We start from the raw sequence: 230,686 nt of genomic DNA, 5'->3' as shown, positions 1-230,686 counted from the left end.
GATCGATGTGTTCAATACCCATACTGCCCAAAACGCGGGAGAGATGATTGCGGGAAGTAAAACTATCATCAACCAGCAGAATACTCAGCTCGCTGACATCATAGCTTTCCAGTTCAATTTCACTGGGGTCAATCACATCCAGCGTGGCGCGAATCGCACGACGCAAATCTCTGGAATCAAAGGGCTTGGGCAAAATGGCCATGACGCCGGCCTGTCGTATCGGTTCCAGTGCCTGATGGCCCGTCTCGCTGGAAATCAGCATGAAAGCGATATTGGTATCTATCGCCTGTACGCTGTTGATCAGTTCATCAGCAGTCATATCCGGAAGATACATTGCGGAAATAACCAAATCCGGCGGGTACTGGCCGATATGAGCAAGCGCTTCCTCGCCATTGCTGACGCCATCAATTTTGTTGATGCCTTCCTGCTGTAGATGACGCATGATGAGCTTGAGCTGCATCGAAGACGGCTCAACCAGGAGGATAGACAAATCAGAGGCAGTCAGTGACATACGCTGTCCTCAAGGACGGACCAGGCTGGTTTCGACCTGGTCACGAGTGGTTCTGGAAGAGAGCAGTTCGATGATGGTGAGCGCGAAGTCCATAGCAGTGCCCGGCCCTCTAGAAGTCAGGATCTTACCGTCAATAACAACCGGATCGTCACCAATCTCAATGGTCGGCCATTGAGATTGGTCCAGTGCGCCCGGGTAACTGGTGGCGCGTTTCCCCTCCAGCACACCGGCACTGGCCAGCACCATAGGGGCCGCACAGATTGCGGCGAGGTATCGATTGTCCTGCTGCAGGCGCTTGATAAGTGCATGGACACGATGATCGTTGTTGAGATGATCCGTGCCCGGCTGACCGCCGGGTAACAGTATCATATCGAAGTCATCATCAAGTACCGTATCCAGCAGCGTATCAGCAACCAGGCCGACCTGACGGCTCGCGGTCAGCTGTGTCTGATGGCCCAGGCTGGCCGTGGTCACAGTGATGCCGGCGCGTCTGAGGAGGTCGATCATTGTGACCGCTTCCAGCTCCTCACAACCTTCTGCCAGGGGAATTAATACACTGGCCATATCACTTATACCTATTTGCTAAGGATGGTCATGCCTTTCAGCAAGTTCAGCGCTTGTGACAGCACATAATCACTGACTTCCAGAGGCTGTTCTTTTGTTTCCTTGTCCTCGACAGCGGAGTCAATAGTCTCAGGTGTCACAGACTCTTCATCGGTGGCTTCCTGGTTTTGACTGTCAGCGGCTTCTTTCTCTTCGCCATTTTCCAAATGATGTGCGAGGTCACGTTCACGTAGCGGTGTGAACTCATTTTCATCAACGGAAGCGACCCGGATACCACTGATTTCGATATCCGGTACGATACCTTCAGCCTGAATAGACCGGCCTGAAGGTGTGTAATAGCGGGCTGTGGTCATTTTCACCGCGGTGTCATTGGTTAACGGCATCACAGTCTGCACTGAGCCTTTACCAAAGGTTTTGCCACCCAGCACGATAGCGCGTTTGTGATCCTGCAGGGCACCGGCCACAATCTCGGAGGCCGAGGCTGAACCGCCATTGACCAGTACGATAACCGGAGCGCCTTTGAGCAGGTCGTCGGGTGTGGCGTGGAATTTCTGATCCGAGTCAGCGATGCGACCATCGGTGTAAACGATCAGCCCTTTATCGAGGAATGCATCGGAGACGTCGACAGCGGCCTCCAGCACACCGCCCGGATTGTTCCGAAGGTCCAGCACCAGGCCGTTGAGTTTGCCATCACTCTCTTTCTTCAGTTCGCTCACGGCCTCGCGCAGGCTGGCACCGGTGCGTGACTGGAAGGTGGTGACACGAATATAACCGTAACCTGGTTCCAGCATTTTCTTCTTAACGCTCTCGACCTTGATAATGGCACGGGTTAGTTCTACTTTCAGTGGTTTGTCTGCGCCTTCCCGGATGATAGTGAGTGTTAACTTCGATCCGGGCTCGCCGCGCATAATATCGACAGCCTCATTGAGGTTCATCCCTTTCACTGGGGTTTCATCCAGGCGAATGATCAGGTCCCCCGCCTGAATACCGGCTTCGGCTGCCGGCGTGTCATCAATCGGTGCAACCACTTTGACAAAGCCGTCTTCCATGCTGACTTCGATACCCAGGCCACCGAACTCGCCGGAGGTACCTTCGCGTAACTCCTGGAATTCATCCAGATTCAGATAAGTGGAATGAGGATCAAGCCCGGAAAGCATGCCACGGATGGCATTTTCCAGTAATTGTTTATCTTCTACCGGCTCGACATAGCTGCTTTTAATGCGACCAAAGATTTCAGAAAAGGTCCGCAGGTCTTCCAGTGGCAGATCCGGCTGCACTGACTCACGCTCGGCAAAGACCATCTGGCCGAATACCAGGGTTGCCCCCAGAATAATGCCAGTCGTAATCAATCCGAAATCGCGTTTAAAAAAGCTCATATCGTTTCCTTCGTTGTTAGCCCACTTCAGCCCTGCCTTGCCAACCATTTTATCGGGTTAGTGGGCGCGCCGCGGTGGCGAATTTCAAAATAAAGTCCTGTCAGACCGCGAATTCCCTGTTCGCCTGACTGGGCAATCACTTCACCTGCCTGAACTGTATCACCGGCTTGTTTCAGTAAAGTCTCATTGTTGCCGTAGAGCGTCATGTATTGTTCACCGTGATCGACGATGATCAGCAAGCCGAATCCCCGTAACCAGTCGGCAAAGACCACGCGGCCTGCGGCTGTGGCTCTGACATCATTGCCGGTGGGGGAATCGATCACGATACCTTGCCACTTGAGTTTACCAAGATTTCTGGGGCTACCATAGCGTGCCAGCACTTTTCCGCTGACCGGCCAGTGCAATTTACCAGTCAGACGTGAAAACGGTGTGTTTGGTTTCGGTGGTGGCGCAATCGCTGCGGATTTGGTTTCTGCCGGAGTTGTCTCTGGCTGCTGATGTTGGGCTTTTTCCCGGGCGGCTTTTTCCTGCGCCGCTTGCTCGCGGGCGATTCGCTGTTCACGCTCCCGCGCCAATCGATCCAGCAGCGCCTGCAGGTTCTGTTCTTCTTGTTTCAGCGCGGCTAGTTTGGCGTCCTGTCCGGAGATTGACTTGTCCAGCGCAGCCAGCGTTGCTTTGCGTTTCTGAGTTTCCTGTAATAGCGCCTGCTGCTTCTGTATTTGCTCTTCTCTGCTAACTTCAAGCGATTGCTGGGCCAGTAAAATGTCTTTTTGCTCCTGATTAAGCTCTGTCAGCAGTTGATTGATTGATTCCAGCTGTGCTTTGCGCGCTTCATGAAAATATCGAAAGTAGGTGTTGCCCCGGCTGAGGGTCGCAATATCCTGCTGGTTAAGCAACATTTCCAGATAACTGGGTTCGGCATTGATATAGGCGGCTCGCATCTGCTCATAAAGCGCATCCAGTTGCTGATTCTGTTCCGCTTCCTTGATACCGGCAACCTCCCGCAGTTGGGACAAAGTCTGTTTCTTTTCGTTGATCTGCTGCTCCAGCGAGCGCAGTTCACGATTGAGTTCAGAGACTTTTTTGCTCTGCGCCTCGAGCTGCTCATACATCTCCTCGCGACTGGCTTTTTTCTGGCTCAGGTCGGCGCTGAGATCTTCTATTTCATCACGGACCGTATCCAGTCGCTGTGCTGACTCTCCATCAGCTTGCAGGCCGCTAGAGAGTAACAGCAGAAAACAGAGGGGCGCGAATCGTTTCAACACCACAGGCTTCAGGATTTTTCCTCGATCAACAGATGCTTACTCATCTCTTCCGGTATTGGCAGGTCCATCAATGACAGCATGGTCGGAGCGATATCGGATAAGGTGCCGTTTTCATGACAAATCGCTTTGCGCCCGGCAAACAGTAGCGGTACCACGTTGTTGGTGTGTGCCGTGTGCGCTTGTCCGGTTTCGTGGTTGACCATGCGTTCAGCGTTACCATGATCGGCGGTGACGATCATCTCACCACCCACCGATTTCAGTGCGGTCCAGACGGTACCCAGACATTGGTCCAGGGCTTCCACCGCCTTGACAGCGGCATCGAAATTCCCCGTGTGGCCGACCATGTCAGCATTGGCGAAATTGCAGATGATCACGTCGTATTTTTCCGAGTGGATCGCTTCAGCCAATTTGTTAGCGACTTCTGGCGCACTCATTTCCGGCTGCTGGTCATAGGTATCGACCTTGGGTGACGGAACCAGAATCCGATCTTCCCCTTCGAAGGGATTTTCCAGGCCGCCGTTGAAGAAAAAAGTCACATGGGCGTATTTTTCCGTTTCGGCAATACGCAGTTGTTTGAGTCCCAACGAAGACAGATAGGCCCCAAGGATGTTTTTCATTTTTTCGTTGGGGAATGCGATCGGTGAGCTGTAGTCTTTTTTGTATTCGGTCAGCGTGACGTATTCAGCCAGCTTGATCTCGCGCGGACGGATAAAACCGTCAAAGTCGGGTTTGATAAAACACTCGGTGATTTCGCGGGCACGGTCAGCGCGGAAATTCATGAAAACGATACTGTCGCCATCTTCAATCCGGACCGGTTCACCAATGGTGGTGGCTTTGACAAACTCATCGGTTTCCTCGCGGGCGTAGGCCATTTCCAGGGCCTCGGTGGCGCTGTCCGCCTGAAACTCAGCCTCACCCTCGGCGATCAGGCGGTAAGCGGCTTCTACCCGGTTCCAGCGCTTGTCACGATCCATCGCATAATAGCGGCCAATCATGCTGGCGAGACGCCCCCGGCCCTGCTCGGCAAACACAGCTTCGAGTTTATCGATGGACGCCTGCGCACTTTTGGGTGCCGTATCCCGACCATCCAGGAAGGCATGGACATAGACGTGGCGGGCACCACGGTCAACGGCCAGTTTGACCATCGCGTGGATGTGTTCTTCATGACTGTGAACACCACCGTCGGAGAGCAGCCCGAAGATATGCACGGCTTTGTCATGCTCAATGGCTTTATCCACGCCGGCGGTCAACACCGGATTTTGGAAAAAAGCCCCATCCTCGATGGCTTTGCTGATGCGGGTAAACTCCTGATAAACCACCCGGCCAGCACCCAGGTTGAGATGGCCGACTTCGGAGTTACCCATCTGATCACCAGGTAGTCCAACCCCCTGACCGGATGCATTAATCAAAGTGTGGGGATAATCCTGCCACAACTGATTCCAGACCGGTGTATTGGCGGCCAGAATCGCATTGTTGTCAGGGTCTTCGCTGTAGCCCCAGCCATCCATAATGATAAGCGCTAATGGTCGGTGTTTGCGTGTCATTGAAAAAATCCTTGAAACGATGTGTGGTCGGGCTCTCTCACGGCTGACCTGTGTCTTTATATATTATTCGACGTAGCAGCCGTGTATTATATGGGCTTTTGTGATGAAATACAGTCACAGGTAACAGCGGAAAAAATCGTGGCACAAGCCGGAAACCTCGACCTCATCGCGCTCGACAACGATATCGAACGGGCAGCATTTGCGCTCAAAGCCATGTCGCACCCCCTGCGATTGAAGATTTTGTGCGCGGTAGGTGAGAAAGAGCTGTCGGTGCAGGATATTGTCGACTGTGTGGGCACCACACAGAGTAATGTATCGCAACATCTGGCCAAGCTGCGGGACAAGGAAATACTGGCTTCACGCCGTGATGCCAACCGCATTTATTACCGGGTCAATGATGAACGCACGCTGCGTCTGATTGAGATGATGCGTGATGTGTTCTGCTCGGCAAAGCAACATTAATTCAGCGTACTAAGTAGGGGTAAAATGGAAAACTTGGGTGAGTTTATTGTTAATCACTGGATTCTGGTGACCGCCTTTGTGGTGCTGGCCTGGCTGGTATTTTCCGATTCGATAAACCGCAAGTTGAGTGGCCTGCAGATGCTGGGGCCGAATCAGGCCGTGCGTCTGGTCAATCAGCACAAAGGCGCTTTTGTTGATGTCCGCGATAAGGCGGAGTTTGAGAAAGAACACATTGCTGACTCCATCAACCTGCCCCTGGCTGAGCTGGCCGATAAGGCCGGTGAGCTGAAAAATAAAGCGCAACCGGTGGTGATTGTCTGTGCCAGCGGTCAGCGTTCACGCAGTGCGGTCAAGCAACTGCGTCGTCAGGGCTTTGAACAAGTCTATGTTTTATCCGGCGGCCTGCATGCCTGGAAAGAGGCCAAGCTACCGCTGTTCAGTTAATCCGAACATAAGCAGGGTGTTATTGTGGCTAATGTAATCGTTTACTCTTCCGCACATTGTCCTTATTGCGTTATGGCCAAGCAGTTGCTTGATCGCAAAGGCGTTGATTATGAAGAAATCCGCGTTGATCTGGATCCGTCCCGTCGCGAGGAAATGATAAAAAAAAGCCGGCAGCGCACCGTGCCCCAGATTTTCATTAATAATAAAGCTATAGGCGGCTACACCGACCTGTTGGCGATTGATCGTGCCAACAAGCTGGATAGTCTCCTGGCACAATCGTAGAGAAGGAAGAAAGATGGCTGAAGAAAATGCAACAGCAACGGGTGAAGAGCAGCAAAAACCACGCTTTGTCATCCAGAAGATTTACACCAAAGATGTCTCGTTCGAGTCGCCTAACTCACCGGATATCTTCCGTGATGAGTGGCGTCCCAAGCTCGACTTACAACTGGGTAATGACTATAAACGGATCGATGATGATAACCATGAAGTCATCCTGACCGTGATGGTCACCGCTAAGGTGGATGACAAGGTGGCATTCCTGGTGGAAGTGAAGCAGGCGGGTATCTTCACCCTGACCGGTTACAGCAACGAAGAAATGGGCCCGCTGCTGGGCAGCTACTGCCCGAACACCTTGTTCCCGTTCGTGCGTGAAGTGGTCTCTGATCTGGTCACCAAAGGTGGCTTCCCGCAACTGGTACTGGCGCCTGTTAATTTCGATGCCATGTATCTGCATAATAAAGAAAGAGCCCAGCAAGCGGCTAAACAGGCGCAGTCTGAAGCGACCCACTGATAACAGGACGGCACGTGGCTGAAAAGCTTTTACCGACTTTAGTTATCGGTGCCGGTGCCTGGGGAACGGCACTGGCCATTGCTATTGCCCGCAAAGGCCATGAGGTTCGCCTCTGGGCCCGTGATCAGGAGCAGCTTCGGGCAATGCAGGCCAATCGTAGCAATGCGCGTTACCTGCCGGATATCCGCTTTCCCGAACCGCTGAGCCTGACTGCGGATCTGGAAAGCGCAGTGCGAGAAGCCCGACATGTGTTGATTTCGGTGCCCAGCAAGTCGTTTGTCGACACGCTGCGGACAATCAAGCCGTTATTACAACCGGGCGTTCCTGTGAGCTGGGCCACCAAAGGCCTGACCGTGGATGACGGGCAGTTTTTGCATGATGCAGCACATGAAGTGCTGGGTGATTCTCACCCGCTGGCGGTGATCTCCGGCCCGTCTTTTGCCGCGGAAGTCGCTGCCAACCTGCCCACGGCGGTGACAGTGGCTTCACCGAACCAGGCTTTTGCCGATGCATTGGTGGCGTTGCTGCATTCGCAGACATTACGTATTTACACCACGCACGATATCATCGGTGTGCAAATCGGTGGCACCGTCAAGAATGTACTGGCTATCGCCGCTGGTATCTCCGATGGTCTGGGATTCGGTGCGAATGCCAGGGCTGCGCTGATTACCCGCGGTATGGCGGAGATTTGGCGGTTCGCTGCGGCAATGGGTGCCGAATCCGAAACCCTGTTTGGTCTGGCCGGTATTGGTGATGTGATTCTGACATGTACCGATAACCAGAGCCGCAATCGCCAGCTTGGCTTGGCGCTGGGAAGCGGTTTGAAAGTCGATGAAGCAGTGAAACAGGTTGGCAAAACCGTTGAAGGCATGCATGCTGCCCGTGAAGTATTACTGCGGGCGAAGCAGGTTGGTGTGGAAATGCCCATCGTCGAACAGGTATGCAAAATTCTGTTTGAGGGTTACGATCCGCGCGAATCAGTGCAAGCTTTGTTGTGCAGGGAACAGAAAGCGGAAGTCAGGCGCCCTGCCTGACAACCAGATTAATTAAAAGAGGAACAATCTTATGCGAGGCATTCTTAAGTACAGTGCGACGATTGCGACGGTCGTCATGCTCAGCCTGGGGTTGAGCGGCTGTGGTAACCCGCTCAAAAAAGATGAGCCCGAGATTACGGCAGAAGGCAAAACCGTATTTGAAGCCGGTTTGCAGTATGTGAAAGTCGTCGAGCGTGATGTTGCGGGTGTCGCCAATGATCATCCGTTTTCTATTTCCTCGGCCAATATGCGCACTGTGCTGGAATCACTCTATGTGACCGAAACCGTGCTGTTTAACGAGCGCCAGGCGCCGCTGTTCTCGCCGTTCGAATTACAGATTCTGAGCTCCGGTTTGTCATCCGGTCTGGCTCGTGCTGAAACCAACGAAGACGTCACCTTCGTGACTATCGGGGCGCATCAGGGTGCGCTGGCCAAGGAAAAACAAACCAACACCGGTCGTGTCTTCTACAGCGGTGGCCGTCTGAACATCATCTTCGGCAAAGTGCGTGAAGAATATCTGGATAAGGACCCCTACACCGGTCAGGAAATCGACCGTCGTGTGAATCCGCTGCGTCCCGGTACCCGCCGTACGGACTCCGAACCTGACGTCCGTGTAGCACTGGACAACGGCCAGTCTTACTATACTGATCCGGAAACCGGTGAAGAGCGTACCGACTGGATCGTGATTGATATCCCGACTGTACTGGCTACCATGGCAGAACGTGAAGCCAGCACCCAGGACGGTACGTTGAGTCCCGAGCTACGTGAAGATATCGCCCGCAACAAGCAGGAAACCAGCAACCTGCGTGAAGATATGGCGAATATCAAGGAAGTCCTGTTCGAGATGAGCGACCAGCTCGACAAGCTGCAAAAAGAGCTGGATGCAATGAAGTCGGAGTAATCCGTATTCAAAGCAGAAAAAGGCGCCTCAGGGCGCCTTTTTTGTTTCAGAGCTGATAACGCCGGTCTTGTCTCTGGAGGCGCGGCAGTAAATCGAGGTCACGGCATAGTGACAGCACTTTGAATTGATGGCCCATGGCGCCGGGCATAAGGAGTTGCTTGAGTGCAGCGCTGTGCTGCAGCCAGTCGACAGGATTGGACTCCTGTTCCAGCTGTGCCGCCAGTAGCGTGATATCACCAGCGAGCAGAAAGTCACTCTGCTCATGAAAACCTGCAACATCAAGACCAGATGAAAGTGCCTGTTCAGCCAGGGCAGTAAAATCAACATGGGCGGTAATATCCTGCAGGCCCGGGAGCACGAAAGGATCGTCATGCGCCTGCTGGCGGTAATAACAGCGCAGCGTGCCCTGAATACGGTCCGGGCGGTAATATTCGGCAAACGGGTAGCCATAGTCGATAATGAATATCGCACCCTGAGACAGGCGGTCAGCGACGCTCAGCAGCCAGTCTCTGGCGAACAGATTCACCTCGGTCCGATAAACCTGGTCGCCTATCTGTTGGCGGATGTCTGTTGCGATTTCTAGCAGTCGCGGATCGTCAATCGCTCTGCTTTGCCAGGTGAACTCGTCCTGGCTGAGGCTGATGCCCTGCTCTTCAACATTGTCTTCAGTGAATGTCAGCAGGTGAACAGGCATGGCATCACAGACTTCATTAGCGAGGACCACACCCTGAAAATCGCAGGGTAAGTCTGTCAGCCAGACGACACGATCTGCCAGGGCGGGTATCTGCGTTTTGACCACGGCTTTTTGTCGCTGTTGAAGATCAGCGCTGGTTTCCAGGATGAAATAATGATCCGGCAGACAATTCAACGTATCCAGCTGCAGCAGCACATCGATGACAAGCTTGCCGCTACCAGCACCAAACTCGAGCACATCGAACCGCCCGAGCTGACACCCGACATCAGCAATATGAAAAGCGATAGCACGGCCGAATAGAGGGGTGAGTTCCGGTGCCGTGGTAAAGTCTCCCCCTGCGCCCAGCTTGTGACTGCCGGCACTGTAATAACCCAGCCCCGGGCGATAGAGGCAGTCATGCATATAATCAGCGAAACTGAGCCAACCACCCTGCTGCTTAATCCTTGCAGCAATCTGCTGTCTGAGCTGGTCACTATAGTCTTGCGCCTGCGGGTCATCCGCAGCTATCGTTATTGAATCAGTCATTGAGAGGATAAGTCGTTGCAAAAAAAGGTTCTGGTTACCGGCACCAGCCGCCGGATTGGTCTTCATATCGCCAGGCGGCTGCATGAGGACGGCTATGCCGTCCTGGCACATTACCGCAGTGAGACCGAAGGTGTCCAAGCATTACGTGCGCTGGGCATTGAAACCATTCAGGCTGATTTCGACAGCCGCGACAACATTCTCGAATTTGTGACCCGACTGCGGCAGCAATACCGTGGACTTCGGGCAATGATTCACAATGCTTCCAGTTTTACCCCGACCGACGAAGAGCTGGCTCGCGCTGCTGAGCAGTATGAACAGTTTTTCTATGTGCATATGATGGCCCCATTCCTGATTAATCAGGGGCTGCATGACCGTCTGCAGGGTGATGATGGCAAGCCCGCCGATATCATTCATATCACTGATATCAATGTGGAAAACCCAACGCCACGTTTTGATATTTATGGCACGACCAAAGCGGGTCTCCATAATATGACATTGGCGCTGGCCAAGAAATTTGCCCCTGAGATCAAGGTCAATGCAGTGGCGCCGGGACCGGTATTATTTACCGAATCTCACAGTGAAGCGGTCAGACAGGCGATGATGGCGGAAACGCCACTGGCCTGTGAAGGCGGTGCAGAGCCGGTGTATCTGGCGCTGAAAAGCATTTTGGAGAATCCTTTCCTGACCGGGGTTTCAATCCCGGTGGATGGTGGTCGCCGTCTCTCCAAACGTTAAACCGTCGGTGCTGACCAGCGTGCCCATTTGCATCACCGGTGCGGTGGTCGCGCCGGTCAGAAAAGCACGGAGTTCATTGATCAGCGGATACAGAAAATATTCATCAGTAATGTTGCTGGCGCTGCTTTGCCATTCAGCCGGGCTGGAGAAATAAGCCAGAATGTCGATATCGGCCGGCCGATCCTTATATTTGCTGTCCGGATCATCACGATCCCGACCCAGGGCGATTTCAATCTTATTGCAGATGGTCTTGAGCTCGGCCTCTGGTATATCGGTTTCAAGAAAAGCCACGGCATTGAGAAAGTCCCGGTGACTGTTCATGCCCACCGGCGGAATATGCAGTACCCGGCTCAGGTGCAAAGCATCGAAGTGGTCAAGTAACTGCCGGACAATGGCCGCGAAATTCTGCTGCGGGTTAATATTACTGCCCAGACCGAGCAGATAGCCGCCAACCACTGACACCATCAGTGGCTTCGCTCAATGACAATGCGGGCGGTGTTCTGTCCATGCAGGGCAACCGGCTTGCTGAGCGTCAGTTTGATGCGGGGAATGGCAAATTCCTCCAGCAGCATGGCGCAGAGATCTTCAGCCAAAGTCTCGATAAGCAGATATTCGCTGGCTTTGACAAAAGCCACGATGCGCTGGGCGACTGCGCCATAGTCGAGCGTTTTATTAATGTCATCGGATTCGGCGGCGGGTTTGATATCCCAGTCCATTTCCAGGTCAAAGCTCAGCGTCTGCTGAGTCTGGCGTTCCCAGTCGTAGATACCGATAATCGTGTCAATTTTCAGGTCGTTAAGAAATATTTTGTCCATGTATCAAGCTGCTTGCTGGTGGCAATCCGGTTCGCGACCTATAATGTCGCATCAGTGTTAACAGGTCGCATCATATCATGCTGGAAACATACACCTTACCGCTTAGTCTTCTGCTGATTGCTTATTTATTCGGTTCGCTGAACAGCGCCATCGTCTTGTGCAAGCTGGCCTCCCTGCCCGATCCGCGTACTCAGGGGTCAGGTAACCCCGGTGCCACCAACGTGCTGCGTTTCGGCGGTAAAAAACTGGCAGCAACTGTCTTGTTCTTCGACGTGCTTAAAGGCGTGATTCCGGTGGTGATTGCCCACCTGCTGGGTCTGGATATGGTCTGGGTGGCGGCGACAGCGTTTGCCGCTTTTGTCGGCCATTTATTCCCGGTCTTTTTCCAGTTTAAGGGGGGTAAAGGTGTAGCGACGGCGCTGGGTGGCTTTCTTGCCCTGTCCCCTGCTCTGGCCGGTGCCGGTCTGCTGACCTGGCTTGTTGTGTTTGCGATTAGCCGGATTTCGTCACTGTCAGCACTGACGGCAGCGGCGCTGACGCCGGTTTACAGCCTGTGGATCATCGACAGTGTACCGGCGCGCTGGGTGATTTTGCTGACGGCGCTCATGCTGATTGCCCGTCATCACGGCAATATCCGCCGCCTGTTGAGCGGACAGGAAGGCAAGTCTTAGGACTTGCTGCGCTCTCATCCACAACAGAGGCGGCACTGGAAGAGCAACAAGCCCTAGGGTGGTGTTAATTCATCCAGCGGCCAGCGGGGTCTGACATTGAACGTCGGCTTGTCCTGCAGTTGCATCGCCTGTTTTCGAATCGCACCGGCAAAGGCGATCATCGCGCCGTTATCACTACAGAACTGCTGACGAGGATAAAAAACCTCAACGCCGGGCATGGCATCCAGGTTATCCCGCAGTGCTTTATTGGCGCTGACACCACCGGCCACGACCAGGCGCTTATGGCCGGTTTGTTTGAGCGCCCTCTTACACTTGATTGCCAGCGTGTCGACGACTGCAGTCTGAAAAGCCAGACAAATATCGGCTTTGTCCTGTTCAGTCTGCTCACTGTTGAGCCAGGTATTCATGGCGAAGGTTTTAAGGCCGCTGAAGCTGAAATCAAGCCCGGGCCGATTGGTCATCGGCCGTGGGAATTCATACCGATCTGCCACGCCCTGCTCCGCTTTTGCTGCTAAATAAGGCCCGCCCGGATACGGCATGCCCAGGAGCTTGGCGGTTTTATCGAAGGCTTCACCGACAGCGTCATCGATCGACTCGCCTAACAGTTCGTATTCACCGACGGCTTTGACATCGACCAGGAGTGTGTGGCCACCAGAAACGAGCAAAGACACAAACGGAAATTCCGGGGCCCGGTCTTCCAGCAGCGGAGACAGCAAATGCCCTTCCATATGATTAATCGCCAGTGCCGGTTTATCCAGTGCCCAGGCGATAGAACGGCCGATGGCGGCACCGACCAGCAGGGCACCGGCCAGACCCGGACCGGAAGTATAGGCAACCGCATCAATCTCATCGCGCTTGAGCCCGGCCTGCTCCAGCACTTCTTCAATCAAAGGCAGAGTTTTACGGATGTGATCCCGTGACGCCAGTTCCGGCACCACACCACCGTATTCGGCGTGCATATCAATCTGGCTGAATAAAGCATGGGCCAGCAGGCCTTTGTCAGTGTCGTAGAGCGCGACGCCAGTTTCATCACAGGAAGATTCGATGCCTAAAACACGCATTGCTGATCCGCTTTCATTTTGAGAAAAGACACTATTATGCCTTTTTTGAAATTAAAGTGATTTAACTGTTTGCTTTCTGGTCGATATTTCGTACAATTGGAGGTTTTCCAAACATGAATTGAGTAGGGAACCATTAATGCCTTCAGTACGAGTTAAAGAAAACGAGCCATTTGACGTTGCACTGCGTCGTTTCAAGCGCTCATGTGAAAAAGCCGGCACCGTTGCAGAAGCACGTGCCCGTGAAGCATACGAAAAACCAACTACTGCCCGCAAACGCGCTGCAGCAGCGGCAGTAAAACGCCACCAGAAAAAACTGGCCCGCGAAAACGCCAGCCGCGTTCGTCTTTACTAATCCTCTCGGGTCACCTCGACGATGCCTGCAGAAGCCAGCCCACTGAAAGCCACCATTATGGACAGCGTCAAAGACGCGATGCGCGCTAAAGAAAAAGAGCGCCTCAGTGTGCTTCGCCAGATCACGGCAGCGATTAAGCAGGTAGAGGTTGATAATCGTACCGACCTGTCTGATGACGATATCGTGGTCATTCTGACTAAGATGACCAAGCAGCGCCGCGAAGCGCTAGATCAATACGAACAGGCCGGCCGCGATGACCTGGCGGCAATTGAAAAGGCAGAACTGGTCATTATTGAAGAGTTCATGCCTGCTCAACTCAGTGATGAAGAAGTCGCCGAAGCAATTGACGCTGCCATCAAAGAGACCGGTGCCAGCAGTGTGAAAGATATGGGCGCGGTGATGAATGTACTGCGTCCCAAACTTCAGGGTCGTGCCGACATGGGCGCGGTCAGCGGTAAGGTCAAGGCAGCGTTGAACCAGTAATTCCCTTGCTGAGCGTTGTCGGCCAACACGGGTCTAATGTTTCCACTGAATTTCAGCCATAATAGCGTTTATGGCTGGTCAGATCCCCACACAATTCATTGACGAACTGCTCGCGCGCATCGATATCGTTGACGTTATCGATGCGCGGGTGCCGCTCAAAAAAGCGGGCAAGAATCTCCACGCCTGCTGTCCTTTCCATAACGAGAAAACCCCTTCCTTCACAGTCAGTCCTGACAAGCAGTTTTATCATTGCTTTGGTTGCGGTGCCCACGGCACGGCTATCGGCTTTCTGATGGAGTACGACCAGCTCAGCTTCCCGGAAGCCATTCAGGAGCTGGCCGATCAGGTGGGCATGACTGTGCCGACCACCCAATCCGTTAATTTATCGCCGGCAAAACAGAATCTGTATGATTTGATGGACAAAGTGGGGCGATATTATGTCCATCAGCTCCACAATCATCCACAGCGGCAGCCTTTTGTCGATTATCTGAAACAGCGCGGACTCAGCGCTACGACTATCGAAACCTTTGGTCTGGGCATGGCACCGGAGGGCTGGGATAATGTACTGAAAACCTTCGGTAGTAATCCCCAGGTGAGTAAGCAACTGCTCGATGGTGGCCTGCTAATTAAAAACGACAAAGGCCGTATCTACGACCGCTTCCGTAACCGTATTATGTTCCCCATCCGTGACCGTCGCGGGCGCGTGATTGGTTTCGGCGGCCGGGTGATGGACGATTCCACGCCAAAATACCTGAACTCGCCGGAAACCCCGATTTTCCACAAAGGCACCGAGCTCTATGGTCTGTATCAGGCTCGCAAAGCGAACCGCCGTCTGGAGCGTATCCTGATTGTGGAAGGTTATATGGACGTGATTGCGCTGGCAGAATTCGGTATTAACAATGCGGTCGCCACATTGGGCACCTCGACCACAGCCGATCATCTCCGGGTTCTGCTAAGAACGGCACCGGAAGTGGTGTTCTGTTTTGATGGCGACCGGGCAGGCCGTGATGCCGCCTGGCGGGCAGCGGAAAATGCCTTGCCGATGCTGGGTGGCAATCAGCAACTGAAGTTTATGTTTCTGCCCGAAGGTGAAGACCCGGACAGTCTGGTCAGAAACCAGGGGCCGGAAGCCTTCAATCGCCGGGTGGAAATGGCGCTGAATTATTCCGACTTCTTTTTCGAAACCCTCAGTGGCCAGGTTGACGTGAATTCGATGGACGGGCGTGCCCGCCTGGTAGAAATGACCAAGCCCTATCTAAAGCATGTGCCGTCCGGTGTTTACCGCGATATGCTTGAGCAGCGTCTGGCAGAAATCAGTAAAACCAATATGGCCACGCTGAACCGCCATCTGGAAAAGCCTGCTCAGCAAAATAAAAAGCCAGCCAGAAAATCGAGCTCAGCCACGATGACACCGGTTCGCATGGCCATTACCATTGTGCTGCAATATCCGATTCTGGCGCGCGAAATCGATAACCTGGCTGCGGTTGCTCAGGTGAAGCAGCCCGGTATAAATATTTTTATCGAACTGGTTGAAACCCTGCATCAACACCCCCACTTAACCACTGCGGCTTTGCTGGAACGCTGGCGCGACAAGGAAAACGGGCCGCATCTTCAGAAACTGGCTTTGCAACCGCTAACCTTGTCAGCGGATGCACTCAAACATGAACTCTCGGGCATCGTCTCTCGTCTTATTAAAGAAGCCAGACAACAGCGAATTCATGAGCTGACCAGCAAGCCGTTCAGTGAACTCACCGAAGCAGAAAAGGCTGAAGTGAAGTCATATAAGTGAATGTTTTTAAGTTTAATTTGATGCAATACACTGGTCGCTTCGGTATAATGAAGTGTTCACGTCAAGAAGCGTCGAGGGTTAAAGGGGCCGCATGAAAGATCAACAATCACGCGTTAAGGAACTGATCGCCTTAGGTAAAGAACGTGGTTACCTCACTTACGGTGAGATTAACGATCACCTGCCAGAAGACCTGGTTGATGCTGATCAGGTTGAAGACATTGTCAGCATGTTCAGCGACCTCGGTATCATGGTCCACGAAGATGGCATGGATACCGACGAGATGGAGCGCCTCGCAGAAGCCATCTCTTCCAATGATGAAGTTTCCGACGAAGAAGCGGCAGCAGTATTGGCCAGCTCCGACGGTGAATTTGGTCGCACCACCGACCCGGTCCGCATGTATATGCGTGAAATGGGCTCTGTGGAACTGCTGACCCGTGAAGGCGAGATCGTTATCGCTAAACGCATCGAAGCCGGTTTGCGTGAAAGCCTGCAAATGCTCTCGACCTATCCTGCCTGTATTTCTTCATTCCTGGCCATGTACGACATGGTGGAAGCGGGCGAAATGCGCCTGAATGAGGTGATTAAAGGTTTTGCCACCACTGAAGAAGCGGTTGAAGAACAGGCTGACGAGGTCAGTGATTCAGTGGATGATGACGCCGATGTCGATTCTGACGACGATGACGATGATGACGATAACGTCAACAATGTCAGCGATGATGATGACTCCGGTGAAATCGATCCGGAAGAAGCCCGCGCCCGCTTTGAGGCATTGCGTGAAGCGCATAAAAACTACATCCAGAGTGAAGGCGATGCGGCTGAAGCCGCCCGTGAACAGGCCAGCAACCTGTTTATGGAATTCAAACTGACGCCGAAAACCCTGATCATTCTGAATGACCTGATGACGGAAACCGTTGACGAAATCCGTAAGCAGGAAAAAATCATTCTGGATATCGTGGTCGAACAGGCACGCATGAATCGTCGTGACTTTATCGATTCGTTCCAGGGCAATGAGAGCAATGTCGACTGGGCGGAAAAACATATCCGCGCCAAAAAACATTACTCGTCCACCATCAAGAAACATCACGACGAAATTAAAGCAGCTCAAAGCAAACTCGCTGAGATTGCTGATCAGCGTGGTATCTCGATTGCCGAAATCAAAGAAATCTCACGCCAGATGTCGATTGCTGAAGCCAAGGCACGCCGTGCCAAGAAAGAAATGGTGGAAGCCAACCTGCGTCTGGTTATCTCGATTGCCAAGAAATACACCAACCGCGGTCTGCAATTCCTGGATCTGATTCAGGAAGGTAACATCGGTCTGATGAAGGCGGTCGACAAGTTCGAATATCAACGTGGTTACAAGTTCTCGACCTACGCCACCTGGTGGATTCGTCAGGCGATCACCCGGTCGATTGCCGACCAGGCCCGTACTATCCGTATTCCGGTTCACATGATTGAGACTATCAACAAATTGAACCGTGTTGCCCGTCAGATGCTGCAGGAAATGGGTCGTGAACCAACCCCGGACGAACTGGCAGAACGTGTCGAAATGCCGGAAGACAAAGTCCGTAAAGTACTGAAAATCTCCAAAGAGCCTATCTCGATGGAAACCCCGATCGGTGATGATGAAGATTCACATCTGGGTGATTTCGTTGAAGACGTTAACGTCATTTCCCCGTCCGACTCTGCCATCATCGAAGGCCTGCGTGAAGCCACTCAAGGCGTTCTTAACGGCCTGACCGAAAGAGAAGCCAAGGTCCTGCGTATGCGTTTCGGTATTGATATGAATACTGACCATACCCTGGAAGAAGTCGGCAAACAGTTCGATGTCACCCGTGAGCGGATCCGTCAGATAGAAGCCAAAGCGCTGCGTAAACTGCGTCATCCTTCACGCTCCGATCAACTGAGAAGCTTCCTCGACTCAGAGAGCTAATCCTAGTTCAGGGCCTATAGCTCAGTTGGTTAGAGCAGGGGACTCATAATCCCTTGGTCCCAGGTTCGAGTCCTGGTGGGCCCACCATATAAATCAAAGCCTTAGCGTTGAATATAACGCTGAGGCTTTTTTGTTTTGGCTCCATGAAGACGCTATGTAGACAGCGTGTATGTGTACTCATCTGCTCCTAATAGGAAGATATTGCCTAATGTATGCATCGAGGAGTTTGTTAAGTTCTATATCAGCAGCATTGTGCTTTTGAGGGCTGCGAAGCTTTGAAAGCTGTTTAGTTAAAAATCCTAGAGAAATTTTCATTACTAGAACTCCATGCTCATTATGGAGTTCTTGTGCCCAGTTTAGCTCACGGCCCTTTTGTGGGTTGTTATCTTTACTACGACAGATTATAAATCCGATTTTTCCATAATCTTTTGTTAGATAAGAGTACATTTGTCTATAGTCTTCAGACTTTAATTCAGGATAATTTTTGATTTCAAATATTATTTGCCTACTTTTATAGTCTTCAAAAACTCTTTTCCAAAAGGCAGTAAGAGACATATTTGATGCAACAATATCCCTTTGTTGTAAGCCATTTTTATTGGGGTGCAGTTCTATATTTGATAGTGCGCCAGCAAATATCAGAGAGATAGCTTCTTTGCACCAGTCCTCGAAAGAGTGACAATCATCTCTACCTGGATTTATGGTTTTTACTTCCTCAATAAGTTTGCCAAGACGATTAAACCTCTGCTCTTTGGTAACCGAACTTATTTCAATGTCGTATTCGTCATATATATCTTCGGCACTTTCAACTTCGGCCAAGTTATTACTGATATTTAGAGCTAACCAATAGCATGGGTGTATGAATAACTCAGAGTTTTCTGAGATTTCAATACTAGGATCTTTGCCATCATGGCAAAAAATGTATGAGCCAGAACGGTCATCTTTTATGCCGAGAAAGCCGACACCATATAAGCTTTGTAGGACTTTTGTGGAATCCTCAAATATTGCTAAATCCTGTTGAATTTGTAGGCCTTGTTTCTCTTTTCTAAGCACCTGATCTATGAGGAACATTGCTTTTTCACCCGTTACGAGAGGTGCTGAAGCAATAAATTTTCCTGTAAAAAGCTGTAAAGAGGGAAATATACTTTCATATTCCTTGTGAAGATCTTGAAGGCGGTGTTCCGAGATCGATCTTGCAGAGCTATTTATGTCGTCAAGTATAATTTGATCTCGACCTTGAGCTGAGCTGCTCAAGAATGCATTGTTTAAAAGAACAAGGATGTCTCGAGGTCTATAGAGTGTCAGTTTCAAGCACATTCGGAAACCTTCCCTACCTTTAAGCTCGCGAGCAGCATATGTGCCCCAAACTTTTGCACTATTTTCTTGATCATTATCGAAGGCAACTTTTAAGCGATTACAGACCATATTAAATAGGTTGTATTCATCCCAATGCAGTCTTAACACCTGTCCTTCTATATTTCGCGTGAAATCTGGGTCTTTCAGGCTGATTGATCTGAACATGTTGTCTCGTAAGAAAACCAGGCCGCGGAATTTGTTTTCGAACTTTGAGTTTAAATCGATGACCGCCTGAACAAAGCCATCCATAATGGAAACACCAAGATCGTCAGGTGAATATCCTTCATCGAGTCTGTCAACAAGGAGAGTGAATTGATGTTTGCTGGCTTCACATGCGTTCAAGAGTTCCCTCTCTAGCTCGTCAATAGATAGGTTTCCAGATAGATCTGCGATATTAGTTTCTGGTGAAGCTTGTTTGTCTACTACGGACTTTAGAATTTTTCTTAGTTTTGAAGATACATTCTCATGGTTCGCCCCCCATTTGCTAAAGTGCTTATTTAGAACGGCGACATCAATGTTATTCTTGAGCTTGTAATGCGTTCTAATTCGCTCTAAAAGCTCCATATAGAGAGCATATTTCCATGCAATCTTGGAGGCAGCTTTTATGTGAATGTATGTTTCACCAAATACCTTAAATAAATCACGTAAACCTATAATTTGGTCTTCTTCCGGAGCTATGGTAATTACAGATGTGTTGGGCTCTTTTTTCCAATATTTGCTTAGCTGATGTACCAAGGCGCTTTTGCCTGTTCCTCGCCTACCAACAACTACACATCTGTCAAAAGATTCGAGAAGAGCTTTATAGTCAGGTGTTTCCAGAAAAGCGGCATCCAGCATCAGCGAATCGTTTTCAGCTCTAATATCTCCTAAGCGGTTTGCTTTCATTCCAATCCTTTGATATTTAATTAAATAATTAATCAGAGTATATAGTATGTTTTAGCGTCTTTCTAAAAGCACAGAGTACAGTTATTGACAGAACTCCGAGTCTTGGTGGGCCCACCCACCTCTTAAAAAAGCCTCGAGATCAATCATGATCTCGAGGCTTTTTTTATGCGTCTATATATCGGAATGCGCTTATCAGACTGAGTCAATATAGGCAGTTTTTAAAGGAACTATCTGATTATTATATGATTTTTATAACCGTAAATTTGGACATTTGTCTGCTAAGCCTATAGTGTTATGTAGTGCACAACCAAAAAGGAGAGCCTAGATGAATGAAATAGTGGGTTTTTGGAGCCAATACGAGAGTTCGGTGCTACAGTTCCTGGTCGCGGTGTTATACCTGATAGGTTTTTACATCGTTGCCAGGGTGGTTAAGAGTGTGTCGCACCGTTTATTGATCAAGACCCAGCTGGATAATCGCTTTACCAAAACGGTGGGGTTGAGTGAAAACTTTCCGATAGAGAAAGTGCTTTCAGTCACGGCGTTCTGGCTGATCATGGTATTCGGTCTGGTCACATTTTTCGATATGTTGGAGCTGGAGTCTGTCACTCAGCCCCTGAATGCCTTACTGACAGAAATCTTTATTTATCTGCCTAAACTGGGCGCGGCAGCCGGGTTACTGATCATTGCCTGGATTCTGGCTTCCTTGCTGGAGAAAGGTATTGAGAAAGCCTCCTCAATGGCCAAGCTCGATGAAAGGCTGAATAAACTGGAGAAGGAGAGTGAAGAACAGCTTTCTGTCAGCAAGTCGTTTTCCCGTGCTGGCTACTGGCTGGTGTTCCTGCTGTTCCTACCGATGGTTTTGGGCGTACTGCAGATGGAAAGCCTGGTAACACCATTACAGGACATGTTTGCCAAGCTGTTCAGTTATCTACCCAACATCATTTCTGCAGCACTGATATTTGCGGTCGGTTACTTTGTTGCCCGGTTGGTGAAACAGATCGTGACCAGTCTGTCTGCAGCCGCTGGTATCGACAAATTCAGTGAAAGAGTGGGACTGGAAAACAAGTTTTCATCATTGCTGGGTACGGTGGTTTACACGTTTATCCTGCTGCTGGTGATTGTGCAGTCGCTGGATGCACTCAAAATCGCAGCAGTGTCGATGCCAGCGCAGAACATGATCCAGATGATCTTTGCAGCCATTCCGGGCATTTTGGCCGCTGCGCTGGTGATTGGTATTTCCTACTATATCGGTAAACTGGTCGCGCAACTGGTGACTGATCTGCTGACTGCATCCGGGTTTAATAAAGTCATTTCAAACCTGGGCTTTGAGATGAAAACTGAGCGTACCCCGAGTCAGTATGCAGGTAATCTGGTGTTACTGGGTGTGATACTTTTTGCGGTTCTGGGTGCGACAGAACTCTTGAATTTTGATCCGCTCAGCCAGCTGGTGACGGCCATGATCGAATTTGCGGTACAAGTCATTCTGGCCGCCGTGATTCTCGCTGTGGGTATTTTTGTCGCCAAGAAAGTCAAATCACTGATTACTGAGGCAGGTTTGCCCAATGCGGCAGCTTCGCTTGCGAGCGTCGCCATTCTGTTCCTGACAATTGCCATGGCATTACGCCAATTGGGGCTCGCTCAGGATATTATCAACATTGCCTTTGGTCTGATGTTAGGTGCAGTTGCTGTAGGTACGGCTCTGGCGATTGGCCTCGGCAGTAAAGATATTGCCGGCCGAGAGGTCGAGGCCATGCTGGAAAAACTGAGGAAGTAAGCGCTAACAAACCCTGTCTGCGGGAGTGGGCAGAGTTTACCAGCACCATCAATAATGACGCCTGTTCATTCTGCGTCATTTCAACATGGAAACGCGGAAAGCGTTTCATTCAAGCTCGCAATGAGCCGGGTTTTCGCGACCCGAAGTCAATGCCCAATCTGCATTGCCATGCATTGAAACAAGCGCTGATGCATGCCTGTCATTTTCAAAATCAGAGGAAGCATGATGTCCGAAACCAAAAACAGAACAAAAAACCCTGACAAAGGCTATGTCGCCTTTCTGGGCTGGAGTCTCAATGCGGTCGAAGCAGCGGAAAAATTCGACAGACGCTACGTGGTCGTAGCGCCCGACTGGGCAGAAGAATATTGCGAGACGCATAATATCCCCTATATCAAGTGGAATTTCGAGCGTCTCAATGATCGCTCAATGGAAATCGCTCAAACGCTGAAGGAAAAGGGCGTGGATGTCGCTATTCCGTTGTTCGAGGAAACTGTGGAATGGGCCGGGGCAATCAACTCGGTGTTACTGGATAATCCCAAACTATTTGGCCAGTCCTTGTTACTGCGCGACAAGGCCTTGATGAAACGTCGAGCGCAGCTGGGCGGTATCCGGGTGGGTATTTTTGAAGAAGCCCACGACAAAGAGGATGTGATTCGCTTTCTGAAACGAGTGAACCAGACCCTGCTTAAACTGGATGGTGACCCCAATGACCCGATTCACCTAAAAGCTTTTGATAAAGCCGGTTGTCTTGGTCACCGGGTCATCCGCACACCGGATGAAGTCGATATGATTCCCGATGAGGAATTCCCGGTACTGATGGAATCCCACCTGGATGGCTGGGAATTTGCTGTTGAAGCCTGGGTTCATGACGGCAAGATTCAGTTTCTGAATATTTCCGAGTACGTGACTTTGGGCTATTCCGTGTTTGTGCCGGCCTCACCGGAACTGGAAAAATACCGACCACAAATCAAAGCGCAGATTGAAAAACTGATCAAAACTTTTGATATCGATTTCGGCTTTATTCATCCCGAGTACTTTGTCACCAGTGATGGCGAGATGTACTTTGGTGAAGTGGCTTATCGTCCCCCTGGCTTCAAAGTGTTTGAATTACTGGAGCAGGCCTATGGTTTCAATGCCTATCAGGGGCTGATCCTGTCTTTCGACCCGAAAACCAGCCAGGAGGAAATTGACGCTTTCTTCCCGGAAGAAGTGGTCGACGCCAAAGGCCACGCCGGTTGCTTCGGGGTTTACCCACGACGCCGGGTAGTCAGCAAGCTGGAAATTCCGGACGAAACCGAGGGGCATGCCTATTTTAATTACCATGAGCTGACCGCGCCGCTGGAAGAGACAGTGACCAAGCGCACCGCCTTCGGTACCCATTGGGGTTTGGTATACTTTTTCGGCAGCGACGCAGAAACCATGCGTGATCTATTGAAACATCAGGAATCGCTGGACTTTTATGTGTAAAGCACCAGCGGTGCGATAAGGAACCGGTTTGGTTGAAACAGCTAGTCAAGCCAATACCATTGAGATGACACAACCGCATCTTGTGGAGAGGCTGGAAGACGCTATCACGGCACTGGATGAGGCGCCTGACTTTTCCAAGGCGACCAAAGTGCGCCGCCTTTATGATACGGCCAAACGGATCATTCAGTCGGAAGGCGGCTGTGAGCTGCTTGAGCGCTATATTGAGCGGATCGAGCGGGCTGGTCTGTTCAAAAACACTGACTATGCCCAGCCACAGATTCTGGTCCCCTCGCTCAGTGTTCATGCGCTGAAAAGCCCGGATGCCGACACGGTGCTGATTGAGGCCTTAAGTGATTTGCGTCTGCTTGCCGTGGCCAGTGGCGCATATCGACATGAGGCGGTTTCTGCCGAGCAGGCGCATCATCATCTGACGCATATTCTTGCCGTCAATCTGCAGATGCTGTTTTCGGTGCCCAGCGAAGCGGAACGCGAAACACAGGGCAAACTGGCACAAATCAGCCGTAATCTACTGCAGTACCTGGCTCAGCGTATTGGTTACGAATATATTATTGAACAGCTGATTGATGAGATCTGGCGTATTCTGCAACAGCGGCCGATTCAGGTTGATCAGATTAAACAGATGGTCACCCAGATCGCGATTTGCCAGCAAAATCCAGACATTGATCTGGGGCAGAGTGGGCATGGTGCGGATCGCCTGATCAGCAGTCTCTATGGCGCAACACAGGCGTCCAGGGAAGATCCCGGCGTAGCAGTGTACCTGTCGCGGCTGGAGACCATGGATGCACCGACATTGCAGTATGAGGCGACTGGCTTTGCCCGCGCCATGCACGACACCGGTCTGGTGTCGCCCTATCACGCAGTATTACTGCGTTTTGTTTCTGACAATAGTGACCACATGCTCTCAGAGGCGTTGGGCCTGTCATCAACGGGGCGGGATTGTCTGTTAAGTTTCATTGATCTGGTGCGAGCACTGATTGATAAGGCAGTTCACCCTGAGTCTGCGCAGGCGATTTACGGCCTGTCATTACTGCTCGAGCGTTGTATTTTGTATCAGCCAGCCGTCGCTCCCTCATTGTGGCGGCAACTGTCGCTCACATTATCAGCCGAGGCCAGTCAGCGTTTGAGTCTGCTGTTCGGGGATCAGCCGACACCTGAAGCACGACTTCTGGGCGGTGTCCTTTGTGTACTGGGACTGCCATTGGGCGTTGGGCAGGGTAATAATCCAACCTGCCAGTCGGCCAGGGCGATATCGATGTGGGCTTACAGCGATCCTGATTATCTTCTGCAATTGGTGGTCAGCGCGGCGCGGGATAATGAAGTCATCATGCACTTTGAGGGGCAGTCGCTTTCATCCCGGGATAGTGTGGCCGGTATTGCCAAGGAATTGCCGATGGATCTCGATCCGGTGTCACTGATTCTGGTCCCGCATCTGGATCGCATCTATGCTGAGATGGGCAGGCGCTGTGCAGATCGGGAGGGCGATCCGCACCGCTGGGTCAACCCCGAATTTCATGGCTGGTGGTGCGGCCGGGGCTTTGCCATCAATGTCGATGTGGCCACCGGCAAATTGCATCAGCTGGAAGATTTTCTGAGAAAGTTTTATGCCAGTTACCATCCTTTCTATAACGGCAATCAGCCGCTGATTCATCCGCAACCGGCGGGTGTGGCGATTACCGATAGTGCGATGCGGTTTATCGGCTGGCATGCGATCACGATATTGCGGGTGGCGCTGGACCAGGAAAATGTCATGCGGGTGTATTTCTATAATCCGAACAATGACAGTGGTCAGAACTGGGGAGACGACATTCTGGTCAGCACGGCCGGGAATTCCGAGCGTTCCGGCGAAGCTTCATTGCCTTTCGAACAGTTTGCCTCACGTTTATATATCTTCCACTTTGACCCGCTCGAACCCGGCATGATGGGGTCTGTCCCCCCCGAGGAGCTGGAAGCCGTTTCCAAGCGCATTATCAAAAGCTGGGGAGCCAACCGGGTGTGAGGCTCTGCGCCTTCAAACATTAACGCAGATTTCACTTATTCCATGTTGCCCTGTGCTGGTTTGACAGCTCAGTCCGGGTCCAACAGAATGAATCGGACTTACCCGAGCGCCCAAGCGTCTGCTGTTGCCAGTCGTACCAACTGAAATAACCAAATAAGAAGGAAGCGAATGATGGCCACTGCCGAATCGCCAAAAGCGGCGAAATCGACTGTACTGATTCCTGTATTTCTCCCTGCTGTTGTTGTCACTCTATTGCTGGTGGTTGGCACGATCAGCAATCCCGAGCTTGCCGGACGCGCTTTTGATCAAACCCTCGCTTACCTGACCCAGAATTTCGGCTGGTTCTATATGCTGGCGGTGGCGTTTTTCCTGGTCTTTATTGTGGCGCTGGCGGTCTCGCCCTGGGGTCGTATCAAACTGGGGCCTGATCATGCGGCGCCGCAGTATAGTTTCCCGGCCTGGTTTGCGATGCTGTTCTCGGCGGGTTACGGCATTGCCTTATTGTTCTTCGGTGTGGCCGAACCGGTGTTGCATTATTCAACGCCGCCTCAGGGCGCACCCGAAACCATTGATGCCGCCAAGCAGGCGATGCAGATTGCCTTTTTCCACTGGGGCTTCCATATCTGGGGGATATACGGCCTGACCGGCCTGCTGCTGGCTTATTTTGCTTTCCGGCATGGTCTGCCGCTATCGATGCGGTCTGCTTTGTACCCGATCATCGGTGAGCGAATTCACGGCCCTATCGGCCATACCGTGGATGTGGTGGCGATTCTGGGTACTTTATTTGGTATTGCGACCACGCTGGGGCTGTCGGTGGCCCAGATCAACGCCGGGATGAATTATCTGTGGTCATCAATTCCGGTCAGCACCACGGTACAGGTGATCACCATTGCCTTTATTACCGGTCTCGCCATTTTCTCGGTGGTCGCCGGCATGGACAAAGGCGTGAAGCGGCTATCGATTCTGAATATGGTGCTGGCAGTCGCGCTGATGAGCTTTGTGTTTATCGCCGGCCCCACAGTCAATATTCTGGAAGCCTTCCTGCAGAACACCGGTAGTTACCTCAATAATATTGTGGAGCGCACCTTCAATCTGCAGGCTTATTCCAGAAGTGACTGGATCGGAAACTGGACCCTGTTTATCTTTGGCTGGACCATTGCCTGGGCACCGTTTGTGGGGCTGTTTATCGCTAAAATCAGCCGTGGCCGGACTATCCGTCAGTTTGTGTTCGGTGTGCTGCTGGTGCCAACGATATTCACCTTCCTGTGGTTCTCGATTTTTGGTGATACCGCCCTGCATATGATTATGAATGAGGGCTACAAGACGCTGATCACTGAAGTCCAGCAGGATACGGCGATTGCGCTGTTCAAACTCTATGAACAGTTGCCTTTGACCTCGATTGTCTCGTTTATCACCGTGATACTGATCATGACCTTCTTTGTGACTTCATCGGATTCGGGCTCGCTGGTGATTGATTCGCTGGCTTCCGGCGGTGCCAGTGTCACGCCGGTGTGGCAGCGTGTTTTCTGGGCCTCGCTGGAAGGGCTGCTGGCCGCCGCATTGTTGATTGCCGGTGGGCTCGGCGCCTTGCAGACGATGAGCATCACCAGTGCACTACCATTTGCCATCATTCTGGTGTTGGCGGCGATAGGCATGTGGCGGGCGCTGATCATAGAAGGCCATCGTGAAGTGAGTTTGCAGGCACATATGCAGTCGGCGGGACCAGCCAGTAAACGTGGCTGGCGGCAGCGTCTGTCAGGCCTGATTGATTATCCCGGTTATGATGAAGTCGCTGATTTCATTACCAACAACGTGCATCCGGCCATGCGTTATGTGGAGGAAGTCATCAAGGAAAAAGGCTGGCCGGTGGTCGTGGCTCACGATGAAACCCATCACCGGGCTTATATCGAAGTGGTGCTCAAGGACCAGCTCGACTTTATTTACGATATCCGTATGCGGGCCTACGCAAGACCGAGTTTTGCCTACCCTGAGCGGCCCAGAGACCCGGACGGGGATGAGCGCTATTATCGTGCCGAAGTCTTCCTGCGCCGCGGTGGTCAGCAATACAACATCTATGGCTATGAGGAAGAGGAAATCATCGAGGATATCCTGCACCAGTTTGAGAAATATCTGCACTTCCTGCACATCTCCCCCGGCATTCTGCCGTGGAAGATGCAGGAACATGACGATATGCTCAATGGCGAGTCTTTAGACCACGAGCAGGATAAGCACTAGAAACCAAAGTGGTAGCGAAAGCCGGCGGCGAAGACTTTACCGCCGCTGATGCCGCTGTTAAAGCCGGCTAGACCTTCCTGTTTGCCGGTTAAAGCAGCGGTTTCCTGCTCCTGATAGTACTCGGCAAACAGGATCAGGTTTTCCTTGAATTGATGATCGATGCCCAGATGCAGCACGGTCTCGCCGTAGGATTCGACCTCCGCGATCATCGCCTTGTAGGTAAACTTGTCGTGACGGTATTCGGTGTAGAGGTTGAAGGCCTCGGCACCGTCACCGTAGAAACTGTTGGGGTTGTCGGTATCGGTGGTTTCATATTTGAATACCACGCTCCAGTTATCAAAGCGCTTGGCCGCTGAAAAACCGTACAGCCGATCTTTGTATCCATCGGCATTGCCGCGATCATCCATGCCTATGGCCAGCACCGTGCCGTTATAGCTGTAGCGGGCAAAAGCCTGAATCCGGCGATCATCAATCCGTGATGGAGAACGTTCATTGCCGGCTGCCGAGGAATAAGACCCGCCAAAGCTGAAGCCTTTCATGGTCGGGCTGACGTAACTCAGCGTTTCCTTGACGCGAAACGTGGTGTAGGTGGCAAAACCGCTGTAGAAGGTGCTGAACTGGTCTACCGGGTAGGTGATGGTGTTGTAATAGGGCATCCACTGCTGACCCGCCACCCAGGTGCCGAGGGGGGATTCCAGACCGAGGCGGGCGACCCGTAAATCTTCCCGGTCATCGCGGCCGGCGTCACCCTGATCATAAGGGTCGCCGAAACGAAAATTGGCGGTATCAAACGGTACTTCCAGCTGACCAAACAGGCGGTAATCTTCAGAAAAACGGTAAGCCGCGTTGACCCCGACCCGGGAAAACGCATCGCGCAGACCACGGTAATCATTCATTGCCACATCATTGTCAGGATGCACTGACTCTGCCTGCATGCGCAGGGATAGATAAAAGTCGTAACGGAAAGGATCAGACGCTTCAGTCTCCTGAGCCGATAGCGATGGAGTGAAAAGACTTAGAGCCAGACAGGGTAATGTCATCGAGCTGTAGGTCTTGGTAAAACGCATAAAGTCTCCTGTTTCTTAAACGGGGTCTCCCTTTAGTGAAAAAATAAAACGCTGCCAGCGCATTGAATCGGGTAAAGATGGAATAGGACTCATTGCCAGCCCTGTAGCCAACGCTCACTGTCTTTCAACTGACGCCAGTCAATGTGGTAGATTTTTTTGCTGATTACTGCCTCGAGCTCACAGTCTGTAATCCTGCCCTGTTCATCGCGGCTGACTTTGCTGACCAGAAAATGTTTTTCCCGGTTCAGCGGCTGCCTGGCGGTCCATTTAGATAAGGGCAGTTTGTTGGGATGAATCGGGTTCATAATGAATACTCAACGAAAATGAATCACAGATTATTCACAACAGCAGTGATAACTAAGTGAAAATGGTCACAGTCATTATCACTGACTTCAACTCAGCGGACTGAAGCAAGCACAGGCGAGAAAGCAATGGACAGATCCTTACAGGATTTACGTAAGACATACGAAAAAGGGCAGCTGGATGAAAATGAAACGGCCAGTGAGCCTTATAACCAGTTTCAGAAATGGTTCGATGAAGCACTGAAGTACGGTTTTTTTGAGCCTAATGCCATGACGCTGGCGACGGTTGATGAACGCGGCCGTCCCGCCTGCAGGCCGGTACTCATCAAGGACCACGATATCCATGGCATCATTTGGTTTTCGAACTATCAAAGCCGCAAAGGTCAGCACCTGGAACACAACGATTTTGCTGCCCTGCAATTTTACTGGGCCGAACTGGAACGTGTGATCCGGGTTGAGGGTCGGGTGGAAAAGATTGATGCCAAAGCCTCGGATGACTACTTTAATTCACGTCCGCTGAGCCATCGCATTGGTGCCTGGGCATCACCCCAAAGTCATGTCATTCCCGGGCGGAAGACGATTGTCGCTAATGCGGCCCGCTACGGTGCCGAGTATGGCTTGCATCCCCCACGGCCGCCACACTGGGGCGGTTATCGTTTACTCCCGGACTACTGGGAGTTCTGGCAGGGTCGCCCCTCGCGTTTACACGACCGCATTGCCTACACGTTGACGGAGGAAGGTCAATGGCTGAAACAGCGACTGGCACCATGATGGAAATAGATTCAATCGTACCGACCAGATTTAATCACTGATTAAGTTTCAGCGTCTCACTGATTCTTTTTCCTTTGCAGATTCAACTGGGTTATCACCCGGCCCATAAAAAAAGCCCATCCGAAGATGGGCTTTTGTCGGCCAGGTGATTAATAGTTGGTATTTTCTTCAGCCGTTTCGTCAATGGCACTACCGGCCGCTTCCACGTCTTCACCCGCACCTTCAATGGTGTTGCAGGCTGACAAGGCAAAGGCAAAAGTCAGTCCGAAAATGATTGATGTCATTAGTTTCATAAACACGTCCTTTCTGATTGGTGGGTGGAATGAGGAGGCTTCTTGCTATACCCCCCTGTTATTGCGAGGTGTTGTTAGACCGCCTATTCAGCAGCGTCTTCGACTGCCTGGCCACCTGCTTCGATGTCTTCGCCAGCACCTTCAATGGTGTTGCAGGCTGATACGGCAAAGGCAATGGTCAATCCCAGAACGGTTGATGTCATGAATTTCATAAGCATCTCCTCCATTTTTAGTGAAGACCTCTCAGGTCAAGAAACATCAAATAATCGATGTTTTGATTTAATTTTCCGCAATTAATGGTTTTCACTACTTGTGATGGTGTCAGGCGTTGAAAGTTCACGACCGGTTTCACACTTTGCCGACATTTACGCTTTTCGTTCGATAAATTCATTCAATCAGTGAGTATGTTATGGTGGAAATGAATCAATAAAAATTGCAGTGCGAAAGCAATTTTAACTGTCATGATTGCGACGCAGTTCGCACATAGACTGTCGTTATCTGAACCAATCACTGACATGCTTGTCACGAAAGTGAGAGGAAAACGGTTCCTCAGAACTACCGTTAAGACTTGTTTTCAAGGAGGTACCAAATGCAATCAATGTTCGAATCCAAAACTTACTCAATGCTGGCTCGCATGCTGATGCTCATGTTCGCTTTATCCAGTTTCGGTCTTCTGGCAGCCTGCGATAATCAGAGCCCAACCGAAGAAGCAGCTGAAGAAATGGGCGAAGCTATGGAAGATACCGGTGATGCTATTGAAGACGCAGCTGATGAAGCAGAGGATCAAATGCAGCAATAAGCCAAGCAGCATGTGAATCTTAAATTTTTTATTCAAGGAGGTTAACTCATGGCGACTCAATCGAACGAGCAAGACCTACAAGAGCAAATGAAAGCGCTTCGCAATGATTTCAGCGAACTGACCAAAACGATGAAAAAGCTGTCTGAAGATTATGCCAGTGAAGGTCAGAACAGACTTCGCCAGACTGCTGAGCAGGCCCGTCAGCAAGCACGGGATACAGCGGATCAGGCCAGAGGCTATGCACGCGACGCGGCGCATCAGGCCCAGGAGGGCGTGGAAAACCATCCTTTCAGCAGTCTGGCCGTGGCTTTCGGTGTGGGCATGCTGATCGGCAAAATTCTGGACCGATAGGATCTGACAGCATGACGGCAAATACGCGCATGAATTGGCGGTCAAGACTGCAGTACAGCACAATAGCTGTCATTCTGACGCTCATGATTGGCTTTCTGGCCCTGGTGTTCGTCGGTGTCGCAGTCTATATGGCGCTTGCAGCGCATTTTCCCAGTCATCTGGCAGCGTTGATCACTGCCGGAAGCTATCTGGGATTGGGGTTGCTGGTGACGGGTGTGGCGATTTTAATCAACAAACCACCTCGTCCTGCAACCAGCACCGCAGAAGACAGACCGTCTGATGAAGTGGAAGCCTTAACCCGCTGTCTGGAGAATCCGGCACTGGCTGATTATATTAAAAAGCATCCCGGCAAATCGCTGGCCACGACCCTGATTGCGGGTGTCGTGGTGGGGTATAGTGATGAAGCCCGGGCATTATTAAAGTCTTTCAGCCAGGGGCAGTCTAAGTAACCGCCCGTGCCGTCCTGAATGGATTCAGAAATATCCTGACCGGTATAAGGAGAGTCACCGTGTCAGTGAAAACAGTCAGGTTTTAACGTAAGGTCCTCAGCGAAGATTAAAGTTTTCCTCAATCTTGTGGAGTTGTAATCTGCCGGTTTATTGCTTTGTCCGGCTTCAGCTCACCGTCATCATGGATGATGCTTAGCGCTGAGTGACTACCTGTATTAACGAAAACCCGGCCATCTGGCCGGGTTTTTTATGTTCGGTATTTAACTGCTTAAAGTATTGAACTGATTAGCCTGCCCTAACAAATCTGTTGCCAGCAACTGCGTCTGTCGGCTTTGATTGACCGAGTCTTCTATGGTTGTGATGATCGCGCTGTTAGTATCGAACAGTTCATGCATCGTCTGACTGATTTGTGCTGAAACGACGCTTTGTTCCTCCATCATCTCTGCAATCTGCCGGTTGAGTTTATTGATGAGCTCGGACTGTTCTGCCGCTTCACGCATGCTGACACTGCTGTGGTTGACGCCGGTTATCACCTGTTTACCGCTGTCATGACAGGCGCCAATCTCGCTGATAACTAGCTTGACCGAGCTGTCAATCTGCTCGGCGGTGTCTAAGATGGACTGGGTTGCCTGTTTACTTTTTTCAGCCAGTAGCCTGACTTCCTCTGCCACCACCGAAAAACCACGACCGTGTTCTCCGGCTCTGGCCGCTTCAATGGAAGCATTCAGTGACAACAGGCTGGTTTGGTTGGATATCTCAGTAATCAATTCGATTGCAGCATTGATTGAAGCAATATCGTGGCTCAGTTGATCGAAAGTGGATTCGACGCTATCCAGCTTTTCGATAAGTTCACCAACTTCACTCACGCTCTGTGAGGCATGCTGACCAGCTCGCTGCAGAATGTCACGGCTGTTTGATGAGATCGATGCTGCCTCACTGGTATAACCAGCGACCTCACCGATGCTCTGGTTCATCTCTTCTGTCGCCGTTGCGACGGATTCGATGCGTTGATTCTGTTCTGTCAGGGCGGAAAAGTTCGATTCGGCGCTTTTTACCCCTTTGCTGGCATAGTTATCCAGGCTGTTTCCAGCCTGTTTAAACTGATTAATGGTGTCGCTGATAAGATCGTAAAAATGCTTTAAAGCGCCGATAAAAGCACGATCGCTGTTCGATGACGATGATATCTCACCGAACTCAATGGTCAGATCGCGTTGAACGGCGGCATGCTGCATGGCCGCCATGACCTGATTGGAGAGCGTGAACTGGCGGTGCATGCGTTGGCAAAAATACATCAGTACGCCGGCTTCGAATACTACAAAGGCAGCATGAATAAAAAAGGTCTCCCAGTCACAACTCTGGCCGTATACGATGAATGGAACACCACCCAGCTCTGCACCGTCAGTCTGAATTGGTACCGCCATGGCGTGATGCACGGCTATCAGCAGGGCGGCCAGGAGGACCATCCGATAATCACGCCAGATAATGACAAAGGCCAGCGCTGCAAAAATGTGGAAATGCATTTCCAGACGACCGAACTGCTGCATGATAAGAATCATTGACATCAGCATCAGGCTCACCGTCATCACCGAGCGCGATAGCAGGGTTCCGGGCAAAGTCTTATAAGCAAACCCGCTCGCTAACACGGCCAGTGAGGCTGGAATAGCGCCCTGTAAATGTGTGCCATATCCGGCTGGTACCAGCCAGTAAATCAGGGGGAGATGAGCCAGTAGGATAATTAGCACCAGGCGATCACCGCCTTTGAGGTCCTCATTCTGCCTCTGCTGTATGTCGGCCTGAAATAGCGGGGTTGAGGCATTAGCCATGGTGGGCTCCTGTCTTGAGTCGATGAATGTCGCTGATGATGGTCTCAGTATCAGGAACGGGATAGGTCAGCAGTGTTTGCGAGGGATGGTGGTATAGATAAAGGTGCCCAGCATGCTGCGGTTCCTGTTCGCGGGGCTGACGAATCTGTTCGTGACGGGCCAGAAAATCCCAGCTGCTGGAGGCTTGCTGATCCAACAGTGCGGCCTGTTGCCCGGTCACTTCAGCGTAACGGGTGAGTAATGCTGAGTGATCCTTTGCGGGTTGTACTGAGAGAATGAGCAGGCTGAGATTCTCGTCGGTTTGATCGAGGATGGCTTTGCTCAGCATCAAGTTGGCGGGACAACTGTCGACGCAACTGTTAAACGCAGGCAGAATCAGGCTGATATCAGAAGATGAGTCTGTGACGGCAGGCAGGGAGAGTTCAACCTGTTGAGCGTAACCGTGGAAGCCAGTCAAATATCGATTGAGTGAGCCCGAGTAGGCTATCGACACAAAAGCAGCGAAAAGGAGCATTATCGTTAGTAAGGTGCCTAGAGCATACGTCACGCTTGAACTGCTTCGCGATAGAATTTCATTTTGCATGGCTGACTCAATCGTGTCTAAAACGACGAAATCCGAATTTGGTTTTCGCATTTGTAAAAAATCTATGGCGCACCATACTTGTGCAAAAGTGAAATTGTTGTGAGCAATCAAAAAAGCTTAAGTGTCTGAGGCAAAATAAGAATAAACATAAGAAGGGGAGTAAACAGGTCAGAAAAGCCAAAATAATCAGCCCATTGCTTGAAGTGTGTGCTGGCAGGCTTGTTATACTCGTCTTAACGTCAAACGATAGGTTTGTTTATGTCAGAATTTTCATCATTGCCCAGTGGCTGTAGCCAGTGCCTGGATACCGACGGAACGGAAATTGAGTTCTCAATGGCGTTCCAGCCGATTGTCGATGTGCGTGAAAAGCAGGTTTTCGGTTATGAAGCATTGGTGAGAGGGCCGAATCAGGAACCTGCCGGGTTTGTTCTTGACAAGCTGGACGATAAAAATCGTTATTATTTTGATCAGGCCATCCGGGTAAAAGCCATCAAAACGGCAGTTGCATTAGGCGTCGACACGGTGTTGTCGATTAACTTTTTCCCCAATGCCGTTTATCGTCCTGAGACCTGCATCAGAACTACCCTCAATGCGTGTGAGGAGTATGGATTTCCAATCGATAGAATCATGTTTGAAGTGACGGAGTCTGAACAAATCCAGGATCGGCAGCACCTGAAAAATATCTTTGAATATTATAATAAGAAGGGCTTTATCACGGCGATTGACGATTTTGGCGCCGGCTTTTCAGGCTTGAATCTGATTTCCGACTGGCAACCCAATATTGTCAAACTGGATATGAACCTGATTCGCAACATAGACAGAGATCAAACCCGCCAGCATCTGGTTAGCTCAGTAGTCGATTTCGCCCACAAGGTCGGCATCAAAATTATCTGTGAGGGCGTGGAAACCCTAGAGGAACTGAGCGTGCTGGAGAAAATGGATGTGTCGCTGTTCCAGGGGTACCTGTTCGCCAAACCGGCTTTTGAAGCCCTGCCGCCTGTTGATTTCAGTCATGTGGGGCTGAATTAACTCAGGTGCATATTGCCGGCACGAAGTCGGCTGACATCAAGAAATGTTTCAAAAAAGACACGCGCCTGACGACAAATGAGATCAATGGTGTCAGTCTCCATCATGTCTTCAAACAAATCATACACAGTTCGGTAGTCCCTGAGTCGGTTTTCCGGGATGTAACGCAGCGCCATACTCCAATCGCGGAAAGCGCGTCGGTCTACTTCGTCACTACATAGCAGGTGTATGTCACGATGACGATCGTCATTAACAATGCAGCCATAAATAAAATCAACAGACGCTTTGCTGCCTTCCAGGTACTGAATAATGTTGCCGTCGTGGTAAATCAGGCAACCGGTCACCCCGAAATGGGCGTTTTTGTCGCGGGCTTTGAGCATCAGCCTGTCCAACTCTTCTGCACTGAATAAATCCACGGTTGAACTCGAGTACATGATTTTATGAATGGGCTGACTCATTGGGCATCACCGTTGATGTTGAAAGAAAAACATTTACCAGTTAAGTCGGCTTATTATCAACAAAGTTCAGTGACAAGTTAATAGAAATGTCTCTATGCCTGCATTTTCGTCACATATTTTTGATTCACGGCAGCTATTATTGACAATAGAAAACAACCGACTGACAGGAGCACATCATGCGCGCTTTTATCCTTTTAATGCTGAGTCTTTTTTCATCTCCACTCTGGGCCAACGAATGCCCTGATTTCCTCAACTACGATTTGCCCAGGCTCCATGCCAATGACACCGTCAACCTGTGTGAAGCAGCCAGTGGAAAACCGCTATTAATTGTTAACACGGCCAGCCATTGTGGATTTACCCGTCAGTTTGAGGGGCTGGAAGCGTTACACCAGCGTTACAAAGACAAGAACCTGATGGTGGTTGGTTTTGCCAGCAATGATTTCAACCAGGAAGCAAAAACCGAAGAAGAGGCGGCCCGTGTCTGTCGTGAGAATTTCGGTGTGACCTTCACCATGATTGCACCAAGCTACGTGAAGGGAGAGCGTGCTAATCCTGTGTTTCAGGAGATTAACCGTCAGAGCGAAGCGCCGGGCTGGAACTTTAACAAGTACCTGGTGAGTCCTGAAGGCAAGGTTGTCAAGCACTTCGGCAGCCGGATCGAACCTGATGATGAAGCGCTGACCCAGGCAATTGAAGCGCTCCTCTAACGGCCAATGTCACTTAATACGGCCGCAAAATGTGAAGCTGTTCACATTTTGCGGCTGTTGGTGTTAAATAGACGCTCCTGCGTCAGTCATTAAAACTTTATTCAGGCCATGCTTGATAAGCGGTTTAATATACTGTCGCTAAACGGCTGTAAACTAAAGTTATATTGAGTTGACTTGCGCTTGATAACCAATGATACTTCAGTTACAGAGTTATTCACGCAAGTGAGTCGGCATTTCAGGGAGAAATGAAAATGACGGGAGTGGCATACCGAGCGGCCAATCGGTCAACTTTTTCCCCCAACAGTGATATCTCAGTTCGACAGACTGTAGATCCTGTGTCCGGCCTTGTTTCATGGTTTGTTTTTAACACCGTTAATACGGAGAGGCATCAGGATGATTAATTTATGCCGTATGTATCTGCCGCTGCTTGCCATTCTGGTCGCAGCAGGATGCAGCCCCATCCACAATACTGTGGGGCCGGACAGAGAAAGGTCAGATCTCAGGGAATCTGTTGAAGCACCCTACCAGCTCAGCGCCGGAGAATCCCCTTTCTGCAATGTTCCACCAATGCAAATCCCGGAAACGCCGGAACTGGTGGTTGCACCGGAGCCCTTCTCAGCCAAGCTCTATTTCCTGTTGGATAAAACGGAGTTTACACAAGAGTCGAAAGTCGAAGCCAGAGACATTTATCAGGAAATTCTCGATCGCGACTTCAGCGAGATAGTCATCAGTGGTCACACTGACACATCGGCATCCAACGCATACAACGAGGCCCTGTCTTTGCGCCGTTCTCAAAAGGTTCGCCAGGATTTGATTGCCTATGGTGTCCCTGCCGAGAATATTCGAATCTCTGCAGAAGGTGAGTATCGCCTGCTGGTATCGACCCCGGATGATACGGTCGAAGTAAGAAATCGTCGCGTCGAAATCAACGCACGCTGATAGACGGAGTTAAGCAATGGTACACAAATTCAAGCTGCTGACATTAACGGCATCACTTCTGGGCGCCACCTTGTTGATGGCCCAGTCCGCCTCAGCAGAGACACTGACAGAAGCGGTTGATAAAACCATCAAGAGTAATCCCAACATCCTGGCAGAGGCTAACTTCCGCCGTAGTGTCGATAAAACAGTCGATCAGGCCAGGGCGGGATACTATCCACAAGTTGATTTGAACCTGGGTATTGGTCGTGAGCGCTCAGAGAACAATTCAACGGCACCCGGCCACCGTACCCTTACTCGAGGAGAGGCCGGGCTGAGTGCTTCTCAGATGCTCTATGATGGTTTTGCTACCAAGAGTTCGGTAGAGCAGACAAGCTCACAGGCTGAATCGGCCGGATATGGCGTATTTGATACTGCAGAAACCACATCTCTGCGCGCGGTACAGGTTTATCTGGATGTCTTGCGTCGACAGGATCTGATGAAACTCACCGAAGCCAATCTTGAGAGTCATGAACGGATTTTCTCGCAAATCGAGCAACGTTTTGAGAGCGGGGTCGGCAACAGTGCCAATGTGGAACAGACCAAAGGTCGTCTGGCCCTGTCACAAGCAAACCTGACATCCAATGTCGGTAACCTCGATGATGCGCTCAGCAGCTACAATCGGGTTGTAGGCAATATGCCTCAATCTCTTTCTGACCCCGGTTTGGATTGCTGCGATAAGGCACCGGCAACGGTAGAAGAGGCCCTGGCAATTGCCTATCATGAGCACCCTGCACTGCGTTCTGCAATGGCCCAACACGAAGCCGCTTTAGCACAGGAACAGGGGGCCGAAGCGCCATTCCATCCACGTGTCGATCTCGAATTGAGCACGCGGGCAGACAATGACCTTGATGGCACGAAAGGCCATGAGAAAGAAATCCTCGCCATGGTTCGCCTGCGTTATAACCTCCTGAATGGCGGTGCAGACAAGGCCCGTCTGGAAGAAACCGGCTTTTTAAGTCAGCAGGCACGTGAAGAAGCCAATATTGCGATTCGTGATATTGAGCGTGATGTGCGCCTGGCCTGGAACTCACTCGACAACTTATCGCATCAACTGCCTGTGCTGAAACAGCGTATGGAGTCTGCGCTAAAGACTCGTGATGCCTATCAGGAACAGTTCAATCTGGGGCAGCGCACGCTGCTGGATTTACTGGACACCGAGAACGAAGTCCTGACCGCCAGCAGTGAATACACCAACGCCTATTATGACCACCTGTACGCTTGTTACTGGTTGGCGGAAACCATGGGCAAACTGCTTGAACACCTGGAACTGGAAGCGCCGGAAGAAGCGATTACCGTTGCCAGTCCCGAACCGGTTGAATAACAGCCGAATAGCTTAAGCTCAAGAGCCCCGTTATTTGACGATAACGGGGCTTTTTTCTGCCATCAAGCTGCAATATTCAGCTGTTAGTGTGAAGGATTTAAATCGAGATCTCATGCTAAGCAGGCAGGCAACTTCAGTTTCCTTTCCCCTGGCCGGGTTGCTTTTACTGTTACCCGCGCTGTTGTTATTTTCCCGCGCGCTGGCCGATATCACACTGGTCATAATCGGTGCTGTTTTTCTCTATCGAAGTTACCGACAAAAGGACTGGCGCTGGCTGAATGAACCCTGGTTCAGGTTGGCCCTGGTATTCAGCGGCTATTTATTGGTCCTCAATACACCATTCAGCCTGGCACCGCTGGAAAGCCTGGTCTATTCGCTGTTTTTTTTACGCTGGCCCCTGTTTGCAGCCGCATTAGCCTGGTGGCTACTGGCCACTCAGTGCAGGCAAAAGGTTTTTCTGCAGGGACTGGTCGTCACCTGCTTACTGATCGCAGCAGACACCGGCTGGCAGTATGTTTTCGGTACTGACTGGTTTGGTATTGAGGCCTTTTCCGATGATCGTCTGACCGGGCCATTTCGTAACCCGGTAGCTGGTACCTTGATGCTCAGAGTCTGGTATATCGCGACTTTTATTGTACTTTTCTGGCAGCTGAGCACGCGTTTGTCACTGCTGACCACGCTCTCAGTCTGGTTTACAGGACTGGTTTTGATCTTTATTACCGGTGAAAGAATGGCCTTGATGTTATATGCAGCCGGTGGCCTGGTGTTGTTGCCAGCAATATGGGGCTCATACCCGGGGCGTCGCGGGTGGCTGGTGGTAGGGTTGATAATCATGGCACTGCTCATAGTGACCTTGATACAGTCACAGCCGCAAACGGCGGCCCGAAGCATTTTCAGTATCGGAGAAAAACTCTCGGTGTTTTCCGAGTCTGATTACGGCAGAGTGTTTGCCGGTGCCTGGCAGGTTTGGCAGCAGGATTTCTGGCTGGGTACGGGGATTCATACCTATCAGGCTGCCTGTGAGCAACGGGGTGTGTTTTCGGATCAGAATCTTGGCTGCACCCATCCGCATAATCTGTACCTTGAGCTCGGCGCGGAAACAGGACTCATCGGCCTGCTGTTATTCGTCTTAATGCTGATTGCAATATATCGGCAATCATTGAGACAAGCTATCAGACAGGGGGTGTGGCTTCATGCCGCCCTCAGTTTTTCGGTGCTGACCGTCAGCTTCTGGCCACTAACGGGTGGTGTCAGTGTGCTTAGTAACTGGATAGCGGCACTGGTCTGGCTGGGTGTAGGTTGGGTGCTGGCAGTCTCGGCAAGACCGATGCCATTACCGTCTCGACAGAGAGTTGTGCAAGATCATTGACTTTAAGGGCACGGAATTCACCCCGACGAATTTCAGCCCGGGCCACAGAGGTTTCTCCGCCGAACAGGGCAAGACCGGGCCGGTCGAGGCAGGAGGCCAAATGACTGGGACCGGTGTCATTACCGATAATAAGGCTGGCCTTTTTCAGCAGGCCGGCGAGCTCGAACCAGTTGAGCAGACCGTGCTCCAGTGCCGGAGTAAATCCGGGCAGATCATCAGCCAGTTCAATTTCATCCGGGCCGATAATATTGACGACTTCAAAGCCATGGGCAATCAGTGCATAGGCCAATTGAGGATAATATGGCCAGCGCTTTTCCGGGTGAGCCGCAGAGCAACCTGGAATCAGGGCAACAAAAGGAGATTGTTGCAGGCTGTCGGGCAAAAGATGAGAAATATTGACACTCATCCAGCTGACATCCGGATAAAAGGCCTGTTTAACCGGGATCGAGGCCTGTTTCAGCAACTCAACCTGGCCTTTAAGTCCGGATTCTGGCTCAGGCCCCTTGCCGCGACTAATCCAGTTCAGATCTTTCAATCCCCAGCATTGATAAAGACGGGTTCGATCAGAGTTTTGTAAGTCGATAACCTGTCTGTAGCCTTGCTGACGAAGTTCTGCCAGCATCTGTCGCTGCTTATGCCACTGCCACCAGGCTAAGCGCGGATCGCTCAATACGCGGTCAATATGGGGACAACGCCGCATCAATCCAGCATACATCGGTGAGGTCAAAAGCGTGATCTCAGTCTGACTGTAATGCTGTCGAATATCGCGCAGCACGCCATCAGATTGAATCAGATCGCCGAGCGCACCGTGTTTGATGATCAGTATTTTTTCCGTTTTTTTCAGCATGGCTGACCCGCCAAAATTGACTGATAGGTTGCCAACGTCTGATCACGCATGGCTTGCATACTCATTAAGCTGCCTGCCTGCTGACGAGGTGCGGCCATCAATGATGACCACTCATCGGGCGATGCCAGTAGATGAGTCAGCTTCTGACGAAAGGCCAGACCATCGTTTACGGGCGTCAGCAACTCGGCTGGCAGGACTTCGTTGGCCACCGGCACATTGGTCGATAATACAGGACAGCCCAGCATCAGTGCTTCACTGAAAACATAAGAAAAACCTTCCCGCCGGGAGCTGATAAGCACACCATCCGCCGCGGCCATCAGTGCGCCGACATCAGTGCGATGGCCCAAAAGTCTGACCTGAGTGGTCATGGCTAGTTGTCGAATACGCCGCGATAAATGGTCACGCTCCGGGCCGTCGCCGACCAGTAACAGACTGAGTGGCAGACCATCAACAGCATCAAGCAACATATCAAAGCCTTTGGCACTGACCAGACGCCCCGCGGCAAGCAGGACCGGCCTGTCAGGTGGCAATTCGAACTGTTGATGAAGATCGAGCGGGGGCCATTCTGATGCATTTATACCGTTGTAAATCACACTGTGATTGAGTGCAGCAAAAGGTACTGCCAACTGACGACTGACAGTAATGACATGGTTCAATCGTTGAAATGCCTGAGTACTGCGTTTGATGTTATGTAAAGTCCCCACTGTGGCTGCCGGCAAAAAGCGTTGAAGCCGACTCAGAACGACGGCAGCCTTATTGGCCTGAGCGTGTACAATCTGAGCTTGAAACTGACGCAGGGCGCGGAGCACCGACAGACTTAGAATCGGATTTAGCCGACTTAGCGTTGCTGTAACCGGGTAGCGTAAGATGCCGGCAGGTAGTGAGGCCAGAAACTGCTTATCACTGATCACCGCCACCTCATGGCCGGCATGGAATAACTCGACTGAAAGCTCCCTGACATGTTTTTCCAGACCGCCGTTGCCATGACTGAGTAATAACTGAGCGATTTTCATACAGCCAGCGGCTCGGACAATACGTCTTGATATACAGCAAGGGTAGTCTCCAGCATGTTTTGCAGCTGAAACGGGTGTGTTTTTGGCAATGTCGGGCGGCTATCCAGCCAGGCAAGACTGCGGGTGACCAATTGACGCTGATTAGCGGTCTCGATCAGACCCGCCGGAAGAATGACTTTCATCTGCTCAGCCACGCCGCCGTGGTTATAGGCAATCACAGGCACACCCAGGCTCAGGGCCTCCAATGTAGTCCTGCCGAAAGCTTCCGGTTGTTGCGACAGTGACATAACCAAAGTGGATATGGCCATCACTTCACGGATGTCGCTGCGATGACCGGTCAGGGTGATGTGCTGTTCCAGGCCCAGTTGTGTAATCCGCCGTTCGAGCTCACGCTGGAGATGCGCTTTGCCAGCCTTGGTTTCACCAACAATTAGCCCATGCACATTGGGCCGGTGTTGTCTGATTTCAGCCATAGCCTCAATGAAGTCCAGCTGACCTTTCCAGCGACTGATTCGTCCCGGCAGGGTCAGCAGTTGTTTACCCCTGGTTTGTGGATAATGCCGATACCAGTCCTGCAGCCAGTTTTGAGGAGGTTGATAACCATGATAAAAACCTGCCGGATCAACGCCGCGATAATTCAGCCACAGCCGTTTGGGATCAACAGGATAATGTTGCAGAACGTAATTTCGGATCATCTCCGAAACGACGATCACCCGCTCGCCGCGGGCCATAATGCGGCTGTAGGGACTGACTGAGTATTGACCGTGCACGGTGGTAATGAGTCGCGGACGCTGGCTGACGGGCATTTTTTTCCAGGCCAGATAGCAGATCCACGCTGGGAAGCGGGATCGCACGTGAAGAATGTCGATTTGATTGTCCTGAATATACTTAATGAGTCTGGGTATGTATTTCAGGGTCAGTAAAGACTTGCTTCCTACCGGCCATGACAGATGTTCACTGCCTTCTGCCAGCAATTGTTTAACCAGTCGGCCACCGGCAGAAATGACGATGGAGCGATGACCCTGTGCGACCAGATAGCGTGCTACTTCCAGCGTGCCGCGTTCCACTCCCCCGGATTCCAGTGCGGGCAGAACCTGAGCAATATTGAGTCGACGGGTCATGGCAAGCCTACAAGCTGAGGCTGTAAAGCCGGTGCTGTCTGCAGCCAGCGTTTTATCATCCAGTCAGCACAGCGGTCGGCTTCCGTAAAACCGGCCACAGGATGAAGCGATTTTTTGTAGTCACCCAGGCTGTCAAAGCGTGTCACCAGCTGATCAGCGAGCAGCTGATTGATACCACGTGAAACCCGGTTCTCACGTTTCACCGGCATATTGAGCAGACCAACCGCATTCCGGGCAGTCAGGGCTTCATACACCATGGAGGTAGACTCTTCAGTGATCCAGGCGCTGGAGGATTGAGCCAGTTGCTCAGCCACCCAGCCGGGGCCGGTCTCGGCAAATGGCGTCATGCTCAGGTTTTTTAAACCCAACTGTCTGAGAGCAGGCATAAAATCTGCCGGTGTGCGTCTGGATGTAGTCAGGCAGTAATTGACAGTTGGATTATGTCTACACAGCTGTACGATCTGAGACAGCAGGCTGTTGCCATCCCAGCTGCAGTGCTTTGACGGGCCACCAATCATGATCAAAGACTGGTCCTTGCGATGTGTGCCTTCGGGTCGCAGTGGATTGAGCACGCCGCGGGTTTCCAGGAAACGGCCGTTGCCACGGTAGTGATCGTGCGCCGGAATCAGGCACAGATCAAACAGTTTCAACGGCAGGCTGGGCTGCATCATGACCACAGTCTGACCACCGTAGACTTTTTGTGCTGCCAGCATATGCAGGTGGGTGCGGTGACCCGCACCGATAATAAGATCAGGGAGCGGCAAGTCCCTTCCTGCCGGCCAGGTGGCACTCAGCCAGCTCAGCATCGGTTGCAGGCGGCCTGAAACCGGAATATCAAAACTCTGGCAATGCAGCCGTCGTTTGAGCGCGTTAACCAGTCCCTGGCTCTGACTTTGATGTCCTGGCTTCGCGTCCGTGAGTCGCCAGATGGTGAGTGGGGGCACTGCTGCATTCATGGGGTTGGCACCTGTAACGTGGTTCAGCGTCAGGTGCACTATAGGCGGCGACTATTAAGGTTTTATGAAAACAGGCAGGCTGATAAGTTCAGGAAATTTATCCCTGTATACAGGGTGTGCTGTGGGTCATAGTAATAACATCACAAATCATAGGGAAAAGCATGATCGAACGCGATGAAAACACTTATTCCGCGCTCAGAGAGATGGCTGAAGATATTCATCTTTTGTCACGTAACGAGAATGATGAATTGATCGGGGTTGATTATTACAACAAGCTATCCATTCTGAGCGATCAGGAACTGGATGAGTTATTGCGCCTCTGGCAGCGGAAAGTGACGACCTGCCATAAGGAAAAACTGGCCTCTCAATGGATGGTCGTTCAGATATTAATGTTCATCAGCTTTGCCATTTACCTTGCCTGGCAGTTTGGTGGTTTGACAGGCGTGCTATCCAGCATCACAGGCGTTATTGCCATGATTGCCATGATTGAAGATAAGCGTGTGAGAATTGCCAAACGGAATCTGGCAGATGCCAGGCGGGTCTATCAGCAACTCAGTGAACGGCGACACAATGGTGGCGGCTGACGGAGACGCTGCTGTTGACAGGCTGCCAGTGTAATGTAAGTCTCGTCTCGCTGTTTCTTACAAGAGGAGATTTTTATGACTACAGTGACACTGAAAGGCAATCCATTTAACACGGTCGGTGAACTGCCTGCCGTCGGCAGCCAGGCGCCGGCATTTACCCTGACTAAAACCGATCTGTCGGATCTGAACTATTCGGATCTGTCTGGTCGTGTAGTGCTGAACGTTTTCCCATCTGTTGATACCCCAACCTGTGCCAACTCTGTTCGCCAATTTAACAGCAAGGCATCGTCACTGGATAACACGACCGTGGTCTGTGTTTCCAAGGATCTACCATTTGCGCTGGACCGTTTCTGCGGTGCGGAGGGACTGGATAATGTGATCGCGGCTTCCGCGTTCCGTTCCAGCTTTGCTGAAGACTATGGATTGAAAATGCAGGAAGGTCCGTTGGCGGAATTATGTTCACGCGCGGTCATCATTCTGGATGAGTCAGGTAAAGTCATCTATACCGAGCAGGTCGCAGAAATTGCCGACGAGCCCGATTATGACAAAGCGCTGGCCGCACTGAGCTGAGCATTGAGTCGAGTTTTCATAAAAAGCCCCGCAAGTCGGGGCTTTTTTATGTCTGTCCGTTTCAGTTGGTTCAGGAATTAGCGGGGCATGTTGTCTGTCATTGCATTAAAGACAATAGATAAGCTAAAAAGTAATTATGACTGAACATGCCAGCGTGTTTTCTTCTGTTGCAGTCCTTGCCGAGTTTCATCCGCAGGCCAAGGCATTGCGTTTCTGGCGGGATGAACAACAGCATCTGCATGCCAAGGTCGAGTTGTATGATGCCCCCTTACCGGCACTGGAAGAACTGGAAGCCGATATCGCGCTGGTTTCCAGCACACTCACCGAAGCTGCTTTGCCCGATTTCCACGCCTTTTGTCAGGATATTGAGACGATTTTTCATGGCAGTCAGCCATCCGGGCCGGTAGCAAGTCAAAAAGGGGTAGACTGGGTCCGTTTCCGTCGTATATCCGCTTATGCCCAGTACTGGCAGGATCGCAATCCGCGTGAGGTCAGCAAGTTGCTGACATTTATGATGGGGATCCCCCTTTACAGTCAATTGCTTGGCCGGTTTATCACCCGTCGGCAAGGGCAAGCCAAGCAGGAAATTATTGAACAAACGGCGGTGCCCGGTGCGGTGTATATCATCGGCGTCAATCGTTTCAATCAATTGTTTCGAGAGGATATCGACACCGCGTTCAATGAGGCGAAACTGCTGGTGTCCACTTTTCGTGGTACGCGGGATGATAATGCCGCCAACATTATCAATGGCATGGTCAAGTCCATGTTGTTTCACTGAGCTTAATGCTGTTTATTGCCGTGCCGCAAAGCAGGCACGGGATTTGCTCACTCTCTATTGTGCTTGACCCAGAGCTGCTAGGCCGATGGAGGGGATGATGAAAGAAATGTGGCGTGATTACGATCCCGGGGGCTTTTTCGATGAGTTGATGTACGACAAACATCAGCCCCGAAGTTTCAGTTATCGTTTGCTTGATTATTTCACCAGCCTAGAGAAGCAAGCCTTCCAGCAGCGTATTAATGAGTCCGAAATGGAAATGTTGGAGCGGGGAATTACCTTCACGGTATACAGTGATGCTGGCAATATTGATCGAGCCTGGCCTTTTGACATTATTCCTCGTGCACTACCCAAAACAGAATGGCTTCGCACCGAAAAGGGGCTCAAGCAACGCATTCGTGCATTAAATCAGTTCATTAATGATATCTACAACGAGGCCACCATCATCAAAGCGGGGCTGATCCCTGCAGATGTCGTCTACCACTCAAAAGGCTATCGTCCCGATTGTCAGGGTATGACCCCGGCACATGGTGTCTGGGCGAATATTTGTGGATCGGATCTGGTGCGTGATGATAGTGGTCACATCTATGTGCTTGAGGATAACCTTCGGGTGCCGTCAGGCGTCTCTTACATGCTTGAAAACCGCAAGACAACCAAACGCGTATTTCCAGAGCTGTTCCGCCTGTTAAACATCAGTCCAGTGGATGCCTACCCTGAAGAATTGTCCAGGATGCTGCGCTCGCTTCGACCTGATTTATCCAACCCGAGGATGGTATTGCTGACGCCGGGCATCTTCAACTCGGCCTATTATGAACATGCCTTCCTGGCGCAACAGGCCGGGTTAATTCTGGTCGAGGGCGCTGATCTTGTTGTGGGTAAGGATGAATTCGTCTACATGAAGACCATTCATGGTCTGGAGCGGGTGGATGTGATTTATCGTCGCATTGATGATGACTTCATTGATCCTGAAGTCTTTCGATCCGATTCAATGCTTGGGGTGCCGGGTGTGATGCGTTCCTGGCGCTCGGGCAAGGTAGCGATTGCCAATGCGCCGGGGTGTGGCGTCGCTGATGATAAAGTCATATACGCCTATGTGCCGGCGATGATCCGCTACTACCTGAACGAAGAGCCTATTCTCGATAATGTGCCAACCTGGCTTTGCAGAGAGCCTGATCAACGGGCTTATGTGCTGGATCATTTGCCGGAGCTGGTGGTGAAACCTGCCAACGAATCAGGTGGTTACGGTATGCTGGTGGGGCCCCATGCCAGTGAGGAGAAAGTGGCTGAGTTTCGGCGACTGCTTGAAGAAAATCCCAGTAACTATATTGCACAGCCTACGCTCAAATTGTCTGTATCACCCACATGCTGTGAAGGTGGTATCGCGCCACGCCATGTTGATCTGAGGCCTTTTATTCTCGCGGGCGACGACTGTTATGTCACCCCCGGAGGCCTGACACGGGTCGCACTCGTTGAAGGCTCACTGGTCGTGAACTCTTCTCAGGGAGGAGGCAGCAAAGATACCTGGATTGTTGATGACTTACCCTTTATGGAGGGCGAATGATGCTATCGCGGGTAGGAGAGAGGGTTTTCTGGCTGGCACGTTATCTCGAGCGTATAGAAAACACGGCGAGACTGATTAATGTTCATACCTCATTGTTGATGGATTTACCCGAACATCGGGAGATCAACTGGTATACCCTGGTCACTATTTTCGATGCTAAAAACGATTACTTTGATCGTCATGATCGGGTCAACGAGTACGATATTATGCATTTCCTGCTGGCGGATTGCAGTTACAGTGGCGCCCTTGTGAATGCCCTGCTGGCCCTCAGAGAAAATGCACGAACCTCCCTCGATATTCTGCCGGAAACATTATGGGAGCAGGTCAATGAGCTACATTTGCTGGTAAAAGAGGAAATGTCATCAATAGGCAATCGTCGACGCCGGCAGAATCTGCTGCTGTCCATTGTTGAGCGTTGTCTCGGGATATGGGGCATCATTGCGAATCATATGAGCCGTAACTATGCCTATGATTTTTTGCTCGCCGGCAAATACCTTGAGCGTGCAGACATGACCAGTCGAATCCTTGAGATGACATCAATACTGGTGGCTGACAAGGAAAGTGAGATTACCAAGCAATATGAAAGTATTCTCTGGGGGACCTTGTTGCGGGCACTGAGCGCTCAGCAGATGTTTACTCAGCACCACGCTACGGGTTTGAAAGCGGATAAGGTGCTGACATTTTTGATTACGGATAGTCGTTTTCCCCGCTCCCTCAGTTTTGCTATCAGCGCGCTGGGTAAGTATCTCACTTATCTGCCTAATCCGGATAATGTGCTTGCACTTCAGGCTGCTTTGCTGGAGAGATTGCAGGCTTATGAAGCCGACTCATCCATGCTGGCAATGACCCATCAACAGATGGATAAGTTGCAGCATAGTTTGAATGCGGTTAACCATGCCATTGCAAATCAGTGGTTCTATCCAGATTTCGCCACAACATGAAGCGTTTCAGCTGTGACTGTGGGCAGGAAATTTATTTCGATAACCTGTTTTGTGGTGCCTGCGATAGCCCGCTGGGGTTCGATCCTGTCAGCCAGACACTCATCAGTCTGGGACATGAAACAACCACGCCCAACTCGCAGAAATTCAGATTTTGTGAGCACCGTGATCACGCGCTGCAATGTAACTGGTTAATCCCTATTGAGAGTCCGGATAAGCAGTGCCTATCCTGTGCGACTACCCGGCAAATCCCCATTCTTGATAACCCGGATAACTGGCGCCGCTGGCACACGCTGGAGGCAGCTAAAAGGCGCTTGTTTTACGGTCTACTGGTACAGAAGCTGCCTATTGGCTCAGCGCATCAGCTACCGCTGGTCTTCGACTTTCTCGAAGACCAGCGTTCCAATCCGGCAGTGAGCCTGGAACATGTGTTGAGTGGTCATAGCCAGGGGGTTATCACGCTGAATGCCGCAGAGGCTGATGGCAGTTACCGCGAGGCTGCCAGAGAGGCCATGAATGAGCCTTATCGAACGTTGCTGGGCCACTTTCGTCATGAAAGTGGTCACTATTACTGGGATCTTCTGATCAAAGACAGTCAGCATTACCCGGGATTTCAGCAGTACTTTGGTGATGAGAGCCGGGATTACAACCATTGTCTTCAAACCTATTATCTTGCAGGCGCGCCTGACAACTGGCAGCAGGACTTCATTTCTGCCTATGCCAGTGCCCACCCACTGGAAGACTGGGCAGAAACCTGGGCCCATTATCTGCTGATGATTGAGACCCTGGAAACGGCATTGAGTTATGGCGTTATAGACCGTATTGACGGCGATCGGGATTTTGACAAGTGGTTTGAGGAGTGGCTACAACTGGTCAGGGTGCTTAATGCCCTCAACCGCAGTACAGGTCAGCCCGATGCGTATCCGTTCGTTGTCTCGGAAAGCGTGCAGCAGAAATTAAAATTTATTCATGCTGTGGTAAATCAATATCAGTCATAGCCGGGGATTCGGGGCATCTCTCTGAAAGCCTGATTGAGTTTATTGCCCCACTCGCGACGTAATGCCATGAGAAAAGGATCTTCGGCATCAAAGCGATGATGTCTACCCATCTCGAAACTGTCTCTGTGATACATCAAGACCTCAATGGGCGGGCCGACACTGACATTACTCTTCATCGTCGAATCCATCGAAATCATGGCACAGGTGGCCGCATCAAGTAGCGATGTCTGCATAGTCAGAAAACGATCCAGCACCGGTTTTCCGTATTTGCTCTCTCCGATTTGCAGGTAGGGAGTTTCTGCGGAGGTAGTGATGTGATTACCCTGAGGATAAATTAAAAAGGCCTGATGAGGCTGCCCCTGAATTTGTCCTGCCAGCAGCAAGGTCGCATCCGGAGAAAAGCCGGATTGTTCATCTTCACTGTATCGGCGAATTCGGCTACTCAGAACATCACCCACATAGTCTGCGGTATCTGACATATAGCTGGTGGTGTTGAGGCTAAGCGGGTTGGCTTCACGAATATCGCGGTTAAGCTGTTCAATGACGCATTGGGTCGTGGCAAGGTTACCCGCGCTCATTACCACCATACTGCGGTCAGTTGTCGTTTCAAAGCGGAACATCTTGCTGTAGGTGCTGACCTGATCGATCCCGGCATTTGTACGTGAGTCAGAGGTCAGTACCAGGCCCTGATCCAGTGAGATGGCAATACAATAAGTCATAATTTCCCCGCTACAGCATTTGCTTAAGATAGTTAAATTTCCATCAGACAGCAATCCGTTCGTGCTCAACCCGGAATTGTGACTGTGATTTCGATTAATCAGGAGCTGAATTTGACTCGATAAGGGACTTTGAGCGGTTAATACTTTTAGCTTTGCTTGACTGTTTAGGGGCCGCGACATTTTTCAAATGTTGAGCTAATCTGAACAGGTACCACGATAAAAGCAAAGCAAACACCAATATCTTATAGCTGCATCTTATTCGTGACGTATGTTGGTCAGCTATTGATAATAAATCGTTTTCAACGAAGTAATCGCTTACTGATAAAAGGCTGTGGAGCACCAGGGACAGAACGGTTTAAGTCATATTTAACCATCAGCTGCTGAGCCAAGCGATGACACAGCACCCGATGAATCAATGACAGGGAACCCGTTGATATCTGTTGTGTCATTTTTATAGCAAGGTTGCTATCCATCCTATTCAATCGGCACTGTCGCTGATTTTGATTTTCTCTGATCTGACTGAGCCTTAGCGGGCTGTTTGGCCGCTTGTGGGGCCGGATACAAATAAAGGAATCTGTCATGGATGTGTTCAAGCAGTTTATTGAGACAATCAGCTGGGCTGAAGTTATCATGACTTGCCTCAGAGTCGTCTTAATCCTGTTTTTTGCCTGGCTTATCAGTCAATTACTGAAAACCGGCTTGCAACGATTTGAAGCCAGGCTGGTCGCTCGCAGTCTCGCCAGGGGAGAATCCTCTGCAGAGTCGCAGAAACGCATAGAAACCCTGATCCGCCTGCTGAAGCAAGCAGGACTGTTGGCGCTCTGGATCACCATCTTGCTGGTTATTCTGCGTGAAGTCGGGGTTGAAATTGCTCCGGTGCTGGCGAGTGCCGGTATCGCCGGTCTGGCCATCGGTTTCGGGGCCCAGAATCTGGTGCGGGATGTTATTTCCGGTTTCTTTATGATTCTGGAAAATCAAATCCGGGTCGGTGATGTCGCTATTATTAACGGGACCGGTGGGCTGGTAGAGGCAATCAATTTCCGCACCACCGTGTTACGTGATTTATCCGGTACCGTCCACTTCTTCCCCAATGGGACCGTGACCACACTCAGCAACATGACCACCGAATGGTCGGCCTATGTGTTCGATATCGGTGTCGCCTACAAAGAAAATACCGATTCAGTGAGTGAAGTTATTCAGTGGGTGCTCGACGAGATGCTGGCAGATGAGGAATATGGATCCTTGATTATTGAAGCCCCGGAGATTTTTGGGGTCGACAAACTGGATGATTCCTCTGTGGTCATCAAGGGGCGCATTAAAACCAAACCCATTATGCAGTGGAAAGTAGGACGGGAGTTTCTGCGCCGTATCAAGATCGCTTTTGATGAGCGTGATATCGAAATACCATTTCCACATAGTACGGTTTACTTCGGTGAGGCCAGTAAACCGTTTGATATCAAAATGCTGGAAACGGCCTCGACTCAGTCGCGGGAGATATAACCCCAGCGACCCTGGGATTGCACCCGGGCAAGGCCGTCATGGAAAGCTTGGGCATGATCAAAGCGGGGTTTTATGACCATCGTGCCATTCTTGTCGATATAACCATATTTCCAGTAATCAATGGTGACAGCGGCAAGGCCTTGGCTAAAGGAATGCCCCCACTTGAATTGAGGGGGGATGACCATTCTGCCGCTTTGATTGACATAACCTACTCTGGCATCCATCTCGATGCGGCCCAGGCCCTCATTGAATGACCAGGCGTTATCCATTGAGGGCGCGATGATTTCCTCGCCTTCCGTGTTGATGTAGCCATACTGTTGGTCTTTGACCACCACAGCCAGGCCTTCACGAAATGGCAGCACTTTGTCGTAGGTTTTATTGTTGAGCTTGCTACCGTCTGTTCTGATGAACCACCACGCCTGATTCTGGTTGACGATAGCCAGCCCAGTGACAAAATCGAACGCACGGTCATAAGGACCACTGATGACCAACTGGTTGTTTTGATTGATATAACCCCAGCCTTGTGGTGTTTCGACCGCCGCCAGGCCATCACTGAAACTCAGTGCGTCCAGGTACTGTGGTTCAATGATCCAGTTCCCCTCTCGGTCGATAAAGCCCCAGAGTCCGTCCATGCTGACAGCGGCAAGCCCCTCACGATAGCCGGTCGCCTGGGTGAAAGCCGGCTCAACCTGCCAGGCGCCGCTCTGATTGATAAATCCCCATCGACCATCCTGCATAGCAGCGGCCAGGCCGTCATAAAAGTGCTGCACCTTGCTGAATTGAGGCGCGATGGTGATTTCGCCATCGGGGCTGATAAAGCCCCAGCGGATAGACTTGAATATCGGCGCCAGCCCCTCATGAAAGTCATGAATTTCGGTCTGGGGTTCAAGGCCATAGATGATGTCTCCCTGACGGTTAATGAGCCCGGTCTGTGGCCGGCCATTTTCAACTTTGACCACAGTGGCGACCCCATGGGTAAAACGGCTGGCAGCATCGAACTCATAGTTAATCACCAGGTCCCCGGGGTCGGCGTTTACGGGAAAACACAAGGACAAACTCAACAGCAAGAAAACCAAAATTCGACAGACGGTTTGAGTGAACATGGCGACCTCCGTGAAGTGGACTCGAGTGTGGTTGGATTTACGTGAATTTCACGTCAACCGGAAAAAACTACGCTTATTAAACTCACGCTTAGCCAACTGACCGCAAAGAGGTTTTCAGCAGTGCTGCTCCCACTGGTAAGGGCCCGCTGGCCACTAAGAACTGTATTTTCAGCCACGATGGTCTGGCTCAGCAGTGCCTGTTCTCCCGTGACTGTGCTCAATGCGATGGTGCCGGACAGCGGCTATCAGCGAGTCGCAGATATTCCCTATGGCAACGATGAGCGACAAAAGCTGGATATTTACCTTAGTCACTCCCGGCAGCAGCAGACCTCACCCAGCACGATCATTTTTTTCTACGGTGGTAGCTGGGAGTCCGGTGATAAAAAAGACTACAAATTTGTAGCAGAGGCGCTCACCGCGCAGGGATTTGATGTTGTGATTCCGGATTACCGGGTCTATCCGCAGGTGCGCTTTCCCGCCTTTGTGGAGGACGGTGCCAGTGTGGTTGCCTGGGTCAAACAACATCTGGGTGATTACGGTGCCAGCGAGGAACGTCTGTTTGTCTCCGGCCACTCCGCCGGCGCACACATTGCGGCGCTGTTGACGCTGGATGAGCGTTATCTCAAGGCAGAAGGACTGACTCCATCGGTATTCAGGGGCATGATTGGTCTTGCCGGGCCCTATGATTTTCTGCCGCTGAAAAGTGAGACTTTAAAAACGATATTCGGGCCCGAGGAGCAGCGCTGGCGTAGCCAGCCCATTCATTTTGCCGATGCCGGCAAGCCGCCAATGCTATTGCTGGTAGGAGAGGATGATCTTACGGTGTTACCCAAAAACAGTCACAATCTGGCAGCGAAAATACGAGATAAGGGGGGACAGGTGACGCTCACCTCATTTGAGGAATATGGTCATGTCGCGATGGTGGCCAAGCTCGCCAAACCGTTGCGGGGTGAGGGGCATTTGCTTCTGGAGATTAGGTACTTTATCAACCGGCATTAGCAGAAAACAGGCTGCCGGTGTCTTCGGTCAGCCTGTCTGGGTCTGTTTCACTGTATGCCTTTGGAAGTCAGTACAATCATTTTCTCTACCTGCATGTCGTGCATGGTGTAGGGCACGCCGCCAGTGCCGAGACCGGAATGTTTGAGGCCGGCAAAAGGCATCCAGTCAACGCGGAAAGCCGTGTGTTCATTGATCATCACCGCAGAAGCATCGAGTCGGTCTGCGGCCTGCATCGCAGTATCAATATCGCTGCTGTAGACCGAGGCCTGGAAAGCAAATGGCAGGCCGTTGGCCTTGTTAACGGCATCTTCAATTGAATCCACCGGGTAAACACAAACCACCGGACCGAAGACTTCTTCATTGGAGACTTTGGCGCTGGCGGGTGGATCAAACAGCACGGTAGGGGAATAACTATTGTAGGGCAATGTCTGACCACCACAGAGCAATTCGCCGCCCTGGTCGACCGCTTCCTGAACCCAGGAAGCGATGCGGTTCAATTCGCTTTTGGTAATAATCGGTCCTACATCGGTTTTATCAGATAAAGGGTCGCCTACGGTCATTTTATTGGCCGCTTCAGCGAGTTTTTCCGCCAGTTCACGGGCAATACTGCGCTCAGCATAAATTCGCTGAACGGATACGCAGACCTGACCGGCATGATAAAAGCTGCCCTTGGCAAGCCCAGGCACTGCCGCCTCAAGTTTGGCATCTTTTGCCACGATGACGGGGGCGACGCCACCATGTTCGAGCGCACAACGAGCCCCCGGAGCCAGTTTTGAGCGCAGATGCCAGCCGACTCTGGCGCTGCCGATAAAGCTCAGAAATGCCACGCGGGCATCAGTGGCGAGGTATTCAGCCAGATGGTGATCTTCGGTCAATAATGCCTGGCACCACTCCGGTGGCAGCCCAGCTTTGTGGAAGATTTCCACCAGCCGATAACAGGATAAGGGGGTTTTTTCAGCGGGCTTGACGATGACAGGACAGCCGGTGGCAATCGCCGGGCCCACTTGGTGCGCAATCAGGTTGAGCGGATGGTTAAACGCACTGATGGCGACCACCACCCCAATGGGTTCCTTACGCATCATTGTCAGGCGATGTTGTGACGCCGGGTTAATACCCATTGGGATGGTAGCCGGAGCGTCATTTCTCAACACATCGACACAGGCCCTCAGGCTGTCGATGCAGCGAGCCATCTCCACGTTGGAATCCGCCAGTGGTTTACCGCCTTCCTCAGCGGCGCCCGCAGCCAGTGAATCAGCCTGATCTTTCATCATGGCGATAGCTTTTTCCAGGATGTCGATCCGCTCAACGGTCGACAGCCATTTGCTGCGGTCCCGGAACAGGCCATGAGCAGTCTCCAGCGCCTGATCGATATCAGCCTGATTGGCTTGGTCCAAAGTGCCGATCAGCTGGTCATTGTAGGGGGAATAGACTTCCGCTTTTTCAGCGTCAGATTTGGAAAGTCCAGCGATCATCAACGGGAAGTGCGGTATGTTGCTCATATGGGCTCTCCTTATAAAATGCAGATTTTCTGTTTCAATCCCTCGCTCAGAATTGAGTAATTGAGTGAATAGTCGACCGCCAGATCAATCAGATGAACGCCCCTGGAGTTCAATGCGGAATCCAGGACTTTGGCAAACTCGGCATGACTGGCCGGTCTATGACCGGTGGCGCCGTAGCTCTCAGCATATTTGACGAAATCGGGGTTGTTAAAGCTCAGACCATAGTTTTTGAAGCCCATGCCTTCCTGCTTCCAGCGCACCATGCCATAGCAATTGTCATTGAAAATCAACACGACCAGATCCAGCCCCAGCCTGACGGCGGTTTCCAGTTCCTGTGAGTTCATCATAAACCCGCCATCACCACAGACGGCCATCACTTTCTGTTCCGGATGCAGTAATTTGGCGGTCATCGCCGTCGGCAGGCCGGCCCCCATAGTGGCGAGGGCATTATCGAGCAGAATCGAATTGTAGTAGTAGCTGGGGTAATTACGGGCGAACCAGATTTTATAGACCCCATTATCCAGTGCCAGGATGTCTTCCTCCCCCATGGCTTCGCGGATAATCTGTACCGCGGCCTGTGGCAGGATCGGGAAGCGCTCGTCATCACTGTATTTGGACAGACGTTCACGGACTTCCTGCTTGACCCGGTAATAATAGGAAAAGTCCCAGTGCGGTTGTGGCGTCAGTCCGGCGCGCAGACGATTGATCGAGGTGGCAATATCCCCCACCACATCCAGCTGCGGGAAATAAACGGGATCAATTTCAGCGGCGTGGAAGTTGATATGAATCACCTCAGCACCCCCGTCTTTCATAAAAAACGGGGGTTTTTCCACTTCATCATGGCCGACATTGATTATCAGATCGGCGCGGTCGATGGCGCAGTGGAGAAAATCGGATTCGGACAGGGCGGCGGTGCCCAGATAGCTGTCATGACGCTCATCAATCACGCCCTTACCCAACTGCGTGTTAAAAAACGGAATGCCGGTATGCTCGACGAACTTGGTCAACGCCACGCTGGCGCGTTTACGGTTGGCGCCGGCACCGATCAGCAATAGCGGCATTGACGCTTCTTCGATCATTTTCAGTGCGTGCTGAATGGTGCGGTTGTCGGCATCAGGCCGCCGGATAGTCTCGACAGTGTAAATACGTTCATGCGCTTCTTCAGCGGCGATATCTTCCGGCAATTCAATATGCACGGCGCCCGGCCGTTCTTCCACTGCGACCCGGAAGGCTTCACGCACCACGGCGGCGACGGTGTTGCCATGCACAACCTGTTTGGTGAACTTGGTGATGGGACGCATCATATTGACCACATCGACAATCTGGAACAGGGCCTGTTTGCTGGCTTTGATCGGCTTCTGACCGGTAATGATGAGCATCGGCATACCGCCCAGCTGGGCATAGGCGGCGGGAGTCACCATGTTGGTGGCGCCGGGTCCCAGTGTTGAGAGACAGACCCCGGGTTTACCGGTCAGCCTGCCGTAGTTGGCGGCCATAAAACCGGCACCCTGCTCGTGCCGGGTGATAATCAGTTCTATCGATGAGTGCTGTAGCGAATCGACAAAGTCCAGGTTCTCCTCACCCGGTATTCCGAAAATATACTCGACCCCTTCGTTTTCCAGTGCTTTGACGAGCAGGTCTGATGTTTTCATGATGTGTCCTTATCGTTGCGTTGCAAGGTTCTCATCGAGGCCGACAGGTCGATTATATCGCCATGATTTGGCCGACCGCTATGTGTTTATGATGCCGATTTCCACCCGCCGGTTCATGGCCCTGCCGGCGGCGCTCTCGTTGGATTCCAGCGGCTGGGTATCGGCATAGGCTTCAATTCGGAACTGGTCTTCCACCAGGCGGCGATCAGCGAGCAGAGCGTGCACGACGGAAGTCGCTCTGGCGCCGGATAATTCCCAGTTGGAACGGTACAGGCCAGTGCGCAATGGCACATTATCAGTGTGACCGGCGACCACAAATTCCGCATCCATCTCGGCCAGTGCCTCGGCAATCTGTTGCAACACCGGGGCAAAACCTGGTTTCAGTGCAGCGCTGCCGGACGGAAAAGAAGCCTGCTCATTAATGCGAATAAGGACGCGATCCTGCATCGTCTCCAGCGTCACAAGCTTTTGATCCAGCGCCGTTTTGAGCGCGCTTTGCAGGCTATCCCGAATCGTATTGGCTTTCGCTGTGCGATAGACCTCGGCGTCTTCTGTTTTAAGCACTTCGCTGTCGGTAACTGAGGCCTGACGTATGGATTCCAGCGGGGTGGCCCTATCCGGATTCGGTGAAAAACGTTGCTGAATGACGCTGGTCGCTTTCACAATATCTTCCGGTTTGGGGCGGTCAATGCCAAAGGCATCTTCCATTGAGTTCACCACCATTTTGTATTTCAGCGCATCAATTTCCGCCATCGCGACAAGGAGCACAAAAAAGCAAAGCAGCAACGTCATCAGATCGGCAAAAGTGCCCATATAACGAGGGATGAGTTTGTCTTTGGCCGTAGTGTTAGGGCCGGGACGCTCAGAATCCGGTTCGGCTACGCTCATAGTGCTCAGTATCGAGTATTTTCATCAGGCTAGCGTGTTTTGAGTTTTTGTCAAAATACAATCAGTTCAGTTCCGGCTTTTATAGCAGAATCTCACGGGCATGCTTCGATCTATCTTCATTGAGCCTATGCTATCCTCACCTTGTGGAGGCGGGCATGACCGAATTCCTTGATGCGAAAACCATTTTTGTGCTCACAGGGATGTTTACCGGGCTGATCACTGTGGTGTTCTTTTCTATCCACAGAGGTGTCTATGCGGTCGTGAACGGGGTTTTGTCCTTTGCCTGGGCCTATGGTTTTTTTACGCTATTTGCGCTGTTACTGTTGATGCGGGGCTTGCTGCACCCCTTAATCACGGTAGTACTGGCCGACACCGCATTGTGTCTGGCGATGCTGATGATTGCGGATGGTATCAGCAGGCTGAAAAACCTACCCATTCAACAGGGCATCTATCGCTGGTATCTCAGCTTTTGCCTGGTTGCCTTCTTTTACTTTACCTTCCTCTCTCCCAGTTTTTCAGCGCGGGTGATGGTTACCATCATCTGCACCGTCGCGATCTTCAGTTGGGCGCTGGTGATGCTGTGGTGGCAACCGATTAAATCATGGCAACTGGGTGAGTGGGTGTTGTCAGTAGCTTTGCTGGTGTCAGTGGTCGCTGCCCTATTGCGTGCGCTGACCACCCTGATGGAAACAGACGCTGTGGCAGCGCTTTCGATTCTGAGTTATCAGGGTCTTCAGGCACATTTTCTGTCCATTAATCTGTTGGCCGTGATTTTTATTGCTTTTGGACTCATCGTGATGAGCCAGGACAGCTTGCGTCGAGATCTGGAGAGGCTGGCGTCTTATGACGCGCTCACCGGCGTATTGACCCGTCGCGTGATTCTAGACTTGCTAGACAAATCAATGGCCAAAGTGTCCCGAACGGGTCGACCTGTGGCGGTGATGATGATTGATCTGGATCATTTCAAGCGCGTCAACGACAGCTATGGGCATCGAGTTGGTGATAGTGTTCTCACCCAAGTCATTGCCGCGGTTGAGCGTGTCTTGCGTAAGGATACTTATATCGGTCGGTATGGTGGTGAAGAGTTTCTGATTGTGATGCCAGATACGACACATGAACAATTGTTGGAAGTCAGTGAACGTATTCGCCAGGCTGCGGCGAGCACAATAATCCGACATGAACAAAGTAACATTCACTGCACTATCAGCATTGGCGCCCTCATCATCGATACTTCCAATGTCGACAGTTTGACGGATCCTGTAACCTTAGCGGATAGAGCGCTATATCAGGCCAAGCAGCGGGGAAGAAATAAGGTGGTCATCGCCGGCGATACAGCTCAGCAGCCCCTGCTGGAAACAGAGTCAAGATAAATTCTGCGCCCAGGCATATAATGGCAATCAGCTCAGGTTGGAGCTTCACATGGCGATAAAGAGCCCCTTAAGACTACCCGTCCGAACGTCAGTTGATGCAGACTAAAATTTCTACCAGACTTGCTTTCTACAACATCCTGACCGTGCTGGCGGTGTTGCTTTTCATCGCTGCAAGCTACGTTCATCACAGCCTAGTTGAACAATATCGCAATGGATTGCTTAATGATACCCGCAGTGAGCTTAGTCATTATCACAACCGCTTATACACCAATCTGCAGAATCATATTCAGATAGTCAGGGGCCTGCCTGGCCTGTTTGCTATCAATCCTGAGTTGACGCAGGCGCAGTATGCCCGTGCCGTGGGTCATCTGGTCAACAGTGAATCTGAGATTCGCAATATTGCCGCTGCACCGGATATGGTGATTCGCTATATGTATCCAGTAGAGGGTAATGAAGCCGCTATTGGCCTCAATTATCGTGAGGTCGCTGACCAGTTTGAAGCGGCAGAACGTGCCAGACTTACAGGCAACCTGGTGCTGGCAGGACCGGTCAAGCTCAAGCAGGGCGGAGAGGGGTTAATCACCCGCATTCCGGTTTTCCTGGAACATGAAGAAACAGGCGAGAAATATTTCTGGGGGCTGATCTCTGCAGTGATAGACATTCAGCGCTTTTTTGAGAAAAGTGGGCTGCTCAATGAAGCTATGTCTATCAATCTGGCTATCAGAGGTGCTGACAGTCTGGGACGTCAGGGAGAGGTCTTTTTCGGTGACCCTGGGCTGTTTAATGACAACAGCCTGAAACAGACATTGAAACTGCCCGAGGGAGAGTGGCTGCTCGCTGCTGAACCAGCCAACGGCTGGGGCCAATTACCACCTGATATCTGGCAGAAAAGAATTTTGATCTATGGTGTGGCGACCGGATTATTCCTGTTACTGGCACTGTTCATACGTTTTATCGTCACAGCCTCAATGGCTAATATCAAATTCCGTAATTTGATTGAGAGCTCGCCGGTGCCTTACATGCTGCTCAATGAAAACAAGCAAATTAGTTTTATCAACCAGGCTTTTACCGATACTTACGGTTACGACCTGCAGGAAGTTCAATCCATGGACAGCTGGTGGGACATGACGACACAACCGAAGTATTACAGTCATGAGTTCAAGCGCTATCTGGTCAACCTGGGACAACACAGCAAGGCTTCAGACAGCACTATGCAGCCGATGGAGCTGGAATTGCTGACTAAAAACGATCAACGCAAGGTCGCCTTACTGAGTATTTCAATGCTGCAGGATACCCTGGAGCAGGAAATGTTGCTGGTGGTCTATGACATCACGGTACGAAAAGACGCAGAAGAACAGTTGCGCTTCTCATCACGGGTATTCAACCAGGCCCATGAAGGCATCATCATTACTGACACTGATGGCAATATCACGGATGTAAATCCGGCTTTCTGTGAGATTACCGGTTACACCCGGGAGGAAGTGATAGGCAAAGGTCCACACATTCTTAATTCCGGCAGACACTCGCCCGACTTTTTCAATCACATGTGGTCTGCCATTACCGAACACGGTTACTGGCAGGGTGAAGTTTGGAACCGGCGTAAAAATGGCCAGCTCTATGCGGAATTACTCACCATTTCCGCACTGACTGATGATGATGGTCAGAGCCGCCATTATGTCGGGCTATTTTCTGATATTACTCAGACCAAGCAACAACAGGAAACGCTGGAACTGATGGCGCATTATGATGTGCTGACCAAGCTACCTAACCGGGTGTTGTTTGCTGATCGTTTTGCCCAGGCAGTGGCACACAGCAAACGCACCGAAACACTGCTGGCGATTTGCTTCCTGGATCTGGATAACTTCAAACCGGTTAATGACACCCATGGCCATGAAGTGGGTGATCAGTTACTGATTGAAGTGGCGATGCGCCTGCGAGCCAATGTCAGAGATGAAGATACTATCTCCCGTTTTGGTGGCGATGAGTTTGCGATTCTTTTCCGTGACATCGAGTCGTCCGATGAGTGCGAGTTTCTGCTACGACGGATTCATGAATCCCTGTCTCAGCCCTACAGCGTGAATGATTTACGTCTGGAAATCAGTGCTTCCAGTGGCGTGACTTTTTATCCTAATGATGATGCCGATCTGGATACGCTGCTGCGACATGCGGATCAGACCATGTATCAGGCCAAAATGTCGGGGCGTAATACCTACAAACTGTTTAACCCGGCACATAACCGGCAGACCATGGAAAAACAGCAGTGGCAGCAACAGATACGCCAGGCACTGATAGATGAGGAATTCTGCCTGTTTTATCAACCGAAGCTGAATATGCGTAGCGGTGATGTTTTCGGCATGGAAGCCTTAATCCGCTGGCAGCATCCAGAGCGAGGCTTGTTATCACCGGCCCATTTCCTGCCTCTGATCACTGATACTGAAATCGAGATCGAAATGGGACAGTGGGTTTTGAAGTCAGCATTGTCACAACTGGAATCATGGCATCAGCAGGGCTATAAAATCGAAGTGAGCGTTAACATCGCCACTTCCCACTTGCAATCGACACATTTTATTGATGACGTGGAGATTGCCCTGGCTCAGCACCCGGCCTTGGATTCACGTTACCTGCAGCTGGAGGTCGTCGAGACCAGTGCCATCGGTGATATAACCGCCATTTCCAAAGTGATAAAAATGTGCCGTGATGTGTTGGGGGTTTCGGTTGCACTGGATGATTTTGGTACCGGATATTCCTCGCTGACCCACTTGCGTCACCTGACGGCGAGTACCATCAAAATTGACCAGAGTTTTGTCCGCGATATGCTTGACGACCCTCAGGATTACACGCTTGTCGACGGTGTCAGTGGTCTGGCGGATGCCTTTAATCGTCAGGTTATTGCTGAAGGTGTTGAGACTGTCGAGCATGGTTTGATGCTACTGATGATTGGCTGTGATCATGCTCAGGGCTATGGTATCGCCAGGCCGATGGCAGCTGACAAGGTGCTGGAGTGGCTGGATCATTACGAAGCCGAGCCGGAATGGATCAAATGCGCCGCCAGACCGCTTACGCCAAGGCAGCAGGACCTGTACCTGTTTGAACTGACGTCCCAGCGCTGGTACCAGCAGTTTGTCGCGGCAATGAATCAATCTGGAGACGAGGCCCAGAGCTGGCCCATCATTGACCAGCGGAAATGTCACTGCGGCAGCTGGATACAACGTGCTAAAACGCAGGGACTGTTTGATGCGTTGTGGTTGGATAGCCTTGAGCAGGCGCATGCCGCCTGGCATCAAACCGCCATCAAAATCCGTGAAATGTGTATGACCGGACAAGCGACACAGAGTCGTCAGTATCTGGATGATATGGTGAGCCGGTTTGAGGCCATGCAGGCCATCGTTATTGCCGCTCAGCCCCCCCTGAAATCTGTTGTCAGCAATGCAGGGCGAGGAGATAATAAGCAAGTTAAGAACAGGGCTAAAGATTAAAAAATATGCAATTGACTGAAACCAAAGCCAAAGAGATCATCAATAGTTTTAGTATTCCCCCCAAACCAGCGTTACTGGTTTCACTGCAGCTGGAGCTGGCAAAAGAAGAGCAGGACCCACGAGCATACGCTGAACTGATTAGTCAGGATGTGGCCTTGTCTGCCGTGGTGTTAAAAACAGTGAACTCGCCGGGCTTTGGCCTCAAACGACAGCTTTCGGATATCCGTCAGGCCGTGGTCATGCTGGGCGCGGATCGACTCACTCATTTGGTGACGTATTTCGCCTTACGACAGTCGATCAGAGGCAAATCATCCATTTCGCTGGAGAAATTCTGGGATAACACCATGGAAGTGGCGACGATGTCGCGGTTCGTTCTGGAATACCTGGCCAACAAAGTCGAGGTCGACGAGGATGCCTTGTATGCGCTCAGCCTGTTTCGTGATTGCGGCATCCCCTTGATGGCCATGAAATACAGTGATTACCGCAGTGTGTTGTATGAAGCCAATCATTCACCGCATCACTGTTTTACAGAAGTGGAGGAAGGCCATTATCAGACGAACCACGCCATCATCGGCTATTTTGTTGCTTCATCCTGGCATCTGCCCAAATCTTTGTGCGAACTGATTCTGCGTCATCACGATCCTAACTTTCTCACTGATAATCTGACGACGGTCGAACAAAAGGATTTGTACGCCCTGATGAAGATCGCTTCAGCTGTGGCGACTCGCTACAAGTACAACATTACCGATACGGAATGGCCGATGACTTCGGAGGCGGTGCTGACCCATATGGGAATGAGCGATATTGATTTTGATGAAATGATGGTCGACTTGCTTGAGGGCTATTCAGCTCAGTTCGGCGAATTTTGAGCGCGATAGTGGCGGAAACTCACCAGCCGCTTAGAGAGTCAATATAGCGAAGTTATGATTTTGCGCAGCTGAGCTGGAGGTAAAATGAGAGCGCTAATTCCTGTTTTAATGTTGTTTCTGGCGGGTTGTAGTAATGTGCCGGTCGCTATCAAACAATCCCCCCAACCAGACTGGCAACTGGCACAGATAAGCGGCAAGGCTGAAAGTCACCAAGGCGAGCCGGTTCGCTGGGGTGGTCAGGTAGTGAAGGTGGAGAATGATGAAAATGGCGCCACATTGCATATTGTGCAGTTTCCACTGAACAGTTATGCTCGACCCAACAGCGACAGCCGCAGTCAGGGTCGGTTTCTGGCTACCTCTTCGGCGTTTATCGATCCCTACATTTATAAATCAGGCACGCTGGTGACAGTGGCTGGTGATATCGCAGGACAGGAAACCATTAACATCGACAAAAAATCGATGACCGTGCCGGTTATTCGTATCCGCGAAGTTTACCGCTGGCAACCGAAGCGTGATTATCGTGATCCCTACTGGTATGACCCGTACTATAACCGCTTCGGCTATGGTTTCAGTTATCCACACTGGCGTTCACGCTGGTACTATGACCACGGTTACTACTGGTAGATAAAGCAAAGCCGCCATCATTGATGGCGGCTTTTTCATTGGTTTGAGTGTCGTTATCAGGCAATCTCAATCAGAGTCTCGCCAGGTGTCACACGGTCGCCTTTCTTAACATGGACGGCTTTGACCGTACCCGCAATATTGGCCATCAGCTCGGTTTCCATTTTCATCGCCTCCATCACCAGCAGGGCCTGACCCGCCTCTACATTGTCGCCTTCATTGACCAGAACTTCGACCACATTACCGGGCAGGGGCGCACTGGCATCACCGGGATTCGAGGCCTTTTTACGGCCGCCACCGCCTTCACTGACATACTCGTTGAGCGCTTCAAAGGTGACCTCTTCCGGCATGCCGTCAATCGAGATATAGAACTTGCGCTTGCCACCGCCGACATCGCCGACACCGGTGATCGCGATGTCATAGCTTTCGCCATGGACATCAACCTTGAATTCGGTGGCTATCGGATCTTTGCTGGTGTTGCCGGCATCGCTGACAGGCAGCAGTGGCTCCGGCTTCAGAGTGCCATCAGCACGCTGCTGCAGAAATTCACGACCCAAATCCGGGAACATCGCAAAGGTCAGCACGTCTTCCTCGCTTTGGGCGAGCTCACCGATGTCGGCGCGCAGTTTGCTGAGTTCCGGTTTCAGTGCATCAGCCGGGCGGAATTCGATGATTTCCTCATTACCCACCGCTTTCTTTTGCAGGTCGCTGTTGACGGCTGCCGGTGGCTGACCGTAACCGCCCTGAAGGTAACGTTTCACTTCGTTGGTAATAGTTTTATAACGCTCACCGGCCAGCACGTTATAAACGGCTTGAGTACCTACAATCTGTGATGTCGGTGTGACCAGTGGTGGGTAACCCAGATCCTCGCGCACCCGTGGGATTTCGGCAAACACGTCACGAATGCGGTCCAGCGCATTCTGTTCTTTGAGCTGATTCGCCAGGTTGGACATCATGCCACCCGGCACCTGGTTGATCTGTACCGACACATCTTCACGGGTGTATTCACTCTCAAATTGATGATATTTTTTGCGAACTTCGGTGAAATAGTCGGCAATTTCGGATAACAGGACCAAATCCAGGCCGGTGTCGTAATCAGTGTTTTTCAATGCCGCGACCTGTGATTCAGTGGCGGGATGGCTGGTACCCCAGGCAAAGGAGGAGATCGCGGTATCAATTCGATCCGCGCCGGCTTCAATCGCTTTAAGCTGGCACTGTGCAGCCAGCCCTGAAGTGGCATGGCTATGAATGACCAACGGTAGATCAACTTCGGATTTAATCGCTTTGACCAGATCATAAGTTGGATAGGGGGCGAGCAGACCAGCCATATCTTTGATGGCAATGGAATCAGCGCCCATGTTCTGCAGGTCTTTCGCCTGTTTCACAAACAACTCTGGTGTATGCACCGGGCTGGTGGTGTAGGCGATAGTACCCTGCGCATGCTGACCGGTTTTCTTGACTGCCTTCATTGCGGTTTCGAGGTTACGCAGATCATTGAGTGCGTCAAAAATCCGGAACACATCGATGCCGTTTTCCGCCGCCCGCTCAACAAAAGCAGTGACCACATCATCAGCGTAATGCCGGTAACCGAGCAGATTCTGACCGCGCAGCAGCATTTGCAGGCGGGTGTTGGGCAGGGCCTGTTTCAACTGGCGCAGACGTTCCCAGGGATCTTCTTTCAGGTAGCGGACACAGGCATCAAAGGTGGCGCCGCCCCAGACTTCCAGAGACCAGAAACCGACCTGATCCAGCTTGTCGCAAATCGGCAGCATATCGTCGGTACGCATACGAGTGGCAATCAGCGACTGGTGGGCATCGCGCAGAATGACATCGGTAACTTCTATTTTTTTCATACGAAAATTCTCCAGCTTGAAGGCGGCTTACCAGCCGGCATGGGCAGCAATAGCGGTGGCCAGGGCCAGCGCTATGGCGCTGGGGCGTTGTTTATCGGAGTACTCAAGCAACTCCGGATGGGATGGGACAAAACTGGTGTCGAACCGGCCCGAACGGAAATCGCTGTGATTCAGGATCTGTTTGTAATAGTTGGCGGTGGTTTTGATTCCGTGCAGGCGCATGTCATCCAGTGCACGCTGACCACGGTTGATGGCGTCTTCCCAGTCCAGTGCCCAGACCACGAGTTTGAGACACATGGAGTCAAAATAAGGGGGGATGTCATAACCGGTGTAAATCGCGGTATCCACCCGCACCCCGGGACCGCCCGGCGCGTAGTAGTGAGTGATGCGACCAAAACTGGGCAGGAAATCGTTTTTGGGGTCTTCGGCATTGATACGGAACTGCAATGCAAAGCCCCGGTAGTTAATATCCTGCTGGCGATAGCTGAGCGGTTTGCGAGAGGCAATTCTAAGCTGTTCACGGACGATATCGACGCCGGTGATTTGTTCAGTGATGGTGTGTTCGACCTGCACCCGGGTGTTCATTTCCATGAAATAGACTTCATTGCCGGTCAGCAGAAACTCGACTGTACCCGCGTTTTCATAGCCCACTGCCTGGGCGGCGCGTACCGCCAGATCGCCGACATAATCCCGTTGTTCCGGGGTGAGTTGCGGACTGGGTGCAATTTCAATGAGCTTTTGATTACGGCGCTGAATCGAGCAGTCTCGTTCATACAGGTGAATGACATTGCCCTGGCTGTCGGCGAGGATCTGCACTTCGATATGGCGCGGGTTAACGATACATTTTTCCAGAAAGACTTCGGCTGACCCGAATGCTTTGGTCGCCTCTGAAATCACGCGGGGATATTGCTGTTTGAGTTCAGCGGCACTGTCGCAGCGGCGAATACCGCGGCCACCACCGCCAGAAGTGGCTTTGATCATGACCGGATAACCGACTTCCTCGGCCAGGCTCAGAGCGCCCTCCAGGCTCTCGAGGTTGCCATCCGATCCTGGTGTGATGGGGACCCCGGCTTCACGCATGCTGTCACGTGCCGCGGTTTTATCACCCATTTTTTCAATCACGCTGGATTTGGGGCCGATAAAGGTCACATTGTGCTTTTCACAGAGGCGGGCAAACTCTGCGTTTTCTGACAGAAAACCATAACCGGGATGAATCGCATCACAGCCGGTTTCTACAGCGAGGTTAACGATACGGAGTGGATCCAGATACCCGGCCAGTGGGTCTTCACCCAGCGAATAGGATTCATCTGCGCGTTTGACATGCAGCGCGTAGCGGTCCGGATCGGTATAGATAGCGACAGAGCGAATGCCCATCTCGGCACAGGCCCGCACAATGCGAACGGCAATCTCACCGCGATTGGCTATCAGAACTTTTTTCAGCATGGTGCAGACTCCTGAATCAGATGCCGCTTAGCTTAGATAAAGCCTGTCATAATTAAAAATTGATATAATTTTTGACAGCAATAAGTTATTGGTTATGGATCGGTCTGAGCGTTTACTATGTCACTGACTCTACAGCAATTATTGAATCGTTTATCGTTCCGCCAGATGCAGGTTTTTCAGTCTGTTTATCAGCATCAGGGCTATGGTCGCGCGGCAGAAGCGCTGGGTCTGACGCAACCGGCGGTAAGCTCGCAAATCAGAAAGCTGGAACAGGCGCTGGGTCAACCACTTTTTGAGTATGTGGGCAGACAGCTTTATTGTACCCGTGCCGGTGAGAAGGTGGCTGAGCGGATCACTGCGGTATTTGACCAGGTGGAGTCGTTACAGACCGATCTGCATAGTTTGCAGGGTCAGTTATCCGGTGCACTGAGTATCTGTGCGGTCAGTACCGCACAGTATGCGGTGCCTCATCTCTTGCAGGGCTTTCTCAGTCGTCATCCGGCCGTCAACGTGAGTCTGAAGGTGATGAACCGGGCTCAGGCCATAGAGCAGCTGAATAACAATACAGATGATCTGGTGGTGATGGGGCTGGTCCCCAGTGACCGTTCACTGGCATCGCTGCCGTTTCTTGATAATGAACTCATCCCGGTGATGGCGGCCGGCCATGCGCTGGCGGCTAAAAAACAAATCACTGCTCAGCAGTTTCTTGACGCCCGCCTGTTATTGCGTGAAGCCGGATCCGGCAACCGCCTGGCCCTGGAACAGCATTGCCAGCAGCAGCGCCTGAGTTTGCGTCCCTATATCGAGATGGGGTCGAACGATGCGATTAAACACGGTGTCCTCGCCGGACTCGGTGTGGCAGTGTTGCCCAAACTCAGCGTGCTGGCTGAATTGCGTCAGGGCAGCCTGATCAGTCCGACGTTGAAAGGCTTTCCACTCCGGCGAAGCTGGTGTCTGGTCTACCCCAAGGGAAAGCACCCGACACCAGTGATGCAGGCGTTTCTGGATTACATTCAGTCTCAGCTGAAACAAATCAATCAACATTTTGGCCGGTTGCAGGCATTATGATCAGGGTTTGAGAAACCGGGTCTCAACATGAAGTGAGCTGTTCGGGGTGTCGCGTTTCAACTGCCAGCCCTGCTCCAATATATAGTCCAGCGCCGCCTGATAGCTGTCAAAGACCGTGTCGATCATGGTGGTTTCTCCTTCAGCTTCTGTGCTGATCACAAATCCGGACTCGGTTTGCTCAATAGTAGCCTGTGGTTTCATGGTACCGCTCCCAATGGGTTTATTGTTTGATCCTTACTGAATTGGGCCAATCGGTAAAGCGATAAAAATCGATTCAGTAAAATCCTGACGCTAAACAAGTAAATCACGCTATTGGCCAATCCGCCTGCACACTAATATGAGAACTGCAAATCGCAATTGATTTAAACAAGAGGTAATGATCATGTGGACTAAACCAGAATACTCAGACATGCGTTTCGGCTTTGAAGTAACCATGTATATCTGCAACAGATAATATCCTTCTACCGAACCAGAAAAGCCCCGCTACGCGGGGCTTTTTTTTTGCCTGATAACAGTCAAAATTGACTTTTGAGCGCTTTGCAAGCCTAGGGAAATTCATTTTTTGTCAGACGTGATAAAGCAAAAAACCTTGATTTTATTGCGGAATTTTATAATTATCGGGATAGCGTCGAGTTCAATTCTTTTAAAGCATCCGAAGCCTTAAAAAGATTGAACCCTGCAGGAAGCACTTACGACTCACTGGTTACACAACAGTGTAAATCAGTGATTTCTCGTGAGGAGACAAAAAATGAAACAAGGAAAACGACAACTCATCCGTGCCTGTGCTGCCTTTGGGCTCTCAGGTTTATTGGCTTCAGCTGCGGTATCTGCAGCCCTGCCACCCCATTATGTTCAATCAGTTACGCTCTCGCCGGCACAAGGCATCAACACCAATATGGTGGTGCTCAAGAATGTCTCGGCCAACAAACACATCGATGCCATTCAGGTACAACCAGCCCAATCCAATCTGGCAATTGATCTTATTGGTCATGTTAGTTGCGAACCGCACAAAAATATTGTTTTTGAGAAAGCCACTGCTTATTTCGGGCCCGGTGAGGCTAACCTTTACTCGGCTAGCTATTCTCCGAGTGTGACTGATGGCAAAGGGAATAAGAGAGTCACCGAAGCAGGAAACTTTGACAAATTTAGTGTGCCGCTGGCTAACCTTAAACAAGGTCATCCGGCTGTGCGTTTTGATCCGATGCAGGAGTTAAACAAAGCTTTACAGACACATCTCAATGGCGGGGGTACTAAGCTGTCTTTTTATCAGCAGGATCACTTCATCACCGTTAAGCGACCTGTTTCAATGAGGGGCTGGTGCAAAGTCGAAGGTACCAATGACTCTCAATCAGTCGATGCCAATGCCACCGTTGATATTACAGTGAAGTATGAAGGGGATTCGGATCTGAAATTAACCGGCACCCTGAATGCACAACTGGCTAATGTGCCCAATCAAATCAGCAACAACCTGCCTATCAAATTGGATAAAGCTGATTTTCAGCCCAATCTGCCGCATTACTATGGCCAATGTCTGCCTGGGAGTGACCCCAAAATTCAGGTGAATCTACAGTTCTCCGGTGCCACTAAAGGGTTGCTGGACCTGAAAGTCGTCGGTGTCAGCAACCAGTATGCTGACTACGGTACTTACTACCAACTCAATAATATTCCGGTTAATGCGCAGCACAGCAAAAAAGTGGATATCTATTTTCCCCTGAAAGCCATGCTGAGCCAGGATAAATACGCCTTTATGATGATCCTTAACAATGAAGTCTATAACCACAACATGAAAATTGTGGCGCGGGTAAAACCTGAAGGCAAAGACTGGAGCCAATGGCAGGAGTTCGACACTGCTGTCTTCAAACACCGCTGTTTACCACAGGTACAGGTGAATTCCCCGGCCGCGAAAGGGGGGTACCAGCAACATGGCGGGGACGAGTTAAATCAGGCTCCCTCAAGGATCAGTCCAGTCCAGATCAAACCTGCCTCAACCCCTGCTCCTGACAGACTTCAAGCACCAAAGGAAGAGAGGGAACCAAGATTACAACTGAAAGCGGTTCCGCAAAAATAATGGCAGGGAGCCAGCAGTGATATTCCCATATTTGAAACAATGCAGCGCGCTCCTGACCGGGCGCGCTGATTTTTTATGTGAGTGAGGATCATGAAGACCAAGCTATTTTTATACTCTCCGTTACTGTTCGTGATCCTCTGCTCCCCGGTTGTCAATGCAAACTGGCAGGCTGAACTCATCAAAGACGGTAGCCGGGGACATTTCCTGGTGATTGATTTACCTGAGGAGTTGGATATCAACACATTGGCACGGCTGGCGGTGGAACTCGATGGCATCGATATTACGGCAGCCATGGGCTTTGAAAACGGTGACCTGACTTATACCCCTCTTGAGCCGCTGGCAACAGGCTCACATCTGCTCAAGCTGGTGATGCTCTCAGGTGACGGCCAGCAGCCCATCCAGCAATGGCAGTTCGAAACCGAAGCGGGTCAGACTGCTGCACCAGAAACCAATCAGACAATCAGTTCATCACAACTGGATGCGGCTGAAAACTGGCTTCGTTCCGGCCATTTTAACTCTGACAACAGTCTGGAAATCAGCCAACGCTTCTCGGATCATAATACTCCCGGCGAGACTCGGCGTTTCGTGATGTCCGGTGCCGGTGTCTCCAATGGATCGATCCAGGGAGACAACTGGGAGGTTAAAGCCAGGGCAAATTATTTCCTGCAATCCGAACAGGACTTGAGCCTGACGGGTAACTCGCTGGATATCGGTGAGTACCAGATCTCTGCACTCCGACAGGGGGACTGGGGGCAAACCCGCCTCAGATTGGGGGATCAGAGTCTGGGACTCAATTCGACTTTATTGTCGCCATATCAGCGTCGGGGGGCTTCACTGCTGATCAGTGATAGTCATGAACGTGTTTCAGCACAGGTGTTTGCTCTGCGCCCTGATGCGCTGGTCGGTGCGGATCATTTCACCGGATTATCTCAGCCGGAGAGTCGCATTGAGGGGTTCACCGCCAGCATCAAACCATTTTCCGACGATGCAGATGCATTGACCGTCACGGCGGTCTATTACGATGGTGATGGTTCAGCGACCGGCGTGGGTATTAGTGGGAATGAGCCCATTGCTGATGGCCGCGGCTGGTCTCTGGCAATGGATAAAAACCTGTTTGAAGGTAAGCTGACTTTATTCGGTGAATACGCCCACGCCAGTTTTGACAGTGATGGTGATGATGGGCCTGCGGAACGGGAAGACAGCCAAGCTTATACCCTGCTGATGGAATCTTATCCTTTTGAAAGCCTGAACTGGCAGGCGCAACCGGTGGACTGGCTGTTTGGATTGCGTTATGAGCGGATCGACACCTTTTTCGCCAGTCTCGCCAACCCCGGGCTGGCAGCCGACCGGGATGTCACCTCCGCCTACAGTCACCTTTACTGGAATCGTTTTTCCGCGAATCTGCACCTGAGCCATGAGACCAACAATGTGGATGATCTGAGCGGCTTACCGACCGACCGCCTCAGGAATGCCAGTTGGAGCGGGACTTATGCTTTTGAACAACAGCAGGATAATCTAGCCTGGTTGGGCGCTCCATATCTGCAGTTCAGTGGTTTTATCGCGCGACTGGATCGTAAAGAGACACCGGATAACTATGAGGGTATTGAGACAGATAATGCGTCAAATTCGGCCACCATTGGCATCGGTAGTAACTATGAAACCACTTATATCAATGCCGGTTATACCTGGTCGGAATTTGAGGATCATGCTGAAGTCAGCTCCGATACGGTCAGTCATTTCATCAGTCTCGGTGGTGGCTGGCGGCCCAGTGACAGACTCTCTTTCAATGCCGACGCGCAGTACGGCACCTTTGAAACGCGTCTGACCCGACAGATCGCCTACACCACCAACCTGAATGTCGGGGTGAGAAGTCTGTTGATACCGAACAAACTCGACTTTTCCATCAATTATAATTTGAACCTGGCCGGTGGTGACAACGACTCACCTGATAGACACCTGCTGAATGCTGAACTCGGGTGGACTTATCTGACAGCATCTAAAAATAATCCGGGAGTGGCTTTCGCCCTTCGCGGCGCATTGGAGCAATATCATGGACATGAACAAACATCGCTTTATCAGGATAACTATCAGGTTTTTGCGATCGTACGTATTACGGCACCATTTGCAGACCGTCGTTAGAGGTCTTCTGCTGGCAAGCTTATTACAAGCCACTGTGGTCAATGCCGATATCAACAGTGTGACGGCAAGCCCGGCGTCAGTCACTGTTCCGCTGGGACAAGCCAGTCCGGTCACTCTCTCCTGGCGGGTTAATCGCACCGAAACGGATACTTCTGGCCCGGGGCCGTTCACCCGCTTAGTGAGTTCGCCCAGTGCCGCACTGGTTATTAATGGAGTGACGGTAGCCAATGTCGGAGGCAGCCTGTCGACCACCTCGGTTTTATTATCGGGGGCAACCAGCACCGTCACCTTAACGGAATCTTTCACGCTTAACCCCAGTCAGTTGAGACTACTTGCCGATAGTGCGGCAGGCAGTGCTCGTATCGAACGCAGTTTCACTGACACTCAGACTACTGCAAGCGGTGTCGTCAGCGTCTATGCCGGAAGTGGCAGCACTGGTGAACTGACGGTCAGACGTATCGATCTGGCGTTTCAGAATGCGTCTCGCTCGGAAGTAATCAAGCAAAATGAAAGCCTGTTTGCTGTCGCTGATATCGCGTTTTCAAGCAGCGGTGTATTGAGAGGGGAATGGCGTATCGTGGATCCCAGCACTAGCTTAGGCAGTCAGTCAGGCAGGGTGTTACAGGTCGTTCGTCAAAGTCTGCTCAGTGCCGGACAGGGTAGAACCCGTATCACCAGTCCCAAGCTACCTACCGAACGCAGTGGCCTCCACCTGCTGGCATTTGCGGTCGAGCAAGACGGTACGCAATTAGAAATTCCGGTACTGCGTTATTTCGTTATTGAAGACAGCGGCAAGACCATCATTGACCCTATTCCAGTCACCACCTTATCACCGGTAACGGGCGCCTTGCTCAATGAACAAACGGTGTTTGCCTGGCAGCCGGTCGCCATGGCCACGGCCTATCAAGTAGAAATTTTTGCCATGGGTGAGTCACAAGCACTGACCGGTAAGCTGGTTCCCGCGACGGAACAACAACTCAGTTTGTCTGCAATGTCTCTGGACTGGCTACAAAGCAATACGCAATATCAATGGCAAGTCAGAGCTCTGGATGATCAAGGGCAGTTGCTGGCAATTTCAGCGAAGATCCCGGTTAAAACCCCATAGAATCGACGAGATGACCGATGATATCGCCATTCTGACCGAGATCGCTGCTGGCAATCAGCAGGCGTTGGCCGAGTTTTATCGACGCTATGAGTCGCGTCTGCATCGGTTTATATGCAGCAAAATGCCGGACCCACATGAGGCTGCCGACCTGGTCAATGAAGTGTTTCTCGAAGTCTGGCATAAAGCCGCTGATTTTCAGCAACGGTCCAAAGTCTCAACCTGGTTGTTCAGTATTGCTTATTTCAAGACGGTGGACCGATTACGTAAAACCCGGCCAGAAACCCTGACCGAAGAGACATTGGATAACCTGGAAGATGATTCGCCTGCTTCGCTGGCCTGTCTGATTCAGGTCGAACAGGCTGAACAAGTCAGGCATTGTGTGCGCACACTCAAACCTGATCATCGGGCAGTGATGGAGCTGACGTTTTTTGAAGAGATGTCCTATCGGGAGATCGCCACGGTGGTTAACTGTCCCGAAAATACGGTTAAAACCCGGATGTATCACGCTAAACAGGCCATGAAAAAATGCCTGCGACGACTCACTGGGGGAGGATTGCATCATGAATGATTCACTGAGCCGCGAAGAAGTTGAGCTGCTGTTGCCCTTCTACCTCAATGGCACGCTGGATGAGTCAGAAAAACAGCAGGTAGAACAAGCCTTCGAAAACCACCCTGCACTGGAGGAGGAGCTAAATTTTCTGCGCGAACTCAAGACAGAAGTACAGGCCATGCCAATGGCAAATAACAGCCCGGGCGAAATGGGGTTGAAACGCCTGCAGCGACAGCTGGCCGCCAAGCCGATGACTGACGCTCAGGTATCATCCCGCTGGAGATGGGCGGCTGTGGCAGCCTCATTCCTGCTGGTGGTGCAGACCAGTGTAATGATATTGACCCCGGGACCCGCTGGTTATCAGCAAGCGGGAGAGCAACAGACAAGCCCGTTGATTCAAGTCAGCTTCAAGCCCGAGACGACTGAAGCCGAGATCCGTCAGCTACTGTTACAGTATCAACTGTCAATTGTTGAAGGCCCTTCTGCACTGGGGTTCTACAAACTCTCAGTTATGGATGATGCGAGAGTCACCGCTGAGCAATTACAGCAACAGCCTATCATTGACTTTGTTCAGCTTAATCCATGATGTATTGGCCAGCCTTTGCCGTCTGCATCTTGCTATCAATGGCTGTTCAGGCAACTGGCGTGGATGCCAATGGCCGTCCGCTCCCAGAAAGCGCCTCTCCGCCTGTTGTAACGGGGCAACCTTCAGCCAATCCTGGACTACGTCAGCAAGAGACCGTGCCGAAGCAGTCCTCGACAGGTCAGAATCCTAATAGACGTGTAAATACAGTGCGACTGCTCAATGAGGACTGTATTGACGACAGAGAGATCATGTTGAGCCATGATACGAGACTGTTTCCACAGGAATGGTTTATCAAAACCCCGGAAGCGATGATCCGACTGTCAGCCTCGGTGACCATGCCGGGACAGGTGACGCTGACAATACCGGAAACGCTGGAAAAGCATTCCTATCAAGCCTATCCCCTTTATCTCAAAGTCCTCAATGAGCCCGGTTTGAGTCATACCGGCCAGGCGATTTATTTCTGTCATCGGCAGACAGACATCAGGCCCAGACGTCATGGAGAAATACTGATTTTGCTATCGCAGTCCAGGCTGGACTCGGTAGTGTCAAAGCTCAAAAAGCGGGGATTTATCGTCGCTGACAAAACCGCGTTGATGGCTGATCAGCGTTTATTGACTATCAGAGGTCCGAATGATGCCTGGGCTCAAACACAGCTGGAAATATTGAGAAAAGCGTTTCCTGACTTGATTATTGATTTCAATGATTACTATCCGCCAGCCGAGTCAGTCAGACTTTATGCTCGGGAATTAATGTCATGGCCTGATATTGGTTGTATTCCCAATGCCAGAAATAGGGTCAAAATCGGGATTATTGACGGCCTGCTTGATAGTTCACATCCCTTACTGCGAGCGCGTTCCATCAACACTGAGCGCTTTGTCAGCTCAGCTGCGGCAGAGACTGATCACGCCACTAATATTGCTGTTCTCCTTGCTGGAGACGACAAAACAAAAAGACTGACAGGCTTAATCTCAACGGCTGAATTATATTCAGCAGCAGTAGTGGAAACATCAGAGTATGGTGACATGGCCAGTGTTTCAGCCATTATTCGCGCGCTTCACTGGCTCAATCAACGGCAGGTGAGATTAGTCAACTTGTCCTTAGCTGGTAAAGCGTCAAACCTGGTGTTGGCGATGGCGCTGCAATATGCAAAACGGGAGGGTATGCTGGTATTCGTTGCCGCTGGTAACCATGGTTTGGATCAGCCAGCCTATCCAGCCGCTTACGATAGCGTACTGGCGGTAACGGCAGTCGATTCTGCTGGGCGTTTGTATGCTATGGCTAACCGTGGAGAACATATAGACTTTGCCGCACCTGGTGTTGATATATGGACGGCATCAGGTGACTACCGCTCAGGCACCTCATATGCTGTTCCTCATGCGGTGGCCATCACGGCATTACTGCTACAACTCAATCCCACCCTATCGGTGGATCTGGTTTATGAGAGTTTACGCCGGTTAAGCAAAGACCTGGGTGCAACAGGCTTTGATAAGGGGTTCGGCTGGGGATTACTACAGTACCCTCATCAGCTGTGTCAGTAAGCGGTAATCAGACTTTGATGTTGACGTTGTTACCGAGATTCGCAGAAGGTTGTGCCGGCGTGGCGGCACCCACAGCAGCCTGAATCAGCTGTACGCTGGCTTGGCCCTGTGCTTTGATGGCGTCATTGCTCAGTTTGATAGCAGCGATATTCTGCTGTGCAGCAATCCTCTCTGCTGACAGAATCGGTGACACATTTTGCGTTCTTTCGATATCCATAACTCAGCCTTTAGTAACTATTTGAAATCACTATAAATCATATTTTTGATGCTGTGAAGAATTTGTTAAAAATTCGTCATCAGAATCTGACACAATCAGACTGGCAGATGGAAACTTCATGCTATTGCGTGCGTCACAAATGTAAAGTCACGAACCAAGGAGAACGGCCATTACTACCAAAACGTTAAATGAACGACATGATGAAGCGGCCCATATAGACAAGGCAGCTCCGCCATGTAAAACAGAGTCCGATTTACGGCAGGCGGCTGAGGACGGCGACGCGAATGATATCCTGGCGCTGGCTACAGCTCTGGTGAACAATACGATCGAACATCAGGATCCGGATGAGTCACTGGCCTGGCTCAAGAAAGCGAGGCTGGCGGTCGGTCCCACCGCCGAACCTTTCCTGGAGCAGGTGCTGGAAGTTGAAAGAATTGCCAAGAAAAAGCAGGAACAGCTGGAGATTGCGCGCGAGATGGAATATACCCGCAGCGTCGATGCCTGAGATAAACCGGGTGCGTATAAACCGGCATAAAAAAGCCCCGAAGATTCGGGGCTTTTTTGTTGAGGCTGAACTGTATTATCTGTTGCAGATATACATGGTGACTTCAAAACCAAAACGCATGTCTTGATAAGCTGGTGCAGTCCACATGGCATCGTCTCCTTTTGTTTGAGCTGACTGATATCCTATCCAGTCAGAACGGGAAGCAACACAGATTAATACTGGATTGCGATCAGGATTTTGCTTAGCGGATGGCGACTTATTGTGACTGACTTTGCTGTTCAGAAAGACATTCCTGGTAGACCTTTTCGCTGAATTCATTAATGATTTGATACTGTTCCTGAAAATCTGTAACCCGTGGCTCGGCATAAGCTTGCAGTAAAAGACCGCGGGAAATATTACCGGCCGTGTCTTTAACTGCATCAGCAATCGGCACACCCTGCTGACGCCAGTTCATAAACAGGTTCGCTTTTTCCTTCCAGCCTTCACAGGCTTCAATTTCTGCTGCCTGTAACGGTGATGCCAGCAGTAGCAAAGTCATTAAGTACAGCCCTTTCATATTTAATTCCTGTTGTTTCGGGGAGAATTCGAACTTAGAGCACCATCAGGCCGCTAGGTTCATGCAGTCTGGATATTAATCTATATCATCGGCCGAAGCTCAGTGACATACTGATTTGGCAGACACAAAAAAGCCCGGGCCAGCGAGCTGGCCCGGGCTTTCAGTCATCACTGATTAAGAGCTTTGCTTAATCATTTTCTGGACCTGACTGCGAAGCTCAGGATCCTGTTGCAGTGAGAGTGAAATATTGGCGTACTCTTCACGGTACAGGCCGGCTTCTTCAATGGCATCGGCAATCTCACGGTGTGCCTCAACCATCAGGTCACGCTCTGCTGACTTGGTATCGGCCTGAGCGATTTTCTCTGAATAGTCTGAACGAATCATTTTGATATCGTCCTGAACCGATGCATATTGCATTAATTTTTGCTGACTAAAGTCGGCATCGACTTTTTCAGCCTGCACCGGTTCGCGGGTCGTTTTTGGCGTGTAAGCGACACCTTTTATCATATCGACACCCACATCAACACCGGTCAGGTTATTTACGCGGGCACGCATGATTGGGTCGGTTTTAACCGCCACGTCGATGGTTTCATACAAATCATAGTCGAAACCACTATCCGTAATCACGCTGTAACGACTGATGGTGGCCTGACGAATCAGAGATTGTTTCATCACATCGTTAGGCGCTTGGTTGATTTTCTTGGCGAAGTTCTGGTTGATCGTTGAAACTTCCTTTTGTAACTCCGCATAACGCTCCAGTTGCTCATTGGTCACTGTTGTTTTTTCGACGACTTCAACCCAGGGACCCTCTTTGTATGATTCCAGGACTTTATCGTCTTTGGCATAAGCCATTGTGGTAGTGGCTGATGCCAGACTGACTGCAGCAAAGATGGAAAACGTTTTCAGTGCGGTAGTCATAAAACCTCCGTTGATTAATTAACACGTTGTCTATGCTACAAAAGGGCAAAGTCGGATTAATGGTTAATCTGGTGAGATTGGGGTCAGAAATTTTCTGAGTTAATGCTAAGCATCAAACCCAGGCTAGTCTTTGAACTCAAGTGATGAGCAGACTTCCCGTGCGATCTGCAGTTCTTCATCAGTCGCAATGACAAGAACTCGTATTGCACTATCAGCGCTGGAAATATCCGCCGAAAGGTCCCTGTTATCGACATTTTTCTGCTTATCCAGCGCCAGTCGGAACGGCTCGAGTCCATCACAGCAAAGCGCACGAATCAGGCTGGCGTTTTCACCGATACCGCCGGTGAACGCCAGCGCATCGACTCGTCCCAGGGCGACAAGATAAGCGCCGATATATTTGCGAACATGGTAAACAAACATTTCCAGCGCCAGTCTGGCCCTCGCATCATTCATTTCAGCCCGTTCAATAATCTCACGCATATCATGGCTGCCGCAGATCGCCTGCAGACCTGAGTCAAAGTTGAGTTGCCGGGCGATCTCATCGGCGCTCATACCATGCCTTTGCTGCAGATACAGCGGAATCGAGGCATCCAGATCGCCGCTACGGCTGCCCATCATCAAGCCTTCCAGCGGGGTGAAGCCCATCGAAGTATCCATGCTTTTCCCCTGACGAATGGCACAGGCGCTGTCACCGTTACCCAGGTGTAAAGTGATGAGGTTGAGCTGATCCAGCGGTTTGTCCAGCATTTCGGCGGCTTTGCCGGCGATGTATTGATGTGAACTGCCATGGAAGCCATAACGGCGAATACCAAATTCGCTGAACCATTGTTCAGGTACCGGATAGCGATAGGCATAGTCGGGCATGTTGTGATGAAATGCCGTGTCGAACACCGCGACCTGTGGCAGCTCGTCAAACAGCGCCATACATAAGCGGATTCCCTGCAGGTTGGCGGGGAGATGCTGGGGGGCCAGATATTCAAGTTCGGCTATTTGCTCGACGAGTGCTGGTGTCAATTGAACCGGCTCGATAAATGCCGTGCCCCCATGCACGACGCGGTGGCCGATAGCATCCAGTGTCAGGTCTGCCTGTTGCAGTGCTGCAGTCAGATCGCGCTGAACGGTCTCAAAAGCTGCCGCATGATCTTTAAATTCAGCCGTTTCCTCGCTGTTTTCCAGTTTGTCACCGCTATAGCGCGTCAGCTGGTGTTTGCCGTTTTCCTGAGCAATGCCGGTGACCGCGCCGGCCAGCAGCGTAGTGGCTGCCGGCAAGGCGACGATTTTGAATTTAATCGAAGAACTGCCACAGTTCAGTACCAGAATATGTTTCATCGAAAGCCTTACTGGCCTGGCCAGACCCAGTCCGCATATTCGGGTTTATCGACGCCATATTCATAAGCATAGAGGCGACACTCAATCTGCGCATCTTTCAGTTGCTGTTTGGCATGGGCGCCAATGGTCTGAAGCCGGTCGACACGATCAATCACATCCATGGCCAGACTGAAACGGTCGATTTCATTCTGAATGGCCAGCTCCAGTGGCGTGTTGATATTGCCTTTCTCTTTATAGCCACGCACATGAATATTTTTGTGATTCGTGCGGCGATAAGCCAGCCGGTGCACCAGCCAGGGGTAACCGTGGAAATTGAAAATGACCGGCTTGTCGCGGGTAAACAGGCTATCGAAATCTTTATCGGTCAGTCCATGCGGATGCTCGGTCTCCGGCAGTAATTTGAACAGATCCACCACATTGATAAAGCGCACTTTCAGATCCGGGAAATGCTCATGCAGCAGAGCCACCGCGGCCAGGGCTTCCTGGGTTGGAATATCGCCGCAGCCGACCATGACCACATCCGGTTCCTGACCCTGATCGGAACTGGCCCAGTCCCAGATCCCCAGACCTTTGGTACAGTGTTTCACAGCCTCATCGATGCTCAGAAACTGCAGATGTTTCTGTTTATCAGCGACGATCACATTGACGTAGTTATCAGCACGCAGGCAGTGATCGGCGACCGATAGAAGACAGTTGGCATCCGGTGGCAGGTAAATCCGGCAGACGCTGGGGCTTTTGTTGACCACCAGATCCAGGAAGCCCGGATCCTGATGGGTAAAGCCATTATGATCCTGACGCCAGACAGTGCTGGTAATCAGCAGGTTGAGTGATGGCAGCGGTGCCCGCCAGTCAATCTGGTTGCAGATATCCAGCCACTTGGCATGCTGGTTGAACATGGAATCAATCACATGCACAAAGGCTTCATAGCTGGACAGGAAGCCATGGCGTCCGGTCAGCAGATAGCCCTCAAGCCAACCTTCCAGCGTATGTTCTGACAGCATCTCCAGCACCCGGCCATCGCGTGATAACTGACCGCCGTCTTCGTCTTCCGGGAGCAAATCAGCCATCCACAGCTTTTTGCTGGCGTCATAGACATCATCGAGTTTGTTCGAGGTGTTTTCATCAGGCCCGAAAACCCGGAAGTTGCTCATGTTTTTCTTCATGATGTCGCGCAGGAAACGACCCAGTGGACGGGTATTTTCAACAGAATCCACGCCCGGCGAGTTAAGCGCCACTGCATAATCATAGAAGTCCGGCATCTTCAGGTCTTTGCGCACCAGTCCGCCGTTGGCATGCGGGTTGGCGCTCATGCGCCTGTGACCTTTTGGCGCGAGTGCTTTCAGCTCGGGGATCAGGCGCCCGTTATCATCAAACAGCTCATGCGGAAGATAGCTGAGCAGCCAGTCTTCCAGTTGTTTCAGATGCTGGGCATTATCCTTCACACCGGCCAGTGGCACCTGATGGGCGCGCCAGAATCCTTCGACTTTATGGCCATCAACGTTATCCGGCCCGGTCCAGCCTTTGGGACTGCGCAGTACAATCATTGGCCAGCGTGGGCGCTCAACCTCACCCGAGGAGCGCGCCTTATCCTGAATGGCCCTGATGTCATTGATGCATTGTTCCATGGTCGCCGCCATTGTGGCGTGCATTTCCATCGGCTCGCTGCCTTCCACAAAATACGGGGTCCAGCCATAGCCTTTGAACAGATCTTCCAGCTCCTGGTGCGAAATGCGTGATAGCAGGGTCGGGTTATTAATCTTGTAACCATTGAGATGCAGCACCGGCAACACCGCGCCGTCGCGTTTCGGGTTCAAATACTTATTGGAATGCCAGGACGTCGCCAGTGGGCCGGTTTCAGCTTCACCGTCACCGACCATGACGGTGACCAGCAGGTCCGGGTTATCAAAGGCGGCGCCAAAGGCATGCGACAGACTGTAACCCAGCTCACCGCCTTCATGGATCGAGCCCGGTGTTTCCGGCGTGCAGTGACTGCCGATGCCGCCGGGAAAGGAAAAGGATTTGAAGAACTGACGCAGTCCGTCAATATCTTCACCTTTATTGGGGTAGATTTCTGAGTAGGTCCCCTCCAGGTAGACCGGTGCCAGTACGCCCGGAGCGCCATGGCCCGGGCCGGCAAGGAAAATGGCGTTGAGATCAAACTTGTTGATCAGCCGGTTCATGTGAATATAGGTAAAACTCAAGCCCGGGCTCGCACCCCAGTGTCCCAGCAGGCGGTTTTTGATGTGGGTGGGTTTAAGTTTGCTGCGAAGCAACGGATTATCCTGCAGGTAAATCATGCCTGCGGCGAGGTAGTTACAGGCACGCCAGTAGGCATGCATCTGTTCCAGCGTGGTCTTATCGAGCTGAATATCCTGTAAAGCACCCATAATGCAGTCCTCAAGTCATAGTATGAAAACTGTAACGGCTTAAGATGTCATCGTGATTAAAGCGTCACAAAGTATGCTGTGATCAGACTTGATCATGTTGCAGCAGATTACAAGAGGGTGGGGATTAAAAGGGAAAATTTACCTGGGCAGGGCGATAAAGGTGCCGTCATTCAATCGGGTCATCTCTCGCATCAACACACTGAAGCGATCAGTAGTGCCGGCTGAAATAAAGCCCACCGCATGAATTCTGGCCAGCCGCCGGCCCGAGCTTAACACCTTGTTCTGCTCGGTCACTGTTTTAATCACCGCATCATAGCTGCCGCCCGAATATTCATCACCAAACACATAAATCGAGGTGGTGATATTGGGTTTGGCGTATTTTCTCAGCGCTACCGTCAGCCCTTCCACCGGGCTGGAATTGGATACCGCATTCCATTTTGAAAACAGCGAAATGACATTTTTACGGCGCGACGGCGTGTCCGGAATCCAGCGGCCGTCATAACCGGAAATCAGCGATTGTCCCATATCATTCAGCACCTGAAAGCCCTTTACCTCAGGGTGAATATTGAGCACGTTAATCAATTCAGTCGAAACCGATCCCCAGATGCTTTTCATACTGCCCGACGTGTCAACGATAAACACGACGTAGTCGCTGTCGACCGGGATGCCACCGACCTCATCATCACGCTCACTGACAGGTGGCCTCGGTGTGCTCAGCGAGGCCTGTTTCAGACGTTCCTCAACCAGACTCAGCCCTTCCACGGATTCGTTCATGGTCTCAGCTTGTTTCTCAAGCGTGTTGAGTTCCTGTTGTAAAGCAGATGAAGCCTGCTTGATCGACGCTTTCTGATCCGAGAGCGATTCCAGTGCCGCCAAATCGTCACGCAGGGTCTGTTCAATTTCCGTGACCGAATTCTGCAACGATAGTAAGGAAGCCAGTAAGGCACTGACCTCATCGGCGCCAGCCTGGCTGCTGTCGATATCGGTTTTGGAGATCAGGATCAGCATCACCACCGCGCCGAAGCCGCAGGAAATCACATCCAGGAAGGACAGACTGAAAATATCAAGACTTCTGCTGCGTCGTTTCATGGCCAGTTACTCGCCGGGCTGATCACAATGCCGCGCTGGCTGGCAGCCCACAGCCAGTATTGGTAGGCGGCTTCCGGATCGCCTTCAATCGGCAGCAGAATCACATCCACCTGGGCACCGAAGCTGCCGCTTTCTTTAATGGTCTGCTGGAACAGCCGCTTACGACACTCACCACTGATGGTTTTCGCCGTGCCGGTCAACGAACTGCAGTCAGAAAAGGGGTTCAGGCTCTTAAAGCGGGACTCACCCTGAGTCGGCAGACCATCGGTAATGACATAGACACTACTGGGTGAAAAGCTTTTGATGGCGTTCAGACCTTTCTGCAGATTGGTAGCACCGGTTGGCACCAGACCACTGGCTTCGCGGATGATGCTACCGGCTGACTCACTGCTGGCACTCATCCAGCCCTTGCCGCCCAGTTGTTTTGCCTCCTCATTGTAGGCCATCACCAGCACCTCACTGTTTTGCGGCAGTCTGGCCAGCATCCAGCTCAGCACCCGTTGGGTTCGCTGCCACTTGGGGGCGTTGCGTTTATTCTGATCGCTGCCGCTTTTGGTTTTGATGATATCGATCAGTTTTTCATTGGTCATGGAGGCGCTGGCATCCAATAAGATGGCAATCCTGCTGCCCTCGATCTTCAAACCCAGCAAATACTGCTCTTCATTGACCTGTTGGGTTTCGACCAGATCTTCTTTTTCCGGCACCTTGATACCGGTGATGCTTTGCTTAAGCTCATCCAGCGTGGTGCTGGCAGCGGCCAGAGCCTCATTTCTGGCCTGCAAATCGGCCCGTTGTGAAGACAGACTCTGTCGCAGGCTGGCGATATCGATGTTTTCCTGTTGCAGCTGCTGACGGATCTGATCCAGCCGTTGTTGCGATTCATCCCGGGCCTGTTCCAGCTGGCTGATATCGTTTTTGAGACTCTCAATTTCGGCCGGGGCTTCATCCACGCTCTGCTTGACCAGCATAAATACCAGGATCACCGCGCCCAGCCCGCAGGACATAATATCCAGAAAGGCGAGATTGGATCCTTCAGCGCGACGTGGTTTATGTGCCAAGACTTATCACCGGATGCGACGTAGCAGAAACCTGTCGCAGTATTCCTGTGTATCGACAATCTGGCTGTCCTGCAGGCGTTGTAGCTGGTGGAACAGAAACATCATAAAGATACTGATAAGCAGGGCGACCAGGGTGGAGTTAAAGGCAATACCGAGACTGTCGGTCATACCGGCGATATTGCCAGCCAACGCTTCATCAGCCTGAGACAGCGCCTGACCGATACCGCGCACGGTGCCGATAAAACCTATCGATGGAATCGCCCAGATGAGATAGCGGATCATGGTGTTTTCGGAATCCTGCTTGACCGCGATCGCTTCCAGATGACTCTCAATGGCATCGGACAGGTTCTGTACGTTATCGGTGGAGCTGTAGCGCCATAACGCCGAGCGCAGCGTCTGCACCAGCGGAGATTGGCGACAATCTTCCGGAATATCATTGTCGAGTCGCTGAATAATGCCGTTGACATCGAGATCATGGCGGGCGTCCGAGTCGTCATTGTTCTCGATACGGACATCTTCAATCAGATCCACATTGTAGAGATACTTGGTTTTGAGGATCTCACGGTAAGCGCTGCCAATCAGAAAGCAGCCCCACAGCAGCAGGATGAAGCAGATCTGTTGTTCATAATCCTTGATTAGCACCACGATATCGCGTGGTGCAGATTGTCCCTGCGCCGCGGCTTCTGCCAGTAGCTGCGCCGCTTCGGGCCGGACATAGGCGATAAACAGCATATGCACCACAATCACCGACACCACCAGCGCAGCGAAATTTTTCAGCGTTTCGTTCATGTTCAGATATCCACCGGAAAGGAAACAGGCGAGTTAAGACTGATCACCGGTTTACCGGCATAGACCTTGTGCGCGGTAAAGCCAATGATTAACAGCAGCACGACAGCGCCCAGCAGCGCCCCAAATTTTTTAACGCGTGACATTGTCATCCCCTCCGTATACAAATCGACCCAGCCTGAAACCGAGTGTCTCAGCCCCTTCACTCTTGCCATCGCGATAGGAAGCGCGAAGCTCAGTTAATGAACCTGAGCGCCAGTTAGCGCCTTTGATGACCCGGCTAGCGATGAGACTGGTATCAAGCTCATGCGCTTGAGCCGTGCTTGTGGTCGGTGGTATCAGTGTATAAGCATCATGAGTCCACTCACTGACATTGCCGCCCATATCAAACAGCCCCGACAGTTCCCGTTGCATCGACATCACTGGTGCCATCCCGGCATAAGCATCATCATAGCGTGGCACATAAACCGTGACACTGCCTTTGGCTGAGACATCGGCGATATTGGCGGCATTTTTAGGAATCGTCTGGCTGTCCCCCCAGACAAAGCGGCTTTGCTGTGCTCTGCCAGCTTTTCTGGCAAGCCATTCCCATTCGGCCTCGGTTAGTAAGCGATAGCCATCGGCGCGGGGATTAACGCCTGTAAGACTGCCACCGCTGAATTGATACACCGGCTGCAGGCCTTCTTCCCGGCTCAGCCAGTTGGCATATTGGGCAGCTTCAACCCAGCTCACCCCCGTGGCTGGCAGTTGTGGTTGGCCGTTATGGGCCTTATCGAACTGCGCATAGGCGGCATTAGTGACTTCGTGGCGTCCGGCATAAAACGGCCGGGTCATGGCGACAGTTCTGATAAATTCATTGGCACGCTGGCCCGGTTCCCCCCGTGGCGCACCCATTTTGATCGATCCGCTGGGTTTGAATAGCACCATCTCGCCCCCGGCTTTGGTTTTATAAATGGGCGGGGCAGCGGCAAGCCGTGCTTCGGCTTCCGGTACCATAACGGCGTGCACCGTCGCTGTGGCACTGGCTTTCGGCGTCACAGTCTGCCTGATTGTCCGGTAGCCAGGCGCGCGGATCTCGATCTGATGCGGAATCGCGATCAGACGAGTCTCAAAAGGCGTGTCACCAGCTTTTTTGCCATTGATAAAGACCTCGGCCGCTTTGCTGGCAGTGACTTCAAGCGTTCCCATTTCCTGTTTCAGGCTGAAATCAAGATGCCGGGTTTCCTCAGCTTCCAGCGTCAACGTCTGTGACTGACTGAAATAGCCGGGCTTTTGGTAACGCAGGACACTCTCCTGACCCGCCTTGAGCCGGATCTTGCCCTGGGGATTCACATTAATGCCGTTCAGCGTCAGCGTGCCGCTTGCCGGATCCAGTGACACCGTCACCCCGGCGCTTTTGGCTGCAAGTCGGTACTCGCGGCTGGGGTTGGGCTCGCTTTGACTTATCTCCAGTTGCTCGCTGCTGGGGTCAAAACCAGCTTTCTCGACCTCGACCTGATACTCACCACCGACCAGTGACACTATGAGCGGGGTCTGACCCTGTGTTTCGCCATTAATGCTCACCGAGGCATCCGCAGGGATGCTGCTGATAGCAAGCTCACCCTGAAGTGGCGATAGACTGGGAGTCTGTTCTATCACTTCGCCGGGGTTGAGCGTCAAATTCAGGGTTTGCGGCTGGTAATAGGGATGGCTGATTTCAACCTGATAGTCTCCCGGCTCCAACTGCTGTTCGAGTGTGTCAGCCACCGCAATCATCGAACCGTTGATAGACCAGCGGGTTTGATTGTCTTTAACAGGCGAGCTTAAGAGCAGGCGGGCCGGCAACGGTTCCAGTACCAGTTGAATAACCTTGCCGAAATCCTGGTTGGCAATCGTGCGTGTCCGGGGTTTATATCCCGTTGCAATGGCCTCAATCTCTGCCTTTGAGGTCAGGCTGTAAAGATGATTGTCGATCACAAAAGCCAGCCCGGAAATGGCCGAGACTTCGGCCTGCTCACCAATTTCCTGAGGCAATACTTCGATACGACTGGCCTTGGCGATGATCAGCAGACTGAAAACAAACAGGATTGCCAGCATGCTGCCGACGCTCCATAGCAAACGCCGGCGCCGGCTTTTTTGTTTGGCTTCAAGAATGGCCTGTTTAAATTCGCTCATCGGCGACAATGCTCACTTGGTAAGACGCTGTATCGAGGGGAATGGTGACTTCAACGATTTTGGATTTATAGCCCTGGCGTTTGCCCTCGAACTGATACGTGCCGGGTTTCAACTCGATGGTCTTGGCGCGGGTGGTACCGACGACACCCACACCGCGCACTGAGATGGCAGTTTCACCATCGGAAATGACTTCCACGGTGACGGGTTTGTTCGCCGCATTCATGCTGTCACGCACTTTATTGGCGGCGGCATTGAGTGAAGGACTGGCCCCGCGCAGCGGTTCTCCCTGAATCAATGCAATCTCCGCTTTGGATTTCACCAGTTCGTTGGACAAGCGTTGAGGATTGGCCAGCAAGGCCTGCATTTGCTGTTGCAGCGAGACAATGCGCTCGGCGCGGGCCAAATTATCGCTGATTGTTTTATCAGCAGGGCGTTGCTGCAGTGCCTGCTGCCATTGTTTGACTGCGCTTTGCCAGTTATCAGCCTGTTGCGCCGCTTGCGCAGCGGCGACACTCGAGTCATAGACAAGTTGGGACTCAAGTTCAGTAATCGCTGAGGCCAGTTGCTGGTTTTCCGTGCGGTCGGGATAAAGCTGTCTGGCCTGATTAAGCGCTGTTTTTGCCGCTGAAAGATCGCCTGCATCAACAGCGCGGTAGCCCCGAGCGATATGCTGTTCATAACGATTGGCAGCGAGCTGGTTTCGCAGCGAGGCGGCGCGCTGTTTCATGGCCTCCCGCTCGCTATCGATTTGCAGCAAATCATTAATTAACGCCAGTTCTCTGGCCAGATTGTTTTCTACTCTGGCCACGTTGATCGCTTTCTCCAGTGAGGCCAGCTGCGGGATCTGTTCTATTTTGGCCGACAGCTGCTGTGCGGCCTCATCCTCGGCCTTATGCATCAGCGCCTTGTCGGCTTCCAGGCGCGCACGGTTGTAATCCAGCGCATCGTAAGCCTGTTCAGCATTTGTCATCGCTTCAGTGAATGCCTGGCGACTGTTTTCAAGCGTGGTTTCGGCCAGCGTATTGAGCGCTTTCATTGTGCTGTTGGCTTTGCCATAGTCACCGGCTGAAAAGGCGTCAATGGCATCAGCTTCTCCCTGTTGAAGGCGCTCGGACAGCGCTTTATCCCAACTTTTAATATCTATCTCATCGAGTTGCGGTCTCAAGATATTCTGATAATGCGCGTAGGCTTCAAGATAGCTTTCTCTTACCTCGCTGTCGCCTGCCGGCGTCGCTGTCGAGTCTGACGGCTGAGGTGGAGCCGCTGTTTCCGATTGCTCGGTCGCGACCGGTTGTTCAGGGTCAGAGGGGGAATAGCTGCTGAAAAAGAACACCAGCGCCAGCAACAACAGCGCGGCGCAGCCGAAGGCAATAAGACGCAAAAAATTCTGTCGTTTTGCCTGTCTGGCGCGGGCGATTTTATCAGTAAGCATGGGCGGACCTACAGCTGGGTTTCAGGGGTGGCCTCGAGCTCATACATTTGTGACATAAAGGCGCGCCACTGCTGGAACTGTTCCTCGACATCACCGGTGAGTTCAACCGTTTTTTCCTCAAAGCTGATGACCTGCGGCGACATCTCCAGGTTGACCGATTCCCCCAGTTCATTAATCGCATCCTGATGCATCTTGGCTTCTTCGCGCGAGGTGAAGCCACTGTTAATCAGTACTGCGCCACCGACACCGGCGGCGACCGCAGCGATATCAGCACCGATATTGTTATCGTAAGGTTCACCGGAGGCGGCAGCCGCAATGGCGGCAGCGACCAGCAGTACACCGCCGGCAATCTTCAGCCAGCTCTTGGTGTTGGCTTCTTTTCTCAGCTGCATTTCAGTGAAGCTGGCTTTTTGCCAGACCAGGTAACTGTCTTCCATCTGCTGACTGAAGCCACTGTAATCCTGCTGCAGGTTATCAATGAACAACTGCTCACGAACCCGCACCGATTTCACACGCTGGAACAGCGGGTCAGCATCGCTGGGCATGGCGTTGACCGTCATCGGCTGCGCATCGGTGTTGAGGTAGGGCAGGAAAGCCTGTTCATTAAAGCTGGCGCCGAAACGCAGATCGGCAATCTGTTTCAGTTCAGCGAGACGGCGCTGCTGTTGTTCCAGCAGGGCGGCCACAATCCGGTTGGCGGCGTCTTCAAAGGCCGGGTCATAGGCGTCGATGCCCTCGTTTCTGGGATTTTTGTAAAAGCCTTCCGTGACTTCATGTTCGATATTTTCATCCAGCCACTGCTTGCCGCTGACATCGACCACTTCCATATCAAATGCCAGATCCATGCCGTTGGACTCGATAATCTCACCCAGCACATACAAATCACCGGAAGCGGTATTATCCGGCGTGACCCGCACGGCGCCGAATTTGCCGGTGTCTTCCAGTGCCTGTTTCAGCTTGTAGGCAAAGCGATTGGCTTCGGCGCGACGCAGTTCGGGCCAGATACCCTCTTCTTCATAATTCGCTTCATCTTCCGACAGGCCGGGGGAAAAGGCCGGAATAATGACATCCAGCCTGGGGCCGGTGTAAGTGACTTCGCTGGTTTCTTCTTCAAAGCTTGAAGCCAGTTGCGGGCCGGTCGCGGTAGGCTTGCTCTGACTACCCACACAGCCGGTCAGCGCATGCATCATGATCAGCAAATAGACCAGCAGTCTGGAGGGGTGTCTGAAACGATCAATGTTCAACATTCATTCCTTTGTATTTACGGTATTCATTCCACAGTTTCTTGCGGATTTCAGGGTCGGTTTCGGCTTCAGCAGCAATCCGGATTTGGGCGGCAATGGCATCATCGTTTTCTGCAGGGGGGATATCTTCAGGGATACTGCCATTGTCTGCCCGACCACTGAGCACCTGCTCGGTGCTCTCATCGCTGCTTATTTCGGCACTGGCATCGCTGGCGGCTACAGCATCCTGCTCAGTTTCCGCTTCAGTGCCCTGCATGGCCTCACTGGCGGCGGATGCACCGCCCGAAGTGCCTCCGGCTGCTGAGCCATTGCCGTTTGATGATGCATTGCTGTTAACGGACAGATTACAGTCCTCAAACCTTTTAAGCGATTCGTAAAAAGCTTGCTCCATCAGCGCCAGTTTTTCAGCGCGGGTCAGTTCCGGATTATCCTGGTAATTGATACCGACGACTTCGCAGTTATCCGAGGTTTGATCGGTTTGCTGATCGTCAGCACTGGCAGCACTGGTTAGCAGCAGGCTGAGAAGTACAGCATAGCTGTGCCGGGAGACAACAGTTCGCATCACTGAGTATCCTCTTTCATCTATAAACATCATCCTTGATATCGCCGATTTCATCCTTAATCGCGTCATATGCCATTGTACCAGTCAAGTCGAAGCTCAGTTCGTCGGCAAATTAACACAGATTAGACATTCAGAGCGCCATGGGATGCCAGCCTGATGCCGGTTCAACGACAATGCTTCGGTTTTAGTTCGAAAAAAGAGGATAAGAATAGTTCCACTGGAGCCAGTGAGTTGAGTGAGGCTCATAAGCGCGAGTTATGAGGCGCTGGCGACTGTCTCATCGGTGTGACCTTTTGACGGCTGCCAGTGGGTACAGCAATTACGGCCGCTTTTTTTTGCCTCATACAGTGCCTTATCGGCGAAGCGAATCAGTTCATCGCCCTGCATACCACTCATCCAGCTGCATATCCCCAGGCTGATGGTCAGATCCTGGTTAGGCCAGTCGTTTTTTTCGGCTGTCAGACGTAAGCGCTCAGCGACCTCCAGCGCGGTCTTCTGGTCAGTATCCGGTAGTAAGATGGCGAATTCTTCTCCGCCGAAGCGGGTGACAATGTCGTAGTTGCGACATTCTCGGGACAGAATATCAGCCAGCATTTTCAGTGCCCGATCGCCTTCAGGATGACCATAGCTATCGTTGTAGTGTTTGAAGAGATCGACATCGAGAATGATGACTGAAAGTTTACCGTCTTCAGCCCGCCTGGTTCGGTGCAGTTCCCTGTCCAGCGCTGTGTTGAGCACGCGACGGTTACCGAGGCCCGTCAAAGGATCGGTCACGCTCTGTTCCAGCAGGCTGGCATTAGCTGCTTCCAGTTTGACCTGGGTGTCTCTGAGCAACTGGTTCTGCTGTTCGGCCTGTTTGAGCAGATCGCTGATTTGATTCTGGGCCAGTCTCAGGTCAGAAATATCGATGATCTGCGAAATAAAGTTATCTACTGAACCATCTTCTTTCCGAACCACGGCTACTGACAGCAGGGCATAAACGACATGACCGTCTTTATGGTGATAGCGTTTTTCAATCTGGTAATTGTCCCGCTGGCCGGCAATGACTGCGGCAAACAGCGACAGATCTTTTTCCAGATCCTCTTCCAGCGTGATGTCCTGAAAGGTTAAGGCGAGCAGCTCTTTTTCGGTATAACCCAGGATGTTGCAAAGCTCTCGATTGACCTGCATCCAGTGCCCATTGGTGCCGACAATGGCCATGCCAATACCTGCGTGATGAAAGTTCTTACTGAACGCCTGTTCACTTTTGAGCAGCTTTTCCTCACGGTTTTTCAATTCGCTGATGTCGAGGTGAGTGCCGAACATCATCAGCGGCTTACCGTCCTCAGTGCGGCTGAACAGTTTGCCACGATCCAGTATCCAGACCCAGTGGCCGTCTTTGTGGCGCATTCGGCATTCAACATTATAAAACTCGGCTTCACCCGAGAAACAAGCTCTGATGGCCTGGTTGGATTTTTCCAGATCGACGGGATGAGCGAGACTGAGCCAGGTTTCGATGGTCGTGGGTTCCAGTTCTTCTAGACGATAACCCAGAATCTGAGCCCAACGCTGGTTAAAACGAGTTTCACCGGTCTGGACATTCCATTCCCAGGTGCCCACGTTAGCACCCTCTATAAAGGCCTGATATTTTTGCTTGGTTTCCAGCAACTCGATGTAGGCAATGTCAGAGCACTGCTCACGAGCGTTTGCAGAAAGCGCTTGTTTCGAATCATTCATTGGTTACAGAGTCGGATCCGGTGTGATGTTTTCGATAATAGATTTTAACAATAGTTAGCCAGACTGAGAATTGCTTTACGGTCAAAAAAGCTGTCGAATCAGTGTTCTATCCCGGGTGACCAGCAGCAGTGATAAAGGTAATAGGCTATGACCCCAAGCAGCGCCCCCGCAAAATTAAAGACCATATCCAACGCCAGATTAAAGTAACCGCCAACCCCGTTATCCGGGACAGTCAACACGGCAATAAATTCAATAAGTTCGTTCAGGGCACTAACGCCCATTGCGGCACACAAGGCGATAAAAGCCACCAGAATCTGACTGTGATGATTACAGAAATAGTGGCGCAGCAAATGCAGAAACAGCATCGCGACAATGGCATAGAGATAACCATGCACAAACTGATCGAATTTGAGGATATAAAACTCGCCGCCGCCATCATAGAAAGGGTATATCCGCCAGGCATAGAGGACGCCGTCTTCAGTCTGGACGCTGCCGCCCATCATGTGCATCAGGCCCCACAATGACAGCCCCGCCAGAATGTAAGTAGGCATGCGGGTTTTATCCAGCGTGCCATAGAGCAGGCCGAAGATAATCACAATGACCCCCACATAGCCAATAAATTCGGTGTTCAGTGCGCGTATATAAAACGCAGCATAAGCGAGGGTATAAAAAGCAGTGAACAGCAATATGGCAAGCTGTGGCCTGGTCATTTTCATCATCAGAATCCTTGCTAATAATGGGGCATATTGCCGATTTTCCCGACGTTAACAGAATATCTACGGCGTTAAAGGCAATTTTGCTAAGATAACATGGCCTGATGAAATGACTCAGCCCGATTTATATTTGTATTTACGAAGGAATTTTGAATGGATAAAACCACCATCACGATTATTGCGGTTGCGGCGCTGATCGTTATCGGCTTTGTGTTTAAAAAGCTGATCAAGCATGAAGAGAAGAAAAACGATCCCAACCTGGCCGATCCAAGGGACTCAAACACCCTGCCAGGTAACCAGGGGGTAAAAAACAGAAGTGACAGCGAGTAAGTTCGCTGGCTTATAAACAATAAAAGCCCCAGCCTCCCTGCTGGGGCGTTTTTGTGTTTAAACCATGCGTTTCAGCGTGTCATCGCGACGAATAAAGTGGTGATATAGCGCACCTGACAAGTGAGCCAGCACCAGTAAAACCAGCACCAGTGCCAGTATGCCATGCAGTTCCCCCAGCGTGATCATCCAGGCCGTTTCTCCCGCCGGTTTGTCCAGCAGGGTCATGCCGAATAATTTGACCGGGTAGCCTTTACCGTAAATGTAAAGTACGCCCAGTGGCGGCATCACCAGCAGGCAGAAATACATAATGCGATGATTGTTGCGGGCAATTTTTCCCAATAAGCCCTCAGTCACAGCACGATCTGATTGCTGTTTTTTGCTCCATAACAGGCGCGCCACAGTCAGTAGCATGATTAATGCACCGATCGAGGTGTGGTAGGGGCCGAAGGTATCACCCAGCCAGTGTTCACCGTCGTTAATATAGTCAGCAAATTTAAAAAACTGCTGAATTACCAGGATGGCCACTAACCAATGGAAAAAACGGGTTATCAGACCGTAGCGCTGATGTGTATCGTTCAGCATGGCTATCTCCTTCAAGCTCAATTCACTTTTCTGTTTCGCCCGCAGCCTGGTTGGCAGGCAAGTCTCGTGCGCATACTTTAACTTGCTGTTAAGAGTGGGAGAACATGGCATTATGAATGAAGAGCTTTAACTGAGAGTGAGAAATCCATGCTGGATCGTTTTACCGGAATGCGGGTCTTTTCTGAGGCAGCGGCCCTGGGCAGCTTGTCCGCAGCAGGGCGTGCGCTGCATATGTCACCCGCCATGGCGACCAAACATGTGGATGCCCTGGAGGCAAGACTGGGGATCAAACTTCTGCAACGCACGACAAGACAACTCACACTAACCGATGCGGGGCACCGTTACCTCGAATCCTGCCAGCGGATTTTGCAGGAGGTTGACGAAGCCGAGTCGGAAATCCTGGCCCAACGCAGCGAAGTTGTCGGTCGCCTGAGGATGAATGTGCCCTTGTCCTATGGGGTGCGGTTTATTGCGCCTTTGTTGCCGGAGTTCAACCGTCTTTATCCCCAGGTCGAGGTGGAGCTGGGACTGAGCGATGCAAGACAGGATCTGCTTAAAGAGGGCTGGGATCTGCTGATACGGATAGGCCATCTTGCTGACAGTCCACTGAAAGCCAGACGACTCGGTGACTGTGAGTTAATGGTCTGCGCATCACCCGCTTACCTGGAACGGTATGGCACGCCGCGTCGAATTTCCGAGCTCTCTGATCATCACTGTTTGAGTTATACCCTGTCACCCATGCAGGGGCGGGGCTACTGGTGTTTTGGTCGTGAAGGCGATATTCGCGTACCTATTAATAGTAGCCTCAAAGCCAACAATGGCGATGCACTATTGGCTGCTGCAATTGGCGGCCAGGGGGTGATTTACCAACCCGACTTTATTGTAGGCGAGGCGTTGGAAAGCGGTCAGCTGGTGGCGATTGCCCTGGATCAGCCTGCTGTTGATGTCGGCGGTCTGCATGTCCTGTCGCCGCCGGATCGGCGACCGCCTGCCAAGGTCCGGGCGATGATGGCCTTTCTGCAGCAAGCCCTCGGGCAGCAGCAATCGACCACAGGCTTCTGAGTACAGTTCAAAACTCGCGCAGTAAATGCATGGGCGGCACTTTGAGCACTGTTCTGCTGGCCGACAGACCAATCGCGCAGATAATACTGACACCAATAATCGGGCCCAGCCCCCACAACAAGGGATGCCAGCTGGCCTGAGCATTAAAGACAAACACCTGCAGGGCATACAGGCATGCTTCGGCCCCTGCCGCCGCAATGACACCGGAAAACAGACCCAGCGCGCCAAACTCCACAAACAAAGACTGCTGCACCAGTGCTTTTCTGGCCCCTAATACCCGCAATAAAGCCCCTTCCTCCAGCCTCTCTTCCAGGGTTGCCCGTACACTGGCCAACAGCACCAGGCCCCCTGCCGTCAGTATGCAAATCAATACCAGCTGTATCGCCTGAGACAACTGACTGATAATGGTCTGAATCTGCTTTAACAGTTCACCCACGTTCAGCATTGATACCGTGGGGAACTGCGCCATGGCTTTATAGAAAGCCTGCGCATTGCTGTCGCTGATAAACACGCTGCTGACAAAGTTGGCAGTGTAATCCTGCAACGTTGCTTTAGGCAGGATCAGATAGAAGTTGGGTTGCATCGATCCCCAGTCGACCTCGCGAATTGAGGTGATAGGCAAAGTCACAACATTGCCGCCGATATTAATTTCAAACATATCACCCAAACCGACACCGGCTTCCAGTGCGGCGCTTTGCTCCACAGACAGGCCATCGGCATTAAAATCGCCTTCAACCAGCCGGTTGCCTTTGCCGATAGTGTCTGCCCAGGTCAGATTGAGTTCGCGTTCGTAAAGCTCGGGTTCACCCCGGCCTTCAGGGTAGAGCGACTGAATAGCGGTGCCGTTAACCGAGATCACCCGGCCTCTGACCATCGGATACCATGCCGAGTGCGGTACCTGTAGTTCTGCAGTAATCTGATCAATGGCGTCAATTTGATCAGCCTGCACGTTGAATAAGTAGTGATTGGGGGCATCGGCCGGTAACTGGCGCTGCCAGTCCGAGATAAGGCTGGTTTTAATGCCGACCAGAATCAGACCCAGCATAGTAATCAAGGTAAATACCAGTAGCTGAAACAGATTGGGCACCAGCCGCCGGTACAGCGAGGCGAGTCCGAGTTGCCAGCCGCTGGTGGCGCCCGAAGTGAGTGAACGCCCCAGGCGGAACACGGCAAAACCCAATACCGACACCAGTAAGGCGATGCCAGCAATAGCCAGGGTCATAATGCTGGGCAGTAATAAGCCCTGGGTATAGAGACACATCAGCCCGAACATGCCGATAAAGCCGATGCTGTAGATGATCAGCGTGTTCTGCTCCAGTCTGATAGCCGGTTGCAACACCGTCATCGGTGAGATTTTGATCAGTCGTTGCATCAGCGGCAGGCAGAAAGCCAGCATGGAAACAAAGCCGGTGGCGATGCCTAACCACAGACGACTGGGAGAGGGTTCAGGCAGAGCGGTGGACATTAAATCAGCGAGTACCGAAGAAATCAGTCCCTGAAGGAACCAGCCAATAGTGAGGCCCACTGTCACACCTGCGACGAACAGAACGCTGAATTGAATCAGAAAGGTTTTTATCAGGGTGGCAGGAGTTGCTCCGAGGGTTTTCAGCACGGCTACCTGCATTAAATGCCGCTTCACAAAACGCGATGACGCCAGGGCAATCGCGATGCCTGACAGAATCACCGCCAGCGTACCGGCCAGAAATAGAAATGACTGGGCCTTGCCGATGGTGTCACCGATACGTTCGCCTTTCTGTATCGGCGTTCGCCAGCGCTGGCCTTCATCAAGTTGGGGCTGAACCCAGTTTTGGTATTCCTGCAAAGCTTGCTGTTCACCGGCGAGCAACAGACTGTAGCGCACCCGGCTGCCGGGAATGATGACCCCGGTCGCATCCAGATCAGTCATATTCATCACAGCGCGGGGGGAAACGGCAAAGGCGGAACTGCTGGAGCCGGGATCTCTGACCAGATAGCCCGAAATGGTCAGCGTGGTCTCACCGACTTCGACCTCATCTCCCATTTGCACATTCAGCAGGCTGGCGAGCCGTGAAGATAGCCAGATTTCGCCGGATTTGGGTGGCTGGCGGGTGCTCTGACCACCCCCGAAAGGCGTGTCATCGACCAGAAACTGACCACGAAGCGGGTATGAATCAGTGACAGCATTTAACAGGCTGAGTTGTAATGCCTCTCCGGCGAAAATCATGGTTCTGAATGACGTGTTTTCAGCCTGTTCCAGTGACAGATCGCTGGCTTTATCGCGCCACGCCTGAGGAATCGGGTCGTCACTTCTAATCAGCCTGTCAGCGGCCAGCAGGCTGGCCGATTCTTTTTCAAAAGACAGTTGCAGCCGGTCAATAAATAAACTGATGGCCGTGACGGTACTGACCGAGATAATCAGCGCGGTAATCAGAGTCAGAATGTCACCGCTACGCAGATCTCTGAGTAATAAACGTAAGGCGAAGACCATGATTATTTTTCCACCAGTTGACCGGCCGACATCACCAATTGCCGGTCACATTTTTTGGCCAGCTCATTGTCGTGCGTGACCATTATCAGCGTAGTGCCCTGTGACTGATTCAGCTCAAACAGCTGGTCAATTATAATTTTGCCATTGCCTTCATCGAGGTTGCCGGTGGGCTCATCGGCAAACAGGATCTTGGGGCTGGAAGCAAAAGCCCGGGCAATGGCTACCCGCTGTTGTTCACCGCCGGATAGCTGACTGGGATAATGCGTCAGCCGCTCGGATAAGCCGACTTTGGCCAACAGGGCTTCGGCTTTTTGACGGGCGTCTTTATCGCCTTTCAGTTCAGCGGGCAGCATGACATTTTCAATGGCCTGCAGACTGGGTAGCAGGTGAAACGACTGAAAAATGAAACCGACATATTGTCCGCGCAGTAAAGCGCGGGCTTCTTCATCCATCTCGGAAAATGCGTGGTCATAGAGATAAATCTCACCCGCGGTATTGATATCCAGGCCCGCCAACAGGCCGAGCAGTGTGGACTTGCCGGAACCGGAGGCACCGACAATGGCGACCGATTCGCCTTCCTTGATTTCCATATCAATACTTTTCAATATGGTCAGGTCGCCGGTATTGGCAGTTACAGTGTGGGTTAAATTTTTTACTTTTATTGCTGTCTTAACTGCCATGTGGCTTCACTTCAATAAGGTTGATATGTTGTTTAAAAAACGAATCTGGTTTGTTCTGATCGTTGGTCTGTTCCTGAACAGCGTGGCCTCAGCCTCGACACTGCTCGTAATGGGGGACAGTCTCAGCGCCGCCCACAACATGCGACCAGAGGCAGGCTGGGTAAGTTTACTGGAGAATCAACTTTCTGAAACGCATCCCGGTGTGAGCGTGGTCAATGCCAGTGTCAGTGGCGAGACTACGCAGGGCGGTCTCGCTCGTTTCGAGAAGCTGTTAGCTGAGCATCAACCACGCTGGGTCATTCTGGAGCTGGGCGCCAATGATGCGCTGCGAGGTTACCCGTTACAGCAAACCACAGAGAACTTGAAAACCATGATTGAAAAAGCCCATCAGTCCGAAGCCAAAGTGCTGCTGGTCGGCAACCAGATTCCTCAGAATTATGGCAAACGCTACACAGAGATGTTCTTCAAACTTTACAAGAACATCGCCGACGAATATCAGCTTGCCTATGTGCCTTTTATGCTTGAAGGTGTCGCTTTGAATAAAAACCTGATGCAGGCAGACGGACTGCACCCCAACCAGGACGGCCAGCCGATTGTGTTACAGAACATCTATCCGCATTTGAAGTCGTTACTTGCCGGGGACAGAGATTAACTTTTCAGTGTTGGTGTGCTCTGAGCTTTGCTGGAACTGCTATGCAATTACAACAGCAAGTCGATTAAATAAGCGTGATATTGGTGTTAGGTGAATAGCGGCTGGCGTTGTATGAGGCTTCGAGGGGGAATCAGCTTTGCTATTCAGCCAAGTCTAGATGAAATACTTTTGACTCCGTCACTTCCAGATGTACGAATCTTGCTTTCAATCCCAAGGTGTTTTTTACCTCACTCAGCACTGACTCAATATCAGAGATCGCTTTATTGAGTTGTTGCGGCAAGACGGTCAGCTGGATTTGCAGGGTATGGTTGGACAACTCATCGGCAGGATAGCGATCAATGTATTCGTTACCCTTTGAGGACCAGAAGCCCACCGTTTCAGAGATGGATAAGCCACCATAAAGTGCAGTTAGACTCTCACCTATCATTTCTGTCACGTTCTTTTGCAGTTGCTTGGGCACAGAAATGTAAGCACTGATATTGAATCGGGGTTCATTGTTGGTAATAAGCATTGTTGTCAGTGATTTCGGTAAACAAGGAAGCCAATGATCAAGGCTAAGGCAATGGCAGCAAAAATAATTCCGTCTGCGGAGATCAGTGAGAAAAGATCCAGCACACCGTAAATATTATCACTCTCCTGGTTGCTCATTGCTTTTATCGATAACGCGACATCAAGCAAGGAAAGTCCACCGATCACCCCAAGGACACCTTGAATCATTCTATTTTGGAATCTCCGCTCAGCTTCCAGGTGACGCTCAATTCTGGCTCTCAACACGGCCGCCCAATCCTGAATCATTTGGAACTGTTGTTCGGTTTTCCATGAAACGGCAATATGCGCTATCAGTTGTCTTCGGTTTCCCTGTGTGCCGAAACAGGAATGCGAGTACTCCAAAGCGAAAAAGTCGAGATGATCGAGGCGTTGTTGAACCAGCTTGAGTATATTCCTGGATTTGGCTTCGTATTCCTCACTGACCAGCACCAGGTCAGCAGCAAATTGTTCTCTGTATAGCCAAAGCACAGAACAATAAAACTGCATGAAGCAGAGTGAGCGAAGAATATCATCGTAGACAAGCTCCTCTGATTTAAGGAGGCAGTATGCATTGCCAGAGCCGACATGAAAGACTTGAGTCGAGTTTTCTATAGCAGCGGAGGGGTCGGCACCGCACCACATGTTCAGGCTGTGAATCAATTCTCTGTCATTTTGGTGAGTGCCGGAAGCAATAAAGACGCGGCTAACCCAGAGCAACTGACCCTGTTTATTGTTGTAGTCACTGAAAATGGTGAACTTGGAAGGGTCTCGCCAGCATGGTTTAGCATGACCGGAAAGTAACGCCAATATGGGTTGCCAGATATTTTCGTTGACTACTTCCGCGACAAGCTGGGTGAGTTCTGTGAAGCGTGCATCCTGTTCATGGTGATCAGCCTCAGGATCCTGCAATACATCAGAAAGGGATGTTTGACAGTCCCAGTTTACGATCATGATGGATACGGTATCGTCGTATACCCGTATTTCCAGATCGGAGATGGTGATATCAGTGCTGATATTGTTGACCGAAAATGTCTGATGACACTGATGGATTAATTTTTCATTACAGATGATACGGATGATGGGCCTGAAAAGCGGGCTTAATGCATCATGCTCCAGAGAACCATAACCAAATTGCCATTCGATATTCTCTACTCTGGCCATATCAGAAACGCTGCTTGAAGCGGCGATTAATTGCATCAGAGCGTCAACGTCAGGCGTTGACTCACTGAATAGGTTAATGGGGCTCCGGACCGGCGCTATTGTTAGAAATTTTTCTTCCAAGACTTTTCGCTTCTATCTGAATGGCTAGTTTTACACTGTGTTGACTGGATTGTATCAGCAGACAGCGAAAGCATCGATTGCGGTCGATTCATCTGTAGCGAGAGAAGGCGGCGAATTAGGCGGTGCTGCGCATTGGGCATTGTTATACTACAAATATTCCAGGCTTGATGAGAGAGTGCGTTTATAGTGATTCTGGGAAACTCACTGAGTTATCACAGAAATTTTGATGTCTCAGGGAATAAAACAATCAGCAAGCCAGCCTGAGCCCTAAGCGAGACACCAGTAAACTCACGTTATGATAAATATAAGAGGCTGGAAAGACTGTTGGAGAGCTGAAGCCATGCAATTTCTCTGAAGCCATGTTGTCTTGATAACCATCCTATAACCAAACCGAAGTCGATAAACACAAAAGACCGATGAACAACACACCAAAACAAAATTCCAACTCAATGCTGGATCTGCTGCTCAGTATCATCCTGCCTTCCATCATTCTGATGAAATTCAGCACCGAAGACTATCTGGGCGCCACCGGCGGTTTGATTGTCGCGCTTGCTTTCCCCCTGGGCTGGGGCCTGTTTGATCTGATCAAACATCGCAAATTCAACTTTATTGCCTTGCTGGGTTTGATCAGCATTTTATTGACCGGGGGAATTGGCTTGTTGGCGCTGGATGTAAAATGGCTGGCCATTAAAGAGGCGGCTGTTCCCGCCATTATTGGTATTGCCGTGCTGCTGTCAGTATTTACGCCTTACCCACTGGTGAGAACGCTGCTTTTCAACCCCACAGTGATGAATATCAAGCTAGTGGAAGAAAAACTGGCACAAACTAATAACCGTCCAGTCTTCGAAGAGCGCCTGATGAAAGCCACTTACTTTGTGGCTGGCTCCTTTGCCTTTTCAGCGGTGATGAACTACGTATTGGCAAAAGCTATCGTCACCAGTCCAGCCGGAACCCAAGCATTCAATGAAGAGCTCGGGCAACTGACTTTATACAGCTACCCGGTTATTGCTGTCCCTTCGATGTTGATGACAATGGGCATTCTCTATTACTTGTGGCGGAGCATCCGTGACTTGACCGGGCTGAGGCTGGAAGAGGTGATTGCGTCCAAATAATTCAGCGTCCTAAGATTACATCTCAACCTAAATGCCCAACCTGATACTAAGCAACAAATCAAGAGCTGCCTACAGGGGCTTGTTATTCACTGACTCTTGATCGTAGTTAATGGCTCTGATGGGGTAAGGAATCGTAATACCTTCTTCTGCATAACGCTTGTGTAATGCCTTGATGAAAGCAGATTTGATAAAGAAACGATTGAAGTATTCCTGTGCTCGTAACATCACTGTGAAGTTGATGCTGGAGTTATCAAACGTGTGATAAACAACAAAAGTGTTGTAATCAGGCACGCCCCACTTGTGGGTCTTGAGAATCTCTCGAGCGACTTCAAGCGTGACTTTTTCGACATGTTCCAAATCAGAGTTGTAGTGCACACCAACATCGACTGGAACAGACAACTCCTTCTCTGGATAGTAATAATTAATCAATTTCGATTTCGAAAGCAGACCGTTAGGCAGGATAACCACATTATTGGGCAACATTCGCACCCAGGTCGTACGCCAGCCTATCTTCTCAACAAAGCCTTGTTCGCCAGAGTCTAATTCAATGAAATCCCCAACTCGGATGGGTTTATCGATAACAAGCTGCACTCCGGAGAAGAAGTTTTCCAACGTCGGCTGAAGGGCTAGAGCTACAGCCAGAGAGGTTATGCCTAAGGAAGCAATAATCGGCGTAATCGAGATTCCCCAGGTACTGAGAATGACAAGCAACCCTAGGCCGAGAATTACTATATGTGTGATTATTTGTAAGATACCGCGGCTGGTTTTGAAGCTTTTATTGCGCTCAGCATAATTACCGACAACGCCACTGAGGGTCTTGTCGACAAAGATCACCAGGGCTGTCACCAGTAGTAGCTTGGCAAGGTTGTTAAAGATATCACTGCCGATCGGAGTATCGAAGTATAGTGTTAATTCTTCAAAAAGCTTGAGGCAAAATGCCAAAACAGCAAGTGTCATTGGCAGGTTGATAGACTTGAAAATAATGCTGGTGAGATGGAAGTTGTTTATCTGAGCAAAGTTGACGAAGCGATTAACGAGGAATCGTTTAATAATTTCCAGCGTGATAAATAGTCCTGACACTATAAGGATTATCATGGACCATTCAGGTAATTCTCCCAACAAGTCTTGCATGCTCATGCTTTCACCTCTGTTTGGGTCTGAGGAAATGATCAAGCAGAAAATATGCCGAGAGAAATTCATTGCTAAACACAAGCTAATTGGCTAGTTGGGCAGAAATGCATTGCGATGATAGGCATGAGACCCTGTTCGAGATGCACGGTAATCCGTATCGAAGAACCAAAATAGTGCAACCACACTCAGCAAAGCTTCTTGATAATAAGAGCCAAAACGTCTATGGAAGCATTTTTAAGGAAAGATTTAGATTGCCTCATCACCTGGGAGGATGAAGTCAATAACAAAAAGCCCCAACACGTTTTCGCATTGACGCTTTTAAATTCTTGATGGTGGCCAGGAGTGGACTCGACGTGTCTACATTATCGTAGCCCGGGTGGATATAAGCTTATCCAGCCTGGCCTTTAACTAAGCAAATGGCTAGTCCGGACAGTTCTCGAACGAACAAAAACCTGTGTTTGGAATTCCATCGGGGATTAATTATCTGAGAGGTAGTCCTGATCCGAAACAGCTTCCATCCACTGAACATTGCTACCATCGAGTTTTTCCTGAATAGCGATATGGCTCATGCTGGTGGTCGATGTGGCACCATGCCAATGTCTATGGTCAGGTGGGCACCAGACTGTATCCCCTTCGTTGATGGTGATTTTCTTACCATTTTCTAATTGGGTCCAGCCTTTGCCAGAGGTCACGACAAGTAATTGACCTCTGGGATGAGTGTGCCAGTTGGTGCGTGCGCCCGGTTCAAATGTCACTTTAGCGGAAGTAAGCACAGAGGGAGCCTGAGCCTCAAGGTGAAAAGGGTCTATCCAGGCTTGACCAGTGAAATATTCTGCCGGTCCTTCAATCAGTTGGCGCGATTCTTGTGTTTTGAGGATCAGGTTGGCCTGCTGTTGAGCGAGTTCTTCAGCACTGACGCCAACCGCGAAAATCGGCATCAGGGCTGTGGAGAACGCTATGAGTTTATTCATAAATATCTCACTCCTGTTTTAGTCATGAGCAACAGTGATATCGACAATAACACTCCCGGGGATGTTGAATGCAGTCTCATCAGCATCTAAACGGCCAATCGGTATCAGCCCTTCAGCGTATTTGTCATCCTTGTAAAAAAGGGCGAGATTATTCCAGGGTGAATAAATGGCTAACTCACCGGCGGAAGGTTTATGACCATCAACGGCATTTGTAGTATCAAGTTTTCTGGGCAGTGCGTCGCTGGCTTTTTCTGTGCCAGCAAAATCACGTAGTTCCAGTGTCAACGGCAACAGAGAATAAAAGTCTTTTGCCGTTTGATTGCTGTGAAGCTGAGCCTGGACGGTTTTCTCACCGTTAATCTCAATGGTGATATTCATCGCTTTTTCCTCCGCCAGAAGTAAATGGCTACACAGGGTCAGGTACATAACAAAGAAGAGTCGCAATATTTTTTGCATCATCAGCCTGATTCCCCGTCTGGTTTGCTGTTATTCCCTGTCTATCATGAGAGGAACACCCAACATTCAGGTATCCGAAAAACTGGCCATATCAATAACAAAGCGATACGAAATATCCCCTTTGGCTAAGTGCGTATAGGCCTCATTAATTTCATCCATGCGAATCATTTCGCAGTCCGGGTAGATATCGTGTTCAGCACAAAAATCCAAAACCTCCTGTGTTTCCTCAATGCCGCCAATCAGAGAGCCAGCAATCCGGCGGCGACCAAAAACAAGGGGCAAAGTCATCGGTTCTTCAAGTGGACCAATCTGACCGACAATGACCAGCGTGCCGTCTACATCCAGCAATGGAAGATAGGGAGTAACATCATGTTTCACCGGGGCGGTATCAATGATGAGATCGAAGAAGTTGGCTGATTGCTGCATGGCTTTTTCATCAGTAGATGCCAAGATACCCTGTGCTCCAATTTTTTTGGCTTCATCTTCTTTCGCCGTGGAGCGACTGATAACCGTGACCTCGGCGCCCATTGCCACAGCGAGTTTCACCGCCATATGTCCGAGACCTCCCAGTCCAATGACGCCAACCCGGCTGCCTTTTCCGACATTCCAGGTGCGTAGTGGTGAGTACGTCGTGATACCCGCACAGAGGATGGGGGCAGCTTTGGCCAGGTCGAGTTGCTCGGGCACGTTCAAAACAAACTCCTCCCGAACTACGATATGTTTCGAGTAGCCGCCTTGAGTGGTTTCACCGGAAATCCGGTCGGGCATACCGTAAGTTGCTGTCATCCCATGTCGACAATATTGCTCTTCGCCATCATGACACTGATCACAGTCCTGACAGCTATCAACCATGCATCCCACAGCAACGTGTTGACCGATGCCGAATTTTTTCACTTCAGGGCCAACATCAATGACACGACCCACAATTTCATGACCCGGAATCAGTGGGTAAGGCTGAGGTCCCCAGTCACCATTGACCGTGTGCAGGTCAGAATGACAGACACCGCAATAGAGAATTTCGATAGCAACGTCATTTTGACGTAATTCTCTCCGCTCAAAGTGAAAAGGTTTAAGGTCAGCGTTTTCTGAATGTGCCGCATAGCCAATGGTATTCATGTCATATCCTTACAAAGCCAGGAAAAGTAATATTTGTTTTCAACAGCTTAGGTCAGACATTAGTGTAGTCAAAAAAGCTTCTGCCAGCTTGCCTGATACTACTCCAATGATGCTCGTTTCTATAGGGCGGGGATGGCGTTGTGACACTGTCAGTTTGTATCGATAAGTTTGCTCAGGTCAGTATTCAAACAAAAAAGCCCCAACACGTTTCCGCATTGAGGCTTTTCAATTCTTGATGGTGCCCAGGGCCGGAATCGAACCGGCACGGCCGCAAGGCCGAGGGATTTTAAGTCCCTTGTGTCTACCAATTTCACCACCTGGGCAACAAGCCGCGCATTATAACCCATTAACCACGATTGGACTATTGGTGTTTGGCGGTCACGGCATAAGGGAGTTGATAGTGTGATTCGATGGTTTCACGGGTCAGAATGCCGTAGGTTCGCTCTATCATCGGGGCGGTCATCCGGGTGACATACAGCGCTTCCGCATCATTCTTATTAAGCACTTCCACCGCTTCACGCAGGCTGGTATGCAGCGAGATCTTATGCACATTGCGGCGGTTGGCCGGGATCTGCATCAAATCCATTTCTTCATTTTCTTCAGTACTGACAGCGCGCGCCAGATCACCCGCCGGCATCAGTGCGATCGGTTCTTTATCATTTTTGATTAAAACCCAGTCGGGACTCGACTCCAGTGCATGGACCGCTGCCTGGGTGCTGACCTGCTGCGACATGATAATAAAGTTACGTTGCATGGCATTGGCGACGCTGATCCTGCGCAGGGTCTGGGTAATCGGATCATTACGATAATCGACACCACGGGTACGCAACAGCTTCATAAACAACGCGTCCTGCTTGAAGTATTCATGGTTGATAAGGCTGGCAAAGACGATGGCGAGCATGCCGGGCAAAATGATATTGGGGTTACCGGTCAGCTCCAGCATGGCCATCAGCGCGGCCAGCGGGGCTTTTAACGTGGCGCCCATCATCGCGCACATACCGATTACGGCATAGAAGGTCATGGTGGATGCCAGATCCGGGAACACCGCATTACCGGCAATGCCCAAAATAGCACCGGCGCAAGCGCCCACCACCAGGGTCGGGCCGATAAGGCCAGCCGGAATACCAAAACCGACGCAGGCAGTGGAGAGCACCAGCTTGAGTATCATCAATACAATCAGTGCCGATATGGCGGCTTCATTGGTAGAGATGCCAGTGATAACGCTGTAACTCATACCCATCACCTCCGGCACCAGCAAGCCGGTCAGTCCCACCAGAATGCCGGCATAGGTAGTGCGAAGCCAGAACGGGTGTTTCTGAAACAGACCGGAGAAAAAACTGAGACTGCGCAGGAAGAGGGTGGCGAGCCCGCCGATAACAATTCCCATCAGCACAATATAGGGAATTTCCCACAGCGACTGCATATCCGCTGACAGATTGGCGAAAATGGCACTTTCACCGAAGGTGAGACGACTCAGTACCGCGCCGGTGACTGAAGACAGAATGATCGGAATAAAACTGGCGATGTGATATTCCATCATGATGACTTCCATCGCGAAGATGACGCCGGCGACAGGGGTATTGAATGAGGCCGCAATGGCAGCCGCTGCGCCGCAGGCGACCAGAATGCGCACACTGTTATTGGGCAGTTCCAGAATCGTCGCCAGCTGACTGCCGCTGGCAGCGCCGAGATGTACGCTGGGGCCTTCACGGCCGACCGAGTGCCCGGTAATTAAGGCTATGCCAGCTCCAAAAAACTGACGCAGGGCATTTTGCCAGGGCAAACGCCCCTGATGTGAGGACAGGCGTTCGATTACATGCACCACACCGGTGTTGCGCTCTTCGGGCTTGAGTCCATACAGCAACAAGCCAATCAGCAGGCCGCCGGCTATCGGCAGGCCCAGCACCCACTGCCAGGGCAGGTTGGCAAAGTCTTCAATTTTGGCCGTCGGGAAGAGCAGAATCTGACCGCCATCAATAAACAAGCGCAGGGCGATGATAATCAGGCTGGCCAGGATGCCGGTGAGGATCGCGAGTCCGTAGAGTTTGACCGCTGAATCACCGAATATGAAATATTGTCTGATCTTTTCCAGCATGTCGCCCTTAATAGACCGGTTGCTTGCCGTTGAGGTCGCGCCTCACCCAAGCCCTCTACCTGATGGGAGAGGGAACTGCGATTGCTATGCTTAAGTGTAGCTGAAGCGTTGCTGGGTCGTTAAGCCTAATGGCCGAAATCAGATGACTTTGGAAAAACGCTGCTGTGCTGCCTGGCTGTATTTATCGAAAGCCATACAGATATGGCGGATCAGCAGGCGTCCGCCGGGCAACACCTCTATCTGCTCCCAGTTATACTGCAACAGCCCGTCACGGGCAAACTGCTCCAGTTGCGGGAAGACGGCGTGGAAATACTCGGCGAAGTCGATGGGATAACGTCGCTCAATTTCAGCAATATCGAGCGCAAAATGGCAAATCAGCTGAGAGATGATATCGCGGCGGATCTTATCGTCCTGATCCAGCTCGACACCACGAAATACCGGCAAGTTACCCGCCTGGATGGCACTGTCATATTCCACCAGGGTTCTGACATTCTGACTGTACGAATCACCCACCATACCAATGGAGGTCGCACCAAAACCAATAAGATCACACTCTGCGTGAGTTGAGTAGCCCTGGAAGTTACGGTAGAGCTGCTTCTGCTGCTGGGCGATGGTGAGTTCATCACCCGGTTTGGCAAAGTGATCCATGCCGATGTACACATAGCCGGCACTGGTCAGTTTGTCGATAGTACTCTGCAGGATAGCGAGTTTATCGCGGGCCGAGGGCAGGTCTTCAGTGCGGATCTGGCGCTGGGTACGGAAGCGTTCCGGCAGATGCGCGTAATTGAACACCGACAGCCTGTCCGGTGAGGCCGCAATTACTTTATCCAGGGTTTCATTAAAGCTGTCGACAGTCTGGTGCGGCAGACCGTAAATCAAATCCAGGCTAATACTGCGAAAGCCTTCCTTCCGCGCCGCTTCCAGCACAGCAAATGTCTCAGCTTCAGTCTGAATCCGATTAACGGCTTTTTGCACTTCAGGATTAAAGTCCTGTAGCCCGAGACTGAGACGATTAAAGCCGATCTCTCGTAACAGGGCGATAGTGTCGGCATTAGCCTCACGCGGGTCGACTTCAATCGAGAATTCGCCTCGATCATCCGCAGCCAGATTGAAGAACTGACGGGTGACATTCATCAGCTCACGCATCTGCTGGTGGCTAATAAAGGTGGGCGTACCGCCGCCCCAGTGCAATTGCTCAACCACGCGATCGCTGTCGAACAGCTCGGCCTGCATCGCGATCTCTTTATAAAGGTTTTGCATGTATGGTTCAGCATGAGCACGATTCTTGGTGACGACCTTATTGCAGGCGCAGTAAAAGCACACCGTGTCGCAGAAAGGCAGGTGAAAATACAGCGATAAAGGGCCGCCGCGCCGGTTGGAAAGCGCAATATGCTTCTTGTAACTGTCGGCGTTAAAACCCTCGTGAAACTCTACCGCGGTGGGGTAGGAGGTGTAACGCGGACCCGCATTGTCGTAACGCTGAATGAGATCAATGTCGAATTCTAGTGTGTTGCTCATTATCAAACCTGCTCAAATTTTGAGCAGAGTATAACGTCGATAAGTTGAGCCAATCGGGCTGATTGGGCTTGTCTTGACCTGGATCAAATCGTCGAGCGCTGCTCCTCTTCCGAGCGTTCTGACAGGCTGTCGACATGAGCTTTGATAATGGGCAGGATCTCATCCGGCTTGTCGACAAGCCGGAATAGGAACATATCGTCTGCATCGATGCAGCCCAGCCCCACCATTTGTTCCCTCAGCCATTCCAACAGGCCCTGCCAGTATGATGAGCCGTATAAAATGACCGGGAAATGGCGGATTTTCTGGGTTTGCATGAGGGTCAGGGCTTCGAAGAATTCGTCTAGTGTGCCGAAGCCGCCGGGAAAGACCACATAACCAATCGAATACTTGACGAACATCAGTTTGCGCACGAAAAAGTAACGGAAACTAAGCCGGGTATCCTGGCTTGGGTTGGCAATCTGCTCATGCGGTAGCTCGATATTTAGACCGACAGAACGTGCTCCCTGATTCAGCGCGCCTTCGTTGGCGGCGCCCATAATGCCCGGGCCGCCACCGGTAATAACCGAAATCCCTGCCTGTGACAGATCGCGTGCCACGCTTCGCGCCTGGTCGTAATAAGGCGAATCTTCGGTCAGTCGTGCACTGCCGAAAATGGACACGGCCGGGCCCAGTTCATTGAGCGTTTCGATACCGTCTATCAATTCCGCCTGAATACGAAATACCCGCCAGGCTTCCGAAGTTCTCAGATCTTCCACGCTTTCGGTCCTTTTAGTCGCCGATGTTTCGGCTTCAAGATAATTAAAAGCGATGGCCTTTGCAATTGCGACTGGCAGCAGCAAATGCCGATCAGCTTTTGTTTAGAAATCAGCCTATCTACGGTATTATTATCGCCTTTTCAGCATACTTTTTCGGCGAATCTATGAAAGTTCTTGTTATCGGCAGTGGCGGGCGCGAACACGCGCTGGCCTGGAAACTCAGTCACTCTCCAAAACAACCGCAGGTCTTTGTTGCACCGGGTAACCCCGGCACCGCCAATGAGCCCGGTATCAGCAATGTCGACATCAAGGTCGAGGATATTGAAGGCCTGGTGGCCTATGCCAGAGACAATGCCATCGATCTGACCGTGGTCGGCCCTGAAGTGCCATTGGTGATGGGTGTGGTTGATGCGTTCGAAGCTGCGGGTTTGAAATGCTTTGGTCCCAGCCAGGCCGCTGCTGAACTGGAAGCTTCCAAAAGCTTTACCAAGGACTTTCTGGCACGTCATCAAATCCCGACAGCGGCCTACCAGGTTTTCACCGATGTCGATCAGGCCAAAGACTACATCCACGAGCAGGGCGCGCCGATTGTGGTTAAGGCCGATGGTCTGGCTGCCGGTAAAGGTGTGATTGTCGCCCAGACGGAAGCTGAAGCCATTGCTGCGGTGGAAGATATGCTGTCGGGCAACAAATTCGGCGATGCCGGCCACCGCGTCGTGATTGAAGAATTCATGACCGGTGAGGAAGCCAGCTTTATTGTGATGGTGGACGGTGAGCATATACTGCCGCTGGCCACATCTCAGGATCATAAAGCGCGTGATAATGGTGATAAAGGCCCGAATACCGGTGGGATGGGAGCTTATTCTCCAGCCCCGGTGGTAACGGATGCCGTTTATCAGCGGATTATGGATGAAGTGATTGAGCCCACTGTCAAAGGCATGGCCTCAGATGGCCGCCCTTACGTCGGTTTTCTCTATGCCGGTTTGATGATTGATGAAAGTGGTGCCCCCAGAGTCGTGGAGTACAACTGCCGTTTCGGTGATCCGGAAACCCAGCCGATCCTGATGCGTCTGCGCTCGGATCTGGTTGAACTGTGTGAAGCGGCGCTTAATGGTCGCTTGAATGAAGTCGAAGCCCACTGGGATCCGCGCGCCTCTATTGGTGTTGTCATGGCAGCGGGTGGCTACCCGGATACTTACCGTAAAGGCGATGTGATTTCGGGTATCGACAAAGCAGAAAGCAAGGGCAGTAAAGTTTTCCATGCCGGTACCGCGAGTCACGGTGATGAAGTGGTCACAGCCGGTGGTCGGGTGCTGTGTGTCACCGCGCTGGGCGACACTGTCGCTGCAGCTCAAACCGCAGCTTATGAGGCGCTGAAGGAAATCAGCTGGAACGATGCCTACTACAGAACCGATATCGCTTATCGGGCTGTAGCTCGGGAACAGTCTGCGTAGCCTGAATTTTTGCGAGTGAGGGCAGGGCTTGTCCGTGCGATCTGGGACTGGATTGCTTCGCTCTGCTCGCAAAGACGCTGAAGAATAATGTCATTCCGAGGCGAGTCGAGGAATCTGATTCAACGTGAGGATGTATTTAAACCGGACACCACCCCCGCTTTTCACAATGTTTCCATGCAATGTGCGATTTATTTCAGGCCCGAACTGGATGGCTTGGTGATGGTGCGAAGTGTCATTCTGAGTGACGAAGCGATGTTTTAGCGACGTATCAAGTTGCAGCGTTGATCAGCATTCGTATTACGCGTTTTTCGAGTGCTTAACTATTGAAATGACTTATCTTCAGCCTGAACTAACCAGCAATGTTATTTACAATAGCCCAGTGACACTATTTCATGGATAAGCAAATGACAACAATCAACTGGCGGCTGAGACGTGCCGTGGAAACATTGGAAGCCGGTGGCGTCATCGCCTACCCTACCGAGGCCGTCTTCGGTGTCGGCTGTGATCCCTGGGATGAAGACGCTTTGCTGGATCTGCTGGAGTTGAAACAGCGTCCCTGGGAAAAGGGGCTGATCCTTATCGCTGCTGACTTCAATCAATTGCAGGACTTCATCCAGCCTGTGCCGGCAGACACATTGAAGCAACTGCAGCAAACCTGGCCCGGCCCGGTCACCTGGCTGCTACCGGTGCGGGAGGAGGTGTCGGAACTGCTGACCGGCGAGCATGACACCATTGCCGTACGTGTCACGGCGCATCAGCAGACCCGGGACTTATGCAAGGCCTTCGGTGGCGCTATCGTCTCGACCAGTGCCAATGTGGCTGGTATCCGACCCGCGATGAATGCGCACCAGGTCCGCTGGCAGTTGCCGGGAATTGATTATGTGATGCCGGGGTCTCTGGGCGGTGCCACTCAACCCAGCCAGATCCGAGACGCCAGAACGGGAGCTATTCTGCGATGAGTCAGCCTGACATCGATGCAGTACGTGAATATTTACTTTCACTGCAGGATAGTATTTGCAACACACTCGAAGAAGTTGATGGGCAGGCTGTGTTTGAGCTGGATGAGTGGCAACGCGAAGCCGGTGGCGGTGGTCGCACCCGGGTTCTCACTGGCGGCAAAGTGTTTGAACAGGGTGGTGTGAACTTCTCGGAAGTCAGTGGCGACAATCTGCCACCGTCGGCCACAGCCAGTCGCCCCGAACTCGCTGGCCGCAGTTTTAAAGCCATGGGTGTGTCGCTGGTGATTCACCCCCATAACCCGTATGTGCCCACCTCTCACGCCAATGTGCGTTTTTTTATTGCTGAAAAAGCCGGCGAAGATCCCATCTGGTGGTTCGGTGGCGGTTACGATTTAACGCCTTATTACGGCAATGAAGACGATGTCATTCACTGGCATCAGACCGCCAAAGCCGCCTGTGACCCATTTGGCGATGACGTTTATCCCCACTTCAAGCACTGGTGTGATGAGTATTTTTACCTCAAACATCGCGATGAATGCCGCGGTGTCGGTGGTCTGTTTTTTGATGATCTCAATGAGTGGGGTTTTGAGACCTGCTTTGCCTTTATGCAGTCTGTCGGTAACAGCTATATTGAAGCTTATGCCCCCATTGTCAGAAAGCGTATGAATGAGTCTTACGGCGAGCGCGAGCGTGATTTTCAGCTTTATCGCCGCGGTCGTTATGTCGAGTTCAACCTGGTTTATGACCGCGGTACCCTGTTTGGTCTGCAGTCAGGTGGCCGAACTGAATCGATACTGATGTCTTTGCCGCCACTGGTGAAATGGCGGTATAACTGGCAGCCCGAGGCGAATTCGGCAGAAGCCAGGCTTTATACCGACTTTTTACCGCCCCGCGACTGGGTGTGATGGAATGGCAATGTTTATCCGCAGATTGCACAGGTAGACACAGATTATTCTTATTTAATAGAAGCGGACAGTTACAACCTGTCTTGTTATTGCGTTCGCGGTTTCGACAGATATATCAAACGTCACCAGTCAATCAGCGTTCATCTGTGTAATCTGCGGATGAGTTATTGATCACCCGCTAGTAACGCCAGCTGATCGGCCTGGTATTCATTGATCAGTGGTTCTATCACCTGGTCCAGGTCGCCTTCCACAATCTCATTCAATTTATAGAGGGTGAGATTGATGCGATGGTCGGTGATACGACCCTGTGGATAGTTATAGGTACGGATCCGCTCGCTGCGGTCACCGCTTCCCACCAGAGACTTTCGGGTCTGTGCCTGTTCAGCTTCCTGTTTCTGAATCTGCTCTGCCATGATTCGCGATTGCAACACCGACATCGCTTTGGCGCGGTTTTTATGCTGCGAACGCTCTTCCTGACATTCGACGACAATGCCAGTGGGGATGTGGGTGATACGAATCGCTGAATCGGTTTTGTTAACATGCTGACCACCGGCACCGGAGGCGCGGAAGGTATCGACACGAATATCGGCCGGATTGATGTCAACTTCGTCGATCTCGTCGACTTCTGGCAGGATCGCGACGGTACAGGCTGAAGTATGAATACGGCCCTGGGATTCCGTTTCGGGTACTCGTTGCACCCGATGAGCACCGGATTCGAATTTCAGCCTCGAATAAGCGCCATCACCGACGATACGACAGATAATTTCCTTATAACCGCCGTGCTCACCTTCCTGAGCGTTAATGACTTCGACCTGCCAGCGGCGTAATTCGGCATAGCGGCTGTACATTCGGAACAAATCACCGGAGAAAATCGCGGCTTCGTCACCCCCGGTGCCTGCGCGGATTTCCAGATAAATATTGCGTTTGTCGTTAGGATCTTTGGGCAGCAGGAGTTTCTGCAGCGTCAGCTCCAGATCATCGAGTTTGTCCTCAGCCTGGGCCAGTTCGTCTTTGGCCATCTCGCGCATTTCAGCGTCATCTTCTTCCAGCATCAGCCGGGCATCATCAATATCGGTCAATGTGTCGCGATATGCATTGAAATTGCTGACAACAGGCTCTAATTGTGCATATTCCTGGGATAAACTGCGAAACTTGTTCTGATCCGCCATGGTCTCGGGTTCGGCCAGCAGGCCGGCGATTTCTTCATGACGATCGACGAGGGATTCCAGTTTCTGCTTGATCGACTCTTTCACTTTTTATCCTTGATATTAAACAGACGCCGCGCTGATTCCAGCAGCTGGCCGTCTTCATCAAAACCGGACAGTCGAAGCTGTCGACTGGGTTCGTGTAATAAACGATTGGTCAGGCTCCGCGCCAGCTCTGCCATCACCTGATCCGCTGGCAGACCCTGCTCCAGTTGTTTCAGTGCTTTTTCAAGTGAATGCTTACTTAGCTCTTCAGCACTGTCACGAATGGCTCGAATCACTGGGACCGCATCTTGTGTACGTAGCCAGGCCTGGAAATGGTCAACCTGGCTATCAATGATTTCTTCTGCCTGCAAAGCGGCATCGCGGCGCGATTGCAGGTTTTCTTCAATAATGTCTTTCAAATCATCGACGCAATAGAGATAAATATCCTCCAGCTGACCCACTTCAGCTTCGATATCTCTCGGCACCGCAATATCCACCATAAAAATCGGTTTACGCTTGCGCTGTTTGAGTGCTCGCTCGACCATGCCTTTACCCAGAATGGGTAACTGACTGGCAGTAGAACTAATCACAATATCGGCCTCCGCCAGGTGAGCCGGCAATTCACTGAGGCTGATGGCATAACCATCGACCTGAACAGCGAGATTATGGGCTTTCTCCACGGTGCGGTTGGCAATTATCAGACGCTCTATGCCATTGTCATGCAGGTGGCGGGCTGCCAGTTCAATGGTGTCACCAGCGCCGATTAAGAGTGCGGTGGATTCTGCCAGGTCACTGAAGATCTGTTTTGCCAGACTCACTGCGGCGAAGGCAACGGAAACCGGGCTGTTGCCAATCGCGGTATCGGTACGAACCTGTTTGGCGACAGCAAAAGCATGTTGGAACAGTCTGCCCAGCGATTTACCCAGGGTACTGGCATTGAGTGACTGGCTGTAAGCATCTTTGAGCTGCCCCAGGATCTGGGGTTCGCCCAGCACCATCGAGTCCAGTCCACAGGCAACCCGCAACAGATGACGAATGGCGTCGCTGCTCTGATAATGATAGAGGTAAGGGGTGATTGTCTCGCTATCCAGCTGATGGAAGTCATGCAACCAAGCTAGAATCGTATTGTCAGTATTATCGTCCAGACAACAGTAAATCTCTGTCCGGTTACAGGTCGACAAAATCACGACTTCCAGCACAGACTCCTGTTGGTACAAGGCAGACAATGCGCTGGGTAATACACTCGCATCAAAAGCAAACAGCTCGCGGACATGCACGGGCGCTGTGTTGTGGTTGATGCCGTAGGTAACAAGATGCATATTGAGAAAAAGTCGTAATTAAATGCTGGTAAACTCTACAGCCGTTGTTGCAATCGTTTTTGTCGGACAAATCAATACGCCATTCTATCAAAATCAAACGTGCAGGTCGTTCTAATATGGATTTGATGCAATCTTTCTTTCGGGGAGCGGGACAGCGCCTCAAACATGCCGGTCTGATTGGCATGCCTCTGTTTCTTCTCGCCTGTGCCTCGACACCAGCAAAACAGGCCGGAGCACCGGATCCTGCACCCATTGAGAATGAGGCCGAAAAAACGGCTGTTGAATCAGAATCGAAGCAGCCGGAACAATACCTGCCCTTATCGCCGGAATTGATGTACTACATTCTCACTGCGGAAGTCGCCGGCCAGCGGGGTCAGGTGGGTATTGCGGTTGATTTGTATCAGCGTGCGGCCGAGATGGTTGAATCCCCTGCCCTGGCCAGCCGCAGTGCGCAGGTAGCGACCTTGTCGCGTGATCAACAGCGCATTAATGAGGCGCTGGAGCGCTGGATCGAGGTTGATCCGAATGATGCTGATGTTTACATCATGCAGGCGCCGTTTCTGATGATGAAAGACAATTATCAGGGGGCGGTCAACGCGGTGAACAAAGCCCTGGAGCTGGCACCGGATAATAAACGAACCTACCTCATCCGCGTCTCTGAAAACCTGGCCGAAGTGGCCGAGCCGGATGAAGCATTGACGATGCTCAAACAGCTGGATAGTTACCAGCAGAATGACCCGGCGGCGCGTTTCGCCTATGCCCGGATGGCATTTTTCTATAAACGCTACGAAGAAACGCTGAACAAACTGGCACCACTGATGGAAACCGATCCGAATAATGAAGATTATCTGGTGCTTAAAGCCGATACGCTGCAACGCATGGGCCGTTCGGAAGAGGGCCTGAAGCTGATTGCCAGAGCGGCGAAGCGAGATACTGCCAGCCAGGATCTGCGATTCACTTACGGCAAGCTACTGGGCGAGAATGGTGAAACCGAAGAAGCCCGTGAGATCTTCGAAACCATTCTGGCTGATGACCCTGACAACCGTGACGCCCTGTTTGCGTTGGGCTTACTGGCGCTGGAAGACAAGGATGGGCAACTTGCCAAGTCCTATTTCAGTGAATTGCTCAAGCTGGGCGATCCCACCTACCAGGCCGCGTACTTCATGGGGCTTGCTGAAGAGATGAATGGCAATATTGATGCGGCACTCGTCTGGTTTGCCTCGGTGCCGGCACAGAGTAATCGTTTTGACATTGCGCAAAGCAATTACATCAACCTGCTGGTTGAACGCGGTGATGTGGCAAAAGCACGTGTTCATCTGGCACAACTCCGCGATGAGTTGCCACAGCAGGCGCTGCAGTATTATCTGTTTGAAGCTAGCATCCTGCGTGAGCAAGGACAGGAACAGGCCGCTTTTGACTTATTATCCGATGCCATCACACGTTATCCTCAGAGTGAGGACCTTCACTACAGCAGGGCGATGATTGCCGAATCTCTGGACAAATTGGATGTGCTGGAAGCCGATCTTCGCTGGATTCTGGAAAAACACCCGGATAATGCGCAGGCACTGAATGCACTGGGTTACACACTCACTGACCGTACTGATCGTCACCAGGAAGCGCTGGAAATGATTACCCGTGCCCTGGAGATCAAGCCAGGTGACCCTTTCTATCTGGATAGCCTGGGTTGGGTGTATTACCGGATGGGGGATCTGGAAAAAGCTGAGAAATATCTGCGCGAAGCAATGAATCTGCAGCCGGATGTTGAATTTATTGCTCATCTTGGGGAAGTGTTATGGGAGCGCGGCAAGAAGCAGGAAGCCAAAAAAATCTGGCAGAAAGGCCTGCAAAAGGACGCTGATAATAAACTGTTGCAGGAAACCATGCGCAGGTATGGCCTATGAGGTACTGGCTTAATCTGTTTCTGATTGTCATGCTTTCAGGGTGTGCCCCGCTGTGGGAAACGAAACCCGCACAGGATCCCGAGCAACTATGGCAGGAACGTCAGAAGCAACAGGCCAGTCTGGATGCCTGGGCTTTCAAGGGTCGCACTGCGATTATTCAGGGGCGAGAAGGTTGGAACGCCGGTATTCGGTGGCTGAAGCAGGGCCAGCAGTTTTATATCAAACTATCCGGACCATTCTCACAGGGTGGTGTGACACTGGATGGGAATCACGAATCAGTCACTTTGACACTAGATGATGGTGAGCAGCTGTCTGCAGCGACGCCGGAGCAACTCCTGGCTGAAGCCATGGGCTGGTTGCTACCTGTCAGTGCCTTGAGTGACTGGGTGCGCGGAGTGCCCTATGCACAACTGCCTGTTGATAGCAGAGAGCTTGATGCCCAGGGTCGTCTGACAAAACTGGCGCAGGCAGGTTGGAATATTGAATTTTTAGGCTATATGCCTTTTCAGGGCAGTTCAATGCCGAAAAAAGTCTTTATGAAAAATTCGCAAATGAGTGTTCGACTCATCGTCACTGACTGGAGTATTCCGGAGTGATCAGTTGGCCGGCCCCGGCCAAGCTGAATCTGTTTCTCCACATCACCGGCCGGCGCCCTGATGGCTACCACGAGTTACAGACGGCTTTTCAGTTTCTGGACTTTGGTGATGAACTGCAATTTGAAGTCATCGACTCCCCTGAGATTAGACTGAAACAGTCCGTTGACGGTGTTGCCGATGAGGATAATCTGATCGTGCGCGCTGCAAAACGCATACAACAATACAGTGGTTGCAGCAAAGGCGCTGTCATTCACATTGAAAAACGACTGCCGATGGGCGGCGGTCTGGGCGGCGGTAGTTCCAACGCGGCGACGACGCTGGTTGCGCTGAACTATCTTTGGGAAACTGCTGTCAGTGAATCTGAATTGGCACAACTTGGACTCGAACTGGGCGCAGATGTGCCGATTTTCATCGCAGGTTTTGCAGCGTGGGCCGAAGGCGTAGGGGAGAAGCTAACGCCGATTGATCCGGCAGAACCTTGGTATGTCGTAGTGAAACCGGACTGTCATGTGTCCACTGCGGAAATATTTTCAGCAATGGAATTGACACGGGACTGCGAACCTATCAAAATATCGCGCTTCCTTTCAGGGGAAGGCAGAAATGTCTGCGAAGAGGTAGTTAAAGAACGCTACCCGGCAGTTGCAAACGCGCTGAACTGGTTGGCACAATACGCGCCGCCAAGGATGACTGGAACAGGCGCTTGTATATTCGCTGCTTTTGAAAATCAGCAGCAAGCGCAACAAGTAGTGGAAAACCTGCCCTCCAACTGGCAGGGTTTTGTGGCCAAAGGCAGTAACCGGTCGCCACTCACTGCACTAGCGTCGACATTAAATAAGTCGAATGCGACTGCAAGATGATAGAATGAGTTTTTACAGTTGGGGTATCGCCAAGCGGTAAGGCACTGGGTTTTGATCCCAGCATTCCCAGGTTCGAATCCTGGTACCCCAGCCACTTTCTTTTGTTTTTTAACAGAAACTCGGCGCCACTACCGTGACACAAAACCGACTTCTCCAGCTTCAGCAACGCACTGCCGACACTCGCATGATGGTGTTCACCGGCAATGCTAACCGCCGACTGGCACAGAACATCGCTAATTTCCTCAGCATCTCCATTGGCAAAGCCACCGTTGAAAAATTCAGCGACGGCGAAATCATGGTTGAGATTCTCGACAACGTCCGCGGTAAGGACGTCTTTATCGTGCAACCGACCTGCATGCCCACCAACGATAACCTGATGGAATTGATGGTCATGACCGACGCGATTCGTCGCGCTTCGGCCAAACGCATCACGCTCGTGGTTCCATACTTTGGATACTCACGCCAGGATCGCAGACCGCGCTCCGCCCGTGTGGCGATTACCGCCAAGGTCGTGGCGAATATGCTGACCGGTGTCGGTGCTGATCGCGTGCTGACTGTCGATTTGCATGCTGACCAGATTCAGGGCTTTTTCGATTGCCCGGTCGATAATGTCTATGCCTCACCGGTATTGCTGGGTGATATCTGGAAGCACAAATATCAGGATTTGGTGGTGGTCTCACCTGACGTCGGTGGTGTGGTTCGTGCCCGTGCCCTGGCAAAACATCTGGATGTAGAACTGGCGATTATCGATAAGCGTCGTCCGCGCGCGAATGAAGCCAAGGTGATGAACATCATCGGTGATGTGAATAACCGCGTCTGCGTCCTGATTGACGATATGGTCGATACCGCTGGTACGCTCTGCGCCGCCGCTGCCGCATTGAAAGAACACGGTGCCAAGAAAGTCGTGGCCTATTCGACCCATCCGGTCCTGTCCGGCCCGGCGATTGATAATATTTCCAGCTCGGTACTGGATGAAGTGGTGGTCACTGACACCATTCCTTTGCAGCCCCATGCCGAAGCCTGTGACAAAATCCGCGTGCTCAGCATCGCTGAAATGCTGGCCGAAGCGATGTACAGAATTAGTAACGAGGAGTCAGTCAGCTCCTTGTATATGGATTAGCCGGTATAATAACCGGCTTATTTCGTGCCGAACCTGGTCGCGGGGGAGGCGAATTGCCGCCGTGAGGCGGTTTTTTGATGAACTGATGTTCATACATTTTGGAGAAGAAAATGGAAAACTTGTTTGAAGTACATGCCGAAGCACGTACTGACGAGGGGAAAGGTGCGAGCCGCCGCCTTCGTCATGCGGGCAAATTCCCGGCAGTGGTTTATGGTGCGGAAAAAGATCCGGTTTCAATCACGCTGGATCACAACCAGTTCCTGCGTCACCTGGATGAAGAAGCGTTCTATGCGCATATCCTGACCCTGATTGTTGATGGTAAGAAAGACCAGGTTGTATTGAAAGATCTGCAACGCCACCCTGCCAATGACAACAAAATCCTGCACGCTGACTTCCTGCGTGTTGATGCCAAACATGAAATGACCATGACTGTGCCGATTCATTTCATCGGTGAAGACGTTGCACCAGGTGTGAAAGAAGGTGGTCAGGTTTCACACATGATGACCGAAGTTGATGTCGCCTGTCTGCCGAAAGATCTGCCTGAGTACATCGAAGCAGATATTTCTAAGCTGGGTATGGATGAGAGTATTCATCTGTCTGAACTGACTGTGCCTAAAGGTGTGAGCCTGACTGCACTGACGCATCACCAGGAAGAAGAGCTGGAAGAAGGTGAACGTTCTGCCTACGACCAGGCTGTCGCGAGCATCCATATGCCACGCGTACAGGAAGTTGAAGAAGACGAAGATGAAGCCACTGAAGCGTCTGCCGGTGAAGAAGACAACGGCGACGACGAAGCGACTGAAGAGTAATCTCAATCGTCTTGGGGAGCTGAATGGCTAGCTGGATTATCGCCGGACTGGGCAACCCCGGCTCCCAATATGATGGAACCCGACATAACGTCGGGTTCTGGCTATTGGACCAGCTCGCCCGTGATCTCGGCATCAATTTTACGGTGCAGAAAAAATATCACGGCGAGCTGGCTCAATGCGATCTGGAGGGGCATAAACTCTATCTGCTCAAACCCCTGACCTTTATGAATCGGAGTGGACAGTCTGTCGCACCGCTGGCCAATTTTTTCAAAATTCCCCTGCAGAATATTCTGGTGATCCACGATGAACTGGATCTGGCGCCGGGCACGGTGCGCCTCAAGCGTGACGGTGGCCATGGTGGTCACAATGGCCTCAGAGATATTATTGCGCAAAGCGGGGGCAAAGATTTTCTGCGTTGTCGTCTCGGTATCGGTCATCCCGGCCACAGCAAGCTGGTTTCGGATTACGTGCTGAGTAAACCCTCGCCGACCGATCGCCAGGCTATCGAGATGGCCATCGACAATATGTTAAAAATTCTGCCGGAAGTCCTGTCGGGTAATCTCGACAAGGCCATGAACTGGCTACACTCTCAATAGGATTAGTTATGGGATTCAAATGCGGTATCGTCGGTTTGCCCAATGTCGGTAAATCCACTCTTTTCAACGCTTTGACCGAAGCCGGTATTGATGCCCAGAACTATCCTTTCTGTACCATCGAACCCAATGTCGGTATCGTGCCAGTGCCGGATCCACGTATGGATAAACTGGCTGCGATTGTCAGCCCGGAGCGGGTGCTGCCCACCACAATGGAGTTTGTGGATATTGCTGGTTTGGTCGAAGGCGCCTCCAAGGGCGAAGGCCTGGGCAATAAATTCCTCGCTAATATCCGTGAAACCGATGCCATTGCCCACGTGGTGCGTTGTTTTGAAGATGAGAATGTCGTGCATGTTGCCGGCAAAGTCTCGCCGCTGGATGATATTGAAGTCATCAATACGGAACTGGCCCTGGCGGATTTGGAAAGCGTGGAAAAAGCGATTACCAAAGCCACCCGCGATGCCAAAAGTGGTGACAAAGTCGCCAAGGCCCGTCTGGAACTGCTGAACACGATGCGCGATCATCTTGACAGTGGTCAGCCGGTCAGGGCGATGGGCCTGGACAAGGATCAGAAGTTGATGGTGCGTGATCTGCAGCTTTTGACCAGCAAGCCGACCATGTATATCGCCAATGTGTCTGAAGACGGCTTCGACAACAATCCGGCGCTGGAAGCGGTACAGAAACTGGCAGAACAGGAAAATGCCATCGTGGTACCGATTTGCGCGGCCATCGAAGCGGAAATCGCCGATCTGGAAGACGATGAGAAAGCGGACTTTCTGGAAGAGTTGGGTCAGGAAGAGCCCGGCCTGAACCGCGTGATTCGTAGTGGCTATCAACTGCTGGGTCTGCACACATACTTTACTGCCGGTGTTAAAGAAGTCCGCGCCTGGACTGTGAAACTGGGCGCGACTGCGCCGGAAGGCGCCGGTGTGATCCACACTGATTTTCAGAAAGGCTTTATCCGCGCTGAAGTGGTCAGCTATGATGATTTTGTTGCTTATAACGGTGAGCAGGGTGCCAAGGACGCCGGTAAGTGGCGCCTGGAAGGTAAGGAATACATCATCCAGGATGGCGATGTGATGCACTTCCGCTTCAATGTCTGATTAATTTGTTATAACAATTAGTTTATTTTCTACCCTTTCAGGCAGGTACGCCGATGAAAAGTGTGACTTCAGCATTGCTTGTGGCAGTGCTCAGCTGGACCTCAGTGCTGCAGGCCGATGAGCAGATCAATCAGTGTCTGATGACACAGATGTCGACTGCCGATGACACGGTCACAGTGGGCGAACTCCGCCAGTTCTGCGAAGGCGAACAGACCCAGGCGGATATTAAAGCCGCCAGTCCGGCACCCACCGAAGCGGTCGATATCGAAGTCACCGAAAACGGTCTGGAAACAGAAGACGACTCCGCCATCACCCGGCGTTTATTCCTGGAAAAGAAAGAAGCCCGCAATCCGTTCGTATTGCTGCCGCATAAACCCAACTACATTATGCTCAGTAATAATATGAGCTCACCCAACGAGGCGCCCTTCCGTGCGGCAGATCCGGATGACGATATCAATTTCCAGCCCTGGGAGACCAAGTTTCAGATTAGTCTGAAAGCGCCGGTTGCTTATGGTCTGTTCAATAACCGTGCGGATCTGTACGTTGCTTACACCAACCGTTCTTTCTGGCAGCAGTTCAACAAGGAAGGCTCGGCACCGTTCCGTGACTCTAATCATGAGCCGGAGGCCTGGCTGTCATTTCGTAATGACTATGAATTTTTCGGTGTAAAAAATTCGGTGATTCGTACCGGGATCTCGCATCAGTCCAATGGCCAGTCCGGTGAGCTGTCCCGCAGCTGGAACCGGGTCTATGCTGACTTTATCTTCGAATACGATGATCTCTATCTCTCATTCAAGCCGTGGTTGCGCATCGATGAAGACAGTGATGACGATGATAACCCGGATATCGATGATTACATGGGCAACTTTGAACTGGGTGCCCTCTATAAAATGGACCGGCACAATTTCGAAATCATGCTCAGAAACAACCTTGATTTCGGTGAGAACTACGGCGCTATTCAACTGGGCTGGAGCTTTCCGCTAAGTGACCGGGTAAGAGGCTATGTGCAGTGGTTTAACGGTTACGGTGAGAGCCTGATCGATTACGATGCTCACAGCAATAGCATTGGTTTCGGTATTCAGCTCAGCGACTGGCTATAAAATTCGTTTCCAGCCTTGATATTTAACAGTCGTTATCGTATTATGGCGCGCTTCTCATACGGCTATGTAGCTCAGTTGGTTAGAGCACATCACTCATAATGATGGGGTCGGTGGTTCGAATCCACCCATAGCCACCACCTATTATCTCCCATCTGAATAAATCTGAGCAATTTATGGCAGTAGCGCTTGTCACGCTCGTCTCGGCCAGCTATCTTCGGTTGCCTGTTCCATCAAACTGCAGGAAACCGCAATGAAATCATTTTTATCTATTGTCGTCATAGCGTTCAGTCTCACGGCGGTAGCCGAAGCAAAGCTTGCCAATGAGTCGGTTATTACGGTCAAACAGTTTTATACCGGGACAGAGCAGCAGCCCCTGGATCGTGAAAAAGCCGAGCTCCAGGCGATGGACATGTGCCATGCGCGCGGTTTTAGTGTGGCTGAAAAGCTGGGTGAAGAAAAACAATTCTGTGATCGTTACACAGGCTGGTACGAGTGCTTTTACCACCGCGTTGAGCAGCAATACCAGTGTCACGATGAGTGACACTGATTCTATTGGATAAGGTCGCGTTACCCTGTTGCAATGCTGACCCCGTCTTCTCTACTCTCTCATGTACTCACATGCAGGCTCTGTCAACATAAGCTCCCGCTTGAGCCCAGGCCAATTCTGCAGTTCAACAAGCAAGCCCGCATTCTGATTGCTGGACAAGCGCCAGGCCGAAAAGCGCATGAACAGGGTATTCCGTTTGCAGATGCCAGCGGCGACAGACTAAGGGACTGGATGGGGCTCAATAAGACCCAGTTTTATGATGCAAACAACATTGCCATCCTGCCGATGGGATTCTGTTTTCTAGGAACAGGGAAAAATGGTGATCTGCCGCCAAGGCCTGAATGTGCTCAAACCTGGCACAAGCGCCTTTTGAACGAGTTAGGACACATCGAGTTGAGGCTTGTGATTGGCCGTTATGCTATGGCTTATTATCTGCCAGACTTTAATGGCTCAGTGAGCGATACGGTCAAAAACGGGTTGCGCTATTGGCCTGATTATTTACCCTTACCTCACCCCAGCCCACGCAACCAGGGCTGGTTAAGACAAAATCCGTGGTTCGAGCACGAGGTTTTGCCATTGCTCAGAGCGCGTGTTGCTGAAGCACTCAAATAATATGGCTTGCTGCGCCATATTGGCGCGCTAACCAAACCCAGTGCACTGATTCGGTTCGCTTTTTCGCTAGACCTGAGGGCTTTATATTCTCCAAGCTACTGATAATAATAGAGAAAAAACAGGTGGCATAACTATTTCATTGATTCTCCGGGGTAAATTAATTTTCCTATTTAGCAACAGGAGCCAATAATGAAAATAGTGACAGCCATTATTCGCCCCCACGCCCTGGAAGTGGTGCGATCGGCATTGCAAGAAGCCGGCGTCAACGGGATGACCGTGGGGGAAGTAAGGGGATTTGGCCGCCAGAAAGGCCATCCCGCGCTCTATCGTGGTGCGGAATACAACATTGCTTTCCAGCCCAAGATTCAACTCGAACTTGCCGTTGATGACAGTCAGGTGGATGAGGTGACTGAGATCATTGCGACTCAGGCCCGTACCGGACAGGTCGGTGATGGCAAGATTTTTGTGGCCAGTCTGGATTCGGTCATTCGAATCAGGACCGGTGAAACCGGTGTTGAAGCGATTTAAGGGAGAACGTAATGGATACCATGGTAATTGAAGTAAGTTACGCGCTGGATACATTTTATTTCCTGATGTGTACCGCATTAGTCATGTGGATGGCCGCCGGCTTTGCAATGCTGGAATCCGGTCTGGTCCGTAGTAAAAATACGGTTGAGATTCTTAATAAAAATGCCCTGCTCTACGGTGTGGCCTGTATTGTCTATCTATTGGTAGGCTACAACGTCATGTATCCGGGCGATCCGGTCAGTTCAGTGATCCCCGGCATTGATTTTCTGTTGGGGAGTGATAATACCGTTGAAGCTGTGACGGCTGGTGGTGAGGGTGCACCATACTATTCCAGTATGGCCGACTTTATCTTCCAGGCCGTGTTTGCTGCTGCAACCATGTCGATTGTCTCCGGTGCGGTTGCAGAAAGAATGCGCTTGTGGCCATTCCTGATCTTTGCCGTCTTTATGGTTGGCTTCATTTATCCAGTAGAAGGGTACTGGAAATGGGGTGGTGGCTTCCTGGATCAACTTGGCTTCCAGGATTTTGCCGGCTCTGTTGTTGTACATATGGCGGGTGCCGCTGCTGCACTGGCCGCTGTGTTGATTATTGGCCCGCGCAAAGGAAAATATGGCAAAAACGGCGAAGTTAACGCTATTCCGGGTGCCAATCTACCGATGGCGACATTGGGTATGTTTATCCTTTGGATGGGCTGGTTCGGTTTCAATGGTGGCTCTGAGCTGAAAATCGCCAATGTTGATGAAGCCAATGCCGTAGCGAAGATCTTTGTCAACACCAATGCTGCTGCGGCAGCCGGTATGGTGGCTGCAGCGTTGCTGTCACGGTTTATGTTCGGTAAAACGGACCTGACCATGACAATCAATGGTGCGCTGGCGGGTCTGGTTGCAATCACAGCAGAGCCGCTGATGCCAAGTGCCGGTGTGGCTTCATTGATTGGTCTGGTCGGTGGCCTGGTTGTGGTCCTGTCCGTTGTCGGTCTGGACAAGCTCAAAATCGACGATCCGGTCGGTGCGATTTCGGTGCATGGTACAGCCGGTATTTGGGGTATTTTTGCCGTAATGTTCACCAATCCGGCAGCCACGTTCAGCGGTCAGTTGATAGGAACGCTGGCTACCTTTGCCTGGATGTTCGGGGTTTCCTTTATCGTGCTGACGGTGATTAATAAAATCATTAAACTGCGCGTCAGTGAGGAAGAAGAAATGGAAGGTATGGATATCAATGAATGTGGTATGAATGCCTATCCTGAATTCACGCCTGAAAAATAAATTCAGACTTAAACTACAGAAAACGCCGGCTTAAGTCGGCGTTTTTCTTTGCGCCATATCGAGACCTATAGATTCGAATCGACGTCGCTAGCATGGATAGTGTCCTTGATATCTATATGAGAATATCCCGTTAATAGCTGTGTAGAACCGGGTATGTTCCTATGTTTATGAAAATAAAGGGGAAATTTTTTATGTCATGATTTTTTATGCACAGCAATTTCACGTCCAGAGGCAAATTCTGGTCTCAGGAGGTGAAACTATGTTCGCATATCTATTTAAATATGTTGTTGCTGCTTCGCTGGTTTTTGCTGTCAGTGCCTGTGGCGATGAAGAGTTCACACAAGAGAGTTTCAGTGAACGGCAGGACTACACGGCGGTAGCTCCTGTTCCTGAAAAACTGCAGGCGGGCATGCCGACAGAAAAGCCCAAAGAGATGCTGTCTGTTGCAGATCCGACACCGCCCGAAGTTTGGTTACTGTCACTTTATCAAAAGAAGCCAGGACATGACCCAGCCAGGGACCTCGTTTACTATCAGCAAAAACTGGATAAATTGCTCTTGCATGTTCATGAAGATAAAAGAGTGGTTACCAACAGGCTGGTGCAGGTGACCAGACAACTGGCTGATAAGGGGATAGAGGCCGACCAGGACCGGCTACTTGTCGATTTTGCTAATTATCTTCCTACGGTTGAGGGCACCTATGTTTTCGGCGAGCTTACAGCCAATTACAGCAATCTGAGACAACAGCAAATAGCTCATGATGAAGCCATGCAGCGGCTGTTTGAGCTGATTTAGGGAGGTAAGCCAGATGGATGCATTAATTCAGAGTCTGTTTGTCTGGGCTGTCACACTGACTGGTTACCATGACCCCGGCACGCTGCCTAATCTCTCTGCGGTGGCGCATGACAGCCTCACAGAAACGGTTTGCGATAGCGATTACTGTACCGCCGTTGCATATTATGACCTTGATACCGAAACTATTTTTTATGATAAACGCATGGCGCTGGATTCAGACCATGGTGCCAGAGGCTTCGTTTTGCATGAGATGGTTCACTTTCTGCAGCATAAGAACGGAATTATGGCGCAATCAGATAATTCCTGTGAGAGCAGAATTGAGCTGGAGCGCGAAGCTTATCGGGTGCAACAGTTTTTTCTCAAAGAACACAAACAAGATACATTCCAGATCGATCTGGCCGTCGCGGTGCTACCCAGCCTTTGTGCCGAACAGATTGAGTAGCTATTTGACTGCGCTCGGGTACTGGGGCCACTTGGGTCGGAAAGGATGGTAGCAGAAAACCATCAGTAGTAATGCCAATAAAGCAGCAATCACATTCAAGCGTGTTGGCTGAACCTGACGATCGGCAAAGGCTTCATGCTTGAGAACCTGTGACAGACCCGCATCATCCTGCAGATGGTGGTATTGCATTTTTGCCTGTTCCCCCAGTTTTTTCAGGTAGTCCTCATGGACGTTGGATAGATGTTCTGTGCCAACGACTTTCGCGGTACCCCAGGGACCATTACGGGGAATATAACCTTCAATCTTACTGGGATCTTCAGGCAAGCCAAAACGACTCGCATGCGGTACATCTTCAGCAGTATAAAAGCCGATCTGTTTACCATCTTCATCATATTTAGGGATTTTACTTTTACTGTGCTGCCCAACACCGATGATGATACCGCTTCGCCAGCCTTCAGGCTTGTCCTGTAACATCTCGATGTAGCTGTAGTCGGGTGCATAGCGAGGGTTGACCGGAGGCGCCTCATGGCCATCGGTGAAAAACACCAGTTTACTTCCTTCCAGCACTCTGCCTTGCATCAGTTCCAGCGTGTTGTAAAGCGCCTGGCTGATGTTACTGTCAGCGACCCAGGCCATGCGCCAGTCAAGTTCGTTAATACTCGCTTGTAATACCGGATAGTCAATGCAGACATCAATGGGAGAATAGAGCAAGGCAGGACTGCGCTCAGTAAAAACCCCAAGGCCAATACGCGAGCCGCAGGGCAGACTACGTGCCGCTGCCAGCATGGCGTCTTTACTCCGTTCGAGTCGGCTCATGGCGCCACCATCAACATCACTGTAATCCTGGACGTTCATGCTGCGGGTAATATCCAGCATAAAAACGTAATCATAGGTCTTAACCGGAAATGGCAAAGGCGGCAAGAACAAGGCCAACAGGGTGAAGAGGGCGGCGGCAATCAGGCTGACTAGACGAGCCATACAAAACTCCTAGGGCAGACCCAGTGGAAAGCCGGGCATCGCTGACCATAGTTCTTCTGAACTTTCCTCGGCCGCTTCTGATTCCTGTAGATCGCCCAGAGGCAGGTCACGAGAAAGACGCTGTGCGGCTTCCAGATTATACTTTGCGACCCAGAAGTCCGGATCTTGCTTTAACGCTGTTCGGAATAGATCTTTAGCAACATCAGCCAGTGCTGTGGCACGGTCGATTCCCATCTGTTCGGCGACTTCTATGGCCTGCTCTAGATAGAGGTTGCCCATATTGTAATGCACCACCTTGACAAAATCCGGTGCCACGGCACGTTCCGCTCGTCCGTAAGCATCCACAGCCTCTTCGAACAAACCTTGCTGATGCAGATGCCAGGCATAGGCGAACTGGTTTTCAGGCTGGCTTAAGTCCACTTCATCAGCCTTTATAAAACGCCCCGTTTTGAGTTGCTGTAGCATCTGATTAACCCCGCTTAGACGTTGCTGCTCGACCAGTGTTATGGAAAGAAGCGCCACCAATGTGATTAAAATGAATATCAGCAGAGAGCGTATATAGACACGCCGCAGAATCATGATTTTTTCTCCAGCAGTTTGACCGTGATTAGAAGAAGCATGCCAAACAGTGACAGACTGTATAACCAGATTGAAAGGCTTTGCCGTGGGATTTTCTCTTCATAGATCAGTGGCAGGCTTTCCAGTTCATCCAACTCAGCGATAGACGCCTGGAGCGATTCCACGGTATCAACCTCATAGGCATGATAGGGCACGGATAAAGTGTTAAAAAACTTGTGCAGGTGGCGTTCGGGCATCACCCTCGGGTTATCATCCTGTGGTGTACCTGGTTCACTGTAGATGCCGAGACCGTTCTCGGTCCGTAAGAAAAACCAGTAGAGACTGACACGGTAACGTTCGAACCACTCGCGCAGGGTCTTCTGGGCACGGTGGTCAAGTGAAGCGGCTCCATCGGACACCAGCACGATAACGCGTGAGCCGGTGTGGGGTTGATCCTTGAAGTAACTCAAGCCCATACCCAGCCCTTTTGCTACATTGGTGAAGGCCAGGCCGGGAGTTTCCATGCTGTTTATCGCTGCCTGAATTGCCGATTTATGTTCGGTCAAAGGGCTGATATAAAACGGTTGCGTGCTGAAGCCGGCAACACCGAACAGGTCGTGTGGACGATTGCTGACAAACTCTGACAACAGCCGACGTGCAGCCTGTGCTTTGGATTGCTCGTTCTCATCCGGTGTTTTACCACCAAAGGTTTCATTCATGCTCGCACTGCGGTCCAGCACGAAGACAATATGGGCACCATTACCGGTGCGGGTGACCGTCTGTTCCAGGATGTGTAATCCGGCGATACCAACAATCAGGCTGGCGATACTGATGACGGCAGTGGCATGTATTATACGGTTTAGCCATACTGTGATCGGGTTAAGCGCGACAAGCTGGGCACTGGCACAGGCACGACGCTCAAACAGGCTTGAAGCGAAGGGCAACAAGCTGAGAGGCAGTAATAGTAAAAGCCAGGGATGTGAGAAAGCCAGACTCATTTAACGGCACTAACCTTGTCCGCTGCCGCCATCTGCCGGCATAGATTAAGACAATCCTGAATCAGCGACTCACCGGGCTGCATATCCAGAAAGAAGGCTGCTCTTGATTGTTGAAAAAAATGGCTGAGTTCATGATGCAGGCCACCAAACTGGGGAAATTGAATCAGAAAATCATCCAGTTGGCTGGCAAAGACGGTTGTCCGGGCACGCCGGTTAATCGCCTGGTGCACGGCCTGTAGACAGGCAAGGTAATCATCGTTAGATTTCAGTCCACCACGTTTGTGACGCCGAATTTGTTTCGCTGCATAAGTAAAAGGTGACTGACCCAGTTTGGGAAGAAGCCCATTGATCCATAATAGAAGAATAACGGTCACCGCGGCAGACAGGGTCAACACGACTGCGCGCTGTTTGAGTTCGCCCAGGGCGTGATTTCTGGGTGCAATCGCTGCTTTCATAAAAGCAGCGACATCATTCTCATTACCGACACCACTGGGCGTGATTTCCTTAATCGGCGACATTGTAAAATCCCAGTCCGGTAGTCGCAGTTGTGCACGCTTTTCCCCGGCAGAAAAGTCCAGTGTGATGGCAGGAATATTCAAACTCCTGACATCCAGCGGTGCATAGAATGTCTGATACTTGAGATCGATAAGATACAAGGTTGTGTCATCAGATTCTTTGGTTGAAACGGAAACATCCCGTAGCTCAAGCCAGTAAGTCAGCTCCCCAGGTTGTGGCAGTGAAGACTGAATGACGCTGAATGGGGCTTTAACTTCAACCAGAAAACGATGATGGATCATATCGCCGACCATTATCCCGTAGCTACGGCCTTGATCTTGTTGCAGTAATGTTGCCGGCGCTATCAGCTCCTGAGCCCAGACAGAATGTGGGCCGGCGAACCACAGTAAAAACATGATAATGAAATAACGGAGTTTCATGATTTCTGCCTCAGTACTGAGCTGCGAAAAAACGACTCATCTGGGTCGCCTCATATTGATCCACCAGCCAGAAAGGTCGCTGGTTAAAGGCCCTGCACTGGCTATTCAGATAGGCTTGTCGCTGCTGATAGCGCGCCCTGATCAACTGTCGTTGATTTGGTGTGACAAACACCAGCGTGCTTTTCCCGGTCTCAAGATCGGTCATTTCTACAAAGCGCCAGAGCGGATAATCACTATATTCGCGACTTTGCCAGCTAATGACGGGAACGACTGTATGCGATGACAGGGCCGTTAACATGGCATGTAATTGCCACTCGGGCCAGTGAAAATCCGAGATCAAAAAAATCAATGATTGTCGGCTTGGCAGAACACGTTGAATTTCAGTGTAGGCATCGGCCCGATTATCTTCCGGGCCCACACCATCGAAAGCGGTCTGCAAACTATTGACGTCTGTTAAAGCGTGTATTTCGTCAGTCAATAAATAAGCTGTCATCTCATCACCCGCAGCGGCTACAGATTGACAGATGCTGTCGAAGACTTTGGTTACCAGACTGATTTTATCGCCATAAATCATTGATGAAGAGCCATCAATGAGCACTAATACATCCAGTTTGCTTCGTTGCCGATAACTGCGGACATGCAGGTTTTCAAAAGGATCGGTCAAACTCGCATTCAGATCTATCCGCGCTGGTTCCGGTTCATCAAGAAAATGGGTTTTACGATAGAAGTCCGAGCCAGGACCCCGCTGACGACTTTTGTGCCCACCTGGCATCAAGCTACTGACCATCGTGGCGGTTTTGTAATCGAACACCTGGCTCATGGTGAGGCGACAGTATTCAGCGCAGCCTCAATCAGGGCGTCAACGATCTGATCCCGGTTATAGTCATAGACCGGGTTCAGGAAAATCCGGTGTTTTGCGATCTGTTTTATGATCACATGAAAATCTTCAGGAATAATCGCTTCACGCTCATTCAACCAAGCGTTAACCCTTGCACCACGTGCCAGATAGCTGATGCCACGCGGTCCCATACCACCTTTGATCAATTTGTTGACTTCAACATCAGTGATTTGAATACCGTATTCGGCCGGCTCGCGCAGAGCACGACAGAGATGGAAACCATAATCCTGCAGTGCGGTGCTGGCTTTCACATGATCCTGAATCTGAGCCGCAACCGTATTCAACTGTTGGTAGGGAAGAATCGCTTTCTCAGTAGTGTCGACTAATTTATCAGCATCATGAAAACGCGGGTTAAACATCAAATCCTTGATCTGTGCTTCGGCCTTGGGTTGTTCGACATGCAACTCCATCATAAAGCGATCGCGCGCCGCGGCCGGTAACTCAAATGTTTCATCTTTTTCAATACGATTTCGGTCTGCAAAGACCTGTAAATGTGGGAAATGATGCGTTTGGTTGAAGGCATGTACACTGCGCTCAGCCATAATCCGCAACAACAGTGAATGCACCTGAGGCCTTGCACGGTTGATCTCATTGAAAAAGAAAATCGAGAGCGCATCGCCATGTTTAAGCACCGGACCAGAACTGACACCGGGTTTGCCATTTTCAGCGATATAGGTGTAATAGACCAGATCGTGGGGCATCAGGTCGATGGTGCCTTCGATGCGCTCAAAGCTACCCCCAAGGGTTTCTGCTACGGTCTTTAGCAGAGTAGTTTTGCCAACACCGACATCGCCTTCAAGCAGGATATGGCCACGTGACAGTGTGGCAATCATCATCTGCCTGACCACCGTCTCCTGTCCCAGAATGGTCTGGTTGATGCTGTTTTCAGTTTTCTGGATCAGATCGTGCCATTCTGACATAGTGGGCACATTTGTATTATCGGCTTGGTTCATAGCGCTTTACCGGGCTTTATAAAAAGAAAGACCGGCCTACAAGAGGCCGGTCATCCGGGCGAGAGAATAGATTAATATTCCCACTTACCAGTTTCTTTGAAGTTGGCAACACGTTCAGCATTGCGTTTCTCCATGGCATTCAGCGCATCTTGCTGTTTGTTCATTTCTTTTTCGCTGTGCTTAGGATCGTATTTAGAACCCTTGATTTTGTCAGGGAAGCCAGGTTTTGCTTCCCAGCAATTGCCAGGGGCTTTACAGTTAGTACCATCATAAGCCATTACAGCGGTTCCGCCTGACAGCATCATCAGAGCAGAACATGTGACTGCGATTGTTTTAAGTTTCATTTTTCTCTCCTTTTATTGCGACGACATAATGAATTGATGTGTTGTCGGGGTGACAACACATCACCCATTAATTTTTTAAATCATTTTTTGAAGTTTTTGAGTGCTTCTTCATAATCAGCGGGGACTGGGGCTGGGGTGAAGTTTTCTTTTTCTTCTTCCGTTAACCAGTCCGCTTTTTCCGCAGAGCCCCAATAGACACTGCGAATCCAGGCCATGATCTGCAACATCTCATCAATGGTCAGGTTGTTATACTGCGGCCCCATCATGCTCCGGGCACCACCGTAAATTGTTTCGAACAGGCCCTTATCGGTGGCATTTTTGGGGTAGGTATAATAGTCATCACCCAATGCCGGACCGAGTTTGCCTTCCGCATAGTGGCCGTGGCAGCCTGAACATGCAGTCATGAAAAGACTTTCACCAGTGTGAATCGCTTCTTCATCTTTGTTGTAGAGGTTTTCACCGGTATTTTTGAAATGCTTAACGGCCTCAGTTTCTTCACCTTTTTTACCGAATGAAAAATCCAGCACGTCACCTGTGATGGTGTGGCGGAACATCAGTTGCGACTGTGCCACTGGAATCAGAGAAACAGTCACTACAGAAGCCAGCAATATCGCAATAGTGCTACGGGTTTTTTTCGGTAAGCGTGTTGTATCAGTCATGTCTTAAATCTTTCCTGTTGTATGCCCAGCCTTACAGAAGGGGAACGCCTTCTTCTTTGAGGACAGCTTTAATTTTTGAGTCAGCCTCTTTCAGGGCTGTGTTGATCTCAGTCAATAAGTCTTTATCTTCAGTGCGAACAGCGACTGACTGTTCATAGTGTTGAAGCACACCTTCACCGTCACCGGTTTCAGCAATTTCTTCAGAAACAACCATGGTTAATGGCACTGAAGCTGATTTGACGTAGCGTGCCGCTTCCGGTGCCCAGATATGAGCAATATCAGCTTTTCCGGAGGTCACCTCGGAAATCAGTAAGTCAGGTTCATAACGCACATACTGGTTGCGTCTGGACTTGAAACCAATGAGCGACATCATGTAGTTGAAGTTGCCTTCATATTTGTCAATTTCACGGAGCATGACTTCAGAAGGGCTACCTGGAACGACAGCAAATTTGCTCATAGCTTGCAGGTCTTTGCTTTTCCAGGATGAGATATCCAAATCTTTATTTGCGGGATAGATGAATGCGTATCCGGATTTGTAGTAAGGATTACTGGTTGCAACGCGTGGGTCGTCCTTATCCACACCCATAACAACATCACATTCATTTTTGAGCAGCTTTTCGGTCACCAGGAAAATAGCTGCTTTATCAGACCAGACCATTTCCAGATCCCGATCCATTTCATCAGCCAGAATTTCCGCAATTTTGACTTCGAAACCTTCACCATTTTTATTGGAGTAAGGCATTTCATCTGCGGCAGCGCAGACGCGAAGCGTTTCAGTGCTGGCACTGGCACTAGTGCTGATCATGAAGCTGGTGCCAATCAGCAAACCGAAGATGGCTTTGAATGTGTTGCTGCTTTGAACGTTCATTTTCATGGTGCTTTTACCCTTTGATGGAAGGCCGGCAGCCAGATGACTGCCGGCCTGTTTTTTACAACGATTAAGCTTTAGTGAGTGTTGTAAGCGGTAGGCTTACATTTCATATTCACCCAGGCTCAGATCGTCATATGGGCTCTTACCATCAAGTGCAAAGACCATGACACCACCACCCATTTGGGTATTTTTCGCCAGTTCTTTAAAGGCGCCTACAGCACCCAGACCGGCTGATGGATCATTCAGGTCAAACACCAGGCCAACTGCAGGCCAACCACCGACACCATAGTTGATCGCAACGTATTGCGTACCGTTATGTGTGTAGGTCATAGGGTGACCGATAGCGCCTGAAGGCAGTTTGAATTTCCACAGCAGTTCACCGTTGTCAGCATCACGTGCTTTGATGAAGCCATCGAGGGTGCCGTAGAATACCAAGCCGCCTTTGGTTGCCATGGTGCCGCCCCAAACAGAGAATTTCTCCATTTTTTCCCAGGCGAAATCACCAGTGATGGCATTGTAGGCTTTGACTTGGCCAGAGCCGATACCATTTTGGCGGTCACCTTTAGGACCAGGGTAAGACCATACGTTCGCACCAACGAAGAACTGACCGGCACGGTATGGCAGCATGAATGGCTCCCAATCCATACACAGGTGGTTCAGGCCGAGGTAGAACAGTTCACGTTCAGGATCATATGAGTCGAAACCTTGGTTGTGGAAACCCATGGCTGACGGGCAGATGTCACGTGAACGGTGGCCCATGCGGGTGCTATACTCAGGGTCACGAATTGGCAGACCCGTTTCCAGGTCGACTTTTTTCACCCAGTTAGCGGTGTCGTCCATTTTGTTCGCAGAAACCAGATCACCGGTTTCACGATCCAGGGTATAAACGATACCGTTACGGTCAGGGTGAGTCAGCAGTTTACGCATTTTGCCATTTTTATCTTTCTGTTCAGAAAGCATCATGACGTTAACACCAGCGTAGTCCCACTCGTCGTGAGGCGTTTTCTGATAACCGAATTTCGCCAGACCGGTGTCCAGATCACGACCCCAGATGGTCATAGTCCATTTGTTGTCACCAGGACGCATGGTTTCATTCCACGGTGCTGGGTTACCTGAACCATAGTAGAACATGTTCAGATCAGGGTCATAGGCATACCAACCCCAGTTTGTACCACCACCGATTTTCCAGGCGTTGTCTTCCCAGGTTGCAGTACCCAGGCCTTTTTGACCGTAGTGTGGATTTTCGCTGTTGAAGCTTTTATCCAGACCAATGTCGCTGTCAGGACCAGTGGCATACCAGCGCCATGCCATTTCACCAGTGTGAATGTCATAGGCTGTGACATAACCACGAACACCCAGCTCGGCACCTGAAGAACCCTGGATAACCAGGTCTTTGGCAACGAATGGTGCTGCAGTTTCAGTTTGACCAACGCTGATGTCAGCATTTTCCACTTTCCAGTGAACTTCACCGGTTTCAGCATTCAGCGCGACAACGTGACCATCCAGTTGGCTTTTAACAATCATGGCTGGTGTTTTGTCGTCACCAGGCCAATAAGCCAGACCACGGTTAACTACGTCACAACATGCCACTGCACGGGCAGCAGGATCCTGTTTTGGTTTGTGTTCCCACTTGATAACACCTGGCTCATCCAGGTCAACGGCAAAAGTGTTGTTCGGGAACGGTGTGTGAATGTACATGGTACCGTTTACAACCAGCGGCGACCCCTCATGACCATTCAGAACGCCGGTTGAGAACGACCATGATGGACGCAGGCGGTTGACGTTCTTTTTGTTGATTTGGGTTTGCGTGCTGTAGTGAGTACCAGAGAAGTCCTTACCCTGCATGACCCAGTTTTCGTTTTGCTGCTGCAGTTCAACCAATTTCTGGTTTGCCATCGCAGCACCGGACACGAGGCCCAGAGCTGATGAAACAGCAAGCGCAGTACCGAGCTTGGACCATCGGTTCAGATGCGTTTCTCTCATATATCCTCCTATTTGTTTTGAGTGTCAGCTGATGCTGACTTTTTGGTGCTATGCCGAATACAGGAGACGGCGCGTAAGCACGTCGACCATAGTGCTTTTTTTTGAATTGAGGGGGATAGAGAGAGGAGCCTGAAAGACTAAGGGAAGAAGTCCCAAAAACAGAGATGAATATGCTGCTGTCAGTCAAAGGGATGACTGGGCCGATGATGATGACCCAGTGACGACTGATGTAATAAGGTTTGCCTAAGCGGGTGGTGTATGCAGAACACCGGTTTTTTGAGCGAGAAAAATTATCTCGGCGAGATTGCTGGTTCCCAGTTTCCGCATCATATTTGTTTTATAGTTGGAGACGGTTTTTGGCGCCAGTGCCAGGCTTTCTGCCATGTCGTTGATACTTTTGCCCTCCGCCACCATCCGGAACACAGCAAATTCCTGATGTGACAAGGCATCCAGCTTGTGGTTGGCATGAACCAGTTTGTCCATCGCAATGGCACGGGCTATTTCAGTACTGAGGTAATGGCCTTTATTAACGATGGTTCTTACCGCTTCAATCAGCACCGATGAAGAGCAGGACTTGGTGATGTAGCCTCTTGCACCCATATCCATTGCCCGGATTGCCAGCGTGGAATCATCATGCATGGTGCAGACAAGGATTTTGGCTTTGGGGTTACGTGCCGTGATACGACGAATGCATTCCAGCCCGCCGGCCCCGGGCATGCTGATATCAATGATGCAGATATCCGGTTCAAGGTTGAGAAACTGCCGGTAGCCCTCTTCTGAGTTACTGGCCTGGGCGACAACTTTAAAGCCGGCAGACTCGAGCAACTGCTGGTAGCCCTCCCTGAGTATGGTGTGATCATCGATCAGTAATATCGTGGTAGTTTGCATGAAGTGTCTATCTATATAATGGGTTGATAGGGTAATTTCAGTTGTAGCCGGGTACCGATGGGTTCGCGGAGTGACAAATTGAAGACGCCGCCCAGAGACTCTGCACGCTCACGCACAGCGACAAGCCCCAGTCCTTTCTCAGCGTAATCATCCGGAAAACCCCGACCATTATCATCGAGCAATAATTGCAGCTGATGCTGAGCATTTTCCCGAAACTGTGTGATCTCGACGCGGACTTCGGTGGCGTCTTCTGCATGCCGTTTGATATTGGTCAGCCCTTCCTGTAATGCTCGGTAAAGTGTCATACCGACCTCATTTTCTATTTCGCTGTCTTTGAGATTGATGTGGCTGTCAACCGCGATGTCGTTAGCTTCTTTTCTCCAGTCATACAAAAGCTCGTGCACGGCACCCGATAAACCAAGGCTGTCCAGGTTGGGCGGCTTAAGCTGTCTCAATTTATGACGAGTAATAGACCGGAGGTGGTTAGTGCTGTCGATCACAGAAGTGAGGATGGGTCTCACTTTTTCTTCCTGCGACAGATTCAACGCCACTGTCAGGTTCGCATCCATGGCAGCAAGATGCTGACCAAAAACATCATGCAGCTCCCTGGCAAGATGCTGTCGTTCTGATTCGCGTACTTCGATCATATGCTTGATTAAAGCCTGATTGTCTCTGAGCAAGCGACGAATGTTGTCATTACTGTTTTGTAGTTTTGCCTGCATCTCCAGGTTGTAATTGAGACTCAGCCTTAATTCACGGATACGCCGAATACTGAACCATATCAAGGCTGCACAGCCGGCCAGCAAAACAAAAATGATCTCATCAAACTGATAGAGCTCACCTAACGCGGTCCAGTCGATATAGCGTTCTGCCAGGTCGAAATAGCCCGCTACTAAATAAGTCGATAGCGTTACCACCACCACCCACAGTAAATCACCGGCAATCTGTCGCCGGTTGTTTTGACTGTGGTGAGACTCAATGAGTCGATGTGTGGTGGAATCGGCACTCATGGCATTTCCATCTGGCTAAAAGCGAGAGTATTCATCACATGCCACGGCTCTGACAGAGGGGAAATGCACATCGGGAGTAATTCATGGTGCTAAAAATGAGGCTGTCACAATGATATCCGCGCTGTTCTCTCTAACCCCTCAATTACAGGCCTGAGTAGGATGTTCCGACACATCCAATAAAGTTAGGAATTGTTATGAAAATATTTTCAGTATTACTGTTCTGTTTGTCGCTCTCTGCTGCTGCCATTGCAGCTGAGCCTGGTGCCTATGAGGAGTTGAAGTTCCTTGAAACGTTTGCCGGGAAAAGTGCCGAATTTGTCAAAACCGAGCTGGGTGAGCCCGCTTCAGTAGTAAAACGTGAAAATGAGGGCGGCACAGTCGAGTTCTGGATTTACCAGGATAAAGTGCGTCAGGGCACATCAGAAAAGGTTTACCGGTTTACCCAAATCGGTTTTGCCAATGGCTTTGTGGAAACACTGGGCCACACCAACCGCGAAATTAACAATCAATAATTAATGAGGACGTTTATGAAAAAATGGGCAAGCCTGCTGCTGGCAGGACAATTCCTGCTACCTAATCTGGCTGTGGCACACGGTCCGACACCACAGAAAATCGATGAAAAAGTCGTGATTGCCGCACCGATCGATGATGTCTGGCAACAGGTCAGTGAATTCGGCGCCATTGCAGAGTGGCACCCGTCGGTTGAGAAAGTTGAGGTGCCAGAAGAAGGAACACGGGTGCTAACCCTCAAAGATAAAGGGAATATCACGGAAAGCCTGGATGATATGAACGTCGATGAGCACACCATGAGCTATCGTTTGTATGAAGAGGACATTACGGTATTCCCTGTCAGCTTCTACAGCGTATCCATTGAGCTTGAACAGGTAGAGGCGGGTACAGAAATGAGTTGGAAAGGACGTTTTTACCGCGCTGATACCGGCAACTTCCCACCGGAACACTATAACGATGATGCAGCTGTAGCGGCAATGACCGAATTTGCCAGCACCGGTATGTCGGCGTTAAAACAACAGCTTGAAGGTCATAAGTAAGTGGGGAATAAGTCAACTTACCTTTTATTGCTGTCGCTGTTGCTGCCTCAGGCAGTAACAGCGGAACGCGCTTTCCTGACGCATCAGGCCGTAAATAGTGTTTCTGTTGTCGACCTCGAGACCTCGCAACGAATCGCTGAAATAGACGTCGCTGCTGCGCCTGTGGGGGTGGCCATTGATAATCTCCGTAACCGCATTTACGTCACGCATCCTGAGAAAGGTTTGATCAGCGTGATTGACAGTGAAAGCTACGAAAAAATTGGTGAAATTCGAACCGGCGGGCAGCCTTTCGGTATTACCGTTGATCATTCAGGTAAGCGCCAGGTTTTCGTGGCTGACTGGGAGCGCAACGCGATGCTTGTGATCAACCCTGAATCAATGCTGGTGGTGGACCTGCTCGCCATCGGCGACAATCCAGCCGGTCTCGCTCTGGATGCTGAGCGTCGTCGAATTTATATCGCTAACCGTGAGAGTGGCAGTCTGACAGTGCTGGATGCGGATACCCCCGATCAGTACGCCGAGGTAGAGACTGGCAAGGCACCTTATGCTGTTGCAGTCAGCGAGGATGGTAAACAGGTCTTCGTGACCGCAATTCAAGATAACAGCCTGACAGTCATTGAAACTGAAAATTACACGGTCAAAGATCATATTAAAACAGGTGATAAGCCTTACGGTGTCACCAGTACACCAGACAACCGTTATTTGCTGGTGGTTAACCAGGGCAGTAATGATTTGTGGGTTTATGACCAGAAAACCCTGGAAAAAAGGGCAGAGATCCCGGTTGGGGAGATGCCCGAGAGTGTCTCAGTGTCGGCTGATGGCCGTCATGCCTATGTCACAAACTGGTTCAGCAATGAGCTCTCAGTGATCGATATCCATGAACTGAAAGAAATCAAGCGCATACCGGTTGCTGAGTCACCTCGCAGTCTGGGACATTTTGTCAGCAACTAAATGCCGTTGTAGGGGGCCAGCAGTGTTTCAATAGTCTCGAAACGCTGCTGCAATCCCTTGATACCGGCAACTGCTGCGTCTGGCTGGCCTTCCTGAAACTGATAACGCAGACTGTTGGCTTCATGATACAACTCGGTGAAAGCTACGCGCACTTCTTCCAGCCATTGGGGATTAAACAAGTCCTGTTTTTTCGCCTGCTCAATCCAATGCATGAAATGACTTTTTTTGTGATTCATCAGAGGCCAGTGACGAATCTGATCTGGACTGGTTTGCAGGTTATGTAACACCACATCCAGCCAATGACGTGCTTGCAGGTGCATCATATAAGCAATCGTTTGTTCTGCATCCAGGCTTTTATCGGCATGAGCCAGCCAGACGGGATTGGGCTGGTAACTGGCCAGCCATTGCTGACAGGCATCTGCTGACATGGGTTTAGCGATGATATAACCCTGTGCCATATCACAGCCCATACTCATCAGCATCAATCCATGCTCAATCGTCTCAACGCCCTCAGCAATAACCTGATGATGGAAAGCCTCTGTCAAGCCGATAACACCATCGATAATCGTAAAGTCGTTGGGGTCATCAATCAGATCCTGGACAAAGCTTTGGTCAATTTTCACCACATCAACCGGCAGGTGGCGCAGGTGCGTCAGTGACGAGTAGCCTGTACCGAAGTCATCCAGTGCAATCCGGATCCCCAGCGAACTGCGGCAGGTGTTGATGATACTGGAGATATGGTTAATATCACTTAATACACTACTCTCCAGAATCTCCAACTGCAGTAGTTTGGATGGCACTTTGGGGTGTCGGCCCATGATTCTGTCCAAGTGATCAAAGAATCCTTCCCATTGCAGGTGATGCGAAGAGATATTGACGCTGATTTCCTGTCTTATTCCCAGGCTGAGCCATTTTTCAATTTGTCTTACCGTGTGCTCCAGCACCCAGTTTCCAACATGTATTTCCAGCTCTGCTCCCTGTATTACAGGAAGAAAGCGTGCGGGTGAAACCAGGCCGTGCTCAGGGTGTTGCCATCGGATCAGGGCCTCAAGCCCGATCACCTGACCGGTTCGCATATTGACCTTGGGCTGGAAATACAGCGCCAGCTGATCAGCACGTAAAGCTTCCTGGATCGCGCGGTATTGATTCTGTTGCTGGCTGATTTGCTGATCATGCATAGCATCAAAAAAGTGATGACGGCCACGCCCGGCAAGTTTGGCCTGATACATGGCCTGATCGGCATGTCGAAGCAGTGTATCAGCGTCAGCCTGATCCAGTGGATAAAGGGTGATACCAAGACTCGCACTGAGTGAAATCGTATCGCCATCCAATAGATACGGGAGCTCAATGGCATGGCGGATACGCTTAATCAAGCGTTCACAGTGCTCAACAGAACTGATGTCGTTGAGCAGCAGCACAAACTCATCTCCCCCCAGTCTTGAAGCCGTATCATCCTGACGAATACTGGCTTTGATGCGTTGAGCCACTTCTATCAGGAGTTGATCACCGGTGTCATGGCCGTAACGGTCATTGACCGGTTTAAATCCGTCGAGGTCAAGGAAGACGACGGCGAGCAGACTATGATGCCGGTTACTGTGTGCAATAGCCTGTTTGAAGCGATCCGCAAACAGACTTCGGTTAGGTAACTGGGTCAGCATGTCGTAGTGCGCCATCATTTCCAGCGCTTGTTGCTGTTCCTTGCTCTGGGTGATGTCGGAGAACAGTCCAAGATAGTTGACGGTATCGCCATGTTCATCAATCAATGCCGAGATCGTCAGTAATTCCGCATACAGCTCACCGTTTTTCTTCCGGTTCCAGACCTCCCCCTGCCAGAGGCCATGATCATGCAGGCTGTTCCACATCTCCTGGTAAAACAGGCGGCTGTGTCTATCGGAACGTAAAATAGACGGGTTCTCACCCAGCACTTCCTCCCGGGTATAACCGGTGATTTCAGAAAAAGCCGGATTCACATCCACGATTTGACCATCAGCGTCAGTGATGAGAATCCCCTCGTGCGCCTGATTGAATACGCGTCCAGACATTTTGAGGCGTTCTTCGACTCTTTTACGATCAGAGATGTCATAGAGAATGACGATGAGTGATCTGCTGTTTCCATGACTGACAATCGTGGCACTGCCCAGTACATGCCGGAATCGTCCGTCCTGACAATAAATTTCCGCTTCCAGGGCTTCGAGATTAGTCATACCAGCGTGTTTTCTATCCAGATATAGTGCCCACCGTTGCATCATCTGTTTTCGGTAGACCGGATCAGGATAGGCTTTAGGCCACCATGCGGCCATTGTTGGGATATCGTTGAGTCTATAGCCATAAGTATCAATGAATGCCTGGTTTAGGTAGGTAACTCTGTCCTCAGCGTCGACGATGGCATGTGGGATAGGCGAGGCATCAATAATGGTGCGTAAATGACTTTCACTTTTTTCCAGGGCTGCTTTCGATTGGCGCAGTCTGAATACCCAGTAGACAACAGGCAAGAGAACTAACAAAAGCACAAGTAACAGCTGACGGATCGTTTCTTCACTGATGCCGCTGGTCAGGTTCAAGCCCATCCACCTGTCTTCAATTTCCTGGCGCTGGGCTTTGCTGAGGTTGTTGAGCGCTTTATTGATAATACTGAACAGTTCGGTTCTGTTTTCAACGACACCAATCCGGTAGGCAGTATCGTGATCAGTCTGTCCGGCAAACTGTAGATTAAGCAGATCATGCTCTTTGATGGCAAAATTGGCATAGGCGGCATCGCCAATGTAGGCATCCGCTTCACCTGTGGAGACCATTTTCAGCGCGTCGTGCGTGCTGTCTGCTGTCAGTATCGTAATCTCAGGATAGTCTTTCTTTAGTAGTTCATGGGTGAAGTAGCCTCGCTCGACCGCAATGGTTTTACCCTTGAGATTATCCAGTGAGCCGATGTAGCCATAGCGGTTGGCATTGACGATGACGATCGGATTACTGACGTATGGCAGGGTGAAGTTCAGATATTCGTCCCGCTCCTGATTCATATTGAGGCAGGACAACATATCCAGTTCACCGTTTTTAGCCATCGCAATCATCTCATGCCATGGTTTATCAGCGATGATTTCAAACCTGACGCCGAGTTCGGACTCCAGCAGTTTTAGGTACTCTGCTGCGAGGCCTACATAATTGCCATCTCCATCAATCCACTCATACGGGGCAAAGTCACGATCAATCCCGACTCGTATGGTTGGATGCTGTTCCAGCCAGGCTTGTTCAGCAGGACTCAGGATGGCTGTTAATGAAGGCCTGTAAATAAACTGCTGCAGTTTATTCTCGGTCAACTCGGATCCCATACCCAATTGTTCATAGATTTGGGCAATCCGACGCAGACGGTCGACTTCCAGTGTGCCCAATGGCACAGCATCGGGAGCGATGAGTTTACGGGTCTCTCTGGCCTCGTATCGAAGTTGTGCCAGACTCAGTTCAGGGTTGTACTTGTCATGGATGATTTGAATGATTTCATCCGGGTGTTGTAATGCATACTCCCAACCCTTTAGCGAGGCACGCAACATTCGTTTGACCCGGCTGGGATACTGATTGAGTTCAGCACGGTTGGTAAAAATCAGATCACCGTAAAAATCAAAGCCGTAGTTCTGCGGATGGATGATATTGATGGCCGTTTTCTGCTGTTGAAACTGATAAGGCTGATCAGTGATATAACCGGACAGGACATCGACACGGCCGTCAATCAGGCTCTGGATATCCATATCCTGTTTGATAGCAGTGATTTGGTTATAAGCAATGCCTGCATCATCCAGCAGCGCCCGCAAAACGGCGTCATTGCCAGTGGTATCATCAAACATGATCTTTTTACCGCTGAACTCGTATGAACTGACGATATCCGAGTCAGCCAGACTCATGAAAACCAGTGCGTCATGTTGGAATACGGCTGCCAGCGCCTTTATCGGAGCGCCATCTGCATACTGTGCAAGTATCCCCATACCCCCGATGCCATACTCGGCCTCGCCATTGCTCACCTGCTCAATAACATTGATGCCGGGATGGCGTGGTTTGAGGGTGACGTCCAAGCCTTCTGCCTGGTAAAAGCCTTTTTCTTTAGCCGCAATATAACCGGCGAACTGGAATTGATATTCCCATTTCAGCTGCAATGTGACAGATTCAGTCTCCCGCGCAGAGGCAGTGCCGATCATGCCCAGAACTTGGAGCACAGCTATCAAGAGGTAGGGAAAAACAAGGCGAAGGAGAGACGTAGGCATAAGGGGAGTAAAATTTTCAAATAATAACAGGCCATAATAAAAAACCATAGAAAAAATATGGTTTAACCTTGTTTATCCTGTCACCACATTGGCTTCATCTTGGACTTGTAGCGTTGTCAGCTACAGGTCAAAGCTATCAGGCCGGGTTAAACAGGCCTGTCATACATAGCCAGTTGGACCGGACAAGCGCTTCATCAGGAACCCAATGTTCGTGTGCTTGAACGCGGCAGGAAGCGTTTGAGAAAAAGTCGACTCACTGTTGAAAAGCGGCTGAAATACCACGAGCAGAAGCAGGTATGACATTAGTTTAAGTCGTTCATCCAGCATAAGCCAGTAGCAACGTCCAAACAATGAACCAATAGCGCTTATCAACACATGGAATGGTGATTTAGAGTGGGTTAAGTGCTTTGGCGCCGGGGAATCCTAACTGTTGCCAGGCCTGATAGAGAATGATGCCGGTGGCATTGGACAGGTTGAGACTGCGGCTGTCAGGCAGCATCGGGATGCGGATTTTGTATTCTTCGTCCAGGCTGTTGAGTATCGGGGCTGGCAGGCCTCGTGATTCCGGGCCGAATAGCAAGATGTCCTCATCGTGGTAGCTCACCTCATGGTGATGACGGTGCGCTTTGGTGGTGCAGGCAAATATACGACGTTGCCCTGACCATTGTTGAAATGTTTGATAGTCCGGGTGAATCAGCAGGTCGGCAAACTCATGGTAATCAAGGCCGGCCCGCCGCAGCCGTTTGTCATCCAGGGTAAAGCCAAAAGGTTCGATCAGGTGTAATCTGGCACCGGTATTGGCACAAAGACGGATGATATTGCCGGTATTAGGTGGAATCTCCGGTTCGAACAGGACAATGTGCAGCACGTGCGATCAGGTTTCGTCGAGATACAGTCTCAGATTTTGACCTGGCTGTAACAGGGTACGGTCACTCAGACCGTTCCATTCGCGTACGTCCGCGACACTCACGTTGAACTTGCGTGAGATCGCCCATAGCGAATCACCATTTTTAATCGTGTAATTAACCGATTTTCGCTTGGCAGCTTGTGACCATATCACGAGTTGCTGCCCCGGCTGAAGAATATCCTGCGCGGTTTTATTGTTCCAGGCAGCAAGACGAGCGACATCCAGTTCGTGTTTTCGCGCGATGTCCCACCAGGTATCACCGCTTCTGACTGTGTAGAGCTGCTTTTGCTGTTTCGGGCTGTCGGCATCTGCCTGACCCGCGTGAGCCAGTGCGGTATGAGTCAATTGACCGGCGGCAACGGGGATCAGCAGGTGACCACCGGCACGAATTTGATTATTGCTGAGTTTATTAGCCTGTTTAATGACTGAGACGGTCGTACTGTAACGGCGTGCAATAACGCTGAGAGACTCACCCCGCTGGATCTGGTGACGCGCCCATTTGACCCTTTTGTTGGCCGGCATTTTCGACAGCGCCAGCTTGAAACCATCGATTTTGTCCAGCGGCAGCACCAGTTGATGGGGACCATTCGGTGCCGTTGCCCAACGGTTAAAAGCCGGGTTTAGATGGTTAAGCTCATCTTCGCTGATACCAGCCATTTCAGCTGCAACCGCCAGATCAATCTGTGAACCAACGTCGACAATGCCGATAAACGGCTTGTTATCAATGGGGCTGAGGCTGATGTCATAACGTGCCGGAAACTTAACCATATGGCTGACCGCCATCAGTTTGGGGACGTAGGCTGAAGTCTCACTAGGTAGATCCAACGACCAGAAATCAGTCGGTTTACCCAACTCCTGATTTCGTTTTATTGCCCGACCCACGGTCCCTTCACCGCAATTGTAGGCGGCAAAAGCGAGCTGCCAGTCACCGAAATCATTATGCAGCTTTTGCAGGTAGTCCAATGCGGCTCGGGTTGACTGGATCACATCGCGCCGACCATCGTACCACCAGTTTTGTTCCAGTCCGTAAACCTTACCCGTGCCGGGGATAAACTGCCACAGACCGGCTGCATGACTGCGAGAATAGGCATAGGGTTTAAAGCCACTTTCAACCACCGGTAACAGTGCCGCTTCCATAGGCATGTTACGCTTTTTGACTTCTTCTACGATGTGGTAAAGGTAGGGGCGAGCCCGTTCAACCACGCGGCCTACATACTGAGGATGATCAATAAACCATCTCAGGTGTCGTTCCGTTTCCGGATGCAGCGTGCGGTAGTCGGAAATCTGAAGACCGGATCGAATACGTTGCCAGACGTCGGTGACAGGGAGAGTGGGATCGATATCTTGTGAATCAGAGGAGGAGAGGGGGTTGCCAAAATTGGTATCGGGTGCTTCGTCATAGGCTTCCTGCCAGGGCGTATGACGGTGCTTTTTGACCTTGGCTGAGTGAACCGACGGTGACGCTGTCGTCTCAGCAACCTTGTCAGGGGTGCTGCTACATGAGGCCACCAGCAACAGGGATGCGGCTGCCAGGGCGAATTTGAAAAAGACTTGTCTTTGCATCATTCGGGCTATTATAAGGAAGGAATTCGTATCTGTCTTTTACTTGATTAACAAATTTTTAGTCCTCTATGTCTGAACTTTCTACACAATGGTGGGGCAGCTTTGCTGTTGCCAAGGGCGAACAGCGCGTATTGCGTTGCGCCGATTTATATCTGCAGTTGCAGGCGCTGCCGAATCAGTGGTGGCTGGGTTATGACTGGCAACGGGATATCAATCAGTTTCAGCCGATACTGGAAACGTTGGTTGAAGAGCTGGCAGAGACACCGGAACATGAACAGCGTTTTGTTTTTGCCGAATTGCCAAGCAGGCTGAGGCTTCTGCCTGCATTGGCTGACCGTCCGGTGGTGTGTCGGCCGGTCGTGTCTGTCAGCCTGTTGCCGTTCCAGGAGGTGACGCTGTTTGTCTGCCTGCCGTTGTGGGTGAAATTACAAACCGGTGAGGGCGATGTGACCTTGCTGGATATTCCAACGGTACGGGTCTGCGACTCCTGGTTCGGTCCCAATACCCGCGAAGGCGTGATTAGTTATGCCTCTCAGGTCAGTGAGCAACTGGACGTCAAACCTATTTCCAACAACAAAGCCCGGGCTGCGATTGAAGTCAGAATCCAGAATCAGTCTGATCAGATGCTGACATTGGATAAAATCAGTGTGCCAGCACCGAATCTCAGCCTCTATGTTGATGCCTATGGCCAGTTCTGGACGCCCAGAATCACATTGGTGCGGCGTGACAATGAGGATGCCATCCTCAGTGTGGATGAGGTGGTCAGTGGCGGCCTGCCCGAATCCGAGTTAACACTGGTTTGCGATGCCCGGGAAGATATCGGTCGCAGCAAAATCACCAAGGCAATATCGGCCCTGTTCGGTTAAAACAAGAGTGAAACAGCATGAATGAATGGCTATCGAAAATCGATGCGGCCTTGATCGGCTCCATCACTGAAGCGGTGATTTATTTCATCGTCGGTCTGATCCTGGCGCGCATGGCGAATCGCGGTGTGAAGCAATGGAGCAAACATCGTTTTGATCTGCATCAGCAGCTGTTAATGGGCCGTATCGTCACCTATCTGGTGTTGCTGGTGTTTGTGGTCATGGGACTCAATGCGGTCGGTTTTAATCTTGGTGTCCTGATTGGTGCCGCGGGTATTCTGACCGTTGCCATTGGTTTCGCCTCACAGACCTCGGCCTCGAATATTATCAGCGGTCTGTTCCTGGTCGCCGAAAGGCCATTTTCCGTGGGCGATTTAATTCGTGTCGGGACCACAACCGGGGAGGTGCTGTCTATTGACCTGCTTTCCGTCAAATTGCGTACTTTCGATAATCTCTTTGTCCGCATTCCTAATGAAACGCTGATCAAATCAGAAGTGACGACCCTGACCCGCTTCCCGATTCGCCGCATCGATCTGGCTATCGGTGTGGCTTACAAGGAAGACATAAAAAAAGTCCGCAAAGTGCTGGAGCGTGTTGCCGATGCCAACCCATTATGCCTGGACGAACCCAAACCGATTTTTGTTTTCCTGGGATTTGGCGAGTCGTCACTGGATATGCAGTTCTCGGTCTGGGTAAAACGGGAGAAATTCCTCGACCTCAAAAATAGTATTCACGAGGAAATCAAAGAAGCCTTTGATGATGATGGAATTGAGATCCCATTCCCGCATCGCTCGCTCTATGCAGGTTCGGTCACCGAGCCTTTTCCGATTCGTGTTGTTGCCGATTCTGAACAACGGGACATGCCCTGATTGACTGTCGACAGTCGGCTATCTGCGCTAAGATAAGCCCCTTATCAATAAGCCGAGGTAAACCGTGAGACAACTCAGCGGACAGCTGACCAAGATGGCCGTCACCCTGCCGGCCGACAATCGGGCCTGCTATTCGATGCGGCTGGGGGATGAACAAGTGCCCATGAACGACCTGGTCGGTCAGACGGTGACCCTCCGCTACCAGGGAGAAATTCACTGCCTTCACTGCCAGCGGCTGACTAAAAAAAGCTTCAGCGGCGGTTTCTGCTTCCCCTGCTCACAACGTCTGGCACAATGCGATATGTGTTTTATCAAGCCCGAACTGTGTCATTTCGATCAGGGCACTTGTCGTGAACCTGACTGGGGTCAGGCAGTTTGCATGCAGGATCACATTGTTTATCTGGCCAACAGTTCCGGCCTGAAAGTTGGCATTACCCGTATCAACCAGGTACCGACCCGCTGGGTCGACCAGGGTGCGAGCCAGGCACTGCCGATTTTCCGGGTCAGAAGCCGCTACCAGTCCGGACTGGTGGAAGTCATGTTCAAAAACCATGTGTCGGATCGTACGGATTGGCGCAAGATGCTTAAGGGCGAGGCTGAACCGCTGGATCTTGCCGCCGAACGTGATCGTCTTTTCGCCGAATGCGAACAGGAGATTGCCGCGCTGCAACAGCAGTTTGACGACAACAGCATTGCCCTGTTGCCGGCCGAGCAGGAGCAGCAGATCATTTACCCGGTCGCAGAGTATCCGGCCAAGGTGTCGTCGTTTAACTTTGATAAAAACCCGGAAGTCAGTGGCGTCCTGAATGGTATCAAGGGCCAGTATCTGATTTTTGATAAAGGCGTGATTAACATCCGCAAATTCAGCGGTTATGAAGTGGAGATGGTGGTCTAAATGCTGTACCGACTGATGCGAAATCTGATGTTCTGTATTGATGCGGAGAAATCTCATCATCTGGGCATGACCGCGATTAACCTGATGGAAATGACCGGTTTATCCTGGTTGCTGACTCGTAAAATGGCGTCGCGAAAAGTCAAAGTAATGGGGCTGGAGTTTCCCAATGCCGTTGGACTGGCTGCTGGCCTGGATAAAAACGGTGACTATATTGAAGCCATGTCAGCCCTGGGTTTTGGTTTTGTCGAGATTGGCACCGTCACTCCAAGGCCACAGCCGGGCAATCCCAAGCCGAGGTTGTTCCGTATTCCTGAAGCCGAGGGCATCATTAACCGAATGGGCTTTAATAATCTCGGTGTAGATCACCTGCTGGAGCAGGTGAAAGCAGCCAAGACCAGGAGTCTGGTGGGCATCAATATTGGCAAAAATTTCGACACGCCGGTTGAAAATGCGGTTGATGATTACCTTATCGGCCTCAAAAAGGTTTATCCCTATGCGGATTACGTGACGATTAATATTTCTTCTCCCAACACGCCGGGATTACGTAGCCTGCAATTTGGTGAGTCACTGGCTGCTTTACTGTCAGCCCTCAAACAGGCACAGCAGGCACTGGCTGAAGAGTTCGGCCGATATGTGCCGATGGCGGTCAAAGTCGCCCCTGATCTGACCGAAGAAGAAGTCCGGCAACTGGCCGAGGCGTTCTCTTCACACGGGGTCGATGCGGTGATCGCCACCAATACCACGATGTCGCGAGATGACGTGTCGGGCTTAGCCAATGCGGAGGAGGCTGGCGGTCTCAGTGGCGCACCGGTATTTGAAAAATCCACGGATATTGTCCGGCAATTCCGGGCGGCGCTGCCTGAGGACTTGCCGATCATAGCTGCAGGTGGAATCATGTCAGGTGAAGATGCCCTGGCCAAATTACAGGCCGGTGCTGACCTGGTACAAATTTATAGTGGCTTGATTTACCGCGGACCGTCTCTAGTCCGCGAAGTGGTCGAAACAATCGCAAAGAGGAACTGAAATGGAAACTGCTGCAGGTAGTGTTGTTGGATTCTGGTTGATGAATATTCTTTACGCGGCACTGATCGTCTTCGTCGGACGCATTGTGGTCAAATGGCTGGTGAAGCTGTCACGCAAGCTGATGGTGCGCAGTAATATGGATGCAATGCTGATCAATTTTCTCAGCGTGATCGCCAATGCGGTGCTGATGCTATTTGTTTTGATCGCCGCCCTGGATCAGCTGGGTGTTGATACCACATCAATGATTGCCGTGTTAGGTGCGGCCGGTCTGGCGGTCGGTCTGGCGCTGAAAGATTCGTTACAGAATTTTGCTGCCGGCGTCATGCTGGTGATGTTCCGTCCGTTTAAAGTGGGTGACTTTGTGGAAGCCGCTGGCACCAGTGGCATTATCGAACAAATCACGATTTTCAATACGATTATGAGAACCGGTGATAACCGTGAAGTGATTGTGCCAAACGGTCAGATTTACGCCGATACCATCACCAACTACTCAGCCCGCGATACCCGCCGTATCGATATGAGCTTCGGCATTGGTTACGGTGATGATCTGCTGAAAGCCAAGACGCTGCTCAATGACATCGTTAAAGGTCACCCCAAGGTGCATGCGGATCCGGAACCGGTGATCCGTGTGGCAGAACTCGCTGACAGCAGTGTCAATTTTGATGTGCGTCCCTGGGTCAATGCGGATGATTACTGGCCGGTGCGCTCGGAACTCATCGAACAAATCAAGCTGGCTTTTGATGAAAACGGTATTTCGATCCCGTTTCCACAAATGGATGTTCACTTAGACAAAGTCGACAGTTAATCCGACCATTCTGGCCGAGGGTTATCAGCGACGCGATGACCTCTCAGGCAAAGCTGGAGGAGGTGGAGGGATAATGAGGGTTAGAAATTATCCTTCCACTGCCTGAGTGCGGCAAACACGGACTGATCATCATCCAGTGGACGGCCACTGAAGGTCTCTGCCGCAGTTCTGATGTTGGGAATGTGGCTGCGAAGAAAAGGGTTGGTGGCCAGTTCGTCGGCCATCAGAGACGGCACGGTCGCCTGCCCGGCTTCACGCATTTCTCTGGTTTTATGGCGTCTTTGCTGTAATGGCTGATTGTCGTTGTCGACGGCACTGGCAAAACGCAGGTTGGCTTCGGTGTATTCATGCGCACAATAGACTTCAGTGTCACCGGGTAATTGTTTCAATTGCTGTAATGAGCGGAATAACTGCTCGGCTGTACCACCCAACAACCTACCGCAGCCGCCGGTAAACAGGGTGTCACCGCAAAACAGCTTGTTTTCAACCAGATAACAGATATGACCTTGTGTATGACCCGGCGTGTCCATGACCCTGAACAGCGGGAAGTCGGGATCGATGGTTAAGGTGTCGCTTGCCTTTAGTGGATGGGTCACCGCCGGAATCGGTTCGTCGGCGGGACCAAATACCGGCACTGGATAGTGTTGCAGTATCGTCTCAACACCACCGATATGATCGGCGTGGTGATGCGTAATCAGAATCGCTGCCGGGTCGAGATCATACTGTTTCAGGGCCTCAAACACCGGATCGGCATCACCGGGGTCGACAATCAGCACCTTGTGACTGTTTTCTGCCTGAATCAGCCAGATATAATTATCCTTGAATGCGTTGACGGCATGAACTGTAAGCATAAAACCTCCCAACCGGGACAATAACATGAATCACTCTGACAACATGGCTATTGAACGCTGGTGGCAGAGCCCACTGGGGCAACTGCTGCTGTCAGTCGAGCGTGAGATTATGAGTCAGCTTGATGAACCGCTGCCCGGCTATTTCTTTGTGCAACTGGGTGGCAGTGAAACCTGTCTGCCGGTCGTGACTAATCGTGCCTGTCGCCAATGGCGTGTGGGCGATTCTGCTGACCTGCAGGCTGAACCCGAGTCACTCCCATTCAGGACTAACAGTATTGACAACCTCCTGTTGCAGCATGTTCTCGAGCGATCGCGGGATCCACATCAACTGCTCAGGGAAGCAGAGCGGGTTCTGGCTGCTGATGGCAAGATGATTCTTTGCTGCTTTAACCCATTCAGCCTATGGGGACTGAGACGCCTATTTTCGTGGCAGGACACGGCACCCTGGGATGGTCATTTTTTCAGTCAAACCCGGGTCCGGGACTGGCTGGCACTGCTCAACTTTGAAGTCACCGAACAGCATAAAATCTTGTTCAGACCGCCTTTCCGGCAGCGCCGCTGGATGCAGGGCAGTCAGTTCATGGAACGCTGGGGCCGGCGATTATGGCCCATGCTGGGCGGCGTTTCTGTTATGGTGGCGGCCAAGCGCAGCCTGCCACTGACACCGGTCAGAGAAAACTGGCGCAAAGGCCGGCTGTTCCCGACGCCCGGCCTGGTAAATAAACCCCTCACCCGAGAACACAACCATGGACCACGTTGAAATTTTCACTGACGGCGCCTGTAGCGGCAATCCGGGCCCGGGTGGCTGGGGCGCGATCCTGCGTGCCAAAGGCACGGAAAAGCAACTCTCCGGCAGTGAAAAACTGACCACCAACAACCGTATGGAAATGATGGCGGTGATTGCCGCGTTAGAGGCCTTGAAGCGGCCCTGTCGTGTTACCATCACCACCGACTCCCAGTACGTGATGAAAGGGATGACCGAGTGGCTGCCGGGCTGGAAAGCCAAGAACTGGAAAACAGCGGCTAAAAAGCCGGTCAAAAATGCCGAACTCTGGCAGCGGCTGGATAAAGCGATCGCCCAGCATCAAGTGAAATGGGAATGGGTGCGGGGACATAACGGCCATCCTGAAAATGAACGTGCCGATCAACTGGCGGTTGCTGCCAGAGAAAAACTGACGGTTTAGACGAGGTGAGCGTGGTAGAAACAACACAAAAACGACAGGTCATTCTCGATACCGAAACCACCGGTATCAGCACCGCCGACGACCACCGCATCATCGAAATCGGTTGTGTGGAAATGGTGGGCCGACGCCTGACCGGTCAGACTTTTCACCAGTACATCAATCCACAGCGCGACATTGATGACGGTGCCATCGAAGTGCATGGCATCACTAATGAGTTTCTGGCCGATAAACCGTTGTTTGCCGATATTGCCGAAGATTTTCTGCGCTTTATCGAAGGCGCCGAACTGGTTATTCATAATGCGCCTTTCGATGTCGGCTTTATCGATCATGAGCTCGCAAAGCTCAAAGATGAACCCCGTCGTGTTAATACTATTGCTACTGTGCTTGATACCCTCAGAATGGCGCGCGACAAGCATCCCGGTCAAAAGAACAGCCTGGATGCCCTCTGTAAACGCTATGATGTAGACAACGCCAATCGAGAACTGCACGGCGCTCTACTTGACGCCGAAATCCTCGCTGATGTTTACCTGGCGATGACCGGTGGACAGGTGAGCCTGACGTTAACGGCAGAAGAAGCTGTCGAGTCGACCAGCGATGACAAAATCGATGTGGAACCCGGACAAATTCAGACCCGCCAGCCACTCGTTGTGATCAGGGCCAGTGATGAAGAACTGGCTGCACATCAGGCCATGCTGGAAAAGGTCAACGAATCCAGTGGTGGTCAGTGCGTGTGGCTGAGACATGATTAATCATCCGCAGATTTCGCCGACTGCCACAGATTACAACTCATACTTCTCTGGTAGATGGAAGCTGAAAAGCTTCCACTGGTGCACGACCGGCTAGCCTGCTCACCAGATATAATCTGCACTAATCCGCGACATCTGCGGATAAACATTTTCCCCTTCTCAATTTTTCACTGACATCGGCTTGAAATTGAATTTTTCGTCCCCAAGTTGGGGGTCTGTTACAAGCAAACCGGAATGATGACTCATGAGCAACGAAGAAATCGAAAAGCCTGAAGACAATCAGGCACAGGAAACTGCCAACGATTCGGAACAGCAGGCCCAGCCGGAAGCGGAACAGGATACGGCCAAGCTGCTTGAAGATGCACGCAACAAAGCCGATGAGCATTGGAACGAGCTGTTAATGGCCCGCGCTGATCTGGAAAACATGCGTCGTCGCCACAGCCGTGACCTGGAAAACGCCCACAAGCATGCGCTGGATAAATTTGTCGCTGAGCTCCTGCCTATCTGCGACAGCCTGGAGTTAGGACTGAGCGCAGCGCATAAAGACGAAGCCACGCTGGAAACTGTCCGTGAAGGCATGGACATGACGCTGAAAATGCTGCTGGGCAACATCGGCAAGCTGGGACTGGAGCAGATCAACCCTGAAGGTGAAGCCTTCAACCCGGATCTGCATCAGGCTGTCTCGATGCAGCCGGCCGATGGTGTGGAGCCGAACCAGGTTATCAGCGTGATGCAAAAAGGCTATGCCTTTAATGGTCGCGTGATTCGCCCCGCGATGGTGGTGGTTTCACAATAATTCGGCCGGGGACTTGAAATCGCAGAAATGTCCCCCAAATACACGAACATAGGCTGACAAAGCCAGCAACAGATTAAGAATGATGGAGTTTAACTATGGGTAAAATTATTGGTATCGACCTGGGAACGACCAATTCCTGCGTCGCAGTGATGGAAGACGGCAAAGCACGTGTGATTGAGAACAGCGAAGGCGATCGCACCACACCGTCTATCGTTGCCTTCACCAAGGACAACGAAGTACTGGTTGGTCAATCTGCCAAACGTCAGGCCGTGACCAATCCCAAAAACACCTTGTATGGTATCAAACGTCTGATCGGTCGTAAGTTCAAAGAGAAAGTCGTTCAGCGTGATATCGACATGGTCCCTTACAAGATCATCGAAGCCGACAACGGCGACGCCTGGGTATCAGTTAACGACAAGAAAATGGCACCGCCCGAGATTTCTGCCCGTGTGCTGATGAAAATGAAGAAAACCGCGGAAGAATTCCTGGGTGAAGAAGTAACCGAAGCCGTTGTGACTGTACCGGCCTACTTCAACGACTCTCAGCGTCAGGCGACCAAAGACGCCGGTAAAATTGCCGGTCTGGAAGTCAAACGTATCATCAACGAGCCCACCGCAGCCGCACTGGCTTACGGCATGGACAAAAAACGCGGTGATTCCACCGTGGTGGTTTATGACCTGGGTGGTGGTACTTTCGACGTATCTATCATCGAAATCGCTGATATCGAAGGCGAGCACCAGTTTGAAGTACTGGCCACCAATGGTGATACCTTCCTGGGTGGTGAAGACTTTGACCAACGCATCATCGATTATCTCGTTGATGAGTTCAAGAAAGATCAGGGCGTTGATCTGGGTAAAGACCCACTGGCGCTGCAACGTCTCAAAGATGCGGCGGAAAAAGCCAAGATCGAGCTGTCTTCCAGCCAGCAGACCGATATCAACCTGCCCTACATCACGGCCGATCAAAGCGGTCCCAAACATATGGAACTGCGCCTGACCCGTGCCAAACTGGAGTCACTGGTTGAAGACCTGATTAGCCGCAGTATGGAACCCTGCAAAATGGCATTGAAAGACGCCGGTCTGTCGACCTCGCAAATCGACGATGTCATTCTGGTCGGTGGTCAGACCCGTATGCCGAAAGTACAGGAAGCGGTTAAGGAGATGTTTGGCAAAGAGCCGCGTAAAGACGTCAATCCAGACGAAGCGGTCGCGCTGGGTGCTTCTATCCAGGCTGCGGTTCTGGCTGGTGATGTCAAAGACGTACTGCTGCTGGACGTCACCCCGCTGAGCCTGGGTATCGAAACCATGGGTGGTGTGATGACCAAACTGGTTGAGAAAAACACTACCATTCCTACCAAAGCGAATCAGGTGTTCTCAACGGCTGAAGACAATCAGCCTGCCGTGACCATTCACGTGCTGCAGGGTGAGCGTGAAATGGCCTCAGCCAACAAATCCCTGGGCCGCTTTGATCTCGCCGATATTCCGCCGGCACCGCGTGGTGTACCGCAGATTGAAGTGACCTTCAATATCGACGCCAACGGCATCCTGCATGTGTCTGCCAAAGATAAGGCGACCGGTAAGGAACAGTCGATTGTGATCAAGGCTTCCAGCGGTCTGAGTGATGATGAAGTTGAGCAAATGGTGAAAGATGCTGAAGCCCACGCTGAGGAAGATAAGAAATTCCATGAGCTGGTGACAGCGCGTAACCAGGCTGATGCCTTGATTCACGCCACGACCAAGTCACTCAAAGATCTGGGCGATAAAGTCGAAGCCGACGAAAAGGCGAACATCGAAGCTGCGGTTGAAGCGCTGCAGGAAGCGATCAAGGGCGAAGACAAAGACGATATTGAAGCCAAGACCAATGCGCTGAGTGAAGCCTCTGCCAAACTGGCTGAACGTGCTTATGCTGAGAATGCAGAAGCCGGTGCCGGTGAAGGCGCAGCGGATGATGCGCAGTCCGGTGACGATGTAGTCGATGCCGAGTTCGAAGAAGTCGACGACGACAAGAAGAAGTAATCCTGCAAGTCCGTCGGGGTGAAGGGGAGAATAGCGTGTCTACCCGCGTAAACATCACTGCTGACGGACAGGACTAACAAAGCAAACAGGCGTCAGGTCAGACTGGCGCCTGTTTTGTTGTTTTGGGGAAAACAAGAAGCATGGCCAGAAGAGACTATTACGAGATTTTAGGTATCTCGCGAACGGCGACCGAGGCCGAAATCAAAAAAGCCTATCGTCGTATGGCGATGAAGTATCACCCGGACCGTAATCCGGATGATGCTGAAGCCGAAACCAAGTTCAAAGAAGCGAAGGAAGCTTATGAAATATTAGCCGACAGCCAGAAGCGTGCGGCTTATGATCAGTTCGGGCACGAAGGCGTTGACCAGTCCATGGGCGGTGGTTTCGGCCGTGGCGGTGCGGGTGGCTTCAGCGATATCTTCGGTGATGTCTTTAACGATATTTTTGGTGCCGGTGGTGGCCGCCAACAGGCTTTCCGTGGCGCCGATCTGCGCTATCGGCTGGAATTGTCGCTGGAGGAAGCTGTGGCGGGTACCACGGCCAAGATCCGGATTCCGGTCAATGTTGAATGTGAAACCTGTGATGGCAGCGGTGCCAAGAAAGGCACCGAACCGGTCACCTGTACCACCTGTGGCGGTCATGGTCAGGTTCGTATTCAGCAGGGCTTTTTCACCATGCAGCAGGCCTGCCCGCATTGTCGCGGCACCGGCAAGATGATCAAAGATCCCTGTCCGGATTGCCACGGAGAAGGGCTGGTGCAGGAACACAAAACCCTGTCTGTTAAAGTGCCGGCCGGTGTCGATACCGGTGACCGCATCCGCCTGCAGGGCGAAGGTGAAGCGGGACTTCACGGTGCGCCTGCCGGTGACCTGTTTGTTGAGGTCGCGGTGCAGCGTCATGATGTGTTCACACGTGATGGCACCAATCTGTTCTGTGATGTGCCGTTGAGTTTTGTCACTGCGGCCCTGGGCGGTGAGGTGGAAGTCCCGACACTGGAAGGCAAGGCCAGCCTCAAAATTCCGGAAGGCACTCAGACCGGTCAGCAGTTCCGAATGCGTGGCAAGGGCGTGACCTCGGTGCGTGGTGGGCCAACAGGTGATCTGTTGTGTCGCGTGATTATTGAAACGCCGGTGAAGCTGTCTAAGAAGCAAAAAGAACTGCTGGAACAGTTTGAGAAGGATATCCAGGGCGGTGGTGAAAAACACAGCCCTAAACATTCATCCTGGCTGGATGCCGTGAAGCGCTTTTTTGAATGAATACCAATCCGCTTGCGGTAACGGTTCAAGCTGGAGATACTCTCTGCATTGAATCGCACCGTCAGCCGGGGTAGCTGTTCAAGTCTATCCCCGGGTAATGTGCGTAAACAAAGAAAGGAAGTTAAATGACAATCAAGATTGCGATCAATGGTGCCGCCGGCCGTATGGGCCGTTGCCTGATTCAGGCCGTTGAGCAAACCGATGGTCTGGAACTGAGTGCAGCGATCGATCGGGCTGATTCTTCACTGATCGGTGCTGATGCCGGTGAAGTGGCCGGGGTCGGCAAACTCAATGTCGCTTTGAGCAGTGATGTTGATGCGGCCACCAAAGTCTCCGATATCGTCATTGATTTCACGCTTCCGGAAGTCACCATGGCCCTGTTGCCGCATTGCGTCGCCAATCACTGTCGGCCGGTCATCGGCACCACGGGTTTTGATGACGCGCAGAAACAGGCCATCAGTGAGGCGGCTGAGAAGGTATCGGCCATTTTGGCACCGAATATGAGTGTCGGCGTTAATCTGTCATTGAAATTGCTGGATCTGGCAGCGCGCGTGCTGGGTGATGAGGTCGACATTGAAATCGTGGAGGCTCATCACCGTCATAAGGTCGATGCACCCTCCGGCACGGCTTTACGAATGGGTGAGGTCGTGGCCGATGCCTTGGGACGAGATCTGAAACAATGTGCTATATACGGGCGCGAAGGCCGTACCGGTGAACGTGACCGTAACACCATTGGTTTTGCCACGGTGCGTGCCGGTGATATCGTCGGCGATCACACCGTTATGTTTGCCGGTGAAGGCGAGCGGGTTGAGATTACTCACAAAGCCTCCAGTCGTATGACCTTTGCCTTCGGCGCCATGCGTGCTTCCAAATGGTTGATGCAATACAACAGTGGCTTGTTTGATATGCAGGATGTGTTGGGTCTTAAAGACTGAGACTCTGACGGAGACGCCCGAATTCGCCGTTTTCGGGCTCCCCGAGCGCTAAGCTGTTATTCCGGTTGTACAGAATGGATTTTGTACTTATATAATCGGAAGTCAAATGTGCTAGGGAATGGACATGACAACGGCAGCAAACATTCTGATTGTCGATGATGTTACCGACAATATTCAGGTAGCAATGAATTTGCTGCGTGAGGATAATTACGACTTCTCATTTGCCACCGATGGTCCCAAGGCCTTATCCATGCTACAAGCCGACGGGGCCGAATTTGATCTGATTCTGCTCGATATCATGATGCCTGGCATGGATGGTTTTGAAGTCAGCCGTCAGATCAAAGCGATGCCAGCCTGGCGCGATGTGCCCATTATTTTCCTGACTGCGCGTACCGATGTCGATTCCATAGCCAGTGCTTTTGAGGTGGGCGGTGTTGATTATGTCACCAAGCCTTTTCATGGCGCCGAGTTACTGGCCAGGGTCAGGGCTCATATTCAGTTGTTTCAGACGCGGAAATGGCTGGAACAGCAGAATATTGATCTTGAGACCAAATCACGCTTCGCCCAGGCTCGCTTATTGTCAGAGCTGGAAGACAGCCAGAAGGAGCTGATCTGGTTACTGACCGAACTGATGGAATCCACCTCCGACGAGACCGGTAAACATATCCGCCGGGTGTCTGAAATTTCCTCTCTTCTCGCTATGTTGCATCCCAGTCTGACCGAGGCTGACGCCGATACGCTTTATCATGCTTCACCGATGCATGATATCGGTAAGATGACTGTGCCCCATGAAATCCTGCACAAGCCGGGACGGTTGTCACCGGAAGAATTTGAGATGATGAAGCAACATACCAGCAATGCCTATCGGCTGATGTCGGGCTCAAAACGTCGTCTGATTCAGGCGGCGGCGATCATTGCCCATCAGCATCATGAACGCTGGGATGGCAAAGGCTATCCGCGAGCGCTTAAAGGGTCAGATATTCATATCTACGGCCGCATCGTCGCCCTGGCCGATGTGTTTGACGCGCTGACTCACAAGCGCTGCTACAAAGAGGCATGGGAACCGCATGAAGCGGTGGATTTCATTGTCGCTAACCGTGGTAGTCATTTCGACCCAGAACTGGTGGACCTGTTCACTGACAATGTGGATAAGTTTCTCGACATCGCTCAGTTAACGTGACTCTCACCCCGACCATCCCATACCGATGCTGGAGCTTCATATCCGGGCTTTTGCGATGCATGGTGTGTTTGCTGGCAGGATTACTGAGTACACCGTTGTGGGCTGATGTTCCCAGCTATCAATCCCGCATGAGCGTATCACTCAGCGCCGATGAACAACGCTGGCTGCAAACCAATCAGGCGGTGTTGGTGGGGGCGGGACTCGACTGGGCGCCTTTCGACTTCATCAACCAACAGGGCCAGTACCAGGGCGTCAGCCGTGACTACCTGGATTTAATCGCGGAAAAAACCGGGCTCAAATTCAGCTATCAGACCGGCTACTGGTGGCAGAACCTGGCGCGGTTTCGGCGCGGGCAAATCGATCTGCTGCCGGCCGTTTATAAGACGCCGGCACGACTCAAGTTCATGCAATTCAGCCGGTCCTATCACGAGACGCTGGATTATTTTTTCATCCGCACTGATCTCGATCCCGATTCGTTGCAATCGCTCGAGGGCCTGCGCGTTGCGGTGCCCAGGGATGATGCGCATATCCAGGTGATCGAAACCCATTTCCCTGAGCTCGAGCTCGTTGAAGTCGACACACTGGGCAGTGCGGTAGATGCCGTGCTTGAGGGACGAGCCGAATTATTGTTCGAAACCTATGCTGTGATGGTGTATGCACTGGATAAACAGGCTATTACAACGATTCAGCCGTGGCGTTCGACACGGGAACTGGGCAGCCGATATATCCATATGGCAACCCGTAAAACGGATCCGATCCTGGCCTCAGTTATTCAGAAAGGGCTGGATGCCATTACTATCAGTGAAAAACGTGCTATTCATGAAAGATGGTTCAAACAGCGTTCGATAATCAGTAGTCCCGGACTCACGCTGTCTCAGACCGACAGGGACTGGTTGGCTGCGAATCCAAGCATTCGTTTTGGTGGAGATCCCAACTGGTTGCCTTATGAAGCCTTCGACAGCGACGGTAACTACATTGGCATCGTGGCCGAGCACCTCAAGCTGATCGCCCAAAAACTCGGGCTGGAGATTGTCTATGTCCCGACCGAGAGTTGGTCAGAAACCGTGGCGATGGCCCGTAACGGGACGATTGATGTCCTGTCGGAAACCAGTGATTCGACGCTTACAGAGGCGTTAGCATTCACTCAGTCCTACTTGTCCAGCCCGGTGGTCATTGTCATGTCCAACCGCGAAAATTATGTAGACAGCATTGATTCGATTCGCGACCAGGATATTGCAGTGATCCGGGATTACGGTTATGTGCCTGCCATTCGTAAAGCTTACCCCGACATCGTATTGACCGAAGTGACGTCAATTCAGGATGGTTTGACCGCGGTGTCGACCGGCAGAGTGGACGCACTACTGGCGACACTGGCACAAGCCAGCTACCACATTTCAGAAATGGGCATCAATAACATCCGGATCGTGGGAGAAACCGGCTTCAATACCAAGCTGGCCTTCGGCATCCAGCCTGATAAAGCCCCACTGGTGTCCTTATTTAATCGTGCACTGGCAGATATCAGTCAGGCAGAGAAACAGATGATCCTCGATGCGTGGGGGAGACATAAATTTGTTTCGCGGATTGATTATGGCTTGATTGGACGGATCCTGCTGGTGTTCCTGTTACTGGCCGCAGTGATCCTGTACTGGAACCGCAAACTGGCAAAAGAGGTGCGTTTGCGTAAAGAGGCTGAGGCACAGACCCAGACGCTGCTCGATTATATCCCCTTGCAGGTGGCGGTTACCGGTTATGACGGCAAGATATTTACAGTCAATCCGCAGGCGTTAAGGGATTACAAACTGACACCTGAAGAACTGAATAACTACAATATGCTGGATTTTTATCAGGATAAATCACAGCGTGATGCCTTGATGGCGGAAATTCGGGAGAAGGGGTACGTCGAACAGAAAATTGTGGCTTTCAAGGGCCTGGACGGCCAGGTACATTCGATGATGGTGTCGATGATTCCGATTCAGTACCACAAACAAAATGCCTTATTGTCGATTGCTGTCGATATCACGGAGCGTCTGGAGATGGAGCAGGCTTTGCGCGAAGCCAGGGACAGGGCCGAGGTAGCAAATAAGGCGAAATCAGCCTTTCTGGCCAACATGAGCCATGAGATACGCACACCGATGAATGCGATTATGGGCTTTACCGAGTTGTTAAGTGCCCGCCTGACTGAGCCGGGTCTGAAAAAGTATGCCGATACGATTCAATCGGCAGGTAAAGATCTGCTGTTGCTGATTAACGATATTCTCGATTTATCGAAAATAGAGGCGGGTAAACTGGACATTGATAAATCGCCGGCTAATCCGCATGATTTGTTCCGGGAAGTAGCCAATATCTTTGCCCTGAGTCTCAGGCAGAAAGACGTGAACATGCTGTTGGAGGTGGCGCCGAGTATTCCTGAAAGTCTGATGCTGGACACGGTCAGGTTGAGGCAGGTACTGCTTAACTTAATGGGGAATGCCGTCAAGTTCACCGAGTCAGGCTATGTCAAGTTGCGGGCTTATACCGAGGAAGAGGACAGTGTTCTCAGTCGCCTGAATCTCAAAATCGATGTTGAAGACACGGGCATCGGCATAGCGCAAGCGGACCTGGATACGATATTTGATGAATTCAACCAGACCAGCAGTCATGATCTGAGCCGCTTTGGCGGTACCGGCCTGGGCCTAGCAATCAGCAGCAGGCTGGTCAAGCTGATGGGCGGCGAGCTGACGGTCAGTAGTCAGCCTGAGGTCGGCTCAACCTTTACGGTCACGCTCAATCAGGTTGATGTCGCCAGCATCGCCGCCAGTGAGCGTGATGAACAAATACAAGCCGGTGACCTGAGCCTGGAGTTCCTGCCGGCGACGATCATGGTGGTGGATGATGTTGCCAATAATCGGCAACTGCTGCGTGAGAATTTCAGGGATAGCTCACTCCGGATTATTGAAGCCAGCAACGGTCTCAATGCCATTGAGCTACTCGAGACAGAGCCGGTCGATCTGATTCTGATGGACCTGAGAATGCCGGTGATGAGTGGTTATGAAGCCGCTGCCAGAATCAAGGCAGAACGTGATATTCCCATCATCGCTCTGACTGCGTCGGTGATGAAAGAAGATTTTGAACGGATACAAAAATCCGATTTCGATGACTATGTTCGTAAGCCGGTTAAGCACAGTGCCCTGTTGGCGTCGCTCGCCCGCTTTTTGCCTCACCAAATGACCGAGTCCCTTGCTGTTGCAGAGGCTGAAATCTCTCTGTCCGATGCGGAACGTGCTGATCTGGGTCAGATGATCGAACAACTGGAAGGTTTTACTGCAAGCTGGGAACAGATTAAGTCAGGTAACAACATAGGTGCTATTCAGCGCTTTGGCCAGCGTTTGCTTGAGGCGGGCGAAGCGTTACAGTTCCGCCCGGTCATCGAGTATGCAGAAGCCTTGCTGCAGAAAGTCGAGATATTCGATATCACTGGCATCAGCAATCAGTTGGCTGCTTATCCCACCTTGCAGCAGCAACTACGTTCAGAGCTAGTCAATCAGACGGATTAATATTGACCTGCTTTTAACTCTGCCTGACGCGAGCCTTCCGGATCACCGGCACGTAGGCGGATCTTGGCAAGTAACTGCCACAACCGGCGCAGCTGAGAAGTATTGCCCTGCGCCAGCGAGACGCCCTTCAGGGCTACCTGCTCGGCCAGAGCAAAATCTTCCAGCTCCATATGGGTCACAGCCAGCGAGTAGTAAACTTCCGGATCTCTGGGTGCAATACGCTGTGCGCGCTGCAGGCTGCCTTGTGCGGCGCGGTAATCACCGGCATCACGAGATTGTTCAGCATTGCTGAGCAGCGCCAACACGGCGGGACTTTGTTGATTTTGCGGTTGTGGCGCCGGTGCCGGTGAAGGGCTCGGTGTCGCAGCCGGACCGGAATCAGGTAAGGGTGTCGCGACAGCCGCTTCTGAGGGAGGCGCCTGCGGCGCCGGTCTGGGCGATGGCCTCGCTTCGGCCTCAGTGCCCCGGTCTTCCACCGGCGCTCTGGGTGCTTGTGATGGCGCTATGCTACAACCTGCCATCATCGCAACAAAAACACCTGTCATTAGCAGGCGGGGTGTGGATAAGCGCATAATCATTCCTTAGCGAAACCAGTCCTTTATCCAGTCAATTGAGCGGCTGACGGGATCGTCCTGCTCATCTGCCTTGAGATAACATTCCGCTGTCTGTTGTGGTGCCGTGCCACGAATAAACGGCAACTGCCGGGCATCTTCACATTGTGCAGCGGATAAGTAACCATTGTCCTCATTCACCCACAGCCATTCAATGTTTTCCGGTGTCGGTGCGTGGAAACTCTCCAGTGGCTGACTGGCCATAAACTGCGTCCAGGCGCGCAGCGCGCCCCCAGAGCCGGTAAATGGCAGCGGCGAATTATCATCCTGGCCCAGCCAGACTACGGCGAGGCGGTTATTACTGAAACCGGCAAACCAGCTGTCACGCTGGTCATCCGATGTGCCGGTCTTGCCGGCGACACGGATACTGCCCGGTAAGCTGCGGTAGATGCTCGCCGCGGTGCCGCTACGGGCCACTTCCTGCATTGCGGTCTGTAGCAGATAGATATCTTCTGCCGCGACGGTCTGCTTAAGCTGGAAGGGATAACTCGACAAGGCATTGCCGTTACTGTCGGTGACCGTGCGAATCGCCCTGGCCGGCATCTGGAAACCGTTGGCAGCGATAGTCTGATACATTGTGGCAACTTCCAGCGGTGACAGACCCTGTGCGCCAAGTAACAAAGAGGGATATGGATCCAAATCGCGCCTGACACCCAGTCTGATCATCGTATCGATGACTTTATCAAGGCCCAGTTCCATACCCAGTCTGGCGGTGGAAATATTATACGACTGGGTCAATCCTTCAATCAGCGTGACGTTATTGTGAGACTGCTTATCAAAATTCTGCGGCTTCCAGGTCTGGCCGTTGGGCTGCGGCAGCGAATAAGGAGAGTCATCCAAATGTGAACTCAGGGTGTATCCCTGCTCCAGCGCAGTCAGATAGACAGCCGGCTTGACCAGTGAGCCGATAGGCCGCCTGGCGTCGAGTGCGCGGTTAAAGCCTTTATAGCGGGTATTGCGGTCACCGATGACCGACAAGACTTCACCTGTTTGTGGATCAGTCACCACCATGCTGCCCTGCAGTTTGTTGACGCCCTGGTAACCCTGCTCCAGCTGAGCGATGGTTTGAGTCAGTGCCAGCTCGGCTTCTTTCTGCACGATAGGATCCAGGCTGGTGAAGACACGTAGGCCCTCAGAGCTGAGATCCTCGTCGCGGTAATGCCGTCTGAGCTGGCGTTTCACCAGATCCAGAAAGGCCGGGTAGGCCTCTTTAAGCAGGGTGCCTTTTTTGACCACATCCAGATCAGCCGTGGTCGCCTGCTGATATTGTTCCTGGGTAATTTCGCCCTGATCCCTGAGTACCCGCAGCACCAGATCCCGCCGCTGTTTAGCTCGCTGAGGGTGACGGCGGGGGTCATAATATGAGGGCCCTTTGACCATACCGGCCAGTAAGGCCACTTGATGCAGCTTGAGCTCCTGGATTGGTTGGGCAAAAAAGTAGTGAGCACCCAGCCCGAAACCATGAATGGCACGCGCGCCATCCTGACCCAGGTAGACCTCATTCAGGTAGGCTTCCAGGATTTCATCCTTGCTGTAATGCAGCTCCAGCAGCATGGCCATGGGCATTTCCAGCAGCTTACGGATCAGCGTCCGGTCAGAAGTCAGATAGAAATTTTTAATCAGCTGCTGAGTGAGTGTGCTGCCGCCCTGCACAAACCCGCCGGCCTTGATATTGGCGACCATGGCACGGGCGATGCCCTTGGGGGAAATGCCGTGATGATAGTAAAAGTCACGGTCCTCAATGGCGATGAGGGCATCAATCAAAGCAGACGGGGCATCTTCAAGCTGAATCAGATCCCGGTCTTCATTATTAAGGGGATAAATACCACCGATGAGGACCGGTTCGAGCCGAACCAGGGCGAGTTCATTGCCCTGATAATCGCTGATAGTTGAGAGCCCCTGGCTATTAAAGTCGAGTACCAGGCGACGGGCCGGCTCATTGCCATCTGTAAAATTAAAACCACGGGTCGCGATGATGGCACGGGATGATGAAAACGCTGCTTGTCCGGGCTGTGATGCTTTGCTGACAAATTGATAACCGAGGCCACGCAGTTCAATTTTCAAATCTTTGAGTGACAGCGGTGAGCCTGCATAAAGCTCAAGCGGCCTTGCGAACACCTTAGCCGGAACGGCCCAGCGCTTGCCTTCAAACTGGTGCCGGATCTGTACATCGAGAAACAGCAATAACAAGCCCATCAGGACCAGCAGAGTAAACAGGATCTTAAACAGTGAGGATTTACTGATAAAACCCCGATGGTTTTTACGGGACGTGCTTCGGCTGCGGCGTTTCATCGGTTTTCGCTTAGCAGTTTGAGAGGTTTTTTTTCGGGCCATAAATAATTCAGCTGTCCGGGTGGTAATCAGCGCTCAGTTGAGTCTGGCGCAGACGGGCGAGAATTTCTGGTAATCCGTTTCCAGCCTGTCACCTTGTCACTGTCAGGGCAGTTAATTCGCATAAGGACCTATTATGCTTGAGCTGATTATTTTTTGCTGACCCAAAGCATCGCCTTCAGGACCGAATCTGCCCTTCGCGCCGGGGTGGATTGAGTCGGGGTTTTTTGACCGGATACAAGTACCTGCGCTTGTTGTGCTCATGTTAATGCCTGATTTCGCATTCTCGAAATTGTCTGGTAATATGCAGAACTCCGAATGGGTTTCATGCGTAAAATTATTCACCTGAAACTGCGAGAAAATGCAACTGAAGTGAGCGTTTATGGCTTTAGAAACACCAGTTTGTGACTTCGGTCAGCCAGCCATTGATTTTTCGCTGCCGGGTACCGATGGCGAAATCTGGACGCTGGATGACTGTCGCGGTGAAAATGGTCTGCTGATTATGTTCATCTGCAATCACTGTCCTTACGTACAGGCCGTGATTGACAGACTGGTCCGCGATACCAATGAGCTCAAGCAATACGGCATCAACGCAGTTGCCATCATGGCCAATGATGTAGAAGAATACCCGGAAGACTCGTTCGATAACATGAAAAAGGTTGCGAAGCAGCAAGGGTTTTCCTTTCCTTATTTATATGATGAATCGCAGCAGGTCGCCCAGGCTTACGGGGCAGTCTGCACGCCTGATTTTTTTGGCTATAACAAAGACCTGGAATTGCAATACCGTGGTCGTCTGGATGCCAGCCGTAAACAGGCTGCCGATCCTGATGTACGACGGGACCTGTTTGAAGCAATGAAGCAGGTCGCTGAAACAGGCCATGGCCCGGAAAATCAGATACCGAGTATGGGCTGCTCGATCAAATGGCGGGCGGCTTAATTTTTTTTAATAGGAGAATGTAGAAAATGGCTACACGTAGACATTTAGCTAATGCAATCCGTGCTCTGAGTATGGATGCAGTACAAAAGGCGAATTCTGGTCACCCGGGTGCGCCTATGGGTATGGCGGATATCGCCGAAGTCCTGTGGAACGATCACCTGAAGCACAATCCTAACAACCCGAAATGGGCTGACCGTGATCGCTTTATCCTGTCTAACGGCCACGGTTCTATGTTGATTTATTCATTGTTGCACCTGACCGGTTACGACCTGCCAATGGATTCAATCAAAACATTCCGTCAGCTGCACTCTCAATGTGCCGGTCACCCTGAATACGGTTATGCACCGGGTGTTGAAACCACCACTGGTCCTCTGGGTCAGGGCATTACCAACGGTGTCGGTTTCGCCATGGCTGAAAAACTGATGGCGGATCAATTCAACAAACCAGGTCACGACATCGTTAACCACCACACCTATGTGTTCATGGGCGACGGCTGCCTGATGGAAGGCGTTTCTCACGAAGCCTGTGCGCTGGCCGGTACCTGGGGTCTGGGTAACCTGATCGCATTCTGGGATGACAACAACATCTCTATCGACGGTCATATCGATGGCTGGTACACCGATGACACTGCCAAGCGTTTTGAAGCTTACGGCTGGCATGTACAAGCTGTTGACGGTCACGATGCTGACGCTATCAACAAAGCCATCGAAGAAGCCAAGAAAGTCACTGACAAGCCGTCACTGATCTGCTGTAAAACCATCATTGGTTTCGGTTCACCTAACAAATCAGCCAGCCACGACTGCCATGGTGCAGCGCTGGGTGAAGAAGAAGTGGCACTGACCCGTAAAGAACTGGGTTGGGACTACGAGCCATTTGTGATTCCTGAAGACGTTTACGAAGGTTGGGATGCCAAAGCCAAAGGTGCTGAAGCAGAAGCCGCCTGGAACGAAAAATTCGCTGCCTACGAGAAGGAATACCCTGAACTGGCTGCTGAGTTCAAACGTCGTATGGCCGGTGAACTGCCAGCAAACTGGAAAGAAGTCACTGACAAGATGATTGCTGAAACCAACGAGAAAGCTGAAAAAGTAGCGACTCGTAAAGCGTCACAAAATGTCATTACTGCACTGGCACCAACGCTGCCGGAATTCCTGGGCGGTTCTGCCGACCTGACTGGTTCAAACCTGACAAGCTGCCCGAGCTTCAAGCATGTTTCCGGTAAAGAGCCTGGTAACTACATCTCTTACGGTGTTCGTGAATTCGGTATGTTTGCCATCATGAACGGTATGGCACTGCATGGTGGTCTGCTGCCTTACGGTGGTACTTTCCACATGTTCTCTGACTACGCCAAAAACGCCCTGCGTATGGCGGCACTGATGAAGCAGCGTACCGTTGCTGTCCTGACTCATGACTCTATCGGTCAGGGTGAAGACGGCCCGACTCACCAACCTATCGAGCAATCTGCCGGCCTGCGTTACATCCCGAACATGGATGTATGGCGTCCGGGTGACTCAACCGAAGTAGCGGTTGCCTGGGTTGCAGCTGTTGAGCGTATGGATGGTCCTACCAGCCTGGTTCTGAGCCGTCAGGGTGTCCCTGGCCGTACTCACGATACAGCTGACTTCGAAGCGATTCGTAAAGGTGGCTATGTCATCTCTGAAGCAGACGGCGGCAACGCTGATGTGATTCTGATTGCGACCGGTTCTGAACTGGATCTGGCTCTGCAGTCTCAAGAAGCACTGAAAGGCGAAGGTATCAAAGCTCGCGTTGTTTCCATGCCTTCAACCAACGTCTTTGATCGTCAGGACCAAGCTTACAAAGACAGCGTCCTGACACCAGGCGTCAAACGCGTTTCTGTTGAAGCTGGTGTCACTGACTTCTGGCGTAAATATGTCGGTCTGGAAGGCGGTACTGTCGGTATCGACACCTTCGGTGAATCTGCACCGGGTGGCGATCTGTTCAAGTACTTCGGCTTCACTGTCGACAACGTGGTTAAAACGGTTAAAGAAACCCTGTAAGGGCTTATTTAATCGCACAAAAAATGACCAGCGGGCTTTGGCCCGCTGGTTTTTTTTCGCCTGACACTTTAAAGTCTAAAAAGTAGATCCTTGTCCACAAGTTTTTAGTTTTTAGACAAATTGAATCCAGAGAGGAAACAGCATGACGATTAAAGTCGGTATTAACGGTTTTGGCCGTATCGGCCGGATGGCGTTCCGGGCTGCAGTCAAAGACTTCAAAGATATCGAAGTGGTCGCAATTAATGACTTATTGGATCCGGAATATCTTGCTTACATGCTCAAATATGACTCAGTCCATGGTCGCTTTGATGGTCAGGTTGAAGTCAAAGATGGTCACCTGGTCGTCAACGGTAAAACCATCCGAGTGACTGCCGAGCGCAATCCGGCTGATCTGAAGTGGGATGAAGTCGGTGCAGAACTGGTGATTGAATGCACCGGTTTTTTCCTGACTGAAGAAAGCTGTCAGGCGCATATAGATGCCGGTGCCAAAAAAGTCGTGCAATCGGCCCCGTCGAAAGATCACACGCCGATGTTTGTCTTCGGCGTGAACCACAAAAGCTATCAGGGCGAAGCCATTGTTTCAGCGGCTTCATGCACGACCAATGCACTGGCACCGGTCTCCAAAGTGCTGCATGACAGCTTTGGTATCAAACGGGGTCTGATGACCACCGTGCATGCTGCCACAGCGACACAGAAAACGGTGGATGGCCCCTCCATGAAAGACTGGCGAGGTGGCCGCGGCATTCTGGAAAATATCATTCCTTCTTCTACCGGTGCCGCCAAAGCTGTCGGCAAGGTATTGCCGGATCTGAACGGCAAACTGACAGGTATGGCATTCCGTGTGCCAACCTCGGATGTATCTGTGGTGGACCTAACCGTGGAACTGGAAAAAGACGCGGATTATGAAGCCATCTGCCAGGCCATGCGTGATGCGTCCAGCGGCGAGTTGAGAGACGTTCTGGCTTACACCGATGAAAGCGTGGTTTCTACCGATTTCAGAGGCTGTACCGCACCATCGATTTTTGATGCCGGCGCCGGTATTGCGCTGGACGGCACATTTATCAAAGTCGTCGCCTGGTATGACAATGAATACGGCTATACCTGCAACATGATGCGCCTTGTGCAACATGTGGCCGACTAAGTCGACACAGATAGATTGAACCATGGAGGCTTCCTGCTCATCAGCGGGAGGCCTTTTTTATGCCCAAAACAGTGGCGAAGACCACTATACTGGGCAAAAACGAAAAATTTCGAGAGGGAAATTTCATGTCCGTAATCAAAATGGCTGATTTGGACCTGGCCGGTAAACGCGTATTGATTCGCCAGGATCTGAATGTGCCGCTGAAAAAAGGCGTGGTCGCTGACGGTACCCGTATTCATGCTTCGTTGCCCACCATCAAACTGGCGCTGGAAAAAGGCGCTCGCGTGATGATTATGTCGCATCTGGGCCGCCCTACCGAGGGCGAGTATGTTCACCAGTATTCAATGGCACCGGTAGCCAATTATCTATCAGCCCTGCTGGAACAGCCGGTCAGGCTTGAGCAGAACTGGCTGGAGCCTGACTTTATCCCGGTCGAGCCGGGCGAAGTTGTACTGTGCGAAAACGTGCGCTTTAACATGGGTGAAAAGAAAAACGACGAAGCTTTATCAAAACGCATGGCGCAGATGTGTGATGTGTTTGTGATGGATGCTTTCGGTACGGCTCACCGCGCTCAGGCATCTACCCACGGTGTGGCCAGATATGCGCCTGTTGCCTGTGCCGGCCCTTTGCTGGCGGCTGAGCTGGAAGCCCTGGGTAAAGCATTGGATAATCCGGCCCGACCTATGGTCGCGATTGTCGGTGGCTCCAAGGTTTCCACCAAGCTGAGCGTGCTGGAAAGTCTGTCTAACAAGGTCGATCAATTGATAGTGGGCGGCGGGATTGCCAATACCTTTATCGCTGCGGAAGGCTTCAATGTAGGTAACTCACTCTATGAAGATGAGTTTCTGGATACCTGTCGTAAACTGCGCGCTGACGCCCAGGCCCGTGGCGGAGATATTCCGGTCCCGACCGATGTGGTCTGCGGGAAAAAGTTCGCTGAAAATGCTGAAGCGGAAACCAAGAAAGTCGAAGAAGTGCAGGATGATGATATGATCTTCGATATCGGTCCCAAAACAGCAGCGACGCTGGCCGATATCCTCAAAAATGCGGGTACCATCGTCTGGAACGGGCCGGTTGGCGTTTTTGAATTCAACCAGTTCGGTGAAGGCACCAAAGAAATCGCAATGGCGATTGCCGAATCTGACGCCTTTTCTATCGCTGGTGGCGGCGACACACTGGCAGCGGTAGCCAAATACAAAATCTGTGATGATATTTCTTACATTTCTACGGGTGGGGGTGCTTTCCTCGAGTTCCTGGAGGGTAAAACCCTGCCTGCCGTTGAAATTCTGGAGCAGCGTGCCGCCGAATCCAGCTAACTGACAAGGAGTTGATGTGACGGCCATTAGACGAACAAAAATTGTTGCGACTCTGGGGCCGGCCACACAACGGCCCGAAACCCTGGATGCCATGTTCGAAGCCGGCATGAATGTGGTCAGGCTCAATTTCTCGCATGGTGACCCGGCTGATCATATTCAACTGGCCGAGCGGGTGCGTGAGCGCGCCCGCATTTGTCACAAGCCGGTTGGCATTCTCGCTGATCTGCAAGGACCCAAAATTCGTATCGCCCGCTTTAAAGACGGGCCAATCGTGCTAAAAGATGGGTCCAGCTTCGTCCTCGATGCGGATCTTGGCAGCCAGGATGGTGATGATTATCAGGTCGGGATTGATTACAAAGCCCTGCCGGACGATGTCAGTGACGGCGATATCCTGTTGCTGGATGACGGTCGTATTGTGTTACGGGTCGAAGGCGTCAATGACCGTCGCATCATGACCCGGGTCATCACCGGCGGGCCTTTATCTAACAACAAGGGCATTAACCGCCAGGGCGGCGGTTTATCAGCAGCAGCCCTGACTGGCAAAGATTGCCAGGATATCGTTACTGCGGCGCGGATGGAGGCGGATTATCTTGCGGTGTCTTTCCCCCGTTCTGCAGAGGATATTCACGAAGCCCGGCGCCTGTTGCATGAAGCGGGTGGCCATGCGGCTATTGTCGCCAAAATAGAACGAGCCGAAGCGCTTGATGCGATCGAGGAGATCATTGAAGCTGCTGATGCGATTATGGTGGCCAGGGGGGATCTTGGGGTGGAAATGGGGGATGCTGCCCTGCCACCAATTCAGAAACGCATAATCAGCTTGGCCCGCCGTATGAACCGGGTCACGATCACCGCGACCCAGATGATGGAATCGATGATCCTGAATCCCATCCCCACCCGTGCCGAGGTCTTCGATGTCGCCAACGCCGTGCTGGATGGCACTGATGCGGTGATGCTCTCCGGGGAAACTGCAGTGGGCAAAAATCCGATTAAAACCATAGCCGCAATGCACCGGATTTGCCTGCAGGCAGAACAGGAGCGGGAAATTCGCGTTTCCCGCCACCGGATAGATTCCAGCTTCGAGCAGATGGATGAGGCGATTGCAATGGGCGCCATGTATCTGGCCAATCATCTCAATGTGAAAACTATCGCAGCACTGACAGAGTCAGGTTCTACGGTGTTATGGATGTCACGCATCAGTTCCGGTATTCCGATTTTTGCTCTGACCCCGCATGAAAAAACAGCCCGGCGGGTCACCCTTTACCGCGGTGTTTATCCCATCAAATTCGCACGAGAGCACAATGATCATGCCACGCTTAACCGTGAGGTCATTACTGAGCTTGAGCGTCGCGGCGTAGTTGTGGAAGGTGATATAGTTATCATTACAAAAGGTGATTTGGAGGTTCAGGGCAGCACTAATGCGCTCAAGCTGGTGCGTGTTGGTGATATGGTCGAGCCCCGGGTCAATGGTCAAAGCTGCGAATAACGCAGTGTCAGGGCTTGTGTATCTCTCATCGCGGTTTATGTCGTGAACTGTATAAGTGAGCGTCAAACAAGACGTAAACGGTGAGGTGTAAAGTCCCTGCCCAAGGATTAGTTCTGGAGGAGAGAAATTATGGCTCTCATATCATTGCGTCAATTACTCGACTATGCGGCTGAGCATGAATTCGGCGTGCCATCCTTCAATGTGAATAACATGGAACAGGTGCATTCGATTATGGAGGCGGCGGTGGCGGCCGACAGTCCTGTCATCATGCAGGCCAGTGCCGGCGCCAGGAGTTATGCCGGTGAACCGTTTCTGCGGCACTTGATTCTGGCTGCGCTGGAAGCCTACCCGGCTATTCCAATTGTGCTGCATCAGGATCATGGTGCATCCCCCGGCGTCTGTGCCCGATCAATTCAGTCCGGCTTCAGCTCGGTGATGATGGATGGTTCATTGCTGGAAGATATGAAAACGCCGGCAGAATATGAATACAACGTGCGGGTCACCCGTGAAGTGGTCGATATGGCCCATGCCTGTGGCGTCTCGGTGGAAGGTGAACTGGGCTGTCTGGGCTCGCTGGAGTCGGGCATGATGGGCGAAGAGGATGGCCACGGTGCCGAAGGCAAACTGGATCGGGAAAAACTGCTGACCGATCCGGATGAAGCCGTGGACTTTGTCAAACGCACCGAAGTGGATGCCCTGGCGGTCGCTATCGGCACCAGTCATGGCGCCTATAAGTTTACCCGGCCACCAACCGGCGAGATTCTGGCCATCGACCGTATCAGGGAACTGAGAAAGAAACTCCCCAACACGCATTTTGTGATGCACGGTTCCAGCTCAGTGCCACAGGAATGGCTGAAGATTATTAATACGCATGGCGGTGATATCGGTCAGACCTACGGTGTGCCGGTGGAAGAAATCGTCGAGGGTATTAAGTCGGGCGTACGCAAGGTCAATATTGATACCGATCTGCGGATGGCCTCAACCGGCGCCATTCGTCAGTTTATGACCGATGAAAAGAACAAGCCGGTGTTTGACCCGCGTAAATTTCTTCAGGCATCGACAGCCGCGATGCAGGCCATCTGTCAGGCTCGCTATGAAGCATTCGGCAGTGCCGGTCATGCGAGCAAGATCAAAGCGATCCCGCTTAGCACAATGGTGGAACGCTACCAGCGTGGCGAGTTAAAACCGGTTTTATCCTGACAGTCATCAGCGCCTCAGAACAAACCGTGGTAAGGCGTCTTTTCTGCCTCAAACCAATCAGTTGCGAGCATAATGCCTGAATGCGGTAAACTAACGCTTTTAGCGATGGGAATGGACAGGTGCAGCAACTGATAGCAATAGCAGTCGGCGGTGCGGTGGGAGCCGTGCTGCGTTTTGTGGTGTCTACCAGTGTTCATCGCCTGATGGGCAGAGACTTTCCCTATGGCACATTAACTGTTAACGTGCTCGGTTCGCTGCTGATGGGCTTTTTATTCATCATGCTGGTTGAGCGTCAAATCAGCTCAATAGAGTTGAGATCGGGCATTTTATTTGGTGTGTTAGGTGCTTTTACCACCTTTTCTTCATTCTCACTGGAAACACTGGCTTTGATGGAGAGTGGTGACTGGGCCAAGGCGGTGCTGAATGTGTTTTTGAGCGTGAGCTGTTGCCTGCTGGCAACCTGGGTCGGTTTGGGAATAGGAAGGCAAATATGAGTCAGGCTGTGACGATGGCACGTATCTATCTGGTTGAAGGCCGGGATGACGTCAATAAAATCATCTCCCGACTGGTGGATATCCGTGTCCGGGGCTTCACCGTATTTAAGGGGGTGGCAGGACTGGGCAGCGATCACCGTCTTCACAAGGCCTCGCTATTAGCACTTTCCTCCGAATTGCCCATCATCATTGAGTTTTTTGATGAGCCCGATCACGTCAGGGAAACGATTGAAAAACTGGGAGATTTGGTGAAGCCGGAATTGGTTATCAGCTGGCCCGCACAATCTGGAATTTAAAATAAGATGTTAGATCCGAAGTTACTGAGAAACGATGTTGAACAGCTTGCAGTACAATTAAAACGCCGTGGTTTTGAACTTGACCTGGCGTTGCTGGCACAACTGGAAGGGGAACGTAAACAGGCGCAGCGGGATGCGCAGGAACTGCAGACAGAGCGCAATACCCGATCCAAAAACATTGGTAAAGCCAAGGCGGCCGGTGAAGATATCGCCCCCCTGCTGAAAGAAATTGATGATCTGGGCGATCGCCATAAAGCGGCTGAAGCCCGTCTCGCTGAAGTGCTGGACAAGCTCAATGATGTGGCGCTGGGTATTCCTAATCTGCCCCAGGCAGATGTGCCTGCCGGTCAGGATGAGACTGAAAATGAAGAAGTCTCGCGCTGGGGTGAGCCTCGCCAGTTTGATTTCGAACCCAAAGATCATGTGGATCTGGGTGCCGCACTCAACGGCATGGATTTCGAAACGGCGGCAAAAATCAGCGCTGCCCGCTTTGTCACGCTGCAGGGGCCTCTGGCCAGACTGCAACGGGCACTGACCCAGTTCATGCTGGATACCCACAGCGAGCAGCATGGCTACACCGAAACTTATGTGCCCTACCTGGTCAATGCCGAGTCGCTCAAAGGCACCGGTCAGTTACCTAAGTTCGAAGCGGATTTGTTCAAAATTGATGATGGCGAGTTTTATCTCATCCCGACCGCCGAGGTACCGGTCACCAATATCGTTCGCGATACCATCAGTGATGATGCGGCGTTGCCGTTGAAATTTGTGGCACACACACCCTGTTTCCGCAGTGAAGCTGGTTCGCATGGTCGTGACGTGCGTGGTCTGATTCGTCAGCATCAGTTCGAAAAAGTAGAGCTGGTACAAATCGTCAAACCAAAGGACAGCCAGGCGGCCCATGAAGAGCTGACCGCCCATGCCGAAAAAATCCTGCAACTACTGGAACTGCCTTACCGCAAGGTGAATCTGTGTACCGGGGATCTGGGTTTCTCCTCAACCAAGACCTACGATCTGGAAGTCTGGCTGCCCAGCCAGCAGACCTATCGGGAGATCTCATCCTGCAGTAATTTCGGCGACTTTCAGGCGCGTCGCCTGCAAGCCCGCTGGCGTAACCCGGAAACCGGCAAGCCGGAACTGGTGCATACACTCAATGGTTCGGGCCTCGCGGTCGGCCGTACCCTGCTGGCATTAATGGAAAACCATCAACAGGCTGATGGCTCAATTACTATCCCGGCTGCGTTGCGGCCTTATCTGGCTGGGCAGGAAAGCATCAGTGCTTGAGTTCAGCCTGGTCCAGAAGATTATTATCTGGGCAATTCCGGTTCTGTTTGCCATCACTGTGCATGAAGTCGCGCACGGCTGGGTGGCCCTCAAGCTCGGCGATCGCACCGCGCAGATGATGGGACGGTTGACACTGAATCCGATCAAACATGTGGATCCGATCGGCACACTGCTGGTGCCGGGCGTGCTGTTACTGCTGGGCGGTATTGTATTCGGCTGGGCCAAACCGGTGCCGGTGACCTTTCAGAATCTGCGTAAACCCAAGGCCCATATGGCCTGGGTCGCGCTGGCCGGCCCTACCGCCAACCTGATCATGGCCGTGTTTTGGGCGCTGATAGCCAAACTGGGGCTGGCGCTGGCCCAAAGCGGAAATGTGATTGGAGAACCCATGATGTTTATGGGCGTCGCCGGCATTTTGATCAATGCCATGCTGATGATGCTGAACCTGCTGCCCCTGCCACCTTTGGATGGAGGCCGGGTGCTGGTCAGTGTGTTGCCGGGGCCTTTGAGCTGGCAGGTCAGTCGGCTGGAGCCTTATGGTTTTTTCATCCTGCTGGGCTTGCTGTTTTTCGGTTTGCTGGGCCTGATTTTATGGCCGCTGGTGGGCGGAATGCTCAATACCCTGGCCTGGTTGTTTGAGTTGCCCCCGCAAATTTTCAGCACCATTTTATAGATATTCGATGACCAATATCGGGAGATCACTTTGGATACGGTAGCTTTACAGTCACGACGAATTGTTTCAGGCATGCGCCCGACCGGGCAGCTGCACCTGGGACATTATCATGGTGTACTGAAAAACTGGGTCAAACTGCAGCATGAATTCGATTGCTTCTTTTTTGTCGCAGACTGGCATGCCTTGACTACCCACTATGAAGACAGCGGTGTTATCGAAGACAGTGTCTGGGAAATGGTGATTGACTGGCTGGCTGCGGGCATTGAACCTTCTGCGGCTTCCATGTTCCTGCAGTCCAAAGTGCCCGAACATGCCGAGTTGCACCTGCTGTTGTCAATGATGACACCTTTGTCCTGGCTGGAGCGGGTGCCGACATATAAAGATCAGCAGGAAAAACTCAAGGAAAAAGATCTGTCGACCTATGGTTTCCTCGGTTATCCGTTACTGCAGAGTGCGGATATTCTGATTTACCGTGCCGGCCAGGTGCCGGTGGGTGAAGACCAGGTTGCTCATGTCGAACTGACCCGTGAGGTCGCGCGTCGCTTTAATCACCTTTATGGTCGTGAAAAAGACTTCGAGGAAAAAGCCGAAGCCGCGATCAAAAAAATGGGTAAGAAAAATGCCAAGCTCTATAACAACCTGCGCAAGTCCTATCAGGAGAAGGGGGATGCCGAAGCTTTGGCGACTGCACGCGAGCTGCTGAAAAATCAGCAGAATCTGGCTCTGGGCGATATGGAGCGTCTCTTCGGCTTTCTGGAGGGCGCCGGTAAAGTGATTCTGCCAGAGCCAAAGGCGCTGTTGACACCGGCTTCCAAAATGCCCGGTCTTGATGGCCAGAAGATGTCCAAGTCTTATGGCAACACCATTTCCCTGCGTGAACCAGAAGATTCGCTGGCAGAGAAAATCAAACGGATGCCGACCGATACCAATCGGGTGCGCCGAAGTGATCCGGGTGATCCTGATCGTTGCCCGGTATGGCAACTGCACGAGGTTTATGCCAACGAGGATCAGAAACAGTGGGTACAGGAAGGGTGTCGAAGCGCGGGTATTGGCTGTCTCGACTGTAAAGGCCCGCTGATCGATGCTGTCAGCGCCGAGCTACGGCCGATTCGTGAGCGCGCCAATGATTTCAGCCAGCATCCTGAAGACGTGCGCCGGATCATTGACGATGGCACGGCGGCCGCGCGAGAAGTAGCACAGGAGACGCTGGCCGAGGTCAGAGTCGCGATGGGACTTAATTACAAGTAGATTGATATGGCAGAACGTATACAAAAAGTCCTGGCTCGGGCCGGTTATGGCTCACGTCGACAGATAGAAACCTGGATTAAAGAAGGCCGGCTCAGCCGTAATGGTGAAACCGCCAGCCTGGGTGATCAGATTAGTGAAGGCGACCGGCTGCGTCTGGATAATAAACCCTTATCACCTAAACGCCTGTGGCAACAGCCGCAGCAGGTAATTTTATATAACAAGCCGATTGGCGAGGTCTGTACCCGACGCGACCCGGAAGGGCGTCGTACCATTTTTCAATCACTGCCCAAGCCGGAACAGGGCCGCTGGGTGAGTGTTGGTAGACTGGATTTGAATACCAGTGGTCTCATCATTCTGACCACCGATGGTGAACTGGCGAACCGACTGATGCATCCTGCCAATGAGATGGACCGTGAATACGCGGTCCGCATTCTGGGCGAGGTGACACCGGAGATGATGCAGACCCTTCGTGATGGGGTCATACTTGATGATGGTGAGGCCAAGTTTAATGATATTCAGGAATCGGGTGGTGAAGGTGCCAATAAATGGTTTCATGTAGTCATTCAGGAAGGGCGTAACCGTGAAGTACGCCGACTCTGGGAGAGTCAGGGGGTTCAGGTCAGTCGATTGATGCGGGTGCGTTACGGACCGATTATTATGCCTAACAACCTGCGTATCGGTCACTGGACCAAACTGGAAGGTGGTGATCTGGATTATCTTTATGAACAGGCTGGTATGAAACCGGTTTCTGTCAAAAAAACGGCGGGAAGTACGAAAAGACCGCAGAAAGCAGATAAACGTGGTGCTAAACCTGCCAAGCCAGAGACCTCTCCCTATAAAGGCAAAGCGAGAGCACCCAGTGAAGATAAACCCAAACGTCGACCTCGTATTCGAGGCCGTTGAGCTCAGTCCTGTTGGGTGGGAGGAGCGCAGACCGCTGTATTGCGACCCCTATGTTTTGCCTGGTACAAGGCCATGTCGGCACGCTCAAATAAGTGGTAACCGTGCTCTTCGCCATCGAGTTGGGCGACACCCAAACTGACAGTGAATCCAAACCCACGCTTACCGTCATGACACAGTGTTTCTGACACTGCGAGCCGAAGGCGTTCTGCCACAATGGCTGCTGCTTCCAGATCAGTGTTACTGAGCAGCAGAACAAATTCTTCGCCGCCGAAACGGAAGGCCATATCACTCCGACGCATTGTCTGGTTTATGGTTTCAGCAAGCGTTTTCAATGCCCGATCACCACTACTATGACCGTACGCGTCGTTGATGGCTTTGAAGTTATCGATATCCAAAATAATCAAAGACAGGTCAGCTTGCTGACGCTGTGCCAGATCAATCTCACGTTGCAGACTCTTGTCATAGGCAGCGCGGTTACCCAGTCCGGTCAGATCATCAAGCAACGCTGAGTTCTGTGCTTGTTTATAAAGCAGGCAGTTGCGTAAAGGATAAACCAACTGACACAGCAGATCCTCAAGCAGTGCAATTTGTGTTTCTGTAAATTTGTGCCGACGGGTCAATGTCAGATCACCCAGATACTGACCATTCATATCCAGTTTGTAATGACAGCGGTGATGACGCTGGCTGTCACTGTCGATCTGACAGTTGAGTGGCAAGTGCTGGTAATGGAAACTGTCGAAATGCATGACCTGGCGAAGTTGCTGTTCGAACAGCGGCAATAATTCTTCCAGGACAAGCGTGGTTTGCAAAACCCCCGGCAAACGACTGACGAGATCTTCAGCCGACAGGGTCGGGCTGGTGGTGACAGGTTTAGGCGCGGTCTGACCGCCATCGACCAGGCTGAGCTTACTGTTGTTGTTGGGTAATTGCTGTTCCATAACACTTATCCTTACTCGTGGTAAGTGTTATGTGCGATATTTGTGCCAAAAACAAAAAATACAATTAAATCAGGATCTTGACGTGTGGTGTCAGCGATTTGACAGATCGCTTTGATCAAGTGTTATCAGTTTTGTCCGTGATCTGCTTCACATAACAAAGCCAGATAACGTGGCGCGATAGCGTCAGGTTTAGGCAATACGGCCGGATCCGTTGCCGGAAATGCTCTTGCAAACAGTTCCGTTTGCACGCTGCCGGGGTCAAGGGTGTGCACTTGCAGCTTGCCCTGGGCTTCAGATTCCTCGGCAATCTGTGCCGCCAGTGCTTCGATTGCCGACTTACTGATACCGTAGGCACCCCAGTAGGCATCATGCTTGTGTGCATCGGTGGTGAAAATCAATTTGCTGCCTTCCTGCTTTTTCAGCATCGGCAGGCAGGCGCGGGTGAGGAGATATGTGGCGGTGAGGTTAATATGCAGCGTTTCCAGCCAGGTTTTAGTGTCCTGGTGTTCTACCGGGGCTAGTTGGCCCAGCGCGGCAGCACAGTGAATCAGTCCATCCAGCCGGCCGAACTGGGTGGACAGGGTTTCAGCCAGTTGCTGGTAATCAGGCACGGAGGCCCCTTTCAGATCCAGCGGATAGATAGCTGGTGTCGGACCACCACTTTCAGTGATGGCATCGTAAATCGACTCGAGCCCGGGAACGTGTTTATCAAGCAAAATGACCGTTGCGCCCTGGGCTGCGCAGGCCTGAGCTACTGAGGCACCGATGCCGCGAGCGGCACCGGTAATCAGAATAACGCGATCTCTGAGCTTGTCGGCCTCAGCATAACCCGACATGCAGCTTATTCAGCCGGTACAAACTGGCTGAATTTAGCGACACCGTTCTGGAACTGAACAGCGGTAGTGCCGTCTTCGCCATGCCATTCATGGTGAGTGATGGTCAGTGCATCAATGGTACGGGTTTGGGTGACATCGGGTTCACCCCATTTCGCAATGGCTTCTTCTTCCGTCATACCTTCGATGGAAGAACTGTCTTCCGCGGGCATAGCTTCTTGAGTTTCAGCGTCAGTTTCTGTGGCTGCTTCTTCTGAGGTCATTTCAGCAGGCGCTGCAGCCTCTTCAGCGGTATCCTGCTGAGCGCTGTCATCACCACAGGCGATCAGAAACAGACCCATAAACAGAGCGATAAACATCAAACGAATATGATTCAACATGGCATTCCCTATTTGTTATTTTGTAAAAATCGAAGTATAGCAACGGATCACGTTGTTCGCGACTGGCATTTGAGTTGCTCCATTAACTGTATCGCAGTTTGCTCACCGTTAAGGACTGCACCTTCCAAGGTAGCCGGGTAGGGATTGGCAACGAAGTCGCCCGCCAGCCACAGACCCGTGATCTCAGTGCGATTGTTGGGCCTTTGACGCTGAATGTCAACGTTACAGATAAAGGTGGCCCGTTTTTCACGGATAACCAGACTTTTGTCAGGCATGGGTGGCAATTCAGGCCACTGTTGATGAATTTCACCGGCTATCTGTTTCAGCAAAGCTGCTTTGCTGAGTTTTTCATGTTCGCCGGGGCCGCTAATCACGGCAGCAACCAGTCCGGGACGGAGTTCATGGCGATCAAAAAGCCACTGACACAAGGTCCCGCTCAACCCCTGAATCGGTGCGGGTAGACGGCAATCAGCCGGGTATTGCAGGTAGGCCGTCGCTATGGGATAACTATCAGAGACAGGCAAAGTGAGCTGCTCGTCGAGTAAAGGCCGGGCAGCGGCGAGCGGTGTCGCGACAATAATATGTTCGGCGGGGAAATACTGACCGCCCTGCGTAACAAGCCCGGTGACCTTGCCATCGTCGACAACAATCTTTTCTACCCGGCTTTGCAAGTGGATCTGACTCCCTTGTTGCTGGATGTATTGCTCAGCGAGCCTGGGCAGGGTTGCACCCAGAGGCAGTTTGGGAATCAGCAGATCCGTATCAGAACGTGCCCGAAAAGTGGTGCTCAGCACCCTGGCAAACACGGCAGCTGAAGCCATCTCAATGGGGGTGTTCAGAGTCGCGAGGCAGAGCGGCTCCCAGAGCTGACGGATCAGGCGCCGTGATTGACCGGCTTGATCCAGCCAGCTTGCCACGCTGATATCCGGCGTGGGTTTAAACCGTCTGGCAAGCCAGTTCAGACGGCTGATTTGGGCGAGACAATCCGTGCCATTATCACGCCATAATCGCCAGGCCAGCGACAGTGGCCAGGGCAACCCCGGACCGGCCGCGATTCTGAGAGGCGGATAGTCGGGATCCTGAATCTGGATATCCAGCGGTAAACGTTGAAACAAGGCTGTGTTGTCAGCGCCGATATCTTCCAGCAGGGATAGCGTGTGACGGTAAGCACCAATCATCAGGTGCTGGCCATTGTCGATTTCAAGACCCTGCCAGTCGACACTGCGGGCGCGACCACCCAACTGCCGGGCCGACTCGAATAGCTGGACCCGATGACCCTGTTGGGATAAGCGGACTGCGGCAGCGAGACCACTCCAGCCGCCACCGATAATCAATGTGGTCATCGGGCGTGTTTTCTTTCCCGGCGCGCGGTTTTCCAGGCCAGCCAGAGCTTACGCAGTGGGGTCAGAGACAAGCGATGCTGCATGACCTGGAAACCCTCGTGCTCCAGTTCATCCAGAGTCGCTTCATAAATGGCCGACATAATCAGGCCAGTACGCTGATTGAAGCGATCCTCTTGCGGTAGCAGATTTTTGGCTTCTTGATACAAATCGCGCGCACGCTGCGCCTCGAATTGGAGTAGGGCAGACAGCGCCGGTGTCTGTCGCAAACTGAGAATATCATCACGACTAACGTTGAAACGCTGCAAATCCTCTTGCGGCAGGTAAATTCGACCCCGTTCGGCATCTTCGCGGACATCACGAATAATATTGGTCAGTTGGAAAGCCAGTCCCAGCTTTTCGGCATATTTAAGCGTTTGACGGTTCTGGTAACCGAAAATTTCTGCCGCCAGCAGGCCGACGACACTGGCAACGCGATGACAATACAAAGCCAGGTGTTTGAAGGCGGGATAGGATTGTTGTTGTAGATCCATTTCCATGCCATCGATAATTTCATGAAAGTATTCCGGATGCAGTTCAAAATACGCCAGTGCCGTCTGCAGCGCTTTGCCTACCGGGTGGCTGGGCGTGCCGTTGAATGTCTGATCGATTTCCTGACGCCACCAGGCCAGAGTCTGAGCAGCGACATCCGGATCTGCAATTTCGTCCACAGCATCATCCACTTCACGGCAGAAAGCGTACAGAGCGATGATCGCCTGACGTTTTTGCGGCGGCAGGAACATAAAGCTGTAATAAAAGCTGGAGCCACTCTTCGCTGCTTTATTACGGCAGTATTCATCCGGTGTCATCGCAGCAGTCGCTCCACCACTTTGCCCTGTAGCAGATGCGAGTCAATGATTTCATCGATATCCTCGCGGGTTTCATAGTGGTACCAGGTGGCTTCCGGGTAGATGACCAGCATGGGTCCCAGCTTGCATCGATTGAGACAACCGGCATTATTGACCCGCACTTTCTTGATCTTCAGCGCTTTAACCCGTTGCTTGGCATAATCACGCAATGATTGCGCGCCGTGCTCGCCACAATTGGCTGAGCCGTCATCACGCTGATGAGTACAGAAAAACAGGTGGTAGTCATATATTTTCGCCATAGGCGTCAAGGATAGCTGACCTGAGTCTCGGGACAAAGCCTTTTAGGCGGACTGTGCCTGATCACTGACCTTATCAAGGTGGGCTGCACGGTAAGTCAGAATGTCATCAAGAATCGACTCAAACAACTCAACCAGCGCCGGATCAAAATGTTTGCCTTTCTGTTGATGCAGAAACGCCATGGCCTCCTCAACCGGCCAGGCCCGCTTATAGGGTCGCTCAGATGTCAGCGCATCAAAAACATCGGATATTGCGCAGATGCGGCCCTCAATAGGAATGGCTTTGCCTTTGAGCCCCTGTGGATAGCCGCTACCGTCCCATTTTTCATGATGACTGAGGGCGATATTGCGTGCCATCACCAGCAGCGGAATATCGGTACCATCAAGTAAGTCAGCGCCGATGCTGACGTGGGTTTTCATGATTTCCCACTCATCCGGACTTAACTTGCCAGGTTTGAGCAAAATATTATCGGGAATACCGATCTTGCCGATATCGTGCATGGGTGCGGCCAGAAGAATGTTATCAGCCTGTTCCTGGCTGAGACCGGCGGCTTTGGCCAGCATATGGGCAAAATGACTCATACGCAGGATATGGTTGCCAGTTTCGTTATCTTTATATTCAGCAGCGCGGCCCAGTCGTTTAATAATTTCCAGCCGGCTTTGTTCCAGCTGTTGGGTGCGTTGCCTGACCTGCTGTTCCAGCGTTTCATTCTGCAGGCGAATCTGTTTATGCAACAGCCGCACTTCCAGCATGTTGTGAATGCGCTGCAGCACTTCGGACTGGTTGAAAGGCTTGGTAATAAAGTCTTTGGCACCACTGCTCAGGGCCCGTTCACGCGTCTGGCTGGTCAGCTCGGCCGTGACGACCAGCACCGGCAGGTAGTCGTTTTCAATTTCGGCCTGCAATTGTGACATCACCTCGAACCCGTCCATGTCCGGCATACGGATATCGAGCAGGATCAAATCAATCTGATTATCGAAATAGAGTGTCTTGACTTCCTGAGGCTGAGTGGTGGAAAAAATCGAAGCAAATCCCGCCTGCCGCAGCATTTTTTCCAGCAGTTTGATGTTCACCAATTGATCATCAACCAGCAGGATATTGGCGTTGAGAATGTCTGGCTTGGCTATCATGAGAGAGAAATAATTGATTTGATCACAGGCTCACCCCGGCAACAACTCAGTGACTATCTTATCCAGTTAATCGGCGGCAAGACCAGCAGCTTGAATCAGTAGTCACGATTGACCGAGAAATCAGCCAGTGCCAGCAAGGCCTGTCTGTAATCACTGTCAGGCAGTACATTGAGAGCCGCTTTTGCATGTGCCACTTCATTTGAAGCAGCACGGGCTGTGTAGTCAATAGCGCCGGTTTCATTGATGATACGGACAATCTCATCAATGCGATCCCGTTCACCGTTTTCGATTGCTTGACGAATAATATTCGCCTGCTCATCGTTACCCTGACGCATGGCATAGATTAGTGGCAGGGTCGGTTTACCCTCGGCCAGATCATCACCGATATTCTTACCAATGGTCTCACTGGACTGACTGTAGTCAAGCAGGTCATCAACCAACTGAAATGCGCTGCCCAGGTGCATCGCGTAGAGCGACATCGCCCTCTCTATCTCAACAGGGGCATCACAGATCACCGCACCTAATTGCCCGGCGGCTTCAAACAGTTTGGCAGTTTTGTGGTGAATCACTTCCAGGTAGCGGGCTTCTGTTGTGTCGGCATCATGACAGTTAAGTAACTGCAGCACTTCACCTTCAGCAATGATATTGGTGGTGCGGGACAGGATCTGCATCAGGCGCATTGAATCCATTTCCACCATCATTTCGAAGGAACGTGTGTAGAGAAAGTCGCCTACCAGGACGCTGGCTTCGTTACCCCAGAGGTTATTGGCTGTTTCCTGGCCCCGGCGCATTTCTGAGTTGTCGACGACATCATCATGCAGCAGGGTCGCAGTGTGGATGAATTCAATGATAGTAGCCAGGTTGATATGCTTGTCACCCTGGTAGCCGCAAGCGCGGGCACTCAGAATCGCAATGGCCGGACGAAGACGTTTGCCCCCGCTGTTGATAATGTAAAAACCGAGCTGATTGATCAGCGCCACATCAGACTGCAGGCGGGATTGAATCAGTGCATCGACCGACGCCAGATCGTCCTGTATCAAAGAATAGATGGATTGAATATCCACAGTGCAAAAATCTGCCTATAATATGTCTGAAAACGCGTACTTTCTCATGCACGAGGCATGCGCGCAAATATTAAGACGATGCGGATTTCACCGCAAATCATGAAGATCAGCATACCCTGATATTGAGATTTGATCTCCTATTAGAAAGGCGCTACAATTGCCGGTCTTTTGTTGGGCAACCTGCATTAACAACATTATTTTTGGAGACAGCGATGTACGCTATTGTCGCGACAGGCGGTAAACAATACCGGGTAAAAGAGGGCGAAAAGCTCCGCGTTGAAAAACTGAATGCTGAAGCCGGTGATACGGTTGAGCTGGATAAAGTACTGCTGGTAGGCGAAGGCGAGGACGTCAAAGTCGGCGCGCCTTACCTGGATGGCGCCAAAGTGACTGCTAAAGTTGCTGCCAACGGTCGTGGCGACAAGGTCAAAATCATCAAATTCAAACGCCGTAAGCACCATCAGAAACAGATGGGGCACCGTCAGGCATTCACTGAAATCGAAATCACAGGCATTTCAGCCTAAGATTGTTTAGAGAGGTTTAATCATGGCTCACAAGAAAGCTGGTGGTAGTACACGTAACGGCCGCGATTCCGAGAGTAAACGCCTTGGCGTAAAACGCTACGGCGGTGAAATGGTTGTCGGCGGTAACATCATCGTTCGCCAACGTGGTACCCGTTATCACGCTGGTCGTAACGTCAGCATCGGTAAAGACCACACACTGTTCGCAACTGCTGAAGGTAAAGTGTTGTTTGAGACCAAAGGTCCACAAAAACGCACTTTCGTTAGTGTCGTTGCTGACTAAAAATATTTGTTAGCCCGTTTGGGGCAAACAGCCGAAAGCCCCGCTGATGCGGGGTTTTTTGTTTCTGGCGTTTGTCAGATAGAGAATTGAGCGGGTTGGATCCATGAAGTTTGTAGACGAGGCGAAAATTAAAGTGATGGCCGGTGCCGGTGGCAACGGTTGTCTGAGTTTTCGCCGCGAAAAATTTATTCCTTTCGGTGGGCCGGATGGTGGCGACGGCGGTGATGGCGGTGACGTTTACCTGCTGGCCGATACACAGGTTAATACCCTGATTGATTTCCGCTATCAGCGTCATTTCAAAGCCGAGCGCGGCGAACATGGTCGTGGCCGCCTGTGCAGCGGTGCGCGGGGTGAGGATCTGATCATCAAAGTGCCGGTCGGTACCGAAGCCTGGGATGACGACACCAATGAATTGATTGGTGATCTGACTGAGCCCGGTAAGAAGCTGATGGTGGCTAAAGGCGGCTGGCATGGTCTGGGCAACGCCCGCTACAAATCCAGTATCAACCGCGCGCCACGTCAGACGTCGGATGGCACCCCTGGTGAAGAACGTAATCTGCGTCTGGAAATGAAACTGCTGGCTGATGTCGGTCTTCTGGGTCTGCCCAACGCCGGTAAATCCACTTTTATCAGTCAGGTCTCAGCCGCACAGCCCAAAGTCGCGGATTATCCTTTCACGACGCTGTATCCCAATCTGGGGGTGGTCACCCTGAAAGATGTACGCAGCTTTGTGATTGCCGATGTACCCGGTTTGGTGGAAGGCGCGGCTGAAGGTGCCGGCCTCGGCATTCAGTTCCTGCGTCATCTGACTCGCACCCGCCTGTTACTGCATCTGGTTGATATGGCGCCCGTCGATGTCGAGCAGGATCCGGTGGAGAGCGTGAAAACCATCAACCGTGAACTGGAACGCTACAGCGAGGCCCTGGGCAGCCAGGACCAATGGCTGGTGCTCAATAAAATGGACCTGGTCCCGGAAGATATCCGTGAGGAGCTGTGCAGTGAAGTGATTGACAGGCTCAACTGGCAGGGTAAGGTTTATCGTATCAGTGGTCAGAGCGGTGAAGGCTGTGATCAGCTGTGTGAAGATGTGATGGCTTATCTGGAGTTGAGCCGCGAACAGGAACAGTCTGAACAAGACGATAACAAGGAATAAGCCCCCGTGACCGAACCTCACCAGCAGCTTATCCAAACCAAACGCTGGGTCATCAAAATCGGCAGTGCACTGCTGACCCGCCTTGGTGAGGGGTTGGATATTGAACGTATTCGCTGGCTCAGCGGCGAAATTGCGGAGCTACGTCGACAGGGCAAGGAAGTGGTGCTGGTGACTTCCGGCTCGGTGGCAGCAGGGATGCAGCGTATGGGCTGGCAGCGCCGCCCCCATGAAATTCATAAACTACAGGCGGCTGCCAGTGTCGGCCAGATGGGCCTGGTGAATGCTTATGCCACGGAATGCAGTAAACATGGCATTCAGACTGCGCAAATTCTGCTCACTCACTCTGATCTGTCTGACCGTGGTCGTCACCTGAATGCCCGCAGTGCCCTGCATACTCTGCTGGAGCTGGGGATTCTGCCGGTGGTCAATGAAAACGATACTATCGCCACCGAGGAAATTCGCTTTGGTGACAATGACACCTTGGCAGCGATGACGGCCAACCTGGTTGAGGCCGATGTGCTGGTCATTCTGACGGATCAGGACGGCCTGTTTGATTCCGATCCAAGAAGTAATCCCAACGCCCGGATGATAGCTGCTTCCGCTGCCAGTAATCCGGCACTGGATCAGATGGCCGGTGACAGTAAAGGCGAACTGGGTCGTGGTGGCATGACTACCAAATTGCTGGCGGCGCGACGTGCAGCACGCTCCGGAGCCTACACCGTGATACTGTCGGGTAAATACCCGGATAATCTGCGGTATCTGGCAGCGGGGAATGGCGTCGGCACCTTACTGTGGCCCGACAACAAGCCCATCAAGGCGCGTCAGCAATGGCTGGTCGGGCATTTGATTCCCAAAGGTCAGATCGTGCTGGATGATGGTGCGGTGGCAGTGATACGGGAAAAAGGCCGCAGCATTTTACCGGTTGGTGTGAAACATGTGGAAGGTGAATTTACACGGGGAGAACTGGTGATTTGCCGGGATCTGAATGGCCGCGAAATTGCCCGCGGTCTCAGTAATTACAGTTCTGAAGAAGCCCGTATCATTAAAGGTCATGCCAGTGCTGAGATTGAGTCTTTGCTGGGCTATGTCGATGAACCTGAGCTGATCCACCGCGATAATCTGGTCGTGACGTGACCCGCTGAAGTTACAGACATAAAAAAACCGGCTTCGGCCGGTTTTTTTAAAAGCTTTGCAGCTTTAATTACATTGCGCGAACAGCGTTGTTCAGGCGGCTCTTACCGCGAGCAGCAGTATTCTTGTGAATAATGCCTTTACGGGCCATACGGTCCAGTTGAGGTACAGCAGCTTGGAAAGCAGCAACCGCTTTTTCTTTATCACCAGCTGCAATTGCTTTTCTCAGTGCTTTGATGCTGGTACGCATCGCTGAACGTTGGCTGGCGTTGCGCTGACGGTGTACTTCCGCTTGACGCGCGCGTTTTCTTGCTTGTGCCGAGTTTGCCAAAGTGCTTCTCCTAAAAATTCAGCTATCAATATCAGATGAACACGCCATTATCCTGATTTTCATATGCTTTGTAAATGGTATGATGAGAAAATTTTATCACGAGGTATTTATGCGCATTATAACCGTTAACGTGAATGGCATCAGGGCCGCGGCACGTAAAGGATTTTTTGACTGGCTGTTGAAACAGAACGCGGATGTAGTTTGCATTCAGGAAACCAAGGCGCAGGTGCATCAACTCGAGGATGAGGTATTCACCCCGCAGGGCTATCACTGCTATTACCATGATGCTGAGCGTAAAGGCTACAGCGGTGTCGCACTCTATAGCCGGCATGAACCTGATGCAGTGATCGTGGGCATGGATAATCCTGAATTTGATGCCGAAGGGCGCTACATTGAGGGCCGTTTTGGCAATCTAAGCGTGATTTCGCTCTATCTGCCATCCGGCTCGTCCAAGGAAGAACGTCAACAGGCAAAATACCGCTGCATGGAATTTTTTGAAAAGAAAATGCAGGAAATGAAAGACTCCGGACGTGACTATGTGATTACCGGTGACTGGAATATTGCGCATAAAAATGAAGATATCCGTAACTGGAAAGCCAATCAGAAAAATTCAGGCTTCCTGCCCGAGGAGCGTGCATGGCTGGATAAGCTGTTTGATGAAATGGGCTTTATTGACGCCTTCCGCGAATTACCGCAGAAAGAACATGAATACACCTGGTGGTCGAACCGGGGCCGTGCCTGGGATAACAACGTCGGATGGCGGATTGATTACCACGTATTGTCGCCATCCATGAAAGGTACCGTCAAAGCGACTGAAATTTATCGCGATCAGCGCTTTTCCGATCATGCGCCGCTAACGATTGATTATGATTATGAATTCCCCACAAAGTAGTGCAGACAAGTACAGAGAAGTGTGTCCCTGAATGTCAGGATAAGTATGTGAGCAGGTGTTGGGTTTATTGAATTAGAAGCAAGGAACGGGCAATGGTAGCGAAAGACGCCAAAGTTGAAGAATGGAAGGAGAAGTTTTTTAAAGTCTCCGAAGCGCTTGAAAAGCAACAACATTACGAGCAACTGTTAGAGCGAAGTTTGAATCGTCTTGCATTCGCCGCCAAAGGCTTTGACCCGGTTCTGGATAAAACCTTATCAACGCTGCTTGAGCTGCTCCGCGATAAAAACCGCAATACCAATCAGATTGAAGATGTGCTGGTTGAGTTGGAGCGGAGTATTGCTCAAATGGATCAGAACGCAGCCAGGCAGTCGGGTATTGCTGACAGTTTGGGCAGGCTTCTGGCGCAGATTAAGTGGCCGAAACAAAACCAGAAAGACGCAACCCAGCTTGCTCGAAAAGTACGTAAATCCTCAGAAAACGAGCTGCCGGCGCTTATCGAACAGACCGCACACCTGATCCAGGACAGCTTTATCGATGTCGAGACTCGAGAGCCTGGGGGATTACTGAGTAGATTGTTTCGTGGCGGCCGAGACAAGGACGTGGCGCAGCAGAACGGTTCAAGACCGGAACGTGTGACCGACAAATCGGAAAATACGCTCTCTGTTTCCCCGGTTGAGATCCTAATCACCTTACTTGAACAGTTATCCCTGCCAAAAGAATTTAACGAACAGGCCATAAAAATCAGGGATTCCATCCAGCAGGGTATCACTGTCAGCGAACTCCCCAGAGTGATTGATGATATCGCTAAACTGGTCAGTCAACTTGGTGCGTCAGCCGTCTATGAAAAAAGAGAGTACGAAGCCTTTCTCCTCAATCTGACAGATAAGCTGAGCAGTCTCGACCAACAGCTCAACCGATTCGAGCAGGATGAACTGAGTGTTTATACCCAGCGGCAAGCGCTTGGGCATAATGTTAAAGAGGAAATGAAGGGGCTGAGGCTTGATGTTCAGGATGCCACAGAGTTGAGTCAGTTAAGAGAGTCAGTCAGTACCCGGCTTGATATTCTTAACCGGCACATCAGTCATGCTCATCAGGTCGATAGAGACCGGTTTGCTGAAGCTCAGGAACAGATCAAACAACTGAATCAACGCCTGCACACAATGGAATCGGAAGCTGAAATCTTACGGCAGGCGACCATTAAAGCCCAGGAAGAAGCGCTAAAAGACGCGCTGACCGGGATTTGGAACAGACAGGCGCTGAATGATACTGTCGAATCAGAGTATGCGCGATGGCAGCGACACCAGAAACCATTGACGATGGTAATCTGGGATGTAGACCACTTTAAAAGTATTAATGATCAGTATGGTCACAGCGCGGGTGATGTGGTCCTGAAAGCGATTGCCCAGATATTCAAAAAAACAGTCAGAAAAGCCGACTTCATGGCGCGGTTCGGTGGCGAGGAGTTTGTAGGATTGTTTCCTGACACCGATCTCGATAGTGCTTTGAAACTGAGTAATAAAATACGTCAGATTTTAGAAAAGACCCATTTCTATTACCAGGATATAACGGTACCGGTGACCACGTCGGCAGGGCTGGCGATGTTTGAACAGGGCGATAGCATTGAGGATGTTTTTAACCGGGCCGACAAGGCTCTCTATCAAGCCAAAAATAACGGGCGAAATAACTGCGTGTCATTACTTAAACAGCAAGACTGAGTTCTGACAGGGATATCAACATTCCGCTAAGAAGCGGACAATAATCGTCTCAAGTCAGCGATGCCAACACGCAACGGATAATGCCATAGTCATAGGCCTCGTCCAGCGCCTGATGAATGACCTTGAGACTGCTGGCCTCCTCACCTAGTGATTCAATGGTCAGGGTAATTTCGCCCAACTGCCGGTCTTCCAGTTGAAGCACTTTTTTCACATCCAGCAGACCAGCGCTGATACCGTCGGCCAGATGACTGAACACAGTGCTTATTTTCAGATCCCGCTGGCGGGCAATGGCTTCCGGTTCCAGCCCCTGCTCATGAAGTATCAGTGTCTGATTCACCGTATCGCTTAAACCATTGTTCAGCAGTTCTGACAACGGATGCTGACGGATAATAGCCAGAAACTGCTGGCCGTACTGTGACAACTTTTGCTCACCCACGCCGCTGATGCGCCGCATCGCCTGCATGTCCTCTGGTCGTTGCTTGCACATATCCAGCAGCGTCGCGTCATGGAAAATAACGTAGGGCGGCAGACCTTGAGAGTGGGCAATATCAGCTCGGCAGGCTCGCAAGGCTTCCCATAAAGCCTCATCCTGGGGCCGGACAGTCGACTGCTTTCTGGCTGTTTTTGCCGCCTTCTGCCGTTCCTGTTGTTTCCGAAGCCGCAGCGTCTCTTCACCGCGCAACACCGGACGGCATTTTTCGGTCAGTTTGAGTGCACCATAGGCATTGATATCAATATCCAGATAGCCGGTGGCAATCAGTTGCCTGAAAACGCCGCGCCATTGCGTCGCGTTCAGTTCTGTACCGATACCGAAGGTGCTGAGTTTGTGGTGCTGGTTTTGTTTGATACGCTCATCATCACTGCCCAGCAAAATATCGATAAGGTAATTGACGCCAAAGCGCTGGCCACTTCGAAACACGCAGGAAAGGGCTTTCTGGGCCACTTCGGTCGCATCAAAATGTTCAGGCGGGTTCTGACAGTTATCGCAGTGTCCACATTGGGCAGGTGCGGTCTCATCAAAGTAGGCGAGCAGGGCATGGCGGCGACAGGTAATCAGTTCACACAGGCCCAGCATAGCATCCAGTTTGTGATGTTCAACCCGTTTAACCAGATCGGGCGCTTCAGAGTCCTGCATAAACTGACGCAGAGTGATCACATCCTGCAGGCCGTAGGCCATCCAGGCATTGGCCGGCAGGCCATCACGACCAGCACGCCCGGTTTCCTGGTAATAGGCTTCGATATTTTTGGGCAGGTTCAGGTGGGCAACAAAGCGCACATCAGGCTTATCGATACCCATGCCAAAGGCAATGGTGGCAACGATGATCACACTCTCTTCGCGCAGGAAACGTTGTTGTGTGTGTGCTCGCAACTGGGCTGGTAGCCCGGCATGGTAAGGCAGGGCCACTCTGCCCTGATCCTGCAGCCATTCAGCAATCGCCTCGACTTTTTTCCGTGACAGGCAATAGACAATACCGGCATCGTCGGCGTGATGCGTACTGATAAATTGCCACAGCTGCTGTTTGGCATTACGTGCTTCGGTGATTGAATAAAAGATGTTCTGTCGGTCAAAGCTGTTGAGATAGACCTCGGCATGATGGAGGTTAAGCTGCTCGATGATCTCATGGCGGGTTCGTTTATCAGCCGTCGCCGTCAGGGCAATGCGGGGCACCTGCGGGAATCGCTCGTGCAGAAGGCGCAGTTGCTGGTACTCGGGCCGGAAATCATGCCCCCATTGGGAAACGCAGTGTGCTTCATCGATAGCAAACAGAGCAATACTGGAGCGTTCCAGCAGGCTCAACATGCGTTCATTCAACAGACGCTCGGGGGCGACATAGAGTAAATCAAGTTCCCCCGTCTCCAGCGCATTCTCGACAGCGCGGGCTTCCTCTGCAGACAGACTGGAGTTTAAATAGGCGGCTTTTACCCCCAGGGCTTTGAGCGCGACGACCTGATCCTGCATTAACGCAATCAAGGGTGAGACGACAATTGCTGTGCCCTGTCGTACCAGTGCCGGAATCTGGTAACACAGCGATTTACCCCCACCCGTTGGCATCAAGACCAGCGCATCGCCGCCGGCAATCACCTGCTCAACGATGTCTCCCTGATTGTGACGAAATGCCTGATAGCCAAATACGTTTTGCAGCACATCCTGTGCAGTTTGCTCGGCAAGTTCCATAGCTATTGAATCATCTGGCAAAACACCATTATGGCAAATCAGGCTCGGTTTGACTTGTAACTGTCTTCACGTTTTGGCGCGCAAATGCCTGGTGTTGAATACGAGAGCCAGTGCCCAGACTAATCGACAACTAAAATGCCTGATTCAATGCCAAGTCCAGCTGCGGTTGTGGCGCTTGTTCAACTGCGGGTAGCTCCAGGCCGCTCAGGCTCAAACCAACCAATCTGACCGGTTTGTGACCGGCTTCGGTGCGCTTTAATAACAGCGGGATGAGTTGTCTTAAATTTTCAATGTCGATGTTGTGTTCAATCGTTTGCGCGCGGGTGACTTGTTGAAAGTCGGCATATTTGACTTTGACAGTCACAGTCCGGGCCTGAAGCTGATGCTTGTTCAGGCTTTCCAGCACGATATCAGCAAGGTCAAGCAGTTTGGCCGTCAGCTCTGCTACGGAGAGAATATCTCTGGAGAAAGTGGTTTCCTTACCGAGCGATTTACGAATTCGCTGGCTGCGTACCGGCCGTTCATCAATCGCGCGGGCGATATTGAAATAGTACTGGCCGGATTTGCCAAAGCGTTCGGTCAGTTCTGCCAACGTTTTCTGTCTCAGATCGAGGCCGGTTTCAATGCCCAGTTTTTTCATCCTGGTTTCGGTGGCGGGGCCGATACCATGAAATTTACCCACCGGCAGGGTCTCAACAAATTTTTTACCCTGGTCGGGACGGATGAAGTAAAGCCCGTCCGGTTTGTCCATATCGGACGCGATTTTGGCGAGAAACTTGTTGTAGGAGACCCCGGCGGAAGCAGTGAGCCCGGTCTCTTCTTGTATTGCCCGTTTAATGGCCTGTGCTATCAGGGTGGCGGAGCCATTGAACTCGGCGGTATAGCTGACATCCAGGTAGGCTTCATCCAGAGATAAGGGTTCAACTTCACTGGCATAGCGCCAGAAAATCTCGCGTATTTGCCCGGATACTTCACGGTAGGCTTCGAAACGGGGGCGGACAAATATTGCCTGCGGACATAAACGGTAGGCGCGGGCGCAGGGCATGGCCGAGTGGATACCAAACTGTCTTGCCTCATAACTACAGGCAGCAACCACGCCACGGCTGTCAGGCTGCCCGCCGACGATAAGCGGTTTTCCCCGGTATTCAGGATGATCCCGCTGTTCCACCGAGGCGAAAAAGGCATCCATATCGACGTGAATGATTTTGCGTTGTCGGGCCATAATGATTGCGCTGCAAAGACTTCTCACCATTTTCTCATGAATGTCATCGACAACACAGTCTGAGAGAGCGTTTGCTGGCTGGTATGCGGCCACGGTCGGTGGTACTTTAGCTGACTGAACCTTATCAGTGAGCACAGCTTGATAGCACAACTTCATTCATGGCAGGAGAGTCTTAAAGCATTCGCCCATCCGCGGGTGGTCACGATGCTGTTTTACGGTGTGGTCGCCGGGTTGCCGTTACTACTGATTTTCTCCTCTTTGAGCCTCTGGCTGCGAGAGGCCGGCGTTGAACGCGCTGCGGTAACCTATTTCAGTTGGGCGGCACTGGGCTATTCCTTCAAGTTCGTCTGGGCACCATTGATCGATGTCATTCCATTGCCGCTTCTTACCCGCAAGCTCGGCCGCCGACGTGCCTGGTTGTTGTTATCTCAACTGATGGTGATGCTGTCGATTGCCCTGATGGCGCTGGTGGATCCAGCCAGTCAGGGACTGACTTTAATGGCACTGGCAGCAGTCTTGCTCGGATTCTCAGCAGCGACCCAGGATATCGTGATTGATGCCTACCGGATTGAATCTGCCGACAAAACGCTTCAGGCGCTGATGTCTGCCAGTTACATCGCCGGTTACCGTATCGGCATGTTGATTGCTGGAGCTGGGGCATTGTTTCTGGCCAGTTATTTTGGCTCCAGCCTGGGACAGTATGATTTCAGTGCCTGGCAGATCACTTATCTGGTCATGAGTGGCTTCATGCTGATCGGCATTATCACCACGCTGGTGATTGATGAGCCGGCGGTGAATCAGGGCATTCGTACCCAGGCTGCCAGTGACTATGCCGGTCTGTTTTTTACTTTTGTGGTGGCGGTCAGTGGCTTTATCGCTTTTTTTGCCTCCAGTTCAGAACTGGCTTTGCAGGCCAAGTTAGTGGTTGCTGGCTGGGTGTTGAATGCTAATCTGGCCGGAGTGCTGGTGGAAATGTTACGGCTGGCGCTGGCGCTGGGAGTCGCGGTGATTCTGGCTTTATTCTGCCTGCGCTTTGAGTGGGTCAATAAGGCTTTGCTGAAACGCAGTTATATTGAGCCGATCCAGGATTTCTTTCAGCGTTATGGCTGGTCTCTCGCCTGGTTGTTGCTGGCACTGGTGGGCCTGTATCGGATTTCCGATATCGTACTCGGGGTAATTGCCAATGTGTTTTATCAGGATATAGGCTTTAGCAAACCGCAGATCGCGACCGTGGTAAAAACCTTCGGGCTGTTTATGACCCTGCTGGGTGGGTTCCTGGGCGGCCTGCTGGCTGTCCGCTATGGGGTTATGCGGATACTGATGCTGGGCGCGGTACTCTCTGCAGCGACCAATCTGCTGTTTATGTTGCTGGCCGGCATGGGTAATGAAGTGTGGATGCTCTATGTGGTCATCTCCGCTGATAATCTGTCCGGTGGTCTCGCCAGTGCTGCCTTCGTAGCCTTTCTCTCCAGTCTGACCAATATTTCCTTTACAGCGGTGCAGTACGCGATTTTTTCTTCTCTGATGACCTTGTTGCCGAAAATGCTGGGCGGTTACTCGGGGACGATGGTCGATGCGATAGGTTATCAGGGCTTCTTTTTATCGACGGCATTGATGGGGCTACCGGTTCTGTTGCTGATCATGCTGGCGGCCAAACGGTTTAATCTGGCGCAGTCATGAGTTTGAGAAATCTGCTTTTTCTGTTGTTGATTGGCTTGCTTGTCTGGCAATGCCGCGCGGCAGAGACGGTCTCACTGGGCCCGGGCATAAAAGCACAAACAGCGCCGGAGCAGGTATTAATCAACCATGCTGAGCCCTTTGTATTCAATGATTATCTGATTACGCCGCTGGCCGACTTTTCACTGGAAGCGAAGGTACTGTCGCGTGAGGATTATTGGCTCGACCGCGAAAGCGAACTGGCACCAACTGACCTGGCACTGGGCTGGCAGCAGATGTCCGATGAGTCAGTGTTAGCGCAGATTGAGATTCGTCAGTCCGGTCGTTGGTATCACTGGCGGGTTGAGGATTTTCCGATACCACGGCGGGCCATTGAGACCCAGAGCGCCAATATGCATATCGTGCCTGCCGATGAGCAGGTTGCGGTGATGCTGGACATGGTCAATCCGGGTCAACTCATCCGCCTTCAGGGTCAGTTAATCAAGGCAGAAAGCTATGATGGCTGGCGCTGGCAAAGCTCGCTGTCACGCGACGATACGGGCGCCAGTGCCTGTGAACTGGTTTATGTGACCGCGCTGGATATCCTGACAGACTAGCTCGCCTTTTTCGCCAATTGATAGCAGGGACGGTAGGCTTTTTTGTCCTGTCCCAGTTTCATTCGTTTTTCATCGACGAAAATAGTCAGGATCTCATCAATCGCCTGCATGATGGCCGGATCACCATCGATGATATACGGGCCATGCTTGGCCACTTCACGAATACCGAAAGCTTTGACATTACCGGCGACGATGCCGGAGAAAGCGGAGCGAATCTGACTGGCCAATTCATGTTTGGGCAGGGACGGATCCAGTTTCAGCGCCGCCATATTTTCATGGGTGGGGATAAAAGGATACTGGAGAATCGGGTCAATATTCAGCTGCCAGTTAAAATAGTAGGCATCCTGACTGGCATAGCGGTCACGGTGCACCTGCTCCACCGCTTCGCGGATTTCGGTGCCGACCTGTGCGGGATCACCGATGATAATCTTGTAGAGGCTGGCAACATCGTCACCGAGACACTGACGCAGAAAGCGGTCCAGCGTGTTGAAATACTCGCGGCAGCAATCGGGCCCGGCGAAAACCAGCGGAATGCCCTGACGGTTGTCGGGATGCAGCAGAATGCTGAGCAGGTACATGATTTCTTCGACCGTGCCAACGCCGCCCGGGAACACAACGATGGCATGGCCAAGCCGCACAAAGGCTTCCAGCCGTTTTTCGATATCGGGCATGATCACCAGTTCATTGACAATGGCATTGGGTGACTCTGAAGCAATGATGCCGGGTTCACTGATGCCGATATAGCGGCCTTTTTTGATCTGCTGTTTGGCGTGACCGACAGCGGCACCTTTCATCGGCCCTTTCATCGCGCCAATGCCGCAACCGGTGATGATATCCAGGCCTCTGAGTCCCAGTTCATAACCGACATGCTTGGCAAAGTCGTATTCTTGCCGTGGTATCGAGTGTCCCCCCCAGCAGACCACCAGATTGGGAGAGACGCCCGGTCGCACCACACCGGCATTACGCAGAATCCGGAACACCTTATCCGTCATTTTGGCCGGGTCATCGGCTTCCTCGGCCAGAATTTTAAAGTCGGTGTAGACGATATCGCGCAGTACCGATGACAGATGCTCTTGGATACCGCGGATAATTTTGCCATCGACAAACGATTGTGCCGGCGCATTGAGAATCTCCAGCATCACGCCGCGCGGCTGCGGTTTTAGCTGGATATTGAAGTCGGAGAAGGTTTTGAATATTTCCTCGGCATCATCCTGTTCGCTATCCGTGTTAAGAATCGCGAGCGCGCAGTCACGAAACAGGCGGTGCAGATCGGCCCGCGGGTTGCTCAGCTTGTAGATTTCATCCTGTGACAGCAGGTTGAGACTGCGAACCGGGCGGATGGTAGTCCGGGCGACTTTGTTCATGCGTTGGCCTTTATTGTTGTGATGCTTTGATGCTCCCACTGTTGTGGCAGCGAATCAATCCCCGTGAAGCAAAATAAGTTCATTGTAATGCTGGTTCAGTGCAGCAGATTTTTGCTGGCGAGTTTGACGCCCGGATCATCGGGATCATTGCGCAGCTTAAAGCCGAGTTCTTCAGCCAGACGCTGCATATTGATATTGGTCGACAGGATTTCGCCATTCATGCGGCTGAACCCCTGCTGGCGGGCACTGGCAATCAGCGCTTTCATCAGTCTCGAACCAATGCCGCGATGCTGCCACTCATCGGCAACCACCAGGGCAAATTCACAGCTCTGACCATCCGGGTTCATGGTGTAGCGGGCAACACCGACTTCGGTTTCCTCGTCATCGATATCGGTGACGGCTATCAGTGCCAGTTCACGGCTGTAATCGAGCTGGGTAAAGCGAATCAGCATATCCTGGGTCAGCTCATTGAGCCGTTGCATAAAGCGGAAATAACGCGATTCTGCGGAGAGCTTGCGGAAGAAATTCTGCTCAATCATCGCATCCTCGGGCCGGATCGGGCGGATGGTGATATTACTGCCATCCGGTAACTGATCCAGCGTAATCAACTGGTTGGGATAAGGGTGAATCGCCAGGTGATCGTAACGGTTAATCCCGGCTGGCTGGTGGCTGATTTCGATACGGGCATCCAGTGCCATTACACCTTTCTCATCTGCAATCAGCGGATTGATATCCAGTGAGATCAGTTCGGGCAGTTCACAAACCATCTCCGACACCCGTAACAGGACCTGTATCAGGGATTCCCGGTTAATCGGCGGCAGCCCGCGGAACTCACCCAGCAGGCCCGAGATTTTGGTTTCGGCAATCAGGCGTTCGGCCAGAAAATGATTGAGGGGCGGCAGGGCGATGGCGCGATCCTGTAGCACCTCGACCTTGATACCGCCGGCACCGAACACGATCGCCGTACCGAATACCGGATCGCGGCTGGCACCCACCAGCAATTCGCGGCCTGATGGCGTTTCGTACATTGGCTCGACCGTGACATGCGTGGCGTAAGGGTTGCCCTGATTGACATGCACCTGTTCCAGCAATTCGTTGTAAGTGCTGCGAACAGCCTGAGCGTTAGTGATATTGAGGCGAACGCCCCCGACCTCGGTTTTGTGCACAATGGACGGTGAGCTGATTTTCATCACCACTGGAAAGCCCAGTGTTTCGGCGGCGACCAGCGCGGCATTGGCGCTGTCACAGTCAATGCTGAAACTGACCGGAATTTTGAAGGCTTTCAGTAAGGCCCGTGATTCGGTGGTACTGAGTGTCTGCCGGCCCTCGGCGAGCACACTTTCAATAATCAGTTTCGCCCCCTCGACATCGGGGGCACTGAGTGAGGCCAATGGCCCGGGTACCTGCATCAACAACTGCTGATTATCATGAAAGCGTGACAGGCATACAAAAGCCTCTACTGAGGATTCCGGATTACTGAAACAGGGTAAATGATGACGCGCATAGAGTTTGTCGGCTTCGGCCACCAGATCCTGGCCCATCCAGCAGGCCAGCACCGGTTTGGACTGGCCATTTTGTGCCTCAATCACGGCTTGCGCGCAGGCATCCGGATCGGTCATCGCCTGGGGGGAAAGCATGACCAGCACGCCATCGACGTTGTCATCGGCAAGACAGACTTTGACCGCGTGCTGATATCGTTCGGGAGAAGCGTCGCCCAGAATGTCGACTGGATTTCGCTGCGACCAGTGGGGCGGCAATGATCGGTTAAGGGCTTCAATACTGTCATTCGAGAGTTCAGCCAGTTCGATATTCAGATCAACAGCACGGTCAGTGGCCATGACCCCAAGGCCACCGCCATTGGTGACAATCGCCAGCCGTCGGCCATTGACCCGGCTTTGAGTGGAGAGAATCTCGGCGGCGGCAAACAGCTGCTGAATGCTGTCGGCCCGGACCACACCGGCGCGTTTCAGGGCAGCATTAAACACATCATCGCCGCCAATCATGGCCCCGGTATGGGTAACGGCAGCCTGCGAAGCGGCCTGATGACGACCCGCTTTGATCACCACGACCGGTTTCATACGGGAGGCAATGCGCAGGCCACTCATAAAGCGACGGGCATCACGGATGCCCTCGACATATAACAGGATGCTCTGGGTTTTGGGATCCTGGGCGAGATAATCCAGCAGATCACCGAAATCAATATCGGCTGCATTTCCCAGTGAGACAATGGTGGAAAAGCCCACATCATTGGCACAGGCCCAGTCCAGAATGGCAGTACAGAGAGCGCCGGACTGGGATATCAAGGCGAGTTGACCTGGCAGGGCCGTGTTCTTGCTGAAGGTGGCATTCATCCCTATGGCAGGCCGGATCAGGCCCAGACAGTTGGGGCCGAGCAGTTGCATCTGGTAGCGCTTGGCCATCTGAACCACGCTTTTTTCCAGCGCGCTGCCCTGACCCTGACCTTCGCTGAAGCCGGCGGAAATAATGATGGCGGCACTGATACCATGCTCACCACATTGGCGGATAAGGTCCGGTACGGTCTCTGCCGGAGTGGCGATAACCGCTAAATCGATGGCCTGGGGCGCATCACTGATTTGAGCGAAGCAGGGTTGACTCAGTACTTTCTTATGCTTGGGGTTGATGGCATAGACTGGACCACGGAAATCGCCGCTGAGCAGGTTATCGAACACGCGTCGTCCCACTGAATTAGGCTCTTCGCTGGCACCGAAGACGGCGATGCCGCGGGGGGAGAACAGGCGATCCAGATAATGCGTATTCATCACTCCTTCCTGATAAGCTATGGGATTATGACCTTTTAGGCATGACTGGTAACAATGACCCTAGCATTCATTTCTCATCCCGACTGCATGCTGCATCAGACCGTATCCTACCACCCGGAGACGGCCGAGCGTTTGTCTGCGATTCATGACCAGCTGCTCGCCAGCGGTCTGGAGATGATACTACAGCATGTTGAAGCACCGCTGGTGACAAAAGAGCAACTTGAGCGGGTGCATGATACGGCTTATCTCGATGAGATTTTTCACAAGCTCGACAGTCAGGAAGAGGTCTGGCTGGATGGTGACACTCAAATGATGCCGGGTACCTTGGTGGCTGCCAGACGTGCCGCCGGTGCCGTGGTGGAAGCCGTGGACCTGGTCATGCAGGAACGTCATCAGCTGGCTTTCTGTGCCGTGCGGCCACCCGGTCACCATGCTGAACGGGATAAAGCGATGGGCTTTTGTCTGTTTAATAACATCGCTGTGGGCGCAGCGCATGCCCTGCAAAACTATGATCTCAGCCGTATCGCGATCATCGATTTTGATGCGCATTTCGGCAATGGCACCGAGCAAATATTTGCTGATAATGAGCAGGTTATGATCTGCTCTTGTTTTCAGCATCCGTTCTATCCGGGCGTGGGCGAACCTAAATATGAGGGACGCATCATCAACCTGCCACTTGCCGCCGGCGCGGAAGGGAATGAACTACGCCCCGGTGTCGAACAACATTGGCTACCAGCCCTGAATGCTTTCAAGCCGGAGTTGATTCTGATTTCGGCCGGTTTTGATGGCCATCGTGAGGATGATATGTCGGAGCTGTGCCTGGTTGAGGATGATTACGCCTGGCTCAGTGAGCAGATAAAGCATGTGGCTGATCACCATGCCGGTGGCCGGATAGTGTCCGTGCTGGAAGGCGGGTATGCCTTGTCAGCGCTGGGGCGCAGTGTGGTTGCACATCTGAAAGCGCTATTGGGTTAAGCCATAAAAAAAAGCCCCTGAGCGGGGCTTTTCTTGATGTCTGAGGTGTTTCTCAGAACGGGATATCGTCGTCGTAGTAATCAGCATCACCGCCATAGTCGGGGCCAGCGGAACTGGAGGCCGGTTGCGGCGCATTATAGCCGCCTGATTGCTGCTGAGGACGCTGGTCGAACGAGGTGTCACCACCACCGCCGCCACCGCTGCCTTTGCTGTCGAGCATAGTCATTTCGTTACCGACGATTTCTGTGGTGTAGCGATCCTGACCGCTTTGATCCTGCCATTTGCGGGTTTGAATCCGGCCTTCGATATAAACCTGAGATCCCTTGTGCAGGTACTGCTGAGCAATTTCACCCAGTTTGTTACGTAGCACAACCCGATGCCATTCTGTGCGTTCCTGGCGTTCACCGGTCTGGCGATCTTTCCAGGTTTCCGAGGTGGCAATACGCAGGTTGCAGATCGAGCCACCGTTAGGGAATGCGCGGCTTTCGGGCTCGGTGCCCAGGCGGCCGACGAGAATGACCTTATTTACTGACATGGCAAAATCCTTGGTTGAAATGTAATGTTTTATTCTACGATGCTAACGCTGAAAAGCGAAAGACTCCAGTTCAGACAGATTGATTTCATCGGGTGAGAACTTGACGTAAGCGACCTCTTCTTCCGGCACCACAATCGTCTCTTTGACCCCTTTAATGGCATTGAGCTTGTTGATAAACAGATCAATGTCGGCCAAAGCGCTTTCATTCATGTGAATAATGCGATTACTGTAATGACGCGGTGCCTGCATCGGCAATACCAAAAGCAGCCAGATGAAAATCAAAGCGCTGCTGGCATAGAAAATCCCATCCAGCCCGAAGTTGGCGTAAAGCATGCCGCCCATGGCGCCGCCAATAAAGGCGCCGAGAAACTGGGCACTGGAATAAATCCCCATTGCTGTCCCCTTGTTCTCCAATGGACTGAGCTTGGACATCATCGACGGCAGGCTGGCTTCCAGGATATTGAAGCCGGTAAAAAACAGCCACAGAAACAGCAGGATTGAAACCAGTGAGCCCGGCATCAGGGCCCAGCCCAGCTGTGCGAGACCCAGCACGGCAATGGCGCCGAGAAACACCGCTTTCATTTTGCGTTTTTTCTCGGCAATGATGATAAACGGCACCATGGTGACAAAAGCCAGTAGCAGAATCGGCAGATAGGCGAGGGCGTGTTGGCTCTTGGCAAGACCGGCGACGTTCTGCAATGCCAGCGGCAGGGCAAAGAAACTGGTAGTTAACAATAGATGCAGCACCATAATGCTGAATACCAGGCGCATGATTTGAGGATTGGCCAGGACGTTTTTGAACTGTTTTGGAACCGGCTCGATATCACGATGACTAACACGACGATGGGGCGAAGGCACCCAGAAATGCAGCACTGCCAGCCCCAGCAGGGCCATCAGCGCGGTCGCCCAGAAAATGCCCGACAGGCCAATCCAGTGCTCAAGCGCGGCCCCCGTTGCCAGTGCCACCGAGAAAGACAAACCAATACTGATGCCGATGCTGGCCATCGCCTTGGTGCGCTGCTCATCGCGGGTCAGATCGGCAGTCAGGGCCATCACGGCCGCGGCAATGGCGCCACTGCCCTGCAGCAGCCGGCCTACAATCACCATTTCAATGCTGCTGGCCATGGCGGCGACAATGCTACCGATGGCAAATAAAATCAGTCCGAGACTGATGATTTTTTTACGACCAAAACGGTCTGACAGCATACCGAAAGGGATCTGCAACAGCGCCTGGGTCAGGCCATAGGCCCCAATGGCCAGGCCGATCAGCATCGGTGTACTGCCACTGTATTGCTGAGCAGAAATTGAAAACACCGGCAGGATCATGAACAGGCCCAGCATTCTGAGGGCAAAAATGAGGGATAGGCCTGAAATGCTGCGTTTTTCCAACGCAGTCATTGCGGTCGAGTCAGTTTGTCTTTGCGTCATGATAGTTGGACAGAGTATATTGATCCGTTTGATTTTACTACGGAAACCTGATGAAAAATATAAGCGTTCCCGGGATGAAGCAAATCAGCATCCGTGGGGCCCGAACCCACAACCTGAAGAACATTGATCTGGATTTACCCAGAGATGCGCTGATTGTGATCACCGGCCTTTCCGGGTCGGGAAAATCCTCGCTGGCGTTCGACACATTATACGCAGAAGGACAGCGTCGTTATGTCGAATCCCTGTCCGCTTATGCGCGTCAGTTTCTGTCGATGATGGAAAAGCCCGATGTCGACCATATTGAAGGTTTGTCACCGGCGATATCCATCGAGCAGAAATCTACGTCTCACAATCCGCGTTCCACCGTGGGCACCATCACCGAGATCTACGATTACCTGCGGCTGCTGTTTGCCCGTGCCGGCGAGCCGCGCTGTCCGACACATCATCAACCGCTGGCCGCCCAGACCGTCAGTCAGATGGTCGATATGGTGCTTGCTATGCCCGAAGGCAAAAAGCTGATGCTGCTGGCACCGGTGATTCAGGACCGCAAAGGCGAGCACCGTGATGTGCTGGAAGAATTACGGATTCAGGGCTTTGTCCGTGCCCGGGTCAATGGTCAGGTGATTGAGCTGGATAACCCGCCCGAGTTGGAACTGCGCAAGAAACACACCATTGAAGCCGTCGTCGACCGTTTTAAAGTACGTGATGACTTGCAGCAGCGCCTCGCTGAATCCTTTGAAACGGCTTTAAACATGGCTGATGGCGTGGCCAAAGTCGTCGATATGGATGACGACAGTGATGAAACCCTGTTTTCAGCCCGTTTTGCCTGTCCTCAATGTGGTTATTCGATTTCTGAACTTGAACCGCGCATGTTCTCTTTCAATAACCCGGCCGGCGCCTGTGGTACCTGTGACGGTCTGGGCGTCAAGCAGTTTGTTGATCCGGCCCGTGTGGTGTCGCATCCGGAAATGAGCCTGACTGCCGGTGCCATTCGTGGCTGGGATCGCCGCAATGCCTACTATTATCAAATGCTGCAGTCACTGGCCAAGCATTATCAGTTTGATCTGGAAACGTCGTTTGAAGACTTATCTGAAGAGGTTCGCCAGGTATTGCTCTACGGCAGCGGCACTACCGCAATTGAATTCAAATACATGGGCGATCGCGGCAAACAGGTGGCGCGCAAGCATCCGTTTGAAGGCATTATTCCCAATATGCAGCGGCGCTATCACGAAACCGAGTCCAACAGCGTGCGGGAAGAACTCGCCCGTTTTCACTCGGTGCGCGCCTGCCCGGATTGTAATGGTACCCGTCTGAACTTGGCTTCAAGACACGTCTTTATCAATGAAACCACGTTGCCGGAAGTCACCCAAATGCCCATCGGCGAGGCCAGTAAGTTCTTCGAGACCTTGAGTCTGCCGGGCAATCGGGGCGAAATTGCTGCCAAGATCATTACTGAAATTTCTGCCCGTTTGAGTTTTCTGGTCAATGTGGGACTGGATTATCTCAACCTGGCACGCAGTGCCGAGACCCTGTCCGGTGGTGAAGCGCAGCGGATTCGACTGGCCAGTCAGATTGGCGCTGGCCTCGTCGGCGTGATGTATATCCTGGATGAACCTTCCATTGGTCTGCATCAGCGCGATAATGACAGGCTTCTGGCGACGTTGACCCGACTGCGTGATTTGGGGAATACCGTGATCGTGGTCGAGCATGACGAAGATGCGATTCGCACGGCCGATTATGTGCTGGATATCGGTCCGGGAGCCGGGGTCCATGGCGGCGATATTGTCTGCCAGGGTTCGCCTCAGGATATCATGGACTGTGAGCAGTCACTCACCGGTCAGTTCCTGTCTGGTAAGCGCAAAATTGAAGTGCCTGACCAGCGCGAGAAGTTTCATGCCGGTAAAGTCATCGGCCTGCGCGGGGCCTGTGGCAATAACCTGCAGAATGTCGACATCGATATTCCGGTGGGATTGATGACCTGCGTGACCGGCGTATCCGGTTCGGGTAAATCGACGCTGATCAACGAGACCTTGTTGAAGCTCACGGCCAGAACCCTGAACGGGTCTTCCGATGAACCGGCGCCGCACCAGGATATTCTGGGGCTGGATCAACTGGACAAGGTGGTGGCCATCAACCAGAGCCCGATTGGCAGAACGCCGCGATCCAACCCGGCGACCTATACCGGCCTGTTTACTCCGATTCGTGAACTGTTTGCCGGCACACCGGAAGCCCGTTCCCGTGGTTACGGACCCGGCCGCTTCAGTTTTAATGTGAAGGGCGGTCGCTGTGAAGCCTGCCAGGGTGATGGCCTGATTAAGGTCGAGATGCACTTCCTGCCTGATATCTATGTGCCCTGCGATGTCTGCAAAGGGGCCCGTTATAACCGCGAAACCCTGGATATCCGCTACAAGGGCAAAACCATCACTGAAGTGCTGGATATGACCATCGAGGAAGCGAGTGTCTTTTTCGAAAACATCCCGGTGGTCGCCAAGAAACTGCAGACACTGATTGATGTGGGTCTCACTTATATCAAACTGGGACAGAATGCGACGACGCTGTCTGGGGGGGAAGCACAGCGGGTCAAACTGGCCAAGGAGCTGTCCAAACGCGATACCGGCAAGACCTTGTACGTGCTTGATGAGCCCACCACCGGCCTGCATTTCTACGATATCGAGCAACTGCTGAAAGTCCTGCACAGCCTGCGGGATCGTGGTAACACCATCGTCGTTATCGAGCATAACCTGGATGTGATCAAGACTGCCGACTGGATTATCGATATGGGACCGGAAGGGGGCTCCCGTGGCGGTATGGTGGTGGCGACCGGGACCCCGGAATCGGTCGCCGAGCATGAATCCTCCTACACCGGCCATTATCTTAAACCCTTGCTGAAATCATGAGTCTGGAACAGGAAATTAAACTTCAGGTCAGCCAGGACGAATCGCTGGATCTGGAAAAATTGGACTGGCTGATGGCGATGTCGGAACAACCCAGCCAGCGGATTCATTTGCTCAGCACCTATTTCGATACCCCTGACCTTGAGCTGAAAAGGTTCGGTGCCGGACTGCGGCTGCGTCAGATTGGTGAGCAGTGGCTACAGACCGTCAAATGCACTGGCCAGGCCGAAAACGGTTTGCATCAGCGCCAAGAATGGGAGCATCCGTTGACGGGCCCTGAGTTTGATAAGGCCCTGTTAATGCAGACTGAACTGGCGCCGCTGGTGGAGAATCCGCAGATCTGGACAGCCCTGGCACCGTTATTCACCACTGAGTTTGAGCGGCTGGTGCTACCACTGCAACTGGAGGATGGGACCTGTATTGAAATGGCTTATGACCGAGGTGAAGTGCGTGCCGGAGAGCGCCGGTCAGTTATCCATGAAATCGAGCTGGAACTGAAGCAGGGGGAAATAAAAAAAGTGCAGCAACTGGCCGACCGGCTGAAGGCCGCGTTGCCGCTGCAATACAGTGATATCAGTAAAGCGGCACAAGGTTATAGTGTTGCGCAAGTTAATGAAAAATAAGCATTTTATTTTGTTAAGCCAGGCGCAGACAAACCCCTGAAGAGTTTGCTATAGTCGAATTGAACCTTCTATTGATTAACAACATGGGACAGTTCAGCGCTTGTTGTTCTTGTGTTGCTTGTCTCACCCAAGCGAGAAGGAGTATCGACTATGAAGAAAAAATGGGTCGTCGTTGCCGAGAGCAGCCGCGCCAGAATCTTTTCGGTGGAAAGCCGGACCAGCCCGCTTAAAGAAGTGGATGATCTTATCAACAGTGCCAGCCGCCTCAAGGGAGAGGAACTGATGTCTGATGATGCCGGCCGTTCTTTTGATAGTCATGGTCAGGGAGGGCGTCACGCGATGGAGCCTCGCACTGAACCCAAGGAAACCGAGGTTCAGCACTTTGCCCACGATGTTGGAGAGCGACTGGAAAACGCGCGTCGCGTCGGCGATTATAACGATCTGGTGATTATCTCTTCACCCGGCTTTCTGGGTAAGCTCAAGCAAAGCCTGGGTAGCGTGACACAGAAGCATATCAGTCAGACAATCAATAAAAACCTGATTCATAAAAGTGAAGCGGAAATCCGTGATTATCTGTTTCAGTAGCGCAATCCAAGGCCGGTGACGCCAGTTACCGGCCTTTACCTATAAGTGGCCTCATCGGGTCGACAAGCCCTGCCCCGTTTCAAACTTCCAGGTACGGATAATGGTCAGCATGTCATTATCCTTGAGGACATTGTCCGGTATTGCTGCATAGGGAGCACCCAGCCGGACTATTCGCACGGCCGCTTCATCCAGCACCTCATGGCCGGATGAACGCGATATCACAATTCCCTCCGCCGGGACGCTGCCATCTGGATTGATATCCACCGTCAGCATCAGGCTACCATTCAAACCCTGCCGTCGTGCTTCCTGCGGGTAATTCATATTGCCGATATTTTCGACTTTCATTTCCCAGGCCCTCATATAGGCCGCTGCCGCAAATTCCTTGGTGGAGGCAGAAATTCGCCGCTTTTTGGGGCGATCGCTAAGGGCGCGAGTGGTTTCGTCAAGCTTGTTCTGCAGGTCATGAATTTCATTCCTTGCCTGCAACATCATTTCCCGGGCGGATGGTCGGGGCGCTGGCTCTGGAGCGACCTCAACCTCCGGTTCCGGCTTTGTCTCCGCTTTATCCACGGTCTCGATTTTGCGCTCGGCAGTCTCCTGCGTCAGCTTTTTCACCGATTTTTCTGGCTGCGGCTCAGCAGGTACGGGGGGCGTGGGTTTGGGCTCTGGTTCAGGCGGCACCGGTTCGGGTTCCGGGGTGGGTGGTTCGGGGGCTGGCTCCGGTTCAGTCACCGGCATTGGTTCAGGCTCAACTTCTGTTTGGGCGATGGGCGGCACCGGTTCAGAACTGGGTGCTTCTTCGACGATGGGTACGGGTAAAGCCGGTGTGGGTTCCGCTGTCGCGATGTCGGTCTCGCCGCCGCCTTCGTTATCAGCCTGAGCGAGGAAATCGGCTTCTTCGGGTTTGATCCGATCCTGCTGTTTGACCAGCGTGATTTCCAGATTATTAACCGGCGCGTTAGTCGGTTCAGAGAAGACGTCAAAACTGATGCCGAGCACAATGATCAAGTGAATGATAATCGAGATCAGCAGGGTAAACAGCAGTCTGTCAGAGGCAGTGATTCTTGCCATGGGTCATTAGGGTACCTGACGAATCAATGGAGTCTGATTCGGATCACTCAACCTGACTTGTTCGGCCATGGCCGCTGTCATTTCGATCTGTCCGTCAGCCCGCATCAGCATAACATGATCAATGCCCAGTGAGGCAGCAATCCGGGGCCACTCATCACCGGCAACAACTAAGGCTGTGGCCGCTGCATCAGCGCGGGCAGCCTGCTCGTGAATCACCGTGACCGAGATATTATCGCGGGCCGGTTGACCTGTTCTGGGGTCCAGAATATGGGGATAGCGAGTGCCCTCATAAGTGAAGAAGCGTTCATAATCGCCAGAGGTGAAAACACTCTCATCGCCCTGAATGGCGACAGAGGCCAGCATGCCACCCTCTTTACGCGGGTGACGGATACCGATGCGCCAGGGTCGGTCACCATGACTACCGATGGCACGAAGATCACCGCCGATATTGATAATTGCATTTTCAATACCTTGTTGTTTCAGTGCGGTAATCGCGGCATCAACGGCGGTGCCCTTGGCAAAACCGCCGAATCCCAGTTTGACCATCGGGTTGTCACTGCTCAGCACATTATTATCGATATGAATATCGTCCATGGTCGGTGCCGCGGCCAGCCATTCATCGATCTGAGCCTGCGCTGGTGGCGGACGTGATTCAAACCAGTTGTCCTGGTGGTAGCCCCACATTTCAAACAGTTTGCCAGCGGCCGGGTTGAACAGATGCTGACTGTCATGGGCATAGAGAGCGGCTTCCTCGATCACCGCAGCAACTTCGGGCTTGATCTCGACTGTTTCGCCGGCAGCAATCGCCTCGTTGATTCGGGTCAGCGTACTGGGCTGCCAGGCATGCCAGGTGTCATTGACGTTATTGAAAGCCTGTTCCAGCACATCGATGGTTTTGTCAGCGGTTTCGGCATCAACACCATAAAGACTGACATCAATCTCGGTGCCAAAAGCATAGAATTTAGCCTGTCGGGCACGTTCGCTGTCACCACAGGCTGTGACCAGCAGGCTGGTGATCAGTAAAAACGGGATAAAAAGTGGTTTCATGGCAGTCTTTGTTCAATGGCAGTCATTAAGTCGGCACCGATATTGAGCCCGAATTCACGGTCGAGTTCACGGATGCAGGTCGGGCTGGTGACATTGATTTCGGTGAGGTAATCGCCGATCACATCCAAACCCACAAAAATCAGACCTTTTTCGCGCAATTTGTCTCCTACCTGCTGACAAATCCAGCGATCCCGCTCACTGAGGGGACGGCCTTCAGCTCGGCCGCCGGCAGCAAGATTACCGCGGGTTTCGCCCATAGCCGGAATCCTTGCCAGCGCATAGGGTACCGGTTCGCCGTCTATCAACAGAATGCGTTTATCACCGTCTTTGATTTCAGGTAAATATTTCTGCGCCATCACCGATTTGCGGCCATGATCACTCAGTGTTTCAACAATAACGGAGAAATTGGGATCGTCACGGTTAATCCGGAATATTGAGGCACCGCCCATGCCATCCAGCGGTTTCAGAATGATATCGCCATGTTCCTGCTGAAATGCTCGGATCAGGTGCTTATGGCGGCTGACCAGGGTCGGTGGGCAGCATTGTGGGAACCAGGCAGTGAACAGTTTTTCATTGGCATCGCGCAGGCTCTGTGGGTCATTGACGATCAGCACCCCGGACGCCTGTGCCTGTTCCAGCAGATAGGTGCTATATACGTATTCCATGTCGAAAGGCGGATCCTTTCGCATCAGGATGGCCTCCAGATCGGTGACCGGCCGGGTCTCGCTGGCACCCAGCTCAAACCATTTATCCGGATTTTCAAATACTTTCAGTGGTCGCATTTCGGCAAAGACCTTGCCGTCACGCAGAAACAAATCCTGTTGTTCCATGTACAGGATTTGCCAGCCCCGCTCCTGGGCGGCCAGTAACATCGCAAAACTACTATCTTTCTTGATATTGATCCGGGAGACCGGATCCATAACGATACCGACGGTACGTTGCATATCCCACTCTGTGTACGCTGTGAAAAGACAGCCCATTGTACCTGAAAGCCTGATTTGACCGCAGATTTTGCATAGCCTCTAAACACTGGGCAGCGGATGATTGCATGATGCGTCTCTACAAGCGGGCATGGGATTCGCTATAATCGCAGGGGTTTTGACTTTGAATAATGATATCGAGCTAATGACGAATAAAGCGGTGATGAAGGCGGAGACGCCGAGAACCTTTCAGGAGCTTATCCTGAGACTGCAACAGTACTGGGCTGAGCAAGGTTGCGTGCTGTTGCAACCCTACGACATGGAAGTGGGTGCCGGCACCTTCCATCCGGCGACCTTTCTGCGCGCTATCGGTCCTGAGCCCTGGAGTGCGGCCTATGTTCAACCCTCACGCCGCCCTACAGATGGCCGCTACGGCGAAAATCCCAACCGTCTGCAGCATTACTACCAGTTTCAGGTCGTGCTGAAACCGTCACCGTTGAATATTCAGGAGCTGTACCTCGGTTCGCTGGAAATGTTGGGTATCGATACCTCTGTGCATGACATCCGCTTTGTCGAGGATAACTGGGAGTCGCCGACCCTCGGCGCCTGGGGACTGGGCTGGGAGGTCTGGCTCAACGGCATGGAAGTCACGCAGTTCACCTATTTCCAGCAGGTCGGTGGCCTCGAATGCCGTCCGGTCACCGGTGAGATTACTTATGGTCTGGAGCGGATCGCCATGTATCTACAGGGCGTCAGCAGTGTCTATGACCTGATTTGGGCTGACGGTCCAATGGGCACCGTCAGCTATGGCGATGTTTTCCATCAGAACGAAGTCGAAATGTCCGCCTACAACTTCGAACAGGCCGATGTAGAAAGCCTGTTCCATAGCTTTGATACCTGCGAACGCGAGAGTCAACGAATGATTGAAGCCGGCCTGCCGTTGCCAGCTTATGAACTGGTGCTGAAAGCCTCTCACACCTTCAACATGCTGGATGCGCGTAAAGCGATCTCGGTCACCGAAAGACAGCGCTTCATTCTGCGCGTCAGAACGCTTGCCCGGGCTGTGGCCCAAGCCTATTACGATCGCCGTGAAGCATTGGGCTTCCCGATGGTGCAGGCAGCCGAAGCGGAGGCACAGTCATGAAGGATTTTGACGATCTGCTGATTGAACTCGGTACCGAAGAACTGCCGCCAAAAGCCCTCGCCAAACTCAGCAAGGCTTTTCATCAGGGCGTGGAGCAGGGCCTCAAAAAAGCGGAACTGACATTTAACGACATCCGTCCCTATGCGACACCACGGCGACTGGCGCTGGTCATTAGTAAACTGCAGACCAAACAGCCCGATCGTGTTGTTGAACGTCGCGGTCCGGCAGTGACTGCCGCCTTCGACGAGGAGGGTAACCCCACCAAAGCCTTGCTCGGCTTTGCCGGATCCTGCGGCGTCGAGGTCGATGATCTCGATACCATGAAAACCGACAAAGGTGCCTGGCTGGTATTCAAACAGGAACAGGTCGGTGCCACCGCTGCAGAATTACTGCCGGAGATTATCCAGCAGGCGTTGAATGATCTACCCATACCCAAGCGGATGCGTTGGGGAGATCTACCGGGTGAATTTGTGCGCCCTGTCCACTGGCTGATTGTGTTGCTGGGCGATGAGATCGTACCCATGGATTTGCTGGGCGTCACTGCTGACCGTTTCACCCGCGGTCACCGATTCCATTATCCACAGCCTATCCGGGTCAGTTCGCCGATGACTTATGCGCCGCAACTGGAAACCGAAGGTCACGTCATGGTGGATTTCGAGGCCCGTAAAGAGGCGATTGAAGGTCAGGTTAAAGAACTGGCAGACAAGCTTAAAGGCACGGCCATCATCAACCCGGAACTGCTCGAGGAAGTGACTGGGCTGGTGGAGTGGCCGGTGGCGCTGGCCGGCAATTTTGATCAGCGTTTTCTGGAACTGCCGCCGGAAGCGTTAATTTCGTCGATGGAAGGGCACCAGAAATACTTTGCGGTCGAAGCCAAAGACGGCAAGCTGTTGCCACATTTTATTACCGTCAGCAATATTGCCAGCCAGGATCCGGCACAGGTGATCGCCGGTAATGAACGGGTGATCCTGCCGCGACTCAGCGATGCCGCTTTCTTCTGGGATACTGACCGTAAGCGAGCGCTGGCCGACCATCAGGAACAGCTGAAAACCATCGTGTTCCAGAACAAGCTGGGTACGGTTTACGATAAATCGCAACGTGTCGCCTCGCTGGCAGCAGAAATTGCGGCGCAGATTGATGGTCAACCGCAACTGGCAGAACGTGCTGCCAAGCTGGCCAAGTGTGATTTGGTGACGGAAATGGTGGGCGAATTCCCGGAACTACAGGGCATTATGGGTCGCTATTATGCGCGCCTTGATGGTGAAGATAATGAAGTTGCGGAAGCGCTGGATGAACAGTATCAACCGCGCTTTGCCGGTGATGACCTGCCGGCCACCCGCACCGGCCAGGCCGTCAGTCTGGCAGAAAAGCTGGATACCCTGACCGGTCTGTTCGGTATTGGTCAGCCGCCATCCGGTGTTAAGGATCCGTTTGCGCTGCGTCGTGCTGCGCTGGGCGTGCTGCGGATTATGATTGAAAAATCGCTGGATCTGGACCTGACCCGACTACTGGACAAAGCGGCCGCCAGTTTCGATGGCACATTGTCGGAAAATGATGTCAGCGAGCAGGTTATGCAGTATTTCTTTGACCGCTTGCGCGGCTATGCACTTGAGCAGGGCTTTAAAGCCGACGAATTTGAAGCGGTGCTTACCGTGAGACCCACACGGCCACTCGACTTTATGCAGCGTCTGAAAGCGGTGGCTGCTTTCCGTAAGCTGGAGCAGGCCGAGTCATTGGCGGCGGCCAACAAACGTATCGGCAATATTCTGCGTAAAAACGACAGTGAAACTGCTGAACCAGAGGTGAAAGACAGCCTGTTCCAGGAAGCTGCTGAAAAAGCCCTGGCTGAGAAAGTCAGTGAGGCCAAGCGCGAACTCGCGCCGCTATCAGCAAAAGCCGACTACACCGGCGTGCTGAACTATCTGGCCGGCATGCGCGAAACTGTCGACAGCTTCTTTGACGATGTCATGGTTATGGCGGATGATGAAATGGTTAGACAAAACCGTCTGGCCTTACTGAATCAGACCCGGGCCTTGTTCCTGGGCGTGGCCGATATTTCCTGCCTGCAGGAGTAGAACTATGTCGCTGATTATTCTGGACCGGGATGGGGTGATAAATCATGATTCGGATGATTTCATCAAAACACCGGCCGAGTGGGAACCCATCGAAGGCAGTCTGGAAGCGATTGCGCGGCTCAACTACGCGGGGTATCGGATTGTGGTGATTACCAATCAATCCGGTATTGCCCGTGGTTTGCTGGATGTGGAAACCCTCAATCGGATACACAGCAAAATGCGACGGATGTTGGCTCAGGTTGGCGGCAAGATTGAAGCGATATTATATTGCCCGCATGGGCCTGAAGATGGTTGCAGTTGTCGCAAGCCTCACAATGGTTCATTCACGGATCTGGCGCATCGTTTGCGGGTGAACCTGGATAATGTGCCCGCTGTCGGTGACTCGCTGCGGGATATTCAAGCCGCGATAGCTTCAAATGCGCGACCGATTCTGGTCAAAACCGGCAAAGGTGAACGGACTCTGGCCGAAGGCCTGCCTGATGGCGTTGAAGTCTATGAGGATCTGGCATCGGTGGCCAGTGCCCTGCTGGAGCCGTCATTGCCATGATCCTACTGCGTTCGCTGGTCTTTTTTGTCGTTTATTCAATCACCGCCGTAGTGTTTTCCTGCCTGGGCGTTCTGCTCTGGCCGCTTCCGTTTAAGTGGCGTTACGCCGTGGTCAGCCAGTGGGCCAAGCTCAATATCTGGCTACTGGCAAAAATCTGTGATTTGCATCTTGAGGTTGAGGGCAAAGAACACATTGGTGAAGAACCCGCGGTTATTATCTGTAAGCATCAGTCAGCGTGGGAAACCCTGGCCCTGCAGGCTGTTTTTCCGCCCCAGGTCTGGGTGCTCAAGCGGGAATTGTTGTGGATTCCATTCTTCGGCTGGGGCCTGGCGTCATTGAACCCGATAGCCATTGACCGTAAAGCGGGACGAAAAGCACTGAGTCAGGTGATTGAGCAGGGCCTTGACCGGCTATCTTCCGGTGCCTGGGTCGTCGTGTTTCCGGAAGGCACGCGGGTCGCGCCTGGCCGTATGGGCAGATTTGGTATTGGCGGGGCGAGATTGGCTGTGGACACCGGTTACCCAGTGATACCGGTTGCCCATGATGCCGGCCATTACTGGCCTAAACGCGGCTTTTTGAAAAAGCCGGGTACCATCAGGATGGTGATTGGTAAAAAAATAGATACTTCGAATGCGGATGCCGGCATACTCAATCAGCAATTGTTTGAATGGATGCAGCAACAAATGACCAAGCTGGAGGGTAAAAAACCACTCCAGCAAGACAAAAATCAATAGAGAGTCGACATGGTGGCTAGAGCAGAAGGCATTTTACGCTTACTGATCGTGGATAACTCCCTGACTGATGCAGAAGTGATGATCAATACACTGCGCAGTGCAGGCCACGCTGTCCGTGCCGCCCGGGAAGACCGACCCGCTGAACTGGAACAGCTACTGGCGAATCAAACCTGGGACCTGATGTTATGTCGGGATGGTGTACCCAGTTTGACGGCCACCGATGTGGTCTCGCTTATCCATCGTCTGGGTAAGGACTTACCTTGTATCATCATTGTTAATGATAAGAATAGCGAAGAACAGTTCTATGATTGTGGTCCCCAGGATGTGCTCGTTTTTGGTGATAATCGCCGGTTACAATTTGCAGCCAACCGAGAGTTAAAAAGCCTCTATATTCGTCGCCTGGGCCGTCGTAACGAGCGGGCATTAAGAGAGAGCGAAAAGCGCTCAAGAGCCCTGCTGGAAAGCTCACGTGATGCGGTGGCGTATATGCATGAAGGTATGCATATCTATGTTAATCAGGCTTATCTGAATCTGTTCGGGTATGAAGAGCCTGAAGATGTTGATGGCTTACCGATCCTGGATCTGATTAGTGCCGATGAACACCACAAGTTCAAAGCGGTGTTTCGAGACTTCGCTCAGCAGGCCGACTCTCCCCCCGCTACGATTTCGGCAAATTGTGTCCGGGCTGATGGCACTGGCTTCAATGCGGAAATAGAATTCAGTCATGCTCGGGTCGAGGGAGAAGACTGCACCCAGGTTGTGATTCGTGATGGAACAAAGAGCGCAACTACAGTCGATGATTCGCAACTGAAACTGTTACGTGATCATGACCTTTTAACGGGCTTATACAACCGCAAACGTTTTCTGGATGAGATGGAAAATGCCATCTCCCAGGTCACCGAAGGCAATGGTGACGCCGAGTTACTCTATTTGGTACTGGATGACTTTCAAGCCATCAAGGAGCAGGTAGGACTCGGTACCAGTGATGTGATCATTAAAAGCGTTGCAGATTTACTCAGGAAGACACTGCAGGAAGGCGAAACGCTGAGCCGCTATGGTGATCAGGTGTTTACTATTATTGTTCCGAGTCATGATGACAGTATGGTGGATCAGCGGGCGGCAGATTACCTCAAAACCATCAATGACTACGTGTCGCATGTGAATGGAAAATCTATCGATCTGCATTGCAGTATCGGTATCGCTAGGATCACAGAGAGTGAGGCATCTATTGCGACTGTGCTTGAAAATGCCGATAAAGCCTGCACCAAGGCGCAAAAAGGGGGTGGTAACCAGGTTCAGCGGCATCAGGCAGAACTACAGACCGAGCAGGCTGGTAGCCAGTCTGTGGAGCAGTGGCAGAAGCGACTTCGCAAAGGACTGGATGAAAACAGATTCCAGTTACACTTCCAGCCGATCGTTAGTCTGCATGGTGATAAGCAGGAGTTCTACGAGGTTCTGCTGAGACTCGAGCTGATGGAAACGCGATTGATACGCGCGGAGGAATTTATCCAGCAGGCTCATCAGCTGGCCATGATGACTGAAATAGATAAGTGGATCATCCGTCAGGCGCTGGAGACCCTCAGCGAACACCGACGGCAGTATCCCCGTACCCGTTTCTTTATCAAATTGTCTGAACAAAGTTTGCGAGACCGGGACTTTTTCGATTGGTTAGTCGCGACGTTTGAAGCCCACAAAGTGGATTGCGATGCAGTGGTATTTGAAGTCAGTGAAACCATCGCACTGGATAACCTGCAACAGTCTCAGGCGGTCATTGCCAAACTTAAACAGATTGGCTGCGAATTTGGGCTGGAACACTTCGGTTCCGGCGTAGACTTCTCGAACAGTCTGAGCAGTCTTGATGTTGACTATGTCAAAATCAATGGCACCTTTGTTGAGAATATGGCGCACGATAGCGAGAATCAGGCTGCGGTGAAAGCCATCATTGAAATGACCAAACAGGCGGGTAAACATTGCATTGCCGAGTTTGTTTCCGATGCCAACAGTCTTGCCCTGTTGTGGCGATTGGGTGTCGACTATGCTCAGGGATATTACATCCACGAGCCTTCAGAAAAACTCGATTACGACTTTGAAGATGATGATTTGTAATTGAGCAATAGCAATAAAAAAGCCGGGATAATCCCGGCTTCTTCAAGTTTAGCGTACACCGCGCAGGGCATTAATGCGCTCTTCCAATGGTGGGTGGGTCATAAATAAAGCTGACAGACCGCCGCGTCCCCCTGAAATACCGAAAGCATGTAACTGATCCGGTAATGGTTCATCGGCCGTGCCGGCCAGGCGCTGCAGCGCCGCAATCATCTTCGGGGCACCGACCAGGCTGGCAGCACCGGCATCAGCACGGTACTCACGCTGGCGACTGAACCACATCACAATAATACTGGCCAGGAAAGCCAGCACCAGCTCGGCGATGATCGAGGTGATCCAGAAAGCCGGACCATGACCGCTTTCCGTTTTGAATATGGTTCTGTCGACGACGTGACCAATGACCCGCGACAGCACAATCACAAAGGTATTCACCACACCCTGGATAAGCGCCATGGTAATCATATCGCCGTTAGCGATGTGACTGACTTCATGCGCCAGCACCGCTTCGACCTCATCCTGGGTCATTGACTGCATCAGCCCGGTACTGACCGCGACCAATGCTTTATTTCTGTTGGCGCCGGTAGCAAAGGCATTGGGTTGTGGTGACTGGTATACAGCGACTTCCGGCATGCCGATATTAGCCTGCTTGGCCAGTCTGCTGACCGTGCTTAGCAGCCAGCGCTCGGTGTCATTTTTGGGCTGTTCAATAACCTGGGCACCGGTCAGACGTTTGGCTGTCCATTTGGAAATCAGTAATGAAATAAAGGAACCGCTGAAGCCGAGCACGGCGGCATAGATCAGCAGTGAATTCATATCCAGGCCAACGCCCTGATCATCCAGCAGGCTCTCAATGCCCAGTAGCCGCATGGTCATACTCAGTACCAGCAACACTGCAAGGTTGGTACCAACAAAAAGCATAATTCGTTTCATTGCTGAATCCTAAGTGATTTAACAGAGCTAAATATGGGTAAAGACGATGACAATTTCAAGCTACTCTAAGACAATTTTTTAACAGCTTTTGCTGCCAGCCCATCAGTTGATCATTGCAGGCCTGCGCTGAGTCTGAAGCGAGTAAAAGGCTACAGATTGGTTCGCCTTTCTTGATGTAACTACCCGGATTTGGGAGATCATGACAGCAAGCCGGCCAGATGGGCTCATCAACCACAACCAGATTGCTATCGGCGTAGCAGTAGTGCATCAGGCGAACCGGCAAATTGTCCGACATGAGGGTGATATCCGGTAAGGATTGATGCCGACAGCTATCCATATGCCATTTAAGCCAGTCTGCAGTTGGCAGTAATGTCACAGAAGCACTGATTCTTGGATTAATTTCAAGAACATAAATATTACCATCGGTGGAAATAAGGTAGTCCAGACTGTTGATGCCTACCAGACGACTGGCTGTCACCAGTTTGATCAACATTGCCGATAACTGAGGGGCATGAACAGGTGGCTCGTCCCGCTGCCAGATTTGCTGAATAACAAACTTTTCAGATTGGTTGAACTGTTGATTCCAGCCCAGTATGGTGACGTCCTGCCCATTAGCAATAAAACACACTGAATGCGTCTCGCCCGTAATTTGCTGCTGGTAGAACTCCCCTGGGCTCAAAGGCCTTTTATCTGCAAAAACCGCGCTTCCACCGGCACTATCCAGGCGTTTTCGCAGAGGATTTTCTACAGTAGGCTTGCTGAGACTGGTGGGCGGATAGGGGATTTGTAACTGTTCCAGCAGGGCAAAGAAGCGATGCGCCTGCCGCAGTAGTGAGATGGTTTGCCGGGTATTGCCAATGACAGTGATATGAGACGGAAGGTCTGCAAGAATGGGATAAAAGCGTTCAATCCCGGTTCCGTAGAGCAGTAAACAGGGTTCGTTTTGGCTTAATGAAATTAATGCTTGCCGTAATTGTGACTGTGACAGTTGATCGAGGGCAGGTAACTGGGTGATTTTTTCAGCGACTGCCTGAGTATCGCTGTCACAAAAACAATCAGCGACCCGAACCGGATAGCCGGCAAGGGCCGCTGCTTCTGCGATAAAACGACCACTCTGGGCAAAGACCAAAACAGGTGGTCTTTGCTTCATCAGCGCTACCAATCAGACCAGTTTACGGGCGCCTTCAAAGGCATTACGGAAGTCGAGATAAACCGGTTTTTCGCTCTCAAGAGTTTCGCGCAGCAAAGCCTGTTGCAGTTTGTATTTGATATCACCCACAGCCAGCGCACCGATACCGACCGCATTCGGTGAATTTTTAGCCAGTTCCAATGGCGCGCCAAAGTCCATCATTTTAATACCTTCGATACCCAGCGGTGAGACTGCATTAACATCACCGGCGACTTTCAATTTCTTGGCATCTTCCAGTACCGAAGCATTCAGGACCTGTATACCGGCTTTTGCAGTACAGAAGACCACATCGGCATTGGCCAGAAGACGTGCTTTGTCGGCATCAGAGGCGGCAGTCGTACCTCGCAGATCAACACCGTAACGGCGTTTGGCTTCTTCAGCGAATTCCAGCGCAGTATCCAGAGAGAAGTGATCCACGATGGTGGTTTTAGCACCTTGCAGTGCGGCAATCACCGCAGTGGCAATACCGACCGGACCGGTGCCGCCAAAGACGACCGCCTGGGTGTTTTTATAGGTCTGGTCGAATTTGCTTTTCAGTTCCCGCTCGACACAGGCGACCAGCGCAGCTGCTGTTGTGAATGCACCGCTGGGATCGGCCATCACCGAAATCTCGAAAGGTGGCACCATGGCTTTTTTAGCGGCATCCAGCATATCCATCGCTACACCGATATCGCGCCCACCGATGAACATGCCCGTTTTTTTCACACCAGATGGACCACGCGAGAAAATCGCATCCTGGGTAAGATCAGCGACTTCATCCAGTTCGACATGGGTGTAGGGCATGATCACATCATAGCCAGCGTCCAGCGCCATATTGATATCAAAAGGGCTGTTATGTTTCATGGGATTGATCATGTGAATGATAGAGCGTTTGGACATGTGATTTCCTTAAAGACTAATGACTGAAAGCGTTATTCTCAACTAATCATAGCTAGTCTTGTACGACGGTTTCAATAATGGCGCCATGATTATCTGCAGCCGCGGAGATAAAGACCGGCAGGCTGGTCGATTCGGCGGCAATAAATTTATTAAGTTGCTGAATCAGCAAGTCGGCTTCTGACTGATCGCTGACAAAGATACAACCGGTGGGTCCCCAAGAACTCTGGGCAATACCGGTGTGGCCCAGTTTCTGAGCCTGCTGAAGGCAGGCAGCCACAAGCGGACTGGTATATCGGCCGCCCTGAGCACTGGCGAAGTGATCGCCAATGAGTGTCTGGATTTCAGTAATGGCAGCGCCGAAATTGTTGATATCCCGTTCTGATAGGCAGGGTAGCAGTTGCATTAGTGTCAGATGGCAAATGGCTCGTGAGTTTTCCAGCGGAAAAGTCGGTAGACTGCCAAAGGCCTGTTTTTCATGCTGACCATGAATGCCCTGATGGTGTGGGTCCATTACCATTACCACCCGCCATGATTCGGGATAGGTCTGATGCATCAACATCGGTGGTACCGTTTGATCCGGTTTGAGACCACCATCAACCACAAAGCCACCCTGATCGAAGGTAGCGATACCGATACCGGAGCGTCTGCCGCGGCCCAGGTTTTTGGCCAGCTCAACGGTGTCGATATTCAATTGATGTAGACGGGCCAATGCTGTACCCAGTGTTAGGGCCAGCTGAGTGCCGCTGCCCAGCCCGGCGTGTTCTGGAATCAGTTCATCTACCCGGATACAGACTGGTCTTTTGTGTTCCGGAATAGATTGCCCCAGTGTCTGGTAAAAACGCTGATAAATATTTTCGAGTCGGCTGCGGGTCTCATTAAGCAGCCCTTCACCTTCAATCAGAAGCGCCTCAGCAGGAGTGACGCTGAGACGAGTGTGATGGCTGTCAACAGCCAGCCCGATGCTGCCGAAACGGCGACCGATGCTGGCATTGAGATCGAGAAATCCGAGGTGCAGTCTGGCTGGCGCCCTGACAGTTACAGATTGCATCACTGCCGGGCGCTCAGCTTGGTTTAGCTTCACTATGCGTTGTCGATTTTGCAGGCGATATCGTAGATGGTGGTTTCGTCCAGGAAGAGATCATTGGTTTCGAACAGAGAAGCAATGGCACCACGGTGAACTTTCATTTTGAAGTTGCCAATGGCAATCGCGCCGTAATAGCGGCTACCGTTTTTTTCAGTACCGTTATCCATCACTTCCATGCCGGCAACCCCGAGTGGTGGCACCGCATTAACGTCAGCAATCACTTCCAAAGTGGTATTACCTTCCAGGGCGCTTTCCGAGATGACGCAGACACCGGCAGGACCGGCCGCAATCGCCACATGGGCGTCGGCCAGCAATTTTTTCACCGCTTCATCACTGCGGCTTTCGCCCGGCACAACATCGACACCGTAATCCTGTTTCATCTGGTCGGTTGTGGCTTTACTGCGTGCCAGACTGCGTGAGGTCATGGTGACTTTGGCTGCGCCCTCTTTCAAAAGATACAAAGCACTGCGCTGACCGACCGGGCCGGAGCCAAGAATGACAACATTTTTGTTTTTGACATCAAAGTCAGTCAGGACTTTACGAACGATGGCGGCAGCGGTGGTGTTGGAACCGTTGGGATCGAGCATCACGGACACTCTGACCGGACCGAAGAATGCTTTTTTTACCGCTTCACCGACCAGGTCACTGGCAGGCACATTGGAACCACCGATGAAAATGGCACTGTTTTTGAGATTTTTTCCACCACGGGTGAAGATCATGCCATGGACGTGAGGGGTGACATTATCACGGGTCGCGCCGCCGTGAGCGATGATATTATCGACACCGGAGTCATAAGCCACGGCCTGGTCAAAAGTGCTTGCTACCGGATCCGTATCCAGGTGCAGTAAAATTTTTTTCATCTGGGTCTCTCTCCTGCCCGCTTGCGGCGGTCCAATCTGAATCTAAAGGTCGGATTCTACCTGATGTTTGTAGCCTAAGAAACTAAACGCTTGTTTTTGCATGATATCCAATAAGGCAAGAACAGGAGAATTTCATGTAGTATTAGGACTTTGTCTGTCTGACAATAAAGACAACAGGAACTAAGCAATAAAATGGCGGGTCACAGCTGAGTCGCCGAATAATCACACTTCAGGAGAGATAAATGAAGAAAGCTGGTCTGACTTTAATCGCTGCTGGCATGGCTATACTGCCTGCTATGGCATCAGCAAATGATTTTTCCACCGTGACACGAGTTCACTATGTCATGGACTGTATGGCAGCTAACCCCGACATGAATGTCTATGAAGGAACGCACAAATGTTCCTGTGTGATTGACGAAATCGCCAAAGTATTCACGGAAAAAGAATTTGAAGATATCAGCACGGGTTACATGTACAAAAATTTACCGGCTGATCGTGGTGCGACATTCCGTGATGATAAAGGCATCAAAAGTGGCCTGTCATTGTTTGAAGAGACCAATGCCAAAGCATACAAAGAATGCCGTATTGTGAAATAACAACAGTTCAAAGCGACATAAAAAAGGCCGCATCTGCGGCCTTTTTTGATCGTAAGGATAAAATCAGATTTCTTTTTCCATACTGAATTCCTGTTCCTGGCTGTCGTGAATGACAGCTTTGAGTTTGCCAGGGGCATCAGGGGTAAAGGTAAAACGTACACTCGGATCTTCGCTCAGCGAAATACCCGCTTCCACTCGAATCAGCGTTTTATTGTTGTAGCTGATATCGATGTCATCAACGTAATGAGCAGGAATGTATTTACGGTTCTTCTGATCGTACTGCAAACCACTGTAATTGGGATGGCTGACGATGACTTGCGCCTGAACTGGTTGACCGACAGTGGGCTGGCGCATACGAATCTGCATCTTGCCCATTCGTGCCAGTGCAGCGGCAGCGTCTTTACCGGCGGGAGCACTGCAGCCTCCGGAGGCTTTGACGAAACGGGAAACCATGTGCAGGCTGCCGTCGTTCATTTCAGCGACAGCTCGAACATTTGTGTACTGATCAACACGCATTCTGGTTGAAATATCCACGGTCCCCAGTTCCGGTGACAAAACAAAATTGGCAGAATAAGGCATCGGGTTTTCATCGATGAAAACGTGGATGTTTTGGATATATTTATCAGCCGACTGCGGTGTCAGCGACTTGATGCTGATTGGGACGATTGCAGCGTCCTCGGCACGTTTTGGCGCCTCCAGAACCAGAAGGTCATCGGCGTTATCGCGTATTTCCCTATCACCGAAGTAGGCGTTTTTCAGGGCAGGCCATTTAGGCTCTTTGTCAGTGGCGGCCTGGCTGGGGGCTATCACTGCAAACAATGATAGAGCCACCACTAAACAGTGTAAAAATCGATTTGACATGTCTCTCTCCTACAAAAGTCATTATTATTGTTTTGCTAGTGTACAAAATTTGAGCGGAGAGGTGATGAAAAGTTCCTATGGCTGTCAGGAGCTTATAACTGTTTTTGCTGATGGAAAAAATGCGCTTTGCTGTCTGTCACTTCAGCTTTTAATGTGCCGGGCTCAGCAGGCGTGAACACAAATCTTAAGCTGGGGTCTTCACTAATCGAGATGCCAGCTGTCATTTTTATCAGTGGCTCGTCGTTATAGCTGATGTTCATCGTCTCAACAAAGTGGGCGGGTATGTATCCGCGAGTTTGTTGATCCATTTGAAGGCCACTATTGTTGGGATGGCTGACAATTACTTGCACCTGTGTGGGCGTACCAATTGTTGGCTGCCGCATCCGGATCTGCATTTTCCCCATTCTGGCTAGCGCGGCTGACTGATCTTTGCCTGCAGGGGCACTACAACCGCCAGAGGCTTTGACAAAAGTCTGCACCATATGCAGGCTGCCGTCTCTCATTTCAGCTACCACCCGGACAGGCGTGTAGCTATCGACCCTGACCCGAGTGGATAGATTGACAGTCTCAAGCGATGGCGATAATTCGAAGCTGGCTGCATGAGGCATGGGGTTGTTATCAATAAAAAGATGGAGCTTGGCAATCTCTGGTGAAACTGACGATGAGTCATGAGCTGTGATGGTGATTGGGACGATGGCAGCATCCTCTGCACGCATGGGAGCCTCAATTGACAAGTAGTCTGACGCCCCCTCATGAATGACGCGGTCACCGAAAAAGTTCTCTTTAATGACCGGCCAGAGTGATGCTTCTTCTGCTTCAGCCCAGGCAGGTAGTTGAAACACGAACAGTACCGGTAACGCCCAGACAAGCCGAAGAAAAAGCATTGATGTCTCCCTATTCCCACTCCAGTTCTACAAACGCTGCGGTCACATTTCTACGGTGGTAGTCTTCGAATAGCAGCCATTGATCTTTTTCACTCAAGCCTACCGAAGAGGTCGCCTCCTCTATAGTGCCAAAATCACTGATAATCGCCCTGATTTGTTCCCGAATCAGTGTCAGATAATTCAGTTGTGCCTGCCATACATCAGCGATATTGTTTTTTACAGCAGGACCATGTCCCGGTACCAGATTTTCAATCTTCGCCTGCTGAAGATCTTCAGATATGGCTATCCAGCCGTTGATGCTGCCGTCCAGAGCTGGAATGCGATCAATGAACAACAAGTCACCTGTCCAAAGGGTTTGAGTTTTTGTGTCAAAAACAGTCAAATCATGATCGGTGTGCGCCGTGGTATAAGCTGTTAACACTAGTTCACGACTACCCAGGTCCAGCGTAATTGGTTTGCCCACAGCCACAGTCTGTGATGGAGGAATAAACTCGGCACCTTTGAAGGCAGCGCCCAAGGTATCGGAAAAGGCGCGTTCAAAAAAACCTTTTCGAGCCGCCATGGCCGCCGGCAGTTTTTCATGGCCAACATACACGGGGTTTTCTGATTTAAAAGCGGCATTACCCAGCATATGATCCGGATGAACATGGGTGTTTATGACATAGCAAACGGGTTTATCAGTCTGCTCCTTAAGCGCCTTGTAAAGCAGTTCCCCCTCTTTGTAGCTGCCGCCGCTATCAATGACCGCAACACAGTCCTCACCCATGATAAAGCCAACGTTGGCAATTGCACCGATATTCTCAGCGGTGGCATCTTCATGCAATCCCTGATGATAGAAGCTGCCATCTGTCACCTTGTGTAAGGGATAGCGGTCGCTATCTGCAGCGGCACTGGGTATGAGTACAGACAGTAGACAGGCAAGGCTGAACTGGAGGTTGAATCTAATCATATCGCTCACTCTGATATATACAACATGAGGCTGGTACAATAACCCACCTTTTCTAAGACTATCCAGTTGAGAGTTTGTTACATGACCATTCGTACGCGTTTTGCTCCCAGCCCAACCGGTTACTTGCATGTCGGTGGTGCCCGCACTGCTCTGTTTTCCTGGCTTTATGCTCGTAAGCATGGAGGGCAGTTTATTCTTCGAATCGAGGATACTGACCTGGAGCGTTCCAGTGCTGAGTCAGTCAATGCGATTCTGGAGGGAATGACCTGGTTAGGGCTGACCTATGATGAAGGGCCGTTTTATCAGACCAAACGCTTCGATCGTTACAAAGAAGTCATTGAACAATTGATGAAGCAGGGGGATGCCTACTACTGCTACTGCTCCAAAGAAGAACTGGATGCCATGCGCGAAGAGCAGCGCGCCAACAAGCAGAAACCCCGTTATGACGGCCGCTGTCGCCATCGCACTGAACCCAGACCTGATGTGCAACCCGTGATTCGCTTTAAGAATCCGACCGAAGGCAGTGTTATTGTCAAAGATGTGATTCGTGGCAATGTGGAATTCAGCAACCGTGAACTGGATGATCTCATCATCGCACGCCCGGATGGCACACCGACCTATAACTTAACAGTGGTCGTCGATGATATGGATATGAAATTGACTCATGTTATTCGCGGCGATGATCACCTGAATAATTCACCTCGTCAGATCAATCTCTATCATGCGCTGGGTGCTGAGCCACCTGTTTTTGCCCATGTACCGATGATTCTGGGTGACGACGGTGCCAGATTGTCAAAACGCCATGGTGCGGTCAGTGTCATGAGCTATCGCGATCAGGGCTATTTGCCGGAAGCTTTACTCAACTACCTGGTGCGTTTGGGCTGGTCCCATGGTGATCAGGAAGTTTTTTCCCTGGATGAAATGACCCAGCTGTTTGACATTGAAGATGTGAACAAAGCGGCTTCCAGCTTTAATCCCGAAAAACTGCTGTGGCTCAATCAGCAATATATAAAGAACAGCAGCCCTGAACATGTCGCCAGTCACCTCAGTTGGCATCTCGGGCAACTCGGTATCGATCCGGCTCAGGGACCCGAGCTGACTGAAGTGGTTAAAACTCAGCAGGAGCGTGCCAAGACCTTGGTAGAAATGGCCAACAACAGCGCTTTTTTCTACACCGAAGTCACTGAGTACGATGAAAAAGCGGCCAATAAAAATCTCAATGAGGCGAGTCTGCCCTTACTGGAGGATATGCGCACTCGGCTGGAAAATGTAAGCGAATGGCTGGCAGAGCCTGTACATGCCGAGGTGAAGGCCTGTTCCGAAGCGAATGCGGTAGGCATGGGGAAAGTGGCACAACCCATCCGGGTAGCGATTACCGGTAATACCGTGTCGCCTCCGCTGGATATCACGCTGGCTTTATTAGGGCGTGAGCGCACTTTGCGCGCAATCAGCAAAGCGATTCAGTGGATCAAGGATCGTGCCTGAAAACAGCATTTATTTAGTTTCTTGATTAATTTCAATGGGTTACGTTGACGGGAAAAACTTCCCGAAAAAAATATGGAAAATATCACAAAAAAGATCAGGAAGATGCTTGACTAACGTTTTCAGCAAGACTATGGTTTGCTCTACGCATGAAGTTGGGCTCAACGAAAACTTCTTGGCGTACCACTAATAAAAAGCAATGTAGAGGAAAACTTTATGAAGCTGAAAACATTATCACTGGCGATGATGTCACTGGCTGTCGCAGGCGCGGCACAAGCTGACGAATTGCTGGAAATGCAAAAGAATGAAAACAACTGGGTGATGCCAGCGGGTAACTATTCCAATACCCGTTATTCAGAACTGACACAAATCAATAAAAACAACGTCGAAAACCTGAAAATGGCCTGGTCTTTCTCCACCGGTGTACTGCGTGGTCACGAAGGTAACGCGCTGGTCATCGACGGCACCATGTATGTTCACACGCCATTCCCGAACATCGTGTTTGCGCTGGATCTGAACAACGACGGCGCCATTAAATGGAAGTACGAGCCTAAGCAAAACTACGACGAAACAGTACCAGTCATGTGCTGTGACACCGTTAACCGTGGTCTGTCTTATGCCGACGGCAAAATCTTCCTGAACCAGGCTGATACCACCCTGGTCGCGCTGAATGCGGCTGACGGTAGCGTTGTCTGGTCTGACAAACGTGACGATCCTAAAGTCGGTGCCACCAGCACTGCTGCTGCTCACGTCTTTGATGACACCATCATCGTCGGTATTTCAGGTGGTGAGTTCGGTGTACGTGGTTACGTTCAAGCCTACGATCTCGACGGTAACGTGAAGTACAAAGCGTACAGCACCGGTCCTGACGAGGAAATGCTGGTTGACCCTCAAAAAACCACTTCCATGCTGAAACCGGTTGGCAAAGATTCTTCTTTGAAATCCTGGCAGGGTGATCAGTGGAAAATCGGTGGTGGTACGACCTGGGGTTGGTATTCTTACGATCCTGACCTGAACCTGTTCTACTACGGTAACGGTAACCCCTCAACCTGGAACCCGGTTCAACGTCC

General features: G+C 51.6%; 220 protein-coding genes and 4 tRNA genes (1 of these 224 cut by a window edge). 120 read left to right on the top strand and 104 right to left on the bottom strand.

The features are described from left to right. The 5 genes in view from OMQ46_RS07850 to gpmI are tightly spaced (at most 26 nt apart) and all read right to left on the bottom strand, a layout consistent with a single transcriptional unit that may run on beyond the window. Window positions 1–511, bottom strand: the 5' portion of a protein-coding gene (locus OMQ46_RS07850) for a response regulator (protein ID WP_266236200.1). The gene continues 278 nt to the left of window position 1, outside the view; 511 of the gene's 789 nt are visible here — the first part of the coding sequence; the start codon lies at window positions 509–511; the stop codon falls past the left edge of the window. A 9-nt stretch (window positions 512–520) separates the two neighbouring features. Continuing rightward, window positions 521–1,075 (bottom strand): DJ-1 family glyoxalase III, encoded by a 555-nt coding sequence (locus OMQ46_RS07845; RefSeq protein ID WP_266236199.1) that lies wholly within the window; start codon window positions 1,073–1,075, stop codon window positions 521–523. Between the two features lie 11 nt (window positions 1,076–1,086). After that, the gene (locus tag OMQ46_RS07840; protein WP_323135147.1) at window positions 1,087–2,451 is read right to left on the bottom strand and encodes a S41 family peptidase; all 1,365 of its coding nucleotides are present in this window, start codon (window positions 2,449–2,451) and stop codon (window positions 1,087–1,089) included. A 26-nt stretch (window positions 2,452–2,477) separates the two neighbouring features. After that, on the bottom strand, window positions 2,478–3,716 hold the full coding sequence (locus tag OMQ46_RS07835; protein WP_266236198.1) for a murein hydrolase activator EnvC family protein: 1,239 nt from the start codon (window positions 3,714–3,716) through the stop codon (window positions 2,478–2,480). Window positions 3,717–3,724: 8 nt separating this feature from the next. Then, window positions 3,725–5,260 (bottom strand): 2,3-bisphosphoglycerate-independent phosphoglycerate mutase, encoded by a 1,536-nt coding sequence (gene gpmI, locus OMQ46_RS07830; RefSeq protein ID WP_266236197.1) that lies wholly within the window; start codon window positions 5,258–5,260, stop codon window positions 3,725–3,727. Window positions 5,261–5,473: 213 nt separating this feature from the next. Between gpmI and OMQ46_RS07825 the strand changes: the two genes are divergently transcribed. From OMQ46_RS07825 to OMQ46_RS07800, 6 genes are read left to right on the top strand one after another with little or no spacing between them, the layout of a single operon-like run. Further along, complete coding sequence (locus OMQ46_RS07825; protein ID WP_292438976.1) at window positions 5,474–5,722, top strand: ArsR/SmtB family transcription factor; 249 nt, start codon at window positions 5,474–5,476, stop codon at window positions 5,720–5,722. Window positions 5,723–5,746: 24 nt separating this feature from the next. Then, window positions 5,747–6,166: a rhodanese-like domain-containing protein gene (locus tag OMQ46_RS07820; protein ID WP_266236195.1), complete on the top strand. Its 420-nt coding sequence runs from the start codon at window positions 5,747–5,749 to the stop codon at window positions 6,164–6,166. Between the two features lie 24 nt (window positions 6,167–6,190). Beyond that, a complete protein-coding gene (grxC, locus tag OMQ46_RS07815) occupies window positions 6,191–6,448 on the top strand; it encodes a glutaredoxin 3 (protein ID WP_416234832.1) in 258 nt (85 codons plus the stop codon). Window positions 6,449–6,461: 13 nt separating this feature from the next. Next, window positions 6,462–6,956 (top strand): protein-export chaperone SecB, encoded by a 495-nt coding sequence (secB, locus tag OMQ46_RS07810; RefSeq protein ID WP_266236194.1) that lies wholly within the window; start codon window positions 6,462–6,464, stop codon window positions 6,954–6,956. Window positions 6,957–6,970: 14 nt separating this feature from the next. Then, on the top strand, window positions 6,971–7,990 hold the full coding sequence (locus OMQ46_RS07805; protein WP_266236193.1) for an NAD(P)H-dependent glycerol-3-phosphate dehydrogenase: 1,020 nt from the start codon (window positions 6,971–6,973) through the stop codon (window positions 7,988–7,990). 31 nt (window positions 7,991–8,021) lie between these two features. Then, entirely contained in the window at window positions 8,022–8,891 is an 870-nt protein-coding gene (locus OMQ46_RS07800; protein ID WP_266236192.1) for a hypothetical protein, read from the top strand. A gap of 46 nt (window positions 8,892–8,937) precedes the next feature. On the opposite strand, the gene OMQ46_RS07795 is transcribed toward OMQ46_RS07800, so the two are convergent. After that, on the bottom strand, window positions 8,938–10,110 hold the full coding sequence (locus OMQ46_RS07795) for a class I SAM-dependent methyltransferase (RefSeq protein WP_266236191.1): 1,173 nt from the start codon (window positions 10,108–10,110) through the stop codon (window positions 8,938–8,940). Window positions 10,111–10,125: 15 nt separating this feature from the next. On the opposite strand from OMQ46_RS07795, the gene OMQ46_RS07790 reads away from it, so the two are divergent. After that, window positions 10,126–10,845, top strand: coding sequence for an SDR family NAD(P)-dependent oxidoreductase (locus tag OMQ46_RS07790; protein WP_266236190.1), 720 nt, complete (start codon window positions 10,126–10,128; stop codon window positions 10,843–10,845). Here the strand turns inward: OMQ46_RS07790 and folK are convergent. Further along, window positions 10,804–11,310 carry a 2-amino-4-hydroxy-6-hydroxymethyldihydropteridine diphosphokinase gene (gene folK, locus OMQ46_RS07785; protein ID WP_266236189.1) on the bottom strand — a complete coding sequence of 169 codons (507 nt, stop codon included), beginning with the start codon at window positions 11,308–11,310 and terminating at the stop codon, window positions 10,804–10,806. The two genes, OMQ46_RS07790 and folK, sit on opposite strands and share 42 nt — an antisense overlap. Next, a complete protein-coding gene (gene folB, locus OMQ46_RS07780) occupies window positions 11,310–11,660 on the bottom strand; it encodes a dihydroneopterin aldolase (protein WP_266236188.1) in 351 nt (116 codons plus the stop codon). Before folB ends, folK begins: the two co-directional genes overlap by 1 nt. A 77-nt stretch (window positions 11,661–11,737) precedes the next feature. Between folB and plsY the strand changes: the two genes are divergently transcribed. Beyond that, complete coding sequence (gene plsY, locus OMQ46_RS07775) at window positions 11,738–12,331, top strand: glycerol-3-phosphate 1-O-acyltransferase PlsY (RefSeq protein WP_266236187.1); 594 nt, start codon at window positions 11,738–11,740, stop codon at window positions 12,329–12,331. Window positions 12,332–12,384: 53 nt separating this feature from the next. Here plsY and tsaD read toward each other — a convergent pair whose 3' ends face one another. Next, complete coding sequence (gene tsaD / locus OMQ46_RS07770) at window positions 12,385–13,392, bottom strand: tRNA (adenosine(37)-N6)-threonylcarbamoyltransferase complex transferase subunit TsaD (RefSeq protein WP_266236186.1); 1,008 nt, start codon at window positions 13,390–13,392, stop codon at window positions 12,385–12,387. Between the two features lie 136 nt (window positions 13,393–13,528). Here tsaD and rpsU point away from each other — a divergent pair, with 136 nt between their 5' ends. From rpsU to OMQ46_RS07745, 5 genes are all read left to right on the top strand, one after another. Continuing rightward, a complete protein-coding gene (gene rpsU / locus OMQ46_RS07765; protein ID WP_266236185.1) occupies window positions 13,529–13,744 on the top strand; it encodes a 30S ribosomal protein S21 in 216 nt (71 codons plus the stop codon). A 21-nt stretch (window positions 13,745–13,765) separates the two neighbouring features. Beyond that, the gene (locus OMQ46_RS07760; RefSeq protein WP_266236184.1) at window positions 13,766–14,227 is read left to right on the top strand and encodes a GatB/YqeY domain-containing protein; all 462 of its coding nucleotides are present in this window, start codon (window positions 13,766–13,768) and stop codon (window positions 14,225–14,227) included. 70 nt (window positions 14,228–14,297) lie between these two features. Continuing rightward, window positions 14,298–16,016, top strand: coding sequence for a DNA primase (dnaG, locus tag OMQ46_RS07755; protein ID WP_266236183.1), 1,719 nt, complete (start codon window positions 14,298–14,300; stop codon window positions 16,014–16,016). A gap of 91 nt (window positions 16,017–16,107) precedes the next feature. Then, complete coding sequence (gene rpoD, locus OMQ46_RS07750; RefSeq protein WP_266236182.1) at window positions 16,108–17,946, top strand: RNA polymerase sigma factor RpoD; 1,839 nt, start codon at window positions 16,108–16,110, stop codon at window positions 17,944–17,946. A gap of 10 nt (window positions 17,947–17,956) precedes the next feature. Further along, window positions 17,957–18,033 (top strand) — tRNA-Ile (locus OMQ46_RS07745). A gap of 90 nt (window positions 18,034–18,123) precedes the next feature. On the opposite strand, the gene OMQ46_RS07740 is transcribed toward OMQ46_RS07745, so the two are convergent. After that, complete coding sequence (locus OMQ46_RS07740; protein ID WP_266236181.1) at window positions 18,124–20,184, bottom strand: P-loop ATPase, Sll1717 family; 2,061 nt, start codon at window positions 20,182–20,184, stop codon at window positions 18,124–18,126. Window positions 20,185–20,509: 325 nt separating this feature from the next. On the opposite strand from OMQ46_RS07740, the gene OMQ46_RS07735 reads away from it, so the two are divergent. The 4 genes from OMQ46_RS07735 to OMQ46_RS07720 all read left to right on the top strand — a co-directional run bounded on the left by OMQ46_RS07735 (window position 20,510) and on the right by OMQ46_RS07720 (window position 27,677). Continuing rightward, window positions 20,510–21,958: a mechanosensitive ion channel gene (locus OMQ46_RS07735; RefSeq protein ID WP_266236180.1), complete on the top strand. Its 1,449-nt coding sequence runs from the start codon at window positions 20,510–20,512 to the stop codon at window positions 21,956–21,958. Between the two features lie 225 nt (window positions 21,959–22,183). Then, complete coding sequence (locus tag OMQ46_RS07730) at window positions 22,184–23,425, top strand: ATP-grasp domain-containing protein (protein ID WP_416234836.1); 1,242 nt, start codon at window positions 22,184–22,186, stop codon at window positions 23,423–23,425. Between the two features lie 28 nt (window positions 23,426–23,453). Next, window positions 23,454–25,442 (top strand): hypothetical protein, encoded by a 1,989-nt coding sequence (locus tag OMQ46_RS07725; protein WP_266236178.1) that lies wholly within the window; start codon window positions 23,454–23,456, stop codon window positions 25,440–25,442. A 168-nt stretch (window positions 25,443–25,610) separates the two neighbouring features. Beyond that, window positions 25,611–27,677, top strand: coding sequence for a BCCT family transporter (locus OMQ46_RS07720; protein WP_266236177.1), 2,067 nt, complete (start codon window positions 25,611–25,613; stop codon window positions 27,675–27,677). Here OMQ46_RS07720 and OMQ46_RS07715 read toward each other — a convergent pair. Both OMQ46_RS07715 and OMQ46_RS07710 read right to left on the bottom strand, forming a co-directional pair. Next, window positions 27,674–28,744 (bottom strand): porin, encoded by a 1,071-nt coding sequence (locus OMQ46_RS07715; protein ID WP_266236176.1) that lies wholly within the window; start codon window positions 28,742–28,744, stop codon window positions 27,674–27,676. The two genes, OMQ46_RS07720 and OMQ46_RS07715, sit on opposite strands and share 4 nt — an antisense overlap. Window positions 28,745–28,833: 89 nt before the next feature. After that, on the bottom strand, window positions 28,834–29,049 hold the full coding sequence (locus OMQ46_RS07710) for a TIGR02450 family Trp-rich protein (protein ID WP_266236175.1): 216 nt from the start codon (window positions 29,047–29,049) through the stop codon (window positions 28,834–28,836). Between the two features lie 126 nt (window positions 29,050–29,175). Between OMQ46_RS07710 and pdxH the strand changes: the two genes are divergently transcribed. After that, a complete protein-coding gene (gene pdxH, locus OMQ46_RS07705; RefSeq protein ID WP_266236174.1) occupies window positions 29,176–29,817 on the top strand; it encodes a pyridoxamine 5'-phosphate oxidase in 642 nt (213 codons plus the stop codon). A 149-nt stretch (window positions 29,818–29,966) separates the two neighbouring features. Here pdxH and OMQ46_RS07700 read toward each other — a convergent pair whose 3' ends face one another. Both OMQ46_RS07700 and OMQ46_RS07695 read right to left on the bottom strand, forming a co-directional pair. Next, window positions 29,967–30,110, bottom strand: coding sequence for an entericidin A/B family lipoprotein (locus OMQ46_RS07700; RefSeq protein WP_416234831.1), 144 nt, complete (start codon window positions 30,108–30,110; stop codon window positions 29,967–29,969). Between the two features lie 83 nt (window positions 30,111–30,193). Further along, window positions 30,194–30,322, bottom strand: coding sequence for an entericidin A/B family lipoprotein (locus OMQ46_RS07695; RefSeq protein WP_266236173.1), 129 nt, complete (start codon window positions 30,320–30,322; stop codon window positions 30,194–30,196). 377 nt (window positions 30,323–30,699) lie between these two features. On the opposite strand from OMQ46_RS07695, the gene OMQ46_RS07690 reads away from it, so the two are divergent. The 3 genes from OMQ46_RS07690 to OMQ46_RS07680 are packed head-to-tail and all read left to right on the top strand — an operon-like array spanning window position 30,700 to window position 31,709. Next, window positions 30,700–30,909 carry a hypothetical protein gene (locus OMQ46_RS07690; protein WP_266236172.1) on the top strand — a complete coding sequence of 70 codons (210 nt, stop codon included), beginning with the start codon at window positions 30,700–30,702 and terminating at the stop codon, window positions 30,907–30,909. Window positions 30,910–30,957: 48 nt separating this feature from the next. After that, window positions 30,958–31,260, top strand: a complete 303-nt coding sequence (locus OMQ46_RS07685) for a DUF883 family protein (protein WP_266236171.1) — start codon at window positions 30,958–30,960, stop codon at window positions 31,258–31,260. A gap of 11 nt (window positions 31,261–31,271) precedes the next feature. After that, window positions 31,272–31,709, top strand: a complete 438-nt coding sequence (locus tag OMQ46_RS07680; RefSeq protein WP_266236170.1) for a phage holin family protein — start codon at window positions 31,272–31,274, stop codon at window positions 31,707–31,709. Between the two features lie 260 nt (window positions 31,710–31,969). Here OMQ46_RS07680 and OMQ46_RS07675 read toward each other — a convergent pair whose 3' ends face one another. After that, on the bottom strand, window positions 31,970–33,532 hold the full coding sequence (locus tag OMQ46_RS07675; protein ID WP_266236169.1) for a methyl-accepting chemotaxis protein: 1,563 nt from the start codon (window positions 33,530–33,532) through the stop codon (window positions 31,970–31,972). Next, window positions 33,525–34,079, bottom strand: coding sequence for an SCO family protein (locus OMQ46_RS07670; RefSeq protein WP_266236168.1), 555 nt, complete (start codon window positions 34,077–34,079; stop codon window positions 33,525–33,527). Before OMQ46_RS07670 ends, OMQ46_RS07675 begins: the two co-directional genes overlap by 8 nt. Window positions 34,080–34,373: 294 nt before the next feature. Here OMQ46_RS07670 and OMQ46_RS07665 point away from each other — a divergent pair, with 294 nt between their 5' ends. Then, on the top strand, window positions 34,374–35,144 hold the full coding sequence (locus tag OMQ46_RS07665; protein ID WP_266236167.1) for an EAL domain-containing protein: 771 nt from the start codon (window positions 34,374–34,376) through the stop codon (window positions 35,142–35,144). Here OMQ46_RS07665 and OMQ46_RS07660 read toward each other — a convergent pair. Next, window positions 35,141–35,599, bottom strand: coding sequence for a BLUF domain-containing protein (locus tag OMQ46_RS07660; RefSeq protein ID WP_266236166.1), 459 nt, complete (start codon window positions 35,597–35,599; stop codon window positions 35,141–35,143). The genes OMQ46_RS07665 and OMQ46_RS07660 overlap by 4 nt on opposite strands. Window positions 35,600–35,775: 176 nt before the next feature. On the opposite strand from OMQ46_RS07660, the gene OMQ46_RS07655 reads away from it, so the two are divergent. The 4 genes from OMQ46_RS07655 to OMQ46_RS07640 all read left to right on the top strand — a co-directional run bounded on the left by OMQ46_RS07655 (window position 35,776) and on the right by OMQ46_RS07640 (window position 39,974). Further along, on the top strand, window positions 35,776–36,306 hold the full coding sequence (locus tag OMQ46_RS07655) for a glutathione peroxidase (RefSeq protein WP_266236165.1): 531 nt from the start codon (window positions 35,776–35,778) through the stop codon (window positions 36,304–36,306). Window positions 36,307–36,699: 393 nt separating this feature from the next. Then, window positions 36,700–37,245 (top strand): OmpA family protein, encoded by a 546-nt coding sequence (locus OMQ46_RS07650; RefSeq protein WP_266236164.1) that lies wholly within the window; start codon window positions 36,700–36,702, stop codon window positions 37,243–37,245. 16 nt (window positions 37,246–37,261) lie between these two features. Further along, window positions 37,262–38,605, top strand: coding sequence for a TolC family outer membrane protein (locus OMQ46_RS07645; RefSeq protein ID WP_266236163.1), 1,344 nt, complete (start codon window positions 37,262–37,264; stop codon window positions 38,603–38,605). A 112-nt stretch (window positions 38,606–38,717) separates the two neighbouring features. Continuing rightward, on the top strand, window positions 38,718–39,974 hold the full coding sequence (locus tag OMQ46_RS07640; protein ID WP_266236162.1) for an O-antigen ligase family protein: 1,257 nt from the start codon (window positions 38,718–38,720) through the stop codon (window positions 39,972–39,974). Here OMQ46_RS07640 and OMQ46_RS07635 read toward each other — a convergent pair. The 4 genes from OMQ46_RS07635 to OMQ46_RS07620 are packed head-to-tail and all read right to left on the bottom strand — an operon-like array spanning window position 39,865 to window position 43,911. Next, a complete protein-coding gene (locus OMQ46_RS07635; protein WP_266236161.1) occupies window positions 39,865–40,821 on the bottom strand; it encodes a glycosyltransferase family 9 protein in 957 nt (318 codons plus the stop codon). The two genes, OMQ46_RS07640 and OMQ46_RS07635, sit on opposite strands and share 110 nt — an antisense overlap. Beyond that, window positions 40,815–41,834, bottom strand: coding sequence for a glycosyltransferase (locus OMQ46_RS07630; protein WP_266236160.1), 1,020 nt, complete (start codon window positions 41,832–41,834; stop codon window positions 40,815–40,817). Before OMQ46_RS07630 ends, OMQ46_RS07635 begins: the two co-directional genes overlap by 7 nt. After that, window positions 41,831–42,955 carry a glycosyltransferase family 4 protein gene (locus OMQ46_RS07625; RefSeq protein WP_266236159.1) on the bottom strand — a complete coding sequence of 375 codons (1,125 nt, stop codon included), beginning with the start codon at window positions 42,953–42,955 and terminating at the stop codon, window positions 41,831–41,833. The genes OMQ46_RS07630 and OMQ46_RS07625 overlap by 4 nt, the downstream gene beginning before the upstream one ends. After that, complete coding sequence (locus tag OMQ46_RS07620; protein WP_266236158.1) at window positions 42,952–43,911, bottom strand: mitochondrial fission ELM1 family protein; 960 nt, start codon at window positions 43,909–43,911, stop codon at window positions 42,952–42,954. The genes OMQ46_RS07625 and OMQ46_RS07620 overlap by 4 nt, the downstream gene beginning before the upstream one ends. A gap of 161 nt (window positions 43,912–44,072) precedes the next feature. Here OMQ46_RS07620 and OMQ46_RS07615 point away from each other — a divergent pair, with 161 nt between their 5' ends. The 6 genes from OMQ46_RS07615 to OMQ46_RS07590 all read left to right on the top strand — a co-directional run bounded on the left by OMQ46_RS07615 (window position 44,073) and on the right by OMQ46_RS07590 (window position 49,337). Further along, window positions 44,073–44,495, top strand: a complete 423-nt coding sequence (locus OMQ46_RS07615; protein ID WP_266236157.1) for a hypothetical protein — start codon at window positions 44,073–44,075, stop codon at window positions 44,493–44,495. A gap of 75 nt (window positions 44,496–44,570) precedes the next feature. Further along, window positions 44,571–45,065 (top strand): thiol peroxidase, encoded by a 495-nt coding sequence (gene tpx, locus OMQ46_RS07610; protein ID WP_266236156.1) that lies wholly within the window; start codon window positions 44,571–44,573, stop codon window positions 45,063–45,065. Between the two features lie 136 nt (window positions 45,066–45,201). Continuing rightward, window positions 45,202–45,843 carry a hypothetical protein gene (locus tag OMQ46_RS07605; protein ID WP_266236155.1) on the top strand — a complete coding sequence of 214 codons (642 nt, stop codon included), beginning with the start codon at window positions 45,202–45,204 and terminating at the stop codon, window positions 45,841–45,843. A 97-nt stretch (window positions 45,844–45,940) separates the two neighbouring features. After that, window positions 45,941–47,401, top strand: coding sequence for a circularly permuted type 2 ATP-grasp protein (locus OMQ46_RS07600; RefSeq protein ID WP_266236494.1), 1,461 nt, complete (start codon window positions 45,941–45,943; stop codon window positions 47,399–47,401). Then, window positions 47,398–48,342 (top strand): alpha-E domain-containing protein, encoded by a 945-nt coding sequence (locus OMQ46_RS07595; protein ID WP_266236154.1) that lies wholly within the window; start codon window positions 47,398–47,400, stop codon window positions 48,340–48,342. Before OMQ46_RS07600 ends, OMQ46_RS07595 begins: the two co-directional genes overlap by 4 nt. Next, window positions 48,339–49,337 carry a zinc-binding metallopeptidase family protein gene (locus OMQ46_RS07590; RefSeq protein WP_266236153.1) on the top strand — a complete coding sequence of 333 codons (999 nt, stop codon included), beginning with the start codon at window positions 48,339–48,341 and terminating at the stop codon, window positions 49,335–49,337. The genes OMQ46_RS07595 and OMQ46_RS07590 overlap by 4 nt, the downstream gene beginning before the upstream one ends. Here the strand turns inward: OMQ46_RS07590 and OMQ46_RS07585 are convergent. Next, window positions 49,328–50,056, bottom strand: a complete 729-nt coding sequence (locus OMQ46_RS07585) for a proteasome-type protease (RefSeq protein ID WP_266236152.1) — start codon at window positions 50,054–50,056, stop codon at window positions 49,328–49,330. The genes OMQ46_RS07590 and OMQ46_RS07585 overlap by 10 nt on opposite strands. 579 nt (window positions 50,057–50,635) lie before the next feature. Between OMQ46_RS07585 and OMQ46_RS07580 the strand changes: the two genes are divergently transcribed. Continuing rightward, window positions 50,636–51,556 (top strand): mechanosensitive ion channel family protein, encoded by a 921-nt coding sequence (locus tag OMQ46_RS07580; RefSeq protein WP_266236151.1) that lies wholly within the window; start codon window positions 50,636–50,638, stop codon window positions 51,554–51,556. On the opposite strand, the gene OMQ46_RS07575 is transcribed toward OMQ46_RS07580, so the two are convergent. Next, window positions 51,538–52,659 (bottom strand): WG repeat-containing protein, encoded by a 1,122-nt coding sequence (locus OMQ46_RS07575; protein WP_266236150.1) that lies wholly within the window; start codon window positions 52,657–52,659, stop codon window positions 51,538–51,540. The two genes, OMQ46_RS07580 and OMQ46_RS07575, sit on opposite strands and share 19 nt — an antisense overlap. Window positions 52,660–52,836: 177 nt before the next feature. Here OMQ46_RS07575 and OMQ46_RS07570 point away from each other — a divergent pair, with 177 nt between their 5' ends. Next, window positions 52,837–53,658 carry an alpha/beta hydrolase gene (locus tag OMQ46_RS07570; protein WP_266236149.1) on the top strand — a complete coding sequence of 274 codons (822 nt, stop codon included), beginning with the start codon at window positions 52,837–52,839 and terminating at the stop codon, window positions 53,656–53,658. A 47-nt stretch (window positions 53,659–53,705) separates the two neighbouring features. On the opposite strand, the gene OMQ46_RS07565 is transcribed toward OMQ46_RS07570, so the two are convergent. The 3 genes from OMQ46_RS07565 to OMQ46_RS07555 form a co-directional block, all read right to left on the bottom strand. Beyond that, window positions 53,706–55,157 (bottom strand): aldehyde dehydrogenase family protein, encoded by a 1,452-nt coding sequence (locus OMQ46_RS07565; RefSeq protein ID WP_266236148.1) that lies wholly within the window; start codon window positions 55,155–55,157, stop codon window positions 53,706–53,708. An 11-nt stretch (window positions 55,158–55,168) separates the two neighbouring features. Then, window positions 55,169–56,809 (bottom strand): acetolactate synthase large subunit, encoded by a 1,641-nt coding sequence (locus OMQ46_RS07560; RefSeq protein ID WP_266236147.1) that lies wholly within the window; start codon window positions 56,807–56,809, stop codon window positions 55,169–55,171. A gap of 78 nt (window positions 56,810–56,887) precedes the next feature. Further along, the gene (locus OMQ46_RS07555; protein WP_266236146.1) at window positions 56,888–57,697 is read right to left on the bottom strand and encodes a flagellar motor protein MotB; all 810 of its coding nucleotides are present in this window, start codon (window positions 57,695–57,697) and stop codon (window positions 56,888–56,890) included. A 155-nt stretch (window positions 57,698–57,852) separates the two neighbouring features. Between OMQ46_RS07555 and OMQ46_RS07550 the strand changes: the two genes are divergently transcribed. From OMQ46_RS07550 to OMQ46_RS07535, 4 genes are all read left to right on the top strand, one after another. Then, entirely contained in the window at window positions 57,853–59,067 is a 1,215-nt protein-coding gene (locus OMQ46_RS07550; protein ID WP_266236145.1) for a GGDEF domain-containing protein, read from the top strand. A gap of 95 nt (window positions 59,068–59,162) precedes the next feature. Then, on the top strand, window positions 59,163–62,543 hold the full coding sequence (locus OMQ46_RS07545) for an EAL domain-containing protein (RefSeq protein WP_266236144.1): 3,381 nt from the start codon (window positions 59,163–59,165) through the stop codon (window positions 62,541–62,543). 5 nt (window positions 62,544–62,548) lie between these two features. Beyond that, a complete protein-coding gene (locus tag OMQ46_RS07540) occupies window positions 62,549–63,412 on the top strand; it encodes an HDOD domain-containing protein (RefSeq protein ID WP_266236143.1) in 864 nt (287 codons plus the stop codon). An 84-nt stretch (window positions 63,413–63,496) separates the two neighbouring features. After that, complete coding sequence (locus OMQ46_RS07535; RefSeq protein ID WP_266236142.1) at window positions 63,497–64,036, top strand: Slp family lipoprotein; 540 nt, start codon at window positions 63,497–63,499, stop codon at window positions 64,034–64,036. Between the two features lie 56 nt (window positions 64,037–64,092). Here OMQ46_RS07535 and oadA read toward each other — a convergent pair whose 3' ends face one another. Continuing rightward, window positions 64,093–65,886, bottom strand: coding sequence for a sodium-extruding oxaloacetate decarboxylase subunit alpha (oadA, locus tag OMQ46_RS07530; protein ID WP_266236141.1), 1,794 nt, complete (start codon window positions 65,884–65,886; stop codon window positions 64,093–64,095). A 27-nt stretch (window positions 65,887–65,913) separates the two neighbouring features. Continuing rightward, complete coding sequence (locus OMQ46_RS07525; RefSeq protein ID WP_266236140.1) at window positions 65,914–67,329, bottom strand: acetyl-CoA carboxylase biotin carboxylase subunit; 1,416 nt, start codon at window positions 67,327–67,329, stop codon at window positions 65,914–65,916. A 117-nt stretch (window positions 67,330–67,446) separates the two neighbouring features. On the opposite strand from OMQ46_RS07525, the gene OMQ46_RS07520 reads away from it, so the two are divergent. Continuing rightward, a complete protein-coding gene (locus OMQ46_RS07520; RefSeq protein WP_266236139.1) occupies window positions 67,447–68,397 on the top strand; it encodes a LysR family transcriptional regulator in 951 nt (316 codons plus the stop codon). Here OMQ46_RS07520 and OMQ46_RS07515 read toward each other — a convergent pair whose 3' ends face one another. Beyond that, on the bottom strand, window positions 68,398–68,598 hold the full coding sequence (locus OMQ46_RS07515) for a hypothetical protein (RefSeq protein WP_266236138.1): 201 nt from the start codon (window positions 68,596–68,598) through the stop codon (window positions 68,398–68,400). It lies immediately after the preceding gene. Window positions 68,599–68,779: 181 nt separating this feature from the next. On the opposite strand from OMQ46_RS07515, the gene pqqA (OMQ46_RS07510) reads away from it, so the two are divergent. The 7 genes from pqqA (OMQ46_RS07510) to OMQ46_RS07480 all read left to right on the top strand — a co-directional run bounded on the left by pqqA (OMQ46_RS07510) (window position 68,780) and on the right by OMQ46_RS07480 (window position 76,383). Further along, a complete protein-coding gene (gene pqqA, locus OMQ46_RS07510) occupies window positions 68,780–68,851 on the top strand; it encodes a pyrroloquinoline quinone precursor peptide PqqA (protein ID WP_081443609.1) in 72 nt (23 codons plus the stop codon). A gap of 294 nt (window positions 68,852–69,145) precedes the next feature. Then, window positions 69,146–70,465 (top strand): hypothetical protein, encoded by a 1,320-nt coding sequence (locus OMQ46_RS07505; protein WP_266236137.1) that lies wholly within the window; start codon window positions 69,146–69,148, stop codon window positions 70,463–70,465. A 90-nt stretch (window positions 70,466–70,555) separates the two neighbouring features. Next, a complete protein-coding gene (locus OMQ46_RS07500; RefSeq protein WP_266236136.1) occupies window positions 70,556–72,604 on the top strand; it encodes a hypothetical protein in 2,049 nt (682 codons plus the stop codon). Then, window positions 72,588–73,709, top strand: coding sequence for a hypothetical protein (locus OMQ46_RS07495; RefSeq protein ID WP_266236135.1), 1,122 nt, complete (start codon window positions 72,588–72,590; stop codon window positions 73,707–73,709). The genes OMQ46_RS07500 and OMQ46_RS07495 overlap by 17 nt, the downstream gene beginning before the upstream one ends. 10 nt (window positions 73,710–73,719) lie before the next feature. Then, window positions 73,720–74,277 (top strand): RNA polymerase sigma factor, encoded by a 558-nt coding sequence (locus OMQ46_RS07490; RefSeq protein WP_266236134.1) that lies wholly within the window; start codon window positions 73,720–73,722, stop codon window positions 74,275–74,277. Next, window positions 74,270–74,845, top strand: coding sequence for an anti-sigma factor family protein (locus OMQ46_RS07485; protein WP_266236133.1), 576 nt, complete (start codon window positions 74,270–74,272; stop codon window positions 74,843–74,845). The genes OMQ46_RS07490 and OMQ46_RS07485 overlap by 8 nt, the downstream gene beginning before the upstream one ends. Before the next feature lie 248 nt (window positions 74,846–75,093). Further along, window positions 75,094–76,383 carry a S8 family serine peptidase gene (locus OMQ46_RS07480; RefSeq protein ID WP_266236132.1) on the top strand — a complete coding sequence of 430 codons (1,290 nt, stop codon included), beginning with the start codon at window positions 75,094–75,096 and terminating at the stop codon, window positions 76,381–76,383. Window positions 76,384–76,390: 7 nt separating this feature from the next. On the opposite strand, the gene OMQ46_RS07475 is transcribed toward OMQ46_RS07480, so the two are convergent. Then, window positions 76,391–76,600 carry a hypothetical protein gene (locus tag OMQ46_RS07475; RefSeq protein WP_266236131.1) on the bottom strand — a complete coding sequence of 70 codons (210 nt, stop codon included), beginning with the start codon at window positions 76,598–76,600 and terminating at the stop codon, window positions 76,391–76,393. 313 nt (window positions 76,601–76,913) lie between these two features. Between OMQ46_RS07475 and OMQ46_RS07470 the strand changes: the two genes are divergently transcribed. Beyond that, entirely contained in the window at window positions 76,914–77,105 is a 192-nt protein-coding gene (locus OMQ46_RS07470; protein WP_266236130.1) for a hypothetical protein, read from the top strand. Window positions 77,106–77,180: 75 nt separating this feature from the next. Here the strand turns inward: OMQ46_RS07470 and pqqA (OMQ46_RS07465) are convergent, their stop codons facing one another. The 15 genes from pqqA (OMQ46_RS07465) to OMQ46_RS07395 all read right to left on the bottom strand — a co-directional run bounded on the left by pqqA (OMQ46_RS07465) (window position 77,181) and on the right by OMQ46_RS07395 (window position 93,055). Beyond that, complete coding sequence (pqqA, locus tag OMQ46_RS07465) at window positions 77,181–77,252, bottom strand: pyrroloquinoline quinone precursor peptide PqqA (RefSeq protein ID WP_266236493.1); 72 nt, start codon at window positions 77,250–77,252, stop codon at window positions 77,181–77,183. A gap of 109 nt (window positions 77,253–77,361) precedes the next feature. Further along, on the bottom strand, window positions 77,362–77,661 hold the full coding sequence (locus OMQ46_RS07460) for a hypothetical protein (RefSeq protein WP_266236129.1): 300 nt from the start codon (window positions 77,659–77,661) through the stop codon (window positions 77,362–77,364). A 174-nt stretch (window positions 77,662–77,835) separates the two neighbouring features. After that, complete coding sequence (locus OMQ46_RS07455) at window positions 77,836–78,579, bottom strand: DUF4168 domain-containing protein (protein WP_266236128.1); 744 nt, start codon at window positions 78,577–78,579, stop codon at window positions 77,836–77,838. A 123-nt stretch (window positions 78,580–78,702) separates the two neighbouring features. Continuing rightward, the gene (locus OMQ46_RS07450; protein ID WP_266236127.1) at window positions 78,703–79,908 is read right to left on the bottom strand and encodes an acetate/propionate family kinase; all 1,206 of its coding nucleotides are present in this window, start codon (window positions 79,906–79,908) and stop codon (window positions 78,703–78,705) included. A gap of 8 nt (window positions 79,909–79,916) precedes the next feature. Further along, complete coding sequence (locus tag OMQ46_RS07445; RefSeq protein WP_266236126.1) at window positions 79,917–82,295, bottom strand: phosphoketolase; 2,379 nt, start codon at window positions 82,293–82,295, stop codon at window positions 79,917–79,919. Window positions 82,296–82,433: 138 nt separating this feature from the next. Continuing rightward, the gene (locus OMQ46_RS07440) at window positions 82,434–83,384 is read right to left on the bottom strand and encodes a hypothetical protein (protein ID WP_266236125.1); all 951 of its coding nucleotides are present in this window, start codon (window positions 83,382–83,384) and stop codon (window positions 82,434–82,436) included. Further along, window positions 83,381–84,442 (bottom strand): VWA domain-containing protein, encoded by a 1,062-nt coding sequence (locus OMQ46_RS07435; protein WP_266236124.1) that lies wholly within the window; start codon window positions 84,440–84,442, stop codon window positions 83,381–83,383. The genes OMQ46_RS07440 and OMQ46_RS07435 overlap by 4 nt, the downstream gene beginning before the upstream one ends. A gap of 6 nt (window positions 84,443–84,448) precedes the next feature. Next, the gene (locus tag OMQ46_RS07430; protein ID WP_266236123.1) at window positions 84,449–85,231 is read right to left on the bottom strand and encodes a MotA/TolQ/ExbB proton channel family protein; all 783 of its coding nucleotides are present in this window, start codon (window positions 85,229–85,231) and stop codon (window positions 84,449–84,451) included. Window positions 85,232–85,233: 2 nt separating this feature from the next. Then, window positions 85,234–85,374: a hypothetical protein gene (locus tag OMQ46_RS07425; protein WP_266236122.1), complete on the bottom strand. Its 141-nt coding sequence runs from the start codon at window positions 85,372–85,374 to the stop codon at window positions 85,234–85,236. After that, window positions 85,361–87,382, bottom strand: coding sequence for an SUMF1/EgtB/PvdO family nonheme iron enzyme (locus tag OMQ46_RS07420; protein ID WP_266236121.1), 2,022 nt, complete (start codon window positions 87,380–87,382; stop codon window positions 85,361–85,363). Before OMQ46_RS07420 ends, OMQ46_RS07425 begins: the two co-directional genes overlap by 14 nt. Next, window positions 87,369–88,814, bottom strand: a complete 1,446-nt coding sequence (locus OMQ46_RS07415; RefSeq protein WP_266236120.1) for a hypothetical protein — start codon at window positions 88,812–88,814, stop codon at window positions 87,369–87,371. Before OMQ46_RS07415 ends, OMQ46_RS07420 begins: the two co-directional genes overlap by 14 nt. 8 nt (window positions 88,815–88,822) lie before the next feature. Beyond that, window positions 88,823–90,061, bottom strand: coding sequence for a hypothetical protein (locus OMQ46_RS07410; protein ID WP_266236119.1), 1,239 nt, complete (start codon window positions 90,059–90,061; stop codon window positions 88,823–88,825). Then, window positions 90,048–90,620 carry a hypothetical protein gene (locus OMQ46_RS07405; RefSeq protein ID WP_266236118.1) on the bottom strand — a complete coding sequence of 191 codons (573 nt, stop codon included), beginning with the start codon at window positions 90,618–90,620 and terminating at the stop codon, window positions 90,048–90,050. Before OMQ46_RS07405 ends, OMQ46_RS07410 begins: the two co-directional genes overlap by 14 nt. A gap of 255 nt (window positions 90,621–90,875) precedes the next feature. Further along, entirely contained in the window at window positions 90,876–92,336 is a 1,461-nt protein-coding gene (locus tag OMQ46_RS07400; protein ID WP_266236117.1) for a sensor domain-containing diguanylate cyclase, read from the bottom strand. A 98-nt stretch (window positions 92,337–92,434) separates the two neighbouring features. Beyond that, the gene (locus tag OMQ46_RS07395; RefSeq protein WP_266236116.1) at window positions 92,435–93,055 is read right to left on the bottom strand and encodes a DUF2238 domain-containing protein; all 621 of its coding nucleotides are present in this window, start codon (window positions 93,053–93,055) and stop codon (window positions 92,435–92,437) included. Between the two features lie 147 nt (window positions 93,056–93,202). Between OMQ46_RS07395 and OMQ46_RS07390 the strand changes: the two genes are divergently transcribed. Next, entirely contained in the window at window positions 93,203–93,379 is a 177-nt protein-coding gene (locus tag OMQ46_RS07390; RefSeq protein WP_266236115.1) for a hypothetical protein, read from the top strand. Window positions 93,380–93,436: 57 nt separating this feature from the next. On the opposite strand, the gene OMQ46_RS07385 is transcribed toward OMQ46_RS07390, so the two are convergent. Further along, a complete protein-coding gene (locus tag OMQ46_RS07385; RefSeq protein ID WP_266236114.1) occupies window positions 93,437–93,961 on the bottom strand; it encodes a cytochrome b in 525 nt (174 codons plus the stop codon). A 147-nt stretch (window positions 93,962–94,108) separates the two neighbouring features. Here OMQ46_RS07385 and OMQ46_RS07380 point away from each other — a divergent pair, with 147 nt between their 5' ends. Beyond that, entirely contained in the window at window positions 94,109–95,023 is a 915-nt protein-coding gene (locus OMQ46_RS07380; RefSeq protein ID WP_266236113.1) for a LysR family transcriptional regulator, read from the top strand. A 7-nt stretch (window positions 95,024–95,030) separates the two neighbouring features. Here the strand turns inward: OMQ46_RS07380 and OMQ46_RS07375 are convergent, their stop codons facing one another. Next, window positions 95,031–97,490 carry an ABC transporter permease gene (locus OMQ46_RS07375; protein ID WP_266236112.1) on the bottom strand — a complete coding sequence of 820 codons (2,460 nt, stop codon included), beginning with the start codon at window positions 97,488–97,490 and terminating at the stop codon, window positions 95,031–95,033. Between the two features lie 2 nt (window positions 97,491–97,492). Next, window positions 97,493–98,170 (bottom strand): ABC transporter ATP-binding protein, encoded by a 678-nt coding sequence (locus OMQ46_RS07370; protein WP_266236111.1) that lies wholly within the window; start codon window positions 98,168–98,170, stop codon window positions 97,493–97,495. A gap of 25 nt (window positions 98,171–98,195) precedes the next feature. Between OMQ46_RS07370 and OMQ46_RS07365 the strand changes: the two genes are divergently transcribed. Next, window positions 98,196–98,822: an arylesterase gene (locus OMQ46_RS07365; protein WP_266236110.1), complete on the top strand. Its 627-nt coding sequence runs from the start codon at window positions 98,196–98,198 to the stop codon at window positions 98,820–98,822. A 139-nt stretch (window positions 98,823–98,961) separates the two neighbouring features. Here OMQ46_RS07365 and OMQ46_RS07360 read toward each other — a convergent pair whose 3' ends face one another. Together OMQ46_RS07360 and OMQ46_RS07355 are read right to left on the bottom strand one after the other, a co-directional pair. Next, on the bottom strand, window positions 98,962–99,333 hold the full coding sequence (locus OMQ46_RS07360; protein WP_266236109.1) for a hypothetical protein: 372 nt from the start codon (window positions 99,331–99,333) through the stop codon (window positions 98,962–98,964). Window positions 99,334–99,338: 5 nt separating this feature from the next. Next, window positions 99,339–100,547, bottom strand: coding sequence for a hypothetical protein (locus OMQ46_RS07355; RefSeq protein WP_266236108.1), 1,209 nt, complete (start codon window positions 100,545–100,547; stop codon window positions 99,339–99,341). Between the two features lie 500 nt (window positions 100,548–101,047). Here OMQ46_RS07355 and OMQ46_RS07350 point away from each other — a divergent pair, with 500 nt between their 5' ends. Then, on the top strand, window positions 101,048–101,743 hold the full coding sequence (locus OMQ46_RS07350) for a VC0807 family protein (RefSeq protein ID WP_266236107.1): 696 nt from the start codon (window positions 101,048–101,050) through the stop codon (window positions 101,741–101,743). Window positions 101,744–101,812: 69 nt separating this feature from the next. On the opposite strand, the gene OMQ46_RS07345 is transcribed toward OMQ46_RS07350, so the two are convergent. From OMQ46_RS07345 to OMQ46_RS07310, 8 genes are all read right to left on the bottom strand, one after another. Beyond that, window positions 101,813–102,880, bottom strand: coding sequence for a mechanosensitive ion channel family protein (locus OMQ46_RS07345; protein WP_266236106.1), 1,068 nt, complete (start codon window positions 102,878–102,880; stop codon window positions 101,813–101,815). 470 nt (window positions 102,881–103,350) lie between these two features. Continuing rightward, entirely contained in the window at window positions 103,351–103,845 is a 495-nt protein-coding gene (locus OMQ46_RS07340; RefSeq protein WP_266236105.1) for a cupin domain-containing protein, read from the bottom strand. 18 nt (window positions 103,846–103,863) lie between these two features. Then, window positions 103,864–104,304: a cyclophilin-like fold protein gene (locus OMQ46_RS07335; RefSeq protein WP_266236104.1), complete on the bottom strand. Its 441-nt coding sequence runs from the start codon at window positions 104,302–104,304 to the stop codon at window positions 103,864–103,866. Window positions 104,305–104,367: 63 nt separating this feature from the next. Continuing rightward, window positions 104,368–105,417 carry an NAD(P)-dependent alcohol dehydrogenase gene (locus OMQ46_RS07330; RefSeq protein WP_266236103.1) on the bottom strand — a complete coding sequence of 350 codons (1,050 nt, stop codon included), beginning with the start codon at window positions 105,415–105,417 and terminating at the stop codon, window positions 104,368–104,370. A 236-nt stretch (window positions 105,418–105,653) separates the two neighbouring features. After that, a tRNA-Leu gene (locus tag OMQ46_RS07325) sits at window positions 105,654–105,740 on the bottom strand. A 38-nt stretch (window positions 105,741–105,778) separates the two neighbouring features. Then, a complete protein-coding gene (locus OMQ46_RS07320; RefSeq protein ID WP_266236102.1) occupies window positions 105,779–107,512 on the bottom strand; it encodes a chloride channel protein in 1,734 nt (577 codons plus the stop codon). A gap of 138 nt (window positions 107,513–107,650) precedes the next feature. Then, window positions 107,651–109,030, bottom strand: a complete 1,380-nt coding sequence (gene hemN / locus OMQ46_RS07315; protein ID WP_266236101.1) for an oxygen-independent coproporphyrinogen III oxidase — start codon at window positions 109,028–109,030, stop codon at window positions 107,651–107,653. Between the two features lie 83 nt (window positions 109,031–109,113). Then, complete coding sequence (locus tag OMQ46_RS07310) at window positions 109,114–109,785, bottom strand: TIGR00730 family Rossman fold protein (protein ID WP_266236100.1); 672 nt, start codon at window positions 109,783–109,785, stop codon at window positions 109,114–109,116. Window positions 109,786–109,949: 164 nt separating this feature from the next. On the opposite strand from OMQ46_RS07310, the gene purD reads away from it, so the two are divergent. The 4 genes from purD (at window position 109,950) to hemF (ending at window position 113,103) form a co-directional block, all read left to right on the top strand. Further along, window positions 109,950–111,239, top strand: a complete 1,290-nt coding sequence (gene purD, locus OMQ46_RS07305; RefSeq protein WP_266236099.1) for a phosphoribosylamine--glycine ligase — start codon at window positions 109,950–109,952, stop codon at window positions 111,237–111,239. Between the two features lie 87 nt (window positions 111,240–111,326). After that, on the top strand, window positions 111,327–111,500 hold the full coding sequence (locus OMQ46_RS07300) for a hypothetical protein (protein ID WP_266236098.1): 174 nt from the start codon (window positions 111,327–111,329) through the stop codon (window positions 111,498–111,500). Window positions 111,501–111,643: 143 nt separating this feature from the next. Continuing rightward, on the top strand, window positions 111,644–112,198 hold the full coding sequence (locus OMQ46_RS07295; protein WP_266236097.1) for an L-threonylcarbamoyladenylate synthase: 555 nt from the start codon (window positions 111,644–111,646) through the stop codon (window positions 112,196–112,198). Next, a complete protein-coding gene (gene hemF / locus OMQ46_RS07290; protein ID WP_266236096.1) occupies window positions 112,195–113,103 on the top strand; it encodes an oxygen-dependent coproporphyrinogen oxidase in 909 nt (302 codons plus the stop codon). The genes OMQ46_RS07295 and hemF overlap by 4 nt, the downstream gene beginning before the upstream one ends. Window positions 113,104–113,267: 164 nt before the next feature. Here the strand turns inward: hemF and prfA are convergent, their stop codons facing one another. Next, window positions 113,268–114,356 (bottom strand): peptide chain release factor 1, encoded by a 1,089-nt coding sequence (gene prfA, locus OMQ46_RS07285; protein WP_266236095.1) that lies wholly within the window; start codon window positions 114,354–114,356, stop codon window positions 113,268–113,270. Then, complete coding sequence (gene hemA, locus OMQ46_RS07280) at window positions 114,353–115,612, bottom strand: glutamyl-tRNA reductase (RefSeq protein ID WP_266236094.1); 1,260 nt, start codon at window positions 115,610–115,612, stop codon at window positions 114,353–114,355. The genes prfA and hemA overlap by 4 nt, the downstream gene beginning before the upstream one ends. A gap of 125 nt (window positions 115,613–115,737) precedes the next feature. Between hemA and OMQ46_RS07275 the strand changes: the two genes are divergently transcribed. From OMQ46_RS07275 to OMQ46_RS07200, 16 genes are all read left to right on the top strand, one after another. After that, window positions 115,738–117,513, top strand: coding sequence for a tetratricopeptide repeat protein (locus tag OMQ46_RS07275; RefSeq protein ID WP_266236093.1), 1,776 nt, complete (start codon window positions 115,738–115,740; stop codon window positions 117,511–117,513). Next, the gene (lolB, locus tag OMQ46_RS07270) at window positions 117,510–118,109 is read left to right on the top strand and encodes a lipoprotein insertase outer membrane protein LolB (RefSeq protein WP_266236092.1); all 600 of its coding nucleotides are present in this window, start codon (window positions 117,510–117,512) and stop codon (window positions 118,107–118,109) included. Before OMQ46_RS07275 ends, lolB begins: the two co-directional genes overlap by 4 nt. Next, window positions 118,106–118,966: a 4-(cytidine 5'-diphospho)-2-C-methyl-D-erythritol kinase gene (gene ispE / locus OMQ46_RS07265; RefSeq protein WP_266236091.1), complete on the top strand. Its 861-nt coding sequence runs from the start codon at window positions 118,106–118,108 to the stop codon at window positions 118,964–118,966. The genes lolB and ispE overlap by 4 nt, the downstream gene beginning before the upstream one ends. 19 nt (window positions 118,967–118,985) lie before the next feature. Then, window positions 118,986–119,060: transfer RNA gene (locus OMQ46_RS07260), tRNA-Gln, on the top strand. Window positions 119,061–119,150: 90 nt separating this feature from the next. Further along, on the top strand, window positions 119,151–120,086 hold the full coding sequence (locus tag OMQ46_RS07255; RefSeq protein WP_266236492.1) for a ribose-phosphate diphosphokinase: 936 nt from the start codon (window positions 119,151–119,153) through the stop codon (window positions 120,084–120,086). 110 nt (window positions 120,087–120,196) lie between these two features. Then, window positions 120,197–120,895, top strand: a complete 699-nt coding sequence (locus tag OMQ46_RS07250) for a 50S ribosomal protein L25/general stress protein Ctc (protein WP_266236090.1) — start codon at window positions 120,197–120,199, stop codon at window positions 120,893–120,895. Window positions 120,896–120,918: 23 nt separating this feature from the next. Continuing rightward, on the top strand, window positions 120,919–121,491 hold the full coding sequence (gene pth / locus OMQ46_RS07245; RefSeq protein WP_266236089.1) for an aminoacyl-tRNA hydrolase: 573 nt from the start codon (window positions 120,919–120,921) through the stop codon (window positions 121,489–121,491). An 8-nt stretch (window positions 121,492–121,499) separates the two neighbouring features. Then, entirely contained in the window at window positions 121,500–122,591 is a 1,092-nt protein-coding gene (ychF, locus tag OMQ46_RS07240; protein WP_266236088.1) for a redox-regulated ATPase YchF, read from the top strand. Between the two features lie 53 nt (window positions 122,592–122,644). Beyond that, window positions 122,645–123,691 (top strand): phospholipase A, encoded by a 1,047-nt coding sequence (locus OMQ46_RS07235; protein WP_266236087.1) that lies wholly within the window; start codon window positions 122,645–122,647, stop codon window positions 123,689–123,691. A gap of 60 nt (window positions 123,692–123,751) precedes the next feature. Then, window positions 123,752–123,828: transfer RNA gene (locus tag OMQ46_RS07230), tRNA-Met, on the top strand. Window positions 123,829–123,941: 113 nt separating this feature from the next. Continuing rightward, window positions 123,942–124,232 carry a YecR family lipoprotein gene (gene yecR, locus OMQ46_RS07225; protein ID WP_266236086.1) on the top strand — a complete coding sequence of 97 codons (291 nt, stop codon included), beginning with the start codon at window positions 123,942–123,944 and terminating at the stop codon, window positions 124,230–124,232. Window positions 124,233–124,271: 39 nt separating this feature from the next. Further along, on the top strand, window positions 124,272–124,850 hold the full coding sequence (locus OMQ46_RS07220) for a uracil-DNA glycosylase family protein (RefSeq protein ID WP_266236085.1): 579 nt from the start codon (window positions 124,272–124,274) through the stop codon (window positions 124,848–124,850). A 189-nt stretch (window positions 124,851–125,039) separates the two neighbouring features. Next, on the top strand, window positions 125,040–125,378 hold the full coding sequence (locus tag OMQ46_RS07215; protein ID WP_266236084.1) for a P-II family nitrogen regulator: 339 nt from the start codon (window positions 125,040–125,042) through the stop codon (window positions 125,376–125,378). 11 nt (window positions 125,379–125,389) lie between these two features. After that, window positions 125,390–126,643 (top strand): ammonium transporter, encoded by a 1,254-nt coding sequence (locus tag OMQ46_RS07210; protein WP_266236083.1) that lies wholly within the window; start codon window positions 125,390–125,392, stop codon window positions 126,641–126,643. 196 nt (window positions 126,644–126,839) lie between these two features. Further along, window positions 126,840–127,436, top strand: a complete 597-nt coding sequence (locus OMQ46_RS07205; protein WP_266236082.1) for a hypothetical protein — start codon at window positions 126,840–126,842, stop codon at window positions 127,434–127,436. Window positions 127,437–127,449: 13 nt separating this feature from the next. Further along, a complete protein-coding gene (locus tag OMQ46_RS07200) occupies window positions 127,450–127,878 on the top strand; it encodes a hypothetical protein (RefSeq protein ID WP_266236081.1) in 429 nt (142 codons plus the stop codon). Here the strand turns inward: OMQ46_RS07200 and OMQ46_RS07195 are convergent, their stop codons facing one another. The 12 genes from OMQ46_RS07195 to OMQ46_RS07140 form a co-directional block, all read right to left on the bottom strand. After that, on the bottom strand, window positions 127,879–128,856 hold the full coding sequence (locus OMQ46_RS07195; protein WP_266236080.1) for a vWA domain-containing protein: 978 nt from the start codon (window positions 128,854–128,856) through the stop codon (window positions 127,879–127,881). Between the two features lie 9 nt (window positions 128,857–128,865). Then, window positions 128,866–129,435, bottom strand: a complete 570-nt coding sequence (locus tag OMQ46_RS07190; RefSeq protein WP_266236079.1) for an MxaK protein — start codon at window positions 129,433–129,435, stop codon at window positions 128,866–128,868. Continuing rightward, on the bottom strand, window positions 129,432–130,412 hold the full coding sequence (locus OMQ46_RS07185; protein ID WP_266236078.1) for a vWA domain-containing protein: 981 nt from the start codon (window positions 130,410–130,412) through the stop codon (window positions 129,432–129,434). Before OMQ46_RS07185 ends, OMQ46_RS07190 begins: the two co-directional genes overlap by 4 nt. Then, window positions 130,409–131,347, bottom strand: a complete 939-nt coding sequence (locus OMQ46_RS07180) for a hypothetical protein (RefSeq protein ID WP_266236077.1) — start codon at window positions 131,345–131,347, stop codon at window positions 130,409–130,411. Before OMQ46_RS07180 ends, OMQ46_RS07185 begins: the two co-directional genes overlap by 4 nt. 10 nt (window positions 131,348–131,357) lie before the next feature. Further along, the gene (locus OMQ46_RS07175; RefSeq protein WP_266236076.1) at window positions 131,358–132,167 is read right to left on the bottom strand and encodes a hypothetical protein; all 810 of its coding nucleotides are present in this window, start codon (window positions 132,165–132,167) and stop codon (window positions 131,358–131,360) included. Next, complete coding sequence (locus tag OMQ46_RS07170; RefSeq protein WP_266236075.1) at window positions 132,164–133,165, bottom strand: AAA family ATPase; 1,002 nt, start codon at window positions 133,163–133,165, stop codon at window positions 132,164–132,166. Before OMQ46_RS07170 ends, OMQ46_RS07175 begins: the two co-directional genes overlap by 4 nt. Window positions 133,166–133,269: 104 nt before the next feature. Continuing rightward, window positions 133,270–133,542: a methanol dehydrogenase gene (locus OMQ46_RS07165; protein WP_266236074.1), complete on the bottom strand. Its 273-nt coding sequence runs from the start codon at window positions 133,540–133,542 to the stop codon at window positions 133,270–133,272. An 80-nt stretch (window positions 133,543–133,622) separates the two neighbouring features. After that, window positions 133,623–134,201, bottom strand: a complete 579-nt coding sequence (gene moxG / locus OMQ46_RS07160; RefSeq protein WP_266236073.1) for a cytochrome c(L), periplasmic — start codon at window positions 134,199–134,201, stop codon at window positions 133,623–133,625. A gap of 31 nt (window positions 134,202–134,232) precedes the next feature. Beyond that, on the bottom strand, window positions 134,233–135,075 hold the full coding sequence (gene moxJ / locus OMQ46_RS07155; protein WP_266236072.1) for a methanol oxidation system protein MoxJ: 843 nt from the start codon (window positions 135,073–135,075) through the stop codon (window positions 134,233–134,235). Between the two features lie 96 nt (window positions 135,076–135,171). Continuing rightward, window positions 135,172–137,055: a methanol/ethanol family PQQ-dependent dehydrogenase gene (locus tag OMQ46_RS07150; RefSeq protein WP_266236071.1), complete on the bottom strand. Its 1,884-nt coding sequence runs from the start codon at window positions 137,053–137,055 to the stop codon at window positions 135,172–135,174. 243 nt (window positions 137,056–137,298) lie between these two features. Further along, window positions 137,299–137,943 (bottom strand): response regulator transcription factor, encoded by a 645-nt coding sequence (locus OMQ46_RS07145; protein ID WP_266236070.1) that lies wholly within the window; start codon window positions 137,941–137,943, stop codon window positions 137,299–137,301. Window positions 137,944–137,954: 11 nt separating this feature from the next. Beyond that, window positions 137,955–138,953, bottom strand: coding sequence for an ATP-binding protein (locus OMQ46_RS07140; protein ID WP_266236069.1), 999 nt, complete (start codon window positions 138,951–138,953; stop codon window positions 137,955–137,957). 194 nt (window positions 138,954–139,147) lie between these two features. Here OMQ46_RS07140 and OMQ46_RS07135 point away from each other — a divergent pair, with 194 nt between their 5' ends. From OMQ46_RS07135 to OMQ46_RS07125, 3 genes are read left to right on the top strand one after another with little or no spacing between them, the layout of a single operon-like run. After that, the gene (locus OMQ46_RS07135; RefSeq protein ID WP_266236068.1) at window positions 139,148–139,465 is read left to right on the top strand and encodes a hypothetical protein; all 318 of its coding nucleotides are present in this window, start codon (window positions 139,148–139,150) and stop codon (window positions 139,463–139,465) included. A 15-nt stretch (window positions 139,466–139,480) separates the two neighbouring features. Then, window positions 139,481–140,002, top strand: a complete 522-nt coding sequence (locus OMQ46_RS07130; RefSeq protein ID WP_266236067.1) for an SRPBCC family protein — start codon at window positions 139,481–139,483, stop codon at window positions 140,000–140,002. Then, window positions 140,003–140,953, top strand: coding sequence for a cytochrome D1 domain-containing protein (locus tag OMQ46_RS07125; RefSeq protein WP_266236066.1), 951 nt, complete (start codon window positions 140,003–140,005; stop codon window positions 140,951–140,953). Here the strand turns inward: OMQ46_RS07125 and OMQ46_RS16595 are convergent. The 3 genes from OMQ46_RS16595 to OMQ46_RS07100 all read right to left on the bottom strand — a co-directional run bounded on the left by OMQ46_RS16595 (window position 140,950) and on the right by OMQ46_RS07100 (window position 147,673). Continuing rightward, complete coding sequence (locus OMQ46_RS16595; protein ID WP_323135146.1) at window positions 140,950–145,152, bottom strand: EAL domain-containing protein; 4,203 nt, start codon at window positions 145,150–145,152, stop codon at window positions 140,950–140,952. The two genes, OMQ46_RS07125 and OMQ46_RS16595, sit on opposite strands and share 4 nt — an antisense overlap. 436 nt (window positions 145,153–145,588) lie before the next feature. Continuing rightward, window positions 145,589–146,068 (bottom strand): tRNA (uridine(34)/cytosine(34)/5-carboxymethylaminomethyluridine(34)-2'-O)-methyltransferase TrmL, encoded by a 480-nt coding sequence (gene trmL, locus OMQ46_RS07105; protein ID WP_266236065.1) that lies wholly within the window; start codon window positions 146,066–146,068, stop codon window positions 145,589–145,591. A gap of 6 nt (window positions 146,069–146,074) precedes the next feature. Then, on the bottom strand, window positions 146,075–147,673 hold the full coding sequence (locus OMQ46_RS07100) for a LysM peptidoglycan-binding domain-containing protein (protein ID WP_266236064.1): 1,599 nt from the start codon (window positions 147,671–147,673) through the stop codon (window positions 146,075–146,077). 65 nt (window positions 147,674–147,738) lie between these two features. Between OMQ46_RS07100 and OMQ46_RS07095 the strand changes: the two genes are divergently transcribed. The 5 genes from OMQ46_RS07095 to OMQ46_RS07075 all read left to right on the top strand — a co-directional run bounded on the left by OMQ46_RS07095 (window position 147,739) and on the right by OMQ46_RS07075 (window position 152,125). Further along, complete coding sequence (locus OMQ46_RS07095) at window positions 147,739–148,536, top strand: hypothetical protein (protein WP_266236063.1); 798 nt, start codon at window positions 147,739–147,741, stop codon at window positions 148,534–148,536. A 17-nt stretch (window positions 148,537–148,553) separates the two neighbouring features. Next, window positions 148,554–149,402, top strand: coding sequence for a mechanosensitive ion channel family protein (locus OMQ46_RS07090; protein ID WP_266236062.1), 849 nt, complete (start codon window positions 148,554–148,556; stop codon window positions 149,400–149,402). Window positions 149,403–149,496: 94 nt separating this feature from the next. Next, window positions 149,497–150,297 (top strand): DUF2797 domain-containing protein, encoded by an 801-nt coding sequence (locus OMQ46_RS07085; RefSeq protein ID WP_266236490.1) that lies wholly within the window; start codon window positions 149,497–149,499, stop codon window positions 150,295–150,297. Continuing rightward, window positions 150,298–151,320, top strand: a complete 1,023-nt coding sequence (locus OMQ46_RS07080) for a quinone-dependent dihydroorotate dehydrogenase (protein WP_266236061.1) — start codon at window positions 150,298–150,300, stop codon at window positions 151,318–151,320. Window position 151,321: 1 nt separating this feature from the next. Continuing rightward, complete coding sequence (locus OMQ46_RS07075) at window positions 151,322–152,125, top strand: mechanosensitive ion channel family protein (RefSeq protein WP_266236060.1); 804 nt, start codon at window positions 151,322–151,324, stop codon at window positions 152,123–152,125. Window positions 152,126–152,205: 80 nt separating this feature from the next. On the opposite strand, the gene gloB is transcribed toward OMQ46_RS07075, so the two are convergent. Next, window positions 152,206–152,976, bottom strand: a complete 771-nt coding sequence (gene gloB, locus OMQ46_RS07070; protein ID WP_266236059.1) for a hydroxyacylglutathione hydrolase — start codon at window positions 152,974–152,976, stop codon at window positions 152,206–152,208. Between the two features lie 25 nt (window positions 152,977–153,001). Here gloB and OMQ46_RS07065 point away from each other — a divergent pair, with 25 nt between their 5' ends. The 9 genes from OMQ46_RS07065 to OMQ46_RS07025 all read left to right on the top strand — a co-directional run bounded on the left by OMQ46_RS07065 (window position 153,002) and on the right by OMQ46_RS07025 (window position 164,621). Next, window positions 153,002–153,736, top strand: coding sequence for a methyltransferase domain-containing protein (locus OMQ46_RS07065; RefSeq protein ID WP_266236058.1), 735 nt, complete (start codon window positions 153,002–153,004; stop codon window positions 153,734–153,736). Beyond that, window positions 153,723–154,160 (top strand): ribonuclease HI, encoded by a 438-nt coding sequence (gene rnhA, locus OMQ46_RS07060; RefSeq protein ID WP_266236057.1) that lies wholly within the window; start codon window positions 153,723–153,725, stop codon window positions 154,158–154,160. The genes OMQ46_RS07065 and rnhA overlap by 14 nt, the downstream gene beginning before the upstream one ends. An 11-nt stretch (window positions 154,161–154,171) precedes the next feature. After that, entirely contained in the window at window positions 154,172–154,909 is a 738-nt protein-coding gene (gene dnaQ / locus OMQ46_RS07055; protein ID WP_266236056.1) for a DNA polymerase III subunit epsilon, read from the top strand. 241 nt (window positions 154,910–155,150) lie between these two features. After that, a complete protein-coding gene (gene grpE / locus OMQ46_RS07050) occupies window positions 155,151–155,702 on the top strand; it encodes a nucleotide exchange factor GrpE (protein ID WP_266236055.1) in 552 nt (183 codons plus the stop codon). Window positions 155,703–155,797: 95 nt separating this feature from the next. Beyond that, window positions 155,798–157,717: a molecular chaperone DnaK gene (gene dnaK, locus OMQ46_RS07045; RefSeq protein WP_266236054.1), complete on the top strand. Its 1,920-nt coding sequence runs from the start codon at window positions 155,798–155,800 to the stop codon at window positions 157,715–157,717. Window positions 157,718–157,857: 140 nt separating this feature from the next. Further along, window positions 157,858–158,973 carry a molecular chaperone DnaJ gene (gene dnaJ / locus OMQ46_RS07040; RefSeq protein ID WP_266236053.1) on the top strand — a complete coding sequence of 372 codons (1,116 nt, stop codon included), beginning with the start codon at window positions 157,858–157,860 and terminating at the stop codon, window positions 158,971–158,973. Between the two features lie 125 nt (window positions 158,974–159,098). Continuing rightward, window positions 159,099–159,908, top strand: coding sequence for a 4-hydroxy-tetrahydrodipicolinate reductase (gene dapB, locus OMQ46_RS07035; RefSeq protein WP_266236052.1), 810 nt, complete (start codon window positions 159,099–159,101; stop codon window positions 159,906–159,908). Window positions 159,909–160,032: 124 nt separating this feature from the next. Further along, the gene (locus OMQ46_RS07030; RefSeq protein ID WP_266236051.1) at window positions 160,033–161,088 is read left to right on the top strand and encodes an HD domain-containing phosphohydrolase; all 1,056 of its coding nucleotides are present in this window, start codon (window positions 160,033–160,035) and stop codon (window positions 161,086–161,088) included. A gap of 128 nt (window positions 161,089–161,216) precedes the next feature. Continuing rightward, complete coding sequence (locus OMQ46_RS07025) at window positions 161,217–164,621, top strand: transporter substrate-binding domain-containing protein (RefSeq protein WP_266236050.1); 3,405 nt, start codon at window positions 161,217–161,219, stop codon at window positions 164,619–164,621. On the opposite strand, the gene OMQ46_RS07020 is transcribed toward OMQ46_RS07025, so the two are convergent. Beyond that, window positions 164,618–165,193 (bottom strand): tetratricopeptide repeat protein, encoded by a 576-nt coding sequence (locus tag OMQ46_RS07020; protein ID WP_266236049.1) that lies wholly within the window; start codon window positions 165,191–165,193, stop codon window positions 164,618–164,620. The two genes, OMQ46_RS07025 and OMQ46_RS07020, sit on opposite strands and share 4 nt — an antisense overlap. A 9-nt stretch (window positions 165,194–165,202) precedes the next feature. Then, window positions 165,203–167,524, bottom strand: a complete 2,322-nt coding sequence (gene mrcB / locus OMQ46_RS07015; RefSeq protein ID WP_266236048.1) for a penicillin-binding protein 1B — start codon at window positions 167,522–167,524, stop codon at window positions 165,203–165,205. 421 nt (window positions 167,525–167,945) lie between these two features. On the opposite strand from mrcB, the gene OMQ46_RS07010 reads away from it, so the two are divergent. From OMQ46_RS07010 to rluB, 12 genes are all read left to right on the top strand, one after another. Then, on the top strand, window positions 167,946–168,500 hold the full coding sequence (locus OMQ46_RS07010; protein WP_266236047.1) for a thioredoxin family protein: 555 nt from the start codon (window positions 167,946–167,948) through the stop codon (window positions 168,498–168,500). Between the two features lie 26 nt (window positions 168,501–168,526). Next, window positions 168,527–170,515, top strand: coding sequence for a transketolase (gene tkt / locus OMQ46_RS07005; RefSeq protein WP_266236046.1), 1,989 nt, complete (start codon window positions 168,527–168,529; stop codon window positions 170,513–170,515). 142 nt (window positions 170,516–170,657) lie between these two features. Further along, on the top strand, window positions 170,658–171,656 hold the full coding sequence (gene gap, locus OMQ46_RS07000) for a type I glyceraldehyde-3-phosphate dehydrogenase (RefSeq protein WP_266236045.1): 999 nt from the start codon (window positions 170,658–170,660) through the stop codon (window positions 171,654–171,656). Window positions 171,657–171,781: 125 nt separating this feature from the next. Further along, entirely contained in the window at window positions 171,782–172,972 is a 1,191-nt protein-coding gene (locus tag OMQ46_RS06995) for a phosphoglycerate kinase (RefSeq protein WP_266236044.1), read from the top strand. Between the two features lie 16 nt (window positions 172,973–172,988). Further along, window positions 172,989–174,455, top strand: coding sequence for a pyruvate kinase (gene pyk, locus OMQ46_RS06990; RefSeq protein WP_266236043.1), 1,467 nt, complete (start codon window positions 172,989–172,991; stop codon window positions 174,453–174,455). Window positions 174,456–174,584: 129 nt separating this feature from the next. Then, the gene (fba, locus tag OMQ46_RS06985) at window positions 174,585–175,655 is read left to right on the top strand and encodes a class II fructose-bisphosphate aldolase (RefSeq protein WP_266236042.1); all 1,071 of its coding nucleotides are present in this window, start codon (window positions 174,585–174,587) and stop codon (window positions 175,653–175,655) included. Window positions 175,656–175,774: 119 nt separating this feature from the next. Then, the gene (crcB, locus tag OMQ46_RS06980; protein WP_266236041.1) at window positions 175,775–176,149 is read left to right on the top strand and encodes a fluoride efflux transporter CrcB; all 375 of its coding nucleotides are present in this window, start codon (window positions 175,775–175,777) and stop codon (window positions 176,147–176,149) included. Continuing rightward, on the top strand, window positions 176,146–176,445 hold the full coding sequence (locus OMQ46_RS06975; protein ID WP_266236040.1) for a DUF190 domain-containing protein: 300 nt from the start codon (window positions 176,146–176,148) through the stop codon (window positions 176,443–176,445). Before crcB ends, OMQ46_RS06975 begins: the two co-directional genes overlap by 4 nt. Before the next feature lie 6 nt (window positions 176,446–176,451). Continuing rightward, window positions 176,452–177,726 (top strand): serine--tRNA ligase, encoded by a 1,275-nt coding sequence (serS, locus tag OMQ46_RS06970; RefSeq protein ID WP_266236038.1) that lies wholly within the window; start codon window positions 176,452–176,454, stop codon window positions 177,724–177,726. Continuing rightward, window positions 177,719–178,399 (top strand): site-2 protease family protein, encoded by a 681-nt coding sequence (locus tag OMQ46_RS06965; RefSeq protein WP_266236036.1) that lies wholly within the window; start codon window positions 177,719–177,721, stop codon window positions 178,397–178,399. The genes serS and OMQ46_RS06965 overlap by 8 nt, the downstream gene beginning before the upstream one ends. A gap of 30 nt (window positions 178,400–178,429) precedes the next feature. Beyond that, window positions 178,430–179,647, top strand: coding sequence for a tryptophan--tRNA ligase (locus OMQ46_RS06960; protein WP_266236034.1), 1,218 nt, complete (start codon window positions 178,430–178,432; stop codon window positions 179,645–179,647). Window positions 179,648–179,653: 6 nt separating this feature from the next. Further along, on the top strand, window positions 179,654–180,550 hold the full coding sequence (rluB, locus tag OMQ46_RS06955) for a 23S rRNA pseudouridine(2605) synthase RluB (RefSeq protein ID WP_266236033.1): 897 nt from the start codon (window positions 179,654–179,656) through the stop codon (window positions 180,548–180,550). A 2-nt stretch (window positions 180,551–180,552) separates the two neighbouring features. Here the strand turns inward: rluB and OMQ46_RS06950 are convergent, their stop codons facing one another. From OMQ46_RS06950 to ispB, 8 genes are all read right to left on the bottom strand, one after another. Beyond that, window positions 180,553–181,488, bottom strand: coding sequence for a GGDEF domain-containing protein (locus tag OMQ46_RS06950; protein ID WP_266236031.1), 936 nt, complete (start codon window positions 181,486–181,488; stop codon window positions 180,553–180,555). Between the two features lie 125 nt (window positions 181,489–181,613). Continuing rightward, entirely contained in the window at window positions 181,614–182,324 is a 711-nt protein-coding gene (locus tag OMQ46_RS06945; RefSeq protein ID WP_266236030.1) for an SDR family NAD(P)-dependent oxidoreductase, read from the bottom strand. Window positions 182,325–182,329: 5 nt separating this feature from the next. Beyond that, entirely contained in the window at window positions 182,330–182,701 is a 372-nt protein-coding gene (locus OMQ46_RS06940; RefSeq protein WP_266236028.1) for a hypothetical protein, read from the bottom strand. A 47-nt stretch (window positions 182,702–182,748) separates the two neighbouring features. Continuing rightward, entirely contained in the window at window positions 182,749–184,044 is a 1,296-nt protein-coding gene (hpnE, locus tag OMQ46_RS06935) for a hydroxysqualene dehydroxylase HpnE (RefSeq protein ID WP_266236026.1), read from the bottom strand. Then, window positions 184,041–184,889, bottom strand: a complete 849-nt coding sequence (gene hpnD / locus OMQ46_RS06930; RefSeq protein WP_266236025.1) for a presqualene diphosphate synthase HpnD — start codon at window positions 184,887–184,889, stop codon at window positions 184,041–184,043. Before hpnD ends, hpnE begins: the two co-directional genes overlap by 4 nt. Beyond that, window positions 184,886–185,188: a (2Fe-2S) ferredoxin domain-containing protein gene (locus tag OMQ46_RS06925; RefSeq protein ID WP_266236023.1), complete on the bottom strand. Its 303-nt coding sequence runs from the start codon at window positions 185,186–185,188 to the stop codon at window positions 184,886–184,888. The genes hpnD and OMQ46_RS06925 overlap by 4 nt, the downstream gene beginning before the upstream one ends. 42 nt (window positions 185,189–185,230) lie before the next feature. After that, window positions 185,231–186,316: an HD domain-containing phosphohydrolase gene (locus OMQ46_RS06920; RefSeq protein WP_266236021.1), complete on the bottom strand. Its 1,086-nt coding sequence runs from the start codon at window positions 186,314–186,316 to the stop codon at window positions 185,231–185,233. Between the two features lie 95 nt (window positions 186,317–186,411). Beyond that, entirely contained in the window at window positions 186,412–187,380 is a 969-nt protein-coding gene (gene ispB / locus OMQ46_RS06915) for an octaprenyl diphosphate synthase (RefSeq protein WP_266236019.1), read from the bottom strand. Window positions 187,381–187,592: 212 nt separating this feature from the next. On the opposite strand from ispB, the gene rplU reads away from it, so the two are divergent. From rplU to proB, 4 genes are all read left to right on the top strand, one after another. Then, complete coding sequence (rplU, locus tag OMQ46_RS06910) at window positions 187,593–187,904, top strand: 50S ribosomal protein L21 (protein WP_266236018.1); 312 nt, start codon at window positions 187,593–187,595, stop codon at window positions 187,902–187,904. Between the two features lie 22 nt (window positions 187,905–187,926). Continuing rightward, entirely contained in the window at window positions 187,927–188,184 is a 258-nt protein-coding gene (gene rpmA / locus OMQ46_RS06905) for a 50S ribosomal protein L27 (protein ID WP_266236017.1), read from the top strand. Window positions 188,185–188,287: 103 nt separating this feature from the next. Continuing rightward, complete coding sequence (gene cgtA / locus OMQ46_RS06900) at window positions 188,288–189,337, top strand: Obg family GTPase CgtA (protein ID WP_266236015.1); 1,050 nt, start codon at window positions 188,288–188,290, stop codon at window positions 189,335–189,337. A gap of 6 nt (window positions 189,338–189,343) precedes the next feature. Beyond that, the gene (gene proB / locus OMQ46_RS06895) at window positions 189,344–190,471 is read left to right on the top strand and encodes a glutamate 5-kinase (RefSeq protein WP_266236013.1); all 1,128 of its coding nucleotides are present in this window, start codon (window positions 189,344–189,346) and stop codon (window positions 190,469–190,471) included. A 67-nt stretch (window positions 190,472–190,538) separates the two neighbouring features. On the opposite strand, the gene rpsT is transcribed toward proB, so the two are convergent. Further along, the gene (rpsT, locus tag OMQ46_RS06890) at window positions 190,539–190,799 is read right to left on the bottom strand and encodes a 30S ribosomal protein S20 (RefSeq protein WP_266236012.1); all 261 of its coding nucleotides are present in this window, start codon (window positions 190,797–190,799) and stop codon (window positions 190,539–190,541) included. Between the two features lie 109 nt (window positions 190,800–190,908). Here rpsT and OMQ46_RS06885 point away from each other — a divergent pair, with 109 nt between their 5' ends. Further along, window positions 190,909–191,691 (top strand): exodeoxyribonuclease III, encoded by a 783-nt coding sequence (locus OMQ46_RS06885; RefSeq protein WP_266236010.1) that lies wholly within the window; start codon window positions 190,909–190,911, stop codon window positions 191,689–191,691. Window positions 191,692–191,783: 92 nt separating this feature from the next. After that, window positions 191,784–193,406, top strand: a complete 1,623-nt coding sequence (locus tag OMQ46_RS06880) for a GGDEF domain-containing protein (RefSeq protein ID WP_266236008.1) — start codon at window positions 191,784–191,786, stop codon at window positions 193,404–193,406. Between the two features lie 49 nt (window positions 193,407–193,455). Here OMQ46_RS06880 and recQ read toward each other — a convergent pair whose 3' ends face one another. Together recQ and dinB are read right to left on the bottom strand one after the other, a co-directional pair. Beyond that, window positions 193,456–195,582: a DNA helicase RecQ gene (gene recQ, locus OMQ46_RS06875; protein ID WP_266236006.1), complete on the bottom strand. Its 2,127-nt coding sequence runs from the start codon at window positions 195,580–195,582 to the stop codon at window positions 193,456–193,458. A 130-nt stretch (window positions 195,583–195,712) separates the two neighbouring features. Continuing rightward, window positions 195,713–196,804 (bottom strand): DNA polymerase IV, encoded by a 1,092-nt coding sequence (gene dinB, locus OMQ46_RS06870; protein WP_266236004.1) that lies wholly within the window; start codon window positions 196,802–196,804, stop codon window positions 195,713–195,715. 138 nt (window positions 196,805–196,942) lie between these two features. Between dinB and OMQ46_RS06865 the strand changes: the two genes are divergently transcribed. Beyond that, window positions 196,943–198,484 (top strand): AmpG family muropeptide MFS transporter, encoded by a 1,542-nt coding sequence (locus tag OMQ46_RS06865; RefSeq protein ID WP_266236003.1) that lies wholly within the window; start codon window positions 196,943–196,945, stop codon window positions 198,482–198,484. Continuing rightward, entirely contained in the window at window positions 198,481–199,077 is a 597-nt protein-coding gene (locus OMQ46_RS06860; protein WP_266236001.1) for a hypothetical protein, read from the top strand. The genes OMQ46_RS06865 and OMQ46_RS06860 overlap by 4 nt, the downstream gene beginning before the upstream one ends. Here the strand turns inward: OMQ46_RS06860 and ppnN are convergent. Further along, window positions 199,074–200,441, bottom strand: a complete 1,368-nt coding sequence (gene ppnN / locus OMQ46_RS06855; protein WP_266235999.1) for a nucleotide 5'-monophosphate nucleosidase PpnN — start codon at window positions 200,439–200,441, stop codon at window positions 199,074–199,076. The two genes, OMQ46_RS06860 and ppnN, sit on opposite strands and share 4 nt — an antisense overlap. 95 nt (window positions 200,442–200,536) lie before the next feature. After that, window positions 200,537–203,221 carry a bifunctional acetate--CoA ligase family protein/GNAT family N-acetyltransferase gene (locus OMQ46_RS06850; RefSeq protein WP_266235997.1) on the bottom strand — a complete coding sequence of 895 codons (2,685 nt, stop codon included), beginning with the start codon at window positions 203,219–203,221 and terminating at the stop codon, window positions 200,537–200,539. A 54-nt stretch (window positions 203,222–203,275) separates the two neighbouring features. On the opposite strand from OMQ46_RS06850, the gene OMQ46_RS06845 reads away from it, so the two are divergent. Beyond that, window positions 203,276–204,196, top strand: coding sequence for a histone deacetylase family protein (locus tag OMQ46_RS06845; protein WP_266235995.1), 921 nt, complete (start codon window positions 203,276–203,278; stop codon window positions 204,194–204,196). Window positions 204,197–204,248: 52 nt separating this feature from the next. On the opposite strand, the gene OMQ46_RS06840 is transcribed toward OMQ46_RS06845, so the two are convergent. Beyond that, entirely contained in the window at window positions 204,249–204,731 is a 483-nt protein-coding gene (locus OMQ46_RS06840) for a single-stranded DNA-binding protein (RefSeq protein ID WP_266235993.1), read from the bottom strand. 42 nt (window positions 204,732–204,773) lie between these two features. After that, window positions 204,774–206,159, bottom strand: coding sequence for an MFS transporter (locus OMQ46_RS06835; RefSeq protein WP_266235991.1), 1,386 nt, complete (start codon window positions 206,157–206,159; stop codon window positions 204,774–204,776). A 74-nt stretch (window positions 206,160–206,233) separates the two neighbouring features. On the opposite strand from OMQ46_RS06835, the gene uvrA reads away from it, so the two are divergent. The 3 genes from uvrA to OMQ46_RS06820 all read left to right on the top strand — a co-directional run bounded on the left by uvrA (window position 206,234) and on the right by OMQ46_RS06820 (window position 210,261). Beyond that, the gene (gene uvrA / locus OMQ46_RS06830) at window positions 206,234–209,056 is read left to right on the top strand and encodes an excinuclease ABC subunit UvrA (RefSeq protein ID WP_266236489.1); all 2,823 of its coding nucleotides are present in this window, start codon (window positions 206,234–206,236) and stop codon (window positions 209,054–209,056) included. After that, complete coding sequence (locus OMQ46_RS06825) at window positions 209,053–209,676, top strand: CYTH domain-containing protein (RefSeq protein ID WP_266235989.1); 624 nt, start codon at window positions 209,053–209,055, stop codon at window positions 209,674–209,676. The genes uvrA and OMQ46_RS06825 overlap by 4 nt, the downstream gene beginning before the upstream one ends. 150 nt (window positions 209,677–209,826) lie before the next feature. Further along, on the top strand, window positions 209,827–210,261 hold the full coding sequence (locus OMQ46_RS06820; RefSeq protein ID WP_266235988.1) for a host attachment protein: 435 nt from the start codon (window positions 209,827–209,829) through the stop codon (window positions 210,259–210,261). A 51-nt stretch (window positions 210,262–210,312) separates the two neighbouring features. Here the strand turns inward: OMQ46_RS06820 and OMQ46_RS06815 are convergent, their stop codons facing one another. Genes OMQ46_RS06815 through gshB form a run of 3 tightly spaced genes read right to left on the bottom strand, consistent with a single transcriptional unit; the run spans window position 210,313 to window position 213,323 of the window. Next, on the bottom strand, window positions 210,313–211,332 hold the full coding sequence (locus tag OMQ46_RS06815) for an energy transducer TonB (RefSeq protein ID WP_266235987.1): 1,020 nt from the start codon (window positions 211,330–211,332) through the stop codon (window positions 210,313–210,315). Between the two features lie 6 nt (window positions 211,333–211,338). Further along, window positions 211,339–212,379 carry an FAD:protein FMN transferase gene (locus OMQ46_RS06810; RefSeq protein WP_266235986.1) on the bottom strand — a complete coding sequence of 347 codons (1,041 nt, stop codon included), beginning with the start codon at window positions 212,377–212,379 and terminating at the stop codon, window positions 211,339–211,341. Further along, the gene (gene gshB / locus OMQ46_RS06805) at window positions 212,376–213,323 is read right to left on the bottom strand and encodes a glutathione synthase (protein ID WP_266235985.1); all 948 of its coding nucleotides are present in this window, start codon (window positions 213,321–213,323) and stop codon (window positions 212,376–212,378) included. Before gshB ends, OMQ46_RS06810 begins: the two co-directional genes overlap by 4 nt. 181 nt (window positions 213,324–213,504) lie before the next feature. On the opposite strand from gshB, the gene glyQ reads away from it, so the two are divergent. Genes glyQ through OMQ46_RS06780 form a run of 5 tightly spaced genes read left to right on the top strand, consistent with a single transcriptional unit; the run spans window position 213,505 to window position 219,905 of the window. After that, window positions 213,505–214,443, top strand: coding sequence for a glycine--tRNA ligase subunit alpha (gene glyQ, locus OMQ46_RS06800; RefSeq protein WP_266235983.1), 939 nt, complete (start codon window positions 213,505–213,507; stop codon window positions 214,441–214,443). Continuing rightward, on the top strand, window positions 214,440–216,518 hold the full coding sequence (gene glyS / locus OMQ46_RS06795) for a glycine--tRNA ligase subunit beta (protein WP_266235981.1): 2,079 nt from the start codon (window positions 214,440–214,442) through the stop codon (window positions 216,516–216,518). The genes glyQ and glyS overlap by 4 nt, the downstream gene beginning before the upstream one ends. A gap of 4 nt (window positions 216,519–216,522) precedes the next feature. Then, complete coding sequence (gmhB, locus tag OMQ46_RS06790; RefSeq protein WP_266235979.1) at window positions 216,523–217,065, top strand: D-glycero-beta-D-manno-heptose 1,7-bisphosphate 7-phosphatase; 543 nt, start codon at window positions 216,523–216,525, stop codon at window positions 217,063–217,065. Next, a complete protein-coding gene (locus OMQ46_RS06785; RefSeq protein ID WP_266235977.1) occupies window positions 217,062–217,799 on the top strand; it encodes a lysophospholipid acyltransferase family protein in 738 nt (245 codons plus the stop codon). The genes gmhB and OMQ46_RS06785 overlap by 4 nt, the downstream gene beginning before the upstream one ends. A 9-nt stretch (window positions 217,800–217,808) precedes the next feature. Then, a complete protein-coding gene (locus OMQ46_RS06780; protein WP_266235976.1) occupies window positions 217,809–219,905 on the top strand; it encodes an EAL domain-containing protein in 2,097 nt (698 codons plus the stop codon). A gap of 48 nt (window positions 219,906–219,953) precedes the next feature. Here OMQ46_RS06780 and htpX read toward each other — a convergent pair whose 3' ends face one another. From htpX to OMQ46_RS06755, 5 genes are read right to left on the bottom strand one after another with little or no spacing between them, the layout of a single operon-like run. Next, window positions 219,954–220,832 (bottom strand): protease HtpX, encoded by an 879-nt coding sequence (gene htpX / locus OMQ46_RS06775; RefSeq protein ID WP_266235975.1) that lies wholly within the window; start codon window positions 220,830–220,832, stop codon window positions 219,954–219,956. 55 nt (window positions 220,833–220,887) lie between these two features. Further along, window positions 220,888–221,982 carry an ATP-grasp domain-containing protein gene (locus tag OMQ46_RS06770; RefSeq protein ID WP_266235973.1) on the bottom strand — a complete coding sequence of 365 codons (1,095 nt, stop codon included), beginning with the start codon at window positions 221,980–221,982 and terminating at the stop codon, window positions 220,888–220,890. 12 nt (window positions 221,983–221,994) lie between these two features. Then, window positions 221,995–222,900: an NAD(P)-dependent methylenetetrahydromethanopterin dehydrogenase gene (locus tag OMQ46_RS06765; RefSeq protein WP_266235971.1), complete on the bottom strand. Its 906-nt coding sequence runs from the start codon at window positions 222,898–222,900 to the stop codon at window positions 221,995–221,997. 52 nt (window positions 222,901–222,952) lie between these two features. Next, window positions 222,953–223,948: a beta-ribofuranosylaminobenzene 5'-phosphate synthase family protein gene (locus OMQ46_RS06760; protein ID WP_266235970.1), complete on the bottom strand. Its 996-nt coding sequence runs from the start codon at window positions 223,946–223,948 to the stop codon at window positions 222,953–222,955. Between the two features lie 32 nt (window positions 223,949–223,980). Beyond that, window positions 223,981–224,844, bottom strand: coding sequence for an NAD(P)-dependent methylenetetrahydromethanopterin dehydrogenase (locus tag OMQ46_RS06755; protein WP_266235969.1), 864 nt, complete (start codon window positions 224,842–224,844; stop codon window positions 223,981–223,983). Between the two features lie 242 nt (window positions 224,845–225,086). Here OMQ46_RS06755 and OMQ46_RS06750 point away from each other — a divergent pair, with 242 nt between their 5' ends. Continuing rightward, entirely contained in the window at window positions 225,087–225,440 is a 354-nt protein-coding gene (locus OMQ46_RS06750; RefSeq protein ID WP_266235967.1) for a hypothetical protein, read from the top strand. A gap of 63 nt (window positions 225,441–225,503) precedes the next feature. On the opposite strand, the gene OMQ46_RS06745 is transcribed toward OMQ46_RS06750, so the two are convergent. The 3 genes from OMQ46_RS06745 to OMQ46_RS06735 form a co-directional block, all read right to left on the bottom strand. Continuing rightward, window positions 225,504–226,301, bottom strand: coding sequence for a quinoprotein dehydrogenase-associated SoxYZ-like carrier (locus OMQ46_RS06745; protein WP_266235966.1), 798 nt, complete (start codon window positions 226,299–226,301; stop codon window positions 225,504–225,506). Window positions 226,302–226,393: 92 nt separating this feature from the next. Then, complete coding sequence (locus tag OMQ46_RS06740; protein WP_266235964.1) at window positions 226,394–227,185, bottom strand: quinoprotein dehydrogenase-associated SoxYZ-like carrier; 792 nt, start codon at window positions 227,183–227,185, stop codon at window positions 226,394–226,396. Between the two features lie 10 nt (window positions 227,186–227,195). Beyond that, on the bottom strand, window positions 227,196–228,134 hold the full coding sequence (locus OMQ46_RS06735) for a quinoprotein relay system zinc metallohydrolase 2 (protein ID WP_266235962.1): 939 nt from the start codon (window positions 228,132–228,134) through the stop codon (window positions 227,196–227,198). A gap of 81 nt (window positions 228,135–228,215) precedes the next feature. On the opposite strand from OMQ46_RS06735, the gene gltX reads away from it, so the two are divergent. Together gltX and OMQ46_RS06725 are read left to right on the top strand one after the other, a co-directional pair. After that, entirely contained in the window at window positions 228,216–229,619 is a 1,404-nt protein-coding gene (gltX, locus tag OMQ46_RS06730; protein ID WP_266235960.1) for a glutamate--tRNA ligase, read from the top strand. A gap of 213 nt (window positions 229,620–229,832) precedes the next feature. Further along, on the top strand, window positions 229,833–230,686 hold an 854-nt coding region (locus OMQ46_RS06725), incomplete at its 3' end, for a PQQ-binding-like beta-propeller repeat protein (protein WP_266235958.1).

The sequence above is a fragment of the Methylophaga sp. OBS1 genome, from assembly GCF_026319365.1.
This window is presented reverse-complemented; position numbering and strand designations above follow the sequence as displayed.

Coding starts and splice junctions, on each gene's coding strand:
- OMQ46_RS07845 (WP_266236199.1), bottom strand. CDS start 1,075: ATGGCCAGTGTATTAATTCCCCTGGCAGAAGGTTGTGAGGAGCTGGAA.
- OMQ46_RS07840 (WP_323135147.1), bottom strand. CDS start 2,451: ATGAGCTTTTTTAAACGCGATTTCGGATTGATTACGACTGGCATTATT.
- gpmI (WP_266236197.1), bottom strand. CDS start 5,260: ATGACACGCAAACACCGACCATTAGCGCTTATCATTATGGATGGCTGG.
- OMQ46_RS07825 (WP_292438976.1), top strand. CDS start 5,474: ATGTCGCACCCCCTGCGATTGAAGATTTTGTGCGCGGTAGGTGAGAAA.
- OMQ46_RS07820 (WP_266236195.1), top strand. CDS start 5,747: ATGGAAAACTTGGGTGAGTTTATTGTTAATCACTGGATTCTGGTGACC.
- secB (WP_266236194.1), top strand. CDS start 6,462: ATGGCTGAAGAAAATGCAACAGCAACGGGTGAAGAGCAGCAAAAACCA.
- OMQ46_RS07800 (WP_266236192.1), top strand. CDS start 8,022: ATGCGAGGCATTCTTAAGTACAGTGCGACGATTGCGACGGTCGTCATG.
- OMQ46_RS07795 (WP_266236191.1), bottom strand. CDS start 10,110: ATGACTGATTCAATAACGATAGCTGCGGATGACCCGCAGGCGCAAGAC.
- folK (WP_266236189.1), bottom strand. CDS start 11,310: ATGGTGTCAGTGGTTGGCGGCTATCTGCTCGGTCTGGGCAGTAATATT.
- folB (WP_266236188.1), bottom strand. CDS start 11,660: ATGGACAAAATATTTCTTAACGACCTGAAAATTGACACGATTATCGGT.
- plsY (WP_266236187.1), top strand. CDS start 11,738: ATGCTGGAAACATACACCTTACCGCTTAGTCTTCTGCTGATTGCTTAT.
- tsaD (WP_266236186.1), bottom strand. CDS start 13,392: ATGCGTGTTTTAGGCATCGAATCTTCCTGTGATGAAACTGGCGTCGCG.
- rpsU (WP_266236185.1), top strand. CDS start 13,529: ATGCCTTCAGTACGAGTTAAAGAAAACGAGCCATTTGACGTTGCACTG.
- OMQ46_RS07760 (WP_266236184.1), top strand. CDS start 13,766: ATGCCTGCAGAAGCCAGCCCACTGAAAGCCACCATTATGGACAGCGTC.
- dnaG (WP_266236183.1), top strand. CDS start 14,298: ATGGCTGGTCAGATCCCCACACAATTCATTGACGAACTGCTCGCGCGC.
- rpoD (WP_266236182.1), top strand. CDS start 16,108: ATGAAAGATCAACAATCACGCGTTAAGGAACTGATCGCCTTAGGTAAA.
- OMQ46_RS07740 (WP_266236181.1), bottom strand. CDS start 20,184: ATGAAAGCAAACCGCTTAGGAGATATTAGAGCTGAAAACGATTCGCTG.
- OMQ46_RS07735 (WP_266236180.1), top strand. CDS start 20,510: ATGAATGAAATAGTGGGTTTTTGGAGCCAATACGAGAGTTCGGTGCTA.
- OMQ46_RS07730 (WP_416234836.1), top strand. CDS start 22,184: ATGTCCGAAACCAAAAACAGAACAAAAAACCCTGACAAAGGCTATGTC.
- OMQ46_RS07720 (WP_266236177.1), top strand. CDS start 25,611: ATGATGGCCACTGCCGAATCGCCAAAAGCGGCGAAATCGACTGTACTG.
- OMQ46_RS07715 (WP_266236176.1), bottom strand. CDS start 28,744: ATGCGTTTTACCAAGACCTACAGCTCGATGACATTACCCTGTCTGGCT.
- OMQ46_RS07710 (WP_266236175.1), bottom strand. CDS start 29,049: ATGAACCCGATTCATCCCAACAAACTGCCCTTATCTAAATGGACCGCC.
- pdxH (WP_266236174.1), top strand. CDS start 29,176: ATGGACAGATCCTTACAGGATTTACGTAAGACATACGAAAAAGGGCAG.
- OMQ46_RS07700 (WP_416234831.1), bottom strand. CDS start 30,110: ATGAAACTAATGACATCAATCATTTTCGGACTGACTTTTGCCTTTGCC.
- OMQ46_RS07695 (WP_266236173.1), bottom strand. CDS start 30,322: ATGAAATTCATGACATCAACCGTTCTGGGATTGACCATTGCCTTTGCC.
- OMQ46_RS07690 (WP_266236172.1), top strand. CDS start 30,700: ATGCAATCAATGTTCGAATCCAAAACTTACTCAATGCTGGCTCGCATG.
- OMQ46_RS07685 (WP_266236171.1), top strand. CDS start 30,958: ATGGCGACTCAATCGAACGAGCAAGACCTACAAGAGCAAATGAAAGCG.
- OMQ46_RS07680 (WP_266236170.1), top strand. CDS start 31,272: ATGACGGCAAATACGCGCATGAATTGGCGGTCAAGACTGCAGTACAGC.
- OMQ46_RS07675 (WP_266236169.1), bottom strand. CDS start 33,532: ATGGCTAATGCCTCAACCCCGCTATTTCAGGCCGACATACAGCAGAGG.
- OMQ46_RS07665 (WP_266236167.1), top strand. CDS start 34,374: ATGTCAGAATTTTCATCATTGCCCAGTGGCTGTAGCCAGTGCCTGGAT.
- OMQ46_RS07660 (WP_266236166.1), bottom strand. CDS start 35,599: ATGAGTCAGCCCATTCATAAAATCATGTACTCGAGTTCAACCGTGGAT.
- OMQ46_RS07655 (WP_266236165.1), top strand. CDS start 35,776: ATGCGCGCTTTTATCCTTTTAATGCTGAGTCTTTTTTCATCTCCACTC.
- OMQ46_RS07650 (WP_266236164.1), top strand. CDS start 36,700: ATGATTAATTTATGCCGTATGTATCTGCCGCTGCTTGCCATTCTGGTC.
- OMQ46_RS07645 (WP_266236163.1), top strand. CDS start 37,262: ATGGTACACAAATTCAAGCTGCTGACATTAACGGCATCACTTCTGGGC.
- OMQ46_RS07640 (WP_266236162.1), top strand. CDS start 38,718: ATGCTAAGCAGGCAGGCAACTTCAGTTTCCTTTCCCCTGGCCGGGTTG.
- OMQ46_RS07635 (WP_266236161.1), bottom strand. CDS start 40,821: ATGCTGAAAAAAACGGAAAAAATACTGATCATCAAACACGGTGCGCTC.
- OMQ46_RS07630 (WP_266236160.1), bottom strand. CDS start 41,834: ATGAAAATCGCTCAGTTATTACTCAGTCATGGCAACGGCGGTCTGGAA.
- OMQ46_RS07625 (WP_266236159.1), bottom strand. CDS start 42,955: ATGACCCGTCGACTCAATATTGCTCAGGTTCTGCCCGCACTGGAATCC.
- OMQ46_RS07620 (WP_266236158.1), bottom strand. CDS start 43,911: ATGAATGCAGCAGTGCCCCCACTCACCATCTGGCGACTCACGGACGCG.
- OMQ46_RS07615 (WP_266236157.1), top strand. CDS start 44,073: ATGATCGAACGCGATGAAAACACTTATTCCGCGCTCAGAGAGATGGCT.
- tpx (WP_266236156.1), top strand. CDS start 44,571: ATGACTACAGTGACACTGAAAGGCAATCCATTTAACACGGTCGGTGAA.
- OMQ46_RS07605 (WP_266236155.1), top strand. CDS start 45,202: ATGACTGAACATGCCAGCGTGTTTTCTTCTGTTGCAGTCCTTGCCGAG.
- OMQ46_RS07600 (WP_266236494.1), top strand. CDS start 45,941: ATGAAAGAAATGTGGCGTGATTACGATCCCGGGGGCTTTTTCGATGAG.
- OMQ46_RS07595 (WP_266236154.1), top strand. CDS start 47,398: ATGATGCTATCGCGGGTAGGAGAGAGGGTTTTCTGGCTGGCACGTTAT.
- OMQ46_RS07590 (WP_266236153.1), top strand. CDS start 48,339: ATGAAGCGTTTCAGCTGTGACTGTGGGCAGGAAATTTATTTCGATAAC.
- OMQ46_RS07585 (WP_266236152.1), bottom strand. CDS start 50,056: ATGACTTATTGTATTGCCATCTCACTGGATCAGGGCCTGGTACTGACC.
- OMQ46_RS07580 (WP_266236151.1), top strand. CDS start 50,636: ATGGATGTGTTCAAGCAGTTTATTGAGACAATCAGCTGGGCTGAAGTT.
- OMQ46_RS07575 (WP_266236150.1), bottom strand. CDS start 52,659: ATGTTCACTCAAACCGTCTGTCGAATTTTGGTTTTCTTGCTGTTGAGT.
- OMQ46_RS07570 (WP_266236149.1), top strand. CDS start 52,837: ATGGTCTGGCTCAGCAGTGCCTGTTCTCCCGTGACTGTGCTCAATGCG.
- OMQ46_RS07565 (WP_266236148.1), bottom strand. CDS start 55,157: ATGAGCAACATACCGCACTTCCCGTTGATGATCGCTGGACTTTCCAAA.
- OMQ46_RS07560 (WP_266236147.1), bottom strand. CDS start 56,809: ATGAAAACATCAGACCTGCTCGTCAAAGCACTGGAAAACGAAGGGGTC.
- OMQ46_RS07555 (WP_266236146.1), bottom strand. CDS start 57,697: ATGAGCGTAGCCGAACCGGATTCTGAGCGTCCCGGCCCTAACACTACG.
- OMQ46_RS07550 (WP_266236145.1), top strand. CDS start 57,853: ATGACCGAATTCCTTGATGCGAAAACCATTTTTGTGCTCACAGGGATG.
- OMQ46_RS07545 (WP_266236144.1), top strand. CDS start 59,163: ATGCAGACTAAAATTTCTACCAGACTTGCTTTCTACAACATCCTGACC.
- OMQ46_RS07540 (WP_266236143.1), top strand. CDS start 62,549: ATGCAATTGACTGAAACCAAAGCCAAAGAGATCATCAATAGTTTTAGT.
- OMQ46_RS07535 (WP_266236142.1), top strand. CDS start 63,497: ATGAGAGCGCTAATTCCTGTTTTAATGTTGTTTCTGGCGGGTTGTAGT.
- oadA (WP_266236141.1), bottom strand. CDS start 65,886: ATGAAAAAAATAGAAGTTACCGATGTCATTCTGCGCGATGCCCACCAG.
- OMQ46_RS07525 (WP_266236140.1), bottom strand. CDS start 67,329: ATGCTGAAAAAAGTTCTGATAGCCAATCGCGGTGAGATTGCCGTTCGC.
- OMQ46_RS07520 (WP_266236139.1), top strand. CDS start 67,447: ATGTCACTGACTCTACAGCAATTATTGAATCGTTTATCGTTCCGCCAG.
- OMQ46_RS07515 (WP_266236138.1), bottom strand. CDS start 68,598: ATGAAACCACAGGCTACTATTGAGCAAACCGAGTCCGGATTTGTGATC.
- OMQ46_RS07505 (WP_266236137.1), top strand. CDS start 69,146: ATGAAACAAGGAAAACGACAACTCATCCGTGCCTGTGCTGCCTTTGGG.
- OMQ46_RS07500 (WP_266236136.1), top strand. CDS start 70,556: ATGAAGACCAAGCTATTTTTATACTCTCCGTTACTGTTCGTGATCCTC.
- OMQ46_RS07490 (WP_266236134.1), top strand. CDS start 73,720: ATGACCGATGATATCGCCATTCTGACCGAGATCGCTGCTGGCAATCAG.
- OMQ46_RS07485 (WP_266236133.1), top strand. CDS start 74,270: ATGAATGATTCACTGAGCCGCGAAGAAGTTGAGCTGCTGTTGCCCTTC.
- OMQ46_RS07480 (WP_266236132.1), top strand. CDS start 75,094: ATGTTGAGCCATGATACGAGACTGTTTCCACAGGAATGGTTTATCAAA.
- OMQ46_RS07475 (WP_266236131.1), bottom strand. CDS start 76,600: ATGGATATCGAAAGAACGCAAAATGTGTCACCGATTCTGTCAGCAGAG.
- OMQ46_RS07460 (WP_266236129.1), bottom strand. CDS start 77,661: ATGAAAGGGCTGTACTTAATGACTTTGCTACTGCTGGCATCACCGTTA.
- OMQ46_RS07455 (WP_266236128.1), bottom strand. CDS start 78,579: ATGACTACCGCACTGAAAACGTTTTCCATCTTTGCTGCAGTCAGTCTG.
- OMQ46_RS07450 (WP_266236127.1), bottom strand. CDS start 79,908: ATGAAACATATTCTGGTACTGAACTGTGGCAGTTCTTCGATTAAATTC.
- OMQ46_RS07445 (WP_266236126.1), bottom strand. CDS start 82,295: ATGGGTGCTTTACAGGATATTCAGCTCGATAAGACCACGCTGGAACAG.
- OMQ46_RS07440 (WP_266236125.1), bottom strand. CDS start 83,384: ATGAAACGACGCAGCAGAAGTCTTGATATTTTCAGTCTGTCCTTCCTG.
- OMQ46_RS07430 (WP_266236123.1), bottom strand. CDS start 85,231: ATGAACGAAACGCTGAAAAATTTCGCTGCGCTGGTGGTGTCGGTGATT.
- OMQ46_RS07425 (WP_266236122.1), bottom strand. CDS start 85,374: ATGTCACGCGTTAAAAAATTTGGGGCGCTGCTGGGCGCTGTCGTGCTG.
- OMQ46_RS07420 (WP_266236121.1), bottom strand. CDS start 87,382: ATGAGCGAATTTAAACAGGCCATTCTTGAAGCCAAACAAAAAAGCCGG.
- OMQ46_RS07415 (WP_266236120.1), bottom strand. CDS start 88,814: ATGCTTACTGATAAAATCGCCCGCGCCAGACAGGCAAAACGACAGAAT.
- OMQ46_RS07410 (WP_266236119.1), bottom strand. CDS start 90,061: ATGTTGAACATTGATCGTTTCAGACACCCCTCCAGACTGCTGGTCTAT.
- OMQ46_RS07405 (WP_266236118.1), bottom strand. CDS start 90,620: ATGCGAACTGTTGTCTCCCGGCACAGCTATGCTGTACTTCTCAGCCTG.
- OMQ46_RS07400 (WP_266236117.1), bottom strand. CDS start 92,336: ATGAATGATTCGAAACAAGCGCTTTCTGCAAACGCTCGTGAGCAGTGC.
- OMQ46_RS07395 (WP_266236116.1), bottom strand. CDS start 93,055: ATGATGAAAATGACCAGGCCACAGCTTGCCATATTGCTGTTCACTGCT.
- OMQ46_RS07390 (WP_266236115.1), top strand. CDS start 93,203: ATGGATAAAACCACCATCACGATTATTGCGGTTGCGGCGCTGATCGTT.
- OMQ46_RS07385 (WP_266236114.1), bottom strand. CDS start 93,961: ATGCTGAACGATACACATCAGCGCTACGGTCTGATAACCCGTTTTTTC.
- OMQ46_RS07380 (WP_266236113.1), top strand. CDS start 94,109: ATGCTGGATCGTTTTACCGGAATGCGGGTCTTTTCTGAGGCAGCGGCC.
- OMQ46_RS07375 (WP_266236112.1), bottom strand. CDS start 97,490: ATGGTCTTCGCCTTACGTTTATTACTCAGAGATCTGCGTAGCGGTGAC.
- OMQ46_RS07370 (WP_266236111.1), bottom strand. CDS start 98,170: ATGGCAGTTAAGACAGCAATAAAAGTAAAAAATTTAACCCACACTGTA.
- OMQ46_RS07365 (WP_266236110.1), top strand. CDS start 98,196: ATGTTGTTTAAAAAACGAATCTGGTTTGTTCTGATCGTTGGTCTGTTC.
- OMQ46_RS07360 (WP_266236109.1), bottom strand. CDS start 99,333: ATGCTTATTACCAACAATGAACCCCGATTCAATATCAGTGCTTACATT.
- OMQ46_RS07355 (WP_266236108.1), bottom strand. CDS start 100,547: ATGCAATTAATCGCCGCTTCAAGCAGCGTTTCTGATATGGCCAGAGTA.
- OMQ46_RS07350 (WP_266236107.1), top strand. CDS start 101,048: ATGAACAACACACCAAAACAAAATTCCAACTCAATGCTGGATCTGCTG.
- OMQ46_RS07345 (WP_266236106.1), bottom strand. CDS start 102,880: ATGAGCATGCAAGACTTGTTGGGAGAATTACCTGAATGGTCCATGATA.
- OMQ46_RS07340 (WP_266236105.1), bottom strand. CDS start 103,845: ATGAATAAACTCATAGCGTTCTCCACAGCCCTGATGCCGATTTTCGCG.
- OMQ46_RS07335 (WP_266236104.1), bottom strand. CDS start 104,304: ATGATGCAAAAAATATTGCGACTCTTCTTTGTTATGTACCTGACCCTG.
- OMQ46_RS07330 (WP_266236103.1), bottom strand. CDS start 105,417: ATGAATACCATTGGCTATGCGGCACATTCAGAAAACGCTGACCTTAAA.
- OMQ46_RS07320 (WP_266236102.1), bottom strand. CDS start 107,512: ATGCTGGAAAAGATCAGACAATATTTCATATTCGGTGATTCAGCGGTC.
- hemN (WP_266236101.1), bottom strand. CDS start 109,030: ATGAGCAACACACTAGAATTCGACATTGATCTCATTCAGCGTTACGAC.
- purD (WP_266236099.1), top strand. CDS start 109,950: ATGAAAGTTCTTGTTATCGGCAGTGGCGGGCGCGAACACGCGCTGGCC.
- OMQ46_RS07300 (WP_266236098.1), top strand. CDS start 111,327: ATGTCATTCCGAGGCGAGTCGAGGAATCTGATTCAACGTGAGGATGTA.
- OMQ46_RS07295 (WP_266236097.1), top strand. CDS start 111,644: ATGACAACAATCAACTGGCGGCTGAGACGTGCCGTGGAAACATTGGAA.
- hemF (WP_266236096.1), top strand. CDS start 112,195: ATGAGTCAGCCTGACATCGATGCAGTACGTGAATATTTACTTTCACTG.
- hemA (WP_266236094.1), bottom strand. CDS start 115,612: ATGCATCTTGTTACCTACGGCATCAACCACAACACAGCGCCCGTGCAT.
- OMQ46_RS07275 (WP_266236093.1), top strand. CDS start 115,738: ATGCAATCTTTCTTTCGGGGAGCGGGACAGCGCCTCAAACATGCCGGT.
- lolB (WP_266236092.1), top strand. CDS start 117,510: ATGAGGTACTGGCTTAATCTGTTTCTGATTGTCATGCTTTCAGGGTGT.
- OMQ46_RS07255 (WP_266236492.1), top strand. CDS start 119,151: ATGATGGTGTTCACCGGCAATGCTAACCGCCGACTGGCACAGAACATC.
- OMQ46_RS07250 (WP_266236090.1), top strand. CDS start 120,197: ATGGAAAACTTGTTTGAAGTACATGCCGAAGCACGTACTGACGAGGGG.
- pth (WP_266236089.1), top strand. CDS start 120,919: ATGGCTAGCTGGATTATCGCCGGACTGGGCAACCCCGGCTCCCAATAT.
- ychF (WP_266236088.1), top strand. CDS start 121,500: ATGGGATTCAAATGCGGTATCGTCGGTTTGCCCAATGTCGGTAAATCC.
- OMQ46_RS07235 (WP_266236087.1), top strand. CDS start 122,645: ATGAAAAGTGTGACTTCAGCATTGCTTGTGGCAGTGCTCAGCTGGACC.
- yecR (WP_266236086.1), top strand. CDS start 123,942: ATGAAATCATTTTTATCTATTGTCGTCATAGCGTTCAGTCTCACGGCG.
- OMQ46_RS07220 (WP_266236085.1), top strand. CDS start 124,272: ATGCTGACCCCGTCTTCTCTACTCTCTCATGTACTCACATGCAGGCTC.
- OMQ46_RS07215 (WP_266236084.1), top strand. CDS start 125,040: ATGAAAATAGTGACAGCCATTATTCGCCCCCACGCCCTGGAAGTGGTG.
- OMQ46_RS07210 (WP_266236083.1), top strand. CDS start 125,390: ATGGATACCATGGTAATTGAAGTAAGTTACGCGCTGGATACATTTTAT.
- OMQ46_RS07205 (WP_266236082.1), top strand. CDS start 126,840: ATGATTTTTTATGCACAGCAATTTCACGTCCAGAGGCAAATTCTGGTC.
- OMQ46_RS07200 (WP_266236081.1), top strand. CDS start 127,450: ATGGATGCATTAATTCAGAGTCTGTTTGTCTGGGCTGTCACACTGACT.
- OMQ46_RS07195 (WP_266236080.1), bottom strand. CDS start 128,856: ATGGCTCGTCTAGTCAGCCTGATTGCCGCCGCCCTCTTCACCCTGTTG.
- OMQ46_RS07190 (WP_266236079.1), bottom strand. CDS start 129,435: ATGATTCTGCGGCGTGTCTATATACGCTCTCTGCTGATATTCATTTTA.
- OMQ46_RS07185 (WP_266236078.1), bottom strand. CDS start 130,412: ATGAGTCTGGCTTTCTCACATCCCTGGCTTTTACTATTACTGCCTCTC.
- OMQ46_RS07180 (WP_266236077.1), bottom strand. CDS start 131,347: ATGAAACTCCGTTATTTCATTATCATGTTTTTACTGTGGTTCGCCGGC.
- OMQ46_RS07175 (WP_266236076.1), bottom strand. CDS start 132,167: ATGAGCCAGGTGTTCGATTACAAAACCGCCACGATGGTCAGTAGCTTG.
- OMQ46_RS07170 (WP_266236075.1), bottom strand. CDS start 133,165: ATGTCAGAATGGCACGATCTGATCCAGAAAACTGAAAACAGCATCAAC.
- OMQ46_RS07165 (WP_266236074.1), bottom strand. CDS start 133,542: ATGAAACTTAAAACAATCGCAGTCACATGTTCTGCTCTGATGATGCTG.
- moxG (WP_266236073.1), bottom strand. CDS start 134,201: ATGACTGATACAACACGCTTACCGAAAAAAACCCGTAGCACTATTGCG.
- moxJ (WP_266236072.1), bottom strand. CDS start 135,075: ATGAAAATGAACGTTCAAAGCAGCAACACATTCAAAGCCATCTTCGGT.
- OMQ46_RS07150 (WP_266236071.1), bottom strand. CDS start 137,055: ATGAGAGAAACGCATCTGAACCGATGGTCCAAGCTCGGTACTGCGCTT.
- OMQ46_RS07145 (WP_266236070.1), bottom strand. CDS start 137,943: ATGCAAACTACCACGATATTACTGATCGATGATCACACCATACTCAGG.
- OMQ46_RS07140 (WP_266236069.1), bottom strand. CDS start 138,953: ATGAGTGCCGATTCCACCACACATCGACTCATTGAGTCTCACCACAGT.
- OMQ46_RS07135 (WP_266236068.1), top strand. CDS start 139,148: ATGAAAATATTTTCAGTATTACTGTTCTGTTTGTCGCTCTCTGCTGCT.
- OMQ46_RS07130 (WP_266236067.1), top strand. CDS start 139,481: ATGAAAAAATGGGCAAGCCTGCTGCTGGCAGGACAATTCCTGCTACCT.
- OMQ46_RS07100 (WP_266236064.1), bottom strand. CDS start 147,673: ATGATGCAAAGACAAGTCTTTTTCAAATTCGCCCTGGCAGCCGCATCC.
- OMQ46_RS07095 (WP_266236063.1), top strand. CDS start 147,739: ATGTCTGAACTTTCTACACAATGGTGGGGCAGCTTTGCTGTTGCCAAG.
- OMQ46_RS07090 (WP_266236062.1), top strand. CDS start 148,554: ATGAATGAATGGCTATCGAAAATCGATGCGGCCTTGATCGGCTCCATC.
- OMQ46_RS07085 (WP_266236490.1), top strand. CDS start 149,497: ATGGCCGTCACCCTGCCGGCCGACAATCGGGCCTGCTATTCGATGCGG.
- OMQ46_RS07080 (WP_266236061.1), top strand. CDS start 150,298: ATGCTGTACCGACTGATGCGAAATCTGATGTTCTGTATTGATGCGGAG.
- OMQ46_RS07075 (WP_266236060.1), top strand. CDS start 151,322: ATGGAAACTGCTGCAGGTAGTGTTGTTGGATTCTGGTTGATGAATATT.
- gloB (WP_266236059.1), bottom strand. CDS start 152,976: ATGCTTACAGTTCATGCCGTCAACGCATTCAAGGATAATTATATCTGG.
- OMQ46_RS07065 (WP_266236058.1), top strand. CDS start 153,002: ATGAATCACTCTGACAACATGGCTATTGAACGCTGGTGGCAGAGCCCA.
- rnhA (WP_266236057.1), top strand. CDS start 153,723: ATGGACCACGTTGAAATTTTCACTGACGGCGCCTGTAGCGGCAATCCG.
- grpE (WP_266236055.1), top strand. CDS start 155,151: ATGAGCAACGAAGAAATCGAAAAGCCTGAAGACAATCAGGCACAGGAA.
- dnaK (WP_266236054.1), top strand. CDS start 155,798: ATGGGTAAAATTATTGGTATCGACCTGGGAACGACCAATTCCTGCGTC.
- dnaJ (WP_266236053.1), top strand. CDS start 157,858: ATGGCCAGAAGAGACTATTACGAGATTTTAGGTATCTCGCGAACGGCG.
- dapB (WP_266236052.1), top strand. CDS start 159,099: ATGACAATCAAGATTGCGATCAATGGTGCCGCCGGCCGTATGGGCCGT.
- OMQ46_RS07030 (WP_266236051.1), top strand. CDS start 160,033: ATGACAACGGCAGCAAACATTCTGATTGTCGATGATGTTACCGACAAT.
- OMQ46_RS07025 (WP_266236050.1), top strand. CDS start 161,217: ATGAGCGTATCACTCAGCGCCGATGAACAACGCTGGCTGCAAACCAAT.
- OMQ46_RS07020 (WP_266236049.1), bottom strand. CDS start 165,193: ATGCGCTTATCCACACCCCGCCTGCTAATGACAGGTGTTTTTGTTGCG.
- mrcB (WP_266236048.1), bottom strand. CDS start 167,524: ATGAAACGCCGCAGCCGAAGCACGTCCCGTAAAAACCATCGGGGTTTT.
- OMQ46_RS07010 (WP_266236047.1), top strand. CDS start 167,946: ATGGCTTTAGAAACACCAGTTTGTGACTTCGGTCAGCCAGCCATTGAT.
- tkt (WP_266236046.1), top strand. CDS start 168,527: ATGGCTACACGTAGACATTTAGCTAATGCAATCCGTGCTCTGAGTATG.
- gap (WP_266236045.1), top strand. CDS start 170,658: ATGACGATTAAAGTCGGTATTAACGGTTTTGGCCGTATCGGCCGGATG.
- OMQ46_RS06995 (WP_266236044.1), top strand. CDS start 171,782: ATGTCCGTAATCAAAATGGCTGATTTGGACCTGGCCGGTAAACGCGTA.
- fba (WP_266236042.1), top strand. CDS start 174,585: ATGGCTCTCATATCATTGCGTCAATTACTCGACTATGCGGCTGAGCAT.
- OMQ46_RS06975 (WP_266236040.1), top strand. CDS start 176,146: ATGAGTCAGGCTGTGACGATGGCACGTATCTATCTGGTTGAAGGCCGG.
- serS (WP_266236038.1), top strand. CDS start 176,452: ATGTTAGATCCGAAGTTACTGAGAAACGATGTTGAACAGCTTGCAGTA.
- rluB (WP_266236033.1), top strand. CDS start 179,654: ATGGCAGAACGTATACAAAAAGTCCTGGCTCGGGCCGGTTATGGCTCA.
- OMQ46_RS06950 (WP_266236031.1), bottom strand. CDS start 181,488: ATGGAACAGCAATTACCCAACAACAACAGTAAGCTCAGCCTGGTCGAT.
- OMQ46_RS06945 (WP_266236030.1), bottom strand. CDS start 182,324: ATGTCGGGTTATGCTGAGGCCGACAAGCTCAGAGATCGCGTTATTCTG.
- OMQ46_RS06940 (WP_266236028.1), bottom strand. CDS start 182,701: ATGTTGAATCATATTCGTTTGATGTTTATCGCTCTGTTTATGGGTCTG.
- hpnE (WP_266236026.1), bottom strand. CDS start 184,044: ATGACCACATTGATTATCGGTGGCGGCTGGAGTGGTCTCGCTGCCGCA.
- hpnD (WP_266236025.1), bottom strand. CDS start 184,889: ATGACACCGGATGAATACTGCCGTAATAAAGCAGCGAAGAGTGGCTCC.
- OMQ46_RS06925 (WP_266236023.1), bottom strand. CDS start 185,188: ATGGCGAAAATATATGACTACCACCTGTTTTTCTGTACTCATCAGCGT.
- OMQ46_RS06920 (WP_266236021.1), bottom strand. CDS start 186,316: ATGATAGCCAAGCCAGACATTCTCAACGCCAATATCCTGCTGGTTGAT.
- rplU (WP_266236018.1), top strand. CDS start 187,593: ATGTACGCTATTGTCGCGACAGGCGGTAAACAATACCGGGTAAAAGAG.
- rpmA (WP_266236017.1), top strand. CDS start 187,927: ATGGCTCACAAGAAAGCTGGTGGTAGTACACGTAACGGCCGCGATTCC.
- cgtA (WP_266236015.1), top strand. CDS start 188,288: ATGAAGTTTGTAGACGAGGCGAAAATTAAAGTGATGGCCGGTGCCGGT.
- OMQ46_RS06885 (WP_266236010.1), top strand. CDS start 190,909: ATGCGCATTATAACCGTTAACGTGAATGGCATCAGGGCCGCGGCACGT.
- OMQ46_RS06880 (WP_266236008.1), top strand. CDS start 191,784: ATGGTAGCGAAAGACGCCAAAGTTGAAGAATGGAAGGAGAAGTTTTTT.
- recQ (WP_266236006.1), bottom strand. CDS start 195,582: ATGGAACTTGCCGAGCAAACTGCACAGGATGTGCTGCAAAACGTATTT.
- dinB (WP_266236004.1), bottom strand. CDS start 196,804: ATGGCCCGACAACGCAAAATCATTCACGTCGATATGGATGCCTTTTTC.
- OMQ46_RS06860 (WP_266236001.1), top strand. CDS start 198,481: ATGAGTTTGAGAAATCTGCTTTTTCTGTTGTTGATTGGCTTGCTTGTC.
- ppnN (WP_266235999.1), bottom strand. CDS start 200,441: ATGAACAAAGTCGCCCGGACTACCATCCGCCCGGTTCGCAGTCTCAAC.
- OMQ46_RS06850 (WP_266235997.1), bottom strand. CDS start 203,221: ATGAATACGCATTATCTGGATCGCCTGTTCTCCCCCCGCGGCATCGCC.
- OMQ46_RS06845 (WP_266235995.1), top strand. CDS start 203,276: ATGACCCTAGCATTCATTTCTCATCCCGACTGCATGCTGCATCAGACC.
- OMQ46_RS06840 (WP_266235993.1), bottom strand. CDS start 204,731: ATGTCAGTAAATAAGGTCATTCTCGTCGGCCGCCTGGGCACCGAGCCC.
- OMQ46_RS06835 (WP_266235991.1), bottom strand. CDS start 206,159: ATGACGCAAAGACAAACTGACTCGACCGCAATGACTGCGTTGGAAAAA.
- uvrA (WP_266236489.1), top strand. CDS start 206,234: ATGAAGCAAATCAGCATCCGTGGGGCCCGAACCCACAACCTGAAGAAC.
- OMQ46_RS06825 (WP_266235989.1), top strand. CDS start 209,053: ATGAGTCTGGAACAGGAAATTAAACTTCAGGTCAGCCAGGACGAATCG.
- OMQ46_RS06820 (WP_266235988.1), top strand. CDS start 209,827: ATGAAGAAAAAATGGGTCGTCGTTGCCGAGAGCAGCCGCGCCAGAATC.
- OMQ46_RS06815 (WP_266235987.1), bottom strand. CDS start 211,332: ATGGCAAGAATCACTGCCTCTGACAGACTGCTGTTTACCCTGCTGATC.
- OMQ46_RS06810 (WP_266235986.1), bottom strand. CDS start 212,379: ATGAAACCACTTTTTATCCCGTTTTTACTGATCACCAGCCTGCTGGTC.
- gshB (WP_266235985.1), bottom strand. CDS start 213,323: ATGCAACGTACCGTCGGTATCGTTATGGATCCGGTCTCCCGGATCAAT.
- glyQ (WP_266235983.1), top strand. CDS start 213,505: ATGACGAATAAAGCGGTGATGAAGGCGGAGACGCCGAGAACCTTTCAG.
- glyS (WP_266235981.1), top strand. CDS start 214,440: ATGAAGGATTTTGACGATCTGCTGATTGAACTCGGTACCGAAGAACTG.
- gmhB (WP_266235979.1), top strand. CDS start 216,523: ATGTCGCTGATTATTCTGGACCGGGATGGGGTGATAAATCATGATTCG.
- OMQ46_RS06785 (WP_266235977.1), top strand. CDS start 217,062: ATGATCCTACTGCGTTCGCTGGTCTTTTTTGTCGTTTATTCAATCACC.
- OMQ46_RS06780 (WP_266235976.1), top strand. CDS start 217,809: ATGGTGGCTAGAGCAGAAGGCATTTTACGCTTACTGATCGTGGATAAC.
- htpX (WP_266235975.1), bottom strand. CDS start 220,832: ATGAAACGAATTATGCTTTTTGTTGGTACCAACCTTGCAGTGTTGCTG.
- OMQ46_RS06770 (WP_266235973.1), bottom strand. CDS start 221,982: ATGAAGCAAAGACCACCTGTTTTGGTCTTTGCCCAGAGTGGTCGTTTT.
- OMQ46_RS06765 (WP_266235971.1), bottom strand. CDS start 222,900: ATGTCCAAACGCTCTATCATTCACATGATCAATCCCATGAAACATAAC.
- OMQ46_RS06760 (WP_266235970.1), bottom strand. CDS start 223,948: ATGCAATCTGTAACTGTCAGGGCGCCAGCCAGACTGCACCTCGGATTT.
- OMQ46_RS06755 (WP_266235969.1), bottom strand. CDS start 224,844: ATGAAAAAAATTTTACTGCACCTGGATACGGATCCGGTAGCAAGCACT.
- OMQ46_RS06750 (WP_266235967.1), top strand. CDS start 225,087: ATGAAGAAAGCTGGTCTGACTTTAATCGCTGCTGGCATGGCTATACTG.
- OMQ46_RS06745 (WP_266235966.1), bottom strand. CDS start 226,301: ATGTCAAATCGATTTTTACACTGTTTAGTGGTGGCTCTATCATTGTTT.
- OMQ46_RS06740 (WP_266235964.1), bottom strand. CDS start 227,185: ATGCTTTTTCTTCGGCTTGTCTGGGCGTTACCGGTACTGTTCGTGTTT.
- OMQ46_RS06735 (WP_266235962.1), bottom strand. CDS start 228,134: ATGATTAGATTCAACCTCCAGTTCAGCCTTGCCTGTCTACTGTCTGTA.
- gltX (WP_266235960.1), top strand. CDS start 228,216: ATGACCATTCGTACGCGTTTTGCTCCCAGCCCAACCGGTTACTTGCAT.